This window comes from Pseudoalteromonas byunsanensis (assembly GCF_001854475.1).
Taxonomy (GTDB): Bacteria; Pseudomonadota; Gammaproteobacteria; order Enterobacterales; family Alteromonadaceae; genus Pseudoalteromonas; species Pseudoalteromonas byunsanensis.
On sequence record NZ_MNAN01000034.1, the window covers coordinates 135,698 to 366,383 of the forward strand.

General features: G+C 41.8%; 179 protein-coding genes and 3 pseudogenes (1 of these 182 only partly in view). 81 read left to right on the forward strand and 101 right to left on the reverse strand.

What is annotated here, in order from left to right; all coding sequences use genetic code 11:
- Position 1 precedes the first annotated feature (1 nt).
- Positions 2 to 1,116 (forward strand): annotated as a pseudogene (locus BIW53_RS14965) (IS110 family RNA-guided transposase).
- A gap of 501 nt (positions 1,117 to 1,617) precedes the next feature.
- On the opposite strand, the gene BIW53_RS14970 reads toward BIW53_RS14965, so the two are convergent.
- From BIW53_RS14970 to BIW53_RS15025, 13 genes are all read right to left on the reverse strand, one after another.
- Positions 1,618 to 2,031, reverse strand: a complete 414-nt coding sequence (locus BIW53_RS14970; RefSeq protein ID WP_070992815.1) for a hypothetical protein — start codon at positions 2,029 to 2,031, stop codon at positions 1,618 to 1,620.
- A 104-nt stretch (positions 2,032 to 2,135) separates the two neighbouring features.
- Entirely contained in the window at positions 2,136 to 2,714 is a 579-nt protein-coding gene (locus tag BIW53_RS14975; protein ID WP_070992816.1) for a hypothetical protein, read from the reverse strand.
- A gap of 97 nt (positions 2,715 to 2,811) precedes the next feature.
- Positions 2,812 to 3,381 (reverse strand): hypothetical protein, encoded by a 570-nt coding sequence (locus BIW53_RS14980; RefSeq protein WP_070992817.1) that lies wholly within the window; start codon positions 3,379 to 3,381, stop codon positions 2,812 to 2,814.
- 129 nt (positions 3,382 to 3,510) lie between these two features.
- Positions 3,511 to 3,906: a hypothetical protein gene (locus BIW53_RS14985; protein WP_070992818.1), complete on the reverse strand. Its 396-nt coding sequence runs from the start codon at positions 3,904 to 3,906 to the stop codon at positions 3,511 to 3,513.
- Between the two features lie 138 nt (positions 3,907 to 4,044).
- Positions 4,045 to 4,677 carry a hypothetical protein gene (locus tag BIW53_RS14990; RefSeq protein ID WP_070992819.1) on the reverse strand — a complete coding sequence of 211 codons (633 nt, stop codon included), beginning with the start codon at positions 4,675 to 4,677 and terminating at the stop codon, positions 4,045 to 4,047.
- Between the two features lie 534 nt (positions 4,678 to 5,211).
- Positions 5,212 to 5,493 carry a hypothetical protein gene (locus tag BIW53_RS14995; protein WP_175442153.1) on the reverse strand — a complete coding sequence of 94 codons (282 nt, stop codon included), beginning with the start codon at positions 5,491 to 5,493 and terminating at the stop codon, positions 5,212 to 5,214.
- A gap of 87 nt (positions 5,494 to 5,580) precedes the next feature.
- A complete protein-coding gene (locus BIW53_RS15000; protein ID WP_245699438.1) occupies positions 5,581 to 6,168 on the reverse strand; it encodes a GNAT family N-acetyltransferase in 588 nt (195 codons plus the stop codon).
- Between the two features lie 10 nt (positions 6,169 to 6,178).
- Complete coding sequence (locus BIW53_RS21295; RefSeq protein WP_175442157.1) at positions 6,179 to 6,370, reverse strand: immunity protein Tsi6 family protein; 192 nt, start codon at positions 6,368 to 6,370, stop codon at positions 6,179 to 6,181.
- Between the two features lie 255 nt (positions 6,371 to 6,625).
- A complete protein-coding gene (locus BIW53_RS15005) occupies positions 6,626 to 6,850 on the reverse strand; it encodes a hypothetical protein (RefSeq protein WP_070992820.1) in 225 nt (74 codons plus the stop codon).
- Complete coding sequence (locus BIW53_RS15010) at positions 6,847 to 7,650, reverse strand: hypothetical protein (RefSeq protein ID WP_070992821.1); 804 nt, start codon at positions 7,648 to 7,650, stop codon at positions 6,847 to 6,849. The genes BIW53_RS15005 and BIW53_RS15010 overlap by 4 nt, the downstream gene beginning before the upstream one ends.
- 100 nt (positions 7,651 to 7,750) lie before the next feature.
- The gene (locus BIW53_RS15015; RefSeq protein ID WP_070992822.1) at positions 7,751 to 8,257 is read right to left on the reverse strand and encodes a hypothetical protein; all 507 of its coding nucleotides are present in this window, start codon (positions 8,255 to 8,257) and stop codon (positions 7,751 to 7,753) included.
- A gap of 110 nt (positions 8,258 to 8,367) precedes the next feature.
- A complete protein-coding gene (locus BIW53_RS15020; RefSeq protein WP_070992823.1) occupies positions 8,368 to 9,114 on the reverse strand; it encodes a hypothetical protein in 747 nt (248 codons plus the stop codon).
- Positions 9,115 to 9,524: 410 nt separating this feature from the next.
- On the reverse strand, positions 9,525 to 9,953 hold the full coding sequence (locus tag BIW53_RS15025) for an Lrp/AsnC family transcriptional regulator (RefSeq protein WP_070992824.1): 429 nt from the start codon (positions 9,951 to 9,953) through the stop codon (positions 9,525 to 9,527).
- Positions 9,954 to 10,118: 165 nt separating this feature from the next.
- Here BIW53_RS15025 and BIW53_RS15030 point away from each other — a divergent pair, with 165 nt between their 5' ends.
- The 4 genes from BIW53_RS15030 to BIW53_RS15050 all read left to right on the forward strand — a co-directional run bounded on the left by BIW53_RS15030 (position 10,119) and on the right by BIW53_RS15050 (position 15,159).
- On the forward strand, positions 10,119 to 11,327 hold the full coding sequence (locus BIW53_RS15030; RefSeq protein ID WP_070992825.1) for an aspartate aminotransferase family protein: 1,209 nt from the start codon (positions 10,119 to 10,121) through the stop codon (positions 11,325 to 11,327).
- A gap of 39 nt (positions 11,328 to 11,366) precedes the next feature.
- Entirely contained in the window at positions 11,367 to 12,386 is a 1,020-nt protein-coding gene (gene astA / locus BIW53_RS15035; protein WP_070992826.1) for an arginine N-succinyltransferase, read from the forward strand.
- A 66-nt stretch (positions 12,387 to 12,452) separates the two neighbouring features.
- Positions 12,453 to 13,256, forward strand: a complete 804-nt coding sequence (locus BIW53_RS15040; protein ID WP_070992827.1) for a DUF1338 domain-containing protein — start codon at positions 12,453 to 12,455, stop codon at positions 13,254 to 13,256.
- A 577-nt stretch (positions 13,257 to 13,833) separates the two neighbouring features.
- Positions 13,834 to 15,159 carry a DUF2252 family protein gene (locus tag BIW53_RS15050; protein ID WP_070992830.1) on the forward strand — a complete coding sequence of 442 codons (1,326 nt, stop codon included), beginning with the start codon at positions 13,834 to 13,836 and terminating at the stop codon, positions 15,157 to 15,159.
- On the opposite strand, the gene BIW53_RS15055 is transcribed toward BIW53_RS15050, so the two are convergent.
- Positions 15,124 to 16,059 carry a ribonuclease Z gene (locus BIW53_RS15055; protein ID WP_175442154.1) on the reverse strand — a complete coding sequence of 312 codons (936 nt, stop codon included), beginning with the start codon at positions 16,057 to 16,059 and terminating at the stop codon, positions 15,124 to 15,126. The genes BIW53_RS15050 and BIW53_RS15055 overlap by 36 nt on opposite strands.
- 81 nt (positions 16,060 to 16,140) lie before the next feature.
- Here BIW53_RS15055 and BIW53_RS15060 point away from each other — a divergent pair, with 81 nt between their 5' ends.
- The 5 genes from BIW53_RS15060 to BIW53_RS15080 all read left to right on the forward strand — a co-directional run bounded on the left by BIW53_RS15060 (position 16,141) and on the right by BIW53_RS15080 (position 20,850).
- A complete protein-coding gene (locus BIW53_RS15060; protein ID WP_070992832.1) occupies positions 16,141 to 16,407 on the forward strand; it encodes a DUF3081 family protein in 267 nt (88 codons plus the stop codon).
- A 14-nt stretch (positions 16,408 to 16,421) separates the two neighbouring features.
- The gene (locus BIW53_RS15065) at positions 16,422 to 16,730 is read left to right on the forward strand and encodes a hypothetical protein (protein WP_070992834.1); all 309 of its coding nucleotides are present in this window, start codon (positions 16,422 to 16,424) and stop codon (positions 16,728 to 16,730) included.
- Positions 16,723 to 18,192 (forward strand): FAD-binding domain-containing protein, encoded by a 1,470-nt coding sequence (locus BIW53_RS15070; protein ID WP_070992836.1) that lies wholly within the window; start codon positions 16,723 to 16,725, stop codon positions 18,190 to 18,192. The genes BIW53_RS15065 and BIW53_RS15070 overlap by 8 nt, the downstream gene beginning before the upstream one ends.
- A gap of 209 nt (positions 18,193 to 18,401) precedes the next feature.
- Complete coding sequence (locus BIW53_RS15075; protein ID WP_070992838.1) at positions 18,402 to 20,006, forward strand: AbgT family transporter; 1,605 nt, start codon at positions 18,402 to 18,404, stop codon at positions 20,004 to 20,006.
- Positions 20,007 to 20,214: 208 nt separating this feature from the next.
- Positions 20,215 to 20,850: a glutathione S-transferase family protein gene (locus BIW53_RS15080; RefSeq protein WP_070992839.1), complete on the forward strand. Its 636-nt coding sequence runs from the start codon at positions 20,215 to 20,217 to the stop codon at positions 20,848 to 20,850.
- A gap of 48 nt (positions 20,851 to 20,898) precedes the next feature.
- On the opposite strand, the gene BIW53_RS15085 is transcribed toward BIW53_RS15080, so the two are convergent.
- The 3 genes from BIW53_RS15085 to BIW53_RS15095 all read right to left on the reverse strand — a co-directional run bounded on the left by BIW53_RS15085 (position 20,899) and on the right by BIW53_RS15095 (position 22,669).
- Positions 20,899 to 21,351, reverse strand: coding sequence for a DMT family transporter (locus tag BIW53_RS15085; RefSeq protein ID WP_070992840.1), 453 nt, complete (start codon positions 21,349 to 21,351; stop codon positions 20,899 to 20,901).
- A gap of 2 nt (positions 21,352 to 21,353) precedes the next feature.
- A complete protein-coding gene (locus tag BIW53_RS15090) occupies positions 21,354 to 21,998 on the reverse strand; it encodes an NAD(P)H-dependent oxidoreductase (protein WP_070992842.1) in 645 nt (214 codons plus the stop codon).
- A 68-nt stretch (positions 21,999 to 22,066) separates the two neighbouring features.
- On the reverse strand, positions 22,067 to 22,669 hold the full coding sequence (locus tag BIW53_RS15095) for a Crp/Fnr family transcriptional regulator (protein WP_070992845.1): 603 nt from the start codon (positions 22,667 to 22,669) through the stop codon (positions 22,067 to 22,069).
- 146 nt (positions 22,670 to 22,815) lie between these two features.
- On the opposite strand from BIW53_RS15095, the gene zapE reads away from it, so the two are divergent.
- Positions 22,816 to 23,904: a cell division protein ZapE gene (gene zapE / locus BIW53_RS15100; RefSeq protein WP_070992846.1), complete on the forward strand. Its 1,089-nt coding sequence runs from the start codon at positions 22,816 to 22,818 to the stop codon at positions 23,902 to 23,904.
- Positions 23,905 to 23,971: 67 nt separating this feature from the next.
- Here the strand turns inward: zapE and BIW53_RS15105 are convergent, their stop codons facing one another.
- Positions 23,972 to 25,690 carry a collagenase gene (locus BIW53_RS15105; RefSeq protein ID WP_070992848.1) on the reverse strand — a complete coding sequence of 573 codons (1,719 nt, stop codon included), beginning with the start codon at positions 25,688 to 25,690 and terminating at the stop codon, positions 23,972 to 23,974.
- Between the two features lie 138 nt (positions 25,691 to 25,828).
- Here BIW53_RS15105 and BIW53_RS15110 point away from each other — a divergent pair, with 138 nt between their 5' ends.
- Positions 25,829 to 26,305: an NYN domain-containing protein gene (locus tag BIW53_RS15110; RefSeq protein ID WP_070992849.1), complete on the forward strand. Its 477-nt coding sequence runs from the start codon at positions 25,829 to 25,831 to the stop codon at positions 26,303 to 26,305.
- Between the two features lie 133 nt (positions 26,306 to 26,438).
- On the opposite strand, the gene BIW53_RS15115 is transcribed toward BIW53_RS15110, so the two are convergent.
- The 4 genes from BIW53_RS15115 to BIW53_RS15130 all read right to left on the reverse strand — a co-directional run bounded on the left by BIW53_RS15115 (position 26,439) and on the right by BIW53_RS15130 (position 32,444).
- Positions 26,439 to 27,131, reverse strand: a complete 693-nt coding sequence (locus BIW53_RS15115; protein WP_070992851.1) for a hypothetical protein — start codon at positions 27,129 to 27,131, stop codon at positions 26,439 to 26,441.
- Between the two features lie 104 nt (positions 27,132 to 27,235).
- The gene (locus BIW53_RS15120) at positions 27,236 to 28,540 is read right to left on the reverse strand and encodes a DEAD/DEAH box helicase (protein ID WP_070992852.1); all 1,305 of its coding nucleotides are present in this window, start codon (positions 28,538 to 28,540) and stop codon (positions 27,236 to 27,238) included.
- Positions 28,541 to 28,598: 58 nt separating this feature from the next.
- Positions 28,599 to 29,513 carry a 4-hydroxy-tetrahydrodipicolinate synthase gene (gene dapA, locus BIW53_RS15125; protein ID WP_070992853.1) on the reverse strand — a complete coding sequence of 305 codons (915 nt, stop codon included), beginning with the start codon at positions 29,511 to 29,513 and terminating at the stop codon, positions 28,599 to 28,601.
- Positions 29,514 to 29,729: 216 nt separating this feature from the next.
- Complete coding sequence (locus BIW53_RS15130; protein WP_070992855.1) at positions 29,730 to 32,444, reverse strand: TonB-dependent receptor; 2,715 nt, start codon at positions 32,442 to 32,444, stop codon at positions 29,730 to 29,732.
- 424 nt (positions 32,445 to 32,868) lie between these two features.
- Here BIW53_RS15130 and BIW53_RS15135 point away from each other — a divergent pair, with 424 nt between their 5' ends.
- Entirely contained in the window at positions 32,869 to 33,522 is a 654-nt protein-coding gene (locus tag BIW53_RS15135) for a DUF6058 family natural product biosynthesis protein (protein WP_070992857.1), read from the forward strand.
- Between the two features lie 912 nt (positions 33,523 to 34,434).
- Here BIW53_RS15135 and BIW53_RS15145 read toward each other — a convergent pair.
- Both BIW53_RS15145 and BIW53_RS15150 read right to left on the reverse strand, forming a co-directional pair.
- Entirely contained in the window at positions 34,435 to 34,698 is a 264-nt protein-coding gene (locus tag BIW53_RS15145) for a hypothetical protein (RefSeq protein ID WP_070992861.1), read from the reverse strand.
- Between the two features lie 145 nt (positions 34,699 to 34,843).
- Complete coding sequence (locus BIW53_RS15150) at positions 34,844 to 35,293, reverse strand: cytochrome b562 (RefSeq protein ID WP_245699439.1); 450 nt, start codon at positions 35,291 to 35,293, stop codon at positions 34,844 to 34,846.
- 87 nt (positions 35,294 to 35,380) lie between these two features.
- Between BIW53_RS15150 and BIW53_RS15155 the strand changes: the two genes are divergently transcribed.
- Together BIW53_RS15155 and BIW53_RS15160 are read left to right on the forward strand one after the other, a co-directional pair.
- Positions 35,381 to 36,439: an ABC transporter substrate-binding protein gene (locus BIW53_RS15155; RefSeq protein ID WP_084228181.1), complete on the forward strand. Its 1,059-nt coding sequence runs from the start codon at positions 35,381 to 35,383 to the stop codon at positions 36,437 to 36,439.
- Between the two features lie 200 nt (positions 36,440 to 36,639).
- Entirely contained in the window at positions 36,640 to 38,259 is a 1,620-nt protein-coding gene (locus BIW53_RS15160) for a S8 family serine peptidase (protein ID WP_070992864.1), read from the forward strand.
- A gap of 46 nt (positions 38,260 to 38,305) precedes the next feature.
- On the opposite strand, the gene BIW53_RS15165 is transcribed toward BIW53_RS15160, so the two are convergent.
- From BIW53_RS15165 to dnaK, 7 genes are all read right to left on the reverse strand, one after another.
- Positions 38,306 to 39,124 carry a DMT family transporter gene (locus BIW53_RS15165; protein WP_070992866.1) on the reverse strand — a complete coding sequence of 273 codons (819 nt, stop codon included), beginning with the start codon at positions 39,122 to 39,124 and terminating at the stop codon, positions 38,306 to 38,308.
- A 2-nt stretch (positions 39,125 to 39,126) separates the two neighbouring features.
- Positions 39,127 to 40,071 (reverse strand): protein kinase family protein, encoded by a 945-nt coding sequence (locus BIW53_RS15170; RefSeq protein ID WP_070992868.1) that lies wholly within the window; start codon positions 40,069 to 40,071, stop codon positions 39,127 to 39,129.
- 134 nt (positions 40,072 to 40,205) lie between these two features.
- A complete protein-coding gene (locus tag BIW53_RS15175; protein WP_070992870.1) occupies positions 40,206 to 42,455 on the reverse strand; it encodes an acyl-CoA dehydrogenase in 2,250 nt (749 codons plus the stop codon).
- 374 nt (positions 42,456 to 42,829) lie between these two features.
- Positions 42,830 to 43,666, reverse strand: coding sequence for an ion transporter (locus tag BIW53_RS15180; protein WP_070992872.1), 837 nt, complete (start codon positions 43,664 to 43,666; stop codon positions 42,830 to 42,832).
- A gap of 253 nt (positions 43,667 to 43,919) precedes the next feature.
- Entirely contained in the window at positions 43,920 to 44,378 is a 459-nt protein-coding gene (gene ybaK, locus BIW53_RS15185; RefSeq protein WP_070992874.1) for a Cys-tRNA(Pro) deacylase, read from the reverse strand.
- Between the two features lie 383 nt (positions 44,379 to 44,761).
- The gene (gene dnaJ / locus BIW53_RS15190) at positions 44,762 to 45,895 is read right to left on the reverse strand and encodes a molecular chaperone DnaJ (protein WP_070992876.1); all 1,134 of its coding nucleotides are present in this window, start codon (positions 45,893 to 45,895) and stop codon (positions 44,762 to 44,764) included.
- A gap of 123 nt (positions 45,896 to 46,018) precedes the next feature.
- Positions 46,019 to 47,938, reverse strand: a complete 1,920-nt coding sequence (dnaK, locus tag BIW53_RS15195; protein WP_070992877.1) for a molecular chaperone DnaK — start codon at positions 47,936 to 47,938, stop codon at positions 46,019 to 46,021.
- Positions 47,939 to 48,174: 236 nt separating this feature from the next.
- Between dnaK and BIW53_RS15200 the strand changes: the two genes are divergently transcribed.
- From BIW53_RS15200 to BIW53_RS15215, 4 genes are all read left to right on the forward strand, one after another.
- Positions 48,175 to 48,966, forward strand: coding sequence for a thioesterase family protein (locus BIW53_RS15200; RefSeq protein ID WP_070992878.1), 792 nt, complete (start codon positions 48,175 to 48,177; stop codon positions 48,964 to 48,966).
- Between the two features lie 196 nt (positions 48,967 to 49,162).
- Entirely contained in the window at positions 49,163 to 50,371 is a 1,209-nt protein-coding gene (locus tag BIW53_RS15205; protein ID WP_070992880.1) for a paraquat-inducible protein A, read from the forward strand.
- Positions 50,364 to 52,019, forward strand: a complete 1,656-nt coding sequence (gene pqiB / locus BIW53_RS15210; RefSeq protein ID WP_070992881.1) for an intermembrane transport protein PqiB — start codon at positions 50,364 to 50,366, stop codon at positions 52,017 to 52,019. Before BIW53_RS15205 ends, pqiB begins: the two co-directional genes overlap by 8 nt.
- The gene (locus tag BIW53_RS15215; protein WP_070992882.1) at positions 52,020 to 52,634 is read left to right on the forward strand and encodes a PqiC family protein; all 615 of its coding nucleotides are present in this window, start codon (positions 52,020 to 52,022) and stop codon (positions 52,632 to 52,634) included.
- Here the strand turns inward: BIW53_RS15215 and BIW53_RS15220 are convergent.
- On the reverse strand, positions 52,600 to 53,115 hold the full coding sequence (locus BIW53_RS15220) for a GNAT family N-acetyltransferase (RefSeq protein WP_070992883.1): 516 nt from the start codon (positions 53,113 to 53,115) through the stop codon (positions 52,600 to 52,602). The two genes, BIW53_RS15215 and BIW53_RS15220, sit on opposite strands and share 35 nt — an antisense overlap.
- 59 nt (positions 53,116 to 53,174) lie before the next feature.
- The gene (locus BIW53_RS15225) at positions 53,175 to 56,057 is read right to left on the reverse strand and encodes an insulinase family protein (protein WP_070992885.1); all 2,883 of its coding nucleotides are present in this window, start codon (positions 56,055 to 56,057) and stop codon (positions 53,175 to 53,177) included.
- Between the two features lie 114 nt (positions 56,058 to 56,171).
- Here BIW53_RS15225 and BIW53_RS15230 point away from each other — a divergent pair, with 114 nt between their 5' ends.
- The 3 genes from BIW53_RS15230 to ushA all read left to right on the forward strand — a co-directional run bounded on the left by BIW53_RS15230 (position 56,172) and on the right by ushA (position 58,536).
- Positions 56,172 to 56,597, forward strand: coding sequence for an MAPEG family protein (locus tag BIW53_RS15230; protein WP_070992886.1), 426 nt, complete (start codon positions 56,172 to 56,174; stop codon positions 56,595 to 56,597).
- A 100-nt stretch (positions 56,598 to 56,697) separates the two neighbouring features.
- Positions 56,698 to 56,883 carry a hypothetical protein gene (locus BIW53_RS15235; RefSeq protein ID WP_070992887.1) on the forward strand — a complete coding sequence of 62 codons (186 nt, stop codon included), beginning with the start codon at positions 56,698 to 56,700 and terminating at the stop codon, positions 56,881 to 56,883.
- A gap of 72 nt (positions 56,884 to 56,955) precedes the next feature.
- A complete protein-coding gene (gene ushA, locus BIW53_RS15240) occupies positions 56,956 to 58,536 on the forward strand; it encodes a bifunctional UDP-sugar hydrolase/5'-nucleotidase UshA (protein WP_070992888.1) in 1,581 nt (526 codons plus the stop codon).
- A gap of 33 nt (positions 58,537 to 58,569) precedes the next feature.
- Here ushA and BIW53_RS15245 read toward each other — a convergent pair whose 3' ends face one another.
- Together BIW53_RS15245 and BIW53_RS15250 are read right to left on the reverse strand one after the other, a co-directional pair.
- Complete coding sequence (locus tag BIW53_RS15245) at positions 58,570 to 59,499, reverse strand: hypothetical protein (protein ID WP_070992890.1); 930 nt, start codon at positions 59,497 to 59,499, stop codon at positions 58,570 to 58,572.
- Positions 59,486 to 60,202: a PhnD/SsuA/transferrin family substrate-binding protein gene (locus BIW53_RS15250; protein WP_245699440.1), complete on the reverse strand. Its 717-nt coding sequence runs from the start codon at positions 60,200 to 60,202 to the stop codon at positions 59,486 to 59,488. Before BIW53_RS15250 ends, BIW53_RS15245 begins: the two co-directional genes overlap by 14 nt.
- A gap of 404 nt (positions 60,203 to 60,606) precedes the next feature.
- Here BIW53_RS15250 and BIW53_RS15255 point away from each other — a divergent pair, with 404 nt between their 5' ends.
- The 4 genes from BIW53_RS15255 to BIW53_RS15270 all read left to right on the forward strand — a co-directional run bounded on the left by BIW53_RS15255 (position 60,607) and on the right by BIW53_RS15270 (position 68,736).
- Positions 60,607 to 61,458, forward strand: coding sequence for a S1/P1 nuclease (locus tag BIW53_RS15255; protein WP_070992891.1), 852 nt, complete (start codon positions 60,607 to 60,609; stop codon positions 61,456 to 61,458).
- Positions 61,459 to 61,496: 38 nt separating this feature from the next.
- The gene (locus BIW53_RS15260; RefSeq protein WP_070992892.1) at positions 61,497 to 64,595 is read left to right on the forward strand and encodes a TonB-dependent receptor; all 3,099 of its coding nucleotides are present in this window, start codon (positions 61,497 to 61,499) and stop codon (positions 64,593 to 64,595) included.
- 207 nt (positions 64,596 to 64,802) lie between these two features.
- On the forward strand, positions 64,803 to 68,015 hold the full coding sequence (locus BIW53_RS15265; RefSeq protein WP_070992894.1) for a TonB-dependent receptor: 3,213 nt from the start codon (positions 64,803 to 64,805) through the stop codon (positions 68,013 to 68,015).
- 283 nt (positions 68,016 to 68,298) lie between these two features.
- Positions 68,299 to 68,736, forward strand: a complete 438-nt coding sequence (locus tag BIW53_RS15270; protein ID WP_070992895.1) for a hypothetical protein — start codon at positions 68,299 to 68,301, stop codon at positions 68,734 to 68,736.
- 127 nt (positions 68,737 to 68,863) lie between these two features.
- On the opposite strand, the gene BIW53_RS15275 is transcribed toward BIW53_RS15270, so the two are convergent.
- On the reverse strand, positions 68,864 to 69,298 hold the full coding sequence (locus BIW53_RS15275) for a MarR family winged helix-turn-helix transcriptional regulator (protein ID WP_070992896.1): 435 nt from the start codon (positions 69,296 to 69,298) through the stop codon (positions 68,864 to 68,866).
- A gap of 127 nt (positions 69,299 to 69,425) precedes the next feature.
- Here BIW53_RS15275 and hmgA point away from each other — a divergent pair, with 127 nt between their 5' ends.
- Complete coding sequence (gene hmgA, locus BIW53_RS15280; protein WP_070992898.1) at positions 69,426 to 70,721, forward strand: homogentisate 1,2-dioxygenase; 1,296 nt, start codon at positions 69,426 to 69,428, stop codon at positions 70,719 to 70,721.
- A 70-nt stretch (positions 70,722 to 70,791) separates the two neighbouring features.
- Entirely contained in the window at positions 70,792 to 71,418 is a 627-nt protein-coding gene (maiA, locus tag BIW53_RS15285) for a maleylacetoacetate isomerase (protein WP_070992899.1), read from the forward strand.
- Between the two features lie 2 nt (positions 71,419 to 71,420).
- Here the strand turns inward: maiA and BIW53_RS15290 are convergent, their stop codons facing one another.
- Positions 71,421 to 71,651 (reverse strand): TIGR02647 family protein, encoded by a 231-nt coding sequence (locus tag BIW53_RS15290; protein WP_070983036.1) that lies wholly within the window; start codon positions 71,649 to 71,651, stop codon positions 71,421 to 71,423.
- 113 nt (positions 71,652 to 71,764) lie between these two features.
- Between BIW53_RS15290 and BIW53_RS15295 the strand changes: the two genes are divergently transcribed.
- Positions 71,765 to 72,055 carry a DUF1496 domain-containing protein gene (locus BIW53_RS15295; protein ID WP_070992900.1) on the forward strand — a complete coding sequence of 97 codons (291 nt, stop codon included), beginning with the start codon at positions 71,765 to 71,767 and terminating at the stop codon, positions 72,053 to 72,055.
- 25 nt (positions 72,056 to 72,080) lie between these two features.
- Positions 72,081 to 72,326, forward strand: a complete 246-nt coding sequence (locus BIW53_RS15300) for a VF530 family protein (RefSeq protein WP_070992902.1) — start codon at positions 72,081 to 72,083, stop codon at positions 72,324 to 72,326.
- Between the two features lie 25 nt (positions 72,327 to 72,351).
- Here BIW53_RS15300 and BIW53_RS15305 read toward each other — a convergent pair whose 3' ends face one another.
- From BIW53_RS15305 to BIW53_RS15315, 3 genes are all read right to left on the reverse strand, one after another.
- Positions 72,352 to 73,047, reverse strand: a complete 696-nt coding sequence (locus BIW53_RS15305; protein WP_070992904.1) for a substrate-binding periplasmic protein — start codon at positions 73,045 to 73,047, stop codon at positions 72,352 to 72,354.
- A 140-nt stretch (positions 73,048 to 73,187) separates the two neighbouring features.
- Positions 73,188 to 74,300 carry an arginase family protein gene (locus tag BIW53_RS15310; RefSeq protein WP_070992905.1) on the reverse strand — a complete coding sequence of 371 codons (1,113 nt, stop codon included), beginning with the start codon at positions 74,298 to 74,300 and terminating at the stop codon, positions 73,188 to 73,190.
- A gap of 308 nt (positions 74,301 to 74,608) precedes the next feature.
- Positions 74,609 to 75,388 carry a DUF2189 domain-containing protein gene (locus BIW53_RS15315; RefSeq protein WP_070992906.1) on the reverse strand — a complete coding sequence of 260 codons (780 nt, stop codon included), beginning with the start codon at positions 75,386 to 75,388 and terminating at the stop codon, positions 74,609 to 74,611.
- Positions 75,389 to 75,544: 156 nt separating this feature from the next.
- Here BIW53_RS15315 and udp point away from each other — a divergent pair, with 156 nt between their 5' ends.
- On the forward strand, positions 75,545 to 76,297 hold the full coding sequence (gene udp, locus BIW53_RS15320; protein ID WP_070992907.1) for a uridine phosphorylase: 753 nt from the start codon (positions 75,545 to 75,547) through the stop codon (positions 76,295 to 76,297).
- A 50-nt stretch (positions 76,298 to 76,347) separates the two neighbouring features.
- On the opposite strand, the gene cdd is transcribed toward udp, so the two are convergent.
- The 3 genes from cdd to ppc all read right to left on the reverse strand — a co-directional run bounded on the left by cdd (position 76,348) and on the right by ppc (position 80,458).
- On the reverse strand, positions 76,348 to 77,217 hold the full coding sequence (cdd, locus tag BIW53_RS15325) for a cytidine deaminase (protein ID WP_070992909.1): 870 nt from the start codon (positions 77,215 to 77,217) through the stop codon (positions 76,348 to 76,350).
- 44 nt (positions 77,218 to 77,261) lie between these two features.
- The gene (locus BIW53_RS15330) at positions 77,262 to 77,630 is read right to left on the reverse strand and encodes a hypothetical protein (RefSeq protein ID WP_070992911.1); all 369 of its coding nucleotides are present in this window, start codon (positions 77,628 to 77,630) and stop codon (positions 77,262 to 77,264) included.
- Between the two features lie 194 nt (positions 77,631 to 77,824).
- Complete coding sequence (gene ppc / locus BIW53_RS15335; protein ID WP_070992912.1) at positions 77,825 to 80,458, reverse strand: phosphoenolpyruvate carboxylase; 2,634 nt, start codon at positions 80,456 to 80,458, stop codon at positions 77,825 to 77,827.
- A 120-nt stretch (positions 80,459 to 80,578) separates the two neighbouring features.
- On the opposite strand from ppc, the gene BIW53_RS15340 reads away from it, so the two are divergent.
- The 4 genes from BIW53_RS15340 (at position 80,579) to BIW53_RS15355 (ending at position 83,338) form a co-directional block, all read left to right on the forward strand.
- The gene (locus BIW53_RS15340; RefSeq protein ID WP_070992913.1) at positions 80,579 to 80,962 is read left to right on the forward strand and encodes a thiol-disulfide oxidoreductase DCC family protein; all 384 of its coding nucleotides are present in this window, start codon (positions 80,579 to 80,581) and stop codon (positions 80,960 to 80,962) included.
- Positions 80,955 to 81,689: an SDR family NAD(P)-dependent oxidoreductase gene (locus tag BIW53_RS15345; protein WP_070992914.1), complete on the forward strand. Its 735-nt coding sequence runs from the start codon at positions 80,955 to 80,957 to the stop codon at positions 81,687 to 81,689. Before BIW53_RS15340 ends, BIW53_RS15345 begins: the two co-directional genes overlap by 8 nt.
- 32 nt (positions 81,690 to 81,721) lie before the next feature.
- On the forward strand, positions 81,722 to 82,378 hold the full coding sequence (locus BIW53_RS15350) for a flavin reductase family protein (protein ID WP_070992915.1): 657 nt from the start codon (positions 81,722 to 81,724) through the stop codon (positions 82,376 to 82,378).
- A 222-nt stretch (positions 82,379 to 82,600) separates the two neighbouring features.
- On the forward strand, positions 82,601 to 83,338 hold the full coding sequence (locus tag BIW53_RS15355; protein WP_070992917.1) for a tetratricopeptide repeat protein: 738 nt from the start codon (positions 82,601 to 82,603) through the stop codon (positions 83,336 to 83,338).
- 38 nt (positions 83,339 to 83,376) lie between these two features.
- On the opposite strand, the gene BIW53_RS15360 is transcribed toward BIW53_RS15355, so the two are convergent.
- The 16 genes from BIW53_RS15360 to BIW53_RS15435 form a co-directional block, all read right to left on the reverse strand.
- The gene (locus tag BIW53_RS15360) at positions 83,377 to 84,780 is read right to left on the reverse strand and encodes an aldehyde dehydrogenase family protein (RefSeq protein ID WP_070992919.1); all 1,404 of its coding nucleotides are present in this window, start codon (positions 84,778 to 84,780) and stop codon (positions 83,377 to 83,379) included.
- 480 nt (positions 84,781 to 85,260) lie between these two features.
- Positions 85,261 to 86,265 (reverse strand): hypothetical protein, encoded by a 1,005-nt coding sequence (locus BIW53_RS15365; protein ID WP_139158863.1) that lies wholly within the window; start codon positions 86,263 to 86,265, stop codon positions 85,261 to 85,263.
- Entirely contained in the window at positions 86,265 to 86,759 is a 495-nt protein-coding gene (locus BIW53_RS15370; protein WP_070992921.1) for an XF1762 family protein, read from the reverse strand. The genes BIW53_RS15365 and BIW53_RS15370 overlap by 1 nt, the downstream gene beginning before the upstream one ends.
- A gap of 579 nt (positions 86,760 to 87,338) precedes the next feature.
- The gene (locus BIW53_RS15375; RefSeq protein WP_070992922.1) at positions 87,339 to 88,787 is read right to left on the reverse strand and encodes an SLC13 family permease; all 1,449 of its coding nucleotides are present in this window, start codon (positions 88,785 to 88,787) and stop codon (positions 87,339 to 87,341) included.
- A gap of 160 nt (positions 88,788 to 88,947) precedes the next feature.
- Positions 88,948 to 90,804, reverse strand: coding sequence for a M28 family metallopeptidase (locus BIW53_RS15380; protein WP_070992923.1), 1,857 nt, complete (start codon positions 90,802 to 90,804; stop codon positions 88,948 to 88,950).
- A 62-nt stretch (positions 90,805 to 90,866) separates the two neighbouring features.
- Positions 90,867 to 93,056, reverse strand: coding sequence for a M4 family metallopeptidase (locus BIW53_RS15385; protein WP_070992924.1), 2,190 nt, complete (start codon positions 93,054 to 93,056; stop codon positions 90,867 to 90,869).
- A 511-nt stretch (positions 93,057 to 93,567) separates the two neighbouring features.
- On the reverse strand, positions 93,568 to 94,647 hold the full coding sequence (locus BIW53_RS15390) for a DUF1513 domain-containing protein (protein ID WP_139158864.1): 1,080 nt from the start codon (positions 94,645 to 94,647) through the stop codon (positions 93,568 to 93,570).
- Between the two features lie 29 nt (positions 94,648 to 94,676).
- Positions 94,677 to 95,852, reverse strand: a complete 1,176-nt coding sequence (locus BIW53_RS15395) for an imelysin family protein (protein ID WP_070992926.1) — start codon at positions 95,850 to 95,852, stop codon at positions 94,677 to 94,679.
- A gap of 14 nt (positions 95,853 to 95,866) precedes the next feature.
- On the reverse strand, positions 95,867 to 97,261 hold the full coding sequence (locus tag BIW53_RS15400) for a di-heme oxidoreductase family protein (protein ID WP_070993071.1): 1,395 nt from the start codon (positions 97,259 to 97,261) through the stop codon (positions 95,867 to 95,869).
- Positions 97,262 to 97,278: 17 nt separating this feature from the next.
- Entirely contained in the window at positions 97,279 to 98,982 is a 1,704-nt protein-coding gene (locus BIW53_RS15405) for a di-heme oxidoreductase family protein (RefSeq protein ID WP_245699442.1), read from the reverse strand.
- A gap of 88 nt (positions 98,983 to 99,070) precedes the next feature.
- The gene (locus BIW53_RS15410; RefSeq protein WP_070992927.1) at positions 99,071 to 100,501 is read right to left on the reverse strand and encodes an imelysin family protein; all 1,431 of its coding nucleotides are present in this window, start codon (positions 100,499 to 100,501) and stop codon (positions 99,071 to 99,073) included.
- Between the two features lie 167 nt (positions 100,502 to 100,668).
- Positions 100,669 to 102,681, reverse strand: a complete 2,013-nt coding sequence (locus BIW53_RS15415) for a TonB-dependent receptor plug domain-containing protein (RefSeq protein ID WP_070992928.1) — start codon at positions 102,679 to 102,681, stop codon at positions 100,669 to 100,671.
- A gap of 133 nt (positions 102,682 to 102,814) precedes the next feature.
- Positions 102,815 to 103,075: a CBU_0592 family membrane protein gene (locus BIW53_RS15420; protein ID WP_070993073.1), complete on the reverse strand. Its 261-nt coding sequence runs from the start codon at positions 103,073 to 103,075 to the stop codon at positions 102,815 to 102,817.
- Between the two features lie 162 nt (positions 103,076 to 103,237).
- Positions 103,238 to 103,489 carry a hypothetical protein gene (locus BIW53_RS21110; RefSeq protein WP_070992929.1) on the reverse strand — a complete coding sequence of 84 codons (252 nt, stop codon included), beginning with the start codon at positions 103,487 to 103,489 and terminating at the stop codon, positions 103,238 to 103,240.
- 3 nt (positions 103,490 to 103,492) lie between these two features.
- Positions 103,493 to 103,897 (reverse strand): DUF1761 domain-containing protein, encoded by a 405-nt coding sequence (locus tag BIW53_RS15430; protein ID WP_070992930.1) that lies wholly within the window; start codon positions 103,895 to 103,897, stop codon positions 103,493 to 103,495.
- Positions 103,898 to 104,222: 325 nt separating this feature from the next.
- Positions 104,223 to 104,624 (reverse strand): nuclear transport factor 2 family protein, encoded by a 402-nt coding sequence (locus BIW53_RS15435; RefSeq protein WP_070992931.1) that lies wholly within the window; start codon positions 104,622 to 104,624, stop codon positions 104,223 to 104,225.
- A 144-nt stretch (positions 104,625 to 104,768) separates the two neighbouring features.
- On the opposite strand from BIW53_RS15435, the gene BIW53_RS15440 reads away from it, so the two are divergent.
- Positions 104,769 to 105,833 carry a ketoacyl-ACP synthase III gene (locus BIW53_RS15440; protein ID WP_070992932.1) on the forward strand — a complete coding sequence of 355 codons (1,065 nt, stop codon included), beginning with the start codon at positions 104,769 to 104,771 and terminating at the stop codon, positions 105,831 to 105,833.
- A gap of 69 nt (positions 105,834 to 105,902) precedes the next feature.
- A complete protein-coding gene (locus BIW53_RS15445) occupies positions 105,903 to 107,369 on the forward strand; it encodes an aminoacyl-histidine dipeptidase (protein WP_070992933.1) in 1,467 nt (488 codons plus the stop codon).
- 49 nt (positions 107,370 to 107,418) lie between these two features.
- Here BIW53_RS15445 and BIW53_RS15450 read toward each other — a convergent pair whose 3' ends face one another.
- Both BIW53_RS15450 and BIW53_RS15455 read right to left on the reverse strand, forming a co-directional pair.
- Entirely contained in the window at positions 107,419 to 108,786 is a 1,368-nt protein-coding gene (locus tag BIW53_RS15450) for a leucyl aminopeptidase family protein (RefSeq protein ID WP_070992934.1), read from the reverse strand.
- A gap of 65 nt (positions 108,787 to 108,851) precedes the next feature.
- Complete coding sequence (locus BIW53_RS15455; protein ID WP_070992935.1) at positions 108,852 to 109,217, reverse strand: hypothetical protein; 366 nt, start codon at positions 109,215 to 109,217, stop codon at positions 108,852 to 108,854.
- A 91-nt stretch (positions 109,218 to 109,308) separates the two neighbouring features.
- Between BIW53_RS15455 and BIW53_RS20570 the strand changes: the two genes are divergently transcribed.
- The 3 genes from BIW53_RS20570 (at position 109,309) to BIW53_RS15465 (ending at position 113,928) form a co-directional block, all read left to right on the forward strand.
- On the forward strand, positions 109,309 to 109,494 hold the full coding sequence (locus BIW53_RS20570; protein WP_084228185.1) for an oxidoreductase-like domain-containing protein: 186 nt from the start codon (positions 109,309 to 109,311) through the stop codon (positions 109,492 to 109,494).
- 238 nt (positions 109,495 to 109,732) lie between these two features.
- Complete coding sequence (locus BIW53_RS15460; RefSeq protein ID WP_070992936.1) at positions 109,733 to 112,360, forward strand: TonB-dependent receptor plug domain-containing protein; 2,628 nt, start codon at positions 109,733 to 109,735, stop codon at positions 112,358 to 112,360.
- A 98-nt stretch (positions 112,361 to 112,458) separates the two neighbouring features.
- Positions 112,459 to 113,928, forward strand: coding sequence for a tetratricopeptide repeat-containing sulfotransferase family protein (locus BIW53_RS15465; RefSeq protein ID WP_070992937.1), 1,470 nt, complete (start codon positions 112,459 to 112,461; stop codon positions 113,926 to 113,928).
- Here BIW53_RS15465 and BIW53_RS15470 read toward each other — a convergent pair.
- Positions 113,885 to 114,790, reverse strand: a complete 906-nt coding sequence (locus BIW53_RS15470) for an alpha/beta fold hydrolase (protein WP_070992938.1) — start codon at positions 114,788 to 114,790, stop codon at positions 113,885 to 113,887. The two genes, BIW53_RS15465 and BIW53_RS15470, sit on opposite strands and share 44 nt — an antisense overlap.
- Before the next feature lie 145 nt (positions 114,791 to 114,935).
- Between BIW53_RS15470 and rlmF the strand changes: the two genes are divergently transcribed.
- Together rlmF and BIW53_RS15480 are read left to right on the forward strand one after the other, a co-directional pair.
- A complete protein-coding gene (gene rlmF / locus BIW53_RS15475) occupies positions 114,936 to 115,796 on the forward strand; it encodes a 23S rRNA (adenine(1618)-N(6))-methyltransferase RlmF (protein WP_070992939.1) in 861 nt (286 codons plus the stop codon).
- Positions 115,797 to 116,086: 290 nt separating this feature from the next.
- Positions 116,087 to 117,094 (forward strand): alpha/beta hydrolase family protein, encoded by a 1,008-nt coding sequence (locus BIW53_RS15480; RefSeq protein ID WP_070992940.1) that lies wholly within the window; start codon positions 116,087 to 116,089, stop codon positions 117,092 to 117,094.
- Positions 117,095 to 117,128: 34 nt separating this feature from the next.
- On the opposite strand, the gene BIW53_RS15485 is transcribed toward BIW53_RS15480, so the two are convergent.
- Genes BIW53_RS15485 through BIW53_RS15505 form a run of 5 tightly spaced genes read right to left on the reverse strand, consistent with a single transcriptional unit; the run spans position 117,129 to position 121,408 of the window.
- Positions 117,129 to 118,040: a DUF808 domain-containing protein gene (locus BIW53_RS15485; RefSeq protein ID WP_070992941.1), complete on the reverse strand. Its 912-nt coding sequence runs from the start codon at positions 118,038 to 118,040 to the stop codon at positions 117,129 to 117,131.
- 39 nt (positions 118,041 to 118,079) lie between these two features.
- The gene (locus BIW53_RS15490; RefSeq protein ID WP_070992942.1) at positions 118,080 to 118,670 is read right to left on the reverse strand and encodes a thymidine kinase; all 591 of its coding nucleotides are present in this window, start codon (positions 118,668 to 118,670) and stop codon (positions 118,080 to 118,082) included.
- Positions 118,671 to 118,730: 60 nt separating this feature from the next.
- Positions 118,731 to 119,534: a type 2 periplasmic-binding domain-containing protein gene (locus tag BIW53_RS15495; protein WP_070992943.1), complete on the reverse strand. Its 804-nt coding sequence runs from the start codon at positions 119,532 to 119,534 to the stop codon at positions 118,731 to 118,733.
- A 48-nt stretch (positions 119,535 to 119,582) separates the two neighbouring features.
- Positions 119,583 to 120,047, reverse strand: a complete 465-nt coding sequence (locus tag BIW53_RS15500; protein WP_070992944.1) for a methylated-DNA--[protein]-cysteine S-methyltransferase — start codon at positions 120,045 to 120,047, stop codon at positions 119,583 to 119,585.
- On the reverse strand, positions 120,044 to 121,408 hold the full coding sequence (locus BIW53_RS15505; protein ID WP_070993074.1) for a DNA-3-methyladenine glycosylase 2 family protein: 1,365 nt from the start codon (positions 121,406 to 121,408) through the stop codon (positions 120,044 to 120,046). Before BIW53_RS15505 ends, BIW53_RS15500 begins: the two co-directional genes overlap by 4 nt.
- Before the next feature lie 182 nt (positions 121,409 to 121,590).
- Between BIW53_RS15505 and BIW53_RS15510 the strand changes: the two genes are divergently transcribed.
- From BIW53_RS15510 to bfr (BIW53_RS15530), 5 genes are all read left to right on the forward strand, one after another.
- The gene (locus tag BIW53_RS15510; protein ID WP_070992945.1) at positions 121,591 to 121,977 is read left to right on the forward strand and encodes a hypothetical protein; all 387 of its coding nucleotides are present in this window, start codon (positions 121,591 to 121,593) and stop codon (positions 121,975 to 121,977) included.
- Between the two features lie 129 nt (positions 121,978 to 122,106).
- A complete protein-coding gene (locus BIW53_RS15515) occupies positions 122,107 to 123,258 on the forward strand; it encodes an efflux RND transporter periplasmic adaptor subunit (protein WP_070992946.1) in 1,152 nt (383 codons plus the stop codon).
- Positions 123,259 to 123,272: 14 nt separating this feature from the next.
- The gene (locus BIW53_RS15520; protein ID WP_070992947.1) at positions 123,273 to 126,404 is read left to right on the forward strand and encodes an efflux RND transporter permease subunit; all 3,132 of its coding nucleotides are present in this window, start codon (positions 123,273 to 123,275) and stop codon (positions 126,402 to 126,404) included.
- A 196-nt stretch (positions 126,405 to 126,600) separates the two neighbouring features.
- The gene (gene bfr / locus BIW53_RS15525; RefSeq protein WP_070992948.1) at positions 126,601 to 127,071 is read left to right on the forward strand and encodes a bacterioferritin; all 471 of its coding nucleotides are present in this window, start codon (positions 126,601 to 126,603) and stop codon (positions 127,069 to 127,071) included.
- A gap of 8 nt (positions 127,072 to 127,079) precedes the next feature.
- Positions 127,080 to 127,544 carry a bacterioferritin gene (gene bfr, locus BIW53_RS15530; protein ID WP_070992949.1) on the forward strand — a complete coding sequence of 155 codons (465 nt, stop codon included), beginning with the start codon at positions 127,080 to 127,082 and terminating at the stop codon, positions 127,542 to 127,544.
- A 61-nt stretch (positions 127,545 to 127,605) separates the two neighbouring features.
- Here bfr (BIW53_RS15530) and BIW53_RS15535 read toward each other — a convergent pair whose 3' ends face one another.
- Positions 127,606 to 127,800: a bacterioferritin-associated ferredoxin gene (locus BIW53_RS15535; protein WP_070983077.1), complete on the reverse strand. Its 195-nt coding sequence runs from the start codon at positions 127,798 to 127,800 to the stop codon at positions 127,606 to 127,608.
- Between the two features lie 426 nt (positions 127,801 to 128,226).
- Between BIW53_RS15535 and BIW53_RS15540 the strand changes: the two genes are divergently transcribed.
- Positions 128,227 to 132,729 (forward strand): EAL domain-containing protein, encoded by a 4,503-nt coding sequence (locus tag BIW53_RS15540; protein WP_070992950.1) that lies wholly within the window; start codon positions 128,227 to 128,229, stop codon positions 132,727 to 132,729.
- 7 nt (positions 132,730 to 132,736) lie between these two features.
- On the opposite strand, the gene BIW53_RS15545 is transcribed toward BIW53_RS15540, so the two are convergent.
- The 3 genes from BIW53_RS15545 to BIW53_RS15555 all read right to left on the reverse strand — a co-directional run bounded on the left by BIW53_RS15545 (position 132,737) and on the right by BIW53_RS15555 (position 137,178).
- Positions 132,737 to 135,511 (reverse strand): hybrid sensor histidine kinase/response regulator, encoded by a 2,775-nt coding sequence (locus BIW53_RS15545; protein WP_342671981.1) that lies wholly within the window; start codon positions 135,509 to 135,511, stop codon positions 132,737 to 132,739.
- A 144-nt stretch (positions 135,512 to 135,655) separates the two neighbouring features.
- Positions 135,656 to 136,546, reverse strand: a complete 891-nt coding sequence (locus tag BIW53_RS15550) for a cation diffusion facilitator family transporter (protein WP_070992952.1) — start codon at positions 136,544 to 136,546, stop codon at positions 135,656 to 135,658.
- 149 nt (positions 136,547 to 136,695) lie between these two features.
- Positions 136,696 to 137,178, reverse strand: a complete 483-nt coding sequence (locus BIW53_RS15555; RefSeq protein WP_070992953.1) for a GAF domain-containing protein — start codon at positions 137,176 to 137,178, stop codon at positions 136,696 to 136,698.
- A 69-nt stretch (positions 137,179 to 137,247) separates the two neighbouring features.
- Between BIW53_RS15555 and BIW53_RS15560 the strand changes: the two genes are divergently transcribed.
- The 6 genes from BIW53_RS15560 to BIW53_RS15585 all read left to right on the forward strand — a co-directional run bounded on the left by BIW53_RS15560 (position 137,248) and on the right by BIW53_RS15585 (position 148,787).
- Positions 137,248 to 142,065: an ATP-binding protein gene (locus tag BIW53_RS15560; protein ID WP_070992954.1), complete on the forward strand. Its 4,818-nt coding sequence runs from the start codon at positions 137,248 to 137,250 to the stop codon at positions 142,063 to 142,065.
- A gap of 33 nt (positions 142,066 to 142,098) precedes the next feature.
- Complete coding sequence (locus tag BIW53_RS15565) at positions 142,099 to 143,310, forward strand: EAL domain-containing response regulator (protein WP_070992955.1); 1,212 nt, start codon at positions 142,099 to 142,101, stop codon at positions 143,308 to 143,310.
- A gap of 113 nt (positions 143,311 to 143,423) precedes the next feature.
- Complete coding sequence (locus tag BIW53_RS15570; protein ID WP_070992956.1) at positions 143,424 to 144,671, forward strand: response regulator; 1,248 nt, start codon at positions 143,424 to 143,426, stop codon at positions 144,669 to 144,671.
- Positions 144,672 to 144,700: 29 nt separating this feature from the next.
- Entirely contained in the window at positions 144,701 to 147,394 is a 2,694-nt protein-coding gene (locus BIW53_RS15575; RefSeq protein WP_070992957.1) for a PAS domain-containing hybrid sensor histidine kinase/response regulator, read from the forward strand.
- Positions 147,384 to 147,740 (forward strand): Hpt domain-containing protein, encoded by a 357-nt coding sequence (locus BIW53_RS15580; protein WP_070992958.1) that lies wholly within the window; start codon positions 147,384 to 147,386, stop codon positions 147,738 to 147,740. The genes BIW53_RS15575 and BIW53_RS15580 overlap by 11 nt, the downstream gene beginning before the upstream one ends.
- Before the next feature lie 171 nt (positions 147,741 to 147,911).
- Positions 147,912 to 148,787 (forward strand): AraC family transcriptional regulator, encoded by an 876-nt coding sequence (locus tag BIW53_RS15585; protein ID WP_070992959.1) that lies wholly within the window; start codon positions 147,912 to 147,914, stop codon positions 148,785 to 148,787.
- A 547-nt stretch (positions 148,788 to 149,334) separates the two neighbouring features.
- Here BIW53_RS15585 and BIW53_RS15590 read toward each other — a convergent pair.
- Both BIW53_RS15590 and BIW53_RS15595 read right to left on the reverse strand, forming a co-directional pair.
- The gene (locus tag BIW53_RS15590; RefSeq protein WP_070992960.1) at positions 149,335 to 150,162 is read right to left on the reverse strand and encodes a hypothetical protein; all 828 of its coding nucleotides are present in this window, start codon (positions 150,160 to 150,162) and stop codon (positions 149,335 to 149,337) included.
- Positions 150,163 to 150,765: 603 nt separating this feature from the next.
- Positions 150,766 to 152,106 carry a M43 family zinc metalloprotease gene (locus BIW53_RS15595; protein WP_070992961.1) on the reverse strand — a complete coding sequence of 447 codons (1,341 nt, stop codon included), beginning with the start codon at positions 152,104 to 152,106 and terminating at the stop codon, positions 150,766 to 150,768.
- A 724-nt stretch (positions 152,107 to 152,830) separates the two neighbouring features.
- Here BIW53_RS15595 and BIW53_RS15600 point away from each other — a divergent pair.
- The gene (locus tag BIW53_RS15600) at positions 152,831 to 156,571 is read left to right on the forward strand and encodes a LamG-like jellyroll fold domain-containing protein (protein WP_070992962.1); all 3,741 of its coding nucleotides are present in this window, start codon (positions 152,831 to 152,833) and stop codon (positions 156,569 to 156,571) included.
- 290 nt (positions 156,572 to 156,861) lie between these two features.
- Here BIW53_RS15600 and BIW53_RS15605 read toward each other — a convergent pair whose 3' ends face one another.
- On the reverse strand, positions 156,862 to 160,443 hold the full coding sequence (locus tag BIW53_RS15605; RefSeq protein ID WP_342671982.1) for an amino acid adenylation domain-containing protein: 3,582 nt from the start codon (positions 160,441 to 160,443) through the stop codon (positions 156,862 to 156,864).
- Positions 160,444 to 161,426: 983 nt separating this feature from the next.
- Between BIW53_RS15605 and BIW53_RS15610 the strand changes: the two genes are divergently transcribed.
- Positions 161,427 to 162,020, forward strand: coding sequence for a hypothetical protein (locus BIW53_RS15610; protein ID WP_070992963.1), 594 nt, complete (start codon positions 161,427 to 161,429; stop codon positions 162,018 to 162,020).
- 34 nt (positions 162,021 to 162,054) lie between these two features.
- A complete protein-coding gene (locus tag BIW53_RS15615) occupies positions 162,055 to 163,704 on the forward strand; it encodes a TIGR04141 family sporadically distributed protein (protein WP_217495716.1) in 1,650 nt (549 codons plus the stop codon).
- Between the two features lie 116 nt (positions 163,705 to 163,820).
- Here the strand turns inward: BIW53_RS15615 and BIW53_RS21300 are convergent.
- A pseudogene (locus BIW53_RS21300) lies at positions 163,821 to 163,919 on the reverse strand (hypothetical protein); the annotation flags it as partial.
- 182 nt (positions 163,920 to 164,101) lie between these two features.
- Positions 164,102 to 164,197, reverse strand: a pseudogene (locus tag BIW53_RS21115) (Mobile element protein); the annotation flags it as partial.
- A gap of 323 nt (positions 164,198 to 164,520) precedes the next feature.
- Between BIW53_RS21115 and BIW53_RS15620 the strand changes: the two are divergent.
- Complete coding sequence (locus tag BIW53_RS15620) at positions 164,521 to 165,465, forward strand: hypothetical protein (RefSeq protein ID WP_070992965.1); 945 nt, start codon at positions 164,521 to 164,523, stop codon at positions 165,463 to 165,465.
- Positions 165,466 to 165,633: 168 nt separating this feature from the next.
- Here BIW53_RS15620 and BIW53_RS15625 read toward each other — a convergent pair whose 3' ends face one another.
- The 4 genes from BIW53_RS15625 to BIW53_RS15640 form a co-directional block, all read right to left on the reverse strand.
- Positions 165,634 to 166,857, reverse strand: a complete 1,224-nt coding sequence (locus BIW53_RS15625; RefSeq protein ID WP_175442155.1) for a nuclease-related domain-containing protein — start codon at positions 166,855 to 166,857, stop codon at positions 165,634 to 165,636.
- Positions 166,858 to 167,013: 156 nt separating this feature from the next.
- Positions 167,014 to 168,000 carry a WD40 repeat domain-containing protein gene (locus tag BIW53_RS15630; protein WP_070992967.1) on the reverse strand — a complete coding sequence of 329 codons (987 nt, stop codon included), beginning with the start codon at positions 167,998 to 168,000 and terminating at the stop codon, positions 167,014 to 167,016.
- A gap of 16 nt (positions 168,001 to 168,016) precedes the next feature.
- Positions 168,017 to 169,006, reverse strand: a complete 990-nt coding sequence (locus tag BIW53_RS15635) for a WD40 repeat domain-containing protein (RefSeq protein ID WP_070992968.1) — start codon at positions 169,004 to 169,006, stop codon at positions 168,017 to 168,019.
- 288 nt (positions 169,007 to 169,294) lie between these two features.
- Complete coding sequence (locus BIW53_RS15640; protein WP_070992969.1) at positions 169,295 to 170,176, reverse strand: LysR substrate-binding domain-containing protein; 882 nt, start codon at positions 170,174 to 170,176, stop codon at positions 169,295 to 169,297.
- Between the two features lie 113 nt (positions 170,177 to 170,289).
- On the opposite strand from BIW53_RS15640, the gene BIW53_RS15645 reads away from it, so the two are divergent.
- Positions 170,290 to 170,595, forward strand: coding sequence for a hypothetical protein (locus tag BIW53_RS15645; RefSeq protein WP_070992970.1), 306 nt, complete (start codon positions 170,290 to 170,292; stop codon positions 170,593 to 170,595).
- Between the two features lie 81 nt (positions 170,596 to 170,676).
- Here BIW53_RS15645 and BIW53_RS15650 read toward each other — a convergent pair whose 3' ends face one another.
- Positions 170,677 to 171,588: a hypothetical protein gene (locus BIW53_RS15650; RefSeq protein ID WP_139158865.1), complete on the reverse strand. Its 912-nt coding sequence runs from the start codon at positions 171,586 to 171,588 to the stop codon at positions 170,677 to 170,679.
- A 380-nt stretch (positions 171,589 to 171,968) separates the two neighbouring features.
- On the opposite strand from BIW53_RS15650, the gene BIW53_RS15655 reads away from it, so the two are divergent.
- Entirely contained in the window at positions 171,969 to 173,348 is a 1,380-nt protein-coding gene (locus tag BIW53_RS15655) for an MATE family efflux transporter (protein WP_084228188.1), read from the forward strand.
- A 40-nt stretch (positions 173,349 to 173,388) separates the two neighbouring features.
- Here BIW53_RS15655 and BIW53_RS15660 read toward each other — a convergent pair whose 3' ends face one another.
- Positions 173,389 to 174,369: an LNS2 domain-containing protein gene (locus BIW53_RS15660; RefSeq protein ID WP_070992972.1), complete on the reverse strand. Its 981-nt coding sequence runs from the start codon at positions 174,367 to 174,369 to the stop codon at positions 173,389 to 173,391.
- A 226-nt stretch (positions 174,370 to 174,595) separates the two neighbouring features.
- On the opposite strand from BIW53_RS15660, the gene dgt reads away from it, so the two are divergent.
- From dgt to BIW53_RS15685, 5 genes are all read left to right on the forward strand, one after another.
- Complete coding sequence (gene dgt / locus BIW53_RS15665; protein WP_070992973.1) at positions 174,596 to 176,080, forward strand: dGTPase; 1,485 nt, start codon at positions 174,596 to 174,598, stop codon at positions 176,078 to 176,080.
- A gap of 414 nt (positions 176,081 to 176,494) precedes the next feature.
- A complete protein-coding gene (locus BIW53_RS15670) occupies positions 176,495 to 177,508 on the forward strand; it encodes a fibrinogen-like YCDxxxxGGGW domain-containing protein (RefSeq protein ID WP_070992974.1) in 1,014 nt (337 codons plus the stop codon).
- Positions 177,509 to 178,171: 663 nt separating this feature from the next.
- Positions 178,172 to 178,609, forward strand: coding sequence for a dihydroneopterin triphosphate diphosphatase (gene nudB / locus BIW53_RS15675; RefSeq protein WP_070992975.1), 438 nt, complete (start codon positions 178,172 to 178,174; stop codon positions 178,607 to 178,609).
- A 262-nt stretch (positions 178,610 to 178,871) separates the two neighbouring features.
- On the forward strand, positions 178,872 to 179,825 hold the full coding sequence (locus BIW53_RS15680) for an SPFH domain-containing protein (protein WP_070992976.1): 954 nt from the start codon (positions 178,872 to 178,874) through the stop codon (positions 179,823 to 179,825).
- A 4-nt stretch (positions 179,826 to 179,829) separates the two neighbouring features.
- Entirely contained in the window at positions 179,830 to 180,282 is a 453-nt protein-coding gene (locus BIW53_RS15685) for an NfeD family protein (RefSeq protein ID WP_070992977.1), read from the forward strand.
- Positions 180,283 to 180,361: 79 nt separating this feature from the next.
- Here the strand turns inward: BIW53_RS15685 and BIW53_RS15690 are convergent, their stop codons facing one another.
- Together BIW53_RS15690 and BIW53_RS15695 are read right to left on the reverse strand one after the other, a co-directional pair.
- Positions 180,362 to 181,756 (reverse strand): YHYH protein, encoded by a 1,395-nt coding sequence (locus BIW53_RS15690; protein ID WP_070992978.1) that lies wholly within the window; start codon positions 181,754 to 181,756, stop codon positions 180,362 to 180,364.
- A gap of 186 nt (positions 181,757 to 181,942) precedes the next feature.
- Positions 181,943 to 183,013, reverse strand: coding sequence for an SGNH/GDSL hydrolase family protein (locus BIW53_RS15695; RefSeq protein WP_070992979.1), 1,071 nt, complete (start codon positions 183,011 to 183,013; stop codon positions 181,943 to 181,945).
- Positions 183,014 to 183,230: 217 nt separating this feature from the next.
- Here BIW53_RS15695 and BIW53_RS15700 point away from each other — a divergent pair, with 217 nt between their 5' ends.
- On the forward strand, positions 183,231 to 185,231 hold the full coding sequence (locus BIW53_RS15700) for a leucine-rich repeat domain-containing protein (RefSeq protein ID WP_070992980.1): 2,001 nt from the start codon (positions 183,231 to 183,233) through the stop codon (positions 185,229 to 185,231).
- A 196-nt stretch (positions 185,232 to 185,427) separates the two neighbouring features.
- On the opposite strand, the gene ahpF is transcribed toward BIW53_RS15700, so the two are convergent.
- The gene (gene ahpF / locus BIW53_RS15705; RefSeq protein WP_070992981.1) at positions 185,428 to 187,005 is read right to left on the reverse strand and encodes an alkyl hydroperoxide reductase subunit F; all 1,578 of its coding nucleotides are present in this window, start codon (positions 187,003 to 187,005) and stop codon (positions 185,428 to 185,430) included.
- Positions 187,006 to 187,063: 58 nt separating this feature from the next.
- Positions 187,064 to 187,633 (reverse strand): alkyl hydroperoxide reductase subunit C, encoded by a 570-nt coding sequence (gene ahpC, locus BIW53_RS15710; protein WP_070992982.1) that lies wholly within the window; start codon positions 187,631 to 187,633, stop codon positions 187,064 to 187,066.
- 265 nt (positions 187,634 to 187,898) lie between these two features.
- On the opposite strand from ahpC, the gene BIW53_RS15715 reads away from it, so the two are divergent.
- From BIW53_RS15715 to BIW53_RS15730, 4 genes are all read left to right on the forward strand, one after another.
- The gene (locus BIW53_RS15715; RefSeq protein ID WP_070992983.1) at positions 187,899 to 188,324 is read left to right on the forward strand and encodes a DUF3429 domain-containing protein; all 426 of its coding nucleotides are present in this window, start codon (positions 187,899 to 187,901) and stop codon (positions 188,322 to 188,324) included.
- A 64-nt stretch (positions 188,325 to 188,388) separates the two neighbouring features.
- The gene (locus tag BIW53_RS15720) at positions 188,389 to 189,240 is read left to right on the forward strand and encodes a GGDEF domain-containing protein (protein ID WP_084228190.1); all 852 of its coding nucleotides are present in this window, start codon (positions 188,389 to 188,391) and stop codon (positions 189,238 to 189,240) included.
- 89 nt (positions 189,241 to 189,329) lie between these two features.
- Entirely contained in the window at positions 189,330 to 190,124 is a 795-nt protein-coding gene (locus BIW53_RS15725) for a Rossmann-like fold-containing protein (RefSeq protein ID WP_070992984.1), read from the forward strand.
- A gap of 216 nt (positions 190,125 to 190,340) precedes the next feature.
- Entirely contained in the window at positions 190,341 to 191,195 is an 855-nt protein-coding gene (locus tag BIW53_RS15730) for an EamA family transporter (RefSeq protein WP_070992985.1), read from the forward strand.
- Positions 191,196 to 191,292: 97 nt separating this feature from the next.
- On the opposite strand, the gene BIW53_RS15735 is transcribed toward BIW53_RS15730, so the two are convergent.
- On the reverse strand, positions 191,293 to 192,249 hold the full coding sequence (locus BIW53_RS15735) for a S41 family peptidase (protein WP_070992986.1): 957 nt from the start codon (positions 192,247 to 192,249) through the stop codon (positions 191,293 to 191,295).
- A gap of 469 nt (positions 192,250 to 192,718) precedes the next feature.
- Positions 192,719 to 195,220, reverse strand: a complete 2,502-nt coding sequence (locus BIW53_RS15745) for a S9 family peptidase (RefSeq protein ID WP_084228191.1) — start codon at positions 195,218 to 195,220, stop codon at positions 192,719 to 192,721.
- A 175-nt stretch (positions 195,221 to 195,395) separates the two neighbouring features.
- Between BIW53_RS15745 and BIW53_RS15750 the strand changes: the two genes are divergently transcribed.
- From BIW53_RS15750 to BIW53_RS15760, 3 genes are all read left to right on the forward strand, one after another.
- Complete coding sequence (locus tag BIW53_RS15750; RefSeq protein WP_070992988.1) at positions 195,396 to 196,409, forward strand: LacI family DNA-binding transcriptional regulator; 1,014 nt, start codon at positions 195,396 to 195,398, stop codon at positions 196,407 to 196,409.
- On the forward strand, positions 196,406 to 197,641 hold the full coding sequence (locus BIW53_RS15755) for a glycosyltransferase (protein WP_070992989.1): 1,236 nt from the start codon (positions 196,406 to 196,408) through the stop codon (positions 197,639 to 197,641). Before BIW53_RS15750 ends, BIW53_RS15755 begins: the two co-directional genes overlap by 4 nt.
- A gap of 126 nt (positions 197,642 to 197,767) precedes the next feature.
- A complete protein-coding gene (locus BIW53_RS15760) occupies positions 197,768 to 198,994 on the forward strand; it encodes a threonine/serine exporter family protein (RefSeq protein WP_084228192.1) in 1,227 nt (408 codons plus the stop codon).
- 21 nt (positions 198,995 to 199,015) lie between these two features.
- Here the strand turns inward: BIW53_RS15760 and BIW53_RS15765 are convergent, their stop codons facing one another.
- The 7 genes from BIW53_RS15765 to BIW53_RS15795 all read right to left on the reverse strand — a co-directional run bounded on the left by BIW53_RS15765 (position 199,016) and on the right by BIW53_RS15795 (position 208,423).
- On the reverse strand, positions 199,016 to 200,035 hold the full coding sequence (locus BIW53_RS15765) for a M48 family metallopeptidase (protein ID WP_217495717.1): 1,020 nt from the start codon (positions 200,033 to 200,035) through the stop codon (positions 199,016 to 199,018).
- 1 nt (position 200,036) lies between these two features.
- A complete protein-coding gene (locus tag BIW53_RS15770) occupies positions 200,037 to 201,095 on the reverse strand; it encodes a YjgN family protein (RefSeq protein WP_070992990.1) in 1,059 nt (352 codons plus the stop codon).
- A gap of 153 nt (positions 201,096 to 201,248) precedes the next feature.
- On the reverse strand, positions 201,249 to 201,638 hold the full coding sequence (locus BIW53_RS15775; protein ID WP_070992991.1) for a hypothetical protein: 390 nt from the start codon (positions 201,636 to 201,638) through the stop codon (positions 201,249 to 201,251).
- Positions 201,631 to 204,429 (reverse strand): reprolysin-like metallopeptidase, encoded by a 2,799-nt coding sequence (locus BIW53_RS15780; RefSeq protein ID WP_070992992.1) that lies wholly within the window; start codon positions 204,427 to 204,429, stop codon positions 201,631 to 201,633. Before BIW53_RS15780 ends, BIW53_RS15775 begins: the two co-directional genes overlap by 8 nt.
- A 106-nt stretch (positions 204,430 to 204,535) precedes the next feature.
- Positions 204,536 to 206,035, reverse strand: coding sequence for a trehalase family glycosidase (locus BIW53_RS15785; RefSeq protein WP_070992993.1), 1,500 nt, complete (start codon positions 206,033 to 206,035; stop codon positions 204,536 to 204,538).
- 9 nt (positions 206,036 to 206,044) lie between these two features.
- A complete protein-coding gene (locus tag BIW53_RS15790) occupies positions 206,045 to 207,307 on the reverse strand; it encodes an MFS transporter (RefSeq protein ID WP_070992994.1) in 1,263 nt (420 codons plus the stop codon).
- 108 nt (positions 207,308 to 207,415) lie between these two features.
- Positions 207,416 to 208,423, reverse strand: a complete 1,008-nt coding sequence (locus BIW53_RS15795) for a LacI family DNA-binding transcriptional regulator (RefSeq protein ID WP_070992995.1) — start codon at positions 208,421 to 208,423, stop codon at positions 207,416 to 207,418.
- A gap of 308 nt (positions 208,424 to 208,731) precedes the next feature.
- Between BIW53_RS15795 and BIW53_RS15800 the strand changes: the two genes are divergently transcribed.
- The 5 genes from BIW53_RS15800 (at position 208,732) to BIW53_RS15820 (ending at position 217,053) form a co-directional block, all read left to right on the forward strand.
- On the forward strand, positions 208,732 to 210,978 hold the full coding sequence (locus tag BIW53_RS15800) for a TonB-dependent receptor (RefSeq protein ID WP_070992996.1): 2,247 nt from the start codon (positions 208,732 to 208,734) through the stop codon (positions 210,976 to 210,978).
- A 375-nt stretch (positions 210,979 to 211,353) separates the two neighbouring features.
- Complete coding sequence (locus BIW53_RS15805) at positions 211,354 to 213,627, forward strand: CHRD domain-containing protein (protein ID WP_084228194.1); 2,274 nt, start codon at positions 211,354 to 211,356, stop codon at positions 213,625 to 213,627.
- Positions 213,628 to 213,805: 178 nt separating this feature from the next.
- Positions 213,806 to 214,300 carry an MgtC/SapB family protein gene (locus BIW53_RS15810; RefSeq protein ID WP_070992997.1) on the forward strand — a complete coding sequence of 165 codons (495 nt, stop codon included), beginning with the start codon at positions 213,806 to 213,808 and terminating at the stop codon, positions 214,298 to 214,300.
- Positions 214,290 to 214,751, forward strand: a complete 462-nt coding sequence (gene soxR, locus BIW53_RS15815; RefSeq protein WP_070992998.1) for a redox-sensitive transcriptional activator SoxR — start codon at positions 214,290 to 214,292, stop codon at positions 214,749 to 214,751. The genes BIW53_RS15810 and soxR overlap by 11 nt, the downstream gene beginning before the upstream one ends.
- Positions 214,752 to 214,890: 139 nt before the next feature.
- Positions 214,891 to 217,053 (forward strand): cation:dicarboxylate symporter family transporter, encoded by a 2,163-nt coding sequence (locus BIW53_RS15820; protein ID WP_070992999.1) that lies wholly within the window; start codon positions 214,891 to 214,893, stop codon positions 217,051 to 217,053.
- Here BIW53_RS15820 and BIW53_RS15825 read toward each other — a convergent pair.
- The 5 genes from BIW53_RS15825 to BIW53_RS15845 all read right to left on the reverse strand — a co-directional run bounded on the left by BIW53_RS15825 (position 217,042) and on the right by BIW53_RS15845 (position 225,324).
- Positions 217,042 to 217,434 carry a DUF1294 domain-containing protein gene (locus BIW53_RS15825; protein WP_175442156.1) on the reverse strand — a complete coding sequence of 131 codons (393 nt, stop codon included), beginning with the start codon at positions 217,432 to 217,434 and terminating at the stop codon, positions 217,042 to 217,044. The genes BIW53_RS15820 and BIW53_RS15825 overlap by 12 nt on opposite strands.
- Positions 217,435 to 217,508: 74 nt before the next feature.
- Positions 217,509 to 218,438 carry a tetratricopeptide repeat protein gene (locus BIW53_RS15830; protein WP_245699447.1) on the reverse strand — a complete coding sequence of 310 codons (930 nt, stop codon included), beginning with the start codon at positions 218,436 to 218,438 and terminating at the stop codon, positions 217,509 to 217,511.
- 160 nt (positions 218,439 to 218,598) lie between these two features.
- Positions 218,599 to 220,758, reverse strand: coding sequence for an exonuclease domain-containing protein (locus BIW53_RS15835; protein ID WP_070993001.1), 2,160 nt, complete (start codon positions 220,756 to 220,758; stop codon positions 218,599 to 218,601).
- 65 nt (positions 220,759 to 220,823) lie between these two features.
- Entirely contained in the window at positions 220,824 to 224,120 is a 3,297-nt protein-coding gene (locus BIW53_RS15840; protein ID WP_084228197.1) for a PAS domain-containing hybrid sensor histidine kinase/response regulator, read from the reverse strand.
- Positions 224,101 to 225,324: an ABC transporter substrate-binding protein gene (locus BIW53_RS15845; RefSeq protein WP_245699449.1), complete on the reverse strand. Its 1,224-nt coding sequence runs from the start codon at positions 225,322 to 225,324 to the stop codon at positions 224,101 to 224,103. Before BIW53_RS15845 ends, BIW53_RS15840 begins: the two co-directional genes overlap by 20 nt.
- Positions 225,325 to 225,652: 328 nt before the next feature.
- On the opposite strand from BIW53_RS15845, the gene BIW53_RS15850 reads away from it, so the two are divergent.
- Positions 225,653 to 227,173, forward strand: a complete 1,521-nt coding sequence (locus BIW53_RS15850; protein WP_245699451.1) for a tetratricopeptide repeat protein — start codon at positions 225,653 to 225,655, stop codon at positions 227,171 to 227,173.
- 69 nt (positions 227,174 to 227,242) lie between these two features.
- On the opposite strand, the gene BIW53_RS15855 is transcribed toward BIW53_RS15850, so the two are convergent.
- Positions 227,243 to 227,713 carry a hypothetical protein gene (locus BIW53_RS15855; protein WP_139158867.1) on the reverse strand — a complete coding sequence of 157 codons (471 nt, stop codon included), beginning with the start codon at positions 227,711 to 227,713 and terminating at the stop codon, positions 227,243 to 227,245.
- Positions 227,714 to 228,065: 352 nt separating this feature from the next.
- Between BIW53_RS15855 and BIW53_RS15860 the strand changes: the two genes are divergently transcribed.
- Both BIW53_RS15860 and BIW53_RS15865 read left to right on the forward strand, forming a co-directional pair.
- The gene (locus BIW53_RS15860) at positions 228,066 to 229,712 is read left to right on the forward strand and encodes a hypothetical protein (RefSeq protein ID WP_070993004.1); all 1,647 of its coding nucleotides are present in this window, start codon (positions 228,066 to 228,068) and stop codon (positions 229,710 to 229,712) included.
- A 67-nt stretch (positions 229,713 to 229,779) separates the two neighbouring features.
- Positions 229,780 to 230,686 carry the 5' portion of a hypothetical protein gene (locus BIW53_RS15865; RefSeq protein ID WP_070993005.1) on the forward strand. 1,076 nt of this gene lie beyond the right edge of the window, so 907 of the gene's 1,983 nt are visible here — the first part of the coding sequence; the start codon lies at positions 229,780 to 229,782; the stop codon falls past the right edge of the window.

The following is a 230,686-nucleotide window of genomic DNA, read 5'->3' on the forward strand; positions in this document are numbered from 1 at the left end:
AATGAAATTCTATACTAATTTTCATCAAAATTATTGCGGAATTGACCTTCATGCACGCATTTTATACGTTTGAATTCTTGATGAGCGTGGAAATAAGGTTGTTCATCAAAAAATAAAAGCTGATAAACATGAATTACTTAAACTGATTTCGCCCTATCTCGAAGATATCGTTATCGGTGTTGATTGCATGCATTGTTGGTATTGGGTGAGTGATTTATGTGCTGAATATAATATCGATTTTGTCCTTGGCCATGCCCTTTACATGACAAATTCATCGGGAATGAATTTGAACAGCTTTAGCTGACCTGAAAGGTAAATTACAAGGAAGTATTTTATAACGCAATTCACGGAGGAAAAGCCAAAAACGATAAGATTGATTCTTACAAAATTGCCAGCCTATTGCGCGGTGGTAACTTTCCACTTGCTTACAATTATCCCGCTCACATGCGTTCAACGCGTGATTTACTCCGTCGTAGAACGCGACTTGTTCAGCATGGCGCACAACTTAAAGCCCATATCGTTAATACAAACAGTCAATATAACTATCCTGCACTTGAGTTACATATGAAAAACAAATGTGTTCGACAAGAATTTCAAACTCGCTTTGAAGATCAGGCTGTCCAACGTAACGTCAGTTTCGATTTGGCGATACTTGATGCATATGCCAATGAGCTTAAAAGCCTTGAATATTACTTAGAGAGCAAAGCTAAAAAGCACCAGTCTAGTTATTACACACAACTTCGTACCATACCTGGCATTGGTCTCATTTTAGCTATGACCATTCTCTATGAAATCGGTGACATTAATCGCTTTGAGTCTGTACAAAAATTCGCGTCGTACTGCCGACTAGTTAAGTGTAAAGCTGAGTCTGCTGGCAAAACCTATGGAACTAGCGGCAATAAAATTGGAAATGGTCACTTAAAGTGGGCCTTCAGCGAAGCTGCTGTGCTCTATTTACGCGGCAATGACAAAGCAAGGCGCTATCTAAACAAACTTCAAAAACGTATGAGCAAAGCCAAAGCATTATCTGTCCTTGCACACAAACTCGGTCGTTGTGTTTATTTTATGTTGAAGAACAAAACGGTATTCGATGATGAAAGATTTTTAAAAAGCTAAGTCGCACAATGGGGTGAGCTATACACCTAACTAGATAGGCATGAACAACCGCGTATTATTTGTGTTTTTGTCAGCTAGAGCTGTGTTTTACAGGTAAGTGTTGTCGAAGTAATAAGCTATTTCGCCTTTATTAGACACCCTATTGGTGCGCATTAATTTAAGCAATGAATTGAATCGTTTACACCTTAGCTGATAACTGCGTTACGCACCTTTAACTAACTGGACGAATGAGCCATTCCCTTGAGTAGCGCAAGATTAAGGTTAACCGATGAATGTCTAGTGGCCCTAAACGATAAGTTGTATCGACTGATTTAGGCAGCGATGAGATCGCAATAAAAGATTACGGCGTAACGCCCCTATATGTGTTTGCCGTAAACGATTTTAACGGCTAGCTGACATAACGAAGTTGAACTGGTTTAGGCGTTGCCAATACAAATTAGCTGCTTAAAAGCAGCTAAAAAGAATCGTTATACTTACTTGACCGGAGAAGGTTCATATGTGTTAAATGTTTTTGCACCAAACATCTAGCTCGCCTCTTGTATACAACCCAGAATCATCAGAGTAGATGCCATTCACAATTTCGCTCAATTTTACTGGGTTAACCTTACAGCGAAAAGGGAGCTTACCATGTGTTTGACTTACAGCAGAGATACGAATTTGTCCGGCCATCTCGTCAAACCATGAATAAAACACCATGCTAATACCCAAACTTTTTCGTTCATAAAGCTCTGCACAAGATTTAATAAACTCTTGAACTGAATCTTTACCCCAATCATTTAGCACCGTGTCATTGAAACCAAAAGAAACCATATTTGAATTAGCTTCTTCATTGATTTCCTCTGAGGAAACTATCTCAGTTTCAGATTCAAGCTCCTGAACCCAATTATTCAACGTACTATGCATATCGTTTGACATTTAACACCTCGCATAACAGGCTAATAGAGCTTGGCTATAATTGGTGAGGCACGAACCAAGCCAAGCTTTATTAGTCCATGCGTTGATGCGTTTGTTAGCTGTATTTACAACCAAAACTGCCACCATTTTTTTGATTTTTGTATTTTATAACCTGTTGGTTCTTTTTCTTTGGGGCTTCGATTATCATCGTATTCGATACCCTGATACTCTCCACTATGCCCCGTTATTATTATTTTGCCAGTATCTAGCCACAATAATACTCTTTCAGCTTCTTCTGTAATGTGAGGATAGAACTCTTCAACTTTATCATTGAAACCATCTGGACAAGTTAAACCAAGACCGTAACCCAATCCAAGGTTATCCATGAAACCAAAACCTTCGCAATATAGGTCATAACATTGCTCGATATACTTATGAACATCGTCCGGCTTGGCAATTATTTTATGGAGGATATTGCGAATACTCCATTCATAATATTTTCCCATAGAAAAATACTTTGAAAGCACTTTTTGGGCTTCATATAAACCAGATGGCGTTTTGTAGTTTATTGAAATGATCTCGAGATAATCATCAGAGTTTAAAGTCTGTTCAAGTGTTGTTTCCGTGTACACCCAATTCTCGAAGTCAGATAATTCGATTTCTTTAGATACTAATTTATAGAAAGTTAATTCGACAGGGTGCAAACTATTCTCTCAATACCGCTAACGCTTCAATATGGGGCGCGCGTTGTTTGCGCGCCCCAGCCCAACTTGTTGGGAAAATATAATTGACTTGTTAGCTTTAAACGCACTTGGTGATTGTTGATAAAGCATCTTTCCAAGCCGCTACAGGATCAAAGTTTTCAACCAAACCATCTTTAGTACTTTGACCAGTGAAAGCCCCCATTCCATGTTGAATCATATAAGTTGGCTTATACGCAGGTGCACCTAGAGCAGTTAGGCTTTGACAAATCGCAGTATTATCAGAACTTAATTTTGTAAGAGCCGTTTGCAACTTATCCATATCATCTTGTGATTGCGCACCAAACAAATTCATACGCAGTACACTAATCGCTTGATGTGCAGTTTTATCGGAAACACGTTTAGTATCAAAAAAGCCATAAGACATGCCGGCAAAATATAGCTCAGCAGCATTCGAGTAATTATTGTCGTTCAAGCAAGCATTGAGGCCAGTAAATATGTCGACAGGGTTCTGCGTGTTCGATAACTCGGCCACAGAGATACATCCAGCTGGTTTCGGCGATTCCAAATTACCAGTGGCCTCATAGTTTGTGACACTGCTTTTAGGCGTGGAATTACAAGCCAAAAGTAGCAAAGCTGATAAAGCTGCCAATATTATTTTCCTATCCATGAGCCCGAAGCCCTCCTTTAAAGCTAACGCCCGCATAAGGGGCTAAGTAATGTTTGGCTATAATGTGCAGCGAAGCGAAACCGAGCCAAACGTTGCGTGTCCCGTTGCTTTATGCGCTTGTTAGGCATACTACTTGATAATTACTTTACGACCAAATGTTAAACAAACTTCAGTTTCCCACATCACTGATACTTCGACGGAAAAGTTTTCTCGTTCCATAATCTGAATCTCTCCTACATATGAATTTTTATTTGATACCCAGTCAATTGCCTTCTCCCAAGCGTTGTTTAGATTAATTTCTTCGCGTATTTCTTTTTGGGGAATGCATAATAGATGAGTGCCATCACTAAGAGTTTCTTCTTTACAATCTTTATCTAATTCATGAGAGGAGTAGATTAAAGTTACGGTTGGCCAACCACTAGAGCTTTCAATAATTCGAGGAACAGATAGTCGGTATCTGTTTTTACTCTCCAATTTTTCAAGTTTAATTAACGCATCGTATTCGTTATCTTTGTTTGGGAACATACAAGCGCCAACCAATTTAGGAAGAAACAAGAATACTAACAAGAAACTCGAATATTTAGTCATGTATGCCTAACGCCGCGTTAAGCGGAGAGTAACAGTTGGCTAAAATTGTGGAGTGAAGCGGAACCAAGCCAACTGTTACGAATCCGCCTTAAACGCCTTGTTAGCTTTCGTGTCTAAGCCCAACTCTCTACATGAATGCAGCACACTCAAAAAGAAAATTGCTACTAAATCAACACCAAAACCAAATTGCCCTAAATTTTCACCAGTATAAAATCTGAAATCTGTACTTAAAATATTAGCCCTAAAGAATAATTCACCTTCTATTCCAATCAAAAAGCTACCTAAGCCCGTATAGGTAAAAAACAACGTACCTGTATTTATAGTTAAAATTTGAAGAATTTGATTAAGGTAAGATAGCTCATACCCATAACGTGATCTTTTTAAAAGTTTATAACCAGCTAATCCATTAAAAACAGCGATGAATCCATAGACAATTAAATCTATTAATTCTCTTGAGCCAAATAGCACATTTACAAAAGCGATAGTAAAACCAACACACGTTGCTATTTGCAGCCAACTCAATAGCTTCACTCTGTTTTCAGTTGAGAACGTAAACTCTTCTTGCTCTTGCTTTTGAAATGCCTCCAGTTCTGGCTTTCTTTTTTCTAATTCCAAAATTAATTTTTCATAATTTTCAGGATGAGCATCTTTATCTATATTATTGAGACAATCCAATAATTCATTGATTGAATACTTCGAGTAGTCCATATATCTCCAAGAAAGCTAACGCCTTAATAAACGGCGAAAAATAGTAGGCTAAAATAAGCGACGAAGGAGCGCAAGCCTACTGTTTTGCGTCCACGGTTTAATTAACTTGATACTTATTGAACCTTCTCCCCGAAGTTTAGCGAAAAGCTAAACTTCAAGGCGACGAAACCAAAAGGAGAAAGCTCAATGAAATTCTATACTAATTTTCATCAAAATTATTGCGGAATTGACCTTCATGCACGCATTTTGAATGTCTAGTGGCCCTAAACGATAAGTTGTATCGACTGATTTAGGCAACGATGAGATCGCAATAAGAGATTACGGCGTAACGCCCCTATATGTGTTTGCCGTAAACGATTTTAACGGCTAGCTGACATAACGAAGTTGAACTGGTTTAGGCGTTGCCAATACAAATTAGCTGCTTAAAAGCAGCTAAAAAGAATCGTTATACTTACTTGACCGGAGAAGGTTCATATGTGTTATATTTCGTTCTCAATGCAGAAATAACACAGGCACAAACATAATAAGAAACCATTAAATAATCGATATTGCTCGACTTTCGACTACTGTATTAGCTTCCGCACGCTCGATGATTTTTAACAACACCGATTGAATTGCTTCGTCTTCTCTGACGTCTTTGTCACTCGTGAATCGTTGTATTTGTGGCTCGCCATTCTCTTCAGATAGAAAGGTAATGACAGCTTCCATCGCTAAGTCTGGCGTTTTACCGAAATACTCTATTGAGATTTGCGGATAACCTTTGAAACCTCGTTGTACTCGTTTCTGTATGCGTTTTTTCGCTTTATCCACATTCATCAGTAAACCCTTTTGATTGCTGAACTTAAAAAAATATAACGCCCGCATGAAACGCGCGAGGAACGAGCGTCGCCTTTGACGCGCTTGTTATGTGTGTGCTGATTGATACACGTTATTTTCTATCAAAGCGCCTGCAAACTCAAAGGTCAGAAGCCCTATTCGACTAAAACCTAAATGTTCGTAAAATCCATTGGATTCATTTTCAACCCAAGTATAAAGCCAGTATTTACTGCCAAACTGATTCTCGATTTCATTCAAGAGTTTTCGACCTAATCCTTTTCCTTTGAAGCTGCTATCTATATAAAGCTTTTCTACTTCGAATCCATTGCTGGGCGTTTGATAATGCGATTCAAGATTAGCCAATACATAGCCTTGAAGAACTTCATCTTCTTCACTGACAAACAAACGATACTTAGCGGCGTTCAATATTTCGAAGAAGTAGGCAGTAGTGAAAGTAGACAAGACATACTCAGCATACTCAGTTTTGATACCTTGTCTAGCATATGTGTCCAACCAGACTTTAATTGATAGTGCTGCTAATTTCACGCAATCGCTGTTTGTTGCTCCCCTAACCATTTCTCCCCCGAACACATAACGCCGTAATATGGGGCGTATAAATGCTTGGCTATAATCGCGAAGAATGAGCGCCAGCCAAGCTTTAGACGTCCCATCCATAATTACCTTGTTATGAGTCTATACCCAAAACTTTTAAATCCAATTTAAGTCCTTGCCGCGTCCTTTCAGCAACATAAAATGCTCTATTAAGTGCTTCAACGACTTCTCGTTCTCTGGGATCAATTTCACGAGCGGCAAAATGTCCAAAAGTTAATTCAAATAACTTTTGCCTGTCGCTAGACTCACCTTTGAAATAAGAAATTACCTAATTCAATTGGTTTTCAATTGACTCAAATATAGAGGGAAGCATTGCGCTACGATTATTGTTGCATACTTTTAACGCACGCTGACAAATTTCCACTTTTATTTCTTCTTGACTCATTTCCCTAGAGACTCATAACGCCCAAATAATGGGCAAAAAATTGTTGGCTAAAATAGCGACGAAGGAGAAAAAGCCAACTGTTTTTTGTCCTTATTGATTTGCCTTGTTATGTAGCTAAACTGTCAGTGCTTCACTTTAGCCAGCCAAATGGCGATAAGCAAAGGCTAAAGCCCAAGCAATTAAACCAATACCAATTAGAGCGAGAACACCTTTTCCTCTATTGCTTGATACATCTGCACCACAAACAGGACATTTAAAATGTGAATAATGGCCTGACACCTTAACTTCTATAGGATTGATCTTACTATCACATTTTTTGCACTGCTGACTCAATTTTTCACCTGCTACATAACGCCTCAAGAAGCGGCGCTTTCAGCGTCCGTCTTGCTTGACTTGTTAGAACCTTTGCTTGAAGAAGAGCTTTGTTCGTCGACCACATCAAGAAATAGCTTTTTCATTGCTTCAGGCCTTGCTGAAAAAATTTGATACCCACCGATCAAGAGCGAAAGTACCACTGCGATAATTGATATCCAGAACGACATTTTGGAATCCCCTAGATACTCTTCAACCAGCATGTTTTTTTCATGCAGTTCATCAGCCAAATTGTTTACGTCATTAACAATATTAGGATAAATATCGCCTGTTTTAATTCGAACATTTTCAAAGTAATCTTTTTGCCCAACCTGCAATTTATCAAATGGGTTGATTTCTTCGTACTCACTAATTATTGGTTCAACAATAGGCAGAATGTCTTTCTTGGAATTCCTAAATGCATTTACCCTTATATCACTCAACACAATTGATAAAGGTATATCAACGTTATAATAATCAGCTTTATTGGAAATAATTACCTTTAATGAGTTTACAGTTGGCTGAGTCCTCAATGCTTGCTTTATGGACTCTAAATCTCCACCATTCAAGATTATCGTTTCAATATCGCTTTGCAAAACGGTCTTTTCCACAAACTTTTTTTCTTCAATTAATAGAAGCGAAAAAGCCATCATGATTGAAAGTAATGGAACTAACGCAGTAAGCAAATAAAGACGTCGTTTTCTACTTTCTCTCTCAATCCGTGCTAATACAGCCCTTTGATAATGAAGCCTTCTATTCCGTTCTCTTATTGAGAATTCATGCTCCATTTCTTCTAAATCATCTACCATCTAAAAAATAGCTCCATTCTTGAATGAGGGTTCTAACGCCCCACTAAGGGGCGAGTAATAGTTGGCTAAAATGTGTAGCGAAGCGAAACCGAGCCAACTGTTACGAGTCCCGCTTCAGTGGTTTGTTATATGCCTCTTTCCAAGGGGTATTTCTACAAGTTTCAAACTTCTCTAACATTAACGAATATAAGTACTCGCTCAAAGTATCCCATGACTCATCAATAGTTGTAACCCTACAGTTTTTAGAAACAGGAAACCTCTTGCCAACTTCCAAGTATTCACCTTCATTTGACCAACTCGAAGACAGAATAAAGAAGCGCCGCCCATCAAAACATTGATTATTACTGGGTTCTCTTTCGTATAGAACACGAGGCAATCCTTTGCGCAATGAGTTGATTTTTTCAAGCTCTGTTTCATTTAATACCTTCTGACAAGGCATTGGATCATGAAATATTGAAGTTGCCCAATGAAAATCACCTTTATTATTTAACCAAATAAAATCATGAGATCTCATCCCTAAAATCTCAGCTCTAATATTCCACTCTTCATCTTGAGCGACTAGATTGAAAGAGAGAATAGCTAGAAACAGGGGAGCAAAGTATTTCACGACACTTCCTTTGGCATATAACGCCCGCATAACGGGCTAATAAAGCTTGACTAAAATTGGTGAGGCACGAACCAAGCCAAGCTTTATTAGTCCATGCGTTGATGCGTTTGTTATATTTTTTTAGCATGAAAGGTAATTGGCACTTCATTAATGAACCAGCTCACAATGCTATCTACTTCCATGAACACTTTGCTTTTATAAGCATCTTTTATTGATACCGTTCCTGAAATACGATCAACATCTGCGTAATTATCAGGCAAGTCAAAATTCCTAATAAAGGGTTGCATTGTAATTCCGTCCTGTATTGCTGGAAATATTATTTTCATCGTGTGCAAATCTACTGCAAACATTTCAACTGCGACATGACCAGAGAGTCCATCTTCAAAAGATTGAACGCCGATACCTTTATTGTATAGAGGAGTTTCGCCGTGATAGTGGCGCCATGCGGGTTTTGCGATGATTATTACATCTAAATCATACCTATCTTTTACTTCAGTAAATGCTGGAATGAACTTTTCATAAACAGAGCTAAAACCATAAGATATTGCGTCTCCAGCCCCTAAATCAGCTTCAATACTTGCTACTATTAGCGTATCTATTAACCATTTCTTCTTTGCGGCTTTAACTAAGCTAGCTTCAACCTTACCTTTTAACCCCCAATCTACATCAACAATAATATCTTTCTGTTGGCCTGAGCGAGCTGTAGTTTCATCCCAGATATTATTATTCGTTTTATCTGTCACACTAGAGTAAATACCAATGCGAGCTTCGCTTGATAGGTTTATAGGTCTTTTTGAAGCACAACCAGAAATAAGAACGACTGCGCTCAGGAATAGTACCTTTGTAAGATTTTTCACTGAAGTTCCCTTAAAAATATAACAGCTTATTCTCTCCCAAAATGTCGGAATAAAAACAGACAAAACGGGCTATATTACGTGCGCTAATTTTCACACGTAGAAAAACCAATGTAAACAATCCATTAAAGTGTTCAAAAAACAGCCCTTGTTACAATTGGACAAAACGGGCCGTAATAATGTTATTGGACAAACCGCAAGCCTCTGGTTACAAAACCAGTACCATCTTAATAAATAGGATTGTTTACGAAGTCACCTTTTTTAAACTTTGGTGCACGAGCATATGTATGCGCATCGCTATGTCAAACACACTATAGAAGCTACTTTATAGAAGCTACTTTACAATAGTCCCTCGGTATAACGCATCAGGCACTTTGTTACCAACACTTTACTACCAATAAAGGGGCACTTTCCTAACGCTTAAACTTGGTCTCTAATATTACCGATGAATTTGTGCGCTCTACCCCTTCCAAATTACCAATATCATCCAAAATAGTACTCAATTGCTGAAGACTCTGTGCTTCAACCACGGCTATCATGTCGTACTCTCCACTTATCGCATAAAGTGCGCTGATATGACTTATATGCTTTAAGGCAATATTGGTTTTGGTCGTGAGCTTTTGTTTTACCTTAATCGACACATGTGCTTCTACAAGCTCTGACAAATAGGCATCACCAAACTCTACGCTATAACCTTGGATCACCCCTGATTGCTCGAGCTTTTGCAGTCGGCTTTGTACTGTGGATCGTGATAAATCTAAACTTCTGGCTAGGTCTGAAATACTAGCACGGGCATTACTGCGCAATAGCGCAATCAGCTTTTCATCTTGTGAATTTATCATTTTGCTAAATCAATTCATTATTTTGACTTTTATTTTAACCATTTTGTACATTTTTGCACTGCAAATTTACTTTAATCATCGTAATAATGATGAATATTAAGCGCCTTTGAAATTGTTTAAAAAAGGTGCACACAAGTTGAAGTAAAATATTAAGAGGAAGTCGTCATGCAAACTAACCGCGAACTATTCGATCAGGTTATGGTACCAAACTACAATCCATCAGATGTGATCCCTGTTAAAGGCAAGGGTTCACGTGTATGGGATCAAAAGGGCGACGAATATATTGATTTTGCCGGTGGTATTGCCGTTAACTGCCTTGGCCACTGTCACCCTGCTTTGGTAAACGCATTAACAGAGCAAGGCCAAAAATTATGGCACCTGTCAAACGTAATGACCAACGAGCCAGCTCTTCGTTTAGCTAAGAAAATCACCGACGCTACATTCGCAGACAAAGTCTATTTTGCAAACTCAGGCGCAGAAGCAAATGAAGCGGCGCTAAAATTAGCTCGTCGTTTTGCGCTTGACAACTACGGCGAAGAAAAGACCCAAATCATCGCATTTAATAAAGGTTTCCATGGTCGTACATTCTTTACCGTAACAGTCGGTGGACAAGCGGCTTACTCTGATGGCTTCGGTCCAAAACCTGCCGACATTGTACATTGCGATTACAATGACCTAGCTGCATTCGAAGCTTTGATCAGCGACAAAACCTGCGCCGTAATGATGGAGCCTCTTCAAGGTGAAGGTGGGATCATTACTCCAACTAAAGAATTTGTAGAAGGCGTTCGCGCACTGTGTGATAAGCACAATGCACTGTTAATTTTTGACGAAGTACAATCAGGTGTAGGCCGTACTGGTGAGCTATATGCTTACCAAGGTCTAGGTGTAACCCCTGATATTTTAAGCACAGCCAAAGCGCTAGGTGGTGGTTTCCCAATCGGTGCAATGATCACCACTGATAACATCGCTAAGCACTTAAAGGTAGGAACTCACGGTTCTACTTACGGTGGTAATCCACTAGCTTGTGCGGTTGCAGAAGCTGCATTTGATACAGTAAATAATCAAGAGCTACTGGCTCAAGTAAAACATAAAGAGCAACTTTTCCGTGACGCGTTAAATGCTATCAACGAGAAATATAAAGTTTTCGCAGAAGTACGTGGTAAAGGCTTATTGCTTGGCGCGGTGTTAAACGATGATTATAAAGACCGAGCTCGTGATTTCTTAGTTGCTAGTACTAAACACGGTCTAATGACATTGGTAGCGGGTACTAATGTTATTCGTTTCACACCTTCATTAGTTATCCCAGATGAAGATATTGCAGCCGGTATGGCAAGATTTGAACTAGCGGTTGCCGACGTGGTAGCGGCTGGTTAATCGGATTGGGGGGCCCCGTGCCTCCCATAGGTTGCAATTATGCAGATACTAAGACCAATAACCAGCAATGACTTTGCTGCTTTTAAGCAAATCGCTATCGAGTCGGGCCATGGCTTTACTTCGCTACCCGTCGATGATCAATTGCTACAAGAGAAAATTTCTCGCTCTGAGCGCAGCTTTACCAAGCAATTAGCCCAGCCTTTTGACGAAGGCTATGTATTTGTGCTTGAAGACAGTGACAGCGGTGAAATAATGGGAACAACGGCCATCGAGGCCGCTGTTGGTATGCAGGTTCCACTATATCATTACCATATGGGTAAAACGGTACATCATTCTCGCACTTTAGATGTATACAACACTGTTGAAATTCTGAGCATGTGTAATGACTACACTGGATGCAGTGAGATTTGCACACTGTTCTTACGTGAACCATTTAGAAAAGGCTTAGCTGGTAGATTCTTAAGCCGTTCACGCTTTGTGTTTATGGCAGACCATACTGAACGTTTTAGCGAAACCGTGATAGCCGAAATGCGCGGTGTAAGTGACAGTCAAGGTAATTCACCTTTTTGGAAGTGGTTGCAAGAACACTTTTTCAGCATCGAGTTCCCACAAGCAGACCACTTAGTCGGTCTGGGTGATAAAGTATTTATCAGCGAGCTAATGCCAAAATACCCTATTTACGCCAACTTACTTAGTAAAGACGCGCAAGCGGTAATCGGTCAAGTTCACGAAAAGACCAAACCAGCGCTCAAGCTGCTAGAAAAAGAAGGGTTTGAACATCGTGGTTACATCGATTTGTTTGATGCAGGGCCAACGGTTGAAGCCAAACTTAAGAATATACGTACTGTTCAGCGCTCTGTTGTCGCGACGGTGAATATCGCAAACGATGTATCTGGTAAAGCACGTGCTATCTCTAATCAGGGTTTAGCAAACTTTAGAGCAACATTTACAGATAAATGTTCATATGACAGCACCACGAATACGCTCAACATGCAGCCATGCGTCGCGCAGGCACTTGAGCTGAGTAATGGTGACTCAGTCAGAACATTTTCGTTATAAACTTGCTGCGTCGAGCTTAATCGCACCAAGTTAACGCGGACAATCCGCACAATTAAGGAATCCATTATGCACAACAATGTTGATCAATTATTTGACGAACTTTGGAATAACTATCTATCTGTTACTCCTTCAGCGGTAAAAGTTCACGAGCTGCTAGGCTCTACTCAGCAGGACGATGTGATCAATGACCATATTGCGCTTCGTACTTTTAACCACGAAAAAGTAGGCCTAGAGAAACTCGCTGCACACTTTAAAGCAGTTGGTTACAAAGAATGTGGTGAATACCACTTTGAAGCCAAAAAACTATATGCAAAGCACTATGAGCACTCAGATCCAACTAAACCTAAAGTGTTTATCTCTGAACTATTAGTGGAACAATGCTCTGCTGAACTACAAGCCATCGTTAACGACATGGTTTCTCAAATTGATGAGAACGCAGTAACAGCTGACAACTTCCTATATTCAGGTACGCACTGGCAGGTTAGTCACGACACCTACCAGCAGCTACTAAAAGAAAGTGAATATGCAGCATGGATGTCGGCTTGGGGTTATAGAGCAAACCATTTCACGGTAAGCATTAACTACTTGTCAAACTTCACGACGATTGAAGCTGTAAACCAAGCACTTAAAGACGCTGGGTTTGAGTTAAATAGCTCAGGCGGTGAAATCAAGGGTTCACCAGAGGTATTACTTGAGCAATCTTCAACGCTTGCGGATCACCAACCAGTGGTATTCAGTGACGGTGAGTTTAACATTCCTAGCTGCTTCTACGAGTTTGCGCTTCGTTACAACAAGCCTGATGGTGAGATTTACACAGGCTTTGTAGCAGCGTCAGCTGACAAAATTTTTGAAAGTACTAACGCGCGTTAAGCAAATAGTACTATTAAAAAGGCTGGACATAGTTCCTAGCGCCACTCGTTTAAAGTGAAGAGATTCTGAACCAAGTTCAGAATGACAAGACCAATTAGGAAGACGATTGCCCAAACACACATGTCGTCTTCCTGACAAAGGTCAGGCCCCCTTAAGCGAGAGGCATTAGACATAGTTCCAGCCTTTTTTGTGAAGAAAATTCTTAGTTCCAACTTCGCTTTAAAACAAAGCAGCCAAATTATCCCACAGTTTTCCAACATGAACTTTTACTACACTACTGCCATCATGTTGTGTAAGGTATCTATCACAATATCGGCATTCAATCTGCTGTTGGTGTCAAACAACTGAGATTTAGTAGTGCAGAGTGTAACGAGCTGAGCACCAAATCTGTACTCTTAGCTCGGAACTTCATACAACGATCTAACCGACAGCCCTTTAGCCTGTCATAATTACGCAACTAAAGTGTCATCTTAGTTAGTTAGCGTGAGTAGCAATGTCACTAAGTGCGATTGTTGCAAAGCAGCCATACTTTTAGAGTTGGAACAAAAACAATTTGGTCAAAATAAGGAAAGTAAGAATGAATAGACAAACTCAAATAGAGACCATAATGACCGAAATTGACTGCGTTCAGTTTTTGGGTACTCTGCCAAAACACCAGAAAATGGCAAGTAGTCCCTTTCTATTTCTGCGCGGAAGCGCCGCTCTTATGTACCATGACTTTGCCAATCAACATATCACTTTACCCGACGCACTTTTTACGATTCCATTAACCCACATTATCGGTGATTGTCACACTGGAAATTTTGGCTTTATCAGTGAAGAAGGCTCTCATGGCGATACGATTATATTTACGCCCAATGACTTTGACGATGCCTGCGTAGGTCATGCCGTCTGGGACCTGTTTAGATTTATGACCAGTTTGTTTGTGGCACGTCATCACGCTGCTACGTTACAAATGAGTACTGATGATCTCAATATCAGACAAAGGCCTTTGGTTTCAAACGAGCAATTGCACGATGGGTGCAAAGAGTTTATCTGTGTCTATTTAGATGCGTGCCAAGACTCGGTTCAAGACACACTGACTACACAATCCGCTTTAACAAACTTTGATAAAGAGCATATTTTGTATAAACGCTGGCAAAAAGCGATACAAAGAAAAGCCGGGGGCGCTGCATTTACCACCAATAGTACGTTAGCAAAAGAGCTTGATTTTACTTTACCGACACTGGCATTTAAAAATGATCAAGAACGCTTTAGACGCCTGCCGCAAACACTCTATGATGAAATCCAAGCGACTTTTGCTCCTTATGTGGATGATGAAATTTTAGATATTGTAGAGCGTTTAAGCGCTGGTACTGGCTCCCATAATCTAACTCGTTACTACTTACTTGTGGGTCCAGAGTCTGCCAAAACGCAGGAGCTAGATTTTCATCTATGTCATATCGTTGAAGTCAAACAGCAGCGCCTAGCAGCCCCCCTGCACTACTTCGCAAATCTAAGCCCAATCAATAAACTCAATCCTGCACATTTAACGGTTAATTGTCAGCGCAAGATGCAACGTCGACCAGATCTGGTGCTCGATGATGTTGTCTGGCAAGGCAAACATTGGCTGGTGCGATCGCGTCATCATGCTAGAGTAGGATGCGACCCCGAAGACTTCATGCTGGGTAAACGTGCAGCACTCAAAGACGGATTTAGTCAATATGCAGCCAGTTGCGGCCATAGTTTGGCATTGGCACATATGCGCGGCGACAGACGTTCAGTACGCTTTCAGCAAGCATGTCTAGACACTATCCCTACACATACCGACACGCTCATTAGTGCAGCCTACAAGTATGCTCAGCAAGTTCACGCAGACCAAGAATTGTTAGTTTCGCTGCTTAGGAACACTCAAACTGAGTAAATCTTCCGCAAAATATAGCTGCCCTTGATAGTGTTCACAGGCTTCACTTTTTAACGGCTCTAGCATGCCTGGGCCGTGGTAACGTACGCTAAAGTGCGTTAACGCGAGCATAGGGATGTGATGTTTTTGAGCAAATTCAGCTATTCTTTTGGCGTCAGAATGTCCAGTGTGTAGACCGACGCGGTGCAAATCACCGTGCGTAAAGGTTGCCTCATGGACCAATAAATCAACACCATCAACCTCATTTTGTAGTTTGGCTGGTTTCTCGTTGTCACCACAAATAATGATTTTACGAGGACGCCAACTATCAAATGTATACTCACTTGAACACAGTCTTTTTCCTTCGTAGGTCACATCCTGCCCTTTTTGGAGGGCATTGAAATGTGGCCCACTAGCAATGCCATCTGCTTTGAGTTTTTCAATTTTTAACTTCTTGGGAATACCACATTCGGTAATTTGATAGGCATAACTTGGCACCCTGTGTTTTAACTCTATAGGCTTTACTCGACAGAATGTAAGGTCTAGCTCTTGGGTGAGTGTCTCAACCGCATGACATTGTAAGTCAAAACCGAGCTTAACATCAGTCAGTCCCAAGCTTAAATGAATAAACTGAATCAATTTTTGTGGAGCAATTAAGGTGACAGACTCCGTACGCCCGTGCAAAGACATACTTGAAAGCATACCCGGTAAACCATAACAATGATCGCCGTGAATATGAGTAATACAGATCACCGCCACTTTTGCAGGTGACAACGATGTCGCTAGCAATTGATGCTGAGTACCTTCTGCACAGTCAACTAATAACCACTGCTTGGTAGTGTCAAAGCTGACCGCGGTTGCAGCCATATTTCTATATCGACTCGGGCTGCCCGAAGAAGTGCCTAAGAATTGTACATTCATAATTTCACATCGATAAAACTTGTGTTCTGGTGATCCTACCCTAATTCTAATACGTAACGGAATAATAAAGGTGGAACAGCAATGAAAAACGAACTTGACAGCAAAACCATACTCAGTGTGTACGAATATATTCAAAAACATGGGGAAGCAACAGAGGAAGGCAAGTTGTACGGCGGCATCACCGCGTTTTCAGATATTGATGGCTACACAGTGTATTTTAAAGGTAGCGGCGTGCTAATGCGCTTTGGTTTTCACAACACTTATCATCTTGATTATGAACACGATAAACACAAAGATGATTTTATTCGCAAGATAGAATCAATCAAAAAGCAGATAGATGACGAATAACAACTTATGTATTTATGAAGCGAACCAGAAAACGGCAACCTAACAAGCGCGATGATAGCAGACATAGAACTTTTATCATCGCTGCTCTAGATGAACTCAAAGCACACCCTAGCAAGCTCACAATCATTAAACAAAATTGCCAACACTATAAGCAGCAGGCTCATTTAAAAAGAAGTTTACTAATCGCGATAGAACGTTTTGAGTGGGTGTTCGAAGTCGACGATGATGTCGATAGGATAATTGAGCAGATCCTTGCAGAGGATTATATCGGCAATCGAATTCGTCGTTATCCACTGTTGTTTAAGGGGGTTGTTAATGATTAATCTGGTTTGGCTAAAAAGAGATTTCCGTGTTGAAGATCATGCTCCGCTTTATTACAGTCAACAAAATGAACGCCCTACTTTGTTTGTTTATGTTATTGAGCCCGACTACTGGCAACTACCCGATACCAGTGCGCGGCAGTTTGAGTTTATTGCGCAAAGCCTGCGCTCGTATGCTCAAGCACTCGAAAAGTTAGGTGGATATCTGTGTGTAAGAATGGGGGATGTGGTCGAGTTATTTACTAAAATACACAATAAATACCCAATAGATACCCTATATTGCCATCAAGAAACAGGCAATGACTGGACCTTTTCTCGTGATACTCGCGTGTTTAACTGGTGTCACACTGCGCAAATCTTGGTCAAGCAGTATCCGCAGCAAGCTGTTTTTAGAGGTAAACTGAATAGAGATCATTGGCAACGCAAAGCCACACACTGGCTCGACAGCCCAACGCTTCCGCCACCCAGCAAAATAAATTCATTACTCAACTTTCACAGTGGTTTGACCTTGCTCGATAAATACAGTGGTAACGACTCTTTTACAGCTACCGAAATGCAGTCAGGTGGTATTGCTGAAGCCAATAAAACCCTAAACAGCTTCTTCAACTATCGCATTAATCAGTATTTGTTCGGTATTTCCAGCCCTTTGACATCCGTTACCAGTAGCTCAAGGCTCAGCCCCTATCTTTGTTATGGTGTATTAAGCCTAAAACAGGTGATCAAACAAGCCACTTCGTTACGAGTGGACAAACGTCAAAAAGCGGGTTTTATCGCACGTTTGCACTGGCATAGCCATTTTGTACAAAAGCTGGAATCAGAACCACGCTATGCCATACAGGCTGTGCACAAATCATTGCTCAATATGCGAAATGATGAGTTTGATGCACAGTTGTTTGAACGCTGGAAAGCAGGCTGCACTGGTGTGCCATTTATCGACGCTTGCATGCGCATGCTCAATGAAACAGGTTGGATAAACTTTAGAATGAGGGCCATGCTAATTTCATATGCTAGCTATCATTTGTGGCTTGACTGGCCGCAAACAGCGGCCTATTTAGCCCGTACTTTTGTCGATTACGAACCTGGGATCCACTATCCGCAAATACAAATGCAGTCAGGAACGACTGGAATTAACCCGTTTCGCATTTACAACCCCGTTACGCAAGGGCAAAAATATGATGCCAAGGGTTTGTTTATTAGAAAATATATACCTGAACTTGATCATGTTCCGCACTGCTATGTTCATACTCCATGGCTATATAGCGCATTAAAAACCGACCAATACGACAAGCCAAGCTGCTTGCCGGATGATGCAGCAAGACGCGCAAAGCATAAAATTTCAGAATATTATCAAAACCATATCGATATGACTGAAACACAAAGGGTCATCAAAACACATGCATCTAGAATGAAAAATAAACGCAAAAAATCAACCCAAACTACTTCAGCTCAACTTAATCTACTTTAAGGCACGCCTAGAGTGCTTTCACTCTGCTCAAGGGTTCAATGGAGAATATTCTTGCTTGAAAGTTGAGCTCTACGAATATTAAACACACTAATTAGCAGTAAACACGGTTACTTCATCCCAAGATTAAGGTTAATTAACGAATCTCTGTGATCAAAAAGATAAAAAATGTTAAATTACGGCAATTTTTTGAATATTAGAGATTGTTTGCTATGTCAAATGCTGTAGAGACACAAGCGCAGGAGCAACCTGATAACCAACAAGGCAAAGGCTGGTTCAACCGCTTTTTGGCCACCGTTGAATTTCTAGGTAACATGCTTCCCCACCCGATTACTTTATTCGCAATGTTTTGTATTGCCATTGTTGTGTTCAGTGGTATTGCAGACTGGATGGGGTTAAGCGCCATCGACCCTCGTCCAGAAGGCGCTAAAGGACGTGACCCTGATGGAATTATCGAAGTAGTCAGCCTGCTCAGCGCTGAGGGCCTACAAAAAATCGTGACAGGATTGGTGACAAACTTTACTGGTTTCGCCCCGTTAGGTACTGTGTTGGTTGCGCTGTTAGGGGTGAGTGTCGCAGAGCACTCAGGTTTACTGTCCGCGGCAATGCGTGGCATGGTTATGGGCGCATCTAAGCGCTTGGTAACATTTATGGTGGTGTTTGCAGCCATTTTGTCTAATACCGCCTCAGAACTTGGCTACGTCGTGTTAATTCCGCTCGCTGCGATGATTTTCCACAGTTTAGGACGCCACCCATTAGCTGGTTTAGCCGCCGCATTTGCCGGCGTATCAGGTGGTTATAGTGCTAACTTATTACTTGGCACTATCGATCCTCTGCTTGCCGGTATTACAACACCTGCAGCGCAGATGATTGACCCAAGTTATCAAGTAGGTCCAGAAGCCAACTGGTATTTCATGATGATTTCAGTGTTCTTGATAGCCATCGTCGGTACTTTAGTAACAGAAAAAATCGTTGAGCCTCGTTTAGGTAAATATAACCCTGATGAAGCCAGCATTGATCTAGGTGAGAACAACATTGAACACCTAAGTGAAAAAGAAAAATCAGGCCTAAAATGGGCTGGCTTCACACTGCTTATTGTCTCTGCATTACTTGCCCTTACCATAGTGCCAGAGAACGGTATTTTACGTCACCCTGAAACAGGAGAAGTAGCGGGCTCACCGTTTCTTAAAGGCATCGTAGTCTTCATTTTTGTTACCTTTGCTATTCCAGGCTTTGTATACGGCCGCGTAGTTGGCACTATGAAAAATGACAGAGACATCATTGATGCAATGAGTAAATCAATGAGCTCGATGGGGATGTATATTGTACTGGTATTTTTTGCAGCACAGTTCGTGGCTTTCTTTAAATGGACAAACCTTGGTACCATTTTGGCCATTAACGGGGCCGCACTATTACAGGCTCTCAATCTAACCGGTCCTGAAGTATTCGTATTGTTCATTTTTATGTGTGCTCTTGTGAACCTTAGCCTTGGTTCTTCATCGGCGCAATGGGCGGTTACGGCTCCAATCTTCGTGCCGATGCTTATGTTAGTTGGCTATGCACCAGAGACGATTCAAGCGGCTTACCGTATCGGTGATTCGGTAACCAATTTGATTACGCCAATGATGAGCTATTTTGGTCTAATCCTCGCTGTCGCAACTAAATACAAAAAAGACATGGGAATAGGTACCTTGGTGGCAACCATGTTGCCTTATAGCATGTTCTTTTTCATTGGTTGGGTTGCACTGTTTTATATATGGGTCTTTGGTTTTGGTTTGCCAGTGGGGCCAAACTCCCCTATTTATTATACGCCTTAACACCATACACAACGCCAGCTTATGCTGGCGTTGTCATTTTAAGAGCTACAAATTTAGATGTGAATTTAGGTACATGTAATTATAAAATACTGACAGATTAGCAAAATTAGAGTTGTTAAATACCTATCGCTCTCCTACAGTTCAGTAGAACTAGCCAAAAAAGGAGCTTAGGTTTCTTACGAAACATTTATTATCAAAAAGGTCGTTTATGTATACACTCTTTTATTACCCACGTAATGCGAGCCTTGCACCGCACTTCGTGTTGAAGGCACTGAACGTGCCATATCAGCTAGAGCTGGTTGACCGCAAGAAGGTTGTGCAGAAATCTGCTCAGTATTTAAAGTTAAACCCTACAGGCCGTATTCCCACCTTAGTCGATGATGACTTTGCCTTATTTGAAAGTGCTGCAATCTGTTTGTATTTGTGTGAAAAGCACCCCGATGGCCATCTACTCCCTTCAGAGCCCATGGCCAGAGCTGAGTTTTACCAATGGCTCATGTACTTAACTACCACTTTGCAAAATGAGCTTATGGTGTATTACTATCCTGAACGTCACACGCAAAATGCGATTATGTATGATGACATCGTTAACACCCAACAATCTCGGATCAGTGAATGCTTTGAATTATTAAACAAGCAAATTGGCGATAAAACCTACATGGTAAATGATCAATTCACCGTGTGTGACTGTTACATGTTTATGTTATGTATTTGGGCGGACGAGCTCAAAAAGCCACCTTTAAGTTTCCCAAACTTAAACCGTTACTTAAAAACACTTGCCCAGCACCCCGCAATAAAAGCGGTATGTGAACTGGAAGAAACTGATCTCAGTGCTTATAAATAATCATTGAGCATTACCATGGGGCTGGCATTTTTACCCCATGGTCAGGCTTTAACTACCAGAAAAATCACGGCTCACTAGCATAAGACCCAAGACCATAGCGCTAACTCCTACCATTTTTTGTACAGAAATACTTGTTTGTGGCACGTCAAACCATCCAAAATGCGCTATCGCCATAGCCATTAGCAGCTGGCCGCTAAGCACCAATGACATTAAGTTACCCACCCCCATTTTTGGGATTAAAAAGTAACACAGCCCAACGCCCGTGGCACTCAAAATACCACCTAAACCCCATAGATACCAAGGTACACTGGACACTAATTGCTGGTTCGGAAACCTACCACCTGTTATACCAAATGCTGCTAATGCATATACTGCACTGAATATGAAGGCACACACAGTTGCTAATATCGGACTTTTTAACAAGCTGCCTAACTGAGCATTCATACTTGCCTGCACTGCAATGGCCGCTCCCGCACTAAAGGCTAGTATCGTAAACCACATGCTCAAACTATCTCCACAACCAATTCTTCTAGGGGCTTACGCACTTTATTTGCGCTGGCGGCGGTATCTAGTGGATGCCTGTAGCCAATAGGGCATATAGCAACCGTTTTCAAATTTAGCGCTTTCAGTTGCAATATGTCGTCATACCTTTGAGTATCAATACCAGACATCGGACAAGCATCTATTTTTAACGATGCAGCGGAGACCAGTAGCGTACCCAGAGCAATGTATGCTTGTTTAGACGCCCACTGATACTGCTCTTCCTTATTCATATGAGACAAAGCTGCCAACATGTTCTGCTTCATTGACGTTTGTTTTTTACAACTCCAGTCGTTGTATAACCACATACGCTTTGTGTACTGGTTGATCATTTCCTCTACACAGCTCATATCAGCCACAAAAACAAGTAAGTGGCTATTTTCTTTAACCTTTTGCTGATTATAACTTGCTTCTAGCAACTGTTCTTTTCGTTCAGGATTTTGGATCACTAGTATTTTATATGGCTGTAAGCCAAAGGCCGAGGCACTTAAGCGGGTATCATTAAGTAACTGTTTAATGAAGTCATCACTGACTAACTGATTTGTAAACTTGCGCACCGCATAGCGCCAGTACATCACCTCATGTATATTTTGTGCTGCGTCGTTCATAACCGCTCCTTTACTTAAACAAGATGTTTTACCAAAGGTTACTGTTATGAACTGAGAAACTCATTTACCTATGTAAATGTGCAAGAAGATTTTAGTAACTTACGTATTCGACTCAACTGAGTCGCGCTGACGCCTAGGTGAGATGCTAAGTGGTATTGCGGGATTTGTTCTGCCAGTACCTTGTTTTGCTCTAAAAAAAGTAAGTAACGCTGAGTTGCATCTTGTTGGATTAGGCAAATTTCTCGCTGATCCTTTTCCAACAGCCAATTCTTTTCCAAATACTTAATCTGAAATCGCATGAGCTCAATATTATTGAACAGAATGTCACGAAACCCTTTAAAGTCCACCAGCAGAACCTGTGTATCTTGAAGACACTGAATCCCCTGCTCTTGCGCTTTTTGTTGATGTAGTGCGCTCATAATCCCCGGAAACTCCCCAGTTGCAAAGAAGCGCTTATTGTATTCTTGTCCCTTATGATCTGATGCAAACAAACGAACCAATCCTTTATGAATAAAAGCAAAGGTCTTAGGCAACTGTCCATAAGGATAAATATATTGCTCTTTGCGATACTCAGCTGGCTTACACAAACTTGTTATCTGCTGCCAAGTGGTTTCAGACAACGGAGAGTAAGCTTCAAGCACCTCACGTAAATGAGTAAATTGTTCTGACATTTTAAATCCCTGCCTTATATACCAATGCAACTTAAGCCATAGTTACACCCGTTAATCTAATCTCCTAACCGTGGTATTTCAACGCTCTTAATTAGCATGTTAAAATTGGTTATGCTCTAATACCGAAAAAATCATTCGTTTAATTTATGCTTTCGCAATTTCAGCACTTGCTGGACAACAATACCCTTAATCAAGATGCCGCTCAGCAGAATGCGCTTCATGCACTTGCGCAATTACAATCCCAACTGGCAGAGCAAAAAAGCTGCAAAGGCATTTATTTACATGGCCCAGTTGGACGCGGTAAAACCATGTTGATGGATTTGTTTTACCACACCTTGTCGGACATCCCAAAACAGCGATTACACTTTCATCACTTTATGAGTCAGGTGCATGACGAACTCAATGCAGTTCAAGGCCAAGTAAACCCATTAGCGCAGATAGCACACAGCTGGGCCGACAAGGTCAAAGTGTTATGTTTTGATGAGTTCCATGTTAGTGACATTGGCGACGCCATGATTATGGCTAGATTATTTGAACAGCTTTTTTCACAGGGTGTTACACTCGTTGCAACCTCTAATTGCCACCCGCAAACGCTCTATCGTAATGGCCTACAGCGACAAAGGTTTCTGCCCACCATTGATTTACTTGAACAACACTGCGACATTATTAACGTTGCCGGCGAAGTCGACCACCGTTTTGCCAAAGGTTTTGATAGTAAATACTTTTTCGTAGATAAATTGGCATCTTTTGAACGTTTGTTTACACAATCTGGTGGCCGGCTTTTAGAACAGCGCATATCAGTATGTAACAGGCCCATTGTCACAATGGGAAATGGTAAACACGTCATCGCTGTTGATTTTTTCGCACTGTGCTCAGCCCCTAGAGCGACGGCTGATTACATTGCACTGACCAAGCAGTATCAGGCTATTTTTATAGCTGGCGTGCCTGCGATGGGTTCAAAGCCGTCACAGCAAAACACAACACAAGGGATTGAAGACGGATATCAACGCGATTCGCATCTAGAGAATACACATCTGCTTGATGACCATGCACGACGCTTTATCGCTCTTGTCGATGAATGTTATGAGAAAAAATGTCTAGTTGTGGTACACGCTCATGTTCACTTACAGCAGCTTTATACAGGTAAGCAACTTGCCTTTGAGTTCGAGCGAACCAAAAGCCGACTGGTAGAAATGCAGCAGTGGACGCTGCCGTCAAATACCACCAATCATTAATTGACTGTAACGGTCCACTACAAATTAAAACATCTAAGCGACAGTCACTTAGATGTTTTAATTGCAACTAAAAATAGTGCTGATGTTGTTCAGTTAACTTTAAATGAGGTGGCTGTAAGTAACTGCGATACAAATACCGGTATTCTTTATTAATCGTTGCACGTTGACTAGTTTGAACCTCAGGATCAGCACCCAATAAAGTAGCCAGAAATACCTTAAAGTTATCTTCATGCTGTGAAGCCAACTCTACCAGTTTATCGTTATATCCTTTATAGAAATCTTCCCTTAAGCTACGCTGTAATGCTCTTAAGCCTGCAAGATCATGCTGCGACAAATACCGGATAGCCAAATAGGACCATTGATATATTTGCTCAGAACTTTGCCCGTACTTAGTGGCAAATATGCTATCTAAACTTGGCCATTGTTGCGATTGTGTTTCTTGTAGTACTTCAATGGCTTTTGGGTTTTCGTTGCCTTTTGCAATTAACTCCGCAAGTCCCTCACTCCACCACACTAATTTTTCAGGAAAGTGCCCAAAGCCACCATATTTATTAAAACGCCCATCTAAGTAGTGCACGTACTCATGGTTTAGGTTCCAAACTTTAAATTTGTCTCCTGTCCAAAAAGCCTGAAAACTATAAAATGTGGCCTGATTATTTGGATCACTTGGTGTACCTTCAATATACATACCGCCATTGTCTGTATGAATATCAAATAACAACTGCCCGTAGCGATTGTAATCACTATAGTTGTCAAAGATTACGACCCGTAGCGCATGATTGTGGTCATTTTCCACACTACGCATTTTGGTAGCAAACAATTGATGAAAGTCTCGCTCTTGTGACGTTAGCCTCTTACAAGAATAGGCTAACTGCTCTGCGTCCAAAGAGGTTGCTCGGATCCATAGTCTTGCTGAGCATTGGTGCTTAATCGGCAGTACGGTATCAATATCTACACTAATACAGCGACCTTGTTGACTTTCATTACATTCACTTAAGCCGCGAAAGCTGTTTACTAGGTAATTGCTTGAGTACCAAGTTTGCATATCTTGAGTTGTTGCTTTATCAATACCTTGTAGTTTTGACCACACTTTATCATCCAATTGTTGCTGCTGGATTTTCGGTAACAGTTGATGAATATAGCCAAGACTCCATAATGCATGATCTCTTCGCCACGTTGAACGGGATATTTCCTCAAGCAGGATGTGGATAAGCTCTGGTTGCTCAGAGAATAATTTTGATAAATCAGGCTCCCTGCGCGCCATAAATGCACTAAAGCCAATCGCTCTGTACAACTCCCATCGGGCATAGTCATATTCCATACCATCACCAACAGCTTTAAACAAAGCGATCAGTGACGTCAGTTGCTCCGGCCAATCCACCAGCTTTTTTTCTTGAGTAAGCAGACGATAAACTAATACTGCATAATTCTCTGTAAATCGGGCTTGATACACTGTAGGCCGCTCATGTTTGAGTAATTTTAACAATGTATGTGATAAGGACTGATAGTCATCTGTGTCTAGACTTGCTAAGTCTGCAAAATAACTAAACCCTCTTAAGTCGTATAACAGGTCATTTACTGTCGACCAGTCAGGACTGTCTAATTTTGATTGATAGTTTAGATAAGTAAGAGCCTGTGTGAGGTGACGTTTACTGACATTCTGATGCCACCAACCTTCCTCTGGACCAGATGGTATAACCTCAGAGCCAGCAGATGAGGGTTTCACACTGTTACAAGCACTTAATGAAGCAAGCAGAAACGGGATAAATGCAATTTTTTTCAACATGATATAACGAGCTCGACAACCCGCTCCGTAGTGTTATTTTGAAATAATATACAATATACCAAGTATAACTTTCAATCTTAGTTGTTGCTTTTCACCAATTTAAGTTAAGGTGGAGCGCTTAACAGTTGAGGTCATAAAATGAAAAAAATAGCTTTGTTTGTTGATGTGCAAAATATCTACTACACCTGCAAGCAGTCGTTGGGAAGGAACTTTGATTACAATGCTTTTTGGGCACATGCCCAAAAGCTTGGCACCATCGAGCATGCTTATGCATATGCAACCTATAGAGGTGACGACAAGCAGACACAATTTCAAAACATACTCCGAGCTATCGGCTTTCAAGTAAAACTCAAGCCGTATATACAGCGTGCGGATGGTTCTAAAAAAGGTGATTGGGATGTGGGGATCACAATTGATATGATGGAAGCAGCAAAACACGTTGATGAGGTGGTGTTACTCTCCGGTGATGGTGACTTTGCTATTTTACTCGCCCACTTACGCAATCAGTATGGTATTACCAGTCGGGTGTACGGCGTACCTAAACTAACCGCTCAGTTACTTATGGATAGCTGTGACGTGTTTAGAGCCATTGATGATGCCTTGTTGCTTTCATAAAAATCGTCTGTGAGCACAACTTGATTGCTTAAACGAGAGATAAAGCCATTGCTTGCACGCGGGCTGTTTGCCAAAGGTATCAAACAGCAACTTACTCAACTGCTTAGCTACCAATATTGGGGGAGCCGAAGACTCAATAGATATCGACCGTTCGTGAAGCGACGATGATCATGCCTACGGTGTGCTCTCCTTTGCTTTTACTCGAATCTGAATTGATTTGATGTATATATGAATAACTTAACGACGCACGCAGCGCATACGGGCATGCCACTTTGAGTTCATTCATGACTTCTTTGATTTTCGTTTTTACATCTTTCGTTTCAAATGCTTTCTTTTCGGGTGCGAGTAAGAACAGGGTTACTATGGTTAAGTCTTTTGTTTCTAGGTCTGTTGTTTTGGTTATTTCACTGTGGTCAATTTGCTCAAGCTGAGTTTGAGCTTCGAACTGTTTAGATTTTAGCTTATTAATGATCGTTGCTACGCTGCCAAATAGTTTTACTCTCGATGCCTTAAGCTCTATCAGCTCGATGTGCTTGTTACCAATAAGCGCGAGATCTAACCGCCCTTTTGAAATACCTCTTGGAACTTGGATTTCCGCCGAGGGAATATAACTCACTTTATTCTGCGCGTACGCATCAAATGCCGCATGGTAAAACAAAGGTGTCATAGCAACTTCTTTACCCGAGGATGGCAATAACCAACAAGGTATTTTCTTGTTTTTGATGTAGGTTTGGTCAACATTCTCAAGCACGTTTTTAACCAGTGGCCTAAATAGCTTGAGTTCTGAAAAATTCGGGGAGGTGATCGTTATATTACTCGACGTCATATTTTATCCTTAAATACAACTTAGGTAGGTAACTGGGTTTTGAGCAAAGCTGGCGGCAGTAAGTGGCTCTATTTATAAAGAGCCACACCATATTTAAACCGTAATTACTTATCCAATCCTAATTTCTTGCCCTTAATCTGCTTACGCACATTGGCGATGCGAGCACGGTTCTTTGCTCTTGCTTCACCACTGGCCTGATTGCTTGGGCGATTGCTACGAGGCTGACGACGCTGATGCGCAGGCTTTTTAGTCAACTTCTTAATTAGGGTATCACGACTGCTTACTTCATAGCCTGGTAGGTAATAGCGCTTGATTTGTTGTTCAATCAACTGCTCGATGTGAATAAGCACTTGTTCTTCTTCACGAGAAACGAATGAAATCGCCTGTCCTTGATTACCCGCACGACCTGTACGACCTATACGATGCACATAATCTTCCGCAAGGTAAGGCAAGTCGTAATTAACCACTCGTGGCAAGCCTTCAATATCAATACCTCGAGCCGCAACTTCAGTGGCGACCAATACACGATATTTGCCTTCTTTAAACTCTCGCAATGCTCTGCGACGGGCACCTTGTTTTTTATCGCCATGACAAACAATTGCTGCAATACCATCAAGGTTAAGCTCTTCCACCAGCTCATCAGCAACATCTTTCATATTGACGAATACGAGAACTTGTTGCCAATTTTTCTTGCCGATGAGTTCAGAAAGCAACTCTTTCTTACGCCCTTGCTCAACAGGATAAACTACATGGCGCACTGTCTCAGCGGTTGTATTCTCGGGCGTTACTTGCACATATTTTGGATGACGTAATACGCGGCTGGCGAATTGTTTCATTGCAGGTGGAAAGGTGGCAGAGAACAGTAACAATTGACGTTCTTCGTCCACTAAATCAATAACCTGTTGCATATCGGTAATGAAGCCCATATCAAGCATACGGTCAGCTTCATCTAACACCAAATGAACCACTTTGGCCAAACTTAGATTGCCAAGGCGAATATGATCTAGTAATCGCCCCGGTGTCGCGACAACAATATCAGCCCCCTGAGATAGCTGCTGCGCTTGACCATCGGCGCTTACGCCGCCAAACAATGCCACTGTTTTTAATGTTGTGTGTTGGCTAAAAGCAGCGCAATTTTGTGCGATTTGTTCAGCTAATTCACGTGTAGGGGCAATAATTAACGCTCGCGGTTGGCGCTCGCCTTCGCTTTCATTTTCAAGTAGCTTTTGAATAATTGGCAAAGAAAACGCAGCTGTTTTACCCGTCCCTGTTTGTGCGGTTGCCAGCACATCATGCCCTTTTCGAACTACGGGGATCGCGGCTTGCTGTATTGGAGTTAGGGTATGGAAATTTAATTCGTCTAATGCTTGTAACAGCAAAGGTGAAAAGCTAAAAGATTTAAAGTTCATTGTAAAAAACCTGCGGCCAATACTTAAGGGCCGCAGATTATACGTTATTTGTGCAAACCTAACAAAGCTTTAATAATGTTTCGTCAATTGCCTGCGCTTTACCGCCGACTACATCCGTTTCATTAAGCTGATTAATAAGTGCTATACCCTTTGCTTGCTGTTCGCTATTTAATGGTACATATGGTAGACGGAACACTGGCTTAACTGCTCCTGTCATAATCAGTGCCGTATTAATCGCGATAGGATTCGGTTCACAAAACAACCATTGCATCAAAGGTTGTAGCTGAGCATTTAACTCGATGTTTTCTTGATCCATTAACTGACGGAATAAACCAGGGATCAAGTTTGAGGCCACCGATATTACACCATGAGATTGATAACGATGACGACTATCATGAGCTTCATCATCATTACCTGACCAACATGCTATACCTTGTGCTTCGTAATGCGCGATACGATCGTTGCCACCACACTCTTTCACACCAATAAAATTTTCGTGTTTTGCCAATGGTTCTATAATATCAGGAGTTAGATCTTGGCCAGTGCGTCCAGGTACGTTGTAAATAAATGCTGGGCCAATGTCGAGCACGCGTTGAAAATGAGTTTTCAAGCCTTCTATGGAAGTTCGACCATAATATGGGTTTATTTGTAATGCAGCATCCATACCCGATGCGAACCCGTACTCTGTCGCTTTAATCGCTTCACGAGTATTATTGCTACCGGTGTTACCCACTATCACCAGTTTATCTGAAAACTTATTTACGCTGTGGGCTATGAGCATCAAATGCTCTTCCCAGTTCATTAGTTGGCCTTCTCCGGTTGTACCACCAACAATGATACCGTCTACACCTGCTGCTATTTGCGCTTCCACCAACGCATCATAGGTTTGCAAATCAATATCTCCACCCATTGTGTAGGGCGTTTTAATTGCCGTTATTAGGCTCGCTTGTTTTATCGTTTGAATCGTACGCATTGTGCTCAAATCTTTGTGTTTTCAAAGTTGCGCACTGTTTTACCATAAATGACGATATGATCCGAGTAGAAAGCCGATTAAATTTACAAAAACACTAAAATTTAGACATAAAATAAGTTTCGCTAATTTGCAGCTAAGCCTGTGTATTGCAAAACAATAAATAAAGCCACAGGATATAAACTGTGGCTTTAGTGCTTATCACAACGGGGAGATTGTTTAGAAAGAGCGGCTCAACCCTACGTAATAGAATCGCCCTCTAAATGAGTACAGATTGTCGTCGGTAGAAGTACCGTTCGCTTTTAAGAATGGAGGTTCTTTGTCGAACAAGTTTTGCACACCAAAATGTACATCTGTTTGTAACGCGTCAATAAAGTAACCTAACTGGATATTATGAAATACTGTAGCATCCATCACATCATCCTCAGCTGCCGTGATCTTAGAGTTATAGGCTGCATCCCACGTTACTCGATAGTTGCCCTGCTCCCAATCTAGCTGTAGGTTCGCTTTGTATTCTGGAATACTCCCAAAGGCGCTATCGTAGGTGCCTACTACATCTCTAAATGGTGTATCGTTGGTATCTTGAACCTGAAAATCTGACATGTATGTCGCGTCTAAATTAAAACGCCAAGTACCTAGATTGTTTTCATGTAAATAATTAACGTTTAAATCAAAACCAGAAAGATTACGGGCTGCAATATTGTTAGAAGATGAAAATATCGTTTGAATATACCCTTTGCCATTATTGCTGCGGATCACCGCATTGGCAAACTCAGGATTACCTGCGACATATTGATCAACAACATAGCGCGAACTTGAAAACACCACATTTGACTGTTCAATGTCAAAGTAATCCAGTGTTAGTCCAAGCCCATCTAGCGGCTCAATAACTAGACCTAGCGTCATGTTATCTGCTTCTTCTGGCTTTAAGTTCGGGTTTCCCCCGCCAATAATGTCATTACTTTGAATTTCATTTTTACTAAAGGCTGGGTTAAGTCCAGCGCAGCCTGATATTGATGTGTTGAAATAGTTTGCATCATTGTTTGGGTTACATGGGTCGTACATATTGGTATTGATAGACGACGTACGCCCCTGATACATCTGTGCCATAGTTGGCGCTCTAAAGCCTGTGCTGTAGCTACCACGAATTTTTACTGACTCAAGTGGGCGATAGATGATACCAAACTTAGGATTTGTCGTTGTTTGATCGATATCGCTATAATCGCTGTATCTTAATGCCGCCTCTACATCTAGGTTTTCTAGTACTGGTATCGCTAACTCTACGTAATACTCTGATATCTCCCTGACAGGCGAGGTAACTGGCGTGACCGATCCGCCCCAAGAAACATCAAACGTGGCAGTACGCTGCGCTTGGTCTACAGATAAAGATAATTGATCTTCACGATATTCCGCACCTGCTGAGAACATCATTTCTCCCGCATCTAGCTGCATCACCGGACCTGCAATGCTTGCCTGAATGAAAGATAAGTCATTTTTGTTGGTTTGCGACGGTGCTGTGGTATTTATAAAATCAAGCATGTCTTGAGTGATTGAACCTTCAGGGCCAAATACATTGAGTGCCACACAATCCGGATCAGCAGCTGTTTCACATTCATCAGATAAGGCTCGCTCAATTTGAATAATTGACGGCTGCGCGCCCCCTTCTTGAACCAACTTGGCACTTTGACTAGAGAATAGCACTTCCCAATCGTATTCATCGGCTAACATCCCCTGCAACCCTAATGTGTAACGGGTAATGGTATTGTTTGACTGATAAATTCGCGAACCATACTCGCTGAATCGTTTACTAACGTTGCCCGCTTCGCCAAACGGGTTATATTTTTGATTCGGACCAACACCAAAATTATTACCATCGGCATCTGGGTAACGCTTAAACGCATTAGGCGTATCAACGTTGTCACCATACCATCCTGTATCGGTCCCCGGAGGCGCTTGATTCCCTTGTACAAAACCGTCATGAAATGATAGTTCAGTAAAAAATGTTAAATCGTCCGCAAGCGAATATTCACCAAACACAAACACACTAGTGGTTTTGTTGTCATTGGCACCAGATTGCGCTGCTCGGTAGTTATAGCCCTCTTTGTCATAATCCCAAGCAATGACCTGGCTAGGATTACTGGCATCTGGTACGGTCCAAGTGCCATCTCCTAAACCAAAGCCAGTTAATTTAGGATTAGGTGCTGTACCCGAACGGCCATTGCCGCCGCCAAGATAAGTTTGATCAGCATCTTTGGTCATGTAGCGATCTTTTTCCTCCCAGCCTGCGTTATTGCTGGTTGAGGCAGCGACCATAATACTGGCTTTATCGGTGCTGACTCCAGTAACAAAACCTACTTTTCGCTCATCGGCATCACCACGAGATGAACGACCATAGTGCGCCGTCACTTTAAACCCTTCATAATTCTTGCGCGTGATAATGTTAATTACACCCGCAATGGCATCAGAGCCATAAATTGCTGATGCGCCGTCTTTAAGAACTTCAATTTGAGAGATGGCTTCAAATGGGATTGAAGACAAGTCAACTAGCCCGTCCTCGTCGGACCCCACCAAACGGCGGCCATTGAGTAATACCAGTGTGTTTGTCGCTTCAATACCGCGTAATGTAGCTGTTTGAATATTGTTGCTACCCGCACTACTTTGATTGTTTGCTGTATTACCGGTAAGCGCAGGTAATCGACGCAACGCTGAACTAACGTCACTGATACCTAAATTAGTAAGCGCTTCTTTGCTCACAACTGTAATTGGCGAAGTAGACTCGACCTCGGCACGCGCTATCCTCGAGCCCGTCACCATAATTTTTTCAACTTCTTTTAGGTTGTCATCTGCCGCATGAACGTTTGCGCTAATGGAGCTTACTGAAGTGATCACTGCCATTGAAAGCGCAGATAATTTGAAGGTTAATTTGGTTGTCATTATAAGCCTCTATTGTTGATGTTATTGTTCAGATTGCTGCACCTCACGCGTTAGCGACATAACACTTAGTAAAGCGACGTATATTAGCGTGTGCTAACAAGCGAAAGCCCAGAACTTTCTCCCTAACAACGCTTTGTCCGTAAAATGCACTAACAACATACGATATATTGCATACAATATGCAATAATAATTACCTAAAACCAGTAATTTTATTTTCACTTGGAAACTACCAACAAAGTATTTTCTGGATATAGAAATGAGGAATCACCAAATAGCAACAAATAACCTTTTGAAGTATATGCTTATTTAATCTTGATATCTGGACACTTTGACTGACAGAGAAAAAAACCGCTGTAACCGCTTGTAAAATTTTTATACATAGTTCAGAATTCAAAACACTGTACATTTATCCAGTTTATTTTGTATGAGCTTACTCAATCACTTGAATACCCATTTTTATCGCACAGAAGAACTATGCCACGCGTTAAAGATCGACACCGCTCAACTCGCTCAATGGCAAGACTGTGGTTTATTTCCAAAACCTAGCTACAGTATTCAAAACCAGATCAAGTGCAGCTCTTTTCTTGGCCTGTATGAATGTGAAGAGTTCACCGATTATTACCCGCGTGGCGGTGCGCACTGGGGCTTAGATTTAATAAAACACAAAGTTAATAATGCAGCCCTGGCGTATGAACTGTTTTTCCAGCAGTACACACAAAGCTTAAACAAATGTCAGCACCAAGGGTTCCATTGCCAAGATGAGCGTTTTAGTGACGATCTTTGTGAGCAAATACAAAGTGCGTGGCAGCAATATTTGTGCAGTAAATATGGTGTGATCAGTCAAAATGGATTGGTTGAAGAACTAGTACATATAGAGCTCGGTCGTGCCATCGTGGATGAAATTACTGAAGAGCGAACCGTCCCTAGTATCAATCAACAAGACCGCCCTGCTCTGTTACAAGCCCTTAAGCTGCTCAATAGAGCCTTTAGTCATCCCGTAAAGCACGAACGAAACCAATCACTAAGAGAGCGCTATATTGATGCCTTGGTGTGTAAATATGATTTGTCGATTAAGTAGATGTCAAAACTTCAAAGTTCTGTATGTATGCACGTGTCACAAATAGCCTGCCACGTAGTGATAAAACGTAAGCTCTTACCTAATAGCTTTTTTGCCCGTTGTTGGTGCTAGTAGTCGTTATTGCTCGGTAAAGCTTAAAACTTTGAAAAAAATTATAGCGATAAGTATGAGTGCAATGGGTTATACGATGAATACATGGCACTTAATTACTTTTCTTCACACCGCGGCAGTTGCAGGTATAACATCAAGGCAAGCACAGAAAAAATAGCCGTAATTCTGAGTATAAAGTTTGGATCAATCAATACGTCATTAATGAATTTCGCAACCAAGTACCAACCTAACACTGCTGACACCGTAAAAACACTAAAAGCAATTGCACAAACCCATCCATTTAACATTCAACGCTTCAATAATGTGTAAAAAGCAACCTCAACAAATAACACTGGCAAAAGAGTTAGAGTACCAAACATTAAAGAAAAGGTTATCTGTACTTTGTGTTCTAAACGCATTAAATACCATAAAGGTCGCCAAACCTAGGTAGATAACTGCTAAAAACTTAATAATGAGTTTCAAATTTAGCCAAAAATTATTCGAAAAGAGTGTTGCACTTTTTAACTAATCCTTGAAATATATGGCAAAGTGAAAAGCAGCTAACAGTACATGAACCTCTGCCATGTGCGTAAACCTACAGAAAATACCAATAAACACTTAACTAGTCGAAACTAAGTACTTCAACTTTCAACTCAATAACCGCCTTTTTCACCATATATTTGAACGAGTGAGTGGAGACGCGTTTATTCTTAATCAAAGAAGAACGAGCATTCGAGTCTCAAGCTAGCAAAGAGCATGAAATATAACACCCGCCCGCATCGTGATGCGGGATCGAGGCAGTATTGGCAGAGCCATTAAAAACTATTGGTATTCTTGCTCAAAATGCGCACGCATTACTTCAAATGCTTTAAGCACCTCGAGTTGCGGCTTGCACAGTTCATCGTACCATGCGTCAAAGCGTTCATCATCTTCTTGATCGCTGAGTGCTTGATATTGAGCTAATAGTTCTATGATGTCTGTATGAGTACATGCTAATGCATCTAGCCTTTCACTCAATGCAGAATGATCTTTGTTTTTCAATGTCGCAATGACGCTGTTATCTAATTGTTGGTTTTGCTCCGTCATGGCGGCTCCCTTTTAAACATTACGCACCTTATTTATAACAGGCTGGTAGCGAATAGCTACCCCTGTTCGTGCTAGTTGCGCAACATTCAAGCGGTTATGTAGAAAAAAACAAAATTAACAGGGAATTATTTATTCTAAATAACCGCTATTTCCCGAATAATAAATCCCAAAAACTGGGTGGTTCATGAAGCTTATGATATTGCTTGCGAAGTTCATCTATTTTTTTGAGTTGTTCCTTGGCTTCTTCTAATCTTCCTGATTTAGCTAATTTTTCACTGCTTTCCAACACGTTAGCTACCCTATTCAAGCCTAGACTTGATTCTTCTTGAAGCTTTGTATCAAAGCTATGTTGTTGACTTACTGATAAATGCTCACGAAAAGCAGCAATGCTCTCAAGTAACTGCTGCTGAGAGTCACTTTTCATGGCATTTTTATAGGCCAGACCCATATTTTTCATGGTAACTTCTAAATCACTACTTTGCTTAGCAGCTAACGATATAGACATAAAGAACAAAGCAAATAATAGGGTTTTGGGCATAAATCCTCCGACAAATTTGAGTGCATTATAGAGGCCTTTGAAAGATGAAAAAAGCATTTACAGACTAACCTAAGAAGGTTCCTCAAATAATTTCAGATTTTTGTGCCATAATAGTTACTTAACTTAAAGACAAATGAGGTTAATGTGTTCAAAAAGTTTGCACTTATGTGCATTTTTTTGATGTTCACCGCTCCTAGCGCGGCTGCCCAGCTAAAAGTAACGTTTATTAACCCAGGCTTCTCTGATGAGAACCCGACAGGAAATTTTTGGTTAAATGTCACTGCGTTTATGCAAGCGGCAGCCAAAGATCTCAATATTGATTTAACTGTGATATACGCAAACCGAAATCATATTGATATGAAGAAAATGGTTGATAGGGCATTGTCCAGAGATAATCATTACCTGATATTAGTAGATGAAAAGTCCGTAGTAACTCAGTCTTTGTTAACCTCTCAAAGCTTACATAAAAAAATTGTTTTTTTACTCAACACTCCCACCAAGCAAGAACAGATCAGACTCAAAAGTAGAGGCTTTGGTATTCTAGGGAGCGTTGTGCCAGATAACTATCAAGCTGGCAGAATACTGATCCAGCAACTTGATAAAATGATTGTAAGATCAAAGAAAAACCCAGTAGTGGACTCCTTAGCGCTATTAGGAGAAGCAGCAACAGAGGCGGCTCGACAACGAGAGCAAGGGTTGCTTAGCCATAGCAACCGCTCCCCTAATTTAAAACTGCAACAACGCATCAATGCCAATTGGTCACAGCTAGAAGCTTACAGAATTACTAAAGGGTTGCTCAAGCGTTTTCCAGAAACAAAGCTCATTTGGGCTGCCAACGATGCTATGGCGAAAGGTGCGGCAAAAGCTGCCACAGAACTTTCGATGCGCTATCAAGTGAAAATTGGCGGAGTCAATTGGGATAAGGACCACCATACTATGTTAGATACATCCGTTGGTGGCCACGTAACACTCGGCGCTTTAGCGCTAGTTAAAATAGCTGATCACTTTAATAATCCAGCTAATGTGATAGGTGATAACAAGCTGCCTATTTTTAAGGTCTATGAAGCTAAATACGAGCCTTTATACAAAGCAATTCACGCAAAAACGCTGGATAAAATCGATTTCCGATATTTCTCCACCACCCATACATCTCCAGCTCCAAAGCCATTCACAATTGACAATATGACAGCGCTAGTAAAATAAAATTTTATTTTATTTCTTTGTGATAAGTAGATAAGAAAGAGCTCAATACATAATAATGGAAATAATTAATTCAGGTATTAAATCTTAAGCAGATAGTATATCCCCGCCATCATTTCAGTACAAAAAACGCACTGTTGACACAGAACAATTTACCTGTTTTATTTACAGAGGTTAACAACATGTAATAAAGGTAACTTAAAATGAAAAAAATAGTTTCTAACAGCGTAAAACTCTCCATTCTTTCAGCATGCGTTGGCGCCGCTTTAAGCGCAGGACATGTGTCTGCAAGTGAAGAGCAACGCGTCATCGTGACATTAAATGACAGCGCTGTAAAAACAGCTCCTGTATTTGTGTCAAAAGTTGATTTAGCAAAGTATAAGCAGCAAACGCTTACTACCTTCGCTCAACAATTAAATGTCACTCCAATGACAGCGCTGCCAAGTGTGAACGCTATCGTTATGAATGTGACTCCTGAGAAACTTGCGGAACTTAAAGCAAACCCACAGGTTTCAACTGTAGAGGTGGATCCAAAGCGTTACTTGATGGCTGAGTCTACGCCTTACGGTATCAACATGGTTCAAGCCAACCAACTCGCAGATACAATGAGCGGCAATCGTAAAGTATGTATCATGGATACGGGTTATACTCTAAATCATCCTGACTTACCTAGTACAGGCATTACAGGTAATGACGGACACGGTTCCAATGACACTGGCAACTGGTACAACGATGGTAACGGTCACGGTACTCACGTTGCAGGTACGATTGCAGCAATTGGTGGCAATGGTCAAGGTGTTGTAGGTGTAAACCCATCGGGCCAACTTGGATTACACATCGTAAAAGTGTTTAACGACCAAGGTCAGTGGGCTTATGGCTCAGATCTAATCAAAGCCATTGAACAGTGTGAAGCTTCTGGCGCGAATGTTACCAGTATGAGTCTAGGTGGTAGTGGCAGTTCAAGCGCTGAACGCAACGCGTTCCAACAGAGTTACAATCGCGGTGTATTACATATCGCAGCAGCAGGTAACAGCGGTAATAGCAACCTAAGCTACCCTGCGTCTTATGACGCTGTAGTATCGGTTGCCGCAGTCGACAGCTCAGAGAACAAAGCATCATTTTCTCAGTACAATAATCAAGTTGAAATTGCAGCTCCAGGTGTAAGTGTTAACTCAACCTGGAATAACAACGGTTATAAGTCAATCAGTGGTACTTCAATGGCAACGCCACACGTATCTGGTGTTGCAGCGCTGGTATGGAGCCACTTCCCTGAATGTACTAACGATGAAATTCGTAAAGTGCTAAACACAACCGCCAAAGATAAAGGTGCTCCTGGGCGCGATACTTCTTACGGTCACGGTATTGTACAAGCGAAAGCCGCATATGATTATCTTGAGCAAAATGGCTGTAGCGGCGACCCTCAGCCAGGTCCAATCGCGAGCTTTACCTATAGCATAAACGGTAAGACAGTTAAATTTACAAACACTTCTAAAGATGCGCGTAGCTATGCTTGGCAGTTTGGCGATGGCGCAAGCAGCGCAGATGCTTCACCTAGCCACACATATGCAGCAACGGGTGAATACCAAGTAACACTTACCGCTAAAGATGGTGACAAATCTAACTCAGTCACTAAAACGGTTACTATTAAAGGCGATGATCCTAAAGGATGCGATGGTATTGCAGCTTGGTCATCATCAAAAATGTACTATTCTGGTGACTTAGTTTCATACAAGAACTACAAATATGAAGCAACATGGTGGTCTCGCTCTGCACAGCCTGATATCTTCAGCAACGTTTGGAAACGTTTAGGTGCTTGTAACTAAGCCTTAAACAATTAATCGAAAAACGCCCGCATTCACGGGCGTTTTTTTATATCAATAAAACAAGGGTGCTCAGCAGCATAAAAATAATGGCCACACTTTGCTTACCAGTTAGCTTCTCATTAAATACCCAAGCGCCCACCAACATGGCGCTTGTGATCCCAATTGAGCGCTTTAACCCTTCAACAATGCCTGGCTGCATTAACTCAATAGCCACAAGTTGAAAAATCACCGCACAGGAGAATACTAAAGCTGAAACACTCCACCAACCAACATGTTTTTGAATGTCACAAACTTTCACTCGCACACCCAATACCAAAGCAGTAGCGCACAGTACAATAAGAGTAATATACGTAGCATGAAACGCCTTGTCGGAGTACTGTAAAGCATACTTATCAATAACAATGCTACAACCCCAGCACAAAGATGTCAGCAACGCCTGCCAGATCCCCCCTTCTGAGACTTTAAACCGTGCTCCCATTAACCAAAATGAACCACCAACTATACCCAAAATCCCTAAAATTTGAACTAGAGTCAACGGCTCTGCAAGCCACAGCCAAGCCAGTAAAGCAGAACACACAGGTGTGAAAGATAGCATTGATAACACAATGGCTATTTTACCAATGGCCAGTGCACGGATAAACGCAACACTCGCCACTGCGGCTAGCAGCCCACTGACACTCCCGGGTAGATAATATTCTGCCAACGGTAGCTTAGCGCCGCCATATAACCACAACAATAAAAACACAGGTAGTACACTGAGGCTAAACACCACCGACATCAGTGGGGCACTGAAATATGCGGCCAACTTCTTCCGACAAAAATCAAACCCAGCCCAACATAAAGCGCTCAACAATGCAAACAACATAGCTAACCTCTAACAAGTTTCAATGCGTTTTGAGACTGCTCGCGCATATAGTTATTGATCTTAAAGTGATCAGGTTTCCACCCTAATAAAAAGCGATGAAAATCGGCCCATACTACCGACCACAATTCTTGCCAACTGATGATGATGTCTTGGGCAATTTGAACACTAAGTCTAGCGGATAAATTGTCTAGCAACTTTGAGAAGTAGTACTCTAACAAACTGTCAGCGTTAGTTTGTAAGCCATCGTCATCAAAAACACTGGTGAAATACAGCATTACATCCTGGATACCAAGTCCCGAGCCGAAATATTGAAAGTCATACCCCAACACCTGCGATTCTGAGTTAAACGCAAAGTTCGCGGCTTTTGCATCACCATGAATTTGAGTACGATATGGACAGTCACAAATAAGTGCGGCTATGCTCTTTGCATGTGTCTTTAGCTCACCATGAGCCATTCTGTGCAATTCGTCTGGGCGCGTAGCTAAATGCCAATATCCGCCCTGTTGCCAGCCGATATCACTTTGCAAAATAAAATAGCTGTGAAACCTTGCCAGCCAATTTAGCACCTGTTGATGATGGCCCATGGACAAGTCAGTTATTGTACCAAACCCCTCATGTGCAAAGTCTGATAAGACTAAACATGTTGTATAGTCACGCTTAAATGCATGTATCAACTTAGGTACCTTGCAAGTTTCTTCGAGTTGAGTTGCTGTGTATTGATAAAACGCCAGTTCAACTTGATAGGATTTTAGTTTGCGCGCTAATGCAAAGTCAGTTTGCGTTATGTTCCTATGCGTAAGCTGCGCTGGAATCTGAGCGAACTTAACCACCACATCAATACCATCTAAATGCATCCGATTGACTGAACCACAGCCACTCCAAAGCAGGCTGCTACTTTCTTTATCTATAACATCTTTAAACGTTTCACTGAGAATTTCGTAAAGCATATCTGTTAATCATTACTCATTTATCTTAAACGCTACCATTTTCTGCCAATAAAAAAAGCCCCTGACGTAATGTTCAGGGGCTTTAAATGTAATTTAAGTGCCGATACAGCTAGCACTTAAGGCATTGTTGACCGTTAGCTTGCTTGCTGAACTTTTTCAACAGGCTGGGCGTTGTCATCTAATAAGTTCATGTCAAAATCAAACTCATCAACACGAATCGCTTTTTCACGTTTCTTATTGTAATCAATAAGCTGAGCATATTCCTGTGAACTAATCAGGTTTGCCGCAAGCGCGTTATCTAGAGTCTCAGCAAAACGTACACCTGCTTTGATTTGTTTACTGCGAAGTGCTTTTTTCACTTTAGCAAGCAAGTCCAAACACGCCATTTTAGCTTTGTAGGCTTGCTCATTGATATCGTGGCCATCACCTGCAGTGGGTTTAATCAAATGTGTTAACTGTGCTTTGAATGCCGTATCAAGCTGAGCTGCTTGTGCTAACTCACGTACTAAATCATCGCTGATCGCAGGCATTCTATGTGTGTAGTGCATCGTAATAACGCGCATAAACTTACGAGTTCCAGAAGCTGGGAAGTTGTCTAAGAACTTATGTAATGCATTTTCTGCATTTTGTAATGCCCAACGCGTAGCATAATGAAAGTATGGTGCCGCAGCCTGTCTGTCAGCAACTGCTACTTTTTGCTCATAATACTTAATTGATGCCATAGCTGCATATAAGTAGCTCATCACATCACCTAGACGTGCTGACAACATTTCAGCCTGTTTCAACTTACCACCCAATACTAATAGCGAGAAGTCGGCATAAACAGCAAGCTTAGCTGATAATTGGTGCGCTGCTTTCTCATAAGCTTGTACCTCAGGCAACTGTGATTTACTACCAGCTGTAAATGGTAACAAACCAAGGCGGAATGCGCGAAGACTGTTAGCAACACTATACCCTACTGTTTTACGTAAAATCTTGCTAAAGGTCTTATCTGCATCTTTTTCCTGACTATGAATAGATTCAACCATAGACTGCAAATATGGGTGACAGCGCATAACACCTTGCCCAAAAATCATAAGGTTTCGGGTCAGAATATTCGCACCTTCTACCGTGATAGCAATTGGTTGCGCAACGTAACCGCTAGCTAGGGTATTTTGCGGACCGTTTTGAATTGCTTTACCAGCTTGAATATCCATTGCTGAGTCTAATACATCACGACCAATTTCAGTCATATGATATTTTGCTATAGCGGTTACTACAGACGGCTTAAGACCCATGCCCAAACCTTCCGTTGTTAATACTCGCATCGCTTCTTGCAAATAAGTTTTGCCCGCGATATCTGCTAATTTTTCCTGAATACCTTCAAACTGACCAATAGACAAGCCAAATTGCTCACGCACAGCAGCATATTCTGAGGCTGATTTAAGTGCAACTTGTGCCGTTGACACACCCAACGCTGGTAGAGAAATACCACGCCCTGCGCCCAAACAGCTCACTAGCATCTGCCAACCACGGCCAATGTTTTTCTGGCCACCAATGATGAAATCCATAGGAATGAAAACGTTGTTACCACGAGTTGTTCCATTGTAAAAGCGAATGCCCATTGGATCATGGCGGTTACCAAGCTCTACACCTGGATGCGACTTAGGGATCAACGCACAAGTAATGCCTAAATGTTCTTTACCACCGAGTAGGCCATCAGGGTCTTCTACTTTAAACGCTAAGCCAAGCACAGTTGCGATAGGTGCTAACGTAATATAACGCTTATCCCACGTTACCTCTAAACCAATCACTTCTTCGCCATTGTACTGCCCTTTTTTAACGATGCCGATATCTGGGATACCGCCTGCGTCAGAGCCTGCTTCTGGACTCGTTAATGCAAAACATGGTATTTCTCGGCCATTTGCAAGGCGGGGTAAATAATGTGCTTGCTGCTCCTCAGTACCGTAATGAAGTAACAACTCACCAGGACCTAGCGAGTTAGGAACCATTACCGTTACAGCAACCGCTGATGATTTCGTTGCAATAGTGCCTACGATAGTAGAGTTCGCATATGGGCTAAACTCAAGGCCGCCAAACGATTTAGGGATAATGAGCGAGAAAAAACGCTCTTTTTTTAGAAATTCTAAAATGTGCTCTGGCAAATGTTTACTGTTCTGAATTACAGAATCATCGATCATCGCCATTAGTTCTTTAACAGGGCCGTCTAAGAATGCTTGCTCATCAGCACTTAGTTTTGCTTCTGGCACAGCTCTTAGCGCGTCAAAATCAGGCTTACCTTGGTAAATAGACCCTTCAAGCCATACATCACCTGCATCTAATGCTTCTTGTTCTGTTACTGAAATGCTTGGCAATACTTTCTTTAGTTGTGTTCTTAAACTCATAATCAACTCATCCGACCAGATAGATATATCTACATTACGGCACAAAAATCTCAATAGATCAATCACTCTATAAACATTTTTTACGACTTTATTACTGCGGTTTCATTTGATTAAGAATATTTATAAGTAAATTAAAAGCTTACACGTGTACGCTGAAAATGCATTTTAGGCAGTCAAATTGAGGTAGTAAGTGAAGTGTGGCTCGAAAATTTAAAATTTCGTCGAGCATAAAATTCACAGTAAGTAAGACAGGCCTACTAACTAATCTTACTTACTGTTTGATGTGCTGCTTTAACTTAGAGTTAGTCTAACAACGACATCCGATATCTGCTATTCAACATCGGATATCCAATAGGCACAATTACTGGTTAGGTCTAAATAATGCTGTCTTTTTGAGAGACATCAACAGTATTTCGCTGTTGTTGCACAATCAGTGCTTTCAACTGCTGAATCTCATTATGCAAATCTTCTATCGTAGGAACATTCTGTGCGTCTTCTTTTGCCTTTCTTAGTTTTGAGCGCTCATCCTCCATTACATTAACTACAATGCCAATCACCATGTTTAAAAATGCAAATGCAGTAAAGAAGATAAACGTTAAATAAAACACCCAAGACATCGGATAGACTTCCATTGTTTCATATTGAATATCTGTCCAATCTTCAAATGTCATAATTCTAAAAAGTGTCAGCATGGATATTGCTATATCTCCCCACAATTTTGGATTTATATCTTTAAATACAAAGCTACCAATTGCTGCATAGATATAAAATATTATAAACATCAATAAAATAACGTACCCAAGTTGCGGCATTGCTTTCAATAAGGAGTTTATTAATACTCGCAGCTCTGGTACTACTGAGACCATTCGAAGTACCCTGAATACCCTAACAAGCCTCGCTAAGAGCGCCATTTCACTATCGTTTATCGGGATCAGACTGATTGCCACAACTGCTGTGTCAAAAATATTCCAGCCTTTGGTAAAAAAGCGCTTTTTATCCTCATCAGCAATAAAGCGTACAGATAGCTCGAACAAGAAAAATAAAGTGATAAAGATATCAAGCACATGTGTAACAGAGATAGCACCGCTTGAGAGTGGAAAAGTTTTTGCTCCTATTTCAAGAGCTGAAATAATGATCACTGCAACAACTGACAGCTCAAAAGCTTTGTTGTTCTTCAAAGTGTTTAATTGATATTTGATGTTTTCGTACATACGCTACCGAAAGTTAGAAAGTAAACTTTTATTTATAACTTGTCTGATTATATCTACTTCGTGGCTACTGAGGGAGTTATTTATTATTAAAACATAAAGAAAAGTTACCATATTGGCACAAGTTAATAACTTGATAACAATATAATTAAAATAAAAAAATCAGTGCCTATATATTCTCTACATTCCTGGTTATTTGAAGGAAGTAATAGCGTGTAATCGCTATATTATGCGTTTTAACACTCAGAGTATGTGGTCAAAATTGCGAAAACTGAGCACCACACAATCTAATCAAATCTTCTGGAGAAACCGCAACTTCCAGTCCGCGCTTTCCAGCACTTACGTATATTGTGTCGAAATTTTTAGCATCGCTGTGAAGCAAAGTGTTAAGACGCTTTTTTTGCGCGAAAGGGCTAATTCCACCTATTAGATAACCTGTGGTGGTTTGTGCTTGTTTTGCATCGGCCATTACAGCCTTCTTTCCTTTACACGCCCTTGCAAAAGCCTTTAGATCTACCTGCCTTGTAGCAGGCAAGATAGCCACATTCAATACCCCATCTACATCCACGAGCAATGTTTTGAACACCTGCTCTGTGAGCAACCCTAACTTTTCGGCCGCTTCGTTGGCGAAGTTGTGTTGTGATGGGTCATGATCAAACTTAAGTATTTGAAATTGTATCCCTTTCTTTTCTAGTAAAATAATCGCTGGTGTCATGAACTCTCCCTTCTTATCAGTCAATCAAGTTACATCAAAGTGGACAAAACCTCACTCTAGACTAAAGTATTATATTGTCACTATGAAATAAAAACTGTTAGCGATGTTTAGAAAGTATCTTTTTTTCATATTCTCAGTGATTGTTTTTCTGGTACTACTAAAGTTTTTGCAGGATGAATATTTAATGTGGAGCGAAACGCTCGCCTGTAGTGCCAAATGTGAGTTATTAGGTTGTAAAACAGGACAATTACTATTGGGTCAGTACGATCAAACAATTGCCTGTAAATGTGAAAGCAAACATGATTATTTAGTGCTACTGAATTAGCTAAGCACAAACAAAAACGGCGCTTAACGCGCCGTTTTTTTACAACAGATTGTTGATACTATTTAGTTAAATCATCAAAAAACTTTTTTACACCATCGAAGAAGCCCTGAGCTTTAGGACGGTTTTTACCGTTCATTCCACCCATACTCTCTTCAAACTCTCTCAACAGCTCTTTTTGGCGCTCGTTAAGGTTGACTGGCGTCTCTAGTACAACTTTACAGATCAAATCACCCACAGCCCCGCTGCGTACAGACTTAACGCCTTTGCCACGCATACGGAACATTTTGCCCGTTTGACTCTCAGCTGGGATCTTAAGATTTGCTCGGCCATCAAGTGTTGGCACCTCAATTTCACCGCCTAATGCCGCAGTACTGAAGCTAATAGGCACTTCACAGTACAGGTTATTTCCATCACGGGTAAAAATCGGATGTTCACGTACCGCAACCTGAACATACAAGTCGCCCGATGGTGCGCCGTGTAACCCAGCTTCCCCTTCGCCCGATAAACGAATACGGTCACCAGTATCAACACCTGCAGGGATCTTCACATTCAGTGTTTTTGTCTTTTCTACGCGACCTTGTCCGTGACACTTGTTACATGGGTCTGAGATGATTGACCCAGTTCCTTGGCACGTTGGACACGTTTGCTGAACAGCGAAAAAGCCCTGACGCATTTGAACTTGGCCAGCACCATGACAGGTAGTACATGTTTTTGGTTTTGAACCCGCTTTTGCACCACTGCCATCACAAGGGCTACAACTTACCCAAGTTGGCACTTTAATTTCAGCTTCCTTACCACGAACCGCTTCTTCGAGTGAAAGGTCCATGTTGTAACGAAGGTCTGCGCCACGTTGCTGACGAGATTGACGACGCCCACCGCCACCAAAAATATCACCGAATACGTCGCCAAAAATATCGCCAAAGTCACCTTGACCGCCACCAAAACCGCCGTGGCCACCGCCATTCTGATCAAAGGCTGCATGGCCGTATTGGTCATACATCTGACGCTTTTGGCTATCAGTTAGTACTTCGTAAGCTTCTTTTACTTCTTTAAACTTAGTTTCTAGCTCAGCATTACCCGCCGTACGGTCTGGGTGATACTTCATCGCCAAGCGCTTATACGCTTTTTTTATGTCACGTTCGCTGGCATCTTTGCTAACGCCTAGTACTTCGTAATAATCACGTTTTGACATAGTTATCACATTACTCTAGTTAAATGATGCGCCTGAGCTCATCAAACTGGCCTGAGGCCAAAATTTACATACACTAAGGGCGCGACAAGCGAAATTCGCCAGCGCGCCCTTACAAGTCAACAATTACTTGTCGTCTTTAACTTCTTCAAACTCAGCGTCAACAACATCGTCGTCTTGCTTTGAAGAACCTTTAGCGCCAGCATCAGCACCCGCTTGGCCCGCTTGAGCTTTAGCCTGTGCGATTTCCATAAGCTTTTGTGACTTCTCAGCTAGAGCTTGCACTTTAGCATCGATCTCTTCTTTGCTGTCGCCTTTGATAGCTGTTTCAAGCTCACTTAGTGCCGCTTCAATCGCTTCTTTGTCTTCAGCTGGTAGTGCATCGCCCGCTTCTTCAACTTGCTTACGCGTACCGTGAACCATTGCATCAGCCTGGTTACGTGAAGATACTAGCTCTTCGAACTTCTTATCTTCTTCCGCATTAGCTTCGGCATCACGTACCATTTTTTCTACTTCGTCATCACTTAGACCTGAAGAAGCTTGGATGGTGATCTTCTGCTCTTTACCTGTATCTTTATCTTTTGCAGATACGTGTAAGATACCGTCCGCATCAACATCGAAAGTAACTTCGATTTGAGGTACACCACGCTGTGCTGGGCGAATACCTTCTAGGTTAAATTGACCTAGAGACTTGTTATCGCTTGAACGCTTACGCTCACCTTGTAGTACGTGAATCGTTACCGCAGACTGATTATCTTCAGCTGTTGAGAATGTTTGCGACTTCTTAGTAGGAATAGTCGTGTTCTTCTCAATTAGTGCGGTCATCACTTGACCCATTGTCTCAATACCTAGTGATAGAGGACATACGTCAAGTAGTAGAACATCTTTTACGTCACCAGCAAGTACACCACCTTGAACCGCAGCACCAACTGCTACCGCTTCATCAGGGTTAACATCTTTACGTGGCTCTTTACCGAAGAACTCTGCTACTGTCTTCTGAACTAGCGGCATACGTGTTTGACCACCTACTAGGATGATGTCATTTACTTCACCTACAGATAAATCAGCATCAGCTAGAGCACGTTTTAGCGGCTCAATTGACTGAGCAACTAAGTCTTCAACCAGTGACTCAAGTTTTGCACGAGTTAACTTAACGTTCATGTGCTTAGGACCTGATGCGTCAGCAGTTACGTAAGGTAGATTTACCTCTGTTTGCTGTGCAGATGAAAGCTCAATCTTTGCTTTTTCTGCCGCTTCTTTAACACGCTGCATTGCTAGCGGGTCAGTTTTAAGGTCGATACCTTGGTCTTTTTTGAACTCTGCTACGAGATAGTTGATAACGCGGTTATCGAAGTCTTCACCACCTAAGTGAGTGTCACCATTAGTAGCTAGTACTTCGAACGTGTGCTCACCATCTACTTCATCAATTTCGATGATTGAGATATCGAATGTACCACCACCTAAATCGTATACCGCAATAACGTTGTCGCCTTGCTTTTTGTCCATACCGTATGCAAGAGCAGCGGCTGTAGGCTCGTTGATAATACGCTTAACTTCAAGACCCGCGATACGACCTGCATCTTTTGTTGCTTGACGTTGTGAGTCATTAAAGTATGCAGGTACTGTGATAACAGCTTCAGTTACTTCTTCGCCTAAGAAGTCTTCTGCTGTTTTCTTCATTTTTTTCAGTACTTCAGCTGAAATTTGTGGTGCAGCACGTTTTTCACCACGTACCTCTACCCATGCATCACCATTATCTGCTTTAACGATTTGAAAAGGCATGATACCGATATCGCGTTGTACTTCTTCGTCTTCAAAACGACGACCAATTAAACGCTTAATCGCAAATAGTGTGTTTTGTGGGTTTGTCACCGCTTGGCGCTTAGCCGGCTGACCTACAAGTGTTTCACCTTCTGCTGTATATGCAATAATTGAAGGGGTTGTACGATCACCCTCAGCGTTTTCGATAACGCGTGCTTTATCACCATCTAGTACTGCTACACAAGAGTTAGTAGTACCTAAATCGATTCCAATAATTTTACCCATGAATCTTCTCCGACTTCAAAATTCGTTGTTCTGTTAGATGCTTTTGTAAATAAGGGCAACAAAATTGAATTCAAGCTTAAAAGTGAAAAAAATTTCGTTTTTTTTACTTTTATTTAGTTCTGGGCACTTTTTAGGCTAAAAATAGTGCTTTCAACGCCGAGTTTTGACCGAACCAAACTGGTCTGACCTCAAAAGCTATGTTATAAACTGCTAAACAAAAGTCTTTAGGGGATGTTATGCATTTCGATCAATTATTGGCTCAAGCTGCAGCACTGGGAAATAACTCAATGCAGTTCCCAGCAAACTGGTGTCAGGGACGTACCGCATTTGGCGGGCTTTCCGCAGCGCTTATGTATCAAGCAATAAGGCAACATGTAGACAGCGAGCGCCGACTACTTTCATTGAGCACTAATTTTGTAGGTCCGTTATTAGCCGAACGTGATTTTACCATTCAAGTTGAAGTACTTCGCACAGGTAAAAACAGCAATCAAGTCATGGCGAAAATTACTCAAGATGAACAAGTTGTTGTTATAACACAGGCGTGTTTTGGCGCTAGACGCAGCTCTAAAGTTCGTGTTGACGTATCAAAAAAAATGACCTTAAAGCCTGTTAATGAAAGACATATGCTGCCTTATCAACAAGGTTTAATGCCTGAATTTTTCCAACATGTTTCATTATGTCCGCAACAAGGCGGAATGCCATTTACTAATGCCGATACTTCTCACTTAGGTGGCTGGATGCGTTTTAAAGATACACCACAGAGTATGAATGAAGCACATATCATCGCGCTCACAGATGCATGGCCTCCCACTCTACTACAAATGTACCAACAGCCAGCTCCTGCCAGCAGTATGTCTTGGTATCTAGAGTTTGTTCAGGAGCCCCAACTAGAAGCAGATGATTGGTTAGGGTTCGAAGCAATCACCCATCATTGCAAAGACGGTTACGGACTAGAAGACGGATGCATTTGGAGCAGTAAAGGCGACTTGCTAGCTCTTACTCGCCAAACCGTGGCATTATTCGATTAGTGCTTTGTTTAAACACACTTTGATTTAACGCCTCACAATTGTGAGGCTCTTCATTTTTTGGTCTCCAATCACATCACCATCAATCCTCGCATACATGGCGCTTTGTGGATTGCTCTTTAATCATTAGATCAAATTTGCACTCGTCTCGTATTTGCAGCACACTTAGAGTAAGACTCTGGATTTAGATGATTTGTTTGTGATACTCGCCTGTAAACACTGCGACAAAATTATTAATGTCGGGCATATCGGACAGCAGCAACGTGCGCTATGTCCATATTGTGGCTCACAGCTTTTCAGTTGTAGAAATAATCAACAACAATGGATTAATGCATTTAGTATTGCATCACTGCTGTTTCTTTTTTCTAGTCTTTACCCCTCGTTTATTTCATTTAGTCAGCACGGCCTCAAACAGCAGATAAGCCTTTGGGATGCTGCTATGTTGCTCGGTGACACATATAGTACGATGCTGGCATTTGTGTTTATTTTTACTATTTTACTTATGCCACTTGCAGTGTGTTCTTTGGTCCTAATTGCTCAAAGCCCGCTGTGGAGGCGGCTAAATCCACATAATGCTAGATGGATATCAAAATCTTTGAGTTACATCGTGCCTCTCAATTTAGCTGATATTTTTCTAGTTGCTGTATTAGTAAGTGCTTTTAAATTAATGGCTTATGCTGATTTGGAATTAGGCTATGGCTTTTGGGCATACGTGCTGTTTGTTTTCTGTTTCATAGAACTGTTAACGCTAATTGATGAGAATGAACTTTGGCAACGCCAACAACCACAATTTGAGCCAAAAACACTGTTTTGTGGAAAAAGCGCTAAATCGCAGGCACTCAAGCAATGCGGTGTATGTGGTCAATTATCGTCAAGCACACATTGTCCACGCTGTTACGCCAAAACTTACTTTCGAAAACCGCAAGCTAATGCCAGAGCACTTGCTTGGATGGTAACTGCCTTAGTTCTGATGGTACCGGCAAATTTATTGCCTATCATGAATACAGTTAACCTTGGTCAAAATACCTTTGCTACAATTTTCTCAGGTATTGTTATTCTTTGGCAAGATGGTTCATACCCTGTTGCGATTATTATTTTCGTTGCCAGTATTTGTATTCCAATCATCAAAGCTCTGGCATTATTTTATTTACTCATTGAAACTCAGCGCTGTAAAAGAGTTGAACAAGCATCAAAGCTATACAGGTGGTTGGAATGGATGGGTAAATGGTCAATGATTGACGTCTTTGTTGTCATCATTTTGGTCTCTTTGGTACAACTGGGTACCGTATTAACAGTAGAGCCACAGATTGGCATTGTATTTTTCGCAGTTATGGTTCTTTGTCAGATGATGTCAGTACATAGCTTTGATCCAAGAATTTTATGGGATAGATTAACCCCTCATGAGTGAACATGCATATATAGAATCAAAACCTAAGTTCTCCGTTATTTGGTTTGTGCCGATTATTGCCTTATGCGTAACCATCTGGATGTTATACCAGCACCAACTCAATAAAGGTCATACTGTGTTTATAAAAATGTCTAATGCTGACGGTATAATTGCAGGTAAAACTCAAGTAAGAGTACGTAGCGTAAAAATTGGGCTAGTAGAATCACTTCGTTTACAACTTGATCAAAATGCCGTAATAGCAAAAGTTCAAATCGATACCATGTATGAACCCTTACTAACGTCAGACGCAAAAATATGGGTCGTAAAACCCCGTATTGATGAGTCCGGCATCTCTGGAATGAATACACTGCTCTCTGGTGTATATCTCGAGCTTGAGCCTGGCACCAGCAAAGTAAAATCTTCATTATTTACTTTGCAAGATGAACCCGCTCTCATTGGTGCCGATATTGATGGTAAACGCTATAAACTCAAATCTAGACACGCAGAGGTTTTAGACGTCGGTACTGGCATTTATTTTCGCAACTTCAAAATTGGCCAAATAGAATCTGCTAACTTCAATATTGACAATCTTGCAATGGAATATGGTATTTTCGTATTCTCTCCTTATGACCAGCTCATCGCAAACAACATGATTTTTTGGGTAGCTTCTGGCGTGTCTATCAATTTATCAACCGAAGGCATTAATGTGTCTACGGGCAGCTTATCAAAGCTCATTAAAGGTGGAATTTCGGTAGACTACCCACCTGATCAGGCCCCATCCGAAATAGCTCAAAGCCAAATGAGCTTTACTTTACACGAGAATTTTTCAACAGCATTGGAGCAACGCTTTGATGATTATGACTTTTACCTGATAGAATTTGAGCAATCCATTCGCGGTTTACGCTCTGGTGCTCCTGTTGAATACCGAGGAATGCGAATTGGTACGGTTGAACAAGCTCCAGCACAATTAAAACGCAATGGTCAGCCTTTATATTTTCAACAAGACAGCACCTCGATCCCTGTTTTGATCCGTATCGAATATGGTCGTTTATTTGAGCGAAGTGAAATTGCCAGAGAATATTGGCAACAGCATATAGAAAAATGGATTAGAAATGGATTGAGAGCTTCGTTAAAAAGTGGCAATATGTTAACGGGTGCGATCTATATAGAGCTTGATTTCTATCCAGATGCACCAGACGCGCGCGTGATGACATCTTCGCTGTATCCAACTCTGCCAAGTGTCTCAAGCGGCTTCACAGCATTATCGGAACAGGTCACTAAACTTTTAAATAAGCTCAATGACCTACCTGTAAACAATACGTTAGAACAACTAGACGGAACGTTGAAAGAATATAGGCAACTGGCAATGGAAATGAATGAATTAGTGGGCTCATTTAACCAAACTGGTACTGCTAGCAAAGTGAATGAGAACTTAGACAATATTAAAGTTACGTTAACTCAGTTAACATCAAGTTTGCGACAATTTGAAAAGACACTGACTCATTATCAGCAAGACTCAACAATGGTTGAGCAATTGACTGATACCTTGGAAGAGTTAGAAAGTTTATCAAACACATTAAAACCCTTTGCAAAAGGCTTAAACGAACAACCAAATATGATAATTTTCAATAAACAAACGCCTGACGATCCAGAGCCTAGGAAAAAGTAAATGCGTAATCTTGGGTGCTGTTTTTTTATTTTGTTGCTGAGTGCATGTAGTAGCCCTACAAGCCAAACGAGCCACTATTATGGCTTTTCATTAGAGTTGCCGCAGAACACACTCTCCGATACAGGTCAATATACTCAGACGCTCAAAGTAAATACCGTTAAAATGAGTGGTACAGCTGATCAACAAGGTATTGTGCAACGGCTGGACAATAATAAGGTATCAGTAGCGCAATATCATTTTTGGGCAGAGCATCCTAGCTATATGCTCACACGTTCGCTTAATCACACGCTTTCTGAGCATTTACCTCAATGGCAAATTCTAAATACTACAGTGCCCACTACTACGAACAATAACTATTTGTTGTCAGTTGTTGTCGATGATTTTGCAGGGCATTTTGCAGCAGGTTCTCTGATCAGTGGGCGCTGGTTTGTCTACACTTATCAAGATGGCAACCCAGAGCTACTCATGCACAAAACATTTACTTTAACTGAACCCCTTAAAGAAAACGGCTTCTCTCCTTTGGTGCAGGCATTGCAAGTTTCATGGCTAGAACTGGGCGCCGATATTTCCTCTGAGCTTGCTAGTCTTGAGCAAAATCCTGACGATACAAACTAGCTGGCTTCATACTGTTGTCTAGTATCACCTTTTGCTGATAATTAAACCCACATGCTTGCAGCAGTTTGGCACTAGGTGCATTATCTGGCGAGGTAATTGCGATAACAGAAGCTAACCCTAGCTTTTCACGCGCAAATTCGAGTAGCGCTGTTGCGGCCTCCCGCGCAAAACCTTGCCCCGTATAGTCATCTAAAAACGCATAACCAAGGTCTGGAACATTAAAGATTGGACGCTGGTAAAAGCCTGCAATACCGATGGGTGTCCCATCAGCTAGGGTAACAATATATGGCGCCTTTTCACTAATCGTGTAAGGCTCTAAAAAAGCATTCTTAATATAGTTATGTGCGCTTTCAACTGTATGCACTTGTTTATCAGCAATGTTATCTATGAAGCTTGCTTGATTGAGTAATTGTAAAATAAAGTTGGCATCATCAAGATGCGCCTGGCGAAGCACCAAACGTTTTGTGTTTATTATTGTCATTTTGGATTACCTTAGGTGAAAGTGGGTGGATACGCACAGCATACCCACCTCCCGCTTGCTTACTGTAAAGAGATACTTTTATATAGCTCTTCCAGAGTTGCTAACTTAGTTTGCTTAGGCAATTGAGCAAAAGGCTTATCTTTAAATTTGCTACCACGCATTTGGATATTAAGTCTCGGTGCTTCTGGATTTAACATCGTTTGCTGATAGTAGTTTTTAATATCTTCAAGCTCAACCTGCTCTACTGCTTTGATAAGCTTCTCTTTTGAGTCATACGCAAACCGTTCTCTATACCAATCTGTTAGTAACGGCGATAGCTCATCACTTAGATTTTTTGGTTCCTCATTCAACGACACAAGCGCAGCGCTTTTCAATTGCACGAAGGTCGCTTCATCAAGTTTTGCTAACGTTTTCGCGTACTCTTGTTTGTACGTGTCAAAACGAGCTTGCATAGACTTAACATCCATTACTGGTGATTGAATGAAAAAGCCAAGTGCAGAGTAATCTTCAATACTGCGCACCGTCGCACCAACTGCATACGCTAGCTGTTCCTCTGTACGCAATGTATCAAAAATATTCGTTCTTAAATGATTCTGTAAGATCAATGCCGCCGCTTTTTGTTGGTATCCTGGTGTTGGATGAACGTGCATATCAATAATGGCAACATCTGCAACATCAATATCTTGCTGCCATACAAGGGTTTCTCCAACTTTAGGCTGCCAATACTTAGTCATCACATAGTCAGTAAAACTCTTTGCTGATGGTAGCGCATCGGTGATCACCTGTGCGACTTTATTCAAATCTTCTTGGCTATAATTTCCGTAGCTGAAGACTCTTACCTGATTTTCCGCTAACACGCTATCCTGAATAGCATTGAACTGCGCAAGAGTTAGGTTTTTTGCCGCAGTAATCAAAGCATCTCTATCATACTGCCCTGCCTGAATCATTTTTCCTAACTGACCAAATGCCTGATAAAAAGGGAACTGTTTACCCTCATTGCTTAACGCTCTTATGTAACGATCAACCGCTTGAGCAAAAGCGTCTTCAGCTACATTAACACGAATATTTTTCATGCCTTGTGCTAATAGCTCCGGTTGTTTGTCTGTGAATCCAGCGATCTTCATCACCATGCCATTACTTGGCATTAACGATAAAGACATGCCTGCAACGAGTGCTTCTGTTTGTAATTTACTTTGTTCAATTGCAAACAAGTCTGACCAAAGAGCTAAGCTTACATCTGCATTAATATCCGCACTTCGCTTAGGAGAATTGATATAAATATGCATACTGCCTTTAGGCTGATGTGAAAAGCGCTCACTCGCAGTGTGCCAAATAGCTAAGCCTTGTCGTTCATATACTTTCTGTACACCTGCTTTTACCTGCTCAGTAGTAGTTTTGATTGCAAACTGCTCTGGTAGCAGCCTGTTAACACTTGGCAGCTGAAGTGCCATTTGACTTGGTTGAGTCCAGCTTGCAACTTCTTGTTCAGGAATATCTGTTATCTTGTACTTGCCATCGTAAAAGTGAAGTTGGCTATCCGTTGGTTCATCTTGGCTGATATACCAAACACGCAAATATTCACTATCTAGCTGACTGAGCACTTGCTTTACAGCCTCTTTATCAAATTCTGCATAAAAATAATCAGCATTAATTGCATGATTAACTGGATACTTTTGCATGCTGTCAGTGAGATTACTTACATAACCAAACTCATCACCTTTTTCTAGGAATAAAAACTGATTATTCAGTGATGTGCGTATTTCGTCGAAATACTTACTGTCTATTCCTTGTTGTTTGATAAGTTCGATGTACTGCATCACTGTGGCTACAATAAGCTCTCTATTTTGCATTCCCTTGTCTGTTAAGTTGATATCAATACTCAGCACACCATAATTACCATACAGATCGGGGCTGGCACCTGATGTAAGAGACGAGATCAACCCTTGTTCTTTCAATACTTGTGCAGGACTGCCCTGCATTTCATTACTCAACAAATACGTTACGAAATAGTTCGGCTTAACTGCAAATTGATCGATGTTGTTCTTGATAGTGAAATCCAATTTCAACTGCTTTACGTCTTCGTTCGGTTTGTAATGAATGCGCTTTTTACCTACTTTAGAAAAATCTAACGCAGCCGTGACGGCGGGCTTCTCAATATTTTTATTTTCTATAGTGGAGAAATGCTTTCTTGCCTTTTTAACCATTTCATCTAACGGTTCATTAGATATCATGGCTAGTTTCATAATATTGGCCGAATAGTATCGCTGATAAAAAGCAACGGTTTCTGCATGAAGCTTGCTGCCTTCCTTATCACCTAATGTCTCTAAATTGCCCGGTAAGAAACGGTTAGCTGGGTGCTCGCCCATCATATTTCTGGCAAGTTTGAACTGACCAAAAAAGTCCATTTCACGCCGCATTGACCATTCAGCATTAACCGCGTTTTTTTCTTTTTCTGTGTATTGCGGGTAAAGTTTTGGCGATTTAAAGAAGTCAGAGAACCTGTCTAGAGCTTCGTCATAGGCGTTATTATTTACCTTAAACATATAGTTAGTGATGTCTAACCAAGTATAGGCATTGTGGGCGCCACCATTTTCCGTCATAAAGTCAGAGTAACCACTGGTATCTGGAAAACGCTCCGTGCCCAAAAACAACATATGCTCTAAATAATGCGCCATTCCCTGTTGTGTCATAGGATCATGTAATAGCCCCACACCTACACTTAACGCCGCCGCCGATTTGTCTACACTGGGATCTGATACAAGAATAACATCGATACCATTATCTAACGTTAAGGTTTGATAAGCGCGCTCATCATTGGGGCTTACAACCAATTGTTGGCTAAGTAGGGATGTATTTGAACGCTTGGAGTCTGAGTGATATTGGCTGCTGCACCCAGCCATAACAGCGAGACTTAACACGCCTATTACAAAAAGCTTTTTCATAACGATTCCATTTAAAATTTGCTTAACGACATCAATAGTCTTTACTATGGGGATGTTTTGCAACTAATAAGCTGATTCGATTGTAACACTCTGTAAACCAAGGATTATATCACTATGCTCATCACCCCAACCAAAATTATAATTATCTCTATGTTTTTACAAGTTTTTCTTACTTTTACTGTGATGATAATCATGGGCAGACGCCGCTTTGCCGCGGCTCATAAAGGTGACATCCCCCTCGCCGCTTTTAAAACGATGCAGCTGAGCCAAGCGCCTGATAATGTTCAGCTTGCAAGCAGAAACTTTGAAAACCAGTTTGAAATTCCAGTGTTGTTTTTTGTGGTTTGCTTATTGGGACTGTACCTTCAAGCAACTGGCTGGTTCTTTGCTGCAAATGGTGCCTTGTTTGTTATTTCTCGTATAGCACATAGCTGGGTTCATTTGACAAGCAACCATGTTTTAACGCGTTTTAGGTTGTTTGTACTTGGCAGTTTATTCTTAATGATACAATGGCTTACATTAGCAGCAACATTTATATAACCAGTTATTATTAAAACACCCCAGTATGTAACATAAAGTTCTTTATATACTGGTGTATTTTGTTAGCATGTCTTTCCAATAATCATAGAGGGTGAACACAATGAATAACGAAATGCCAATATGTGATTTTGGACTCCACGCTGGAGAACCATATACTAAATTACCAGCCAGTTTTCTTAACTGGATGGTTGAAATCAACCATGACAAATCACAGCTAGCAAAGCAAGAGTTGATGCGTCGAGAAGATGCCGTATTTGCAGCGTGCGCTAACGCTAAAAATTCATAATTTTTATCATTTATATTTAGAGTTTTTAGTTTAAAATGGGCGCATATTTGAATTTACCTGATAAAGGTCTATATGCGCATTTTGCTTTTTGTACTTTTATGTACACTTCTGTCTTCGTGTCAGCTCACCCCCAGCCACAGTACACAATATTTAACGGTACTTCATACTAATGATAACCACGGTCGCTTTTGGCACAATGAAAAAGGCGAATATGGTATGGCTGCTCGTAAGACGCTTATTGATCAATTGAGAAATCAAGCTGCGCAAAAAGGCCATGCTGTTGTACTGCTTTCCGGTGGTGACATTAACACAGGTATCCCTGAGTCAGATTTACAATTTGCTGAGCCTGATTTCAAAGGCATGAGTTTACTAGGCTATGATGCCATGGCAATTGGTAATCACGAGTTTGATAATCCGCTTCATGTTTTAGAGAAACAGCAACAGTGGGCAAATTTCCCGCTGCTTTCCGCTAATATTTTACATACTGACGATAAAAGCCACGCATATCAGCCCTATGCGTTAATAAACAAGCAAGGTTTGACGATAGCTGTAGTGGGATTAACAACGCCTGACACAGCTAAGATTGCTAACCCTGAATATTTGGGAGATCTTGTTTTCGTTGAACCCGCTGAAATTGTTGAATCCACAGTTGCATCTATTAAAGCTTCACATCATGTCGATGTAGTCATCGCGGTCACACACATGGGTCATTATCACGATGCTAATTCTGGCATCAATGCCCCAGGAGATGTAACGCTAGCACGTAGCATTGCACCAAACACTCTAGACATGATAATTGGCGGACATTCGCAAGAACCTGTATGTATTGACTCTCAAGGTAATCCTGACACACAGTTTGCCCCTGGCAAAGCCTGTGCCCCAGATAAGCAAAATGGTGTGTGGATTATGCAAGCGCATGAATGGGGAAAATACGTTGGCAAGGCCGAGTTTAAAATCGAAAACGGTGTGAAAACACTTATCAGCTACGAGCTTATCCCGGTTAATCTAAAAAATAATAACGACGAATATGTCAGCGAATACATTGAACCAGATGCGCAAATGAAAGCACTGTTACAACCATACCAAACATATGGTGAAAAGAAATTGAAGGGCAGCGTTGGCTTTGTCGATGGTTATCTTGATGGCAAACGTAACACAGTGCGTTTTAAACAAAGTAAGCTGGCTAGCTTGATTATTAAGGCGCAAATGTCTGCAGTAGGTGCAGATTTCGGTGTGATCAGCGGCGGCGGCATTAGACACAGTATTGAAGCGGGTGATGTCAGCTACAAAGACATATTAAAAGTACACCCTTTTAAAAACCGTATTACATTAATGCAGTGGCAAGGAGATAAACTGTACGAATACTTAGAAACTGTTACGGGTTTTCCAGCAGATTCAGGCGCCTATTTGCAATACTATGGTCTGTCATTCAATTATGTTGACGGCAAACTTAGCAATGTCATGATTAATGGTCAGCCACTTGATTTCAATGCAAACTATAAGATGAGCATTAACAGCTACAATGCTTCAGGTGGTGATGGTTACCCAAGCATAGTAAACATGGCTGGCTATAAACCAACGAATATGACCGATGCTCAAGTACTCAAGCAATATTTGCAAACTCATTCACCTATAAAAGTAAATTTGCTTTGAACAAACAATGAGGAGGCGCATTCGCCTCCTCACTTACTTTCCTATTACTTGAATATCTTCAAGTTCAATATGTATCAGGCCATAACTGTGTAGCTTTGAACGAGACCCCTCACCATAAGCTTTTGGCGGATAGTACTTTGCTTTGAGTTCAGGAAATTCTGAGAATAACTCATCTAAAGCTGCGCGAATTTCACTCAGGGTTTTTTCTAGACTATTCGAAAAGTTAGGCTTTTTACGTACAGTATGGCCAAGTGTTGTTAACCGCTCAAAATACTTGTTAGCAATTGCTATGAGTTCATCTGGCACATCTTTATTTGGATTAAGGAGCACGTCAGGGTTAGCAATACAGTATTCCACCAACGCGATATAGAAACATAAGGGCTTATTCGCCAACTGGATTTGAACCTGATCATCCGTACTCAAACTGACATATTTTGTATTGAGGTCAATTACCAAGTTCGGCACCTCTACCTCTTGTACCAAGGACGTCTCTTTGGTGTGTTTTCGGTTAAATACAAATGCCCATAAATACACGCCCCAGACACTTAAAGCCATCATAATAGGCAGTAAGTAATTCAGCCATGAAATATGAGTATTGACCTCATAGACAAAACCAACCTGACGATGGGCAGAGTTCAGCGAATAAACGTTACCTTTACTGGTCTGTTCAATATTACTGGAGCTGGTTAAACTCGTAAGCCTGACTCTCGAATTGCTTGCAGCTAACTGCTCATTTATAGACGCTATATATTGCGCTATCTTTTTTTCATTGCCACTGTAATTGAATAGCGGATCGGCGATGGGAAGCATATCGAGATCCAACGCAATACGCGTGGCCAACTTACTTACATCTAATTGACTATTGTGTTTTATCACTGTGTGTTGCGAAGCGCTAAACATACAGACAAAAATAAAAACAAATAGCAGCAAACTCACAAGTATATGAAAATTAGGCTTCGTCATTTTTCACCTCAATAAATCCATAAGGTGGTGTCATACATTGCCAGTAATGTTTAAGCGAACTGAAGTAGTTAGACTGCATATCATTAACCACATCGTTGACGCTGTTTTGTAATGAGCAAGCCAGATCAGTATTTTCATCACTCATTTTTATATACCACTTGCTGCCACTTACATTATCTGCAATGGGAGTAATGTAATTTTTAGAAAACCTCTGCTGATCGTGTTCCTGCCAATATGAGGCAATAATGTCGACCTCTCCTTTTGATAGCAAGTCTCGCAGCGCACTGTGAGAACTTGCGTATACGATACTCAAAGCAGATACATCTATATCTAGCTGCTTAAAAACCTGTTTTGGTAAAATATGCCCAGAACGGCTGGTCGGGTAATCAACTAAACCTATCTTTTTGTCGAGGAAATAGGCCTTTTCTATTTTTGGCTTTTCACGACTAGATATAAAAAAAGCAGTATAACTGGGATAGCCAATCAAAGGCATGTAGTTCTGCGTTGACTCCGCCATCATGGCTTCCATAATGTTATCTTTACTCAGTATAAGGTCCGCAATCCCCTTCGCTAAAAATTCAATTTGTTCAGCCAAACTACCGCCCCAGTATACTTCAACAGTACCAAATTGCTTAGCTAACACTTCGTTGTCACACAATGCACTTTGCAATCTGCTAGCAAGGCTCTGCACTGGCACATGCACTCTAAAAACCTCATCATTCACTGCAGAGCTAAATTTACATGTATACGAGTAGGAACTGACAGGTAGCAGTTTATTTAAATCGCTGTTAACCCATAAATGCGGAAGCGCCCACGCCCCCATCAAACTGAGTAGTAGCACTAAAAAAAACGCTGTTTTTTTGTTCAGACGGTATCGATTATTCAAAACGGAAAACTTATTGGCCCAGAAACATCGCTATTACAACAAGTTCCCTTACTCATTGCAATAGGTAACTTTACTTAATAAATGTAACCCGTTGTTTTTAAGGCTTTATTAACAAGAAATTATGAATCTAATTGACTCCTTTTATTTTCTTGAAAAACACGGACAATTGACCTTATTGAAATGGCGGTTGATCACCGCGTTTTACTCAGAGTAAATAAGTCATGTTAATAAAAAATTTGTCAAAATTTGTAGCCGTTGCTGCAATAGTAAGTTCATCTCAAGCAATTGCTTGGGGCCAAAATGGTCATCGTATTGTTGGAGAATTGGCTGAACTGAACCTCACGCCGACAACCAAGCAGGCATTAGTGCCGCTACTCGAAGGTGACTCTCTTGCTAAAGTATCAACTTGGGCAGACGAAATGCGCTCTGACAGTAGTAAATTTTGGAGCAAAACTTCTTCTAAATGGCACTATATTAACGTTTCAGACGCCGACAACATGCACCAGCATGTTCATCACAACATCTCTTCTAAAGAACAAGTAAAGAATATTCTCGATGGCATCTACTATGGCGTCAATACATTAAAATCTGAAAACGCTTCAATTGACGAAAAACGATTTGCACTGCGCTTTTTAGTGCACCTTGTTGGTGACAGTCATCAGCCTTTCCATGCGGGCCGTGCAGCAGACCACGGTGGTAACAAAATCGATGTTACTTTCTTCGGTGATAAAACCAATCTACACAGCACATGGGACACTCGTCTGATAGAGAACGAACGTCTTTCTTACACTGAGTTTACAAACTTCATAAAAACGTCAAATAACGCTATCATTGAGGATTATTTGAACAGTGAGCCTGCAGACTGGTTGCTTGAGTCTCACCATATTTCTGAAAAAATTTATAACTTAAATGAAACTGACATAAGTTACGGTTACATTTACAAATATATGCCAACAGTTAAGACTCGCTTACAACAAGGCGGCATAAGACTGGCGGGTTTGTTGAATCAAATTTTTGATAAAAAGGCGCAGCCATTAAAAGAAGCGCTCAAGACTTCTAAAACTGCTGATTAACTAACTAGTAAGCTCTAAATTATACGGGAAACAACATAATGAAAACTCTTTTGCGCAAAACTTCGCTATCGCTTGCGATTGCTGCGAGTTTAGCTACCAGCGGTGTTGCATTTGCCAATGACACGGCTTCGAGCCTAAAAGGTCAGGTGGTGGGTCCTCAAGGTAACCCAGCTGCGGGTACTAAAATCACCATTATTCACACCCCTTCTGGCTCAGTTAAAACAGCCGTAGTTAATGAGAGTGGTGTTTTCTCAGCAAAAGGCCTTCGTGTAGGTGGTCCATATCAAGTTATCGTAGACTCAGACAAGTTTGAAGATACAATGCTTGAAGACATTTACCTATCTCTTGGTAAAACCTACCCAGTTTCTGTGCAGTTGAAGTCGCAGCAGGATATGGAACAAATCGTGGTAACCGGTCGTCCAATTACCGCTCAGTCTGGCGGCACAGGTCCCGCTACGCACTTCTCGCTAGCAGAGTTACAAAGCAAACCTGCGATTAACCGTGATATTAAAGACATTGTTCGTGCCGATCCTCGTATTTATGTAGATGAAAGCAGCTCAGGCGCCATTCAGTGTGCCGGTGGCAACCCGCGTTTCAACAGCTTAACTGTTGATGGTATGCGCATGAACGATAACTTTGGTTTGAACAGCAATGGTTACCCTACAGAGCGTATGCCATTCTCGTTTGACTCAATCGCTCAAGTAGCTGTAGAGCTTGCCCCATTTGATGTTCAGTACGGTGGTTTCACTTCTTGTAACATCAATGCTGTAACAAAGTCTGGTACAAACGAATTGACCGGTGGCGTATTCTTCGACTACACCAATGATTCACTTTCTGGTGACGAAATTGATGGCCAGAAACAAAATATAGGCAACTACACTGAGAAACGATACGGCTTCAACTTCGGTATGCCACTGGTTGAAGACACTCTATTCTTATTCACCAGCTATGAGAAATTAGAAGGTTCTGAAATCTTCGAATATACCCCATACGCAAACGGTAAAATCTCAAAAGCTGATATCGATGAAATTGTCGCGATTACGAAAGATCTTTATGGCTATGATGCTGGCTCTATGCTGCCAAGTATGCCTGTAGAAGACGAAAAGCTACTCATAAAGCTAGACTGGAACATCAACGAAGACCACCGTGCAAGCTTTGTATATAACTACAACGATGGTTTCTCATTGTCGCAATCTGATGCAGGTTCTGACAGGTTGTCTCTATCAAACCACTTCTACGAGCGTGGTGCTGAACTACAGTCATTCGTAACTTCAATTTACTCTGACTGGAGCGACGTATTTACAACTGAAGTACGCGTTGGCTACTCAGAGCTAGACAATCGTCAAATATCTTTAGACCGTGCGTCAGGATTTGGTGAATTCCAAGTTCGAGTAAATGACGTAAACGTATACCTAGGTCCTGATGATTCTCGCCAAGCGAACAAGTTAAAATACGACAACCTATCTCTTAAATTCGCAGGTACCTATTACCTCGATGACCACGAGCTTTATTTTGGTTATGAGCGCGAAGAGTTAGACGTTTTCAACATGTTCGTACAGCACAATGAAGGTGAGCACCGCTTTGGTAGCATTGATGCACTGCGTGATGGAGTTGCACGTGTTTACTACGGTAACGCATCATCTCATAACCCAGCTGATGCAGCGGGTGAGTTTAAGTATGCTTTAAACACGCTTTACTTCCAAGACAAGTTTGACCTTATCGATTATGACATGACCATCACAGCAGGTCTTCGTTATGATTGGTATACAAGTGATGATGTACCAGCTCACAATCCAAACTTTGAAGAGCGTTTTGGTTTCTCAAACCAGCAAAATCTTGACGGTGTTGACCTACTACAACCGCGTTTAGGCATTAACTGGGTATATAACGATCAGTTAGAGCTGCGTGGTGGTATTGGTCTGTATTCTGGCGGCAACCCGAACGTTTGGATCTCAAACAGCTACTCAAACGACGGTATTCGTAATATTCAAGAAAGTGCACGTGATGTTCAGCTACTAGGTCCCGATGCAGTTGCATTCGTAGACGGTGGTAAACCAGGCTATGCGATTCCACAGTCTCTATATGATGCAATCAGTACAGGTAGCGTTGATGATAGCACTAACGTAACTGACCCTAATTTTGAAATTCCATCTGAGTGGAAGTTCTCATTGGGTGCAACTTACATCACTGAGTCAGACTATGTATTCACAGCTGATTACTTGTACACAGACAAGCAAGATTCTGCGATCATCAAGAATATTACTCTAGCAACTGACGAAACTGCACCAGATGGTCGTCCGATTTACAATGATTCATTGCACTCACGTGAATCAGACTTAATGCTAACTAACGTCACTGGTGATGATGGCTACAGTCATGTATTGTCATTCGGCATGAATAAGTCATTCAACAATGGTATTGACCTTGCCCTGTCTTATGCATACACCGTGTCGCAAGATGTACACCCAATGGACAGCTCTGTTGCGTTCTCTAACTTCCATAGAATCGCAGCGTATGATCCGCAAAACCCAGGTGTATCTAGATCAGACTACGAAGTGCCTCACCGTGCGACTATGTCGTTATCGTACAGTCATGAGTTATTTGACGGCCTCGACACTAAGTTCAGTCTATTTGGTCAAGCAAGCGTAACAACCCCTTACTCTTACACGTTTGAAGGTCAACGTTCTAGCATGTTCGGTTATGCAGACGACAACCGCGACTTGTTATACGTACCAAATGCTGAGGACGGACACGTTGTATATGGCGAAGAGTTCGACAAAGCAGGATTTGACGCTTGGGTTGAGCGTGAAGGCTTAAAGCGCGGTCATATCCAAGGTCGTAACTCACAAGAAGGTGAATGGTGGGTAACGTTCGACCTTAAAGTTGAACAAGAGTTTGGTGGCTTTGCCGAAGGTCATAAAGGCTCAGCATTCTTCGTGATTAAGAATGTAGGTAATTTATTGAACGATGATTGGGGTACATTAGAAACAGGTAACTCAATGCAAAACGCGGTAACAGCATCAATCAATAACAGAGGCCAGTATGTTTTTGAGAAATTCAATAACCCATCTGGTACTGACTTTGAAATAAAGCCTTCGTTATACGAAATTCGCTTTGGTGTTAAATATAACTTCTAAGCAGTAAATCCTATCGATTGAATTTTTAACACACTAATAAACACGGTTAGCCTCCAAATTGGAGCTAATCGTGTTTTGTTGTGATTAATATGCAGCAATTGATAGGTACAATAGTTTTACGGCTAAATATTTGTATGTTCAGGGACGCATCGATTTAGCTTTTATTAATTGAAATCAACATAACCTAAACACACGGGAAACAACACAATGAAAAACGTTCGCTTAACTAGAGTGGCAGGCGCTTTAGCATTAGCTCTTGGCGTATCAGCAAGCGCATTCGCTTCTGACACTTCATCAGCAATGCGTGGTAAAATCACTACTCCAACAGGTGATGCAGCCGCTAACGTTAAAGTTACTGTTATTCACGAGCCTACAGGCACTGTAAGCACTTTCACAACTAACGACTCTGGTGCGTTCATCGCAAAAGGTCTTCGTGTAGGTGGTCCTTACCGCGTAGTAATTGATTCAGACAAATATTCTGACGCGCAACTAGACAACATCTTCCTAGAGCTAGGCGACACGCACCGTATCATTAACCAGTTAGAGCCACTACAACAAGTAGAAAAAATTGAAGTTACTGGTTATAAAATCGTACAACAAGCTGGCGGTTCAAACAGCGTATTCGGTGCTGACACAATTGAAAATGCACCAAGCTTTAATAACGATATTAAAGATGTAGCGCGTATCAACCCACTAGCAAGCATTAACGGTGATGGCGAATTAACTATTGCAGGTAACAACCCACGTAGTAACAGCCTAACAGTTGATGGCATCGGTCAAAACGATGACTTTGGTCTTGCAAAAGGTGGTTACCCGACTGTTCAGCCGCCTGTAGCACTTGATGCGATTGAACAAATTTCAGTTGACGCTTCGCCTTTCTCTGCGAAAAAAGGCAACTTTGGCGGCGGTACAATCAACGCAGTTACTAAGTCAGGTTCTAACGAGTACACTTTCACAGGTTTTTATGAGCACAGCTCACCAAGCCTTGGTGGTAAAGTAGAAAACATGGAACAGGTTTTTGACGACCGTGATCCAGTGCTAGATGCAGATGGACACAGAACGTATTCATCAAACAAAGTTGCGACTGAAGTTACTGAAAAGCGTTTAGGTTTCAGCACCGGTGGCGCAATCATCAAAGACGAGCTTTTCTACTTCGTTAACTACAACGCTTGGAGAAAAGAAAAAGAGCTAGGTTACGGCTTTGCAGGCTCTGGCGCTGATAAAGAATTCGTTGCAAGCCAAGCTGATTATGACCAATTCATTACCACTTTGAATGACGTTTACGGTATTCAAGACACGGTAGGTGGCAATCCAGATGACAGCAGTGATAGTGTACTTGTAAAACTAAGCTGGAACATCAACGATGCACACCGTGCTGACTTTACTTATCAGTGGCAAAATGAAGAAGAAGTAAAAGACTTCCAAGAAGACGATAACGTTACCGTGCAAATGCAGTCGAGTCTTTATACAATGACCACTAAGTTCAACAACTTTGCAACTAAGATTTACTCTGATTGGTCTGATGACTTCACCACTGAATTTGGCATTGCGTACAAAGATGTTAGCAACACCAGTGTCACTAACTCTGACCTTGGTGAAATCAGCGTATATCTCGATGGTGGTCGTGGTGCCGGATTCCAATTCGGTTCAACTGAATTCCGCCACAATAACGTTGGTGAAACCGAAACTTTAGAATTAACGTTCGATGCAACTTACTTGCTTGGTGAACACGAAATAGGTTTTGGTGCTCAGTATAAAGACTTACGTCTATATAACCTATTTGCAGAAAACTCAAAAGGCTCTTGGACATTCGGCAGCCTTGAAGATTTCGCAAATAAAAAGCTACACATTAGCCGTGATGATTATCGTTTTTCTTACGGAAATGCGTACACCAATGACGCCAACGATATGGCTTATGACTCAACACGCAACCAATTTGCACTTTACGTTGAAGATAAGTTCTACCCAACTGATGATTTAGAAGTAACAGCAGGTCTTCGTTATGAGCGTTTATCTTCAAGCGATGAAGCTCAACTAAACCAAAACTTCCTAAACACCTATGGTTACTCAAACACTGAAAACCTAGATGGCTTAGACATCATCTTGCCACGTGTTGGATTTAAGTACTATGCTACAGAGTCATTAACTATTAATGGTGGTATTGGTCGTTTCCAAGGTGGTATTCCTAACGTTTGGTATAACGCACCGTTCCAAAATGACGGTATTACCTACGTAACTGCACCACAAAATGCAATCAATGATTACTTTGCCGGTGTTGAGCAAGTAGATATCACTCGTGTTCCAGATGAAATCAAAGGTTCACTGGTACAAGGTGCTGGTAGCACAAACTACACAGATCCTAACTTCGAGTTACCTTCAAGCGTACGTGCACAGGTAGGTTTTGAGTATGATTTCGACTCTGAGCTACTAGGCGATGGCTACAAGTGGACAGCTGAACTTGCTTATCACAAGAAAGAAAACGAAGCTGTATGGCGCAATACTGCAATTACACCAGTAGGCACATCTGCGACGGGTCGTGTTATCTATGAAAGCATCTACGAAGATAACTTAAAAGATAACTTCGACATTATGATGACTAACTCAAAAGAGAATGGTCGCTCAGTTATCTTTAGTACGTCACTTGCTAAAGAGTTTGAAAACGGTTTATACGTTTCAGCAAGCTACACACACCAAGACGTTGAAGATGTAAACCCAGGTAGCTCATCACGTGCACAAAGTAACTACCAATATGCGACTGTGCACAGCCGTAACGTAGATTTAGTAGGCCGTGGTCACTATGAAGTTGAGCACAACTTCAAACTTACTATGAGCTACAACACTGAGTTTTTCGATGGCTATGCGTCTAAGTTCAACGTGTTCTTTGAGCGTCGTTCAGGTCGTCCATTTAGCTATACAATGGGCTCATACCGTGATGGTGACCTAGGTGATACTCGTGACTTTAACAGCACATCTGCTTATTTAGCTTATATTCCATCTGGTGCTAATGATGCGAATGTAAACTGGGATGAGTCTAGTCTTTCTTGGGCGGAACTAGAGACGCTACTAAACCGTGCTGGTATTTCTGAGCGTGGCCAGTTACTTGACCGTAACACTGGCACACAACCTTGGGTCACCACTATGGATGTCAGCTTCAAGCAAGAAATCCCAGGTTTCTACAAAGACCACAAAGGTGAGTTCTACGTCATGATTGAGAACTTCGCTAACCTGCTAAACAGTGATTGGGGTGTAGAGAAGAAACTTCGTTTCTCAGACCAAGCTGTTTATGACTTTGGTGGATTAGATGATAACGGTAAACTTATCATTGAACCTCGTTACAACGGCGCAGACGTTCGTAACTACACTGAGATCAGCGAAGCATCAGCGTGGAGAGCGAAAATCGGTATCCGTTACACGTTCTAATCACTCTTTGATTAGCGCATAAATTTAAAAGGCCAACATAATGTTGGCCTTTTTGTTGAGCTTTATATCTACCTACCCGCAACTAGGCTGAGGCATATTGCGACAACACCTTTTTTGTAAATCAGCTAAAAATTAAGCTTAATCTGTTTTTATTGTGCCAACCTAAACCATTGCCCATCAATAACAGCCTAATAAACATGAACTATTTGTTAGTTACAGCTCTTAAAATCAAATAAAAAGTGTTATAAGCTCATCGTCATTAATAGTGCCAAAAGGACACAGCATGAACTATTATGCGAACAAACTTACCTATATTTGTTTATTGTTTTCTCTAGTATTTCTCGTAACCTTCGATTTAATTCTGACGCCCTTTTTTGGCAGCGGTATTAATTATCAAGACTCTTCTGAGTTGCTCACGATCAGTATGCCATTTTTGTTTAACTGCGCTGGTGCTTTGTGTTTAGCGATGTTCTTGGCTGGAAGTTTGAAAGCTTCTAAGCGGCGCTACCGACAATATATGAATATCTGCTCAATGAGTATTGTGGTTTATTCGCTTGTTGTATCAACTATTTTTGCTTTTGGATTAAGAGACAAAATTACCGGGTTTTCTCTAGATGGGTTTTGGTATGACTACGCTCCTTTAAGCAGTTTATATTTAAACTTCTTGCTCATCATTTTATTGTATTGGGTATTTAGGTTTAGCGCTCCCAATGAGAAATAAGCCATCACTCACTGTGATCTGATTAAGACTCTAGGGCTGGTGTTATACATCAGCCCGTTTCAACCTTAAATTGGTTTACTTCTTACTTACACCCTCTTTGCTAATTTAAATGACACAGTAACTGAGCTTATTGCTTATCAACTTGCTGCTCTATTTTATCCATAACATGTCTCAACATATGTTTTTCATCATCTGATAGCTCAACTAATAATCCTTGCTCCCACTCTAGTGCTTTTGGTGAAAGCTTTGCATAAAGCACATCACCGTCTTTGGTTAAGCTCAGTAACTTAGCACGTTTATCATTAGGGTCAGCGCAAAGTTCAATAAGCTGTTTGTCGGTAAGCTGCTTAACAGCTCGCGACATGGTGGATTTATCAATCTCAGCCAAATCACATAACTGCTTTGCAGAGCACTGCTTTTGCTGCGCCAAATGCGCAATCACGCGCCACTGTGGCACGGTTAACCCAGCCTGCTCAAAGTAAACCTCTGAAAAAGCGGCGCTTACTTTATTTGCCAGCTTCACCAGTCTATAAGGTAAAAATTCGTCTATTTTTAGTGACATCTCACTCAACTCTTAGCTATACGCCATACACGCGTAAACAATTATATACAAAAGGATCATTGAAAGACACTTGATAATACTCTCACATGAGAGTATCTTAAACACATCTACTAAGGAGTCAAAAATTATGAGCAACGAATTTCAATACCTAACAGGCTTTGGTAATGAGTTTGAAACCGAAGCATTACCTGGCGCATTACCAATTGGCCAGTTTTCTCCACAAAAAGTAAAATATGATTTGTATGCGGAGCAATATAACACCACAGCGTTTACAGCGCCGCGTGCAGACAATCGCAGAAACTGGTTCTACCGTATTCGTCCATCTGTAGTACAAGGCGACTATCAAGCGATGGACAATGGTCTATTACGCACAGCACCAATTACTGAAGTACCAACACCACCAACTATGTTGCGGTGGAACCCTATCGAAATCCCAGCTGAAAAAACGGATTTCATTGATGGCCTTGTAACTATGGCTGCCAACGGCAGTGCCAATGGTCAAGCGGGCATCGGTATTCATGTATATGTTGCAAACGCTTCAATGGAAGGTCGCTACTTCTACAACGCTGATGGCGAGTTATTATTTGTACCTCAACAGGGTGAACTCGTGCTACACACTGAGTGTGGTAAATTAGCACTTCGCCCAGGTGAAATCGCGGTTATTCCACGTGGTATTAAATTCTCAGTTGAACTTATCAGCGAGCAAGTACGTGGTTATATCTGTGAAAACTACGGTCACCCGCTTATTCTTCCTGAGCGTGGACCAGTTGGTGCTAACGGCTATACCAACGAGCGTGATTTCCAATACCCTGTTGCTGCATTTGAAGACAAAGAAGGCGACTTTGAACTAGTTGCTAAGTTCAATGGTAACCTATTCCGCTGCGATATCGGTCACTCGCCACTGGATGTGGTTGCTTGGACAGGTAACAGCGCACCTTACAAATATGACTTAGCGCGTTTCAACGTAATGAACACGGTAAGCTTTGACCACCCAGATCCGTCAATCTTTACCGTACTTACATCACCATCAGGTACTGCTGGTGTAGCAAACGTTGACTTTGTGATCTTCCCACCACGTTGGATGGTGGCAGAAGATACCTTCCGCCCACCATATTATCACCGTAATATTATGAGTGAGTTCATGGGCTTGATTGAAGGTGTATACGATGCTAAAGAACACGGCTTTGTACCAGGTGGCATGAGCTTACACAACTGTATGTCTCCACATGGTCCAGAGGCTGACGTATTTGAGAAAGCATCAAATGCTGAGTTGGAACCACAACGCTATGAAAACACACTCGCGTTTATGTTTGAATCTCGCTACGTTATTTCTCCGACAAAGTATGCCCTTGAGGGTAAAGAACGTCAGCCAAATTACCTAGATTGTTGGAAAGGTATTAAAAAATACTACAAAGGCGCGTAAGCTAAGCCTAATGCACTATTTAATAAGGCACTCACAATGAGTGCCTTTTGTCGTGATTAAGGAACAACCAATGAAACTGTATACTTATTTCCGCTCATCCGCAGCATACCGTGTGCGTATCGCACTTAATCTAAAAAATATTCCACATGAGTTAGTAGGCGTTAATCTACTTAAATCTGAGCAACAAGGCGAAAACTACACCGGTAAGAACCCACAAGGCTTGTTACCAGCACTGGAAACAGAGCAAGGTGTATTAGCCCAGTCTCTTGCTATCTTAGAGTGGCTAGAAGAAACCCACACAGACACTCCACTGTTGCCAAATGATCCATGGCAAAAGGCCCAAGTGCGTAATTTCTGCTACGCCATTGCCTGTGATATTCATCCAATTGACAACTTGCGTGTACTGAAGTACCTAAGCCAAGAGCTGCATGTGGACGATGAGCAGAAAAACACTTGGTATCGTCACTGGGTAATCGAAGGGTTCAAAAAGCTTGAGCTTATGCTAGGTGACTCACCATTTTGCTTTGGCGATAAGCCAACACTCGCTGATGTGTGTTTGGTACCACAGGTGTTTAATGCGCTTCGCTTTAAAGTCGATATGACGCCATTCCCTAAAATAGCCGCTATCTACGCGCACTGTAATGAAATGGCAGCATTTAGTGATGCTGCGCCAGAGAATCAACCTGACGCGCAATAATTTTATTGTAAAGCACAATGAACCTGATCTAAGTGTGAGATCAGATCCAAGCCCAGATCGGTAAGATAACCACCATCTGGGCTATCAATTATCCCCTTGTCATAGAGTCTTTGCGCTGCATCACGCAAGCTCTGCTCCGCATTGCTATGTATCTTAATTCCCTGATGCATACTGGTTCTGGGAAACTTAGCCAGTAATGTTAGCTCTGCCATCATATTTTGATCAAACGCCATTGCGATCCCCTTCTTTTCTTTTAATCTTGTTATATAGTTAGCGATATAGTGTTATGCATAGCGTACACTTAAATTGCGTCAATTTAAGATTAGCCAACTCTTGGAATTCTGCCATGAAATCACTTATTTATATCGTTTCAATGACAATATTATTAACAACGATTAGTACATTTGCAGTTGATACAAATCACAAAAATGTGACTCTCCTAGAAACTCCTTACAGCGTATGTTGGTATCAAGGCGTTCAGTACAGTGAAGGGGCGCTCATTAAACAGCTAGAACACACTTTTGTTTGTACCCATAAGTATGCAAACCAACCACAAAGTCAGTTAGTGTGGCTAAAAGCAGATAAAGAAGGACAACCCATTAGGCTAGACCCAGTAAAGAGAATCAGGGTAAAATAGGCGTTTTAAGTTTTCAGGTGTTCTAATGACTCAACCACAGCCCAACAATCCATTACATGGTGTAAAACTAGAAGACATAATTACAAAGCTAGAAAAGGAGTTAGGCTGGAAAGCGATGGGCGAAGTGGTTAACATTCGTTGTTTCACCCATGATCCGAGTGTGAAATCTAGTTTGAAGTTTCTACGCAAAACCCCTTGGGCAAGGGAGAAAGTTGAACAGTTATATTTAGATACCTTTCACGGTTTTGTGTGGCCATCCATAAAGAAATAAAGCTACTTTGGCAATGAGTCTACACTCATTGATACAAATCGTTGTGTGCCTGTATGATCTTATTTTTTATTCTAACAGGCAGTTCCTTATTGCATGCAAAGTAAAGTTCAGCACCAAAATTGGGTAAGGTATAAACCTTTTCCAACTCTTTAGCCATAGGCTCTCCCTTGCTCTTATAATCAAACTGCACGTCACTTAAAATAACTAAATCAAGCAGACCTTTGCGCGTTTCCAACAGTTCAAACACGTTGTCAAAAGTTGAAATAATCAACAAGTGCTGTTCATCTACAAAACCGTGTTCTTTTAAATACAAATGACTAAAGTTCTGTCTGATCACTGCGGTTTTATATTGCTTTGCATCTTCGAGCGAATTTATCGAGTAGTTCCTATTTCGCAAGCCATAAAATGACACACTGAACTGACCCAAAGGAAATAGCCAATCAAATAGCTTTTCACGGGATTCTGCTCGAGCAATAGAGAAAATACAGCTATTGGAATTTCTTTGTGCTGCACTGTAAGTGACAGACCAACTGTCTACATTAATTCTGTAATCGAGCTTTGCTTTATCAAGTACTTGTCTCACTTTGTCTGCGGCCGTGCCAACGAGTGCGCCATGCTCGTCGGTATACTGAAAGTGAGGGAACTCTTCTGTAAATACATTGAGCTCACTTGCACTAACTGCGTATGAAAACACTCCCAAAATGACCAACCATACATGCATTTAGTTACAACCCATAATCCCGTGGACTAACAAGAAATATAGCGTATTTACCAGAATTACAACAGGATTGTGAGAGAATGAGGCTATTTTGAACAGGTAGCGTGATAAAAACTACCTGTTCTGAAGTGATGACGTTGTTATCAAGCGTTATTGATAGCGTCTATCAAAAAAGCTGAAATTTTTGCTCCTTCGCGCAGAGTTGTCTCTGAGCTGGACTGACCCACTAAAGAGCTATCTGTAAACGGAGCGATTTCCATCATATCAGCACCTGTGATAGGAAACTCTTCACGTAATGCACGCAAAATAGTCATCGCTTCGTCAGGCGTCATACCATTGCCCTCTGGAGTACCCGTCGCAGAGGCAAATTCTTCATCAAGCGCATCAATATCAAAACTTACGTATAGCTCGTCTACATTATCCGCTTTTAGCTGGGCAATTACTTGCTTTACAATCGCATCGGCACCTTGCTCACGAATTTCGTGTGCCCAATGTTGTTTCACTCCAAAGGTAGACTCCCAGTGTGTTTTATCTTTACCACTAGAGCGAATGCCAAACTGAATTAAATGATGAGGTGCAGGCAGGAATTCAAGTATATGTGTACACCAAGAACCAAAACACAAATCAATACCCAAACGTTCTACTAATAAGTCTGTATGAGCATCGAAATGGATGATGGCGGTGCGTTTACCTGCTGCTCTTTTCGCCTTTAAGTAAGATTTAGTTAACGGGTAGCTGATCGAATGATCTCCCCCAATACCAAAAATCCCTTTGTCCGGGTGCTGCTGATAAAAGCCATCACATACATCTTCGGTTATAGATAGTGGCGAAACATAGTAGTCACTCTTTTCATCTTGATAAAGTGCTTTTTGACAGTTGCTTATGGTTGCATCGTTTAGATACTTATCATGAAGCAAGTGAGGAATAACGCGCACATCACCCAAATCAAATGCACTGATGTGAGGGTGTTGTTCGATTAGTGTCGAACGCAAAAACAACGGCCCCCAGTTAGCGCCACGTAAAATACCACCACCGCAGTCAGAACTAATGCCTAAAATTGCTGCCTTGTATTGACTATTTTCAAGCGTGGTTAGAGATTCTTTCCACAGCACATCGACGCCTTCAGTTTGACCGTATAACTTTGTTCTTAACGCGTCCTTTCTTTCTTTCGCTGTATTAACCGTAAATACGCCGTCCCCAGGAGGACACAAACAGTGTTCAAGTTTCTGCTGGAATTGTTGTTTTGTAATTGTCATTTAAAACCTCCTAAGATAACGATTCTTGCATATTCATGCGTTTAGCTGCGTTGGCTAATATTTTTTCTATCCGTTGTGATCTCTATCACTGGCATTGAGCACTTAAATTGGCCTCATTCTCAATAAGCAAATATAATCATGTAAAACAAAAGTTTAGATACTGCCTATTCTTAAAACGAGTGACGCAGAGCAATGAAAAATGTGAACTTGCAGGAGGTATAACATCGTTGGTAGCAAAGTCAACCACGGACCAACACCTTACTTTTGGTACCGTGGTTTTATATTCACAACTGATGAATAGTTAGGGATTATTCATACCCTCTTGGTTTTTTGGTTTTAATAATTGCAATGTAACCGTGCCAACTTGCATAACTTAATAATGGCATAATGACGATAAAACCGGCCGTGCCAGTTAAAAAACCAACCAACACTAATGTCACAATGATTGCACACCAAACAAGCATCGCACCAACATTAGATTTAACCGCATGTATTGAGCTTACAACTGCGGTCATAATATCGACTCTGCGCTCCATCATGATTTGCGGTGTAAATGCCGAAATAGCAAACACTGAAACCATCAATATGCCACCGACTAGAGTACCAAGCGTAAGGAACGCAGATAACTGTTCAAAAGTTGGATTAGACACATCAGGATATAAGGCATGAATTAAGGCTGCAAGGCGCATCCAAACGATCATAATTACCATCAAAAGAACAGCAAACCCCCACTCGCCAGCGGGATTTCTAAACATCGACTTTAAGCTGTGAGCAAAGGTTGGCGTGTGTCCCTTTTCTAACTCCCATGCCACATCATACAAGCCTGCAGCAAAAGCCGGCCCAATTAAGGCAAATGCAACAACCGCAGGCAATATGACCAGGTGAGTCCCTGATTGGTATACAAGCCACATAATAGTGGCAGGAATGAGGGTAAAGATTAGCCCATAAATTAAACTTAGCACCGGCGCTCTAGCAATATCTTTAAATGCTAGAGCAAGCCAATGAAACGGGGAAAATGTACTTATTTTATTACTTTCAAAACAACGCGCGAATTCTGTATGTTTCTCAATCGGTGCAGATGTAGGCATAATGGTTCCTCTTATTATTGCTACACTTTAGGTTTAGAAGATCACCCATAAAGATGCAAGTACGCACACAAGCACATATACTAAATCGGACATCTGTCCTGTACTTTGATGCTGTTAATAACAAACATTACGCTTTATACAAAAATAAGGTTTACTATGGACAAGGTATTTCATTTAGGGCTAAACAAACAAGCACTTAACGGTGCAACATTAGCCATTGTACCAGGCGATCCTGAGAGGGCTAAGCGCATAGCTCACAAACTAAGCGATCCTATCTGCTTGGCGCAAACACGAGAATTTCATGTCTACTTAGCAACGCTAGGTAATCAGCCTGTCGTGATTTGCTCAACGGGTATTGGTGGACCTTCTACCTCTATTGCCGTGGAAGAACTGGCACAGCTAGGCGTTCGTACATTTTTACGAGTGGGAACAACTGGTGCAATCCAACCACATATAAATGAAGGTGATGTGTTAGTTAGCACCGCTTCTGTAAGATTAGATGGCGCCAGCCAACATTTTGCACCTTTGAGCTACCCAGCAGTTTCTGATTTTCATTGCACGCAAGCTATGGTTAACGCGTGTATCGAGCTGGGCGTTAATCATCATATTGGTATTACCGCTTCTAGCGATACCTTTTACCCAGGCCAAGAGCGTTACGATACCTATTCAGGTTATGTAAACAAGGCTTTTCAAGGAAGTTGCGAAGAGTGGCAAAAGCTCAATGTTATGAACTATGAGATGGAATCAGCTACTTTATTTACCATGTGCGCAGCATTGGGACTCAAAGCTGCCTGTGTGGCTGGCGTGTTGGTAAATAGAACCCGTCAAGAAATTCCAACAGTAGACCATGCAAAAGTTGAAAATGACTCTGTAGCTGTGGTTATCAAAGCGGCTGAATTATTACTATAGACATGCTTGTGTCGCCTCAATAAGTCTAAACTTGAGGCGACTTACATCTGTTATGAATTAAACTCTGCAAGCACGTGCGTCAATTTCGCATCAGTGGCATAACTTTGCAATACAGCATCTGCCACTGCTTTTTGGTTCTCATGCCCTTTCGTTTCGACCAACGTAATCGCACTTATTACTATCTCATCAAGCTTTAACCCCGCCAAAGCAAGTTGGCTTAATGCTCCTTGCATAGGAGATAAGCTTGGACTATAGGCTGCGTTTTCCGCATAACGACCGTAAAATTGGCCGTGAGATTGCGTACTTATTTCTACCGCCGACAAGTTACCTGAGTATGGTGCGTAAGCGTTTTGCAGGTGTACTTTGAGCGTGTCACTTATTTCGTGGGATAAACTATCAAGATGGCTTGTAGAGCTTGCCATAAGACGCTGTGAATTGTCTAAATCCTGAGGACCAAATGCACTGGGCAGCAATTCCGCTAAGCTTGTATTCAAAGTCGGTAGCATAATGGCAAGTTCAGCAGATTTATCGAGTTCATTCATAAATTGCCGGCAATAGCCACAAGGAGCGTCACTGATTGCCATACGACTAATTTCTTTGGCGCCATGCAACCAAGCATTGTTGATAGCCGATTGCTCTGCATGAACCACCAGACTCAATGCCTGATGAGAAAACTCAAGGTTTGCACCTAAATATGCACTTCCTGTTGTTTTATCAAAAGCAACTGCCCCGACATTAAAATGGGAAATAGGAGCCTGAGAGAAGGTTGCAGCCACTGGTAATAATGCTTTAAGTAGCATATCTAGATCGCAGCTAAGTTGCGATTGCAGCTCATCCAATTGTTCGTGAGAAAAATGACCGCGATTGCGCTTTGCTTGCTGTTCTAGTTCTTGTAATTGTTGCGGATTAAATACTGCCATTATTAAAACATAATTGATTAATGGCAGCACAGTTTAAGCAGATTCTACAAATTACACAACCATTGCTTTGCAGATTTAAAGCATTCAAAATTTTCTGCATTAACGTTGTAGCGCTTGGCTTTTTGCAAAAACAAATCGTGCATGTACCCTTCAAAACCAACGACTCTGGCAACTGCAAAATCACGTAAGTAGTGGGCGACTTTTGGCATAAAATCAACAATATCTATCGCAGCAAAACAATGTTCTACGTCGCTTAAGTCGATTAGAATTTTCGAACTGTTATGCGCTTTTGCGTAGTCATTTGCGATTTGATAAACATTCACCACGTCCTCTGCATCAACGCAGCCGCGTAGCGTCATCAAGATCAAAGACGTCGTATCATCATAAGTGATACTGGTAGAAAGTGTAGACATTGGACCTCAAGTAAAAAAATACTCCAACTTTGGAGCAATAAAAAAGCCATCTGGTATAACCAGTGGGCAATTCTATGTTAGCCAAATTCAATGTCAATAAATTTAATCATAAGAAATGATAAAAACACAAACATTCAACCCAAAAGGATGAGTTTTTACTCACCCTTTTGTCAATGACCGTTAATTTTTTGTGATTAACCAGTGTTACGCATCCCGGCTGCTATCCCTGTCATCGTAATCATCAGTGCATTGTCTATATCTGCACTATGACCCGCTCGTGCACGGTTTAGCAACTCAACTTGTAGTACATTGAGTGGGTCGGTATAAGGGTTTCGCAACGCAATTGACTCCTTTATCCACGGTTGTGCTGATAGTAACGTTGAATCTGGAGCCAATCTCTGTACCAATTCTCGCACTTGTTCAAGTTCATCCCTTAGTTTGTGACCTAGCGGCTTTAACTCATCATCCACTAATCCTTGCTCATAGTGTTCACTCAACCAACTATCCGCTTTGCAAAACACCATTTCTAACATTTCTAAGCGAGTTCTGAAAAATGGCCAATGCTCGCTCATATGTTTTAGTGTTTGCTCCCCATAGCTATCTACTGCAGCTTGCAAACCTTGCAATGCACCAAGCCATGCTGGCAACATCAGGCGGTTTTGGCTCCAAGCAAAAATCCAAGGAATTGCTCTTAGACTTTCAACACCCCCTTGTGGGTTTCGTTTTGCGGGTCTGGAACCCAGTGGAAGTTTAGCCAATTCAACTTCAGGTGTTGCCATTCTGAAATAGGGTACAAATTGGGGGTCTTCACGCACGATACTACGGTAATGGGCACATGATGCTTTGGTAATAAGTTCCATTACCTCTTTCCAGCTACCCTCAGGTTGCGGTGGTGGTAAAAGGTTACTCTCAATAATCGCGCTGCTATATATTGCCAAACTTTGGGCTGCTACTTTTGGTAAACCAAATTTAAAGCGGATCATTTCTCCTTGCTCTGTCACCCTTAATCCGTTTTTCAGTGAGCCCGGTGGCTGTGAACGAAGGGCTTGTGCAGCAGGAGCGCCACCTCGACCAATTGTACCGCCACGTCCATGGAACAAGTTCAATTCAATGTCTTGCTTATCACACAACTCTACCAGCTTCTCCATTGCGCTGTACTGTGCCCATCCAGCAGCCATCATACCTGCATCTTTTGCAGAATCTGAGTAGCCAATCATGACAAATTGCTTTCGATTAATATGTTGACGATACCAAGATTGAGCGAATAGCTGCGTCATAACCTCTGCACTGCGATTAAGGTCATCCAGTGTTTCAAACAATGGCGCTACTGGCATTTTGAACTTGCAGCCACTTTCTTGAAGTAGCAATTCAACCGCTAAAACATCAGATGCATTTTGCGCCATGGAGATAATATAGATACCTATTGCTTGTTCGTCTTGACAGGCTATAACCTCAAAGGTGTCTAACACTTCTTGCACATTGCTACTAGGGCGCCAATGCTTGGGAATTAGTGGACGTCGGGAGTTGAGTTCAGCAAGTAAGAATGCCTGCTTATCTTGCTCTGACCAATCTGCATATTTGCCCAACCCCAAATATCCTGTCAGTTCGCTAAACACCTCAGTATGACGCGCTGAGTCTTGTCTAATATCTAGCTTACATAAATTTATACCAAAGCAGTTGAGGCGGCGTAACACATCTAATAATAAGCCGTTGGCTATCACGCCCATATTCACTTGCGTTAGTGAACGGTAGATAAGCTCCAACGGCGCTTTTAACTGCGACACATGAGTAATTTTGTCTTGCTTCTTACTCGGCTCTTGTTTGATTTTGTGCTCTAACGCCGCAATCGTTTCACTAACTTGGGCTTTGAGAATTTTTAAAAGATATCGATATGGTTCACTGTGTTCCCCCACTTGCTCTTTTAACTCTTCACTAGCACAGTGCATAGACAACTCTGCGCTGAGCTTATCTAAATCTCTGTAGTACAAATCAAGTGCCATCCAGCGGCCATGATCTAGCACCGTTTGGGTTATTTGCGCTGTGACAAATGGGTTGCCATCTCTATCCCCACCCATCCACGAAGTGAACGAAATAGGAGAAAAGCCCTCAGGTAACTCAAGCTGAAGAATTTCATTACTGAAGCGGTGAAATTGACGGATAAACATAGGTACAGCATGCCACAAGCTGTTTTCAATAACGGCGAATCCCCATTTCGCTTCGTCTAACGGAGTGGGTCGTTTGTCTCGAATGTCATTTGTATGCCATGCCTGACTGATCAGTTGTTCTATTCTGTTGTACAAATAATCTTTATGATGTTCGTCAAGTTCGTGTAATTCCAATGCTTCCAAACACTCACTTAACTCAACATGTTTGCTAATGATGGTGCGTCTCGTTACTTCCGTCGGATGGGCTGTAAGCACAAGATCCATTTTCAAATTGGCGACCGCATCTGCAACCTCATTAAGATTTAGCTGACCTTTTTCAATTTGTCCTTTGAGCGCTGTTAAGGTCTGTTTCAAAGCACTCAATGTTCCTTCTGGCGAACCTTGTTTGGAAATTGTGTGGAACTGCTCAGCGACATTCGCAAGGTTAAGAAAATGATTAAAGGCACGGGCTACTGGTAATAGCTCCTCATCCGTTAGAGAGTGCAAGGTTTCAATAAGTAATGCTCTGTCCTGTTCATTGCCACTGCGAGAAGATTTGGACAACTTGCGGATTTGCTCGACCTTATCGAGCACTTCTTGGCCTTGGGCTTGTTTTATAGTTTTTCCTAGCAACTCCCCCAACATACTGACATTTGTACGTAATGTTTGATACTGCTCAGTCATAATGCATCCTTTGTCGATATTCTATACTACTCACTATACCGAGATTAATTCGATTTACGAGCGATCTGTTTTTTACTTTTAAACGTAAACTACTCTAACAAAGTTACTCAACAGTTTGATATGAAAATATTTTATGATGGTCAGTGCCCTATATGCGTCGCTGAAATGAAAAAGCTACTCACGTTCGATCAGCACAGAAAAATCGTCATAGTAGATGTGCATGAACAAAACTTTGCTGCTCAGTATCCACACATAGACAAACGCAAAGCCCTTACCATATTGCACGCTGAAGACGAAAACGGACAAATTTTTCTGGGGCTGGACGCAACTTATCAAATCTGGAAATTGGTTGGTAAATACCGTTGGCTGAAAGTCTTACGTCTATACCCTATTCGCTGGTTAGCTGATGGCTGCTACTGGCTATTTGCTAGAAATCGTATGCGTTTGTCTCGCATGTTGCTGCCAAGTCGGTGCAATAATGACAGGTGTAAGCCAAATGACTAATCAAGCAATTATCATTATTGGAGCTAGCAGCACGATAGCCAAAGCATTCGTGCGTGAGCAACACAAGCGCTACCCTCAACATCTAATCATCACGATTAGCCGCAGTGATATCGAGGATTTCGACGAACACTTTAAAGGGCAGCACCAGCACATTATTTGCGACAACTCCCCTTGGGAAATAGCAAGGATTACAAACGAGTTAGCGTCCTTCATAGCGCAAGCCCAAAGCATCACTATCTTTAATGGGCAACTTCATGATGCCAACTTCAAACCGGAAAAACGCTTAGAAGACATTCAAAGCGAGTATCTGCAATGGCTATTCAAAGTCAACACCATCACGCCATTGTTATGGCTTAAAGGTGTCGGTGTACACTTAAACCACCACAGCAAGTGTGTTCTGACTTGTCTCAGTGCGCGAGTTGCCAGTATTGATGATAATCAGTTGGGCGGTTGGTATGGTTACCGCGCGAGCAAAGCGGCTTTAAACATGGCAGTAAAAACGGTAGCTATCGAACTTGCTCGTCGCGCCAAACATTGCAAATGTGTTCTTTTTCACCCTGGTACCACGGACACCCCGCTTTCTGAGCCCTTTCAAAGCAATGTACCCGAGGACAAATTGTTCGACCCTGAATTTGTTGCGAAACAACTCAGTAACTTAATAACCCAAAGAATTGCAGATGGCCAAATCGATTACATTGATTGGCAAGGTAAAACAATTAATTGGTAAAAATACATCTCCAAGTAGTCATAGGAATATATATGCATATTTGTTCAACCGATATTGAAAATCTAAACAAATTAACCCGCGTGAATTTAATTAATTCATTGAGTGGCTTTAAAAGTGCTAACCTCATTGGGACCAAAGATAAACATGGACAAGAAAACTTATCTATTGTCAGTTCGGTGTTCCACATTGGCGCAAACCCTCCGCTCATCGGTATGATCATCCGCCCCCATTCGGTGCCCAGACACACATTAGAAAATATAATTGAAACTGGTAGTTACACAATCAATCATGTTAACGCGGATATTTTTGAGCAAGCCCACCAAACATCAGCGCGTTATGACAAAAATATCTCTGAGTTTGATGCGGTTGGCTTGCAGGCCGAATATAAAGGCACGTTCACAGCACCCTTCGTGCTACAAAGTAAACTAAAAATGGCAGTAAAACTTGTGAGCACACAAACCATAGAGTTAAACCAAACGGAACTGGTGATCGGCCAAATCACAGATATATTCCTAGAGGACGAACTTGCTTATTGTCATGACGGCTTTGTCGATCTAGAGCGTTTAAATACCGTGGCGCTCAGTGGATTAGATAAATACCACACCACAACAGCGATTGCGCGCTTGAGCTATGCAAAGTGTGATAAGCCACTGTCACATATAGAAACATCACCAAAAAGCGAAGCTTGAATTGAACACCAATATCACACTTTTACCTTAAGTAAGGTTAATTAAATACCAAATGTCACCTAACTGTGCTGATTTAGTGACCATAGCTTCAATCTTTACTTGCACTTAACTTACTATTAGTGGTCCAATGTATTACATTGTTTGTGTTATGATTATCCAAACTGCAACAGAGTTTGGCTTCTTAAACACTTTCAGCATCAAGAAATATTCAGGAGGCATAGCATGTGGTATTCAAGAGTAAGACTCGCCGTATGTATCGGCATGTTAGCATGGGCAGCTCCTAGTAGCGCAACACTAGAGCAAGGGATTGAAGCAGCTAACAGCGGGCAGTTTGAAGTAGCACTTAAAGAGTTCCAATACCTAGCTGATATGGGGTATGGTCCAGGCATTTACGAACTGGCAAAAATGTACCAAGGTGGCTATGGCGTTTCAAAAGATATTCACAAAGCTGCAAAACTATTTCAGGACGCCGTCAATACAGGTGTTGCCGATGCAATGTTTTCTCTAGCTGTTATGTATGAGAACGGTGAAGGCGTAAAACAGGATAAGCAAAAAGCGGTAGAACTATACACTAGAGCAGCTAAAAAGAATCTTGCTGCGGCACAATTTAATTTAGGCGTTATGTATACCAACGGTGATGGCGTAATTAAAGATTACCATACGGCCATGGATTGGTATGAGAAAGCAGCTGCTAGCAATTACACCCTCGCTCAGTTCAATTTAGCTTTGATGTATTATCAAGGTCTTGGTGTTAGTAAAAATATTGAGAAATCTTATATTTGGAATACAGTGGCAGAATACAACGGCAGTCGTCAAGCAGCTAAAAGCCGTCAGTTGGATGAACAACAATTGTCGCCTTCACAAATCGAACGAGCAACAGAAAAAGCCAATGATATTTACTACAAAATTCAAGAGCGTAAATATATCCCAGAAATCAGACCCCGTAAGGCTTCTTTCTAAAAATTGCGTGTTAGTCAATGGCTTTGCCCATTGACTAACTATTTAAGCATCAATTTTTTAACCAAACTAATCAGCACTTTGGATTGTTTCACCATTAGCTTCATTCGTAACTGTGTTTTTCTGTCGCTTTGCAAAATACTTTTAGCATGGCTCAAAGCTAAGAAGCCTTCTTTTGCATGATATTGGCCCATACCTGAGTTTCCCACGCCACCAAAAGGTAAATCCTCGACCGTCACCTGAAGAACCATCTCATTGACCGCCAGAGAGCCTGTGCGTATGGTTTTGCTGACTCTATCTATCAAATTTACATCATGACTAAATAAGTATGTTGCCAGCGGTCTTTCACCCAGCTCCACTTTTCGTAACGCGGTGTCAATATTATCAACAATAACAATCGGTAAGATAGGCCCAAATATCTCACTTTGCATCACAGCCATATCCTCTTTGACGTCTGTGATTAGGTGCAACCCCATTCTTTGAGATTGATACTGCTCCTTAATTGGCGGCCAAATGTTAGCTGCTTTTTCTTTCGCATCGAGCAACACTTGACGCAAACGATCGAACTGCTTTTCATTGATGATACTGGTTAGTTTTGTATCGTTTTCCTGCTCAGGATAGTAAGCCTTATAACACGCTTTTAATTCATTAATTAGCGGCTGTGCACATTGTTTTGTGACCAAAACATAATCCGGTGCCACACATATTTGCCCCGCATTAAGCAATTTGCCAAATAAAATGCTTCTAGCTGTATGCGCTATGTCGGCATCATCGGCAACAATCACCGGTGATTTTCCACCGAGCTCCAATGTCACAGGCACCAAGTTTTCAGCCGCGGCAGCCATGACTTTTTTACCTATTTCACTTGCCCCCGTAAAAAATAGATGATCGAACTTCAATTTTGAAAAGGCAGCAGCAACCTGGTGATCTCCCTCTACAATGATGCAATGCTCTTGCACATCAGAGAATATGCTTTTAATGACCTGATTAACGTTAGGTGTAAACTCACTGAGCTTTAACATCACTTTATTACCTGCGGCCAGTGCGGTAATGACAGGTGTCAATGAGAGCTGTATCGGATAATTCCATGGTGCGATTACGCCAACAACACCTTTTGGTGTGTACTGCACATATGCTTTAGAGGGCCAAAGCATAAACCCTGCCCGCCTTTTATCAGGCTTCATCCAACTTTTTAGGTGCTTTAAGATGTAATCAAACACACCAAGTGTAGGAATAACATCACCAAATATAGAGTCAAACTCCGTTCTGCCATTAAAATCCTTGTCTGCAGCCATAACTAAGGCATTACTATTATCAACAACGCGACGCCTAAGTTTATTCAGCAACTCAGAACGTGATTGGTAGCTCATATAGGGCTCTTGTAAAAAGCCGGCCTGCAACGACATAAGTTGTTTATTTAAATCAGATAATGATTCTACTTGCATAAGCGACACATCCATATTAGTGATTAGACCACTATAACAAGCGCTCAAAAGAACGCAATATCTTCACTTTATATGGCCACATACAGCAAAGGCGAGGTTGTTACACAGGGCGAGGTTTTTAGATGTAAACACTACTATTAGCTCGTTTTAATACATGATTAAATTACTTCTACTATTTTAGTGGCACTAACTACCAATGCTTACATCACAGCTTTATATGTCGTTAACTTAAATCTAAATATCAATACGTTAGAGAGAATTTCGATGCTATGCCAAACTCAGCCATTCAACAGAAACTTGATAACTTGCAATCAATCATAGTCGCAGACATTCAGCCAGCTCGTTTTTGGACAAAAACATTTTAGGGTATTTATTCGGTAACGTCCGCATAACGGGCTAATAGAGCTTGGCTAAAATTGGTGAGGCACGAAGCAAGCCAAGCTCTATTAGCCCTTGCGTTAATGCTTTTGTTATACGAATTTATTTCTTGTTGAACCAAAAAAATAAAGAACTGCTTGATACAAAAAACATTAATGTTGAAACGAACAATAAAGTTGTAGATGGCCACTCTGCTGTTTTAGATAGTGGCTTTGCAAGAAGTAGTGCCCAGAATGCAATTGTACTAAACATACCAAAAATTAAAGGTCTTGTTAGACTGAGCCTTAGGTTCAACTCAATATTAGTAGCATATTCCCCTAAGTATTCATCAGAGCCCTCTGCAACTTTCTTAGGTTTAAATTGTAGTAAAGATGCTTGCTTCAAAACCTGAAGAGTTTTCACTGAAATTGGAATGTCATAATCATCAAATTGAATTGATGTTTCTAGTGGATTAATACAATTAATCGTAATTTCTTCGCTGCTATCCATGATTTCTATCTTGGTATCAGAATTCTTCGGATTGGCAACTGCCATTTTTAGAGTATATCGATCACCATGGTTTAAGTTGTAATAGCTAAATTTTTTATCATTTTTATAGTGAATTGATTTTTTCCTCCAAGAGTTTCTAATTTCTTTTAGATGAAAAAACGTTATATCTGGAAAATATCCTTTTAAAACATTTATTCTGGACTGCCAGTTATTTTCGCTACTTACTTCTGTGCAACTTAGGCGTGAAAAAAACTTACTAGGCACTTGCTTTTCAATTGAGTTTCCTGAGTCTAAGGTAATGTTACAAAAATCACCTAACCGCATGTATAAGTGAAAAACATCTGTTTCCTTGCTTATTTCAAAGTGTGACACCGTAGCCCAGCGAACTGAAAAATGAGTATACTCATTTTCACTATTGCCAATTTCGTTACCATGGGTAAAAAAGATTGCAACCTTTTGCTTTTTTATAGAATTAACATTGCTTAATATATTGTCATCAACATATTTCTTTTTGTATCTAAAATGGACAATATGATCAGTCGGTAATGCAAGAACTCGATAAATATCTGCTTTGTATAACTCTCTGCTGTCAGAGCTAAATGCACATAACGTATTCACTAACATACCTCCTTTAACTCTTTTTCCCAACGATGTTTTGTAACTTCATATACTTGTAAATGAGAGCGTTCGATACCATCAACTTTAGTTCTGTTTGTCCATCTATTATGTGGTTTTACTATACCAGCCAATTTCCAACCAGCTCCTTTTAATGATGATCCAGATTCACTATCGAGTGTATAAGTTAAGACCTTTTTACCACCCATAGTTCTCCAAAGCTTGCAGCATCTACTTAGCAAGAAACTACATGTTCCTTTCGGAGCACCTTCTTTTACACAAAGTCTTGTTAATTCAATTGTGTAGCCGTCCATGTAGTTTGGGGACAAAGGGTTTCCAGCAATAACAACCCCAACCATTTCATCATTATTATTCATAGCAGCTAAAGCCCATTTACCGCTGTTTCTAATTGTTGGGCGGTGATGCCGATGGAAAGACTTAATGAATTCATTTGCAGCTTTTATTGTTATTGGTTTTGGAGATAAAGACTTTGCCAATACTGGCTCCTTGTGAAATTCGTATAACAGCGTATTACCAAGAATTCCCGCTAACACTCTATGTGTTAATTGTCAGAATAATCAAAATACGATTGTTAATAATCTAATTATTAACAACTTACACATAGCTACAAGGAATTACAATTGTTTCGACTACCCCATACCCGAGAATTTACTTAATCGAGAATGAATAAAATTACATAACGAGAATACACATTAAAAATAGTAAGAAAATTAATAGGTTAAATTTTTAAGAAAGTTTTAACGAGAAGCCGCTTAAATTACATAAAGAGAATCGATTGTTTTTAAGTCTAGATTTTGAACGTCCATTCTTCGTTCTAAGCCGCACTTAGAACATTTATGTTAACTCATTTTGGGTCAGAAACGCGTTAGCTGAACGTCCGCTTTATAAAATTGAGTCAATCCCACCAAATTACTCTGACCGTCTCTTGAACGCTCATAGCAGCCTATTGCAGGGTATACCGCACCCCACAATAGCACTTTAGGCAGCAAGCTTAGCGACCCTGTAAAGAAAGCAGCGCAAAATAGCTATGCTAAGCATGTATGATATACATGCTTTTAATAACCAAACAACCACGCCCCTAGCGTCATGGTAAGTATCGTTATAAGTACAATCGCTAGAATATTCATGGCGAAACCCGCTTTTATCATCTCTCTAATTTTGATCTCACCAGAACCGAAAATAATGGCATTCGGTGGGGTTGCAACGGGCATCATAAACGCGCAACTCGCCGCAATTGCCGCAGGGATAACCCAAATTAATGGCGTTCCAGAGACTTGCTCTGCTATAGGGCCCAACAATGGTAAAAAACCAGCTGCGGTTGCAGTGTTGCTGGTAAGCTCAGTTAAAAAGCAGATCAGAGCAGCGACCAATAACACCCCAACTATCAGTGGAACCGCTGAAGCTCCCGCTAATGAATTAGCGACATAATCGGCCAGCCCAGAGCTTTTAATTTGTGATGCCAAAGTTAATCCACCACCAAACAGTAGTAAAATCCCCCAAGGTAGTTGATTGGCAGATTGCCAGTCCATGATCTTTTGCCCCTTTGTTCCTGAAGGGAGTATAAATAATAACAATGCAGCCGCGATGGCTATACCAGTATCAGTAATATTCAGTCCCGTCCACTGCGCCAAATACGGGCGTAAAATCCAGCTAACGGCCGCAAACACAAATACCGCAAATACATTCTTTTCAGCCACTGACATTGCACCTAAAGAGTGTAATTGCTTGGCAAATAAATCTGCTAAATCAACATCACTCGAGATCACTTTTACCTTGAATGCAAAACGTGTTAACCAATACCAAGAAAGTACAATCATAAGCACACTAAATGGGGCGGCTAATGCCATCCATTGTGCAAAACCAATTTTGATCTGGTAGTTTTCCCACAAATAAGCGGCCATCAGTGCATTTGGGGCAGTACCTATTAAAGTTCCAACTCCACCTATACTGGCACTGTATGCAATGGCCAGTAGCAAAGCTTTGCCGTAGTTATCACAATTACTTTTATTTTCCTGTAAAACATGAATAACCGATAGCGCAATGGGCAACATCATCAAGGTGGTAGCTGTGTTGTTGATCCACATAGATAAAAAGCCACTCACCAGCATCATCGCCAAGATTTGTACCCGAGCGTTGTTACCACACCGCAACATAGTATGTAGTGCAATTCGTTTATGTAATTGCCACTTTTCCATCGCAATAGAAATCAAAAAGCCGCCTAGGAATAAGAATATAAGTGGGTGGGCATATAAACTAGTCGCCGCTTTTATATCGTTGATCCCCGCCAGTGGCACCGCCAATATTGGCACCAACGAGGTTACAGGAATAGGCACCACTTCACTGACCCACCAAATTGCCAGCCAAATCGCAAGTCCCGCGGTACTCCATGCTTGCGGACTTAAACCCGTAGGAGGTTGTGTAATGCAAGTGATTAAAAATAGGATTGGCGCAAGCCAAAGCAACAATACATTGATATTAAAGTTATTATTTTTTATTTCTGTCATAAATATAGCCAACTGCTTTTTCTTGGCGCTAGTGTATTAGAAGATTTTGGACAAAGTATGAAGGAGCGAGTAGCTGACAACAAGCCTAAAAGTGAATAAATCGTTAAACTAAAATACGGGCCTGATGATCAGCCCGTATTTGCATTTTTATAACTCAGGGTTATTGAGCAGTAATGGTTAGTGTCACACCACTGCTAGCGCTATAACCTTTAAGGCCGATGTACCAAGTACCTGAGGCTGGCGCATCAAAGCTACAAGACTCTGAATTACCGTTTTTATACGGCCTACAATCATAGACATTGTCCGAAACCTGACCATTGTGTTTCACATATAAGTCAGCGTCTCCAGAGCCTCCTGATATATTCACCGTAAGATTGGTGTAACCATCAACAAGCACTTGTTCAAAGCGTAACCAGCTATTTCTATCGACGCTTAAATTGGTCTCTTGGCGGTTAATAGGCGTAGGGCCATCACCATTGGTTTGATAGCTACCAGTGAGACTGACTCCACTGATCTGGTTCCAAGCTTCAACCATTACGTGATATGTACCAACTTGAATATTGTCAATATTACAAACTTCATTACTGCTTGAAGTAGTGCTCTTGCAATCATAGCTGTTTAGCGTAGGTTGTGAGTCATATTTTACATACAAGTCAGCATCACCTGTGCCACCAGCTGTCACGAACTTAAGGTTACTACTATTAGCAGGTACTTCCAATGTGTAAAACACCTGTGCCTTCGCAGCGCCTGAGATGCCTGTTACAGCAACACCATTTTCCAACTTATTGTCAGGTTCTGGGTCAACACTGCCAGCATCTTTTGCTAATTCAGCTAAGTAGGTTACTGCTAACTTTGCGAATTTACTGGCGTGATTGGAGTCAAACTCCGTGTCATTAACGGTATGTATTTTTCGGTTTATATCTGACATCGATGATTCAAATGGCATTGAAGCAGCATAACCTTGTTGATACCAAGAGGCATGATCAGAGCAGCCATAGCCACATTGGTCATAGCCATAACTAATCGCAGGCAAATAAGTGTCGATTAGCTGACCTAAGAATTGGTTTTGTGCGCTGTTGGTATAGTCGGTCATCATTACGATATCTTGTGGACTACCGTTTCGCCCTGTCATATCGAACTGCACCATACCAACCACGTTTTTATTTTGAGACTTGTAAGCTTGGGCTATCGCTTTGGAGCCTCTCAGCCCTACTTCTTCAGCAGCAAAGCCCATGATCTGAATGGTACGCTTTGGTTTAAAGTCGGTCGCAACTACTGCGCGCAGTGCTTCCGTTAACACGGCTATTCCTGAAGCATTATCATCTGCTCCGGGCGCTCTACCTGAACTTGGGCTAGACGAGTTGATTGAGTCTAAATGCCCACCAATAACAACTATTTCATCAGCTTTTTCACTACCTGGTATTGTCACTACAACAGAAGACTGAGACCAACTGTGTGCGTAGTAATCCACGGTAATATCACTGCGTGAAGCGCTTAACTGTTGCCAGTGTCCTTTTAACCACTGAGCAGCATCCACACCTGTTTGTTGAGTGTAATAACGGTTATGGAACGCACTCATAGTGTTAACCGTATTGGTTAAATTATTTGCAGTAATTTTCCCCAACATCGCGTTGACGCGCTCTGGGTTATCAATGCTATAAACAACAGATTGTGAATTCACTAAACCTTGATCAACTAAAGAGAGTTGCTGAAGATATTGCTGCGCTTCTTCATAAGACTCATGGGCAACAAAACCGCCACAGCGGTGATAGTTGTCATGCATAAAAGTACTCAATTCATTGATCATGCCTTGATCTACCTGCATGAGGTTGACCGTGTTTAGATCACTTGCATATTTTTTTACTGTGTTGCCATCTAGCATACTTTTCAGTTGGAAATGTCCCGCTGCTTGAGGGCCTATCGTTACCCATACATTCTCGTTTGGCTGCTCAGCCATCGCCACAAAGCTTGCAAGCATGCTGGCGCCAATAAAGGGCAGTTTAAATGCTGTTTTCATTATTTTTTCCTTTACAGTTGCATAAAAAAGGGAGCCGAAGCCCCCTGGAGTCACTTTGTAGACTAATTTGCTTTAATATTCAGCGTCACACCACTTGCTGCATTGTAGCCACGTAAGTCGATATGCCATGTACCAGCTTGTGGATTGGTGATAGTACAGGTTTCGCTATTACCATTTTTGTATGGACGGCATTGATACGTTGACGTTGTTGACTCAGAACCAAAGTTCACATACAAGTCAGCATCGCCTGTACCACCCGAAATTGTCACCTCTAAAGATGAATAACCAGCGGTTAACTCTTGTGTATAACGAGCCCAGTCACTACGAGCAACAGAGATGTTTGACTCTGTACGGTCAATTGGTGTTGGACCTTCACCATCGCCGTAGCTTCCTGTTAAGGTTACGCCTGAAATTTGATTCCATGCTTCAACCATTACAAAGTAAGCACCTGCTTGAGCTGTACCGATAGCACAGCTTTCTGTAGAAGTTGAACTAGTGCTCTTACAGTCGTAAGTATTAAGCGAAGGACGTGAGCCAAACTTCACATATAAGTCAGCGTCACCCGTACCACCTGATGTTGCGAACTGAAGGTTCGAAGCACCCGCTGGCACATTCATTACAAAGAACTGTTGATCTTTCGATGCGCCTGAAATGCCAGTGCGCGCAACGCCGTTGAAAATTTCTTCATCGGTAATTGGACCACCACACTCACCGCCTGAACTCGCGTCTGAGTTTACACCCACAGCAGCGAGTGCCGCTTTTACATCATCGGTATTAAAACCAAGGTCACATGCCGCGTCGATTGCACCATTACCAGCTAGATCCCAGTTAGTGCTCGCAGTCCAATACTGTTGGTTTGCTCTTGCCATAACTAAGAAAGCTTTTTTAGTGTCCCAACCTGTTGTAGTTGCGAGATTATAGAACGCCTTATTGAATACACCTGAACTGTGGTGAACATCCATACCTGAACTGTAATCAGATTGATGGTCTATTGAACGGCCGTCTTGGGTTGGATTATTCATGTAACGCAGCGCACCATTAGCTTTGAAAATCTCCTGGCCCACCAACCAATCATTTGTGCCTTTCATGTAAAATTCGGCTGCTTCACCAGACATATCAGAGAATGCTTCGTTAAGACCACCCGACTTGCCACTGTAAACAAGACCTGAGTTTTGCTCAGTGAAACCATGACTTACTTCGTGAGCAGATACATCTAGGCTAACCAAAGGATAGAATCTGTCTTTACCATCGCCAAAGGTCATTGCGCTGCCATCCCAGAATGCGTTCTCGTAGCTATTGCCGTAGTGAACACGCATCTTAAGTTGGAATGAAAGTGGAGCAGTATTTAGCCAATCGTTGTACATGTTAAATACAACGTTACCGAAGTAATGTGCATCATTTAAAGGAGAGAACGCGCCATTTATCTCTTTGTGTGTATTCTCTGGGCAGGTAAAGTTATAAGCCGTTGAGCCTGAAGAGCCGTGATTAAGATTGATGGTTTTAACGTTAGCGTTATTCATTGTACATGTACTGCCAGATTGAGCTACATCTAAGTAACCATAGTCCGTGCCATACATGTATTTGCCTGTTTTAGTATTGCCACCAGGACCTGTTGCATCAGCATGTTGAAGGTTTTCGTAGCTAAGTAAAACTTCACCCGTATTCGCATCGACGATTTGATATGGACGAGATGGGCTATCACCATAAACTACATACTCGATTTCGTACGCTAGATGCGCCTTTTGGCTCTTAGAGTCAACCCATACAACAAGCTTTGATGACTCGTTGTGTTTTTCTAGCTTCTTACCCTGCGCGCTCATAGCTGCCATGCCGTGCGATTGTTCAGCGCTTGCCATTGCCATTGCTTTATCAAGCATTGGAGTAACAGATTGTACATCTGCTGCAATATTATAAACCGCTGCACCGTGAGCAAATTTTAATTGCTCATTTTTATCAAATGATAAAATCACTGTATCACCAACAACAGGAATACCTTTATACATTTGTTGGTAGCGACGTGTTACACCGCCATTAGGTTGTTTGAACTCTTTAAGCAGCACCAACTCGCTGCCAACATCCAAGCCTATCATTTTTCCAGGCTGTGATGACAATACGCCCGCAGCCTGAGAGTTAACGACATTCAAGACGTTATTATTTTGGTTTAGAAACTGCTTACTCGCAGCTGCCGCTGAGCCAGCTTGCGCTAAAGCTAATGCTGAAAGTGTGGCTAAAGTGATATGTGATAATTTCACGTTTACGCTCCAAATTGTTATTTATGTTGTATCCGTCAGAATTCTGACTTTTATTCAATTTTTGCAAGTGGTGTTGTTTCACCACTGAATCCAGCGTAGACGAGTGGATAAAAAAAAAGCAATAAATTTAACAAAAAATAAACAACGCAGAAATAAAAAATATAAATTTAAAAAACAGTCTGTTGTAAATTAACTATATGTTTCACGCCCTTTTTTTGGGTAAAAACGTAAAGATGTGATTACAAATATTAACAAATTAGATACATGGAACTTTTAGTTTTTCTTAAAGCGGTCTCAGTTAACCAAAAGAATATAAATTAAGGGCAAGATTATTTAGAGGAAGTTGAGATGACAGCTCAAAATGGTGTATTTTTCCTACTCACCATTTGTCAGATATGCGATTTACCGTAAATATTGTGAGACGAAAAGACTGTAACTTTCTTAGCATATTAATGAAAAGGCGCCTCGGTTAGTGGGAGACTCAACGAAAGCGCCGAACCTATTATTATTTTTAAAGTTTAATCATATGGTTATCCCAGTGTAACAAATGCTCTATATGGGATTTATGCGAAACTAAATCACCTCTACCTGTACTTGCGATAAATTCATCTCCCAATGGAGCAATCCCAGCACAATCGTTTTGAGTCTCAATGCTGCTTAGTTTCCCACTTTTTAGGTTCCAGTAACTGATCACGCCACCACGAGGGGACGTTACTGCCAAGGTTGTTCCAGTTTCATTGATTGCCAAGCTGGCTGTGTATTGCTGAAAGGCCATCCATTGCTTATCGTTGGCTTGCAAAGAGCTCAACTGTTCGCCACGTTGGTGTGAAAAGATCAGCGGCTTAGCCAAATGTTTTGGTCCTTGGTACTGACAGCCGACGTATACAGTATCATCCGAGGCTAGACAAAGGTGTCGTGTACTCAGTAGGTGATCTGTAGGTTGAACCTGCTCCAAGATCTTACCAGAAGCAATATCAATGTAGCTTAAATTTGGCTGCATCGAATCAAGGTTAAGTTTGGTTCTGGGACTTGCCGGATGAGTGTGGATCCCACCATTAGCAACCACTAAAGTATCTTCATGCATTAGTGAAGCCAGTTGGTGAGGTCCAATCCCGCCACTTGGAAGCTGACTTTCCACAGCAAAATTATGGGTATTTCTCACAACGATCAGACCCTCATGGGCTTTATAGTCGTCATCGAAGTAATTTTCTGTGGTATATAACCACTGACCATCATTGCTCAAAGCTCCATGTCCAAAAAAGTGCTGGTTTGCGGCACTTTCAACTGTGCTTTGTATCTCACTAGATTGCATATCAATCACGTACATAGCTCGTCCAGGACGTCTTGAGAATGCAAGTAGCGTATTGCTATGAGCGACATGACATAAGTCATGTGCTCTATCGGCAATACGCACCTGACCCAAAATATTACCAGATTCATCAAACCAAGCGACAAAATGCTGCCCTTGATTATCAGAAAAAGCACTTGCAAATCGTTTGCCTTGTAATGCCGTACACCCCGTAAACAAGGGCAAAACACATAAACCAACGCCAGCTGCCAATAGCTTTTTACAAAATTTCCGACGGGACATAAAATGTGGTTCGCTGTTATTTAACACCCTTAATCTCCATCATTGGTGTTAAACCCTGGGTTCAATCCTGTTACCTGTACAAAGTCACTGTCCATCACGCTTCTTAGGTTTGTAATTGCGCTACCAATCGCATTTAATTGTGCTCGCCCTTGATCATTAACAAGCAGTTGCTCTGCAGGTTTAAATTTAGTTGCTTGAAGTGCCTCGTAAATAGCTTTGAAGTGCAGACGTATCTGTGTATCTAAGTCTTCTCGCTGATTAACTTGCTTAAGGTAGTCATCAAAGCCAAAACCATCGCCCCCAGTGTAAAGTAGCTCTAGTGCTTCAACATTCGCTTTAATATTTATCAATGATGTTTGGCTATACGCGTTTTCAAGCAATTCCGCTTTTCCTGGCGCTTGCATAGACATAGGTTCATTGACTTTGTTGTCTTTTATTATTTCAAGATACTCGAACCAAATGGTTAAAAGCTTTTCCAGTGCCGCCTCTTTACTGCTAAACGAACCACTCCCTGATTTGAACGCGGCTCCATATTCCCCTTTCCAGCTTGCAATATCTTGGCTCAACAAGCCCTCAATATTTGCCGTTATCGCTTGCAAATATTCGCATCGCTTTACAATATCTTGTGCACCAAGTAGCGTAACGTCTGAATTAAAAAGCACATATTCATAGGCTGGTAGCCCTTGTAGTTGATGCTTCAGATCAGATAACCCCTGCGAAAAGTCATGATTTTCGTTAAGTAAAGTTTCAACGTCACTCGCCAGCTTTTGAGAAGATAACGGCCAGAACTGAATCCGTGAGTAATGGAACGTATCAGCAATTGGGCCTAGCTTTAGTGTTCGGGCTTGCTGCCACGCATAGCTGGTCTTTTTCCATGTGGCTTGTAATCTTTCTATATCGTTTTGCGTACGTGATGTTTTGCTACAAAAGGCCTCAGTTTCGCTGCTCAAAGTGACATTCGACGCATAAAGTTGGTCATATAAAGGCACTATCACACCTTCAACTAAATTTATCGTTAGCTTTTCATATCCCTGTTCTGTCGTCATTTTTTCGGGAGTTGTGTTAACTTCGGTCTCTTTCTGATCTTGCTTAGTGTTAGTGTTAGTCTTAGTTGTAGATTCACCGCCACCACAAGCGCTAAGCGTACAGGTCGCCAATGCCATTAAAGTGGCTAATAGTAATGGTTTATTTTTATTAATTGTCATTGTTCTCTCGCTACTTAAATTTGCTTTAAGAAATAAATCAGCGCATTTCGTTCATTTGTACTTAAACCCATGAATCGATGCTTTGTTTTGTCGGCTTCACCGCCATGCCAAAGAATGGCTTCTTCTATCGTTCGAGCACGACCATCATGTAAAAATGCTTGGTAGCCCTGCACTCGCTGCTGTAGACCTATTCCCCATAAGGGCGGGGTTCTCCACTCCGAGCCCAAAGCCAAGTTTTCTCTTCCCTGATCCGCTAGCCCTTCTCCCATATCGTGCAACGCTAAATCTGTATAGGGATATATCTTTTGCGCTTGAAGGGCCGCAACAGGGTAGTCTTTTGTGGTGATATAGCTTGGGGTATGACATACGTGACACTGTAATTGATAAAATAGCGCTCGCCCTTGTAATGCTTTATCACTACTCAAGTCTCTTGCCTTTGGTACCGCCAGTATTTGCCCCATGTAAGTCGTTAAATCATGGAGCTTTTTGGGAATATCAAGGGTACCCTTAGGGTCTATTGAGGCTGCCAACTTACACGCATGTTGAACATTAGTGCATGTCTCTTGTGAAAATAGGGGGTTTGTAATACCAATGTCATTAACAAAAGCGCCTGCAATTTGTTGCTCTAAAGTAGCGTGTAGTCCCTTAAAGCCAAAGCGCCCTATGCTAGGCTGCCCTGTTTTGATATTCGTAACCAAATTATACTTAGCGCTGATCCCATCTTGATCTTCGTCTGCTATGTCTTGTTGGGCAAATAAGTCCTGCTCTGAAATTGCGTCAAGTAGCCCCATACCATATACAGCAGGTGTGTAACGCGCAGAAATAACCGTATCGGCTTCGAAGCTGCCATAACTCAACTGCTCAATTTTATAACTGGGCTTGATTAACGAGTATGCAGTACCATCTGGGTAATAGCCCTGAATCGTTTCATAGTGAACACGAACATTCCCCTCGCCAAGCACAGGCTTTGACAGTGTGTGGTGAGATAAGCGCACTGCGTTGGGTTGCAGCTGCCCTCCATAGTGAGCATCAACTCCCCATGTGTTTGTCTTTAATAATCGGAACAACAAAGCAGGTGGTGCCAGCTCTCCATCTTTTGCACGACGACCACGTCCCCCATCGTTATGACAGGTTTTACAAGAGCGAGCATTAAACAATGGCCCCAACCCATCTCGGTCCTTGGTGATTGCAGGCGAAGCAACCCAAGGGTCACGAAAAAACGAAAAACCATCCCAAAAATCAAGCTGTTGTATTGTTGGTACATTACCAGCTGGATGTATAAATGTTCTTTGTGCCACACGTCTTGCTGTTGCTTGACCACCGGGGTAAAGCTCTTGCTCAGAAAAAGCAGGCACTGTGCGTGCCTGCGCTTGCGCGGAGACTCCGCTTAGTAATGCTACCGAAAGCATACAGCTAACACTTAACATCACAATGAACCTAAAAATGCCAGCAATGCGGAGCGCTGTGATTTATCCATATTTATGTATGCTTGTTGCGCAGCTCGCCCCTCACCACCATGCCATAAAATCGCTTCTTCAATGGTCCTTGCTCTACCATCATGAAGGAAGGTTGCTTTCGGATTGACAGTTTGTACTAAACCTAACCCCCAAAGCGCTGGCGTTTTCCATTCCGACCCCGAGGCTTCTCCCTCAGGACGTCCATCCGCCAATCCGTCGCAGCGCTGAACATAGACACACTGTTGTTCACTCTCATCACATGATTGTGCATCCACTGATTCTCGTGTCACTATGCATGCGCCCCCCATATCGTGTAGCAATAGGTCCGTATAGGGATATATGATTTGCTGTTCCAATGCTGTGATATTGGTACGCGAATCCTTTATAGATACAAGATCAACATCTCCTAGCGCGCTACCTGGAGCTGAGCCGGTTTTATGACGAGGAATATGGCAACTGTGACAATTTGCCGCAAAAAACTGTGCTCGACCAGCCAACACTTCAGCCTGCCAAACATCAGTACTCGCGTCATAACCTCGTCGCACGGGTACAGCAAGCGTGCGGTTATAAAATTCAACTTGAGCAAGATCTATATTATTGAGGTCAACACCATCATGATGCTTATCGTTCTCACGCTTTGCTTGCTCGGAACATGCTATTTGCAATGATGTACAAGGTTCATCAGGATTAATTGAATTCGTCACCCCCATATCCCCTCGATATGCTCCAGCTATCTGCTGCAATACGGAACCTGTGACGGCTTTTTGCCCAAAGCGTGCGAGTTGACGCTCACCCGTAATGGGATGAGTGGTATACGCTGCTCGACCTGACACACCATCTTTATCGCTGTCAGCGGGATCTGCATAAGCGAGTATTGACTGCTCTGGAATACTCTCTAGTAAACCTGAACCATAAACATGAGGTGTAACACGCGCTGAGAATTGCACGTCATCTATGAATGCCCCATAAGCTAAGTCTTTTATTTTATATATTGGCTTTCGTAAACTATAACTTTCGCCATCTGAAAACTGGCCAGTGATAGTTTCATACTCAACCCAAGTATAAGCTTCACCATATGCCTGGCCTTCATCCAGTGCGCCACGGTACTTAGCTAATACGCCTCCTGCTTGTCCTTCTATGGTGCCAAATACTTGTAATTGGTCACCATACGTTGGTTCTGCATTGCCTAAACTATCACCCACACGTAGGAACATACTCGTCATTGCTTCATTACTGCTTGCCGGTACTTGCCCTCGACCATCTTTTATATGACATCCCTGACAACTGGTATTGTTAAACAATGGACCCTGTCCGTCATGGTTGCTTCTAAACGTAAAGTCTCCAGCTTTAAACACCGCATCTAATTGAGGTGTATCAATAATTTTTTGTGCCGCTTGACTAAATGCGTTTCGGTCAATTATGTGAGTAGTCGCCTCTCCTGCAGACAGGTGCTCGCTCTCGTCCACTTTATCAATGAGTAACGGCATCAGCCCATCATCAACTTGAACCTTAAATGCATGGTTAGTTGTCGAAGTTTGCTCACCCTTATCGGTGTTTTTATCGGTGTTTGTGTTACCAGTAGTATTGCTGGTGGTACTTTTCGATCCCCCACCACAAGCAGTCAATGCTGATAGTACGGTAATTAAAATGATTTGATTAAATGTATGTTTCACTTCAGTGCCCCTGCATCAAGCCGAATATTTCATTCCACCTGAAACTGAAATGGCTGGCATTGTGCCAGCCGCTAACCTTATAGACTGGTTATAAGTTTTCGTCTGTGTCTTGTTTGAGATCTTCCGCTGACACACCAAGAGCATCTATGGCCTTTTGGATAAGGTCAGTTTGCTCTGCCAATGCTGAGATTGCCGCATAAATCTCTTCTTTGTGTTGTGCTTGCTGAATTTGTACATCAAATGACTTACCCGATTTAGCCGTCTGGTCAATAACTGATGCTTTTGCCATGGTCTTATCTAAAGCCGCATTTAACTGCTCAGCTAGCTCAGTATGGCCTTTGGTGATAAGTAGGTTATGAATACTTGCACCGCTCAACTCCAAGCCATTTGTTCGTGTGTAAACACCTAAGTAAGTATTACGAATACCCTTCGCATTTAACCAAATGTCTCTGTGCGTGTTATCAGAAAAGCATGAATGTTCATCTTCTTGACTATCGGTACGTACAGCGATGCTCATTCTTTCACCCGCCAACTCACCAAAACTCAAACGCCCCATACTTTCGAGCATTGCGCCTAGATTCACCGCTGCATTATCTGCTTGTGTATACTGTGCGTAGTAAAAACCAGATTCAGGGTTCCAAGCATCAACAACACCTTGTAAGTCTTCTACAAGCAATGCCGCAGCGGCTTTGAGGTAGTCACCACGACGCTGACAAATTTCATCTCTCGCACCTTGCTCACCAGAAGTACAAGTGCGACCGTTTGCTTCATCTGCCGGAATATTTTGTGTGGTGTAATAATCTGTTACTGGACGATGTCCAGCCGTATAGTCACGCAGTGCAGTGTAAGTCAGGTCTTCATTTAAATCTTGACCCCAAAGTAAAAACTCAATGGCATGATAGCCCGATGTAACATTGGCTTCTTCACCATCAAGTTCAAATTTTTCACGAATTAATTCTTTAGTGATCTGCGAAAAGGTTTCACTGTCTGCAATGATGTTGCCACCTGGTTGATATACCGATGCGCTTGTATCACGCATCTCATGACCATCCATATCTTGCGTATAGTCAATTAAAGCTTCAGCAAGAGGCCAAGCATTAATAGCGCCTTCAGGACCTTGACCATCAACTAATGTCCAATTGCCCTGTTCATCTTTTGTCAGTGCGTCTATAGGACCTTCTCGAAAGCGAAACACTTCACTTTGACCGTAAGATTCTCGAGCATTAAGCCACGCTTGTTTTGCAGCCACAAAGTTTGCTTCACTTGGGTCTGCTACAAATCTATCTGTAGCTGTCTGTAAAGCTTTTGCGCTTATTAATGCATCTGAATAAACAGCGAAGGCTTGATCTGCATTTGTTTTTACAACGCTTTCAAATGTTGCCGCGGGATGTACAACCTCAACTTGCTCGTTGCCCTGAGTGTTATCAACAGCCGTTGTTGTATTTTTATCATCACTACCACACGCGGCTAATACGCCCACACATACTAATGAGAGTGCAATATTTTTAATGTTTTTCACAGTAATCCCAATTTTTATAAGGTTATTATAAGCGGGCGCATGTTAGCGAATAACAAATATGCATTCAATAACTATTTTCATTTAGATTTACATACCCAAAAGAAAAACGCTTATTCCAATTGAGCTTTGCCAGCTAATATTTTGATTTTTCGGGATTTGAATGAAAGTTAAAATTTTTGCAGATATTGGAGCTGAATTCGTCGCCCTGCACCTTGAATTTTGCCATCAAACATACGAGGTTCAAAAACAAAGTAGTTTTTATCAAACAGGTTTTGGGCCTTTAGCGAAATAGAACGGTTATTACCTAAACGCCAAGAAAGCACGGCGCCAACCAGGTTGTAAGCCCCCTGATCAAAATTATCTATAACATCAGGCTCTGGACTGGATACAAAAACGCTATCTCGCCAAATAGTGTTAATGCTGAGCTGTAAAGGTTCCATGTTATGCGTGAAAGATAAGCTCGCAAAGCGTTTAAAACTGGGGCTAAACGGTTCATCAAAAAGGTGCGTATAACCTAGCTCCAACCATGTGGTGTCCGATACATTAAACTTACTATTTAATTCATACCCTTGCATATTAGTGTTAAATGTATTCAAAAAAGTAAAGCGTCTTTGTTCAGTCGGTAAAGCAGTTTCGCGGATCGGCACTAAATTTATGAAATCTTTCAATTGATTATCAAACAACACAATGTCCAACTCCCAATCTGGTTTTTGTGTGTGCCAAACTAGTTCGGTGGTTTTAACGTATTCTGAAGTTAGATTTGGGTTACCGACAGTAACATCATCATTAGAATTTAATTCATTGCTAACCGGGGTACGAAAAGACTCTCCATATTGTAGTTTTAAAGTATTGCTGGGTGATACCTTGTATATCGCTGCAACTCGAGGAGATAACTTACTATCTATATCTTTAACATCATCATATCTAGCACCTACAAATACCGTTAAATCTTCACTGATAACATGCTTAAGTTGTGCGTATGCAGCTGTTGAATCGAATGATTGTAATAAACTATTAAAAGGCGCATGGGGTTTTACAGTGATAATACCGTCTTGGTAAAACTCCTCATCAATAAATACGTCTCCACGAGAAAAGTCATAATAACTGGTATTGATCCCTGCTTCTGATTGCTCTTCTTCGGAATATTCCAGCCCGATATTGACTGAAGTGAACTCATTCAAGCGATAAGCTACATCTAAGTTAAGCGCTAGATCTTTGGATTGCCATGACGGTCCCACGTAAAAGTCATGTTCCAGCCCAAGCTCTTCACCCGTTGCAATAAGGCCAGCAGAATAGATATTGTGCTCAATGTGTTTAAGAGAACTGCTGACATCCCAATCGGTATTTCTTAACCAATGATAAGTCAAAGAAAGTGCTGTGTTCTCGCTTTTGTGCTTGTTTTCATTAGACCAGCCAGCTAAGTTAGCAAAGCCATTAAGCTGCGTTTGATTATGCCAAACAGATAGGTTGAGCTCGCGCCATTGTACTCCAAACTCTAAAAAGTAGCTGGCAAGTGGGTCTCTGACGCCCTGTGCGTATTTCTCTCCATCCTGCCCCTGCCAAGATACATTTCCATACACATTAGTCTGTTCAAAGAGTGATTTATTGAAACTACCAGCAACCTGAGTAAATCCATATTCACCAATGCCGACGCTAGCTTGGCTACCCTCTTGAAAGGTAATAATATTCATCACGCCTAAAAATGCGTTGCTGCCATACAAAGCGGAGCCTGGCCCACGGATAAACTCTACTTTATCAACAATATCGACTGAGATATGTGGCATGTAAACCGATGCTTTACCAAAAGAAGCTTCATTAAGGCGTTGTCCATTGATCATCACCAGTACATTGCCACTATTTAAGAACACCCCTCGGGTATGTTCTTTTGGTACAGCTCCAACCCAATCACCTCTTGTTGACTGAAAACCCGGTACATAATTCATTAGATCATAAACATTGTTAACTCCAAGCAGAGCAATATGCTGATTAGTAAAAACGGTGGTACTGGAAGGAACGGTTGCACGGGTTTCATCGGTTTTTGTAGCTAAGTTGATGTTTACATCGAGTAACTCTTCAAAAGACAGGGTAAATAGGTCTTGTTCAGAACTACATGCCAAAAATGGCACGCTTAACAGCCAAGCAGCAAACAGAGATAGTAAATTTCTTGAGTGGTTTATCATGGTTTAGCCTAGCTACATGCGCTGACTGCAACCTGATTGTTTGAATTGACAACAGCACAGCGACCTTTCACATCATATTAATAATACAAATGATAGGCTGCCGTGCAAGCTTTTAGATGTAATTTATTGAAATTTATGTGGCTATCGCGTCTTTAGCTTTATAATATTTCACCAACCCTATAATAGATGCAGCTATCCAAAACAACTCTATAACAAAACTGGCCAAGTTAAAGTTGTAACACAGACTGATCAACAATAGGATTGCGCCAGAAAGGTTCATAAGATTGTAGGTCAAACTCTCCGGTGCTGCTTTACCCAGTTGTAGCATAAAAAACGCCCCAACGACTAAACCAGTCCCGCTCATACCGATCACATCAAACAATATATCAATCATGTTTTTGTCCATAATAAATGCCTAGTAACACTGGCCATTAATATCTCACCCAAACATCACTGGCCCGCTCCATGGGAAGGGTGACTTTCAATCGTTGAAACAGCACAAACGCGCCAATCTTATCAGGTCGATAATGCAGAGACAGGATATTTGTCCGCTTGTTTACTTGAACCTAACTTTACCACCGACAAATTTTAAGGCTGGTGTGCCACGGATTAGTGTACTTCGGGCAAACTCCTGTTCGCAGTTAGGGCAATGAAGATTATCATTGGTGTGATTTTTGACGATACGTTCAACAAAACACTTTACTAACGCGCCCTTGCCACCTTTTCTATATTTGAATAACGGCTGCGAGCAACTAGCACAGAATATATCTACAGTACGAACAGGGCCCTTCTTATTTGGTTTTGCCATCAATTACCCAGTAATACTTAACACAGCTCCCATTAAAACAAATTGGCAGGTATAGTATCCACCATTAATTAAAAATAGCTTCAGAGGCCGCTGCTCAAAAATATAACTTATGCCAAGCGCGGTTGTAACCAAACCACCACCAACCAAGGCGCCGAGTAAGACAGCATCAGTTAACAGAGGATCTTTTCCCAGCAATACCGACATAAAAAATGCGGCACACAATGCCAGTAGAAACGCGCCTCCATAAATCAACTTGGGGTCGCTCTGTTGTAAGTCAACATCTGTTAAACCACAGCCCTCCATCCACGATTGACCAAACAGCCATGGTGAATACCAAGCTCCACCGAGCATAAATGAAGAAAGCGCTGCCAATAACACCGCCCAATAATTCAAGTCAAACATTGACATAAAAGCATCTTTATTAACATTATTATTTAAATTTAGGCAACAAACCTAGAATGGGCAAATTATCACTTTGCAGATTACAATTATAGATGAATACCGTAATTTAGAGCGAGTAATTGATTACTTAAGGCGAGGTTGATACTACTCTTTGCGCGCAAATGCCCCACTGTGCAATTTCATTTGTCTCGCCATTTAATACGCATTACCACGAGCTATCATTAACGGTCTGTGAACTTGCAGTAAAAGCGCGCGTGCTGTTATGTATATTGAAGCACAGCCGTCAAGCTGATGTTTTAGTTCCAAATATCAAGTGAGGACAAAAATCCCTTCAATCATCCAAATGTAAAGTGAATTCACCACAAGGCGTGCCCTGATGAAACACTAAACGCCAGCTTTGCCGCTCTAGCCGCCACAAAGACATTCTGATGGAATAATTTAGCTGGCATTTTACGCTGCGGCGATAAGCTGCTTGATAACTTAGCTGAGCTAACCCTTCTCCCAGCATCCGCCCATTAAATGCTTGATTGTAAAACTGGGGCACTTTTTCATCAGGTAAACGTGATATGACATGTGCTTTATTAAATATGAGACCATTTGCAGATATTTCGTAAAAGTCATCGCTGAGTAAGCGTGCTAGCATATCGCCTGACTGTCGAACACTAGGCTCTAGTAACTGACGTTCCAATTCGATTAAGTGCTGTAGCAATTCCGCTTTGATTTTATTAGACATAATACCTTGCAAAACAATCTCTACCTTATCTATGAGTCTAGTCTACACTAAACTCTAAAGACAATATCGACTGGTGATCGCAAATGATTTTGCTATATAATGCCGCGCTACGCCAAAGGTCAGACTAGAGTTAAAGAGAACCAAATGATTTACGCAAAAATTACTGGGTGGGGGAAGTGTATTCCTCCTGCTTCGATTTCTAACGAAGATTTAAGTCAAATTGTAGATACTAACGATGAGTGGATCAGCACTAGGACTGGCATAAAAGAACGCCGTGTAAGCCATGTAACAACAGCTGAACTAGCAACGGTAGCAAGCCAACATGCTCTAGCATGTGCAGGACTCAAAGGCGAAGATATTGATTTGGTTTTACTAGCCACATGCACCCCATCTACAATGGTTGCAAACACAGCTTCATTGGTGCAAAAAAATATCGGTGCTGTTGGTGCTGCAGCCTGCGATACTAATGCCGCATGTTCTGGCTTTTTATATGCGCTACAAAACGCCACTGCACAGATCCAAGCCGGTATGATCAAGCGCGCCGTTGTTGTCGCCGCTGAGCGAATGACTTGGTATGTAAACTGGGCAAAAAGAGATAGCGCAGTGTTATTTGGCGATGGTGCCGGAGCAGTTATTCTTGAGGCCAGTGAAGAACCTTGTGGCTTGTTAGGCACAAAAACTGGCTGCGATAGCACAGATAGAGACATTCTACATATTGGCAACTATGGTACCGATATGGACAAATACCAACCAACAGGACCATCAGATTTGCTATTCGAGGGACGTGAAATATTCAAACGCGCGGTAAAAGGTATGAGTGAAGCAAGTGATGATGTGCTGTCGCAGGCCAACTTGAAATTGACCGATATTGACGTTCTAGTTCCCCATCAGGCTAATTTACGTATTATTCAAGCTATTCAGCAACGCTTAAATATTAGCGATGATAAAGTAATGGTAAACATAGACAAATATGGAAATACCTCAGCGGCAACTATCGCAATCGCTTTGTGCGAAGCTGTTGAGAATGGGCTCATCAAACCACACAGCAATATAATGTCAGCCGCTTTCGGAGCCGGATTAACATGGGCTGCAAGCTACATAAAGTGGGGAGAACGTGTTACCCCAATTACGACTAGTGATGCTACCCTACCCGAGTGTCATCAAAGCGGCTTAGAGTTAATAGCATCAGCTGTAAAAGCCTGTCGATAAAGCTACCGCTTTTCGCCATCCTACTTGAATGATAAAATTTCTATTATTCATTCAAGTAGGGAAAGCATTTTGTTTAAACCACATAGCGAAATTTGCCAACTAGAGCCTAAAGCCATCTGGCAGTTTTTTGATCAAATTTGTGCGATCGCGCACCCATCTAAACATGAAGAAGTACTCGCACAGTTTATCGTTGATTGGGCGACTTCTCAGAACCTATCAGTACGCAGAGACACAACTGGCAATGTATTCATTAAAAAGCCAGCAACTAAGGGAATGGAAGATCGTAAAGCGGTGGTCTTACAAGCTCATATCGATATGGTTCCACAAAAAAATGATGATACAGAACATGACTTTGCCCATGACCCAATCAGACCATATATAGATGGTGAGTGGGTAACGGCCACTGGAACCACACTTGGCGCTGATAACGGCATTGGTATGGCATCTTGCCTTGCAGTATTGGCTGCAGATGATATTCCTCATGGTCCGTTAGAAGTATTACTCACCATTGATGAAGAAGCTGGCATGACTGGCGCATTTGGGCTAGAAGCTGGTTGGCTTGAAGGGGAGATCCTACTTAACACCGATTCAGAGCAAGAAGGCGAAATCTACATGGGCTGTGCCGGTGGTGTTGATGCAAGCCTAAAAGTCACAGTGGAGCGAGAAGCTCTGCCTAATCTAAGTACCTTTGAATTGACGTTAAAAGGCTTAAAAGGGGGGCATTCTGGCGTTGATATCCATACTGGCCGCGCGAATGCAAACAAGTTACTTGCTCGCTTTTTACAAAACCATGTCGAAGGCATTGATTTTCGTCTAGTGTCAATTAAAGGTGGCTCGTTGCGCAATGCTATTCCTCGCGAAGCTTATGCTCATATCGCTATTCCAACTTCTCAGTTAGAGCTATTTCAGCAATATTTAAATGCGTTTGAAACTACAGTAAAAGAAGAGTTGTGTTCTGTTGAAACAGGTTTGACCTTTACATTACATGCCGTTGAAACAGAGCTTTCACCGATGAACACACAGTCACAAACAAAACTATTAGCGTTACTTAATGCATGCCCAAATGGTGTGATGCGCATGAGTGATGATATTAAGGGCGTGGTTGAAACCTCACTCAACATGGGGGTGATCACAACAGAGCAAGACAAAGTCGAAGTGCTGTGTTTAATTCGCTCACTGATTGACTCAGGCAGGGAAGAGGTCAGCGGTGCATTACGTGCATTGGCAATGCTGGCTGGCGCAGACATAGAGTTTTCTGGCGCTTATCCTGGTTGGAAACCAGATCCAGATTCTCAAATATTGCATATTTTTCGTGATGTATACGAAGATATTTATGATAAAAAGCCAGATATTATGGTCATTCACGCGGGGCTAGAATGTGGTCTATTTAAAAAACCTTACCCGAACATGGATATGATTTCATTTGGGCCTACTATCAAATTCCCACACTCCCCTGACGAGAAAGTTAAGATTGATACCGTTGGCTTGTATTGGCAGCAAATGAAAGCAATTTTAGCGAATATCCCACGCAGATAACGTAGCTGACAAGGCAGGCCCTGCTCAGGCCTGCTTTGAATATGATAAGTTAACCTTGATAACGGTTAACTAGATAATCAAAAGTTGCACGTAAACCTAGCCCTTCTCCGCCAACTGGCCGTCCTGGTAAAGCGCGTACGTTCCAAGCCATTACATCAAAATGAATCCAAGGTGTTTGCTCGGGTTGCACAAACTCTTTTAAATAGAGTGCCGCGGTTATAGCACCACCAAAGGGCGATGAACCACAGTTTGCAATATCTGCCACATCACTCTTAAACAGTTCTTTATATTGATCAAATAACGGTAATTGCCACACCGGATCCTGTGCTTTCATGCCATACTCAACCAAGTGTGCTGCTATTGTGTTGTCCGAGGAAAAGAAACCAGGTAACTCGGTGCCCAATGCTACACGACATGCACCAGTGAGAGTTGCAAAGTCGATCAATAAATCCGGATTTTCATTTTGTGCTTCGGCCAGAGCATCACACAGAACTAAACGTCCTTCTGCATCGGTGTTATCGATTTCTACAGTTATACCTTTGCGTGTTTTTATTACATCTCCGGGCCTAAAAGCATTTTTAGAGACAGCATTTTCTACCGCAGGTACCATTACACGCAACCTTACTGGTAAATTAGCCGCCATAATCATTTGTGCTAAACCAATAACATGTGCTGCGCCGCCCATGTCTTTTTTCATATTTCGCATACCCGAAGCTGGTTTTAAATCCAAACCACCCGAGTCAAAACATACACCTTTACCTACAAGCGTTAATTTAGGATGACTTTCATCGCCCCAAACAAGGTCTAACAAGCGAGGTTTGTTGTCACTTGCTCTACCAACCATATGAATAGTTGGATAGTTGTGCTCCAGCAGCTCATCGCCAATTAGTTGGCTAAATTTACCATCAAAGCGCTCAGCAAGCTCAGACATAGTCTCCGCCAAATGCTGTGGCATCATATCCACAGCTGGGGTATTGACTAAATCTCGCACCAGATAAATTGCTTGAGCACTTTGCGTTACACGCTCCAACATGGCGCTATCTTCTAGTGCTAATTGAGCCTCAACCTTAGCCGTCGACTTATAGACTGAGAACTGATAAGCCCCCAATACAAAGCTTAGTGCTTGACGCTCAACAAACGCTTCATCACCTTGCAATTGATAAACGCCTTTTGGCAACTGCTTGGCAAGATCGCCTGCTAACCACATTGAATCTAAAGAATCAACCAAACACACAACGCTTGAGAGGCCACTGTTCTGAATATCTGGGATCAGGAACAGTTTAGAGTTACTTGTTTTTGCTGATGTGATGACAGCTTGAGCTATTGCAGGCTGACTATCTAACCAATCATCTAACTGTGACTTAAGAATGAAATGAATAGGTATGCCTGAGTCTGCTTGAAGGAGTAATCCGCGCATTATAATTTGTCCCGTACCTGTATAAAGTCTAACTTAAGAATAACAAGTTACGAGACGTAAATCACTCATTTACGTGAAGGTTTATTTGTAGAGGAGAATGAGCTTGGTAAAACATCAACACCTACCCATTGGCCAAGTTTTACAATCAAAGGAATTGTTATTGGCGCAAATGGTAATAATGCAAATACACCTAACCCTAGCCCTTTTAAAAGATCGAAAAATTGTTTGTTAGCGACTTTAAGCTCTTCTTTTTGTGCTTTGCCTGTACTGTACCTTTTATAGATATCAAGCATTTCCTTGGTTTCTTGCTTTTCTTGAGATAAAGCTAGTTTGAGCTCAAGCATTGCACGGCGTAAACGCATTTGCTGTCGGCGTTTTGAGATCTTAACTACCCTAATAGGTGCTCTGTGTACTACCTTGATAAGCCTCATAAAAAGTGCCATCAATAAAACTCGTTGCCCCGAGTTTAGCAAAATTTTAATTAATGGTACTATGTGATTTTAGTCTTAAATCAAAACTGCTATGTCAAGCGAACCCAAGATCACCTTTTTAGAAGAACCCAGAAAACCAAAATCTGATGAATGTTGTGGTGGCGGTAGTTGCTGCCCCTGTGTGTGGGACGCGTACCGACAAAAAAGACAAGCCTGGTTAAAATACCACCAAGAGAAACCTCAAGCGGACAAAAAACAAGCAAACGAATTAAATTAATAATTTATTTTTTACCTTGTTCCCCACCCCATATCTGCGCTAATTCACCGATATTTGATGCATTTAAAGAAAAGTTATTTAAAAATTTGCCTTTATTTAAATCAATGCTACGGTTAAAGCGGGTGCAAAGAATGTTTGCATCACAAGTTAATGATATGTATATATAAGTTGCGATAAAAAGCAAACATGAGTTTTGTTTGAAAGCTTATGACAACAATAATCAAACTGGGGAAACAGGATGAAACTACAATTAAACGCGATTAGTCGTGCAATTACTTATGCTATCGCATCAACGGCGTCTGTAGGTATGATATCTACAACTGCATATGCAGAAGAGGAAGGCGCAAAGAAAGAAAAGATTGAGAAGATAGCGGTCGTTGGTTCGCGTGCAGCACCTCGTTCAGTTGGTGACTCACCAGTACCTGTCGATATTATCGGTGGAGATGAACTAAGTAAGGCCGGTGGCGATGATATGCTAGAGCTTCTTAAAGGTTCAGTACCTTCTCTAAACGTTCACCAAAACCCTATCAGTGATGCAGCGTCACTGGTACGTCCAGCAAACCTTCGTGGTCTACCTGCTGACAGTACGTTAATACTACTAAACGGCAAACGTCGTCACCGTTCATCTGTTATCGCCTTCTTAGGTGGTGGTATCAATGATGGTGCACAAGGCCCTGATATCTCAGTTATTCCAAGTATTGCAATGAAACAAGTTGAAGTACTGCGTGACGGTGCAGCCGCTCAGTATGGTTCAGATGCGATTGCCGGCGTAATCAACTTTGTATTAAAAGATGCTTCTGAGGGCGGTAGTTTCTCTGTTAAGCAAGGACAATATTTTGAAGGTGATGGCGATACGACTACATTCGAAGGTAATATCGGCTTACCGTTTACCGATGATGGCTTTGCTAACCTAAGCTTCCAGTATAAAAATGCAGATGCAACAAGTCGAAGCGTACAGCGCCCTGATGCAGCTAAGTTTACAGAGCTTGGAATAGAGGGTGTAAGAAACCCAGCACAAATTTGGGGTGCGCCAGAGATAAAAGACGACATTTCTTTGTTCGGAAACGTAGGTCTTGACCTTTCTAATGACTCTCAATTCTATATGTTTGGTAACTATTCAGAGCGTGATGTTGAAGGTGGTTTCTACTACCGTAACCCTGAAACTCGTCCAGGCGTATATGCTAACCCACTGAAACTAGTAGATACTAACGGCGATGGCACAATAAATGACGATGATGATGATAGCCACCGTCAATGGCTGGTCGCTGACCTAACTTCAGATGGTACTGGCGGATGTCCAACAGTTATTTTCCCAGTTGGTGAGCACCTAATAAACCAGCCTGGCTACCAAGAAGTATTGAACAACGAGAATTGCTTCGCGTTCAACAAAATGCTACCTGCTGGATTCACTCCAACATTCGGCGGTAATATCACTGATACATCTTTAACCATTGGTACAAAAGGTGAAATCAGAGATGGCTTTATGAAAGGCGCTTACTATGACTTAAGTGGTTCAGTTGGCCGCAACGAGTCTCGTTACTTCATGACCAACACCATTAATGCGTCATTGGGCCCTGATACTCCAATGGAGTTCAGTCCAGGAAAATACATTCAACTTGAAAAGAATTTTAACGCTGACATCTCCAAGGGTTATGACTTTGGCCTAGCTTACGATGTAAACGTGGCGGGGGGTTTAGAGTGGCACGAAGAAACCTTCGAAGTAATCGCAGGTGACGAAGCTTCATTCATCGCAGGTCCATTAACTTCACTAGGCTTTGGTATTGGTTCAAACGGCTTCCCTGGTTTCAAACCTTCAGCAGCGGGTGAGTTTACGCGTCGTAACTACGCAGCGTATGTTGACGTAGAAACACCATTTACTGAAGAGTTCTTAATGGGATGGGCGCTACGTTATGAAGATTATGACTCGTTTGGTTCAACAACGAACTTCAAAATCACTGGTCAATTCCAAGCAACTGATGACTTGTCATTCCGTGGTTCAATCAGTACTGGTTTCCGCGCACCTACTGTAGGTCAAGCAAACGTAAGTAACGTTCAAACGAACCTAAGCAGCGGTGTATTGGTAGACTCAGCACTATTACCACCTACAAACCCAGTATCACAAATTCTTGGTGGTAGTGAACTACAACCTGAAGAATCAGAAAGCTACACATTCGGTGCGGTATATCAGTCTGGCGATTTGTTCATGACTATCGATTACTACAACATTCAAGTAGAAGATCGTATCAGTCAATCAGATAAAATCGACTTAACTACCGCGCAAAAAGCAGCTCTTAAAGCGGATGGTGTACCAAACGTGGACAGCATTGCTCAGGTTAGCTTCTTTACCAATGACTTCGATACAACGACTCAGGGTGTTGACGTTGTAGCTAACTACTCAATGGATATGCTAGGTGGTTATTCTACGTTCGCATTCGCATATAACTGGAATGAAACTGAAGTTGACCGATTCTCTGAAATCACTGGTGAGTTCAAAGTTCAACGTCTTGAAAAAGACTTACCACAACACCGTGCTACGCTAACGTGGACGCAACAGTGGGAAGACTTTACAGGCTTTGTTCGTTATAACTACTTCGGTGAGTACCAAGGTGTTCACGTTGATTATGATGCAACTGCAATCATGGCTGATCCTTCAGTAACATTTGATGCAGAGGTAACTTACTTTGCAACTGAGAACATTAGCTTAACGGTTGGTGCGAACAACATTTTCGATCAAGAACCAGAAAAACTTGATTTTGAAAAAGCCACAGGTATTCCTAATAACAATTGGGGTGGTAAATACTACGAGACGTCTCCGTACGGAATCAACGGCGGCTTCTACTACGTGAAAGCAACTTACACGTTCTAAATTTTTACTGTAACCCAGCAGTAAAGGCGAAATGGCATTGGCTATTTCGCCTTTTTGTTTTTATCATCTAAATATATGAAGTCAGAAATAGTCAAAACATGTTACTGATCCAAAGAGCCAATGAATTACTAGCAGAAAACAGGCTTCGTGAAGCGGAGTTTATGTTTAAAGCAGTTCTTAAAGAAAATAACAATAATGGTCACGCTTTGTTTGGTTTAGGGCGATTGTGTATTGAGCTCGCTGACTATGACAGCGCAATTTACTATTTAAGAAGAGCATGTGAAAACCTGCCTAAAGAATTAGACCCGTTATTCACCCTCGCAAATTGCTTTGTTATCGTCGGTTCTGCTGTCGATGCCAAAACCGTATTGGAATATACCCTATCCGTTGCAAGAACCAGCGCACGCGCGCACTATGAACTGGGTCAATTTTATCTGGACCACGGATTTATAGAAAACGCCAGAAGAACATTTGAAGAGGGTGTCTCATGCGAGGACGAACCTGTCACCCCTCATATTATTTATGAAACATCACAACTTTCAGCAACGTCTAAGTTACCGTCCTATGTCGCTAAACTAGAGCAGCTGTTAGAGAAGTATGGCAAAGATCAGCAGTTAAAAATGGTGATTTACTACGCATTAGGCAAATGTCAGCATCGTTTGGGTAATTACCAACAAGCATTCGATGCATTTAAGATGGCAAATGACACACAAATACAGTTTTGTGACTTTAGGACCAAAGATATGCTGCCATTCTTTGCCCAACTTAGAGAGCATTTTTCAGACGACTATTTTAATCAACCGACTAATATAGTAACGACCACGTTTACACCTACATTTATAGTTGGCTTACCCAGAACAGGTTCAACTCTACTTGAGCAAATGTTGGTACAGCATAGCAATATAGGCTCAATCGGTGAGTGCACAGTACTCAGTGACACAATAGTGCCATTTCTCGCCAAACGCGCTAGCGCCCCTTTTCCTTTTTGCGTATCGAATTTGAGTACTTCTGTACTAGACTACTGCCGCAACTTGTATATTGATGAAATCAAAGGTATGCGTATAGGTGACGAAGTTGTCATCAACAAATTGCCCGCGAACTTTCAGAATATTGGTATGATTTATAAAATTTTTCCAAATGCTCGTTTTATTCATTTAACTCGCAATTTTGGCGCCACTGCTTGGTCTGTATTTAGCAATCATTTTGACGCGAACGAACCCTATTTTTGCTCTCTAAGCGAATTTAAACTATATGCTCAGGCGCAAATTGATATGATGGAACACTTCAAAAAATACATTCCACAAAATATATTTACTTTGAGCTATGAGGATTTACTTAAGCAACCTGCAAAAGCGCTCAATCAAACACTACATTTTTTAGGCCAAGAGTTCGAGCCTGAATGTTTAGAGTACTATCATGATAAACGATCCGTCTCTACGTTAAGTAAAGCTCAAGTACGTAAGCCGATAAGTAAAGCACCATTGACTAACTGGCACCACTACCAAAAGAGCATGTCTGAGCTGCTCAATGACGAGAATAACGAGCAAACCAATCTAGCAGGTCCTTAAACTGATCTTGCACTGCATGTTTATGTGTAAGCATGTCGATATGGCCGTAATCATATTGGTGACCATGTTTTCGGCCATACAGCTTAAGCTGTTGAATCCCCTCACCCGACTCTTCCATGAACTTTTTTATATCTATGGGCTGAGCTAGAGCCTTATCTTTTACGCCAGCGATATGTAACGTTGCAGGTAGGCGCATATTTTTGAGTGTGGCTGCATAATCAAAGCCGTCGTCACTGTCAATCCAAGGCTTACGTTTCGCCCATTCCATACCCTGACGATGTGACTTTCTTGTTTCGTCGTCACTTCCCCACTTAAGCGCTTTAGAAGGTAAATATCCATGTTTTTTGGCATACAATGGAGCAAGACCATACCAAATCAAGTTGGCTTGAAAGAACTTACTGATATGGTTATTGTGTAAACTGCGTTTTGAGCCAAAGTAAACACATGCATCCACCTTTTCCACCTGTGATGGAAAACGAGCGAAATAGCTATTCATCAGCACTCCCCCCCATGAGTGAGCAACCCAAAAGCGAGGAAACTCTCCACTGTGCTGCTCGATATGTGCCAACATCGCAGGTATATCTTCTAAAATGGATTCAGTTTGTCCATACTGTGAATGCGCAGAAATAGCTGGCAAACTCTGACCTCTACCACGAAGATCGGCAACATAACAACGATAGCCTTGAGAAGCTAAAAATGGTGCCAAGCCTTTATTACTCTGTGTGTAAAAAATTTTGCCATTTTCAACTGCACCGTGCATAAAAAACACAGCTGGTCCTTTGCTACCAGTTTGAGCTATATATCTCAGATGCAACGATTGTTCTTCACTCAACGGCACAAACAGTGAGCATTGTTCGATCATAACGAGTTCTAATTGTTGTTTTATTGACTCATCCTACCAGTAGAAAATCAGACTCGCAATGCAAACATAAGTGCATGCATAATTGTCACTCATGGTGTGTCAGCGATATAATGCACGGCCAATTACCTCAAAGCACTGAGATATAATGCACAGTAGAAATAAACATCGCCATGGTTACGACTTTCAAGCACTCTGTGCCACGTTACCTGAATTATCGCATCACCTCATCACCACAGTAAAAGGTAATGTCAGTATCGACTTCAGTGCCAGAGAGTCGCTAATATGCCTCAACAAAGCGCTACTAATGCACTATTACGGTGTAAAATATTGGGCACTTCCAAAAGACTTTTTGTGCCCACCTGTGCCTGGACGAGCGGATTACGTTCATGCCTTGGCAGATTTACTCCGTTCCAATACTCAAATGGCTTTATCCAGCTCATCTGTAAAAGTATTAGATATTGGTACCGGTGCCAATCTCATCTATCCCTTAATAGGCCAAGCAGAGTATCAATGGCAATTCACAGCATCTGATGTCAACTTCGAAGCCCTAAAATGCGCCAAAGCCATTGCTAAAGCGAATGATCTCAACATTAAGTTGATTCAACAGCCTAACACAGAACATATTTTCCATAGCGTAATAAAGCCAGATCAATACTTTGAGCTAACCATGTGTAATCCACCCTTTCACGCAAGCCAAAAGGATGCTGAGCAAGGTACAAACCGTAAATGGCAAAACCTCAAACAAAAGCCAACAAGCACGTTGAACTTCGGCGGGCAAAGTCAGGAACTTTGGTGTGATGGAGGTGAAAAACGGTTTATAAAAACTATGATCCGTGAAAGTAAGGATTATGCTGAACAGGTAGGTTGGTTTACCTGCCTAGTTTCCAATAAAGATAATTTGTCACCATTAAAGCTAACACTTAAAAAACAACAACCCAAAGAAATCAAAATTGTGAAAATGGCTCAAGGTCAAAAAATTAGCCGGTTTTTGGCTTGGAGATATTGATAACGCAACCAGAGTAACAGTGTATTAGCTATATAATAGACTTTTTACTTGATAGCCACGGATGGTGAGGTGGACAGTGCCAACAGAGAGTACAGATGACCACAGTAAACGCTTTACGAGATGTAAAATACCAAAGGGCATAACCCCCTTTGCATGTTACCATATAAGGGCCAAACTTGATTCGTATATTGTGTCTCTCGCTTAGCTACTTAGATTATTTATCGTTAAATATTTAAATTAAACTTCCATACATAGCACCGAATGTACGCCGCAAACACAAAGGAGTTGTTTTGAAAAAGCATCTATTATTTTTACCACTTTTGTTGACTTCACTTTCCTCTCACGCGTCTAACTTAATTGATCATCAAGCAGTAAAAAATGAAAAAAGTTGTTTCAGTTGGGTCTTCGCTGATTACGACTCGTGGCGTGGTCAAATGAAACAGAAATATGAAAAAGGGAGTAAGTCGGCAGATATAGTAAATAGCAAACTGTCTCGGTTTGACTCCCTATTCGGTAAAGAAAAATACCAACAATTTAAAAGTAGTTTGGATTGCAGCACCTTTGAATATGAGGTTGACTCCCACATAGTCAAAGGTTACGTCATCAAGCCAAAAGTCGTTGAAAATAAATTACCCGTACTTATCTATAACCGAGGCGGAAATGGTAATTTTGGAGGGGTGGTTTTTGGTACCATGATGAGCCGTTTATTTCCAATAGCTAAAGAAGAATTTATCATCATAGGCAGTCAATACCGAGGTACCTATACAAGATCAGATACGTTGGATGAATTTGGAGGTAAAGACGTAAAAGATGTCATCGCATTACTAGATTTTATACCTTCAATAGAAAGCGCCGACCCAAATAGAATAGGCATGTTTGGGGCAAGCCGTGGCGCTATGCAGACACACTTAGCTGTCAAACAAAGCACAAAAATCAAGGCTATTGCTACTATTGCAGGAAGCACTGATTTATCAAAAGGTTTAACTTACCGCCCTGTAATGGAAAAGGTGTATGAAAAACGAATTCCAAATTACCGTGAAAACAAACAAGCAGAGTTAGATAAGAGATCAGTATTGAAGTGGGTCACACAATTATCTCCAAATATTCCAATTTTGCTCTTACATGGAACAAATGACAAACGCGTATCACTCAAGCACTCTGAAGACTTTGCTGCTGCTTTATCCAAACACAAAATCCCACATAAGTTTGTTGTGTATCCAAATGATAATCATGGACTTACGAAACATAAAGAAGAGGTCAGTAAAGAACTCATTTATTGGTTTAAAAAACACCTATAAACGCAGTTTATGGCGGTACAATTACCGCCTACACTCATGAAGATTTGGGCTTAATCTTAGCGGCAATCATACCCAACAATACAACCGCCGTTCCTGCGATTAAGCCAAATAATGCGCTTAGCACACTGGGCAGTATATATTCCAACCATGAGAAGCTTACAGCTGCAATATCTGTACTAAGGGCGTTAATCCAGAGTGATATGCTGTGCCAGCCATGAGTAAGGATCCCACCTCCAACCATAAACATGGCTATCGTACCGGCTACCGCTAGGACTTTCATCAATTTAGGAGCAATAACCAACAGTGAAGACCCCAGCGCTTTTTTAAAGCCTTTCACATTAGGAGTTGAGAGTAAGTAGAGTCCAATATCATCCAGTTTAACAATAAGTGCAACTAAACCATACACGCCGATTGTCATAGCTACCGCGATTATGCTCAAAACACTTAGCTGCATTGTCAGATTCTGCGCTGCGACAGTACCTAAAGATATGACGATAATTTCAGCTGATAAGATGAAATCAGTCCTAATTGCGCCTTTGATTTTGTCTTTCTCATAGTTGACTCTGTCCACAATCAAGGCGTTTGCTTCACTGTCATGTGGTTGCTCACTGTGAAACAGCTTTTCAACTACCTTCTGAGCCCCTTCGAAACATAAAAATATTCCACCTAACATTAGTAAAGGCGTGATTAGAAATGGCATCAAAGCACTGATCAAAAGTGCTGCGGGTACTAATATTAGCTTATTAACAAAAGACCCTTTGGCGACAGCCCACACGACAGGTAATTCTCTGTCTGCAGATACACCAGTCACTTGCTGAGCATTGAGAGCAAGATCGTCGCCTAATACACCCGCAGTTTTTTTCGCCGCGGTTTTACTCATTAGCGCAATGTCATCCAACAATGTGGCTATATCATCTAACAATGAAAGTAAACTTGCCCCTGCCATATCATTTCCTTTACTTAATAAATATGAAATTGACTAGCGCTAGCTTTTTGTGACCTTTATTAATTCAGCTTTATAATGCTCACGGCACATTGAAACATATCGATCATTACCGCCAATCTCAACCTGCGCTCCATCAGCTATTGCTACACCGTGCTCATCGGTGCGCAGCACTCGATTGGCCTTTCGTCCGCAATGACATACCGTTTTGAGCTCAATTAACTTATCCGCCCAAGCCAACAAGTACTGGGAACCTTCAAAAAGTTCGCCTCTAAAATCTGTTCTTAAACCGTAACATAGAACAGGAATATGTAATTCATCCACAACATCTGTCAATGCACTGACTTGTGCTTTACTTAAAAATTGACACTCATCTACTAAAATGCAATCTATCTTTTCTTGTCTATGCTGCTCATTAACCAAATGTTTAAGATCGGTATGTGTATCATAAATGTGAGCATCCGCCTCAAGACCAATGCGAGAAGCTACTTTACCTACTCCAGCTCGGTTATCAATCGCCGCAGTCAAAATGAACGGTGTCATGCCGCGCTCACGATAATTAAATGCAGACTGTAATAAAGTGGTTGATTTGCCAGCATTCATTGCTGAATAATAAAAATAAAGTTGTGCCATTTGAGTGTCTTAAAGCTTGAAAAGCCGTTAGTCTACCCAAAGTTCATTTGGTTTACTACGTTACTGTGAACTGGTTGTGTTAGAAGAATCATTCGCTTGCTGCGCTTCATTCTCCTTTAGATATCTCATGTATACTTCAGCAAATGGAAATTTAGCCAACTCCCCCCACAGCTGATCAGCCAGCTCTTTGTTATATAAATAGAAATTTTTAGAAAATGCCAAAAATCCATAGCTAATATCAAAAGGCGGATATTTTGCTTGTAAAACATCAGCATAGGGGTAAGCACTCACTTGTTCGCCGTTTATCATACACAGTCCAAACGTACCATCAACGACTTCTTTGCTCACCAAATCAAAAGCATCTCTTTGCGATAAAGTGTCAACTTTTGTAAAACGAGAGTCTGATATTCTCTCGGCTGACGAATACCCTCTTGGAATGGCAAGATTAAAAGTACCTTCGTTACTGTCCAGTTGCGACATAAACGCTTGACTGCCAACTAAACATCTCCCCAACTTGTTAATAGCAAGAGTGGTATCTAATTGCCCTTCTTCGCCTGTGGGAAAAGTCATGTACTCCTGACGACTTTTAACATAACTCGCTATAACCGCATCCACTTTGTTGCGCTTAATATCATGCAAACAACGTTGCCACGGTTGACGTACAAAAATAATGGTGAGTCCTCTGATATTCTTCTCAACCGCTTGCAATGCTTCAATACTCGCCCCCGGATTTGTTGAGGGAACCTCCAGTCCTTTGCCCATATATGAAGGGGCCAGCTCTTTATCCTCGTAGCAAAAGGTCAAAGTCTGAGCATATAAAGCTTGTATATTCAGTAACAAATAACTATAAAAAATCCAGCGCACTAGCAATCCTTCGTTCCCCAACATTCATTCACTTGCTGTTAAGTATATCTAAGTTTTTCTATTTTGCTGCTCATGTTCTAGTAACCATGCTTTTTTTTCCACACCACCTGCATAACCTGTTAATGTACCATTTGCACCTATGATCCTGTGGCATGGCACAATAATACTGATGGGATTCTTACCATTTGCGCTACCAACCGCTCTTACCGCCTTTGGGTTATCCAGACAATTGGCCATCCAACTATAAGTATTCGTATCACCATATGTTACTGTTGTGAGTACTTTCCAAACAGACTCTTGAAACTCAGTGCCATGCACATCTATCGCCACATCAAACTCGTATCTAGACCCAGAAAAATACTCTGTTAGCTGTTCTAATGCGATTTTTGTATGAGTATTATGCTGTTCATCGTGCAGTTTTATTGGCTTAAACCCAACGTAGGTTAAACCGTATTGCGAAGCCTGAATAATGAGAGCTCCAATGGGAGTATTCATGGTGTGTTGATAAATCATAGTTGTTGCCATAGTTGAAATGTTAGATAACTTCGAAACGGAGCGCATTGCTCAGTATCCAGTGTTTCACATTGAGCGAAAGCCTTTTTGACGCCTAAATCTGAGCCTAGATAGATATCAGGGTTACTCTGTCCACGCATTTTTGCATAATCGACAGTCCATGGACCAATTCCTTTAATCGTCAACCATTCATCTAGCTCACTACTAAGTGGATTTTGTTGACAATGTTGTGCGAGGAAAGCCAATGCTTCTTTACGTCGTTGTGGCATTTTAAAAAATGCAAACTCACAGTTCACCATTGCTTCAGGGGAAGGAAATAATCGCTGCCCCAAATGATTGCCCCCCCCAAGTTCATTAACCAGCGTCGTCAACAAGTTTTTGGCCGCTGCAACGCTGACTTGTTGACCCAACACAGCTCGTACTCCCGCTTCAAATTCACTCCAGATGCCAGGAAGCCGCAAACCTTCTGTCAGTTGTAATGATTCTGGTAAAGATTGATATAAATGTTGATAAATAAAGTTAGGGTCCGCATCCAAGTCTAATACCCGTCTGATGTTACTGACGACCAAATGCAGCCCTGCTATGTCATTGATCGTGATCTCGACCTTAAACCTATGATTAGCCTCATCAAAATATGCTTCAAATGCGCCATCATAAGCATCCAGTTGATAGGTTCTACCATAGCTCTTGGGTGTCAACCACTCCATGGGTTCAACTAGCCGCTTAGACAAAAAGTCTTGTAACACTTCCCAGTTATATGGGGGCCTGAATGGTAAGTGCAATGTTATGTGTGATTGTACCTGTTCACATTCCCCTCTGAGTTGGCTAGGTGTTAGCTGAAATAATCGAACGAATGCATCATTAAAGCGACGTAGCGAATTAAATCCACTAGCAAAAGCAATGTGAGCCACGGGTAACTTTGTTTGTTGCAATAATTGTTTAGCAAAATCACATTGTTTATATAGTGCATACTGCTTGGGTGTCGTGCCGTAGTACTGTACAAACAATTTATTTAAATATCTTTGCGTGATCCCTAAGCGGTTTGCCAGGTGTGCCGCTGAATGGCTAGATAATACTCCCTCATCAATCAACTTTTTAGCTCGCACAGCGGTTGTCTGAGTTCCTAGCCACGCATAACTGCCCGGTGCCGAGTCTGGACGGCAGCGAATACAAGGGCGAAATCCCGCATCTGCAGCATTGTGTGCATGTTCGTAATATTCTACATTTTTTTCGTGAGCCGCAGGGGCAGGACAAATGGGACGACAATATATACCTGTTGTTTTAACTGCAACATAAAACAGCCCATCAAAGCGATGGTCACGACTCTTTCTGGCTTTTTGACATACTTCAGGAGAATACATAATCACATCATAGCTCATTCATAATAATGCCAGTGTATCTTAAAAATAAGTTCACTATAGCCATATCTGGAACTAAACCTTAAAACTTGAGACTCATATAGCTAAGACATATACATTGACCCCATTTACAATGTTTGTTAGCTTAGCCCCCTATCAATATTTTGGTACAGACAGGCATAAATTTGAGAGTATTTATCAGCATAATCATTACACTAGTGATTGCTTTGCAATCAGTCAGTGCGATTGCGTCTGCCTCTAAAACTCATCAAATTGACATTGAACACTTACAAACAGAACATGTCCATGCCGAGCATCGTAATGCCGAGCATCGTAATGCCGAGCAAGCTAATACAAAGCAATATAGCTCAGCCACACAGCTATACGATGAGGATGGACATGATATCAAAGACTGTCATCACTGCGGCCATTGCAGTGGTAGTCATCTAAGTTGGTACATTAGCAAGCCAACTTATCAATTGCCTTTCGAGCTTGCGCTAAATGACTATTCGCAAACTGATTCGTACACTATTCACAGACACGAAGCACAATTTAAACCTCCTAAAGCTTAATCTCATTATCTTTTTGGGGTCCTATGGACCTGCTTTAAATTCACCCACGGTATGAAACCATGAGGCACTGCCTCGATTTGCGCGTGCCTTGGGTGCTCTAAACATTATTTATATAGATAAGAGATTACTATGCGTAAACTTAACCTCGTGGGCGCTATTTGTTTGTCATTAACCCAACTACTGCTCATCAATACTGCTCACTCGCAAGAGCCTCACACTCATCATGATGATTCTGCGTTCGATGCTGATACACACTCTGAACAGGGGCAAACAACACAGTTCACATTAACCGCGGCTCAGCAACGACTTGCAAAAGTAAGCATTAGCAAACTAAAAAAACATAAACCTAGTCAAAAACTCTACGCCCCTGGTGAACTAAAAGAAAACGGTTACACCAGCTATGTCGTATCACCACGAACAGACTCTGTCATTATTACCCGTCACACCGCGTTGGGAGAACGTGTAAAAGTCGCAGACAAGTTAATCACCCTCTACAGCGAGACAATGGCACAAGCTCAGGCTGATTACATGGTTTCAGCAAGCCAGTGGCAACGTATTGTGAATTTGACAGATCAATCACTAAGCGATAGTCAGCGCGTTCAGGCAAAGACACGCTATCTTGCTGATTTAGGCAGGCTCACAGCTTTGGGGTTAAGCCCACAAGCAATCCATAAGCTTGATGACCAATCAAATATCGAGCTGGGTCAGTACAGCCTATACGCACAAATATCAGGTGTCGTTTTACAAGATGATTTTGCTCAAGGGCAACGAGTCAATACAGGACAAACTCTTATGCTACTGGCAAACGAACAAAACTTATGGGTTGAGGCGCGCCTGTCTGCAAACGACAGTCAGCATATCAGCCTAGACAGTCAAGTTATTGTTGAGCTGCAAGGCCAAAGCTATCCTGCAAAAGTTATTCAAGAATCACACACCATTGACCCAATCACCCGAACTCGCAATGTTCGGCTTCAGGTAAATAATCAAGATCACCAACTTCACGCTGGCATGTTTGTGAATGTTTATTTTATTTTGCCTACACAAGAGGCTGTCTTGACGGTTCCCGAAACCGCGTTGGTACGAGGCATAGATGGAGATTGGCAGGTTTTTGTCACTGATGAAAAAAGCCACTTTACCGCCATTGAGGTGCAGCGAGGCAGAGCTTTTGGCGATCAAATAGAAATCACCGGTGTTCCTGAAGGTACAAATGTTGTAACTCAAGGCGCATTTTTTATATCTTCACAGCTCGCAAAAAGCAGCTTTGACCCACACAACCATTAAGCGAGGTAAGAACCATGTTTAATCGCTTAATAGATTGGTCAGTTAGCAATCGAGTATTAGTCTTATTGGCGCTGTTTGTCACTTTAAGTGCGGCTGTAGTGACAATTCCAAAACTCAATCTAGATGCGTTCCCTGATGTTACAAATGTTCAGGTTACTATCAATACTCAAGCTCCAGGACTTGCATCTGAAGAAGTTGAAAAGCTCATCACTTATCCCATTGAGGCTGTTATGTATGCCTTGCCAAATGTTGAGCAAGTACGCTCTGTATCAAAAACGGGTCTATCCGGTGTCACCATCGTATTTACAGAGGGAACAGACATCTATTTCGCTCGACAGCAAGTTTTTGAACGCCTACAAAGCGCTAAAGAACTCATCCCGAAAGGACTTGGCACACCGGAAATGGGGCCAAATACATCGGGGCTCGGACAAATATTCCAGTATTTACTCATCGCAGAGCCTGATAGTGATATTGATACGATGGCGCTTCGTAGCATTAATGATTGGGTTGTAAAGCTACTGCTGATGCCCATTGACGGTGTCACGGATGTGTTATCTTTTGGTGGGGAGGTAAAACAGTACCAAGTTAACATCAACCCTACTCAATTGCTCGCCTACTCGCTCACCCAACAAGACGTCATTGATGCAATCGAACAAAACAACGAAAACGTTGGCGGCTGGTATATGAATCGCGGTCAAGAGCAGCTAGTTATCCGTGGTATGGGCTGGTACGCAAGTGGTGAGCAAGGACTTTTAGAGATTGCGCAAGTGCCATTAAAAAGTATTGATGGCACCGTTATTACTGTATCTGATGTTGCAAGCATTCAATTAGGAAGCGAAATTCGCCAAGGTGCCGTCACCATGACACGCCGTGACGCACAAGGTAACGTCGAACAATTAGGTGAAGTTGTAACAGGCATTGTACTCAAGCGTATTGGGGCCAACACTAAAGCGACCATTGATGGGATCAATAACAGGCTTGATGTTATTCAACGAGCTTTACCAGATGGCGTCCGATTGACTCCATTTTATGATCAAGCTGACTTAGTTCAAAAGGCGCTCAGTACCGTTGTGAAGGCTCTCTTACTTGCTCTGATACTCATTATCGTTATCCTTTGCCTATTTTTAATGAGTCTACGTGCCACTTTGTTAGTTCTTATTTCTATTCCCGTTGCTATCGCTTTAGCACTCATGTGTATGGCATGGTTTGGTTTGTCAGCTAACCTAATGTCATTGGGAGGTATTGCGATTGCCATTGGTATGCTAGTCGATGGCTCCGTTGTGATGGTAGAGAACATGGTTAAACGGCTCAATCAACACACTTCAAAAACTAATAGTGAAGTCATTAGGCAGGCAGGTAAAGAAGTAGCCCGACCAGTGTTTTTCGCAGCGCTAATTATTTTGCTAGTGTTTACCCCTTTGTTTAGTTTTGAAGGTGTTGAAGCTAAGCTTTTTCAACCTATGGCCATCAGTATTATTCTATCCGTTGTTAGCGCTATTTTTGTCGCTATTATTATTGTCCCCGCCTTAGCAAGTTATCTATTCAAATATCCAGTCAGTAATAGAAAAAGCATCATTCTTGCCCCATTGGACAAAGGCTATCAATACCTACTTAGCAAAGCGATGCAACGGCGTGGCCTTGTTGTTGGTAGTGCTATTGTGTTGTTTTGCGCAGCCTTATTTACACTACCAAAAATAGGAACCGAATTTGTGCCCGAACTTGAAGAAGGCACGATTAATCTGAGAGTGACTCTAGCCCCTTCAGCGAGTTTACAAACAGCGCTTGATGTCGCGCCTGTGCTAGAACAAAAATTGATGTCTTTCCCCGAGGTTACTTACGCATTGAGCCGCATAGGTAGACCTGAGTTGGGCGGAGATCCTGAGCCCGTCAATAATATCGAAATTTACATAGGTCTAAAACCTAAACAACAATGGCAAAGCGCTTCAAGTCGACTTGAATTGCAAAGCCTGATGGCCGAAAAGCTAGAAGAGTACCCTGGCTTACTCTTTAATTTCTCTCAGCCAATTGCGACCCGAGTAGATGAACTTCTATCTGGGGTAAAAGCCCAACTAGCTATAAAAGTATTTGGCCCACAGTTAGATGTTCTGACGCAAAAAGGTCAACAAATTGAAGAGCTAGTAAAAACGATAGACGGCGCAACTGATGTCGCGCTTGAGCAGATAGTTGGGGAAACACAATTGGTTGTTACCCCCAATCGCCAACAACTCTCTCGTTATGGGTTATCAGTTTCACAAATAATGGATGTAGTACAAGACGGACTAGGTGGCAGCTTGGCAGGACAAGTCATCGATGGCAATGAGCGCTATGACATATACGTGCGCCTTGACCAGTCTTTTAGGCAAGACGTCGCGACAATAAAGTCGTTAAGGCTATTAGCAGCCAATGGCGCATGGGTAAAACTGGCGGATGTTGCTGACGTAAGTATGCAATCTGGCCCCCCGCTGGTGCGCAGAGAAGACGTGCAACGCACCGTGGTGATCCAAGCCAATGTTCAAGGCCGAGATATGGGGAGTGTTGTAGAGCAAATCAAAACGAATATTGATACCATGATCGATTTACCTTCCGGCTATTCTGTCGTCATTGGTGGTCAATTTGAAAGCCAACAACGGGCCCAACAAAGACTTAGTGTCGTAGTACCGCTGGCACTCGCATTAATAGCACTATTATTATATTTCGCTTTCTCTTCAGTAGGTCAAGCTATGCTCATTCTGTTGAATGTGCCGCTGGCTATTATAGGAGGGGTCTTTACGCTGTACATCAGTGGGCAATATCTCTCGGTTCCCAGCTCAGTGGGTTTTATCACCTTGTTTGGCGTAGCCGTGTTAAATGGAGTGGTCATGGTTGAGAGTATCAATCAAGGAATACGAACGGGGCAAACTGAGTCTCGCGCTATCTTTAATGGTGCAACATCGCGACTAAGACCGGTACTGATGACCGCCCTAACTTCTGCATTTGGGTTAATACCAATGCTGCTGGCAAATGGCGTCGGCGCAGAAATCCAAAAGCCACTGGCCAGCGTCGTAGTTGGTGGCTTAGTGAGCTCTACGTGCCTCACACTTTTTGTGCTTCCCGTGCTATATAGCCGATTTTCAAGGCATCGATATACTCATTTAAAGCATGCTTAACTCACCAACAAGGCCTTGAGATGCATCAGCGCTCAAGGCCAAACGCCGAAACTAAGATAATCCATATAATGATACAAAAATGAACTGTAATGCGAATTATAATCAATTTTTAACCATATGATTTTTATGGGTTTTTCATTGACAGCGCTATTCATTTAGATAAACTGGCCGCAATTAATCTTTTTTAGGCGGACGTATGAAAGGTAAGCAAAGAGTTATTGATGCATTTAATGCACTTTTAGCAAACGAATTGGCAGCTATTGATCAGTATTTCATCCATTCACGCATGTATGACGATTGGGGCTTGAACAAGCTATATGAACGTTTAAACCATGAAATGGAAGAAGAAACCACCCATGCAGACTGGTTAATAAAACGCATTCTATTTTTAGAAGGTGTGCCTAATATGACCAAGCGTCGAGACCTACTAATCGGTCATGACGTACGCTCCATGATGCAAAACGACCTAACTCTTGAGTTAGAAGTGGTCGAAAGCGTTAAAGAAGCCATTGCTATTTGTGAGCAAGAGCAGGACTATCAGTCAAGAGAAACACTTGAAAAGCTACTATTTGATACCGAAGAAGATCATGTTTATTGGCTTGAACAACAACTGGGTCTAATGGATAAAATTGGTATCCAGAATTACATTCAATCTCAAATAGGTTAGGAGCCGATATGAAAGGGAACAAAGAAGTCATCACGGCACTAAATGCTGTACTTGCAAATGAATTAGTTGGCATCAATCAGTATTTTTTACATGCGCGTATGTTTAAAGACTTTGGTTTCACGGCGTTAGACAAGGCTGACTACAAAACCTCTATTCAAAAAATGAAAAATGCGGATCGCTTGATCGAACGTATCTTATTTTTAGAAGGATTACCTAACCTGCAAAGTCTGGGTCGTTTACGCATAGGTGAGACTTGTGAAGAAATGATCGCAGCAAATATGGAATTTGAACAGCTGTCATTAGTTGATTTGAAAAACGCTATTGAGCTTGCAGAGCAAAAGCGTGACTATATTTCACGTGAAGCACTCGATGTTATTCTAAATGAGCAAGAAGAACAGATCGACTGGTTAGAGACTCAACAAAGTCTTATTAAAACAATGGGTATTGAGAACTACCTACAATCACAGATGTAACTATCAGTCGTAAAAAAAGGGCCGAATGGCCCTTTTTTTATAAAAAACTTATGCTACTGAGTTATGCAACCTGATCTGTAATATCTACGATTTCAATGAGCTTTTCGTTTAAAATCTTCTTGGTACAGTTGGTGCACTTACCGCACTGAGTACCCACACCAAGCTCTTTGCTTAATTCACGCATGCTGGTTGCTCCATCATCAATCGCCTGAGCAATCTTTTTATCTGTTACACCATGACAAATGCAGATATACATGAATACAAACCAATCTCAATAACATTAACTGCTGATGAGTTTAATCTAAACACAAATAGTTATCAACTACAAAAAACTAAAAAATGATAATTATTGTTATTTAGCTTTCTGGTAGAGTCTATCAAGTAAATATCTCAATTACGCTCAAACCTTTTAACTTCTCCATAATTCTCATGTGATTAGTGAGAAAGTAGGCTAAAGTTTGAATATAGAAGCAGTGAAGATGTATGTTGGCATGGAGAGTCATGTTAATATTGCAAGCTTGTAGTCATAAACATAAATATTGTGTTAAATTAACGGTTTGAACCCTCGGTTTGACCAAATGGATTTACCTACATGCAAACAATGCTAAAGCAAAACCTAGCATATGCTTGAGTAGTCAGGAGACAGTTATACTTAAACAATTTTAATTCAAAGGCTTTATTCATGTATCGTTGCTTTGCGCTAATCTTACTCCTGTGCTTTACAGCCGTGCTGCAAAGTAAAGCTTTTGCGCAAAATGCTGGTAATACGATCAACCGCCTCTCTACAGAGGAAGGACTATCCCAAGCCAGTATCAGCGGTATTGTACAAGACAAGCATGGCTACGTTTGGGTTGCTACACATCTAGGCTTAAACCGATATGACGGTAACAGTATCACTCTACTGAAGAGCCAATTTAATCTAGCCACAAAACACATTTCCTACATCACTCTTATTGACCCAGATTTACTACTGGTATCAACAGCCTTCAGTGGTGCGTATCTAATCAACATCAATACGTTACAAGTTGAACAAGTTTATTCAGGAAGGTTAATTACCAATTCCAATGCCTTTTCGGAAATAACCTCAGCATTCAAAATAGGTAATATGCTATATGCTGGTATAGACAACTTTTTGTATAAGATTGATTTAAACAGCAAACGCTCCACTTTAGTAACAAGCTTTGAGAAGCACAGTTATATTCGTGCATTGTTACGACTTGATAAACTTTTACTTATAGGCACCAACCAAGGATTTTTTACCTTCAACTTTGAATCTGGGCAACTTACAGAGCAACAATTTTTATCTGCTCAACAAAGAAATAGCCTTAATAGCAATGTTAAATTACTAAAGATCGATCCCGCTATCGGATTACTCATTGGTACCGTGCAAGGGTTATATAGCATCCCTATAAATAGTAAAACACTACAGCTAGAATCAGCCTATACCTTAGTTCCAGAGCTCAATATTTGGGATCACGTAATTACACCGTATGGCGAACTTATAGCAACTGAACGAGGGGTCTATACCGTTGACAGGAAACGTCAGTCTGCCAGTAAACTTCTGTCATTGAAGGACAGTAAGTTCGCACTTGCGCAAAGCAATGTTATCGATTTGATGTTTGATACATATGGCAACATATGGATGGCAACGCTTAATCAAGGTGCCTATTATTGGCCATTAACATCCCTTCGTTTCAAAACCTTAAAAGCAGAGAATAGAGATTTCACCAACCATAACATTTGGTCTATTTACGAACAGAGTGAAAACGAGATCTGGGTAGGCACCGACAATGGCTTACTCATGTTCAACGGGTTGCAAGATACAACCCCCAAACACTATTACAAAAATACTGACCCTAAAGCTGCCTATGCAACCAATGCAATATACAAAATCATCGCTTTTAATCATATTGACAACAACGTTCTGTTTGTAGAAACCCTGTCGGGCCTACGCCAGCTAAACAAAACCGAAGATAGTATAGACTTACCACCCGTTAAGTCAGACCAGAAAAACCCCTTTTTAAATCTAAACTGGGGCGCTGCGGTGGTCAGTAAAAATGAAATTGCATTCATAACCAGCGAAGGCTTTTATGTATATGATGCACTTAATAAAAGCGTACGACCCTTAGTCAATCTCTCACAGCAATTAGAAGTAGATAGCGCCTACAAGTTTCTCCCCCCATTACCATCGCGTAAAGGTGAATACTTACTCAGTACAGAGCGCAACTTGGTCAGCTATAATGAACACAGTAAGGAGCTGACAACCATTTATGAGTTCGACAAACAGGACGCTGAGAGATTTTCCGTTATTGATCATTGGGTCTACACCGAAGATGGTACACTTTGGCTAGCCAGTTCTGTTGATGGGGTAATAGCGCTTGACGAGCAAAGCTTAACCCTCAAATACACACTAAAAATCGCGGAAGGTTCAGAGCCTCAGCCCGCTTATCAGCTTATCCCTGATAACTTTGGCTATTTGTGGATAAGCAGCCAGTCAGGCTTATTTCGACTCAACATCAGCAATCGGCAATTGCAAAAATTTGATGCTACTCATGGTTTACCGAACAGTGAGTTTAACGCTGGAGCCAGTACAACCTTGGAATCAGGAGTATTGGCATTTGGTACCATCAATGGCGTGGTTTGGTTTTCTCCAGCTGACTTTCTTGAAAACAATACATCAAGAACTGAATTGGCGATAACAGACATCAGCCTAATGTCTCGAAGCATCGACTTCTATCCTATTTTTCTCGATGCTCAGCCACTAGTCCTCAATCATGATGACTTGGGCTTAAAGATTATGTTTAGCAATTTCGACTTTTCTAATCAGATCATTTACAAGTACCGCGCCAAGTTAACTGGCCCTACTTCGATTGAATTTAATAATTTGAATTCTAATTACCTATTTTTCAACCACTTACAACCTGGAGAATATACCTTACTTATTGAGCAGCTCGCACTTGGTAATCAGCAAGTGAATGATGCAATCGCACTGTCATTTAAAGTTGAACACTCGTTGTTTAACTCACCACTTGCTTGGACCATCTATATCCTATCAGTGCTTAGTGTAGTCCTGCTGTGGCTCAAACAAAACAGTAAAAAACAACGGACTATCAAAAGAGCACTAAGTGAAATGACCATCAGTAAACAACAAACTGAAATGGCACTAAATACTACTCGAAGTGGTATATGGCAGGTAAACCTGATCTCTAAAACCGTTAAACAGCGCAGAAATTCTGATTGCTTACCCATCCCTTCTGGCACAGAAGTGGCAATACTTAATGATTACTTCGAACGTATTCACCCAGATGACAGAGAGCATGTGCAACGAGTTTGGAAGCAATTTATCTCTTCACCAACAGATATACAGTTATCTTTAACCTATCGAGTAAGGGGGCTCGAAGAACCTTGGCTTTGGTATCACGACATTGGTCAGGTACAGAGCTTTGACGAGAAAGGCAAGGTTAAAGATATCATGGGAATTTATACCAATATCACCGAGCAAAAGGCGACGGATTTAAGAGCGACTATTCTTGGTGAAGCCTTTAGTCAGGTCAGTGACTGGATCCTAATTTTAGATGCTGACTTACAACCCTTATCAGTGAATGCGAGCTTTTGTCACGCCTTTGAACTAGACGAAAACAACGCGGTAAAAGCCCTTTCTTTCAAAAGGTTTACTAAAGTGGTTGGTTATAAAAAGCTCAACAGCTTACTCAAACGCATTCAAAGGCTCGGTCCAAACCAGCATATCAGACAAGAGCTGACTGTTAAAACATCGCACCAGGTTGCACATCCTATCCACCTGAGCATTAATGCTATTTCTAAAGATAATCGTCAGATTGAGCACTATGTTATTGTCATTTCAGATCTTACCGAGCAAAAGCAAGCTGAAAGCGAGTTACGTTATCTGGCCAATTTTGATGCGCTTACCAAACTGCCTAATCGTAACCTTATGCTACAGCACATCGAGTTCGCCTTACATAATGCTCAATCATCAGAGCGCAACTGTGCTTTGCTATTTATTGATTTAGACAAGTTCAAACCTATTAACGATGCCTACGGACACCATACGGGAGATCAACTGTTAATCAAGATCACTGAACGGATCAGTAGAATTCTTCCTGGTAACTGTGTGTTAGGGCGACAAAGTGGTGATGAATTTATTGTTTTAGTTAAAGATGTTCGCTCTCCCCACAAACTGAGCGAGCTTGCAACCAAATTACTTGAATGCCTGCCCAAAAAAATTGAGATAGGCGGCATTACGATGAGTATCTCAGCAAGTATTGGTGTTGCAATGTATCCTTTTGACGCACAAACACCAGAAATGCTGATCCGTAACGCAGATATTGCGATGATACATGCAAAACAAGCGGGCAGAAACGGATTTAAGTTTTTCACAACTCAAATGAATACCCAGTTCTCGCGTAAATTGACTTTGGAAAACGCGCTAAAAACAGCGTACCGAGATGAACAAATATATAACCATTACCAACCTATCGTAAATATCATTAGTGGCCGAGTCGTAGGGGTTGAGCTGCTAATGCGTTGGCAATATGAAGGTGAAAACGTTTCACCGATTGATTTTATTCCTATTTCAGAAGAGGTTGGCTTAATAGAGTTAATGACAGAGCAGGCGCTCAAACGAGCATTACGAGAACTACATGAGTTTATAGAAAGTGACAGTGAGTTTTACCTGTCGTTAAATCTCTCTGCCGTGCATATTCTTAAGTCCGACATTGCTCAAAACTTGGTCAACATTCTTCATTCTTTTAATTTAAGTACCAGTGTGTTGCGACTAGAAATCACTGAAAGCTCACTCATGGAAGATACCGATAAAGCCAAACGTTCACTCACATCGCTCAAAAGTGCAGGGTTTGTTTTGTTACTGGACGACTTTGGCACAGGCTATTCATCTTTAACCTACCTCAATCAGTTTCCAATTGATATTATCAAGATTGATCAGGGGTTTGTCAGGAAAATGGATAGTCTAAACAGCAATAAATCTATTATACGAACCATTTACTTACTCGCTGAAAGTTTACAAATGTCATGTATTGCTGAAGGTGTGGAAAATACGGAACAACTAGCATTTCTAAAAGAGCTGGGTTGCTACTATATGCAAGGCTATTATTTTTCAAAACCAGTTAACGCCGAAGATTTAGCTAAGATTATGGAGCAAAAACTATAGCGTTTAACTAGGCACGTTTAATTTCTGACAGCGCCTCACCAAGTGCCTTATACAAAAAGCTTTTTTCAATTGGTTTGGCAACAAAGTTATCCATACCAACTTGTAAGCACTTGAGACGATCCTCGCTGTAAGCGTTGGCAGTTATTGCAATAATGTAAGGTTTACCATATATATTCGGTTCTTTTCTAATATGTTTGGTACATTCATATCCATCCATATTTGGCATCTGGCAATCCATTAAGACAATATCGACACTATGATCTTTTAAAAATGTCAGCGCTTCAACGCCATCCATTGTTTTGTGTAAAATACATCGCGTATCTTGCATAGCCTTCGCTAATACGATCTGGTTTACCATATTATCTTCTACTATCAACACAGATGCGTTACTTAAGTCAGGCGTATTGATTGATGGGCCTGTATGCGCTGATAGTTCAGCCACTTGTGCAGGTATTTTCAAGGTAAAGCAACTCCCCTCCCCCTTGACACTTTCAACCTCCAACTTCCCTCCCATCAGTTCTGACAAGCGCTTTGAGATAGTTAACCCAAGCCCTGTACCGCCATAGCGGCGTGTTGTAGAAACATCTAGTTGAGTAAATTCATTGAATAATAACTTTTGCTGGTTACGTGATATACCTATCCCGGTATCTTTTACCTTTACTATCAGATGGTTATTTTGGTAATCCACCAATAGGGACACGGTACCTTCCTCTGTAAATTTGCCTGCATTATTGAGTAAGTTATTAACGATTTGATTGACCCGCAACGAATCAACTAACAAACATGAGGGCAATTTAGAGGACAGTTGATATTCGAACTTTACTTGTTTTTTAAGTCCAACCTGCTCAAAGAGTGTTGCTATGGTATCAAATAATTTGAATACATCTGTTGCATGTAAATCAAGCGCTAATGCACCGGCCTCTATTTTTGAGTAATCCAAGATGTCATTTAGGATTAACAGTAGGTTCTGAGCTGAAGTATGAACAATTTCTAGCTGTTTTAAGGTTTCTTCATCACCTTTCTTCTGCTCAACAAGTATACCCGTTAGGCCTATAATGCCATTCATAGGCGTACGGATTTCGTGGCTCATATTTGCTAAAAAGCGACTTTTTGCTTTATTTGCATTGTTCGCCGCAGCTACCGCTGCTAGTAGTTCTTCTGTTTTTTCATTGACTTGTTGTTCTAATTCTCGGTTAAAGTTAGTTAGTTTCTTGTTTAGCTCCTCATTTTCACTGTTGGCTAGCTGCAACTTTGAGAAGTTCATGGTGAGCTTAAATGCAAGTTGATTAAAGTGTTGTTGTAATGTAATAACTTCTAAACAACTGGCTTGTTCACCGGCTGAATTTCTCAGCATTGAACTGGGTTCAAAGTGATTAATATCCTCACTCAATGCGGCTATAGGCTTTACCAAATATCGAGAGAGTTGGCTTACAAATATACTGCTGAGAATAATGATGACTAATGCTAGTAGCAGTGATTTTCCCCATGCTGAAGCCGCTGCAAGACGAACATGATGTCCTTCGAGTAAAGTCACCACCGTCCAGTTTAAACCTTCAATTTTACGAGCGTAGCGATACAAAACCTTGCCCTGAAGGTCTGTATATGTGGAGTTACTCTCATCATGCCAAGCCTCCAAAATATCGGCTGGCAAAATATCTAATACCTTATATGACGATGCCAAAGAGCTGTAAACAACTTGGTTAGTGTTATCAAGTATTATCAAATCGCCACTGTTGACAAGGATATTGGGTCTAAACCGGGCAAACGAATCAAATATCAGTGAAGCCTCAACAATCCCATCAAATTGACCTTCTTTAAATATTGGCGCTGAAATTGCGATAATCAGATCACGTCCAAACCCTCGTCCCTCTAGAATTGGAGAGATATATCCATTTGGATAAAATGGTGCTTGTACAAAATAATCCCTATCTACGACAGATAGAGATTCATCCATTCGATTATTTTCAAAAACATCAGGATAAAAAGCGCCAATGATACCCTTACTGTCAGTAGATATAGCCGTTCGCAAATCTGGTTGTAACTCAACCAGAGTTCTAAGTGCCGCTCCCCTCTCAAAGCCTTGCTCTACATTGTTAGCCACACTTACTACAGCGCGTCGATACCCTTTTAAGTAATCACTAAGCTGGACGCTGATATTCTTTGCCGCTCCTTGAAGCTGCTCTTTAACTTCATGTTCAATACGGCTATAGCTATTATTGGTCAGCACAATCGAAGTGATGAGAACTACCAAAACGATTAAAAGACTAATGGTGTAATTAAGGATTGCATTCAATGGCTGTGCGCGCCACAAGTGACGGACAAAGAAAAAACTGAGTAAATCGACAATCGCTAGATATAACGCTGCATTGATAAAATACTTCGCTAGTGCAGTGACTATCACTAGGTTAGGTAAACTTAATAAGTAGTATCCGAAAATCAGTAATATCGGTAACCCAATCACCAACCAAAATCCCAGCCCCCTGATGAAAAAAGGCTTACCCTTTTTCACACACAGTACCTGCAGCCAAATCACTTCGAGCACAAATACCACAGAAGGCCAACTATGCCCCCAACGATAAAATATAAACGCAGCGCCAATGGCGGCACAAAGTAACGCATAGCGCCAGCCAAACAATACCAGTGATAATAGAACAAAAAGTTGACCGAAAAGGAACTCTGAGGAATCTAAAAAGAAAAAGGGCAATAGGTTCGCCAAACCGCCAGATATACCCAAAAGGAGAGTCACTATCAATGGCATGTATTTGTGAAGATAATTAGGCACAGATAATTCCCAGAGCTACTAACCTATTAAAGGTAAAAGAAAACCCTCAGTTTGCCAACCTATTACGAAAGTTTTACTAATTTATTTACTACGTTAAAGTGTCTTTGTATAAAAGGGTTTTTCCACACCGTCAATGTTCATTCCCTAATGTTCTGGACACTGATGGCTTTCTATCTGTAGAACGCATTGTTCAACTTTAAACCTGTTTCTAAGTAACTTTTCCACCGTCACTCTACACAAAGCATCATGCTGCTCTATTGTGCAGTGATGTTTAAGGACAATATGAGCACCGACAGCTAACTGCCCTTCTAACTCACTCACCGTGATATTGTGTACGCTCTCAACATGCTCTGCACCTGATATAGCTTTCTCCAGTTCGGATATCTTTGGTAGTTTTTTCTGTGTGAAAAATAACCCCATCACACAACTTCGAATCACCTTTACGCCCGTTATTAGTACAAATATTGAGATAAGTAAGCTGGAAATAATGTCGATCAATTCCCATCCAGTTACATAAATGAGTACACCGGCAATGAATGTAGATACAGTCGATAGTAAGTCAAAAAACGAATGTAAAAACACCGCGTAAACATTAATACTGTCTTTTCTGCCTTTATATAAAATCCAAGTGGATAAGCCATGAAAAAGGAAGCCAATTGCTGCAATGACGGACATTAAGTATGAGTTAACTTCTAGCTGATGACCTTCGGTATGATGGAAAAAACGTTCGGACCCTTCAACTATTATCAACACAGAGATGGCCAAATATAGCAGTCCATTGATAAGCCCCCCGATATATTCCGCCTTTTTGTAGCCATCGTTATACGTTTTCGCCAAATACACGGCAATACTGGAAGCTATAACTGCAATGAATAACGAACTATTGTGAACAAAGAGATGACCAGCATCTGCTAGCACAGCTAAAGAGTTAGCGTAGTAGGCGCCAAACAGCTGAATAACCATGAATGAGCAAGTGATTGCCAATGCAATCAGCAGCCTTCTACGTGAGGCCTGGTGAGTTGTGATGTCAGTCATCTACAGGGGGAAAACCTTAAAATTGAAATGCACCGAGTTCGGTAATGATATAAAGTCACAATTGTAGCGAATTTTCCCCTCTAACGCATCAAAAACCTTAGAGGCTAAGGCTTTTTAGTTCTTTTCGGCTATTACTTAGGCATAATTTCTTAGTGGCAAAATTCCCATATCACTTTGTCTGCAACCTCACGTAAAACTTTGATGTCATCTTCATCAAAAGTGCGAGGCTCTATATCAATCAAACATAAAGTCCCCAACGCACTACCATTTTTGTGCACCAACGGCGCACCTGCGTAGAATCGTATATATGGCGGGCCTGTTACCAGTGGATTATCCTTAAATCGTTCATCCTTAAGAGCATTAGGCACAACAAAAACATCTGGTCCTAGTATGGCATGGCCACAAAACGAAATGTCTCTTGATGTTTCACATGCGTCTAACCCAACTTTCGACTTAAACCATTGTCTATCACTGTCAACTAAGCTTATTAGTGCAACTGGCACACAAAAAACATGCGCCACAAATTCAGTTAAACGGTCTAATTGCGGCTCAGGCTCTGAGTCCAATAATCCCAGCTCATTGAGTGTCTGAATTCTAAGTGGTTCATTTTTTGGTTTTTGAGGTTTTTTCATAATAACAGTGTGAGCAATTTATAAACCTTGTTCTATAGTAGTTTATTAAACTGACAACGTTCTACTTCTATGCAAAAAAAAGTCGAAAAGTTGCTTTGCTTCATCATATTATTCATCTGCTTTGTAACACTTGACCATATTCTAAGCCAGTATGATAAAGCAAAACTCAATCATGTTACTCATACACAAGTTGCGTTAAATAGTGAACAACTGTTCTTGATTGGACAACTCGTTTTCTCACTGCAGCGAGAGCGGGGAACCAGTGCAGTTTTCTATGCGCAGAAAAATTTAAACCAATATGAAATGCTCATAAAGTATAAAAATGATACAGACCAACATTTAACACAAGCTATCAATTATTTTACCAACCAAAAACTAACCGCTCACCTACAGGGGCCAATAACAGCCTTAAAAAATGTGCCAACAACACTTGCTCGCCTGAGGGCTCAGATCATTGATAAAGATGTTACCAAGCTAGGAGGATTCCAACGCTACACCAAGCTTATTGATTCACTGCTTAGTACACAGCTAACTATTTTGCACAGTGGTACTGGAACAACGAAAGAAACAACGAAAAGCGACTTTTCTGATTATTTGAATCTGCTCTATAGTATTGAATATATAGCTAAACTCAGAGCAAACGTTGGCGAATATATAAGGTCGTCCCATAAAAATAATGCAACTAAAATCGCGAATATTTTGTACTTAAATGCTAGTCACAACTATTTACTACAGACAGCTTCCTCCAACGAAGACATACAAAACACGATTTCCGATATCTTAAGCACTAAAGAAAAGAATAAAATTGACGGCGTCATTGAAAGCATTCAAACAACGGGCAATACAAAAATAAAAGCCACCGACTGGTGGCTCATTAGTACTGACTACATTAACCAATTGGTAGAGTTGTCAGCTGCTATTACCAAACAACACCAACTCCATTGGACGAAAAATCAAGTAAGTTCACAGCGTCACCTAAATATGCTCATCCTAACGATGGTAATGTTAGCTCTACTTATTACTTTCGTTTTGTACAAGGCATGGGAAGTAACGAAGACCGATAAAAGAGGTCAAAATCTATCTTTAAATTATTGGCAATTATCACTTGTTTTCATCACTTTCATGTTCGTTATGCTAGTAACACACCGCTTCAGTCAACGCATTTTACACGATGACCTAAATACTCAGTTAGCAGGTGAACTTAGAAGCAACGCCATTCATACATTACAAAACGTAAAAGAAGTTTGGTATAGACCCATCAAAACACGATTAACTGATGCACAAGCATATTTGTCTAACGTATCCGATAGTGAATTGAAAAATCACGCAAAAATTAAAACCTATCTGAACTCCAACAACTTGGCCATATACAACATCAGCGAACAAAGTTGGCTTACCAACGGCAGTGACGAGCTAAACGTAGCACTGCAACAAATAAAGCCAAGGTTACAGCTAGCTAAAAATGGAAAAATTGTCTCGACAACGGTTTTTGTAAACAACACGCTAAGTGCGCACTTTACAACTATAGCTGTAGGTCAAAACGGTATACGGCCTTACCTCATATGGTATTCAACAAGTGACTTTGCTTCACTTAAAACCCTTCTAAGATCTCCCTTCTTGTCATCTGATTCAACCTCATTTTATTTCGACAAGCGCCATATTATTACCAGCTTTCATGAGTATACAAACCATTGGCTTGATGATGCTTTGTCTAACGCCAGTACTTCGTTTGCTCAACTGGGCGCGCTAATACCACAACATTATTATAATTTTCAGGGTAACAGTGTGTTAGGAATACTCGCATGGGACAATGAGTTAAACATTGGTATAGGTTCAGAGCGCGAAATCGCAGCGATTGGTTCGCTAATAGATAACGTGAAAAATGAATTTACTATACAGCTTATCGTGCTCTTACTACTAAGTAGCGGCGCTTTATTTATCGCATTTAGAGTGCAAAATAGAGCCATTGAAAAGCTTAGCCTTTCTGAACAACAGCTAGCGAAGGACAAAATTCAGCTCAATATCGCGCAACAAATAGCCAGCATGGGGTCGTGGGAATGGCAATTTAGTGACAAAAACGCGCTGATCTCTAATGAACTGGCGAACATGCTCAATCTGTCAACAGAGACACATGAGTACTCTTTAAGAAGCTTACTGCGCTATTTAACAGCACAAAGCCGAAAGGAACTGTTTTTGGAAGTCAAAAAACATAACCAACTTAAACCAATCAAACTACAACTTACCACCCAAAATCTAACCGATATTACACATGTTGGATTTGCTGCGAACTGGCAGGTAGCTCACGATTGTCAAATCAATGAGAAGAATTACTTAACCAAAAACCTAGTTGGTATAATAAAAAATGTTTCTCACATAGTTAAAGAACAATCCCTTCAGCAGCAACGACAAGTAGCCCTCAGAGCCGCCAGAGAAGCTGCACTAGCGAAGATGGAAGATGCAGAATTACAACGCAAAGCGCTAGAGTCTGCATTGGCTGAAAACAAAAAAACAGAAAAGCTACTTCAGGAAACACTCGACAGCATTCCAGCTTTTATTCTACTGCTTGATTCACAGGCAAAGATAAAACTTGTCAATCAATACTGGTTTAAAACCCAACATACAAACCAGTTTAGTGGTGGTCTATTTCTGAATACATTTTTCTGCGTTGGCGACGATTGCCTTGATGCCATAAACTCATTACCACTGGTTCGAAAGCGTCCGTTATTAGATGCGCTCAACGCTGCAAAATATCAAGATGACTATGTAATGGAGTTAGAATGTGAATACCGCATAGATGACAACACTCTTTGGTATGAAGTCATTATCTCAACCCTAGAAACCGATGATGACAAAGCGATTTTGTTATATCAACATGACATTACTCAGCGAAAACAAAGCTCAACCCTGCTTGAAGATGCCAAGGCCAAAGCCGAGTTAGCAAATGACGCCAAATCCCGCTTTCTCGCAACAATGAGTCATGAAATCCGCACACCCATGAATGGTGTTGTAGGTATGTTAGACCTACTACATCAAAGCGAGTTAAGCCAGGAACAAAACCACTTGGCGTCAGTCGCTAAAAACTCTGCATTAATGTTGCTTAGAATCATCAATGATGTCTTAGATTTTTCTAAAATTGAAGCAGGTAAAATGACCATAGATAAAGTAGCATTTAATTGGCGTAGCTTAGTGAAAGAGACCGCAGAACTTCTCTCCCATCATGTTAAAGAGAAAAACCTACAAATGTATTTTATGTTTGACCCAAGTCTTAGTTATTGGCAGCTAGGAGATCCCATAAGAATAAGACAGATTTTATTAAACCTAATTGGAAATGCAATTAAGTTCACCAAAACAACGTCCAGTAAAATCGGCGTTATTGAGATAAGAGTAAGTGGCTCGCATGATAAACGCGACAAGCTTCTGATCAGTGTCAAAGACAATGGCAAAGGCATGACACAGGAGCAGCAAAAAGCTTTGTTTCAACCTTTCACACAAGCAGACAACAGTATTCACCGACAGTTTGGTGGAACCGGATTGGGTCTGTCAATCACTCAAAGATTGACTTCTATGATGCAAGGCCAGATCTCTTGCCACAGTCAGGAAAACAATGGCAGTACATTTACCGTAGAATTGCCCTATCAAAACCATAAAGCAGAAAAAGATACAGAAATTGAAATACGATTTAACAATACCAGTGTTTATATATTGGGTGATGACGACATTTTCGAACAAGATCTTCAAGCAAACTTAATAGCCCACGGAGCCCAATGCAAAATAGAAAACTGGGCAAATATAAATAATAGTAAAATCAATTCATTAAACGCCAACTACATTATCGTCACATTAGAACGCTATCAACAAATCATTACCTCTGACTATCAATTTCAACCAAGCAATGACACAACGGTATATATCATTCTTGTTGGTGATAACTTTACTACTCCACTACCAAAAGAAAGTTGTTTTGAGCCAATCTATTACAACCCATACTATAGTTTCAAAATCATTGAGCAACTCGCTATCAGAGAAAACATTATCAGCCCAGAAGTTAAATTGGAGCCTCCAGCCAAACCGAGTCAACTTGAACTGCCTAGTATCGAGCAGGCACAACTCGACAATCAACTGGTGTTGATAGTGGAAGACAATGCTTACAATCAGGAAGTATTTAGACGTCAATTAAGTCTATTGGGGTATCAGTGCATGGTAGCAGAACATGGAGCCATGGCATTAGAGTTTCTAGAAAGCTATTCATTTGCCTTAATCATTACAGACTGCCATATGCCAGTTATGGACGGTTATACCTTTTCAAAAAAATATCGCCAGCTAGAAAAGCAAAAAAAATCAGGCAAAGAAACGGCAATCATCGCGGCGACCGCAAATGCGCTCAGTGGCGAACGCAGCAAATGTTTAGAATGTGGGATGAACGACTACATATCCAAGCCAATCGAACTGACAAAGTTAAAACAAATTCTACTTAAGTGGATGCCAGATAAAATACCAAAAAGCGAGCTAATAAATGGTAAAGAAAGCCACGATGACGACGCGCCAAACCACCGACTGATTGATTTACAACTGCTATCAGAATTTGTTGGTGTAGATAAAAAAATACAACACATATTTTTGCAAAGTTTTGTTTCAGAATCATCGCCTATTATGCAGTCGCTTGTAAATCAGCAATCAGATATTGGCCAAGTGCAAAGTTATGCTCATCAATTAAAATCCTCAGCTAAAGCAGTCGGAGCTGCCTTATTGGCTGAGAGTTATCACGAACTGGAAATAGCTGCAAAGGGCAAAGATCAGGATAAAATCGACGGTCTGCTTCCAAAGTGTATTTCACACTTTGGTGCTGTATGTTCTGAAATAACTTCTATACTCAATACTAGTGATTAGCACTTCTTCTGAAAATAGTTTAAAGGTTTTTTCATGGATGCCAGAAAGACATTCAAAATTGTTGCGATAGATGATAATGGCCTGATCCTCACGCAACTACGTCTGCTGCTTCAACACAACTTTTCTGTAGACTTTTATGGCTTTACGAACGGTCCTGACGCATTAGACATGATTGCCGAGCATCACGTTGATGTTATTTTTCTTGATCTCAACATGCCTCAAATGGATGGTATTGAGGTACTCAGATACTTATCAGATCTTAACGTTAAGTCTGCAATTGTTTTACTCAGTGGTGAAGACAATACCATCATAAAAATGGCTAAAAACCTTGCACAGTTACGCGCTCTTAATGTTGTTACCGGTATCGACAAGCCGATAACCCAAGTACAAATAAAGCACCTTATATCATCATTATTCGATGATAACAAAGTAGCCAGTGCCGAATTAAATACACAAACTTTTGACTACGAAGATGTCGCGCAGGCGGTTAACAACAAGCAAATGTGCCTGTATTTACAACCTAAACTCTCATTACCCGAAGAAAATATTGTCGGAGCCGAGTTTTTAGTCCGCTGGAATCACCCCGAATTTGGTGTATTAACGCCCTATTACTTTATCGATATTATCGAAGACTCAGATCTCGTCCATGACTTTTCTATACTAGTGGTAGATGAAGCATTTGCATTTATAGAAAAACACTATGAAAAGCTAAAGGAGCTAACATTTAACATCAACTTAAGCGTCAAAAATTTAGAAGATATCCACCTTCCCGAACGTTTGGCAGAGCTTGCCAGCAGCTACAGTGTTCCACCACAAATGATCACTCTTGAAGTAACCGAAAGCCTATTAATTGAAAACTTAGCTGAGTCCTTGGACGTGCTGCTTAGACTCAGACTCAAGGGCTTCTCTTTATCTATTGATGATTTTGGAACGGGCTATTCGTCCATAAAGCAACTTAGTCAAATACCCTTTTGTGAATTAAAGTTAGATAGATGTTTTATCCATGGATGTGCACTGGACAAAGACAAACAAGCAATCATCGAAGCTACTGTTGCACTGGCTCATAAGCTGCATTTAAAAATTGTTGCAGAAGGAATAGAAAACCCGAACGACCTGAGCTTTTTAAATCATTATAAAATAGATTATGGTCAAGGCTACTTATTCGCACTGCCTCTAAAAAAAGTCAGCTTTTTAAAAGCGTTAGAACAGCAAAAACATTACTCGGTACGCGAAAACTATAATTAACAACTATACTGAACATATTAAATTTTGCATAAAACAAGCTTAGTTATAAAGCGATGTTGAAAATAACAATAAGCATTGACCCTTTTCTTAATTGCTAACTAGGAAGTGAAAACATGACGCGTAAAGAAGTTGAGCACGTAGAGCGGCACCCGAAAGTTGTATTGCTTTGTGACGACGTTGAAGAACTGGGAGGTGTTACAGATGTTATTTCATCTCAAATCACAGCATTTAGAACTCTCAGTAACTATGACAGTATGCAGGAAGTACTATTAGAAGCTGCACCCTTAGTGATCATTATCGCCATGTCGAGCGTTAGTCGCAGTGTTGAGCTTTATAGTAAGTTAGCTAAACAAGGGGTTTTGGACTATCCCCATGAAAACATATTGCTATGTGAAAATAAAGAGTCAGGAATTGGCTTTAGATGCTGTATGAAAAGTATTTTTCGCGATTATTTTATATACAAGCCTATGTATGAAAATTATCGCTTGAGAATGATATTACACAATGCGTTATTTCGCTCTAAAGAAGCAAATGATGTGACAAGTATTAGAGAGGAACACTTTGGCAGAATAGATGACGAGCTCAAACAACTGATTGATGACGCAGCGCAGTACCACAAAACTGCTGAGCAAACATTAAAAGATGCTAGAGAAAATTTAGACCAAACCGAAGGTTTAAACGAAGTGCAAACCGCACTTATTCAGGAGCTAAAAAGACAACATATAACCCCTTTGCTAGACAAGCTTGAATCACAACTTTCTGATAGTGTTGCTGAACTTACAAACAGGCTGAAGAACAAACAAATATCAGTTGCTGAGCTGTCAGCCCTTTTAACTGAGCGCTCGATCCCCAATACCAGCCACCAAGCATCACAAATTAAAGAAGCGCGAGTCGTTACCTCCGTAAAACAACCCAGTTATGAGACAAACTTCGACGACCCCATAGATTCTAGTGCAAAACCGGAGACAACTTTAGCAGAAAGTAGACCCAAAAATTCAAAAATCATGGTCGTTGAAGACAATGAAATTTACCGAGAGATGATAAGTAAAATACTTCGTGATGAAGGACATAATGTTGAAAGTGTTAGCAGCGGATTAACGGCTATTAAAATGCTTAGAAAGCACAAATACGACCTTATTTTTATGGATTTATTTATGCCAGAGCTGGATGGATATAATACAACCAAGAACATACGCAATATACCCAACTGTAAATCTATTCCAATAATTGCACTGACGAGTAATAAGAACAAAGATCTGATCAGGAAATGGGCAAGCTTAGGGCTTGCTGCCTACATTGCTAAGCCCTCAACAAAACAATCCATTTTGAAGGCTGTAGAGAAATGTAATATGCATTCGTAGCATTGTTTAACATCTGGTTGGGAACCAATATGAAACTAGAGATAACTAAAACACCAGCTTTGCTTGTTAGTGATGATCTAACCATACTGGACCTAAATGATGCCGCACTAAACCAACTAATGCTACAAGTTGAAGAAGTGAAGAACGCACCTATTGAACGCTGCTTTGACTTTCCTGAAAAGCCGTCATTGGCCCTACTTAATAGTTGGACACACAACAAAATTACGCTAACCATAAAAACGCTTCAAGTTGAAGTCATTGTTCTTCCCCAAGAGCACAATCGCTTTCTATTTTTAATTACAAGTACCATCCCTTTAAAAACCTACGAACAAATTGAACCACAAGAACAAGTGATCGGCAGCTGGATGTACAATGCTCAAGAACATACATTTCAGTTTTCAAATACCTGTGCAGCATTACTCGCATTAACGGAAAAAACCGCGGTTCCTTTAGATATATTGATACAGTCTATTGACGTAAACGATAGAGGGACCCTTTTAAGTACCTTTAACAAAGCGGACAAAGACAAAAAGCCTTTTAACCTATCCATAAAAACAGCGCACAGTATGGACTCAACCCCTTTGCAACTGATTTGCCAAGGTGTTCAAGACGATACTGATAAGGTTATATTAAAAGGTTTTATAAAAAGAGATATTTACTCGCAAGTTCTCAATTGCAAACTTCATGAACAAAATGAAAGTCGTAAACGTGCACTTGAAGGTGGAAGAATTGGAACTTGGAGCGCTACCAGAGTTGGAGACCAGTGGTTTGTTAGGTGGGATGAGCAAACGTGTAAATTGTTACATGAACCGCTAGATCAAAATTATGGTGACCTTGAAAAGTGGATCAGCTTTATTCATTCCAAAGACGCCCAAGAAATAAAAAAAGCTATCGAACATTCAATAAAAAGCAAAGAAAACTTTGAGAAAGAATATCGCTGTGTATTGAAAGATGGCAGCGCTTTATATATTTACGCAAAAGGAGTGGTAAGTTACAACAAACAAACTCAAACTCGGTGCCTTGATGGCGTGATCATTGACCACACATCCATTTATGAAGCACGTATGCGCCTTGAAGAGTCCAACCTACTATTAGAGGCCAAAGTAAAATCCCGCACTGAAGAGCTCAATCAGGCAGTTAAGCACGCCGAAATGGCAAGCCAATCCAAATCAGAATTCTTATCCATGATGAGTCATGAATTACGCACACCAATGAACGCCATAATTGGTGCGCTTGACTTACTAACACATCAGGATAATAGCTTCGAAGAACAGGAACTACTCGACACCGCAGCAATAGCAGCCAATAATCTAGTTTCTATCCTCAATGATATTTTAGACATTAATAAAATTGAAGCTGGTAAGCTTGAACTAGACTGTCATGACTTTGATGTTTCGGACATGCTCAATAACATTGTTGTTATATTTGGCCCAATCGCACAGCAAAAAGGTGTGAAGCTCAGCTTATTCGAATCGTTCGATATTCCTGAACAACTAAATGGTGATGAAAACCGCATAAGACAAGTTTTATTTAACCTAGTGAGTAATGCTATTAAATTCAGTGTTAATGGCAATAATCAATCAGGACATGTAACGATCGATGTCACTTGCGAACAAATAAACCGTCTAGTCAACAAGCTTACACTGTCTGTTAAAGATGATGGTATCGGCATTGACAACGATACGTTGAAAAGGCTCTTCACACCATTTACTCAAGCGGACAAAAGCACAACAAGGCGATTTGGCGGAACCGGTCTTGGTCTAGCTATCTGTGGTCGATTAATCGAGTTGATGGGTGGAGAAATAATAGTAAACAGTGAATTGGGTAAAGGCAGCGAGTTTATTGTTAGCATTCCAATTTGGAACTTCAAACCTAGAAACCAAGAAACAATCTTTTCATCAGCCAATATTTATCATCACATAAAGTGTGATAACAAACTTGAGTATTTAACCCAAAAACTCCAAATGTATATCGGAACCATAAATCAGGTGCCACTAAAACAAATAACAAATGCCGATAACAAAGATGATGAGCTAAATATCATAGTTATTACCCATCGTGATGATATTCATGCCATAGACTCAAGTTCTCTGCCCGCAGGCAGATTACTGATAATCTATAGTTTAAGTATGTTTGAGCAAGTTAAAGAACGATTTAGCAATGCTTTGATGCTCGACCTAAACACTTTGACATTTTTCACTCTACATAAGTACCTACTACGCTTGAAAAATATAGACGGCCAATTATCGGCGCAACTCAACGAAGATGACTTTGAGGTAGATTTAGACTTTGATTTAGGCCTCTGTTCGCAAAGCCATAGCCAATCAAAAACGCTCTCACAAACAGACAATCTACCAATTCTAATTGTTGAAGATAACGAATTTAATCAAAAACTCATGGTTAAACAGCTATCTCGCTTAGGCTACCAATGTGAACTGGCATCAGACGGGCTTCAAGGCCTTAAAATGTGGAAAAACGGCGACTATGCTCTCGTTTTAACCGACTGCCACATGCCAAGAATGGATGGCTTCGAATTGACCAAGAAGATCAGGTCTGACGAAAACAAAAACGCGCAATCCCCTATTCCAATCATCGCAGTCACAGGTGCCGCCATGAAAGGCGATCAAGAGTTTTGCCTATCCGTTGGAATGTCTGATTTCATCAGCAAGCCTGTAACACTTGATAAGTTTAAAAATACAATCGAGAAATGGTATGGACATTAGTAACTTAGATAGATTACAAGTACTCAATGAACAAGTTATGCATGAACTTTTAGGCGATGATGAGAGCGAAATTAACAACTTTCGTCAACAGTTTTTACAGCAAGCCAAAAGTAGCTTACAAAAAATAGCGAGCTTTTATCGAGAACAACAATTCAAGCAAATAAAAGATGAAGCACACTATTTAAAAACTTCCGCCAAAGCCATTGGTGCTGAACGGTGTGCCTATTACTTGCAACAACTTGAAGATGCTTCGCTGGCGCTGGACAAGGCGCAATGCAAGAACCATATTCAATCTTTAAGTAATGAAATAAAAGGGGTTTTCAGGGCATGCTCCACCCAAAAATGAGCGTTTGAGCACATCCAGCGTTTTGCCACCTTCCTTGCCAGCGAGTCAAAGTTCGCAAACATTATCAATGATACCTGCGCTACAGTGTTTCCCGTTGCCCCATAAACGAACAACGTTTTTGGTTGTATACTGCCCAGACTTTAACGATGAGTATGCTCAAAGGATCTAAATATGACACTCAAAAGCACAACGAAACATATCTACAGACAAAGACTACTGAAAGTTATCGACTATGTTTATGAGCATTTAAATAGAGATCTCGATGTGAACACGCTTGCAGATTTGGCGAATATGTCAGCCTATCACTTTCACAGGATCTACCGTGAGTTTACAGGTGAGACCATCAATACCACCGTTAGAAGAATGCGTTTGTTTAAAGCGGCAACATTGTTACTGCACAGTAATTTGAGTCAAGCTGATATTGCAAAACAAGTACGGTATAACAGCGTAGAAGCATTTAATCGAGCTTTTACCAAGCATTATGGTGAAACCCCCAATCACTATAAAAAGCACCGCACCTGTAAACAGCTCGAACATGCTGTGTTTTATCCATCTCACTTAAAGGAGTACACAACCATGTATACCGTTGAACAAATTGAAAACGAAGCTATGACCTTAATTGCTTTGCCTCATCAAGGGGATTATATGCAAATCGGTCAAGCTTTTGAAAAACTACTCATGTTAGCAGGTAGCGCAGGACTTGTTGATGAACGTAGCCGCTCGTTTGGTATTTACTACGATGATCCAAAAACGGTCGCCAAAGAGGAACTTCGCTCTATGGCATGTTTAAGTGTTAGTAGTACCGACATAGACTTACCTGCACCCGAGATCCAGTTCATCGAACTACCAAAAGGTAAAGCTGTTAGCGTGCTGTTTAAGGGAGACTATACCGAATTGGAGAAACCCTACGATTGGTTGTTTGGTCATTGGTTGCCAAACAATCAGGTGGAGTTAGCTGACTTTCCACCTTTTGAAGAATATTTAAATGATGTAAGAGAGACTCCACCATCTGAATTACTTACTCGAATTAACTGTTTAATTAAATAATTAATTACGCTTTTAGGCAAATGTGGCTACACGTAATGTATAGCCACTGAACACGACTAAGTAGATACAAGCGCTTTGGTCTACTCTACCTTAAGTAACCACCATTCAAAGCCAAAACAACGGACATAAACCCTGCGATACTGTAAACAACTATACTGAACAGACCAATAAAGCCTCCTAAGTGCCGGTGACAGAGCTAAAAGAGTGGCAAACTGACACTAGTAGCCCTCCCTCCTAAAGCTTCTTCAATGTCATTGAGGTGTAACGAGTAGTGTCGAGCGAGCAGCAAGTCGGTAAGGTAATGGCCAATTTAAGTTAAACATTTATATTCTGAGTAATATCACGTAATAGCTGGCCTATTTTTATCAATTAATAATAGGAGATCCAAAACTGATTATGCCTACACCTAAAAAACAAAAATTACTATGGGGAGGGAGGATATTTAAAATAAAAACTGAAATCAAACAATATTATAATGACAATATATTTACTTTAAAAACCCGACATCATTGAGATGCCGGATTATTATTACAATCTAACTTCAAAATTAATTAGGCTGACATTCTCTACAAGGCGGCTCTCTATCTCCGCTAGCAATGAAAGAACCCAATTGAACACTCTTACCATAATTTCCGTCATATACTATAGCCGACAGATCATATACGCCGCCACCTGCATGAGCTTTCATTGTAATATTGGCTACACCACTATTTGCAGTACTTGTGGTACTTTTATAACTTCGAGTGCCATATAAATCACTGCGTAAAATAAAGGTGACTTTAACTGGAGTATTATTGTCTTTAGCTGCTTTTGAGTATTTATCGACTGCGTAGCTTACACTCGCACTAAAGGTTTGCCCTGATACACTTGCACTTCTTTTCGATGCTGTCGGATTTTTTTGCACCCAAACCCCCTCAGCTGAGCACAAGTTATCCCTAGTGATCCAAACAAGTCCATAACCATAGGTTTTATCAAAAGACATGTTTAAATAAGAGTTTGCATCCAAATTCGACTTATCTTTACCAATGAAGCCCTTCTCAGAGTTATGAAAGTGCACATAGGCATAGCGATCAAACAAATTTCCCTTTGCTCTAAAGCTAGAACCTTGTAAAACGTGCTTAGTAGTTTCAATCCTTAAATAATCAAAGCTGTCTAGCAAGTTAGACATGCTATCATAAAAGTCCTTCCATGAGTTGAAGTCATACGGATTAGCATAGGTTTTTAAACCATCCTCAATCGCACTTGCTACTTCTTCATAACTTACGTCATAGTGCGTTTGTCGCCCATATTCACAGTGACTGGGGAGGTCATTACTTATAGCCAATGCATAGTTACTTAAAAGAAGTGATGATAATAGAAAAATACCTTTTTTCATTTTTAATTCCTTTTTGTTTTCGTCTGTTTTTTAGACAAAACTAACGTACATCCCCAAAGTTAAAATATAAAGTAAAAATTTGTAATAAATTAAACACAAAATATAACAAACCAAATTTTAACATTTACTTCAATCTAAGAGACGAAACAAAAAACACACTCATTAACAGTGAAAATAATAAAAATAAAATTTAATAGCCATTTTATACCGCCCTTAAAATAATCCTCACCTAACTTTCAACTGAATTCAAGTTTATGTAATTAGCGAATATTAAACCCTACCTCTCTAAATAGAGTTGTATTAGCCGGTATTAGATTGATTATTGCGATAATATCGAATACTAATTTATACATTATTATCATTAGTAAAACAGGCATCTAGTTTTAGAAATCTCCTATCTGTATATTGACAAGAGCAAAAGGCAGCAAGGTTTTTCTGCGGCTTATAAATTATTCAAGCTCGCTCTCAAGCTTCATGGAAAGTGTAGAGGCAAAATAAATTCAAATCAGTCGCGCTTATCATAAGCTAAAGTAGGTCTGTTACAAATTAACCTCAGCTTTAGATAAGCGACTTGCTGTATGGACAGATGTAAACGCCGATATATTACTGACGTGTTAAGTTATTCTGATAAAGTGCGTGCAAAGCACCTTTATATAAAGAAGAGCGCATTAAATTTGCCTGACTAATCGAGAAAAACTTCAGTTGCGCATCGCGCACTCTCGCACGCATAAAGTTTTCTTGCAGTTCGCTGTTGATGCAGTTCGATACAATGAACTGATCTGCACACGGTAAAAAGCGATGACCATCTTCAGCTCCTTCATTAATATGGCCGATTAACCCAAAGAAATGCCCTAATTCATGTGACACGGTTTTGCCTTGAGTATAACCGTCAGCAAGCTTGCCTAGAGTACCAAAAACGCCATATTCAACCGCAATACCAATTTCATTATCTGGCGCATCACCAGGTATAAACGACTGGCCAAGCAAAACTATTTTGCCGTGACGATCTCTATCTTCTCCTACCCAAATATTGATATAGCGTGTCGTGTCCCAGGCATCAATTCCGCCTTTATTCGAGTTTGCAAGCCCCGGCGAAGCTGGCCCCATACCGTCACCAACCACCACACGATTGACCCCTGAGGTTTCACTCCCATCTGGTGCTGTAGTTGCTAGATAAAACTGAATACCAGTGTCTGCAGCAACGCGTTGATGCTCTTGAGATAAAGTACTCAGTTCTTGGCGGTTCATTGCTCTAAAATGTTCGTTTGTAGCCACTATCTGTGAACGGATCTGCTCATCAGATAACGTAAACTGACCATTTTCCATAACATGTACCACAACAGGTAAGCGAATACGCTCTGGTAACAAAGTAGGTTGAGCGTATTGCGACTCAAATTTTGCTGTGATCTCGCAGCTGGCGGATAAATTTTTAACCGTGAGAGTGTCACCTAAGCGCTCGCCCGCGCAGCCTGTGAGGTCAGTTAGCTTTTGATCTGTCTGCGGTTCAGCGGTTACTGTAAAACTTTGTCCCTGTTCAACCGTTTCAGGTACTCCGACTAAACGACCATACCCTGCAATTAGGCTCGTTACAGTAATGTTGTTTGCCTGAGTGTTGGTTACTTGAGTATAAATTTTAATGTGACAACTGTGCTGAATATTAGAAGCTAAGACTTTCCCCTGTGTATTTAGTTGAGCATTACACCCTTGGATCTGAGTTACTTGATATCCCGATTGTATTGATAAAGTAAAACTAGCCGATTTTCCTTGCTCTACTTGTTGTTCATGCGTTTGCAGCGATGCACCTGCTCCTACTACTTCTGCTGTTACCTTTAACTTATTTTCTGACGATAAAACTTTATCCTCAGATACATCATCGCCAGAACCTGAACATGCCGATAGCAGCATAACACCAGCGACGAGCAAACTTTGCTTTACGAAAGACATGCATTCTCACACAATTAAAAGCCAACTACGGCCTAAAAGCTAGGCAAAATATGTTTGCGGCTTTATATTGTCAATAATAATGGGACCAATACACATTTTATACAGGTCATTCGACCAGTGTGATTAAAAAAAACATCGCAAGGAGGTTAAGTAAGGCGTAAAGTCACCATCGAACAACCCGGCTTTTTCGTCTCGATATACTCTTGTTAAACCCGCCATCATCATAGCTATTTAACACCTCACAAAACCACCGCAGCTAAATCTGCCAGAAAATACGTGGATGCCCACCTTTAAATGGGGCACTCAAAATCCAGCACAACAGTTCGCAACTTCGCTTATATTATCAAACGATATCCCTTTAAATGATATGCTTTCATTCGCAACTATCCCTGTAATTTGGATGACGTTAGGTTGAGTGTCCACATAGTCCCATGCTCCTTTAATTCCCAGTTAAGAACCTAGCAAAAAAACCAAACAATTGATCAATATGAATTTTTAAACACATATTCTCGCTCAATCACCTCATAAGACGCACTAAAGTCTGCTGCTAGACAAACGCTTTGCAATATAGCAACTCAGTCTTTTTCTCCACCGTATTTCAATTTTAAAAAATATGTTAATACCACCCCACACCTGTCTTACTGAGTATTTTTTGAACTTTTTCAGAAAGTTCTTAATGTTTGCTTCGGTCTGTTATGCACAACACCAACAAAAGGACATTTTTATGTTAAAACACAACAACAGTAAACATAGGGTAACTTTGTTAAAAGTACTGTGCTTTAGCTTGCTACCTTTAACGCTGTGCGCTACATCGGTCCAAGCCAATGAACCTTGGAATATTATTGATGAGCAATTCTCTAACGGCTTTAACGACTGGGAGCGAGCAAATCAGCACAGAATTGACTTATCACAAGAAAGCATGAACACACAACTGGGTACTTATGCAGCCTACCTGTCTAAGAAGAACCTCGTCACCGACATTGATGAAGCGACACTACGCTTTAGCCTAAACCCTAATAACAGTGATATTCCCAGCGCAATTAGCATAGCAACACTCAAAGGCGCCAACGAGTACAACCTTTGGTCTTTAAGGTTGTCGGGCGATAGCCAAGGAGGCTTTAAATTACAACTTACTTGGCAAAGTAATGTAACTGGCTCGTGTGACACGGCATATGGGTCTTTTGTTGATATTGCAAACACAAGTTGGAGTGATATTGCCATTTCATACAAAGCAAATGACTACGTAGAACTGAATGTCAATGGCAACAGTTACAGGTCAAACAATGTGACTCATTGCGAACAGTATGGCGACAGAGTATATGTGGGCCAATTGAGTGATAAGTACAATACTCCAGCGCCAAGCGGCAACCTCTTGATCGATGACGTAAAGTTTCAAGTAGCATCGGTCACAGACCTTTGGGTTAATAATAAAACATACAGTAAGCGCTGCGTTAGCGGTTCAGGGCTATCCGAAAATTCGCCGTTTTGTACAATTCAAGAAGCCGCAAATAGAGCCGGACCAGGCACAACCGTACATATTCTGCCTGGTATTTATAGAGAAACTATCACGCCATCATTAAGCGGTACCGCTACGAAGCCTGTGCTTTATAAGGCTGAGTACGGCCCGAATACGGTGTCACTATTAGGCTCAGAAGTTATCAAAAATTGGCAGCCAGTAACGGATAGAGAAACACTAAAAAGATTTCCAAATGCTCCTTCTTTGTATTACGCCGATATATCAAGTTATAAACTCAGTGACTCGCCATTATTTTTAATGCGACATGCCCCGTTCTCTGACGCGCTATATACACGTTATCCAATCGCCCGAGAGCCAAACTGGGAAACATCCTATGTTGTTGGTCATGAAGCAGAAAATGACTGGCAATACGCAAAAAACTGGTGGCACGCCAATGGCGGAGAGAAAGAAGCAACTGGCAGTGAACTACCAACGTCACCACAATGTGAAGATAAAAAAGACTGCGATGAAAACAATCGTTCTAGGCGTCTGCTAACAGATACAGTGCACTTCCCTACTCTTGGAGATTTAAGCGGTGCAACACTTGTTGCGTTAACTAACAAACTTGGCCATGACTTGTATCGCACCCAAATTGTGTCTGAACCATCAATCAACGAAACCAGAATAATGGTCGCAGAAGATTGCGGTATAACTAACAATACTAATGGCTGCGAAACAGCAAATAAAGGTGCTGGACTTGGCTGGGGTAGCGCTTATTACATAGAAAACTTACCTAAGTTACTTAATGCCCCCGGCGAATGGTGGTTTGATAAAGTATCGCAAAAGCTGTATTTTTCACCACCTGACAATACGGATCCAAATGCTCTCAATTTAGAACTATCGGTACGTGATTTTGGAATTAAATTAGCTCATGGCGGTGACATTGGTAGTCGCTCCCATGTTATTTTCGATGGCCTGTCATTGACCTATTTTAACCACAGTGCAGTGTTACTAGAATCTACTGCTCCACGCTTTTCAACAGGTATTACTTTAAATAACTTAAAAATTAACTTTGCGGATTACGGTATCTACCTATATAACCACAGTAATGGTGAAACCCACAGTGCCATTACCCAATTTACTCTTAAGAATTCCAACATCGGATTTATTGATAGCCAGTTTATGAAAACCAACTATCGCTGGGATGGTAATTATACTCATGCTGGAATAAGTGACTTAAACATAGAAAACAACGAATTCCATCACGTTGGATTTCGTGCCTCTAATTCAAAAGAAGGGGGCAATGGCGCTACTTTCAATAAAGCCGATAAAATCAAGTTTATCAATAACTATGTGCATCATATCGCCCACAACGGTGTCTTATTCGCACGTGCGCATATTGAGTCGGACTTAACAACCAATATCCCTAAAGACGCTATAAAAACAGGAGACTTGCTCATAGCAAATAACCGCTTTGAGCAAACGTGTCAATTAACGGCTGATTGTGGTGGACTCAAGTTTTGGGGAGAACCTGGTGAGCCGTCTCATGTGTTTCGCGATACGCTGGTGATCAACAACCAATTCAGTAATGTGATTGGTTGGACATATATCGCCGAGCAACGTGAAGGTTTTTCTGGCGGAATACAAAGTGATATCAAAGGTATGGGTGGTTATGGGTTATATATAGATATGGCCGCCGGTATTCATGTATATCGGAACATCGCCTATAACAATGCGCTTGCTGGGTTTTCTTTTGCTGGCGCCTATGAAATGGGCGATATTGTTCTCATGCACAACATCGCTGCCAATTCGCTTTATGGCGTTTACTTATCGGACTGGGAAGATGACGTAAACAGTCAATACACCCGAATACTCAACAATATTCTTATCAATAACGAAGCTTATGGCATTTTACGTGATGGTGGCAACGCCGATTACGGCAACTTCATGGTAGATCACAACTTTTATGAACAAAATGGCTGGCGTTCTAGCAGCGCAGGCGGTGTACATAAACCCGGTGATGTGTACATATACCGCGATTTGGTTGCCAATGAACACTATCCGAGTATGCATCAGATCACCAATGGCTGGGAGCAAAGTGGTATAAATGGGCAAGTATTATTTGCAAACTACCCATTAGATGATCACTCCTTTGGGATTAAACCCCAGTGGCCAGACTTTAGACTGACTGCAAAAAGCGACGCTATCGACAGAACAACTGACCTTGAGGTGTACCAGCGAGTAAAATCAATAGCTGAAGATCTAGAAGCGATTCACAGCCACCCTTTAGGCTCATTTTTTCAAGCGCAAGGGTTGAGCATGGATCATGGTGCGATTGAATCTGCCTACCTGAAAGAATATCACCCCCCAGTACTTGCACAGCAAAACGTAGAGTTAAAGCTTGACGAAACGTCGGGGTCAACCGCATACAACTCAGCTTCAGCACCCGTCCTGGGCACATTGATAAATCAACCCCAATGGATTGAGGAAGGGGTTGAAAATGGCGCGCTGTGGTTTGACCAACAAACAAGATACGTCACGTTAGGTCAAGATAATGCTTTTGATTTTAATCCTGCTCTTGACGATTTTACGGTATCCATTTGGTTTAAAACATCACAAAGTGGTGCCCTTGTTTCAAAGGTCAAGTCATACAACGAATTGGTGCAATACTATTTGTACGTTGGTTCCGTTGATAAAAAGCTGTATAGCAAAGTAGGTGATGACACACTTAACAGCCATATATCCGTTAATGATGATAAGTGGCACTTAGCAACTTTAGTGAATCAAAATGGCGAACATTCATTGTACCTAGATGGGCAATTTATTGACTATCACACCTCAAACAATGTGTTATCAAGCAACACTGACCTACTGTTAGGAGCAAGAAGGCATAACAATAACACTAATGTGAGCATTCCTTTTAACGGCATCCTTGATGAGTTTTTAATATACCCTGCAGCACTTACGGGCTATCAAGTTCAAGCGATTTATCAAAGCAGTGTAGATTAACAATAGACCAGAAAAGCAGGCTTCCTAGGCCTGCTTTTAAAAACAAAGAAGGACACTACACATCGTTCATCCCTTAAGCTTAAAAACCTGATTTGATTGTGAAAAACCGAGTGCAAATTTGAGTGGATGTCCACGTTAACCATTCACGTTAACCAACGCCAAACCACTTCCACGTCAACCACTCATGAGAAGTATGGACACCTACTCCAGCATACATACTGGAATGGGCGTCCATAATTAAGCAATTGCCCACTGCCCTAGCATTGCAACTGTATAAATATATTGCATTTTTATGACAAAGTATCGACAGCTTCAGGAATCTCCGTGAGCTGCTTTAACCCACTGGGCAAAGTATGTAAACGACTCATCAACCACATGAAGACCTCGCTTTGGCCACTCAATTCGCATTCACCATCACAAATGCACTGCAGCAGCGACTGCACATCTCCCATGGTGAATGCCGTAACAGCATCCGCGCTGCGGCAATGGATATGGCACATCGGCAAGCTTGTCTCGTCCTGTATGCCTGTTTCCACGGTATTGTGAGACACGCACAAAGCCCGACTACCGCTTGGTGTGCTCACCACCAACTGTAGCTCAGGTACCTTTGCAGACTGTGCCTTTACCCACTTTTCAAGATACGCAGTAAAGCCGCTCCACCAGTTGGCTGACACACAGGCACAGGGTAAATCTTTTGCTTTGTCGGTGGATAAACTGGCAAACTCTGTTTCAACTTCCTGGACCGCTTCTTTTAATACCACCAGCGTTGTATCTACATCCTCCTTTGTATGGGCTGCCGAACAGATAAAACGTAATCTGCCACGGCCACTTTCAACGATTGGATAAGTCACGGCGGAGGCCTGAACGCCTTTTTCATACAAACGCTGCACAATCGCAAACAGTCTATCCTTATCACCAAAATGGGGCGTGACTATCGGTCCATCACCACTGCCCAACTCAAAGCCAGCTGCACTAAATTGCGCCCGCATATATCGGGCCGTGTCCCAGAGCCTCTCACGCAGTGACTTATCCTGACTAAGACGTTGCAGCGCGGCCAGCGCCGCTGCAATGTCTGCAGGACTCACGGAAGCTTGAAAAATATAAGCTCTGGCTGAAGCTTTAAGCAAGTCAACATACTCAGTGCTCGTGGCGACAACGCCGCCCAGACTGCCGAGTGATTTGCTCAGCGTGGTCATAATAAAGTCGACCTCGTCGCTTACCCCCTGTGCAGCGCAGATCCCGGCCCCACGCTCACCATAAAACCCGAATGAGTGTGCTTCATCAACCAGAACCAGTGCCTGATAACACTTAGCGGTGCGAACAATTTCTGCCACAGGAGCCGCTCCTTCACCCATGCTGTAAACGCCCTCGATAATGACCAACACCGTTCGGTAGGGGGAGCTTTCGCTCTCAAGCACACAAGCGAGATCATCGACATCGTTGTGCTTAAAGGTGCGAACTTTGGCACCGCATAAGCGGGCACCATCAACAATGGAGGCATGGCACAACTGATCGATTACCACCACATCGTTTTCACCCAGTAACCCCGCAACCGCACCGACGTTGGCGGTATAGCCGGTGGGGAACAAGCAGGCGGCGGGTTTCCCCACCAAAGTGGCAAATTGTTGTTCAAACGCCAGATGCAAGTCGGTTAACCCGGACGCGGCTGCAGAGGTGCCCATACCAGTGCCAAATTCAGAAACAGCTTCACGCGCAGCTGCAACCACAGCGGGATCCCGGTTAAGACCAAGATACAAGTTGGTGGTCCAAATAATCGCCTCTCGCGCATCATTGTGATAAGCATCTGCCACAGTGCCACGCGTGCCACTGCCGTTACGCAGGACTTTGCTGTAGGGATTGGCTCGACGCTTGCTGACCATCTGAGTGGCTGCCCACACCAGCTTACTTTTATCAGCGGCCGACCAGCATGGGGCTTTGGCCAGCGCAAAGGTCGGGTGACTAGCGCGTAACTGTTTGTACAGCTCTCCTAAGGTATCGCGTAACGGCTCAACACACATTGGTAATGACGTATTTACACGCAACCTCTGAAGATACCGGGCCAGACGTTGGGGTGTATTAAACTGATAAATGGCCTGCACGGAGCAGTTCAATTCAAGCACCTTACTCAGGCGATTACTCAACTCCAGCGTAGTTAATGAATCCAGCCCCGCCTGCTCAAAAGTTTGTAAATCCAAGCCTTCTGTTACGTGGCCCAACAAGGTGCTCAGTTCATAACAGATACGTTCAACAAGTGCCTGCTCCGAGTCGGCTACCTTGCTAGCTCTAAGCGGCTGTGGTTGTGCCGATACACTTGGAAGGCTGGTGCGATCCAGCTTGCCGTTAGGTAAGTAAGGCAATGAATCAAGAAAACAGACACTGTGAGGGACCATATGATTTGGCAGATAACGAGCCACGAATGATAAAATCACATCTGGGCTCAAGGTTTCTTCTTGCTGACAGACAATACAGGCTTGTAATCTGGCCTGCGCGTAAGTGCCCTGCAACACGTTCACGGCCGCCGCCGCGATACCCGGTATTTTACTCAGCACGGCTTCGATTTCTTCCAATTCGATACGAAAGCCACGGATTTTGACTTGTTGATCAGCACGGGAGATAAAACACAGTTCGCCATTGTCGCTCCACTGACATAGGTCGCCGGTTTTATATAAACGCGACTCCGCAATGCCACTGCCTGGTATAGGCATCACAAAGCGTGCATCTGTACGGGGTGTATCAAACAAATAACCCGCAGCCAGCTTGTCTCCCGCAAGATACAGCTCCCCCGTTTCGCCCGCCGATACCGGCTGTAAGGCTTCATCAAGCAGGTAAGCGCGGGTGTTAGCAACGGGTCGACCAATGGTGACTTCCTCCATATCAAACCCAACCTCCACAGCCGTCGAAAATACCGTGTCTTCAGTCGGGCCATAGACATTGATAACGCGCAGGTCCGGCTGCTGCATATACACTTGTTTTACCAGTGCGGGACTGAGTACCTCGCCACCGAAGACCAGACAGCGCAGCGTATTTGGTAAGATATATCCACTGAGTAATGCCCGCATGGCCGAGGGCACAGCAATACAAGTCCGAACACGTGCTAGGTTCGGTAGACTAGGTAATGTCAAAATATTTCTTGCCAGGAGCACCGTACCACCGAGCAATAAAGTACCGATGATCTCCATCACTGATGGGTCAAAACACACCGACGTGGCAGCGAGAACCCCACTCAACTCTTCTTCTGAAAGCAGCGCCCCCATAGCAGTGCACATCGCCAGCACATTAGAGTGTGTTATTGCCACACCTTTTGGCTCACCGCTCGACCCGGAGGTGTAAATCACATAGGCCAATGCCTGTGGATCACATTCAGGGTCTGAAAGAAACTTCGGATCATCGTCCAAGTCAGCCAGCAAAATGTGTGTACTCACTCTTTGACATAACTCACCCGACGCGCTGCCATCAACAATAACCGCGGCAGCTTTGCTGTGCGCCAACATATAGTCAATCCGCGCATGCGGATAGGCCGGATCCAGCGGCACATAAGCGCACCCCGCTCTGAGCACCCCCAGCAAGGTTGCCACCAGCTCCCAGCTGCGTTCCATACACACGCCTACCAATTCACCGCTCTGAATACCACTCTTTGCCAGTTTAGCGGCTATTGCCTCTGCACGGCTTAATAATGACTGATAGCTGATTTCCTGTGTGCCATCAATCAGGGCGGTTTTGTCAGGATGGCGCTGTGCCCGAGTGGTAAATGCCATTACCACGGATTCCATATCCTGTACTTGTCCATGCTGTTTTTGAGGTTCACAGAGGGAGGGAGTTCGCTTGTTCATACCAGTTTCCTTTGTTGTTTTTGTTAGTCCTGTAGATGCCATTTAAGGCGCCTTATGTATCTCGCCAGACCTGTACAGGTAGCGCCGATTAAAATGATGACAGGTAGCAGACCGACTACCACTGTACATATATTATCAACACACAGGTTACATTGGTGGGTACAAAGAAACTAGTCGAGAACTTGAAGAAATCTGTGACCTAGAGAGAGTTGAGGAGCTCGCTACAAACTTAATCAATGAGGGTATAAAAGAGAATGATAGCCTTGCGTACAACACATCTTTACAAGTACATGGTGTTTACGGAATGCGCCGTAAAGAAGGGGAAGTCAAAAGTGTTTCAGAGGTGGGTCATAGAACATGGTGGATGACAAATCAAACTAGAGTTTTAAAACTAACAAAGGGCATTGTAAATACTCATGGTACAGAGTACACAATGAGGCCTGAATTCTTACTCAACTTTATAGCCCTTTCACCTCATTGTGATAAAGTTCGTGAAAGTTTTAGCAATATATTGGAAAATCCACACACAATGCGCCGTAGTTCCACACAAAATGTGCCACCCGTCTGTTCAGTATGCGCCACGCGTCTGCGATAAATGTGCCACTAGATTTGGCTGCGGCTCGGTAGGTTATTTTAATGTGGGGTGAGAATCAATCCTTGGAATAAGTTGTTTATATATTCGTTTGCAAGCGATGCAATTACACATCCGATTTAGGAAAAACTTCGAACGATCAAAGTAATGACGTTTCGCTTACACCAAACGCTAGAACCGATTAACAATCGTATCTTAAGTACCAAAATCAGACCTTCAAGCGTAACTCGTTTCAGCCCCATTGTGAGTTAACGTTAATATACTAATGTCAGTTTTGAGGTAAAGTGACAAACCAGAACTTAACATCATATTATATACTTGTTTACATTGGCAATTATTGGTGGAATTATAAAGGTATGTAATATGAGCCGTTTTGGTGTGTTATAAACTACCAAAGTGGGACAGAATAAGCTGTTAAACGTAAGGAGCCATCATGGGCCTACATGTAAGTTCAGTATCTGATCTCCCTCTCTCAGAAGAGCGCAAGTACTACCTATATGTACTGGATTATTACTGTTGGGAGGAGCCCATCAATGAGGCTTTGAACAAAAACATGGGTCGAATAGCTTCGTTTTGTGCCAAAAATGATGCGGTCATGGTTCAGGGGCTTCCTGATAGTCACTTCGCTTCAGAAGTTTTATCTTGGCAGGGTATCAACGGTATTGACCCAGAGGAACTTTTACCCGCGATATTGATAACCACCATTCACCCGAGTTACTTTATTGAAAACAGTTATTCCAATCACGTCCAAGAAATTAAAGACTCTTTGGTCTTTGTAAAAGTTCGTGATGTATGCAAAACACCATCAGATCTTATTGTGTTTCTTGAAAAACTGTTCGTCGACATAAAGTCCGAGAAGAAAATCAAGGACTTCTCTATATCTCAAGAAATAAGAGCGGGTGAATCTGGGTCTTTCGTAGATACTCTTATCCTTGAACCAAATATCAGCGGCCTCGGTGTTGATCTAAAAGCGCTCACTACATGGTTCAAGTCACGTTTAACAAAAACATCAACGCCAACTCGCTAACGCTCGCGGGTTATGTTGGCGTTAAGCATCAAATATGGAGTATTCTGCAATGGATGGTGATGATAAAAAGCCGTACCTTTTTTTAAATTCATTCCTCGTAAAAGGTGAGTATAAAGACCTTGATGTCAATGAATTCTTAAAGAGTTCAGCTCAAGTTAACACCTACGAAATTGATAGTCAGCATGAGTTAGAGGGAAATCTTTTCGTAAAAATCTCGACGGAGAAAAAGCCTAAGTGGGCTACTTTTACTGAAGAAGTGACAGGTGTAGATCTGAATGAACTGTCTAATAGATCTAGTTCTGCGTTATTAATTATTAAAACCCCCCACAATACAATGGCTTTTACTTTTGGTTATGGTCGTTTTCTCTTGGATACTAAATATTTTGTGCATGACTTTGGAATTAAAACAGCGCTGAACACTTTAAAGCACGACAGTTTGAGAAGTGTTGACCTTTTTACTTTAGATGATCAAGCCGTACAAAAAAAGTCTCAAGCTGCGAGAGAGTCAGATGTTGGCGTCTTTGGGATTGATATATCGAAAGATGTATTGAGAGCAGTAACTGGTTCACCTAAAGCAGGTGTCAATTTAAAGAATATTTCGGGAGGCGATTCTGTATTTTCTTTCGGTTTAGAGTTAAACATTGATGAAATCAGCGATTTAATCTCAACTCTTTCGGATTATTACAACAATGACTCTTACAAAGGTGAATTTTCATGGGTAGATAACATCCGTAAGATTAAAGAATCTTCTGAAATTTCAAACCTAGACGATCATCTTGTTAATGCATTAAAGGTCAAAAGCCCTGATGTATGTGTCACTATTCCTGAGTTAACTGATTGGGATTCTATTTGGGGTTTTAGTTTTACGCGCTCCAAAAACATTATAAAGCCTACAATTGATACTAATGACTACTATGCAAATCTTGACGTTGCAGCTGTATCGGTCGATTCAATAAAAAGAGACCGACTATTTGTATACGATGTCCATGAAAATGAAACAGAACACCAAATATATAAATCTATTTATTTTGAGCATAAATTAAGTGACAAAATATATGTGCTGTTTTCTGGAACATGGTACGAAATCGCTACTGATTTTATGACTAGAATAAACACTACGCTTTCACAAATACCTATATCTAGCTTACCGTTCCCTGAAGTTTATACTTGGAGTGAAGTTGTTGATGGCAAAACGAAAGATAGGATTGAAACCGAAGGGGACTACAATGAAAGGGCTGCCAATTCGCACTCTTATTACCTGTTAGATAAAAAATTAATTAAAAGCAATAGAACGACAACCTCCATTGAGCTTTGTGATCTAATGACTGCAAACAAGCAATATATTCATGTCAAACATCGAAAAGGTGGCTCGGCTGGTTTAAGTCACTTATTTTCTCAAGGTAGTGTTTCTGCAGAAATATTATTGGGTGACAAAGAGTTTAGAAAAGCAACTAGAAAAGTTCTTAAACGCGTTTTTGATGGATTACAGAATACAGTTCCGTTAGATAATTTCAAAAGTGATGGTGTAGAAGTCGTATTTGTAATACTTGGCGAAGATTCATCAACTTTGAAAGATAATTTGCCATTTTTTAGTAAAGTAAACCTTTCGAAGGCATATGAAAGTCTTTCACAACGAGGGTTTAACGTAAAAATTGCTGGTGTAGGCACGGTACCAAAGCCTTGATGCCTAATACCTATGAATTTTCTCCGGTCAAGTAAGCATAACGATTCTTTTTAGCTGCTTTGAAGCAGCTAATTTGTATTGGCAATTCTTAAACCTGTTCAACTTCGTTATGTCAGTTAGCCATGCAAATAGAGCACAGCAGCTTCGCTTAATGTCCACTTTAGATAACCACTCTCAATTTTATTGCCGCTGGTATCATAGGTTTTGCCAGCAGATTTAGCTTTACACTTAACTAGTCGACAGTACGACGCGAATGTATGGTACGCAGGTGCGCGTAATAGTTTGGTTGATGCTTTTTAGCTTTGCTCTCTAAATAAAATTTAAGTTGCTCTTCTGCGTAGGCATCTAGTATGGCTAAATCAAAGTTAACATCAAGTTGGAGAGGGTCCACGGATTACTTACCGCACAGAAACGCACGCCTTACGCAACGGGAGGTACAGTGGTAGTATTTGGTGTCAGTTAAACTGATTTGCCTTCTACGGGCAGTTGCCATAGTTTGGTTTCCTCAACCCTTTGAGTGTAGGGTTAAAGCTTAGGCGGCATCTTAGGAAGGTCCAAATTAGTGGTGCGTGTCAGCGATTTGTTACCGTGCTGGTAAAGTTGGTTTTCATACAGCAAATTATTTAGAGACGTCGGTGATGAGTATTTGCTTTATCCGTCTATTTTGATGGAATTTCCACTTCATAGAATCACACAATACTCTTTGCTTCCGACCTTACTAATCATATAAGTATGCCCCTTATTGATAGGCGTACAGAATAATGATGTTATTATCAAGTGAATTTGAAATACGGCCTTGAATATATAAGGAGAGTTATGGATTTTGGTCTTATTTTGGCATTTTTTGTTATTACCATTATCGCAACAATAATGTTTTTTATGCTCAGCGAGAAAGCGAAAAGCGATAAGTTTCTATTTTATTTATTACTACCTTTGATTCTCATCCCATCATTCCTAGTCGCATGGTATTTAATGAGTTTTGGCTTTGATCCTAATAATAGGAACTTCACAACTTGGAACAACGTAGCCGCTTTCTTTAATAGCTCTCTTAGTCCATTACTTCTGTTAGCCAGTATCGCGTTGCTTTACAAAACATGGGATACGAGTAAGCAAGAATTAGCAGAAACAAAACAAGAATTCAGATTGCAAAATAAAATTGCACGCTATCCTCTCGAAATTGATGTATTGAGAAATAGACTCAAAGTGCTGACTGAGAACCTTTACTCACAGTGTTCAACCGAATTGCTAAAAAAAAGTCTTGAGACGACAGATTTTATATTGATGAACGAAACACCAGAAACAAGAGATGAAACCATTCGCTTAGTAAAGAGTGGACCTGAATACGAGCTATCTTGCGGCAATGATCTTATTAATTATTGTAGTACAGTAAGAAAAAAGTTTCCCTTATCGAAGGGAGCTCTGTTCGTGCAACAGCAATCAGAAATTGGTTCATGCATGCCGTTACTAAACAAAAATCAGGATTTTAGTGAATACCTTTTGAGCGTAAGTAGTTTCTGCTTGAGAAACTTGGTTACAGATATGAATCGAGCACTTTACGATGAAATTCATGTACTCGACCAATATAAACAAATTGTTCAATCAATAGTTGATGAACGAGATATAGACCTACAAAAGATGCTAAAAAAAGAGGTTAACTATTTCTTAAAACCTGTATTTGAAAATGCACTTAATGTCTACTTAATGCTTGATAGTCAAAATAGCGAGTTGGTGGCTATATACCGAAACTTGCACAGAAATTAGCTTGTTTTAGTGGTCAATGCTTTTTGGCCACCTCATTACTAGTTTCCCTGTATTTGCTTTCTTTAATAATGAGCAACCATTGTTATGCTGACAGCCCGTTACCCTACACCCGACCGTTCATATGAACTGGTTGACTAAAGAACAAAACTTTGGAAGCGCTAAAAGCGGTTAATTCAATTGCAGTGGGTTGAAGCGTCCTGTCGCTTGTTTGATGCGTTCTATAAGTGAACTGTCCTGTTGATATAGTTCAATTTGTATTTTTATTTGTTCGATTTGTTCATCATCAAAACAAACTTGGTTATAGGCTTTAATAAGACCAGGGGCGTCTGAGTAGGTACACACTTCGTTGGGCATAGGCGTTCTGAAATACACATCTTTAGGGAACACTACACAACCGTAAATATGGGTATTTATGTCCAGAAACTCTCTGAGCACGGCTATTTTTTTATTTAAAGCCTCAAATGGGTTTTCAAAATAATGCCTTTCATCATCAATACTTTGAGTCCAATATTCTGAGTGGCTATCAACCCAAATAGACCCAGCTTGGCTTTGATACTGAATAACAAACACCCCAAATTTAGAAACTAGCAATTCATCCACATCTAAGCGATGATTGTGCGTCCCCAAACACACTTTACCAAATGCAAAATAGTTATCCCCGATGGATTGCTTGATGAACCGATGTAACTGTAAGCGATTAAGAAAGTGGCTCGTAGCCCGTTTTGTGTAAGGCCACAATGTTACAGCGACCACAGCAATACTTGCTATCAGCAATACAACCCACACGTAACTTCCAACATTACTCCATTTCGAAGGCTCTGGCTGAGATTGAACGGTAGGCGCAACCATAGGCGTGTTGCTTTGCGCCGGATTTGAGATTGCCTTTTGCGCATTTTGAGAAGGTAGTGATTTAGGTTCAACTTTTGCTATTTCCTTATCAGCTTCCTCATCGTCTTTTTGCTGCTCAGCGTTTACCTGCTGTTGCTCGAGAGTTTTGAGCCAATATTGTTCAAATTGAACTCTATTTTCTGTCGCTTCTTCGTTACAATTTACATGCTCCTGAGCCGTTTTGTTTGCCTTTTGACACTGCGCTGACGGTTGGTAAAAATCCACCCATGCAGCTTGTTTTTTAGCATTTTTATAGCGTTCAGGGCCTTGGTTCAACTGGGCTGATGCGACTTGTAACACGGGTTTGTTGGCATGAGTTGCAACCTTTGGTTTATCTTGTTGATGCGAGGTATAAACAACCACATCTGAACAAAATAACCTTAATCGCTCATCCAAGCGTTGCCAACGGTTGTAAGAAGGTTGACCTTTTTGGTAGGCGCCAGCGCGTTCTAACGAGCGAGCTTCAACTAAAAAGCTCTTACATATTTCTTCAGACAATTGCATTTGTGCATTGCTTAATGCTGACCAGCAAAGCAAAAAAAACACACAACATAACCATAGTGACCGTGCGGCTGAAGGCATGGTCAACCCTCTAGTGACATGTAAAAAATGAGTATTTATAATTGTCATGTGTCCATTATACAAACAAACATAGAGTGTTTAAAGATCTGCAATCATCTTACTGAGTGTCCAGCTTTCAACTACGCCTTCGCTGTTAAGTGTAAGTAAAGTATCATCCACAATAACCATATCCAGTAGCGTTGTCCCTAAGCTATGAGTATCAATTTGCCAACTGAATTTCTCTTTGCCAGACGATGTATCCCAGATGCTTAATTCAGACTTTGGTGTCGACGTGATCAACAAGGAGGTTTTGGGAATGAACAGCGACTGTCTAAACCACTTAAAGCGGGTAATATATTCGAGTTCATTGAGCACCTGCCCGTCATCTACAGCGAGTACTTGCTGTGTTTTCAAACTATCGGCAACAAATATTTTATCGCGTTCATCCGACACACTGACACTACTCAATCGAGAAGTGTATTCTTGCTGATAGTAGCTTTGCCCAGTTTGTAAATTCCAAGCGTTCACAACCCCATCATGCGACCCCGTTACAATCATGAGTCTGTCCTCAATAATATGTATCGCTATCACATTACTACTATGCGGCATAAATTGGTTCATTTTCTCAGTATTTCTATTAGCGATAGAAACTGAGCCGTCGGTAAATCCAATGGCTACAAGTGAGCCGTTATCTGACACTGCTAATTGCGATACTCTAGCAAGCTCATCCACTCCAGAAACGCTCAACGTACCCTGTAGTGTGCCATTGGGTGTATTCCAAAACTGAACTAGATCATCTCCCGCCACCAGCAATTGTTTGGTAGGTTTATGAAATACGAGTGCGCGGATCTGTTCAGGCAACTGCGTTTCGCTCAAACTCATTAACACTTGTTTGCTTGTTGTATCCCAAAGCGCAAGGTTTGGCCCCTCTATTACAAGTGCCAACTGTTTGCCGTCATGCGATAACTGGCCTCGCAATACCAACGCATCGCTGTACTGATATTTAGCGCTTGGATTTGTGCTTTCAGAGTCACTACACCCTACCAACAGTAAAACAATCAGACTTAACAGTAACCACCTAAACATGTCATTTTCCTTACACTTAAAGTGCTTTGAGCTGATTAAGATCCCAACTTTGTAGCATTGCATCGCTATTTAAAGTATATAGCTTACCTGCGCTGGTAGCGTGCATTGACATAATGGTCGCCCCTTCCCTTTGTGTGGCGATGGTCCACGTTCCCAGCTCATCTCCAGAGCCTGTATTCCATAGACTTAAATGTGATTTAGAAGACGAAGTTGCTAATAGGGGCGCATTTGGAATAAATTGAGACTGTCGAAATATTTTAAAACGCGCAGAATAGTTAAGTTTTACTACTTCTTCGCCACCGACCAGTGTTTTGATATGCTGCGCGCCTAGGCCATCAGAAACAAAAAAGCGCGAAAAGTCCTGATCGGTTGTTAAACTTGTCACTCGGTGAGCAAATTCTTTCTCAAACAGTGACTTTGGTGAACCAAATTGCCACAATCCCACTTTGCCATCCTGAGCGCCAGTTAAAAACAGCTCTCCTTGTTTACCAAAAGCCAGAAAGTCAATTGGTCTTGAATGAGGTTTAAATCGGTTATTCAGCCGTGTGTTTAAATCCGCCATATTCAAAGAGCCATCTGTCATTGCTATTAACGCTCGACCATTGTTAGGTGAAAGCGCGATATGACTGATGGTGGCCATTGGATCAACCCCCGTAAACTGTACCTTATGGATAAAGCTTCTTCCCGAAACAGACCATATTCCTAACGTATCGTAGTTAGCCACCAACAATAAGGAATTGTCTTTAGATAATAACGCGTGACGAACGGGTTTGAGTAGCTGCTCTTGAGGAACTTGGTACTCAACTTGTCTTGATGCTGTACGCCATACTGTTACCTGCTCAGATACAGTAACAGTCAATAACAACCGACCATCGTCAGATATTTGACCAACTAACAACGGCTCTTGCTCAAACTGATGGACCACCCCTTCGGATAGCTTGAGATCTTTTCCACATCCAGCTAATAGCAATAAAAACAGTGTGGTAATGACGGTATACCAACGCATATTACACCTCTAAAAAGCTTACCGCATTGCAATACTCTCGCATTGCTCAAACAACTAGCCGGAAAACTGCAAGCACAATGCCAATCTCGCAAATTTAAATTGGGTAGCTTGCGGCCTTTCATCATTTTCAACAATCAATACAATGTGTAAATTTTAGCCACATGCCATGAAGATTACCACGTTAGCATCCCATAAGCACAGTAAAGGCCAACAAAGATGAGATAACTTAAGCTTAAACCTATAATCGTGTGATTAGCTGCAATAAAGCTCAAGCAGCACAAAAGGCAATTAATGATTAAATTGCGTAATTAGCCAATCTTTAAATATCCTGACTTTATGCCATGTAAAATGCCGCTCAGGTCCAACTAAAAAATACTGATAGTCGCATTGCAACTCAAAACCAGGCCATACCATTAACTGCGATAGTGCCACTTGAGATTCGATCAAACGCTTTCTGAGCATACCAATACCTTGACCTGCTAACACAGCCTGAATAACCAACGCGGCATTATCTATTTCCAAAAAGTGAGGTAACTGCTCTGGCGTTATATCCAGCTCATCCACCATAGTTTGCCACGCCCGCTGTGCATCAGGGCAAATATCCATGATTAACTGACTGTTGAGTAACTGAGGTTTCAAAGGGGCCGATTCATCGAGCATTCCTGCTTTATATACCAGCAGCATTTGGTCATCGCCCAGCAGCTCGCTATGTAAACCCGAGTACTGCCCTTCGCCAAATCGCAGTCCTATATCAGCCTCTCCCCGCTCAAAGTTAGCATGTCGATCGCTTGGGTCAATACGCAACTTTATGTCTGCTCCAGTTTGACTAAAGTCCTGTATTCGTGGAAGTAACCAGCAAGCAGCAAACGAAGGCAATACGGAAATGTTCAACGTTGTGGGCTCGGGGTCTTTTGCTAGAGCTCCGATCCCCGCCTCTATATGACCAAAGGCAGCTAACACATGAGGTAACAACTGCTCTCCTTGTCTTGTAAGATGCACAGCTCTGGTTTGCCTGACAAATAATTCACATTGCAAGTGCGTTTCTAACGCTCTTATTTGTTGACTAATTGCCGCTTGAGTCACAAACAATTGCTCAGCTGCCAATTTAAAACTACCAAGCTCGGCTGCGTATTTAAAATACAGTAAACTTTTCAAAGGGGGTAAATTCATAATCCGACAACAGTTAAGAAAAACTTAATCATAGAGAATTTTTTATCGTTTGTCAGCTCAGGCCATAACCTCAATACTCTTATCAAGCCCAAACAGTAATAAGAGAGTAAATTATGAAAACTTTAATCACCGTTATATCACTTCTATTCACCGCTATATCACTGGCCAACACACTTCCAGTTGAACGCATTAACACCACTGAAGGTTACCCCTATAAAAATATAATCTTCAAAGCTGAGCGCGTAGAACTTCATTATAGTCAGTTAGATAACAAAGTAGAATGTAAGGTTGTTGTCTCAGATAAAATGCGGGTTTACACCAGTGACGTGCAACAAGTCAGTCAGCAGAAATTTTCGCGCTCGCCGATGTCAGCCTGCATGACAAGACGCACAGCGAAACAGGTTCTTGCTAAATTGTAATATTGCCATGCGAGGTAGGGATTGGTCCTTCTGATAGTCTAAAAGCTAAATCATAAGGACCTAAACATTAGATTTAATAAACTATATTTCTGACTTCTGTACGTAAAACCAATCTTGAAAATCTTGTTCAAAAGTAGTCGAAGTGCTTTGCAAGATATCATAGCTTTCGTCACTACTTAATACATCACAAGGGTTGACACTTTCTCGCCCAACCAACCGTGTTAACATCTTCATTCCTGAGTCGTTACTGATTATATAGCTAAGCCAAGACCAGCCACTGTAGTACAACCGTGCCATATCTATACTTCCCCACTGGGACTCTGATTCTAACAAGGCGTAAATATCATACGGTGGGTTTTGAAACACTCTTGGGTCTGAATCAAAAATAAGTATGTTACCTTGTTTGTTTACGCTCTCAAGCAATTGCGCCATTCCTTCGTTTAACCACCTCGGGGTTAAGCCGATAAGCCGTAAGTTCATTGCATGCACTGCCTCGTGAACAGCTGTTGCCACCACTTGCTTATCATTTTTATACTCAATAAATGCTGAGTTACTACCATGGAAAAACACACCTTGGCTAGCGCGCGGATCAAATCCGTAACGGGATGTGTGATCTTCATACTCTGCTCTGTTAGGTAAAATCACTAAATTCAGCTGAATAGATTTATATGCTCGCTCCCCTAACAATTGCCCATATAAATGATGTACCAATGCAAGCCGTTCAATGAGCTTATCAATTGTCTCGGTAGCTATATTGCGATGGTAAACAGTCAACAATGAGTGCGAACCAAACATATGCTGTACTTTAGTAAATTCCTCAACGAGCGAACTTAGCCGCTCTTTTGATGCGGTTTCTTGTCTTTTAATAAACTCTTCCAGATCGCAGTGCATTTGCCGCATAGGTTGTGGGTTGTGGTGGCTAGAAGGTTGCGGCGGCAAATCTTTGGTAATGGTCAGCTGCTCATCTTGTTCCAGCATTTGCACTAGCGGCATATTTTTGAAACTAGCCGAGGGCTGTTCGTTAAACCAAAAGTACCCAAAATAAACAGCAAGTAAGATGATAACTGCTAAAAGTGTATAAAAAGGCCGTCGGTTGTGATTATTCGCCAAGCTACTTTGCCTAAAATGAGAAAGTTCACTTTAAACTACCACCTAACGCGATGAAATCAAGACACTCGTAAACGGTCAATTTTATTTTCATTCTTTCTCATGTCTCTGTTGTATAAAATTAAAACCAAATAGAGATTGAAACTATTATCGGTACTTGCATACAATCACATAGCAGAAGGGATATTCATACACCGCAATTTCAATCATGCAAGCTCTGCAGATATAAGTACCATAGCAACCACTAGCCACCAACAAGGATATAAATGCAAGATCTAACACGAGGGCCTATTCACTCACATATACTCGCGATGGCTGTTCCCATTGCTATGAATATGCTTGTGCAAACACTCTATTTTATTATCGACTTATACTTCGTCAGCGGCTTGGGAGAGGCAGCTATTGCAGGGGTTAGTACAGCCGGTAACTTATTCTTTTTTGTCTTGGCGCTCACACAAGTGTTTAACGTTGGCTGCGCGACGCTTATCTCCCATGCGATTGGACGCAAAGATAAACCACAAGCTAATAAGATATATAGTCATAGCCTTTTTTATGGAATGTGTGCAACCATGCTCGCGCTGATTATCGGTTACCTATTCGCACATCATTATTTTGCAAGTACAGCAGCCGATCAAGCTACCTACCAAGTATGCCTTGAATATTTCTATTGGTTTTTGCCCTCTTTGGCGCTGCAATTTATTTTAACCATCATCGGTGCTTCCATGCGCGGCTCAGGACTGGTTAAGCCCTTTATGTTGATGCATATTGTCGCTTTGCTTATCAACGCACTTTTATCGCCCATCCTCATCACTGGCGTTGGATTATTTACTCCTATGGGTGTCAGTGGCGCAGGCCTTGCGAGCTCACTGTCTGCATTGCTTGCACTGCTTATGACGGTGATTTATCTCACTAACAATAGCCATACATTACAGGTCGATAAAGCTAACCTAACTGGAGATTGGACAACACTTAAGCAAATCCTAAAAGTGGGTGTTCCGGCTGGTAGTGAATTTATGTTGACCTTTTTTTACATGGCGGTGGTTTACTGGGCGCTGAGTGATTTTGGAGCACATCAACAAGCGGGGTTCGGTCTTGGTAGTCGTATTATGCAATGCCTGTTTTTACCCGTTATGGCCATAGCTTTTGCGGCTCCCGCTATTGCGGGTCAAAACTATGCGGCGGGTAAGCTAAAACGTGTTTATGTGACCTATAAAATAACGACTTTAATGACGGTGTTATTTATGGCACTTATCAGCGTGCTTTGTGTTTCTGTCCCTCATATCTTTTTTAGCCCTTTTAGTGACGATCCTGATGTGATCAATGCCGCGACCACATTTTTAAGTTACGTAGGCTACAATTTTGTCCCTGCCGGATTTGCCTTTGCCGCGGGTGCTATTTTTCAGGGGTTTGCCAACACATTACCAGCGTTGCTTGGCACAGCGATACGAGTAGGCAGTTTTGTGGCGCTACTGTTGTACTACTTGAGCCAACAAGCTCTGAGCGTTACCACTATTTGGACCATTTCTGTGGTTACCGTATATATCCAAGCACTGGTTGTTATGGTGTTATTACGCATAGTGCTAAAAGACAAAATATTCAGTAAAGCGCACAAACGAGCCAATAAGCTGGTTTCAGCTACCGCATAATACTTTAGTAATGCCCTGAGCCTCTCAGGGCATTTTTGTATTATTCACATAAAGCAGCATCAAAATTATCAACATATTCAGAGATATGGTCAAAATAGCCATCGCTTAGAATAGCCGTTGTGCCGTAGTGTCCAGCATCACCACCTATTGTAAAGCTGTTTTCGCTACCCAGCCCTGCCTTGATGAAGGCTTCTGCATCTGTTTTGGCGTTACCATAAGCGCGTACAATGTTCAGACCTTGCGCCCTAAACTTGTTGATTTGGTCAATCTTATATTGCGCAGTCTTAAACAAGCTGGTTTCGTTACTGAGTGATGTTCTCAATACGCCCTGAGGTAAACCCATCCAATCTAGCCAACTACGTGTACCTTTTGCATACCAGTACACACGAGCGGTTAAATAAACGGGTTGGTAGCCAAGGTCCATATAACGACGAACTAAACTGTAAGCTCCGTCACGCGGATCGGCTCGGTCAATTCCTGTGTAATCGCCAATTTGTTCCGCATCGGACTTGGTCAATGTGCCATCAATGTCGAACAACACCGCTGGCGTGTTTGGGTCAACAACCGTGACAAAACCCTCAGTGCCAGACCCATCAGCAGGCACCCCTGCGTAAATACGGTACTGACCCGCAGGCAACTGCCCTAGCGTGGCAAACGCTTTGCCATCGCTGTTAGTCACCGCTTCTGATAAAAAGTGCCACTGGTTATCTTGCTGTGAACGAATGTAGAAACGCACTGTTTCATATTCTAAGTCTTTATGAGAGATCGCACCGTAATCAAACTTTGCTGTAATAGTTGCACTGTTGCCCTTAGCAACCACAACATCATGGATCATATGAAAACTCGGCAGCCATGTAATAAAACGGTTAAGTCCGTTTCGATAGCCAGTATCAGGCAACTGTGGTTTAGGGTAGTCTATTTCCATCCACGTTGGATCTGCACATTGCGGTAATGCTTGTAGGTTAAACGCTGAAATTGTTAAGAAAGTTGCCACTGATTTGGCTAAGCACGAAGTCTTCATTTTTAATCCTATGTATTCTATTGGAGTAAATACACTATAGACACAAGATTAAACTTTTATTAACGAAAGGTGAAAAATTCAGCATTTCATATTAGTGTCATAAACGATATAACAAAAATTTATGAGATCAATCAGGCCAAACCAGCCTAAAGAGCTACCCACAAAAAATTTACAATAGGCTAGGTAAACCATACAATGGCAAAACGATGATATTTTGAGCGAAAACATGGACTTTAACACCAAAATAAATGGCCAAAGATGTTACGGCCAAAGCGCCAATGCTAACGTAACAATGAGTTTAGAAAGTGATCGTGGCCGAATCATTAATAGCGCGGCACTGCGCAGGTTACAGCAAAAAACTCAGGTCTTTCCATTGGAACGCAACGCAGCCGTTCGCTCACGACTTACCCATTCGCTTGAAGTGCAACAAAATGGTCGCTTTATCGCACAATCTATCGTCAGAGAGTTAAAAGCTCGCAATCTCGCACCATCATTGCACACAGAGCTTGCCAACGCCCTTGAAACCTTAGTTGAAATGGCGTGTTTGATGCACGATATCGGCAATCCCGCGTTTGGCCACTTTGGTGAAGCAGCTATCAATGACTGGTTTAGTCGCTACCTCTTGCAACATAAAATTTATGGCACTGGTGTGGGTCAATTCAAAGATGTTGCACAACCTACACTGAACAACATTGAAACAAAGTTACTGTTTGATCTGTGCCACTTCGAAGGCAATGCGCAAGCAATACGAATTGTTCATTCGCTCTCAAGCTTAAACCTAACTTATTGCCAAACAGCAAGTATTTTAAAGTACACGCGCTGTGGCACAACGCCTCAACCCGACTCGACTCACCCACAAAGTTATTTGCAAAAAAAAGTCGGCTACTACTACAGTGAACAGCCATTTGTGCAAAAAATGTGTGATACGTTGGGCATTGAGTTAGGCAATCGCCACCCCGCTTCATACATAATGGAAGCCGCGGACGATATTGCTTATTGTCTTGCCGATATTGAAGATGCGGTCGAAAAAGGCCTTATTTCAGTTGATAAGCTTGCATCGGCCCTAAAAGAGGAATATAGCCAAGCGCATAGTGAACTGCCAAAGGAGCAACAATCTAAGCCTACGCTCATGGCTGACGAATGTAAAAAAGCCAAGAAAAAGGCCGAAAATAACCTAGCTAACTTTGATAACGAATTTTTTATTTGGTTGCGCGTTGCACTGGTTCACCCTTTGGTTAAACACGCTACGGCACGCTTTGTTGATAACATTCAGAGCATTTACAATGGCAGCTTCAATAGCGCTTTGCTTGAAGATGACAGTTATCAGTTTGCCATTACCAAAGCCCTCAAAAACGTCGCTTTTAAACACGTATTTTGTCACAAAGAAGTCGAGCAACTCGAACTGCAAGGATACAAAATCACTTCTGGCATATTGAGTGAATATCAAAGACTATTGGACTTAAACGCCGAACAATTCGCTCAAGTGGCTAATAAGCACAAAGGGTTACCTGTCGAGAGCAGACTGCTTAATCGTATCTCTGGCAAGTTTGTGGCTGTTTACCTGCAAACCGTTGCCAACCTCAGTGATGAGCAAAAGCAAAACCCAATCTTTGAATTTTACTATCGCTGCCGACTCATTCAGGATTTTGTCAGCGGTATGACGGATCAGTTTGCCTATGATACCTATCGCACCTTACTGGTGGCAGATTAGAACAGCATTCGTCCCAACCAAAAAACTGATAAATGTCACACAGCTTTGACATAGAGTGAACATATTTGAGAAGGAGCGACTCAATCATTTTGATTAACTTGATAATAGCCACACAATACAATAGCGAAATATCGTTCTATTGATGTTGGAAAACTACTCATTAGACAATCAATTAGGCAGACTGCACGAAACAATGCTTCCTAGCTTAAATATTACCCCACGACAAGCTGGTGAACATAAATATGAAGAGCTCCAAGGTTTGTATTTAAGGAAACTCATAAACCACAACGCATCTAAGCTTTCAACTCAGTCCCTTTTTCCGTTATATTCATCAAGTGTATTACTAACCCAAACGTAGTACACGATTTCAAAAGGTATATACCTACAACATCCACAATAATGAAGATAAATATTATGAAACTAAACGGAATTTATGCTGCACTGTTCGCAGCAAGCTTTGCTACTTATTCGCAAGTTGAGTTAAGCACGCCACATACCATTGTTTATGACACGCTTTCAGATGGACAAGTTACCAACCAACATAGCGTTGAATACGATTTTAAAGGGCAAAACAGCCACTTTGTTGCTCACAATCAAACTGAGGTTTTGTCGGGCACTGTAAATCACGCTCAGCAGCTCATTCACTTTCAAATCACAGAGTCCTCCCAAAATAACGTAAAGTATTTCACAGGCAGCGTCAGTGGTACCGGCTTTCAGGGTACATGGTATTCCAGTCAAGGTGAAAAGGGAGATTGGCAAATTGGTACCAATCAGCAATCAGCTTTTTATACATGCCGAGAAATTTTACAGGCAGGGCAAAGTTCAGGCGATGGCTTATACGAAATCATGACCGACAACAATGAAACGCTACAAGTTTATTGTGACATGACCACCGATGGAGGTGGCTGGACCTTAGTCGGCAGCTATCCTAAAAACAGAATTGGTGGCATTGCCAGAATTTCTGAATATGGTACTGAACCTGCAACAACTCCTATCAATCCTACCCAAGTCTGGATGTTTAGAGGAAGCTTAAGCTACTTCGCAGATGCGAGGGAGCAAGTGGCCTGTTCACAAGCACAATGTGCGGATGGAAAATCAGTGTACGGAACTAATATGCCAACATTGGAACTTGAACACATTAGAAGCTCATGGGCATACGCCGACAAGGTAGAAGCAATGCCACAACGTACAGACATTCCGACCTGTCGCACCGACCTCAATGATGTAAATACTTCTGTAGAGGGATGTACCAAACCAGAATATCTCAACTCAGCTAACCCAAATACCTTTGTTGGATGGCAAGCTGATGTGAATGGCAGTTATTGCTGGGCCGCTCTTGGTACATACCAGTCAACTAAGCTGGGCTCTTCGCTATGTCAGGGGGTGACACCAAATGGCACAAGATGGGCACTACTTTGGATGCGCTAAAACGCTTTTTTTAACTCGACTACTATGAGTTGTAGCGCTGACCAATTGGTATCGACAAAAAGCGTGTAATGCACGCTTTTTCTTCATAAAAAAACAGTTTCATCTAGTCACTATAGCCTTTATGTATTTACCGACTTCCACAATTACCAACTCACAAATCCCCCAATGTTTATGTCAATAAAAGCTCTTCCCTGAGCAATAAGATTTGGAACTGCTTTGAGCAATTAGGAATTGCTAGGCGCACTTTGACAGCCAAATATGGAAATAAAATGGAGACATCGACATTTACCACACTCTTTACAAATCCTTATGCTTTTGGCTAAAAGGTAAACAAAAAAAACACCATGTATAACCATGATTTTTATAGATATAAATAAATATTTTTAATTATTTAGCCTCAAATGTTAAATTGGTGTTTACATTTAATATACATAATTGTATTATCTTTCTCGCATTAAAAGCATTATCTCCTTTGAAAAGTAGATATCGCTGATACCAACAAGGATGTTGGTGGTGTTTTATCTTCCTTAAAGCACACTGTTTAGGTGTTGTTATTTTAGCAGGCCCATTTTTGGGCCTGCTTTTTTTCTGGCTTTAAAACTTCATATCTAACAACTGCATATGGTGATACCATAACGCTTTATTCTTCGCCCTTTAGTCGCTATGTCCTTAAGAAAACCAGTTTCTGTGCTAGTCGTGATTTACAACGATATAGGTGAGTTTTTACTTATCCGCCGCGCCGATGATGCCAGCTTTTGGCAGTCAGTAACAGGCGGTGTTGAACATCATGAATCCCCCTTGCAAACCGCTTATCGAGAACTAAAAGAAGAAACAGGTATCGATGCAAGAGCACTTGGTATTGAAATTGTTGATCACCAACATAGCAACCAATATAAGATCAGAGAATGTTGGCTACATCGCTATATCACTGGGGCTAAAGTTAATACCGAGCATGTATTTAGTATTTGTGTACCCAAGGACGTTGAAGTAACACTCGACCCTAATGAGCATACTCAATACCTGTGGCTAAGTCAGTCTGAAGCCATAGATAAAGCTTGGTCGCCCAGCAATGCAAAAGAGATAAGCAATATTAAAGTATAAAACCTTAGTGATTGCATTTTTATAAATACCCCTCCTATAATGAACCCAAACGAGATACAAATAGGTACTGTCAAGTTAAACAAAAACAGTGATTATTTATAGTGATTTGGAGCCTACCTATCATGCTCACTCTCCCAGATTCTATTAAAGGGATAACAGGCTTTATAAATACCCCAATCGTCGTTTTAGCATTGGCTACTTTAGGTGCAATAAACAATAATCAATAATCAAAAACGTCAAAGCGCTTTTTGCGAGGAATATCATGGAACCATTAAGTCAGATTTTAGAAGTTTTATTTAACATTGAAGTTGTCTTGCTTATTTTTGTGGTGGTGGTGCTCAAAAGCAGCATCAAATTTGTACCACAAAACCGGGCTTGGCTGGTTGAACGTTTTGGTAAATACCAATCAACCAAAGAAGCAGGTCTTAACTTTATCGTACCGTTTATAGACCGTGTCGCAGCCGACAGAAGCTTAAAAGAACAAGCGGTTGATGTGCCTTCTCAGTCAGCTATTACCAAAGATAACATCTCACTTATCGTTGATGGAGTACTTTATTTTCGCGTTCTTGACCCATACAAAGCCTCCTACGGCGTTGATGACTACGTTTTTGCCGTTACACAGTTAGCGCAAACCACAATGCGTAGCGAGCTTGGCAAAATGGAGCTGGATAAAACCTTTGAAGAACGCGACTTATTGAATACCAATATTGTGGCGGCTATTAACAGCGCCTCTGAGCCATGGGGTATTCAAGTACTACGCTATGAAATTAAAGACATTGTGCCACCTAATTCGGTAATGGAAGCGATGGAAGCACAAATGAAAGCCGAGCGTGTTAAACGCGCTCAAATACTTGAGTCTGAGGGTGATAGGCAGGCTGCTATCAACGTAGCTGAGGGTAAAAAGCAAGCGCAAGTACTTGCAGCTGAAGGTGAGAAAGCGGAGCAAATCTTAAGCGCCGAGGGTGAAGCTCAAGCTATTCTTGCGGTCGCACAAGCACAAGCTGAGGCGCTACGTAAAGTGGGTGAAGCCGCCGACACGCAAGCGGGGCAAAAAGCGATACAACTGGACCTTGCTACTAAAGCTATCGCTGCAAAACAAGCCATTGCTAAAGAGTCGTCAGTTGTTCTATTACCAGATTCTGGCACCGATGCCAGCTCGCTGGTTGCGCAAGGTATGGCTATTATTAACTCTATAAACAAACAACAAAAAGGGTAAATAAATGGCGTTCGTATTAGACAACTTAGCACAATCGCTCATCATCGTTGGGATCTTGGCGTTAGTGATTGAAGTTGCAGTGCTGGGGTTTGCCACATTTGTTTTGCTGTTTTTGGGGTTATCGCTGATCTTTAGCGGCACCATGATGTACGCAGGATTACTGAGCGAAGATTGGCTCAGTGCACTTTGGGTCAATGCTGTATTGACCTTTGTACTGGCGCTAATACTTTGGAAACCCTTACTTAGGCTGCAACAATCATCAAGCGAAAAAGCGCTGGGCAGTGACTTTGCTGATATTGATTTTGTGCTTGAAGCCGATTTAAACGCTGAGCACAAGCAATATCACAGTTACTCAGGTATTCAGTGGCAACTAAAAAGTGAACAACCTATCAGCAAAGGCACACGCGTTAAAGTGGTCAAAAAAGAAGTCGGTGTAATGTGGGTCAAAGCCATTTAGCCTAGCCACCATCACGACAAATAAAAAACTGGCAGTGCTCGGCTGCCAGTGTTTGCACTTAAACTAAAGGTTAACTGCACTATTGTTCATGTGAGTGTAACTCACTGTGATCATGCAGTAGATTGCTTAAAGCGTTTCCTGTGGGTCTAAACGAGTCATTGACTTGACCACGATAACACCCTACCACCCATGGAAAACTATCGGTAATGTAATATCCGTACTGCCCATCTCTAACCATGCCATTGCACTCATCTAAATCTCCTAAGTTCGCAACATACTGCCAATCAGAGCGAAATTGACCATCATAGTTGTCGCTGGCAACCTCCCCGACACCACCTTGAGGCGTTTGATAGCCGCTAATATCTTGCCTCTTTCCGCCATTATTCTTAAGGGTATAGCTTGGTGTGGCTTTGCGTACTTCACCATTCACTTCTATGCACGGCCCGTAAATTGGAAAACCATCCGCCGCAAAACCAATCACAGGAGACACCACTTGGCAATCTTGGTTAAACATGGCTTTGGGATTACCGTGGTAATGATAACGTCCGTTGGGTTGTGGATGAGCATTGTGGCTATCAGTACCAAAAGAGTTAAGCGGTGACATGGGATCATAGCGCCACGGGTGATCACTTTGGTTAGCGCCACATCCGATTTTCTCTCTCCCTAAAGGCTCATTACCAACACCATAGCAAGCAGCAGCCATGATATCCACGCTGACTCCATTTAGAAAAACTCCGTTTGATACACCAATTTCAACCGCTGTGGTATTACTAGACAGCACAGGCGCTACAGGTACGCTGTACACGGCTGACTGCTCACTAACATCCGTGGCAAATTGTGCCAGGGCATCATTAAAGTCATGGTTTGGAATTTCATTGACGCTAAAAGTACAGGTATTGCCATCACTGGTGATAGACACATCACCGCTAAAATCCAACCCTCTTTGTATATCAATTACATAAGATTCATAGTTGCCGACATAGGACGCACAAGATGCCTCTTGTTTGGTGAATACCACATTAGTAATATCCTGAGATTGTGAAGTCACTTGAGTCGCATTAATGATGACTTCATCTTGAGCGCTACCTTTACCGTCTGATACGGTTAAACTAATTCGGTATGCTCCTTGTATGTCTGGCACGAAAAAAGCACTAACCGAACTGCTATTTTCGATGGTTGTTTGACTATTTTCAGGACGCTCAAGCATGCTCCACTGATAACTTAATGCGTCACCATCTTCATCACTACTTGCGCTACCACTGAGCGTCAATGTTTGACCAACACCAATATCTCTGTCTGCCCCGGCATTCGCCTCTGGCAGAGTGTTGCTAACGTCGCTAGGTTGCTCATTGTTATCTAACGATGGCGTGGTGCTTGCGCTATTGGAACCGCCACAACCACATAAAGACGCAGCACCTATAAGCGCAATCAGCAGTGTACGAAACTGCAACTTATCAATCACCTTAGTTTTCATAACCCCTCCAAAACACCTTTGATTGTTTGTAGACAAATAAAAACTAGTGCGTAAATGAGGAATAAATAAGGAAGTGTACGGCCAAGGCTATGTTTATTTTTTACACGCCTTTAAAGTGAGGAGTTTATAATTTACGGTGTAGTGCTTATGCTCGCAACCACACCGCCAAAAGAGTCTCCGCTTAGTTTATAGCAATTGTTTCGCGTTAATAAAATCAACCAGTTGTTGAGCGATTTCTTGATGTTCTTGCTTTGTTGGGTGCCAAATACAGCCACTCAATGCAGAGCTAAATGGTTGTGAGTATAATTCTCCCTGTCCTTTTTCATTCAGTAATGCGATGGCTTGATTGGTTGCGGGAATGATCAAGTCATATGGATAAGCAGGCCTTGGCATCATCAAGATAGGCTGATTTGGATAACGGCCACGTAACGTCGTTACAAATTCTACCATGCGCTTAACCCATGCTTGTTTAACCTCCTGAATATCAGCCCAAGGTTCGTGGGCTTGAGGGTCGGTGCTAAAATCATTAGTGCCCACTTCCAACACTATTAGGCTGGGAAACTTATCTTCAAAACTACGGGTATCTTCAAATACCGCGCCTGCTTTGTCGTAGTAATAAGGTAAGTTATGATGTGGCTGATTACCGCTCCAGTTGCGAATAAGGCCAAGGCCCGATGCTGACAATTGCGTAAAACTAGCATTGAGCATTTGCGCACTCACATAGGGAAACGCCAGTCGTGCATTACTGCTCTCAACCACTTCTGGCCATGTGCAGTCTCGTTTATTTGACTCACTGCCAAAACCCGCACTGATGGAATCACCGATATATAAAATGTGTTTTTGCTGCTGCCAAACACCGTCTATTGCACCATCTACCTCAAAACTCAGGATCTGGCTGAAATTGGCTGGGTCTTCTGAGCGTTTTACCACTTCGATTTCAACATTGGCAACATCTTGTTGATGAAATAATGAGTAGGTTTGCGGCTGGCCGCTGTAGTCGGTGACGATCTTTTTATGTAGTTTGCCATCAACCAATACGTCAAACTGGTTGCCTAACCCCACCATAGTCACAGAGAGACTGCGGCCTTTAAGTCGGGTTTTAAAATTGGTTCCCGGCCAGTTAATATTGACCTGACCTGAGTCATAGTGCTTATCTGTGCGGCCTTCATAACCAATCGCGTGATGAGTCGCCGGTAACGTAGCCCCGTGAGCCAGTGCGCTTGACAGCAATAGCGAAAGTAAACCTGCCTTGTACATGTTGTTTGTTCCTTAGTTAGGTTAAAAATACAACATAAATTTAACTTCCCTGATAGGCAATCGAGTTTTATTCATGTTAAGAAACAGTATTAATTTGAAAGTTATCAATTAAACTTTTTTTAAACTCCAAAGATCAAATTAACGACAAAAACACACATTAAACGTTTACATTTATGGTACATTTGCATCCCAACTTACACCTAAATTAAGAACAAGAATGTTACAAAAAGTATTCGTCATTTTGATTTCCCTAACTTTAATGGCCTGTGGAGGGTCTGGTGGAGAAACAACACAACAGAGCCATTCAACTAATGGTAGCCAAAGCGGATCAACTAATGATAGTCAAGACGGATCAACTAATGATAGTCAAGGCGGTTCAACGAGCAACCCTCAGATAGCCATCAAACTCAATGACGTGCCTACCTCTGTTGATGAACGTCACCACTTTAGCATTACTGCCGAAATCGAAGATCAAGAAGTGAATAACTTTAACTTTAAATGGGAGCAAACTGCAGGTCCATTAATGCTGTTACTGGACAGTGACACTTACGAATTAGCTGCTGACACTCACCAAATAACCGCTATCGCCCCCAGTCTTGATGACAATGAAAGTGCCACCGTCTCCATAAAGCTTACCGTTAGTAACAGCCAAGGCATAAAAGCAACCACGACTTTTGACATACAAGTAACGGCATACCCACCACTTAATACAGAGCACATTGCAGATGAGCATTTACTAAGCTGTATTAACAACTCTCATCACAGTACGGCCAACAAAGATTCGCATTTACGCAGATTGTGGTGCGATGGTTACAAAATAAGTACCCTAGCCGGACTCTCGCACTTCGCAGACCTGCGTGCACTTAATCTTACGGATGCATCAATTACCGATATTTCAGAGTTGAAAAATGTCCCTACTTTAGAAGAACTACAACTACTCAGAGCACTGAGCCCAGAGTCAGATAAACACGTAATCATCAGTCAACTTGAGCAACTCGAGCAATTAAAAGAGCTCGTACTGTCTGAGCAGTTATCATACGCTGACATCAACTTCGATAAATTGAAAAGCCTTAACCTAATAGAACTGAATTACAGCGATAAAGATGTATACTTCTCAAATGAAACACTTAAAAAGCTTTCAACACTGAGACTATACTTTGTCGATCTCAGCCCAGATACACAGCTAAATAGCCTTGCTAATATCAAGTCGCTTATAATGTACCGTACCAATGTAGAAGATTTCAGCTTTCTTGGACATCTGAGTGACCTTTCTCTGCTCATTTTAGGAGGCTCTACACAATTAGATTTGTCCAATATTACCTTAAGTGAAAATATTAATTTATTAGATTTATCCGGCTTTTCATTGACAGGCACTGATGCATTAAAGCCCCTCACGAACGTAGAAAGGATGATTCTTAGCTTCTTAGATATTGATTCAGTTGATTTTTTAAGTGAGTACACGAAATTAATAGAGCTTGAGATAATGGGTAATCCTGACATAACGACTTTTGAGGCGCTCCGTAATGCTCAAGAGCTAAACAGATTAACAATTAGTGGCTCCGTAAACGCAGATTACTCTGTAATTCAGAATCTTAAAAAGTTAGAACATTTGGAAATACTCAGTGGCCTTGCTGACAAATACATTTCTTTCGATACATCCTTGTTGAGCGGGCTATCAGAGCTACGGAGTCTCACCATTAACTTCGATGTATTCGATGGTGAAAAGCTGAATAACCTACACGATCTAAGGAATATCACAGTTATTGGTAATAGTGTGCTTTCATTTCCTTCACTTAGCCAAATGCCCAATGTGTCACAGTTAGTGTTGAAAGCAAAAAATCAGCAAAGTATGTTGTCGAGTTTGCAAGGCCTTGATAAAAATGAGTCTATCCGTTCTTTGCAACTTTCAGGATTCAAAGACTTAATTGACATAACTGAACTGGCAAATCTAACCACCTTGACTGAATTAACATTAGGCAAATTACCAGCATCGGATCTCAGCGTACTTAAAAAACTTACCCAATTGGAAAGGCTAATCATCACAGATCACAGCGTATTTTTTGATATAGAGGCGATAACGCAGCTATCTCAGTTAACGCACCTTGAAATTCGCAACAGTAAAATTACCTGTGAAGATGAAGAAAAACTACGCAATTTAGACAATGTAAGAGTGTACTTAGCTAACACCTGTGTTTCATCCAAAGAAAATGAAACGTAATGGAACTTTTTATTAATTTGGTAGCCTATTAAAAGGATGCTACTAGATTTCTAATCTATAAATAAAACGCCAGAGCTTGCTCTGGCGTTTTTGTTTTAATTGATCGATAGCCATAGCAAAAAAAGCCACCTTAACTCCTAAGGTGGCTTTACATTGCTGGGTGTTGCCAGCCACCTAACAGGCTGGCTTGCAATGATCAGGCTGCCCGCTCTTCATCATTTTGTTGCGCGTGGCGAATTAAATAATCAAAGGCACCTAAGCTTGCTGTTGCCCCTGAACCCATAGCAATGATAATTTGCTTAAATGGTTCAGTGGTTGCATCTCCCGCGCCATATACCCCAGGCATCGAGGTCGCCCCTTTGTTATCAATTTCTATCTCACCAAATTTGGTTAGAGTCACCGGTGAGTCCTTTAAAAACTCGGTGTTTGGCACCAAACCAATCTGCACGAAAATTCCCGCGAGTGCCAGCTCATGGTTTTGCTGTGTCACTCTGTCTGTGTAACGCAACCCCGTCACACGTTTGCCATCTCCTAGCACTTCTGTGGTTTGGGCATTTTTAATGATGGTAATATTGCTCAAGCTATTGGCTTTTTTAATCAGCACCTCATCTGCGCGCAATGTATCAGCAAATTCCAGCACGGTGACATGCTCAACGATATTAGCCAAATCAATTGCCGCTTCAATACCTGAATTACCCCCACCAATTACGGCCACAGGTTTACCTTTGAATAATGGACCATCACAGTGTGGGCAATATGCTACACCACGTCCTTTGTATTCGGTTTCACCTGGTACATTCATATTTCTCCAACGTGCGCCTGTGGCCAGAATAATTGACTTGGCTTTAAGGGTCGCGCCGCTCTCAAGCTCTACATTAAGCAACTGATCTCGATAAATGTTAGCCGCCCTTTGTCCTGCCATCACATCCACATCGTATTGCTTGACGTGTTCCTCTAGTTGAGCCACTAGTTTCGGCCCTTCAGTGGCTTTAACGGAGATAAAGTTTTCGATACTCATGGTGTCAGCAACTTGGCCCCCAAAGCGCTCAGCAACCACCCCCGTGTTTAAGCCTTTACGAGCTGCATACACCGCCGCAGATGCCCCCGCAGGGCCACCGCCAACAACCAGTACATCAAACACTTCTTTGTCATTTAGCTTAGCCGCTTGTTTAGCCGCAGCGTTTACATCCACCTTATTAAGAATGTCAGTGAGTGTCACTGCGCCTTGAGAGAATAGCTCACCATTTAAGTAAACCGCAGGTACAGCTAATACGTTGCGCTCATTCACTTCGTCTTGAAATAACGCGCCATCAATCATGGTGGTTTTGATTAACGGATTAAGTGCAGCCATTAAGTTCAACGCCTGAACCACCTGTGGACAGGTTTGGCAGCTCAATGAAATGTACATTTCAAAATTCAGTTCGATATCTAGCGCCTGTATCTGAGCAATTTCATCTTGAGATGCCTTCGTTGGATGTCCGCCACTTTGCAACACCGCCAGCACCAATGACGTAAATTCATGACCCATCGGCACACCCGCAAACTGAATATGTGTCTCACGCTTTGGTGAATAGAGCGTCATACTTGGCCTGCGTACTTCGGTATCAGGGTTGTTTGTTACAGTGATTAGGTCACTTAGCGATGCTAAGTCTGTTGCTAACGCCTCTAATTCTTTGGCTTTATTGCTGTCATCGAGTGCAATGACCAGCTCAACAGGATCTTTTAAGGCGCTGAAATGGCTTGAAAGTTGATTTTTAATATTTTGGTCTAACATGCTTGGTCATCCTCACAGCAATTGAAAAAGCAGGGGTGGGTTTGCCACCCCGTTCTATTTAGATTTTGCCTACTAGGTCAAGTGAAGGTGCCAATGTTTCTTCACCTGGCTGCCAAGAAGCTGGGCATACTTCACCATCGTGGCTAGCAATGTACTGTGCCGCTTGTACTTTACGTACTAGCTCTTTGGCGCTTCGACCAATACCTAAATCATGTGTTTCAATCACTTTGATTTCGCCTTCAGGGTTAATTACGAATGTGCCGCGCAGTGCTAACCCCTCATCTTCAATCATTACACCGAAGTTACGAGTAATTCGCCCTGTTGGGTCACCAATCATAGGGAATTGGATTTTCTTAATAGTTTCAGATGCATCGTGCCAAGCTTTGTGAGTAAAGTGAGTGTCTGTTGACACTGAATACACTTCAACACCCATTTCTTGCAACTGTGCATAGTAATCAGCCAAATCACCCAATTCTGTAGGGCAAACAAAGGTAAAATCAGCTGGGTAGAAAAATACGATTGACCATTTACCAAGTAAGTCCTTTTCGCTCACTGCAACGAAATCGCCATTATGGTAAGCCGTTGCATTGAATGGTTGAATTTTTGTGTTGATCAATGATGTAGTCATAATTTAACTCTCTTAGTTTTGTTTAATGTCGATGACGAGCTAAGCTGTTCAGCTCGCCTTGCTTGGTTACTAAGATAGTGATGTTGAGTGATCAAATAAAATAGATTGTTTGGATTAGTTCAATCAGTTTTTTAGATTAAACTATGTTTATGCGGTGCCAAAGTGATCTTTTATCGATTGTTTTGCATAGAAATTATAACCGCGGCCAACGCTGCGTTATACTCGCAGAAGTTCACTGTTTTAAAATCCTATTATTGAGGAAATCATGCACCCTTTCTTAAATCATATTCAATTGGGCTATTATGGCGTTCTTCCTTTTTTGGCCTGTGTATTTTGGTCATTGTTGCTTGGCTCTTCCTTATTAGCAATTGAGGCGTTTTCCCTATACAGCATGGGTATTTTAGCGTTTATGGCAGGAACACTTTGGCGTGCAGGAGAGCAATCCTATACTCACGCGGTGATGGCCGTACTGGTCGTGATCCCCTTCCCATTACTGGTGTTCGTCTCTGCAACCAATGCCTTGATATATTTAGCTATCTGCTTTCCTTTGGTGCTGTTGTTCGAACGTGGAATGCCTGCTTGGCAGCAATATCACAAGGATTATCACAGGATGCGCTATGTTTTGACGTCAGTGGTATTTGTTTGTCATTTGTTTATGATTGCTCAAAGTATTGAGCTAACAAGAATTTAAATAGTCTGCTATACCTTTAAAAGACAATCCTAGGCCTGAACCTAGGCCAAAGTGTGAGTAACAAATGATACAAAAACTAATCATTGCGCTGATTTGGGCTTTCGGTCTTGCCCTGCTGGCTTGGGTTTTTTCGAGAGCAAGCGTAGATATTGGCTCAGTTGAGGAGGTGCTGTGGTTTTGCTTATCAGCCTCAGCCATTACGTTAGTTGCACCACAGTTAAGCAGTAAACCCCTAGTTTTTGGCTGGTCTTTTTATTGTTTGGGGTTATTGCTTGATATCTTTGATGAGTTCATTGGTCATGACATCGTTCCTGTTTTAGTCCTTGATACCTCTTTGAAAAGTTTAGGGTTTGTACTTGTTTGTTACGGTATGTTGGTACTGCTGTCATCTAAAAAAGTCACCATAGCTAAACTCAATTTAGAAATAGCAAGTCGTAAACAACTTGAAGAAAAGCTGCGTTACGAAGCCCACCACGATCCACTGACTCATATAGGTAATCGCAAGGCCTGTTTTGCAAAGTTCTCAAATTTAAGCGAGCAGTTCCAATGGCTTTATTATTTTGACTTAGATAACTTTAAACAAGCGAATGATACATACGGACATCATATAGGCGATGAAGTACTCGAAAAGTTTGCTGGAGCCCTAAAAGAGCATTTTGATGAAGAAGCGGTGTTTCGCTTAGGTGGCGACGAGTTTGTGGCATTTAGCAAGCGCAGTCCTGAAGAATGCAAAGAGCTGAGAACTCTTATCAACCCCTCTTTGGTAGAATATCAGGTAGACGTGAGCATAGGAACAGCCGAGACTGATAAACATCAAGAGCCAGATAAGATACTGCAAATGGCTGATAACAAAATGTACAAAGACAAATCTAGAACCTCAAGCCGTTCGCGCAGTGGTAAAGCTAAACCCTCCTGAGGCTTTCTTTAGTAGTGTTAAAATCCCTGTAAGATTTTCATTACCAGCAATGCTATAATCTCGGCCGTTTTTACTTTGATGTTCTTTTTATGATTATAGATACACAATGGCGCATACTCACTGTAGGTGATGGCGACTTAAGTTTTTCACATGCGCTTCAATCACGCCTAGGTGCAGGCCAACTCACCGCCAGTACCTATGACAGCGAAAAAACCATTCGTGATAAATATCAGCACCATGCGTTAGAGTTACTGAACGCATCTAACACTCCATATCTGAGCGAGTTTGATGTAACCGCTCGCGATAGTTGGCAACGCCTAGCACAACCTCACTATGATTTGGCTATCTTTCAGTTTCCGTTACTACCCGCCTTTAGCGACCAAGCAGATTTTGAGCAGCAACAATATTCAATCAATACGCTAAATCGTAGCCTATTACGCCAATTTCTCGATAATGCTTATCGCTATGCTTTAGACCCAACAGGCCCTATGCTGTGCTATATCACCTCTAAAGACGTTAAACCATACTGTGAGTGGGATCTCGAAGGCACTCTAAGCTTAAATAGTAAAATGAACTATTTAGGCCAACACCCTTTTGATATCTCACAGTTTCCCGGATATAAAATTCGCAATGTAGACAGAGACAAACACGTCAAAGACACCAGTGGCACTACTTACGTTTTTTCCGCTAAAGAAAACCTGACATTGCAACAGCAACTCCACGTCCCACACTATTTGCAAGACAATCATTGTAGCTTTTGCAGAGCTGGCCCATTTCATAGCGAAGCGGACACACAAGCTCACTACAATTCGAAAAAACACCGCACTATGCTAAAGCATCAACAGCATTGGCAACGTTTTTTGGCATCATACCGCTCATCATAGCAAACCGGGATTTTTAAGGGCTGGGTTTCTTCCGTATGAAGACCTGATCTAGAAACATTAGTAACTAGAAAATCGCAATAAAGTTACCTAATGTAAATGTAGAGAAACTTAGCAGTAAAACCAATGAATAATGTATACAAAAACCTTGCTGCGCTATCTTGAGGCCTTTAGACTAGGCGTCTTGCGTAAAATAAGTGTGAGAGAGAATCAAGCTGAATGAAACTAACCAATCGAGATTTCTTGTTTGCGGTATTGTGTTTACTGATTGCAATGATAACCATTCAATCGGGCGCATCAATTGCAAAACAATTATTTCCTCATGTTGGACCTGAAGGCACAACCGCGTATCGTTTAGGCTTCTCTGCGATCATTTTGTGTCTGGTATTTCAGCCGTGGCGATGTATTCCCGCCAACAAAAAGCCCATCTTGATCTATGGATTGTGTTTGGGTGGCATGAACATCACGTTTTATTACGCGATTGAGCGTATTCCGCTTGGCATTGGCGTGGCGCTCGAATTCACAGGGCCTTTGGCTGTTGCTTTGTTTGCTTCTAAGCGAAAACGAGATTATGTGTGGGTATTGTTTGCTCTGCTGGGAATTTTACTGCTACTTCCCGATATGAGCAGTGCACAAGGACTCGACCCAATTGGTGTGTTGCTGGCCCTGATAGCTGGTGCCTGTTGGGCTGGTTATATTCTATTTGGTAAGAAAACTGGCAGTCAAGGGTCAGGTGGCGCTACCGTCGCCTTAGGCATGAGTGTTGCGGCCATTGCAGTCGTGCCACTGGGCGTTGCGTCTCAAGGTGCTGCATTATTAAATTGGGAGTTAATCCCTTTAGGTATCATGATTGGGGTACTCTCAAGTGCACTCCCCTATAGCTTAGAGATGGTTGCCCTGCGGAACATGCCAGCACAGGGGTTTAGCATAATGATGAGTCTAGAGCCGGCGATTGCTGCGTTAGCAGGGCTCATGATCCTTGGTGAACTACTGAGCATCTGGCAGTGGCTGGCCATTTTTATGGTGATCATTGCATCAGTTGGTAGCTCGCTGTCTAGCAGCAAAGCACACTAAAGCTTTATTGTTAACGCTATAAAATAACCCGCAAGCAAAAGGTTAACCTAAATTGCCAACTTAAAATGCGGTGACGATGGTCGCCACCGCAAATCCATTACTCCTTGGCAAGTGCCCTAGCTAGCGCTTGTTCTTTGGGCACCGCAATATCAGGCTTAACACCCACTTGCTCCCAATTAGAGCCTGTTTTTGGGTTGAGGGGTCGCAACATTGGTAGCCTCAACACCAACCAATCATTGATTTTTCTTACTCCTGTGCCATGTGCCAGTCCTTCTGTTTGTTCACCAATAACACGCGCTCTACCTAAATGTTTCAATGTGTAGGTGAAAAACTCAGCGGCACTGATCACTTTACTGCTTGTTAAAATGGTAATCGGAATAGTTTTTAGGTTCTTGTGAACCTCAACCGAATAGCTATCGACCCGATGACTAAACCCATCTCTTGTATGAATATCCCACAAATGCGTGTTATCCTTCACAAAATGACTGATCAAATGTGCCACCAATTCCATAGACCCACCGGTGCACTCTCTTAAGTCGATAATCAGGTGAAAAGTATGACTCAAGAAGTTGAGCGCATGTGTAGCCACTTGTTTGGCGCGCTCGTCGGGATGAAATTTATTGAATTTTAAGTAGCCAACATTGCCACTTAGCACTTTGGCCTGCTCAAAAGCAAAGTTATTTATCCGCTTCTCATCAGACTCTTGTAGGATATGAGTAACCACTTTATCAGGTCGCATCGATACAAGACCAAGATGACCATCTTTACTTAGAATGCGCAGCTGTTGTCCCACTTCATCGATAAACTGCGCACGCGTAGTAATATGGTTAAATTGGCCGTTCGCTTCTAAGTCGAACAATGCTGACACAACCTGATTGGCCACTTTGGGCAACACATAACCTTGCTCAATTTGATTGCTGAGCAAATGAATCGTCTGGACGCGTTGTTGCGCGCTAATGGCTTCGTCTAAACTTGCATTCGCGTCACTAAATAAACATATCACCAAGCAAAAAACGCTCAGCACGCGGTTAAGAAAATTGTATTTTGTATTCATGACTTTTCCTTTAATTTATAAATAATTCAAAAAGTTAAATTACAAACTAAAGGGATAAAGAATGGCTGGTGTGTCTTTTGAGTATATTGTTATTACGCCACAGTGAAAAGCGCAGCTTGGCGAGAGATTGGCACCGACAGTACCAGGGTATCAAGGACAAAAAAAGTCTTGGCAAATACGCAATACAACTGACACAAAGCAAAGCAAAAACGAATAACAAAATCGCTTGAGGCATACTTTGGTATACATGCAAAAATTGCTGTGCTTGGCTGAGAGCCCTTGGTTGCGCTTGGCTTTTTTGTGCTTTTCCTTCGAGCTGGAATACAGCGGTATCCACTACGAATGTATTTCCTCGTAACTCGCTGCTATCTAGCGGTGCAAGTACTAACAGCCAACCACACAAAAACAGAGCTGACGCAACCGCCAGCACTGTATAAACTTTGTGAATCAGCCGTTTGCAATACATAGATTAATGAACGGGCTCAACAGTGGTGTCATCATCACCTGAGACAAGGTTGTCAGGCTGTTGTTCACCTTTTGTACCTTCCTCAAAAGCAGGGGGCTTTGGAAACAGATACGTGTCTAACCACTGCTCCTGTTCCCACAAAACATGCAGGATACTTTCACGTGCACGATAACCGTGCCCTTCATTGGGAAGCATCACTAATCGTGCTTGCTTACCTAACCCTTTGAGTGCTGCATACATACGCTCTGACTGCATTGGGAAGGTGCCCGAATTGGGATCTTTATCGCCGTGGATCATCAACATAGGCTCATTAATTTTCTCTGCATGGAAAAACGGAGACATACTCGCGTACACGTCCTGAGCTTCCCAAAAATCACGCTCTTCGCCTTGAAAACCAAACGGTGTCAAACTGCGATTGTATGCGCCACTGCGCGCAATACCTGCAACAAATAAATCAGAATGGGCTAGTAAGTTCGCGACCATAAACGCGCCATATGAATGCCCAGCTATGGCTATTTTATCCGCATCAGCCACCCCTTTGGTAACCAATACATCAACCGCAGCTTTGGCACTTGCGACTAGCTGTTTTCTAAAATTATCATTGGGCAATGCATTACCCTCGCCTACAATTGGCATTTTAGGGTCGTCAAATACAGCTATACCTTTGGCTAAGTAAGGCATCGGCCCCCAATAGCCAAAATAAGGGAATTCATAGGGTGACTCACGCACCTGAGAAGCTACACTTTTATCTTTATATTCAAGTGGGTACGCCCACATCAAAACAGGCAGTGGCCCCTGAGTCACATCATAATTTGCAGGTAGGTAAAGGTTCCCTGTCAACTCAACGCCGTCATCTCTAGTATATTTTACTTGCTCTTTGGTCACGCCATTGAATTCTGGATAGGGGTGCTCGTAACGGGTAAGCTGCGTTAAAGTATCAAAATTTAAATCGCGAATGAAAAAGTTAGGTTGCTCAGTTTGTGACTCTCTAACTGTAACAAATCGCATACCCTCGTCATCCAATAGGCCTTTTACGCGTTCATAATAAGGGGCTTGTGATTGCCAAATACGCGTCGAGCTATTGGTTTTTACATCGTAACGGTCTAAGAAAGGTTGATTACCCGCCTTTGACGCACCATCACCATGCAAGAACAGATAACGCCCACCTATGAGCTTTAATACTCTTGACCCCAAGTCACTGCGCGTGTACACAAACTGACCAGGGTTTTTGTACGCATCGTTATAACTGCGCTCAGAGAATATTACTCGGTTTTGATCAGCCGCTCTTGGGGCAATGACAGAGGTACGTATGCTTCGGTCACTAAAACGCCATTCACTGAGCAAAGCAACTTCATCATCAGCCCATTCTATAGAAGAGAAACGACGCTCAACCTTGGCAAATAACTCGGGTTCACGTTTAAATGGTGCACTAATGGTATACAGATAATCATGATGTGGCACATCTTGTTTCATATTGCCACCATCTTGCGCCTCCGCCCACATTACTGTTGCCCCTTGATCAGCACGCCACTGAAACTCTCGTGGCCCTGTGCGAACGCTATCAAAACCCTTAGGTATATTCTCAGCTAAAGACTGCCTTGCAAGCTCATACAAAGGGTAGCCCGTCATACCCCAAACTTGCCAAACACTGGCAAATCGCTGATAAGGTACTTGATAAGAAAATGGTTCATCTATCATACCCACAATGAGACTCGTTGAATCTGGCGATACAGCAAACGATTTCATCAAAGTAGGCTTGCCTATACCTTTAATTGGTCCATTCAGTGGTACCTTTGCCAATTGCCCTTGCGCGTAAAATTTGAATTCTGCTTCATCAAATGGCGTTTTAAGTAGATTTTGATAAGTTCTAGCAGGGGCTTTTTCGCCACTACTTTGTTGGACGATAGGCACAACAGACTGTGCTTTTGGTTTTAGCGTTGGTTGACCATGATTAACCGCAAAATTAACCACAATAGCATGGCTATCAGGTAACCAGTAATAAGGGGTTGCAGTCACCACACCATTGAGTGTTGATTCGGTGAGCTGGCGAGCCAAGCGCTCTTTTATGTCGTAAACCCACAATGTAGCATCAGCTTCTTGTTCAACAATAAAGCTCAGGTATCGACTATCTGGCGACCACTGCACTGAGCGCAGCACAGCATCAGCTGGGATCCCCTGAGGACGTACCACAGAACCGGTATCGACATGTTTAAACTCTAATGATAAGTAGGTACGACGAGACTCACGCATAAAAGTTTTTGGATTAAACTTAATACCCGCCAGTGCTTTTTCTGATAGTGTCAGTTCATCCAGTGTTAGAACCCTTTTACGTTCCAACAATGCCAACCATTTACCATCATGACTAAGTAAACTCGAAGGAAGTAATTTTGCATCCACTAGTTTTGCCAGCGCAGGAGAAGGTACTTGGTACCCTTGTTGCTGTGCAACCGCACCAAAGATTGGCGCCATTATAAAAATTACTAATCCTATAAATAAACGCTTCATTTTATTTCCATCCTACCCTATGCATTCAACCGAGCATCATATACTTAATTATTCGAAAATTCAGCCATATCAGTCAATTTTCGCCAAAGCTTACGCTTTTGTGACTCGCCAATTTACGCTAAAATAGCCACCACTTCCACATTTCAACGCCGCCTGCTTGGCAATATGAGCAACCATGACTAAAACTACCAAGCCCGAAAAAGTTACGATTTGGGACGTTGCGGCCGCAGCAGGCGTGTCTAAATCCACAGTATCGCTGGTACTTACACAAAGTGATAAGGTAAGCAATAAAAGTAAACAGCGAGTACTTGATGCAATTGAACAACTAGGTTACGTATACAACCGTGACGCGGCCGCCCTTCGCAGTAAACGCTCTAACTTGGTTGCGCTAGTTATCAATGACCTTACAAACCCTTACTCTGCTAAGTTAGCTGTCGCTTTAGAGTCCTATATTTACGGGTTAGGTATGGTGCCAATGCTGGTAAATACAGCTGAAAGCGCTGAGCGTCAAACACAAATCGTCAATACCCTAAAAGAGTATAATGTCTGTGCATTTATTATGTGTCCTGCGCCTAATACCGACCGAAAATGGCAGGAACAACTGATCCATGCCGGGTTTCCTGTGATCAACATCATGCGAGAGGTCGACTACTGCAGCGCACCTTGTATTTTACCTGATTATAAAAAAGGTACGTACCTCGCAACCTGCCATATGTTAGAGCAAGGGATCACTGAGTTGGCTTTTTTGGGAGGCACTGTAAATATTTCCAATCACCATGAACGAGTAGCTGGGTTTACGTCCGCACTTGAGCGGCACGACATCAACCGAATATTACCAATTATAGAAGCCCCAACAAGCCGCCAAGGGGGGATTGATGCTTTTACACAACTCATGCAAAGTGCACCTAGTACCAAAGCTATTGTCTGTTCAAGCGATATGATAGCATTCGGCGCTATGGATGCCATGCGTCAGCAAGGTTTGGAACCTGGCAAAGATATAAAAATAATCGGCTTCGAAGATTTAGAGGACTCACGCCTCATACAACCATCACTGTCATCTGTATCTATTGATACCCATGAAATTGGCAAACGCACCTGCCAGGCACTTTCAGAGTTACTAGAACAATCACAACCAGCGGTTCGTACACTGGTTGATGTGTCACTTCAACTAAGAGAATCATCTTTGTGAGTAAACAAGTTTTAATCATCGGCTATGTTTGGCCAGAACCTAATTCTTCGGCTGCGGGCAGCCATATGATGTCACTACTTCGCTTTTTTAAAGCGCAACAATGGCAAGTAGAATTTGCAAGCCCAGCACAAGTTACAGAGCATATGGTCGATTTAGCGCAAGAAGGCATAACCAGTAAAAGTATTGCGCTCAATTGCAGTAGTTTTGATGAGTATATTCAAGCATTACAACCTGATATCGTTATGTTTGACCGTTTTATGATGGAAGAACAATTCGGCTGGCGAGTCGATAAATTTGCCCCCTATGCACTAAAGATATTAGACACCGAAGATCTACAGTGTTTACGAAACGCCCGCCATGAAGCGTATAAAGCTCAGCGTGAATTAACACTCAACGACTTACACTCAGATTTAGCTAAACGAGAAATGGCGGCGATCTTACGTTGTGACCTCAGCCTAATCATCTCAAGCTTTGAAATGACGTTGCTGGCCGATACTTATAAGATAGACAACTCACTGTTACATTACTTACCTTTTATGGTTGACCTTAACAACCTACCAACAGACACGCCTGAGTTTGAGCAACGCCAGCATTTTATGACCATAGGTAACTTTCGTCATGCTCCTAATTGGGATGCCGTATTATATTTACAACAAATATGGCCGCTTATACGTAAACAGTTACCAAAAGCCGAACTACACATTTACGGCTCATATCCGCCACCTAAAGCAACGGCACTACACAACCCTAAAACAGGCTTCCTTATCAAAGGTTGGGCTGAAGATGCACTTGAGGTAATGAAAAATAGCCGCCTTTGTCTTGCTCCTCTGAGGTTTGGCGCTGGTATAAAGGGAAAGTTACTCGAAGCGATGATCACACAAACGCCCAGTATCACCACTTCAATTGGTGCGGAAGGTATGCACCTAGATTTACCTTGGCCCGGAGCAATAGCCAACGAAGCGCAACAATTTGCCGATGCAGCAGTCGATCTTTATTGCGATAAACAAGCCTACGAACAGGCGCAAGGTTGCGCACAGACTATCCTCTCTCGCGTGTACCAAAAAGAACAACTAGAGAGCTTGTTAATCAACAAAATTAATAATATAAGCAAAAATTTAGAGCAGCATAGGCAGGCTAATTTCACGGGCCAAATGCTCAAGCATCATACCATGCGTAGCACGCAATACATGGCGCAATGGATTGAAGCAAAAAATGTCAATAAAAATCGTTAAATAGCCTAGACTTTGCAATGAAAGCGATTAGAATGCGCAGCAACTCCAATCGCTACATTTATCACCAAAAATAATACTTTTGTCTGATATGTGTATTGTCATTCTTTTATTTTAGGTTTCACGCAGTTGAACACAGCTACCTTTACCCAAAAACGCAAGTTTATTGTTAAACTTGGAAAAATGTTGCACAAATACGGCACGCCCGCTTATCGGCTCGAAGCACACCTCATGGAAGTGGCAACACACTTGGGTTTAAAATCATCATTTGTTATGTCTCCTACGTCGGTAACATTCGTAATCTGGACAGAAGGACATGAAGAAGAATATACCCATGTCGCACGTGTGGACCCTGGCGATCACGATTTAGGTTCGTTAGCAGATACTGACGATGTGGTGAGCAAAGTACTCACAGGCCAACTCACTATCGAGCAAGCTGATGCTGATCTGGATACCATCAGCAAACAAAAAGCACCATACAGCAAATTACTGACTGGCTTTGCATTTTCAGTATCTGGCGCTGCGTTTGCAATGTTGATGGGCACGAGTTGGAATGATGTACTTTGGTCAGGCGTGTTCTCAGTTTTGGTTTTTCTATTTGTACTTTGGTCAGGCCGTTCAAAACGTGTGACACACATGCTTGAACCACTGGTCGCAATTGTAGCGGCTATCGGTGCGTGTGCGGTTAGCAGTTATGTCGACCCAAGTATTAATATTCGGTTAGTCATTTTATCAGCCATCATTGTATTTATCCCAGGTCTAGCATTGGCATTGGCATTTGCAGAGCTCTCTTCGCGCCACTTAGTATCTGGTACAGCAAGGGTTATGGACTCGCTAATGTTGTTGTTCAAACTTTATTTTGGTGCGTTTTTAGGCATTAGTATTGGATTTTATCTATTTGGCACAACAGACTTTGTACAGCCAGATCCATTACCAAAGTGGACCGCTTGGCTGGCCATTCTATTGCTGTGTACTAGCTTGATCATCATTTTCAGGACCAAACTAAAGCACGCTAGTTGGTCAATTGCTTCTGGTTTTATCGCATACGCTGCCAGTATCAGTGCTGCGGTATACTTTGACTATTCTATTGGTGCGTTCGTTGGCGCATTTGCAGTAGGGGTATTTAGTAACCTATTCAACCGTATCGTCGATGCCCCGGCCTCAATTGTAGCCATGCAAGGTTTGATTGTGCTGGTGCCAGGTTCAAAAACCTACATCGGTCTTAACTCGCTCATTGAAGGGCAAAGCTTTATTCATGCGGATCATATCGGACAACAAACATTCCTAATCTTTATGTCTCTGGTTGCGGGCCTTATCTTTGCTAACGTGGCATTGCCCCCCAAAAAAGCCTTGTAACAAGGGACGCATTGCGTCCCTTTACTTTGAGTTTTGATAATTCATCGCTCGTTGGATACGAGTTTCAACCTGTGGATGGGTAGATAAATACTTTGACCAATCATTTTGCTCACTTTGTCTTTCGTGCGATATCAACTTTAATGCAGTTGCAAAGTCTGCGGCTTTATAACCATAAGTCTCAAGATTGTGTAGTGCATAATCATCTGCTTGGCGTTCCATATCTTGTGAAAACTGTTGCTGCATTATCGCACTGCCTACACCCAAAGTTAGCTCAGCAATACCTTGTAGATCACCAAATATCACTGCAAGCGCCACAGTTGAAGCGACCGATTGCGCGGCAATTCTCATACTATGCTGATGCTCAACATGCCCAATTTCATGCAATAACACCGCTCTGAGTGCCTCAGGGTGTTGCGCAAGCTTTGTGACCAGCGCATCGGTTACGACAATCTGTCCATGGGGGAGCGCAAAGGCATTCGCACCGAAAAAATCAGAGCGATAAAATCCTAAGCGGTATTTTTCATTACTCAGCCTCAGTTGCGCTAATGAATTCTGCCACAGAATATTAATTTCTGTCTGTTGCGCTATATCTAGTTCAGTGGGTTCCAGTGCTACTTTTTCTATTAGCAGCATTGACTGTTCACCCGTTGTTTTTGCAACACCATCGGGCAACAAAGTGACTGCACTGGCTGCAACATTTGGCACCACAACGAAAAACAACAAATATATGAGCAATGGACACAACACAATGGATGAGAGCACCAAAGCCTTGTGCTTTTCGCAGCGTTCAATAAACCCTGAATCAAAGTCAGACTTTAGACGAAAATTGACGTCATCAGGCAAGAAACGGCTACCATCAGGCAGAGTAATATCTTGTGCTTGCCCCGATATTGCCACACCGAGTTGAATGTCTGTCAAAGGTGCAAGCAGCTTAGTACCATCATCATTGATAAGCGTCATTTGCCCATTACTACAGTGCAAAGTGTAGTCTGCGCTGACATTGCAGCCAGCGCTATATAGTTTTCCCGTAATTTCCTGCATATTAAGTTAATGAAATATCAACATCGAAAACGTTCGCAGCTTCTTCAGCAAACGACGACTGATTGGCTTGCTGAACGTTAACTACCTGCTCTGCTTCTGGATGAAGATGCACAACTGTAGCAGCCGCTAACATTTTAGCCTTACGCACTTTAGCCCAAGGAAAAGCTAACCCTAGCGTGAACACAATTGCTAACACATTGGTCACATTAAGTATAACGTAATCAACAGGTTCAAGACCCGATTCAAATTCCGCTACGCCTTCGATATGGCTATTGTTATAGACGTGATTCCGCACCATTGCTTGATAGGCTGATGTCACTATCATAACCAAACTGAGCTGCATTAACAGCACGATACCCGTAATAATTTGCGGGCTTTCAGAGAAACTAGCTCCAGTAACCATTGCCAAAATAGCAACTACAATCCCGATCCCAATAGACATACAGAAGCAGGCAAAAGCAATCGAATAGTATTCTCTTGTAGATAGCTGAGTATTTAACTTTTTATCACCATAGTGAATATTGTTGTGGATATAGCTATCAATGCGTTTGAGTACCCATGGCAGCAATAGATACAAAGTGAAAATACTCAGCACTGGCAACAATACAAAATTAACAAAAGCATCTTTGTATCGACCTTTAAATGAGAACTGAACATTACGATAACGTGTCATTCTCAAGTTAAAACGTAACCCTTGATTGATTATCCATGGTAACGCGATACACCAAACCACGATAAGTAGTAATGCAATCACTGAGAAATAGGTACTAGATACAACGTACAAAGCGAAACAAGCTATAGCCAGCAGCCTGCCTTTCAAGATTTGCAGCGGTGTTGCCAGATAATCAAACCTATGACCATTAATCAAGGTATGGCCAAAAAAATACTGCTTGTTTCTTACCGTGGCCCACGCCGAATAAATACCCAGCGTGGCAATCGTAAATAGAATATTGACTATCCAAATGCTGAAGTAACTGCGCGTATCGCCAGTAAATTGCACTTCGTGCTTTTGTGTTTGTGAAGCCCTGTTTTCAACTACTTCTCTAGACTCTAAGTCCATTTAAAACTCCTAGGAACAATAACAATACCTATTGCGGTACAAAGGTGGAATTATAACCACATGTTTACAATAGGTACAAAGAGATTATCTTTATATCTGCAACAAAAAAGCCAGAGGGTTCACTCACTGGCTTTTTTCGTCATAACTCGTGGGCTATGGTAAGCACTTAGACTCCATTGCGATGTTGAATTTTGCTGCGAACGACTGCAAGTTTGCCATCTGCTCGCGCTGGCTGTCATTTTTAATAACATCATTTGATGCTGACAGCAGCCAAGTCTGACACCCTTCTTTGAGTGGTAAAGGCTTTCGTGCCATACCCACTTTAGGATAGAAGTAGCCACGCCTGTTCAGAGCAATTAAACCAAAACTTTGCTTTGCTTCATGGGCTTCAAGCACCTGCTCTAATGAGTGCGCCATAAACCAATCCATACTCCTGTCAGCATTGACAAGTGGTACTTCAGATCCGCTGTTAGAAGCCGTTTGGATCATTTCACAGCCGAGCATTAGAGCGCATATTAATAGTGACATACACAAACTACGCATTCTTGGAGCTCCATTTCACTCTTCTGCAAAGCAGGCCCAAAAGTAAAGCATATAACCCATGCCCGAAGCTGCCACTACCACCATCATCTAAGTTACTAACTGGTGGAGGAGTCTGCACATTGACTGTAACCGTGGCCTCTGCTGATGCTCCGTTTCCATCACTCAGCGAATAGACAATCGCCTCCTGACCCGTAAAGCTACTTGCAGATTGATACGTAATGGTATTGCCAGAAACTGTTGCTGTACCTGTTCCTTCATATACCAGTTCTACTAAAGTTAACGTATCACCATCAACATCGGTATCATTTGCTAGCACATCTATGGTTGTTTGCACGCCTTGAGTTGCAGTAACAGAATCATCAACCGCTACCGGTGAATCATTGACCGCTGTCACCGTTATTTGCGTTGTAAAGTTGGCGCTGGCACCTTGCGCATCACTAATTGTGATAGGTACTTCTAATAAACCATTAAAGTTAGCATCAGGTGTAACCACATTAGCGTTAAAACTATACTGCTCCCCAGCAAGTACTGAAAGCGTAAATTCAGTGCTATCTACATCTACCACTTCAAACTGAGGTACGCCCAGTGTAATCGTTTCATCTTCGTTCATTGTCAACGCCACTTGAGTAAGTACTTCGGGCGCATCGTTAACTGGAGTTACTTGTATCTTTGCAGGGTAGCTTGTGGTGCTTGTGCCATCACTTAGCGTAATATTTACTGTAAGTTCACCGTTATAATCTGCTGCGGGCATAATGGTATTATCAGAGAAGGTATAATCCGTGCCAGCAATCACGCTCAATACTAACTGAGAACCAGCTTGTTGATTAGCAACACTAAACTGTGATGCCTCTATAGTGACACTAGTGTCTTCTGCCGTGGAGATGGTTTGCTGAGACGTCACAGCCAGCCCCGAGGCCAAATCAAACTCTTCGGATAGCGCATAAAAAACGCTGGAGGCACACTTGACCATCACCCGCGCTTTGTTGTTTTGGCTACCAATCAAAGTAACTTGCTGCTGACCATCATTAAGTGTGCCTGATAACAGCAACTGACTCTGTGAGGCATCACTATTGGTCTGCATAATATCTACATTACTACATGAAACTGGAGCTTGGTTAGTTCCTGCAACATTCCAGCTCACTGTAATTTGATTATCTTCATTAGCAGCACTACTTTGATCTGGCGCGGTGATAGCAAAAGGGCCAGCCGAAGAAACCGTCGTCACACTTGCCGTATCGAAACTAACACCACCATTTCCATCGCGAACAACCAATCTAAATGTCATTGTTCTGTCAGTGGTAGGATAGCCATCACCCTTAGTAATTTGTCCAGAAATTACATCAGCCAATAACGGAAAGTACCTCGTAGGGGAAGTGCTAGGCAGATAAGGCCTAAACATCGGCCCCTCGCCATTATCTTTTAAATCTTCAGAACTTGACGTCGGTGTGCCTAAGTCCAATTGTTCCCAAGAATAAGTCAAAGTGTCATTGCTATTCGCATCCGTTGCTGAACCTGTTAGCATAAAAGGTGTATTTATAGGGATCACATGATCCGCGTTAGCGTCAGCCACTGGGGCTTTATTACCATCATCCTGTAACGAGCCGCAAGTTGCACCAAAGCCTTGCGTAAGATGAGTATGTATCTCATCAATGCTGTAGGAATGGAACATAGCAATAGAGTTTGAGGCCAAATTCTCAGATCCACAGATCCCAGCATAAGCCATAATAGTAATGCCGCTACCCGGCTCATACGCTGCGTTACCAACACGAGTCGAACACGACCCTTCGGAGCCATTATAGGTATGATTTGCGCCAAATTGGTGGCCTAGTTCGTGGGCGACATAATCCACATCGAATGCATCTCCCTCTGGTGTGCCAATGCCCGTCATGCCCATAGCTTTGCCGCTGTCATCGCAAATAACGCCCAAAGCTGCGAGGCCAGCGCCTGAGGTTGCCATCAAATGTCCAACATCGTAGTTACTTGAACCAATAATGGTATCTATCTGATCCTGTACTTCGGAAAGCGTATCATCTAATTCACCATTGTCGTATGGGTCATTCTCGGTAAAGATCAGTGCGTCATTATTTGCCACTAACTCAAGTCGAACAGCGATATCTGTTTGATATATTTGATTGACTCGGTTAATCGTCGTCACTATGCCATTTAGAGCCTCGGTCTTGCCACCAAAGTAGCTGGTATATTCATCGCTAGTGGTGACAGCTAATCGATACGTTACCACTTCTACCGCGCCACCATTACCAATAAGCGGCCCTCTTTGTTGCAGAGCACCTAACGGCATATCCCTTTGTGCCAACGCTACGACTTCATCATGCCAAGGCGCATCACGGTTGCCCTTTTCATAAACTTTGTAGTTACCGTAGCTTGGGTCGATGTACAAAACACGGTCTTTGGTCTGATAGAAAGCATAAAAGCCATTTGGGCCAATATCAAAACGACCAGTATTGTGTGCAGCGCCCACTTGATGCCCTGAAAAACTGCGGATCATGGGGTATTTTTGTGCCAGCGCAGGGGCCATAATTGGGTCATAGCGTATGACATATTCAATCAGCCCAGCGTTACCATCGGGCAATGCTACGGTCATGCTGACACCACTTTCGGCCAGCGCCATTAAGTCACTGGTCACCTTTTGGTGATTCAAGCTATAGTACTGCGCTATAGACGATTTAGCTTCACCTTTTGAATGTACGTGATTGGTGTGCCACTGCCAACTGTTGGCGTAACTGGTGATTGAAACGAAAAGGGAACACAACAAAAGCAAAGAACGGTTCATATGCATCTCCGCATAAAGGACATTAAAGCACATTATAGACTTGGCTTATGAATTTGCGCATATTTGACGTTCAATGCTTTGTTAAAGAGGGGTAGCGAACAATCGCTCAAGCCTCATCATAAAGCGTTTGTAAGCGGCTCGTAACCCCATTTGTCCAGCCAAAGCCCTGTTGTACTTGATACTCACCACCACCCGCCGTTTTTTTAGGCTCACATACATTATATTTTTCCAACAAACAGTGGCGAGTGGCAAAATCCTGTTTCACCATATTTAGCCAACGCATGGCAATGTCTTGTGCCAACTCAAATTGGCCGTAATCCCGCAACCCTTTTATCGCAAACCAGTGCAATGGGGCCCAACCATTAGGGCTATCCCATTGCTGAGAAGTTTTACTTAGACAACTAACCAAACCGCCTTGGTGTAAAAACTCATGACTGAGTTTTTCGCCAATCAACTGTGCCTGTTGAGAACTTGCAATGCCTGCATAAAGCGGCACACATCCAGCCAAACTCAATACTTTTGAGGGTTTATTATGAGTCAAGTCATAGTCGCAAAACCAATTGAGTTCATCGCTCCATAGTAACTGCTCTATAGCGTTTTTACGCAGCCTTGCTCTTTTTTTGAAAGCAGCTGAGCGTGTGTTTTCACTCAACATTGTTAAACACTGAGCTAATATGTCTTCCAACAAATAAAGTAAAGCGTTTAGGTCAACGGGAACTCGGTTTGTGGTGTTAATACTCAGCAAACTTGCTGGATCGTCTAACCACCGTGCACTAAAGTCCCAGCCTGACTCACACGCAGCCCTAATATTTCGGAAAAATGATTCACGCTGTGACGGAGGTAATTTATTCGCGTCACAAATATCTTCAGCATAAGACTCTGGCCTTGGTTCTGGTTTATCATCCCAATAACGATTAAGCTGCATTCCGTTAAACAGCCTTACCACACGACGATGCACGCTATTACTATGCTCTAACTGCCCTTCGCCTTGATGCCAAAAATCATGCTCTTGTTGCATTGCTTCAACCATACGCTTGAGCCATTTAATATCGGACTTTTTATACGGCAGCAGCAATCTTACCATCAGTGCCAACACGGGTGGTTGAGAACGGCTGGTGTAGTAAATTCTATTGCCATTTGGCACACACCCGTAACGCTCAATCAGACTGACAAAGTTCTCTACCATAGCCTCAATGAGAGAAATATTGCCACTATCTTCCAATCCAAGTGCAGTAAAGTAGCTATCCCAATAGTAGATTTCATTGAATCGGCCACCAGGAACCACATAGTCATTATCAAGAGTTAGCAATGAATTATTGGTACTGTGAAAGGCTTTGCGCTGTAGCTTTGACCATAATGTCTCAATGTAATCCGCAACCGAGCCAACCTCACCAAGTGCTTGTAATTCAGGCTGTGCCGCAAAGGTAAAATGTGTATCTACAAAACACTTCAAAGCCTCATTGTCCATAGGCAAGTCATGCTGCTCATACGCTTGTTGCGCACTTTCCCAGCTAGTTTTTGGAATGGCATCCGCGAATACCTTGCTATCAGCAAAAATACCGCTTAGCTGCACATCTTTAAACAAGGTGCAATATTCGAATTTCATGAAAACCTCTTAGGCAGCAATAGGATGCGCAGAAGTACTACGCTGTTTAAATAGAAACAGTGAAATTACTAGCAAACACAGTGGCACGAGGGCACTATAGAATGCGTGCTGACCACTGAAGTGCTGAAAAATATAACCCGTTAGAATGGAGCCTGTGGTACCACCAAGCGCAGAAAAGATGACAATCATTCCAGTCATTGAGGCATGTTGATGTTTCTCTAAGCTACTTAAAATAACCGAATTCAACACCGGATAGATAGGTGCCATAAGTAGTCCTATCATGGGCATCAAGTAAGCCGCCAAAGGCGCATCAAACACTGAACTGACTGTTTGTTGTGAAACTCCTTGAGTCAGCGGCAAGGTTAATAAAATTAATCCTCCCATTGCTATCAAACAGATATTTAGTAGTACATACCAATGAAGGTGTTTTAGGATTTGTCCCGCAAGTAGACGCCCTACCGCTAAACTTGCCGCAAATATGCTCGTCAACTGAACACTTACATCCACTGGCAAATGTAGAATTTCATTGTTAAAAGTGGGTAGCCAAGTGCCTACGCCCTGCTCTATCAAAACATACAAAAATGCAGAAATGATAAAAACCAGCACCAAAGGTTGAAAGCTAAGTTTCAACATTGCGGTGAACTCACCGACTACGCTACTCCCTGAGGGTAATGTTTGCTTAGCAATTGGCGCCAGGCTAATAGTTAAAATACAAACCAAACTTAGCAAAGCGAGAATGTAATAAACGCTTAACCAATTCAGAGCATCACTTTCAGGCGTTATAAAAAAGCTGAAAATCCAATAGCCACTAAGTACGCCAACCATAAAAATGCCTTCTATGGTGTTAAGTAGCGCAGAGTGAGACGACGGCGAGTCACTCAACTGCCCAACTAAGGCATACACACTAATTTTAACAACCGCAAAAGCACAGCCTACAACAGCAAATAATATTTTAAATGCGTAAAACTGCCCTATTTGCGGTGTGACCAAACATATTAGCATCACCGCAGCCAAGGCCATTAACAGCGCCAGTTTGTAGCCAAAACGGGGGATCATCGAGGCCACCAAGAACGACATAATAGCTATAGAGAGATCTTTAAAACCTTCTAGACTTGCAGCCTGTGTTTTACTCACTGAAAAACTGTTTATCGATTGCAAGATCACGGTTCCAACACTGTTGAGTAATACCGCGAATAAAAAATAACAGGCCATCATAGCCAGTATGATACGTGCTCTTGATGCATTGGTTAGAGTAGTTGTTGCATCTGTCATAAGCTGAACTCTTTTACATAGAATGAATCAAAGTCTAGCCTTGCAAAAATTAATTTGCAATCGTTTGCAAATTAATTTCTTGCCACAAATTTTTAGCTAGCCCTTTTGCTAACTTGATTGACGACATAGCAATTCAATATCAATTTCTTGTGAATCAACTACTTCATTATTCAACTGCGCCAATAGTTTAACTACTAGCATTTTAGCGGCTAGCTGCGTATTTTGCCTAATAGTTGTCAATGAAGGATGGCTGACATCGGCCATACCAATATCGTCGAACCCTACCAAACGCACATCATTTGGCACACTGATATATCTCTCTTTTAGTGCCTTAAGTGCGCCCAAAGCGACCATATCACTACAAGCAAAAACACCATCAAAGGTGAGACCTTCCGTTCTAAGTAATTGATTAATTGACTCATATGCGGCATGGCTTGTGATATCAATTTTAACGGTTTGCTGTTGGCACTCGCCTTTCGCTTGCTCAATCGCAGCTTTGAACCCGCGATATCGTTCACTTATCTCCGCGTGCCCCGGATCACCTAAAAACAATAAATTTGATGCGCCTCGCGCAATCAAGTGCTCGGTTGCCAGCAAACCACCTAAATAATTGTCACTGCCAACTATCGGATAGTCGCTTGGAGTTTTGGGATCTCCCCAAACAACCAATGGCGCCCCCTGCTTTGCAGCCTTTTCAATACGACTTTGCTGTTTACCTTGACCAACAACTATTAAACCATCAGCTCGGCGCCCATCAATAAAATAGCCGTACCAATCATCGCCTGCCATGTAGGAATTAGACAATAGAAGCTCGTACCCTTGGCGGTTAACTGCTTGATTAATATCACTTACGACTTTAAGCAAGAAAGGGTCATCTATGGACTGTTCGGTATTGGCTTCCAAATTTATGACTACCGCTATCACTTTGGTTTTTTGTAACCTTAGGCGACTTGCAGCGGTATTGAGTGTGAAGTTGTATTCTTTGGCAAGCTGCTGAACATGATCACGAGTGGCTTGTTTGATCACCGGATTATTATTCAATGCCCGTGATGCAGTTGAGGTTGATACCCCAGCAAGTTTTGCTAAATCCACTAGCTTTAATTTCTTCTGCTCCACTGTAACCTCTTTGATTTAAATCTCACCGCATCACTAACTTATTGAGAAGTTAGCATATTACTGAGCAATACCGACGAATTAATTCGCATTATACCGCAAATGTACATCGGTTATTACCTAAGGCAAAAGAAGGTATGTGCAAAAAGTTGCATAAAAGTTATTGCAAACGTTTGCAATAACCTCTATTTTAATTTCAGCGCCATTTCAAACTCCCTTATGCTGGGTTGCAAACTTAGACTACAGCGCTAAGTTTTAGGGAGTGGCGCACATAATGATATGAACCATATGACAACAAAAGGGGCTTTCCCATGCGCAAACTCAAGCAATATTCGTTGCTCGCTACAGCCATTGCTGCGGTTTTGAGTAATCAAGCGATAGCACAAGACGAACAAGCTAAAGAACAAAAAGTTGAAACTATCGTAGTATCAGGTACCGCTGGTGGGCGCGGTGTTAGAAAGATTGACGCCGGCTTTGCTGTAACTAACATTGACGCGGTAAAAATCGACAAACTTGCTCCTAAGAGCACAGCTGATCTGCTTAAAGCGGTTCCCGGTATTTGGGTTGAAAGCTCGGGTGGTGAGTCTGGTGCGAATGTATTTGTGCGTGGTTTCCCAGGTGGTGGCGATGCGCCATTCTTAACCGTGAGTTTGCAAGGTTCGCCCGTTTACCCTGCACCAACGCTTTCTTTTTTAGAAAACTCTTCTATTTTTCGCTTAGATGAAACTATTAGCATGATGGAAGCCCTACGCGGCGGTCCAAACCCAGTAGTATCAAATGGCCAACCAGGCTTAACCACTAACTTTCAACTAAAGCGCGGTAGTGAAGATACCGAAGGTACGTTCAAATATACCACCAGCGACTATGGTCTTCAGCGTCTTGACGCTGTGCTAAGTGGCGAAGTAAGCGATGATTTGTATTATATGGTGGGTGGCTATATCAAACGTTCATCAGGTATTCGCGATGCTGGTTTCACTTCTGAGCGCGGCCAGCAATTCACCATCAACCTAACCAAAGAATTGGACAATGGTGAGATCAATGTTTATACCCGCCAGACTGATGATACAGGCGCTTGGTACTTGCCAACTCCTCTAAACGTAGGCGGCGTTGATGCAGAGTATACGCAACTGGGCACCCTAAACCGTCAAGCCGTTATCTATGCCGAAGGCGATGAGGCGATGGAAATTGACTTAGGTGAAGGCCGAGGCTGGAAAGGTCACATCTCTGGCGGTAGCATCAAATTAGAACTAAAGAATGGCTGGCACTTAATTGACCGCTTCAACCTAACACAGGGTGAGGCAAATACCTATGGTCTAGTACCTGCGGGTAGCGCAGAACGACTTAAAGATGTTGCTGACAATGGGCTAGATGCAAAAGGCGCTGTTACAGGCACTATGTATGAAGGTGATACGTATGTGCAAAGTATGGGCCGCTGGGTCGTATTAAAAGACATCGAGTCATTCACCAATGATTTAGCATTTAGCAAAACTTTCGACAGGTGGGATAGCGCTTATGGTATCTACAGCGCTTCAACCTCAGCAAAAGACTGGTGGAGTCTAGGTAATGCAGCCTATTACGTGCTAGAAGCTGGTGGCGAAATGCTTGATGGCATTGAGTGTAACACTAGTGTTGATGGCTGTGCTTGGAACTATGACATCAACAGCACGGGCGATGCTAAAACCTTAGCGTTTTATACCACGCAAAGCTACCGAGCAACCGACGAACTAACATTAGACTTAGGTCTGCGCTCTGAGCGCCACGAAGTAAATTATTCGGTAGATGAAGAACTCAATGGCACCATTGATAAATCTGTAGACTACAGTGCTCGAAAAACCTCTTGGACCCTAGGTGCTGACTACAAGTTAGCCGACGATATGGGTGTGTTTGCTCGTCTTAATAAAGGCTATAAAATGCCTTACTTTGATGATTTCAGAGATAACTTCGACACCTATAAAGCAGGTGAGCCATTAATTAAAGAAATCACGCAAGCGGAACTGGGCTTTAAGTACATGGGTGATAACACCGACTTTTTTGCCACTCTGTTTAGCAATGAAGTTAAGGGTGATACGTTTGTTCGCAGACCAGGTGAGCCCGCGGATGTCTTAACCAATGAAGCTTTAGGTATCGAGTTTGATTATAACTACAACCATGAGTCTGGGTTGTCTATTAATTTAAACGCGACCGTACAAGACACAGAAATCACCGAAAGCCCTGATAATCAAGGCAATGAAAGTCAGCGCCAGCCTAGTTGGCAGATTCGTGTTACTCCAAGCTATGACTTTGAGATAGCAGGCATGTTCGCTACGGTTTACGGCACCTTCTCGGCAGTTGATGACCGTTTTGGTAACAACGAAAACACCGTTACGCTTGAAGGCTACGAAAAATTTGACTTAGGTTTGATAGTCGAGCCAGCAGAAGGCGTAAAACTGCAATTGGCGGCGGATAACCTCACCGATGAGCAAGGTATCACCGAGGGTGACCCACGCAATGTAAATGCTCCAAATGGTCGCTATATTATGCCTCGCAGCATCAAATTTAGCGTCAGCTATAGCTTTTAATTAAACACTTCTCCTTGGATCACAAGCCCAGTTGCCCAGACTGGGCTTTTTTAATTATATCCGCACACTTCGATATCTATTGCTCTATCATTGGCAGGGCCCTACCGCTATTACCACCATTATGTTTGCAATTTGGCCTATATACTCGAATACGACTATAGTCTTTGCTGTAGCTTAAACTAGTAGTAATGAAATCAAACGGAAGGCCGCCTGACGGCGCTTGATGGTGGGTTTGCAGTGTATGGTAACTCAATTCTAAAAGCATAAAATTAAATTTTATTGTGATTACGGTGAACTTTCAGGCAATGACTTTCGTAAGTCTAGCAATGGGTGATTTAAATCATCCTTTTTAACCCAATCTACAGGATGAGTATAATGAAAAAGTTTATAGTAAGCGCTAGCCTAATGCTGCTGGTGGCATGTAGTGATAGCGATGATAACAACACAGTAACGCCGCCACCAACACCGACTCCTGAGTTTTCAGCGACTAAAACCTTCGAGCTGACACTAAGTGGCACGCAAGAAGTTCCCATGAACGCGTCCGAACAAACTGCAACAGCAAATGTAGAACTGGATGAAAACCTGATGCAGTTTAGGGCTACATTGGATTACAGCGATGTCGAAGGCTTTAGTGCTGCACATATTCACGATGGTGATTTGGGTGAAAATGGCGATGTCGCTTTTACCTTTGAGGCATCAAGTGACAATCAGGTTAGTATTGCGATCACCGATTTAACAGAGGCTTTGATGGCCGACATGCTAGACGGTGATTGGTACATCAATTTACATACTCAAAGCTTTCCTGGTGGAGAGTTACGCGCGCAAATTGTGCCAGACACCACCAGTATTATTACCTTCAAGCTCAATCGTTCACAGCAAGTACCAATGAACCAATCAAATGGCATGGGCGATGGTTATGCATCCTATGACAGCACAGATGGTGAACTTTACCTACGTGTCGTTACCTCTGGCGTTGATGATGCCACTGCTGCGCACATTCATACTGGCAGAATTGGCAGCAACGGCGATGTTCTTGTAGTACTTGAACAAGACGACGAAGTGATGACTGATTGGGTGACCCCTGAGGAAACCATGATTGATGAAGCGACGCTAAATGTGCTTCTATCTGGTGGTCATTATGTCAACGTGCACACTCCTGCGCTGCCCAATGGCGCGATCCGTGGCCAAATCCTAACTGATAACTATGCTTTAGCAACATTTAAGCTCTCTGGTGACCAAGAAGTTCCCGCAGTTGCTACTACCGCCTCTGGCGATGGCTACGCCTTAGTTGATACTGACGATTACAGTGTTGAGCTGCGAGTGGTAACCTCTGGCGTGGAGGATGCAACCGCCGCACATATTCATGCCGGTCGTATTGGAACCAACGGTGACGTCTTAGTGGCACTTGAACAAAGCACAGATGATATGAACGTGTGGATGACCCCAGAAAACACCATGATTGACGCCGATATTTTTGCGGTACTCGCCTCTGGCGGTCACTACGTAAACGTACATACCCCTGCAACACCAAGTGGCGAACTACGTGGCCAAATCCTAACTGATAATTATGCCTTAGCAACATTTAAGCTCTCTGGTGGCCAAGAAGTTCCCGCAGTTGCTACTACCGCCTCTGGCGATGGCTACGCCTTAGTTGATACTGACGATTACAGTGTTGAACTGCGAGTGGTAACCTCTGGCGTGGAAGATGCAACCGCCGCACATATTCATACTGGTCGCATTGGCACCAACGGTGATGTTTTAGTGGCACTTGCACAAAGCACAGATGATATGAACGTGTGGATGGCCCCAGAAAACACCATGATTGACGCCGATATTTTTGCGGTACTCGCCTCTGGCGGTCACTACGTAAACGTACATACCCCTGCAACACCAAGTGGCGAACTACGAGGCCAAATCCTAACTGATAATTATGCCTTAGCAACATTTAAGCTCTCTGGTGACCAAGAAGTTCCCGCAGTTGCTACTACCGCCTCTGGCGATGGCTACGCCTTAGTTGATACTGACGATTACAGTGTTGAACTGCGAGTGGTAACCTCTGGCGTGGAAGATGCAACCGCCGCACATATTCATACTGGTCGCATTGGCACCAACGGTGATGTTTTAGTGGCACTTGCACAAAGTGAAGACGATATGAACGTGTGGATGACCCCAGAAAACACCATGATTGACGCCGATATTTTTGCGGTACTCGCCTCTGGTGGTCACTACGTAAACGTACATACCCCTGCAACTCCAAGTGGCGAACTACGTGGCCAAATCCTAACTGATAACTTCACCTTGGTTGCATTCCCACTGAGTGGCGAGCAAGAAGTGCCAGCTGTAACGACCACAGCAACAGGTAGTGGCTATGCGCTGGTAGATGGCAACGACTTTAGCTTAGAGTTACAAGTGTTAACAAGCGGCGTTGCAGATGCAACAGCGGCCCATATTCACACAGGCATGGCTGGTGAAAATGGTCCTGTACTCTTGGCGCTTGAACAAGATGAAAGCGATGTAAATCGCTGGATGGCACCAGCAAATGCAGCGCTAACGGCTGAAATCTTTGCGCTACTTGCAAGCGGCGGACATTATGTAAATGTACATACTCCAGCAAACCCTGGTGGAGAATTACGAGGCCAAATTCAGTAATAAACTCTTTCGGGCCCGCACTAAGCGGGCCTACTCAAATAATTACAATCGAGACACTTTCTAACACTACTAAATGTCATACTTCCTAATGACAACGGCGACTTTCGAAGTAAATATGCTACCGAAGTGTCATAATTTCTATTACACTCAGGCTTTGTCATTTTCTATTTTAATGTTCATGGACTTAACAACCCTTTTTAGTATTGACCCTCTTCGTTGGCCTGATATTGGTGCAGCTGTTTTAGCAGGCTCCATCATTGGTTTAGAACGCCAATTACGCGGTAAACCCGTTGGGATCAGAACTTCTTCATTGATTGTGTTAGGCACGTATACTTTTATTATGCTCTCGATGCAGGTAAACAATGAAGTCGCTGACCCTTCACGGATCATCGGTCAGGTGGTCACTGGGATCGGCTTTTTAGGAGCTGGTGTGATGCTCTCTAAAGAGGGGGTTGTAGTGGGAGTTACCTCTGCAGCAGCGATTTGGATGCTGGCAGCCATTGGTATTTGCGTTGCAGTTGCCGGCCCTCTCATTGCAATAAAAATGGCAGTAATTGTGGTTGTTATCTTGTACGGAGTTGACTTGTTAGAATCGAGTTTTACCAACCTGACTCGAGGTGTTCATGGTAAATACACCGGTTGGAAGACCAGAGTTAAAAAAGATGCCAAATAACACGCAATTACAAGATGCCAATTTAACCCCCGGCTATGTCGCAAAGCGTAGCGATGTTAAGGTCTCCACATTACACTTCTACGAACAAAAAGGTCTAATTCGTAGTTGGCGAAATAGCGGTAACCAACGCCGCTACAAGCCAGATGTACTCAGGCGAATTGCGGTGATCAAAGCCGCACAAAAAATGGGCGTGACACTAGAGGAAGTCAAACAAACGCTAAGCTCGCTGCCTGATAGCCGAACGCCAACAAAAGCAGACTGGGCTAAGCTTTCAACGGCATGGCAGCAAAAACTAGACGAAAAAATTGCCTACATGCAAAGAGTGAGAAATCAAGTGGAAGGCTGTATTGGCTGCGGGTGTTTATCAATGAAAAGCTGCCCTATATATAACCCAGATGACGTGCTGGGAGAAACAGGCAGTGGTGCCTTGTTATTGGGCAGGGACTGGTAAACCCCGACACCATTATTTACTTATACGCACCATAACATTCTAAGATATTCAGGTTTAAGTAAGTCATAAAGCATATAATCCCCGCTCTTTTTGTTTTCTATTATGCTTATCAATACAATAAGCAAAATTAATATCGACTATGAACACTCTGTTAGAATTTCTAAAAAACCGCAATTGGATGTTGTGGGCGCTCATATTAGGCGTAGCAACCGGCCTTATTTTTGGTGAACGAGTAGCATTTTTGCAGCCTCTGGGCGCTGGTTTCGTTAAGCTAATGCAGATCACCATATTTCCCTATATCGTGGTCAGCCTGATTGTCGGTTTAGGTAAGTTTAACCCTGAACAAGTACGCAGCATTCTGCTTAAAGCTGCCACGGTCATGATCTGCTTGTGGGGTGTAGGCCTTTTTGCAATTTGGTGTTTTACCTTTACGCTACCCCAACATGATGCTGGAACGTTTTTCTCCCCAGCGCTAATTGCACCGACCAATAATATTGATTTTGCGCAGCAGTATATTCCAGCAAACCCTTTCGCGTCCTTAGCCGAGGGCAATGTACCTGCTATTGTTATTTTTTGTATTGCTTTAGGTATGGCGCTCATCGCGAACAAACGCAAAAATACTGTACTGGAATTTCTTGATGTCATTGGCCAAGGTTTAACGGTTATCTCGAAAAAAGTAATTTCCATTTTTCCCATTGGTATTTTTGCTATGACAGCAAGCACAGCAGGTACACTCAGTGTAGAAGAGCTAAACAATTTGCAAGTATACTGGGTGTTAGTACTATGCCTTGGTTTGTACTTAATGCTAGTGCTACTTCCGATGTTGGTTGCGGCGCTTACGCCCATCAAATACCGCGCCTTAATCTTAGTGATGCGCAATGCTTGGATAACAGCATTTAGTACAGGTAATGTGTTTATTGTCCTTCCTGTGATCACCGAGGGCATAAAAGAACACTTGCGCACCATTAAAAAGGCCGATGAGCAGGCCGATCATATTGCCGAAGTGCTAGTACCTATTGCGTACACTTTCCCAAGCCTTGGCAAGCTTACCACGCTTATTTTTGTTATGTTTGCGGGCTGGCTCACTGGTAACCCTATTAGCTTAACCGATATTCCAAATGTCACCCTATCTGCAATGTTGAGTTACTTTGCGAATGTTCACCTCGCAATTCCATTTATGCTCGATAGCTTAAAAATACCAGCCGATAGCTACCAACTTTATTTATCAATGTCGGTATTGACCGCCAAGGTGGTATCACCGACTACTGTGGTATATATTTTCGCTTTTGTTTTTTTAAGTATCTTCTATTGCCGTAAACAGTTGCATCTAAAACGGTTACGTTCAGTATATTACTTGACCTTGTTCAGCGCCCTATTACCCGCATTTATGCTGGCAAGCTTTACATTAAACAGCTACCTTGCTAAAAACTCACAGGCCGCAGATGAAGTAATTGCCAATATGGTGATTGCCGATAAAGTTCCTGCGCACGTTTTAGGATATGTCCCTAAGGCTTACCAAAGTGGCGAACTGTCATTAACTAATATTGATGTGATTAAAAAGCGCAATTTACTTAGGGTTGGCTATCTTATTGATAACGTCCCGTTTAGTTACTTTAATCAGAAAAATGAACTCGTGGGTTTTGACATCAGTCTTGCACACCGTTTAGCGTCAGACTTAAACGTAAACGTTGAGTTTATCCCATTCAAAAAGCATCAGCTAAATGAATATCTGAACAAAGGCTTTTTTGATGTAGCTATGTCTGGCCTTGAAATCAATGTGGCAGACCTAACCAAAGTGCGCTTTAGTGATCAAGTATTGCAGCTACAACTGGCGCTGCTTGCCAGAGATCACCAACTAGACAGATTTTCAACAATAAAAGACATTGCACAACAAACTTTAACCATTGCTCATGTTGAATATGCGCCTTTATTGCATCAGGTCGCCAAAAACTACCCAAGTATAGAGTTCAAACAACTGCCTAACCTTAAAGCCTATTTCGCAGACCCAGATAGATATGACGCGCTGGTGATAAGCGCTGAAGCAGGCTTTGCATGGAGCATGTTCTACCCCGAGTTTGGGGTAGTTGTACCACAAGGGGAAATAAGCAAATACCCAACTGGGTTTGCGGTGGCCAAACGTAATTATGACCTTCTAAATTACCTCAATGCTTGGCTGGATATACAACATGCCAACGGTCAAGTTGACGCCAATTATCGCTACTGGATATTAGGTCAGGGCAGCCAGAAAACAGTTAAGCGCTGGTCACTACTTGACGAGTATGCACCTGAGTTATTGGATTAAAAACCGATAGCTCAGCCAGAGCATAAAAACCGTTTGCACAAAGCTCAGTAGTAAAAGCTTTGAATTAAACTGCCACTTCTGGCATTTGTGACGAAACCACTTTTGTGCGATGAACATCGTCATATTGCCAGCAAACCATGATATGGCTAACAATTTGCTTTCACTCACACGCCTCGTTGATGCGACAGCGCGTTGCTTGTCTAGCCAAAATAGTGATAAGAACAATACATTGATAGTCACAAAATAGATTGCAATGCTAAGTGCATAGGTTATGTCATTGTGGGTAAACCACACGGCCAATATAGCAATCAGCAACCATGAACACACCGACAGCCCGTACGACAGACCCAAACAAGTCAAATTAAGAGAAAATGTTGGCAAAACAAACTCAAAAGGTATCAAATAGATTTGATTTTATCTTAAAAAAGGAACTCTCAGGTATACAAAAATGACCTCTATTCCCAATCACATACTTTGACTGCCTTAAACCACTCTTCATCGAATGACTTTTTCACAGGAAGCAAAGGACGTGTAACCTCAACTTCAAGTTTTGGCGCTAAATACTTATGTACCCAAGCTCGTACCGTATCACTTTCCAATTCCTCATACGCCACTGTTAAAGACAGTTTTAGTTTATCGTCGGGCGAACTACCCTGTAGTTGTTCAAATCGCGCCTGCAACCATGACAACAATGCCTGTTTTGACTGGTTAGGGAAGATTGATGTCAATCTAGACGTTGGGCCAATCAGACGCTGGTAATTCATTGTTTGCTCCTTGATCAAAAATACCAGCAACAAGTTAATACCTGCTGAAATTTTTCCTGAGCGCTTATCAACTTCCTGATAATCATTGAGAGCCTGTCGGAATAAGCGCTCGGCCTCATCAACCTTTCCTTCATCCAGTGCCAAAGCACCAAGATTATTCTCTATCATAGCCAGTACTGGTGTTTGTTGTAATTGCTCAGCCAAAATGCGAGAGCGAGCATATAATGCACGTGCTTTTGAGTGATTTCCCTGCTCTCTAGCCACCAAAGCCAAGCTATTAGTTAACGTTAAACGCTGTCGATCATTTTGTGCGTACTTATATGAACAATCCAAAGAGGTTTGCGCGTCGCTGTAATACTGCTCTCTGCGTAACCAAATACCTAGTGCACTTAAAATGGTGGTGATTTGGCTTCTAAAATGGGGACTTTGTCGCGCACTAAACACCGCTTTTAAGGAGTCAATCAAACGCGACATTTGATTGGTAGGCACAGAGGCACGCATCGCGATTATGTGCCAACGTATAAACAAGTGCTCGGGAAGCTCTTCAGGTTTACCCATATTTTCGAGTAGCACAATGGATTGGGCTGGATTAACCAACAGGTAATCTTCCGCCTCATTCATTATACCAACAGGATTTACAACGCGGGCATCAGACCCAAAGCTGAAGCACAACATCAGAAATACTAACAGTATTCGCAATACTCTCTCACCGCTTTGCTAACCACTAAGCTTAACTCTAGTTGCTAAAAACTAAATATTCAAAGCGTGCAGCCAACTCAGCCTATAATTGCGTCTCTTCTACCTGTCGAACGCTATTAACTAACAACAATAATTTCGCCGCTGCTAGGGCATCTTCTAAAGCTCTGTGATGTTGCTTTAGTTCAATACCTAAGGCAGCACATAGTTTTCCTAGCGAGTAAGAGCTGTGCCCAGGGAGATATTTTCTAGCCAATTGTACTGTGCAAAGTTTAGGTTTACTAAATGTCATACCCACTCTTTGAAATTCCTGTTTTAAAAACCCCATGTCAAAGTTCACGTTATGGGCAACGAAAATTGCTTTTTCACAAACAGCCGCGACCTTATTGGCAATATCTGAAAACTCAGGCGCATCGGCTACCATGGTATTATCTATTGCTGTCAATTGGGTTATATATTTTGGAATTGAACGTTTGGGATTCACTAGGCTTTGCCATGTCGAAACGATTTCTCCTCCTTCAATACGTACCAACGCTATTTCTGTAATGCGGTCAAACTGATTCTTACCTCCGGTTGTTTCAATATCCACCACCACATACGCTTGATTTGGGTCAAACTGCCATCGGGTTCGCTGTACTTTTACATCGAACCCGCACTGTGTAAGCCTATTTATTGACACCAATTGATTACGTCTAAGAGAATCTCCCGGTGCTTTAATTTCCTCAAAACGCAATGTGTTACCTTCAAGCACCATCAGATCGGGATATCCATCCTTTAAGTTTTTAAAGTCTTGACTCATAGCGCGCAACAACGAAATTAAAGCACTTAACGGTGCTGATTCTGCCAATATAAGTAATTGTTCTACCAGTTCATCATGCCAAACAAACAACGAATTTTGCTGATTAAAGTAACGAGTCATTTGCTTTAGCAACCAGCTTTTAAAACACGAAGCTTGATTGATTTGCTCTAGCTTGTATTCAATATCCTGCGCAAGCACGTCATAGAAACGATTAAATTTTAGTAGTTGTGGGTATCGCTCAAATTCGTTTACAGCCATGGATAATTCATGTTCGAATAGCTCCCGCCAAAAAACAATACTAAACAGTGCTAGCCATAATTGATTTTCAGTATGCCAACTGCGGATACCGTGGTGAGCATAATAAGCTATCACACCTTGCTCTGTACGGCCTTTGTAGGCTTCATCCAGCGCAATTTCATCAACATTTTCACGCAGCAAATCAGTTAAAATCGAGGTGCGTTTTTGCTGAAACTTTCGTAGCAAGAAATCTTTTGCAAATAACAAAAGAGACTCATCATTTGGTTCGCCCAGAATAGCTTCAAGTTGCTCGCGACATTGCTCACGCTCTTGGAGTGAGAACATCAAACGAAGGCGCTTTTCGTGAGCTTTACTGCTGCTACACCGCGCCAGTAGTCGCACTGATTGCTGTGGGTTTTGCTTTTCTAACAAACAGGCGAGTTTATAAAACAACTTGTCTTGGCGATAGCTGGCCTGCTCATGTAGTTCAAAGTCAAACTTGCGGTTGAGTAAAGTAGAACACAAATCTCTTGCGCGCTCTTGGGTTATATCACCGAGAGATTTATAAAGTTGCGCATATTCAAAGGCACACTGTGCCTGTTGATAGTCACCAAAGTAGCTTGCGGGATTAACCTCTGAGTGAGTCTTCATCACACCTAAATCTCGCATGGAAAACTGCGACAGGTTTGTTTCTAGACGATTAAAAAACAAAAATAATAGGTAATCAAATAATGGTGCTATCTCTACACATAAGTATCTATTTAAAACAATATGCTGCTCAATATTAGCAAATTCAACATATTGACGCACAAAGTCCAGCCAAACCGACTTTTTAGCACTGCGTGCTGGGTAACCACTTAATTGCGTATGTAGGCTAATGTCTTGAAGCTCGGTTTTAGTCAATACATCTAACCATGTATGGTAGTCTTGTTCGGTAACATCGCTAATAAACTGATTATCGCGTAAGCCCGCTAATGCGAGCTCTAAATTGCTTATCTCAGCGTAATTGAGAGAGTCATAAGCCACAAACTTAGACTTTCTATTTAATAGCCGAACCAACAAACAACGCTCATATTCAGTAAGTTTTTCAATACGCTCCAACGTGAGCTTATCCTGCGCCGATAACAAATGACCATTGCTTAATATAATAAACTCGACAAACTCGTTGTAATGATCCAAATAGTATTTTTCAGGAAGTTGTTTTTGCACTCGCACACCAAAACTGTTTTTTTATACAGTATTACACGCCTCACCTTTGTGAGCCAGAGCCAACGCTAGTTTTGTTGATGTGGTAACCATTGTAAAAGCTTTTCAACAAGCACGTTCTGTACGATGGGCTTGGCAATATAATCATCCATACCAGCTTCTAGGCATTTTGTTCTATCACCGACCATTGCATTTGCAGTCATAGCGATAATAGTAATATTGGCATAATATTCTCCAGCCTCACCACTTCTTATTAATTTAGTTGTCTCATATCCGTCAAGCTCTGGCATCTGGCAGTCCATAAGCAACAATGTGTAGCGATCTTCTTCTTGGCGTTGCTCTAGTAAACTGAGTACTTCCTTACCATCTGCTGCAATATCTACAATTTTCAAGCCTATTTTTTTCAGCATACTGGTCGCAACTATTTGATTAACTTGATTATCTTCTGCTAGCAAGATACGGATTGATTCATCCCACTTATTGGTGTCATCGTCCGTCTGCGGACTACTTTTCCCCCCTTTTATGTAGCGTGTCATTGCTGAATTTTTGATACGCTTGTCACTATTCAAAGCTGCCAGCGCGGTTATTAGATCCGAGGTAGTAAAAGGTTTAGGGAAATATGTAGCAAACCCCAGTTTAGCAAAATGTTCTACTTTCCAGCGAAAGCCCATTGGCGTCATCATGACCAGTTGCATAGTGTCATATGCCGCATGTTCGCGAATCATTTTCCCAAGCGCAATGCCGTCCATCTGTGGCATTTGCATATCAATAAAGGCGATATCAAAATAACATTGATGTGTTTGTGCCAATTCATGGCACTGTTCCAGTGCCTGTTGAGCGCACGACACACTACGAACCTGCGCTCCCCAATATTCAAGCTGCTTGCTCAGTACAGTCCGATTTGTATCATTGTCGTCAACCACTAGCACCTGTAGGTCTGAAATTTTAACGGTAGGCTGAACAAGTTCTGACTCACGACTCCTGCGCATGAGCACGTTAAAAGCAAACTGACTGCCCTGTTTTGGAGTACTTTGTACCTGTACAGTTCCCCCCATTAATTCACATAGCTTTTTGACTATCGCTAAGCCTAAGCCAGTACCGCCATATTTGCGCGTAGTTGATGCATCAACCTGCGTAAAAGACTGAAACAGTTTGCCCTGTTCACATTTCGCAATACCAATACCGGTGTCTCTTACCACACACTCAAATTGCAAGTGCTCCTGACCATGATCTTTTAGAGTCGCAGAGATCACCACTTCACCCTCATCAGTAAACTTGATAGCATTACCCACCAAGTTAGTCAGAATTTGTCTTAAACGACCAGGGTCTCCTCGAACTAAAGACTCATTCACATAGGTGGTATCAAGTACCAGTTCTAGTCCTTTACTCTGTGCTTGAATTGCTACTGATTCCGCAAAATCCCCCAGCATACTCCTTAGGTCATATTCCAGTTCTTCAAGTTCAAGCTTACCCGCATCCACCTTTGAAAAATCTAATATGTCATTGATTAAAGATAACAAAGAAGTCGCACTATTTTGTGCTATCGTTGCTCGGTGAATTTGTTCTTCACTTAACTCACTATTTAAAAGTAAGTTGAGCATGCCAAGTACACCGTTCATTGGTGTTCTGATCTCATGACTCATTGACGCCAAAAACTCACTTTTAACTAAACTGGCCTGCTCAGCCGCAATTTTTGCCTCTTGTAACGCTTCTCTTGAGTGAACCCAATCAGTTATATCCTGCTGAATGCCAACATATGCTTTGAGCTCTCCAGCTTTGTCAAACACAGGTGATAACTCCAGACTATTCCAAAATGCTTCACCACTGCGCCTATAATTAATCAGTTTTACTGAAAGCTTCTTTTTCTCCTTTAGAGCCTGACGCATCTGCGCAACCACTTCACGAGATGTCTCTTCACCTTGCAAAAAGCGGCAATTCGTCCCTAATACTCTTTTGTCATAACCCGTCATTTCACAAAATGCTCGGTTAATAAATACCAGAGGGAAGTCGGGATGTGTTGCATCAGAAATAGATATGCCCACGGTACAGGACTCTATTGCCTCCGCGAGCATATCATTGTGCTCTTTTGCGGATTTCAAAGCACTTTGATAAACACGTTGCTCCGTTATATCCGTCAGCGACCCTGCCATTCTAATTGCTCGGCCATCCTTGCCCTTTAATGCCACACCTTTTGCCCTAAAAAAGCGCATTTCTCCACCATACGCACGTATTCTAAGTTCAATATCAAAAGGTTTGTTATATTTGAAGTGGTAACTTAGCTCTTTTCGCATTGTTAAGCGGTCTTTTTCATGGACGTGGGATGCAAATGCCTCTAAGTCGTTTGGGAAGCCGTCTGTATCATCTTTATCGTAGCCAAGTAGCTCTCTAAATCTAGGAGCAAAATATATCTGTTGGTGTTCCAGATCCCAGTCCCACAAGCCATCATGGCTGCCTTGAATAGCTAACTTATATCTTGATTCATTCGCTTTGGCTTGTTGTTCTGACTTTTCTAAACGCCGATATGGGTTTAATAATAATTGACGACCGAACAGTAACAACATTCCTGTCGAAATAGCCAAGCTTATCGCTATCCCCCAAGCTATATCACGCTGAAATGAGGATATGTTATCGTCTAACCAACTAGTTTTAATAAAATATTCAAAGGAAATTCCGGTTTTGCCTATCGTGCTTGTCTCGATACTCATGTAATTACTGTTTGAGTCTGAGTTATCAAAAGAAAACCACTGTCCTTCAAGTGAAACAGCTATATTGTCATTTTTTAAGGTGTTGGCCAAAAGCACGTCTAAACTTGTGTTGAATTGAGCAATCAACGCACCTTCTGTAAATCCATTGTATAAAATGGGTACCGATATTATAAAGTGCTCTTTATCATCTACTTTATGCAGTAAAATCGCTGTCTTACTCTCAGAACTTAACACCTGCTGTAACCAGCTCGGGTTTGTACTGATTGATGAAGCACTCACATCACTGTTATATACTTCATCACCAAGCATATTCACAATTGTTATGTGTTCTTTTTGACCTAACAGATGATAAGTGGCTAGAAAATCAGACAATGATGCGCGTGAGTGATCACTTCCCATTACACCTTGAATAATAATTGGGTGACGCACAAGGTCTCGCAATATTTGTTCCCTAGTTACAAGAAACTGCTGTAAATAGTTTTTCGTAAGCTCTGCATGCGCTCTGCTGGTGTTAGTTTGCAGTTCAGTGACTGAATTACTGGCACGCTGCCCAACGAGAAATACACTAATCACCACCGATAACAACAAACTCATCGCAAGAAATGCGTAGAATGCGTTATCGGACGACAATCTCAATAATTTAATCATTGACTGCTTCATTGCCTACTACCTTGTCTCTTCTAGGCAGTAATGTAACTCCGCCATCGTGTTCATATTTGGCCATGCAAACATCATCTTTTCCCAATGCTTCATGTGCATCTTGATTATCCGAGGACCACACAGAAAAAGGGTTTTTGTAAGTTTTTATTAGACCAACGACCGAATTGTCCAACCGTTCCAATACAGCTCGAAGCTGCTTTCTGTTGCTCACCATATCATTGCTGACCGTAACCTGTTGCAGCCCTTGAAGTAATAATTTCCCTAGGTCATAGCTATGTACAAATCCTGTCGGCGCCGCCAGCCGTTCGGGGAACTCTAAATGCTCAGGAAATAAACGCTGAGCCAATGTTACAACCTCCTTCGCAAAGGTATGATATTGATAATCCCTTAACGAGAAACAACTTTGGATAAAGTGCAATATCAAACCACGATTGAGCGACTCCTTCACTGCTGGAAAAAACGCTCCTCCCGTAATCCCCCAGTGGCTAATGATCGGTAATTTATCCACGCCCTCTAAACTCGCCATTGCATTGACAAAATGCTTACCTTCAGGCGCATTGCCGACAAATAAAATACAATCAGCCTCGCTTTGCACAATATCGCGAATAATAATTCTGGCACTGGCATATTGTGTATTCCAATTAAACCACGTCACTCCTGCCATCGAATTGGGACCCATCGCGGCACGCATGGTTTTTTCATTTGATTTTCCCCATGGAGTATTTTCAAGTAATAGCTGCATATTCTTACAATGTAAGCTCTGTTTGGCATGTTCTACCAAGGTATATCCTGCTTTACTGTCATCTATTGACAGTCTAAAAACCCAATTTTCAGCTTTAGGGTAACGCGTGATGGGGCTTCCAGCAGCCCATGGAACAAGCAATAGCACACCTCTTTCATTTATATATTCTCGATATTTAATGTAGGGTGGCGAATGCAACCCGCCAAGTACTGCCAATGCATCAGGGTCATTCAGATACTGACGCATATGTAGAAAACTACGATTACTATTGCCACGATGATTTTTTTCAACTATTTGCAGCTGATATCCCTGAACTTGATTGTTAACTTGTGCTAGAGCTGTGGCTAAACCCATTTTCATGGCAAGCGCTGAAGCGTAGTGGTTTGAATAATCAGAATCATGATAGATTTTAAGCACACGAGGTTCTTCTGTTGCTGCAATACTTGCACAAGAAAAAGCCACACAATAAATGCATACCCACCAATAACTATGTTTCATAGCACACAAGCTCAAGCCTTTCATTTGCTTAAAAATAGCTCATATCCAGCAAACTTGCAGTGCATACACCCCAATATCAAGGCAATACTCCAATTGCTACTCAAACTTATTGGAGAAAATCAGTTAAGACATAATGTATATATTATATTAACATGTAAATATTGTGTTTAATTTTTACTGCTATTTAATGTTTCGTTGTCGTCTGTTTTCGCTACTGTTGATGTTAAATCACGTATCACTCTGGGCCAGCATTTGTCAGCCTCAGGGAGATGCTAATGTCACAGGAGATATTTTGACTTGTAAACGTGTTATTCAAACGCTACCACCTAAGGGAATTAGTGCGTTTAAAGCATCACTCGAATTGGTTGAGCTATATCGAAAAGCTGGGGACCTAAAGCTTGCCAACCAAGTGCTAGACACCTTACTTGAGCAAGACTTAAAGAGTCCTCAAAAATACAGTGTCATTCGGCAAAAAGGCATAAATGCTTACCGTCAGCGCAACTATATTCAAGCGCTTGAATACTTTCATGAAGCTCAGCTCATTGCAGAGCAACAAGATGATCTTAGGCTGATCGGCAAGTCGGCAAATGATCTGGCCAATGTTTACCAAGCCCTAGGAGATTTAGATACTGCGCTGACGTTGTTTTTGAGAAGTTACCAGTTAGCTAAACAACTTAACGACACACACCGTCAGGCTATTACATTAAATAATTTAGGAAACGTCTCAAGAGATATAAACCAGCTAGATGACGCAATACTCTCTTTTCGCCAAGCCCATGTGTTACATCAACAAGCTGGCGATATAACAAAAGCAAACCACTCGTTGCTAAGTCTTGGGGAAGTTTTCTTGAAAAAAAGGCAACTTGAAAAGGCTCAGACTCTTATTCATGACCTTGTTGCTCCCCTAAATGAAAGTGGCGCTCACGCACAGGTATCCAGAGCTTATTTGCTGTTAGCGGAAATTGCGATTGCTCAAAATAATACTGAACAAGCCGCGCATTGGCTAAACGCTCAAAAACGCACTCGCCAATTAATACAAAGTAGCAATATAGACCAACGTGCTTTGTTAATAGAGGCAAAACTTAAACAATTGGAAGGAGAGCATGATGCGGCGCAAGTCATTCTAAAGCAAGGTCTCAGTGCCCATAACCAACAAAATAGTCAATTAACAGAGTTGTTCTACATCGCACTCATACAATCTCAACAACAAACTGAACGCTACCGTGATGCCATCGATACATTACAAAATTATAATAACATGCTCAAAAGTAGTCGCTCTCAAAGCGAAAGCCTCTACCAGTTCCGATTAAAAAAAGCCAATGTATTCAACACGACTACAGCATCACAAAACCACTATTGGTTTATCGCTTTTGTGTGCTTTGCCTTTTTTGGTGGTGTGTTAATCACTGTTGTGTATTTTAAGAGCAAGACTGTCAAATTGTCATTTTCTGGTGATGGTGAAGTTGCATCCAATGAAAACATAGCGCACTTGGATGACTATCAATCCCGTGTCTTAATGGTAGAAATTATGACTCTTGCCTTGAACATATGGGAACACAGCAGCGGCAGGACAAGGATAGAACTCGCTGAACAAAGTAAAGTGTGGAAAGTAAATATTGATGATGGGCGCCTAAGAGTGAGAACTTTTGAGCGCTACCTGAGTACGAAAACACTCCCCAAGAAACCGCGTTGGAGAAATATCATCTCAACCGCAAATCACGTCATCGAGCAATGTGATACTGACTATCCACAATTGAAAGAGCTACAAAACAAAGTAAGTAAATTAGAAAAAATAGCCCTTAATTGTGGCTAAATGCAGTCATTTCTAATTAGATAAAAAAGGGACCGAAGCCCCTAAGCACAAAGGATCCGCTAGGTGCTATTAGCGACTTACATCACACATATAGCACGCAAGGGTTACACCCATGTTTGCTTCATATCGTTGGTGATGCAAATCACCTTTAAATTCATAAGGCCCTTCAAAACGAGTAAATACACGCATGTCAGCATTGATTATATGGCTAAAGCTGTTCATGTTATTGAGCAAAGACTGACACATTCTATTGCCCATTTCGTAAGCTAATCGCCAATCATCAAACTGGCCACAATCAAGCATGGGTGTCATAGAGTTAGTGCTAAGTGCTTTGCTATTAAGCGCGTTGCAAACATTACTTCCTTCACTATTCAAATACTTGAAGGTGCCCGTTGATAAGCTCATTTTGCCAAGTAAGACGGTCTGATTTTTTGGGCATGTAGCGCTTTCACTAAGCACGACATCTTTGGCTATTTGAAAGTTATGTGCATACACAGAACCAACCGTTAATAGTGAACATAATAGAATAAATTGCTTCATGATTTGTTTCCTTTTTTTTGCAGCTCCATCGTAGACGAAGGTTAATTCATAATGACGGTCTTCGTCAGGGTCAAAAAATACTGCCTTAAAGAAAATACCTATGCACACAAAGATACGGGGCAAATGGGTAAAACTGGGTAAAAATACATATAATGTTATGATAAATATAATTTTATTTACCTACCTTAACCATCGTCTTTGCTTATTCTCCTTGCTACGCCAGTCTAATTGAATGATTTACCCAAATTACCCCTATCTGACCCCGCAACTTCCTTTTTTGCGTATCAAAAGCGCTTCATCATCAGAGCGCACATTATTCACTGTGCTTAACATTGATAAAGGAATACGCAAAATGAAACATACTATTTTAAATGCTAAAGTACTGGCAAACTTTGCCTGCACTGCACTGCTTGGCAGCGCTACTTTTGCTTATGCAAGCTCTACAGTGACCGCTGACACCACACAAACTAAACAAGTAACTCAAGAATTTGGGCAAATGACGCCCACAACAGTGAGCGAAACCACTTGGCGAGCCATATCAAACTGGTCAACTGACTCGCTGTCACTGCTTGAATTCATTGCAGACAATGATGAAGAGTACCAGTTAAACCGCTATATCGATTTATTAGTCCGTGATCACCGAGACGCAGAAGTCCTAGCTCAAGTCCAAGCACTAGATAAGAATGTTTTAGACCTCTGGTCACAAGCCATGGCAGAAGCATCACCTGAAGATAACTACCTATTCACCAGATATCTTGCGCAATACAAACCTGCACTTTTTGATCAATGGCTGGCAAGCAATAGGGCGCTAACGCTGCCTGAATTTCTCAACCAACAGTCTCCTCAGCTTTACGATACTTGGTACAGCGAACATGCGGCACCAAAACGTAAGGGCCTGTCTGTTTTGGAGTACGATAAGACCTTATCAGGTGAAGTTTATGCTGAGTTAAAAGACTTACTTAACAAGCTTCCGGTTGGTGGCTCACGCTCTCAATGTGCATGCCAGATGATCACCCCACAGACCGGCTCTGGACACGTCGTTACCAATTATCCAGCCACTCCAAGCAACTGGAGTGACTATTCCAGCGACAACAGTGGCCTTTCTAAGCATAAATTGGATTTTAAAACCACGGCTTACGGTGCATTTCACTCTGGAGATGGTGAAAGGTGGTCTAAACACAAAGTATACGGCTATGACTCGAGTATTAATCATAACTCCAGCGAATTTTATGTAAAAATGCTGTGTGCTGACACCAATGGCTATGACTGCAACCAAAGTAACTCTTGTTCTGGTAACTTAGAGGTTCGTGGTACTTATGCCGCTCGTTTTAATGTAACGGGGCAAGCGAAGAAGATCTGGTCAAAAGCCACTAATTCACACTCTGGTGATGGAGCTAAATTCGCAGTAGATTTACCAGGTGGCGCACCTGAAGTGGTGCTATTTAACAAAGCTGGCGGTGCAGCGATGAGTTATAACACTGGCTGGGATATCAACTCAGTACTTGGCGCACTCAAAGCTGCACTTGGCATCACAGCAGCAATTGTTAGTGATAACCCGGGCAGCTTACTAGATGGCCAACTGGCCAGCGATCTCATTACTAACATCGCGGGCATGATCACACGATCTGGCAACGAAGCCACGGTGAACAGTACCATGCGCGCTCGCTTTGACTCTTCAGATGTGAGCCCTTTCTTGCTACAACCCAATGAAGTGTACCACTTTACACTAGATTCAAATGCTAGAGTAAAAGCCAGAGGCTACGGTGGATACTCAGACAGTCATTTCGAATATGGCAGCTCAGGCGCAATCATGTATGCCGCGAACCAATTTACCTGTGGTAGTAACGTTACGCCTCCAATGCCAACAGGTCTTTGGTTTTATGCTGATCAGTCAGGTCCAGACAGCGTTGCTTCGCTTCGCAGTGATGTAGAGACTTGGTTATCTATGCAACTTAATAAACCAGTTAGCGCCGCTCAGCCACAAGGAATTGTGCATTAAATTCAAATATGTTGATGGCGTACATAGGTGCGCCATCCTGCCTTTCGTTATAATAAAAGGAACAAGCATGAAACAGTTGACTATGGTCGCCTTAGCCCACATTGCTTTGCTAAGTTCAGTGGTAACACCTGCAAAAGCGCAAAACTTTGATACAACAACGCTTCCCATCTTATTTTTCGCCCAGGGTGATAGCTATCGAGCACTTTCTCCTTGGTATTCATTAAGCTATCAAGCGCAACTTGTCGAGTTACAAACCTGCTCTGAAGTAGCCTGTACACAAAGCATTAAATTCAACGACCTTGAACCCACAAATTCGTTTGATGAACGTCACTACCACGCCAGTTTTGCGGGTCAAGCTGGTAATATGAAAAAGCAAAACACTTACTCACAGCTCAGTCTAGGTCATTATGCTCAAGGTACGTTATACGCCAGCGGCAACCAAAGGCGGATCACTTTTACGTTACAAGTTTCAAAGCAGCCCTCATCTTTGCGCTTCGAGTTCAGTGATGACTACAGTACCAGCGTCAGTGAAGATAGAGCCTCTTTGAATCGTATAGCAAAGGCATGCTCTTCTCATTGTTCAACGACTTGGCAAGCTTTCAATATTGACAAAGAAGGGCGATACAGCAGCGCTCAATTCTCACCAACTCAAGCCGGTGGGTGGACAATTAATAGCAGCGAAGATGCAGTTAAACTGGAACTGACCACCTTGATAGGCCAATATCAACCACCTGACATGAGTCATCATCAACAAGGATTATCACACACAAGTACCAGACTAAACGAAGACAGTATCATAATGATGAAACGAGATGAGCTTCATGAACAGTACTCTTTTGACGATACACAAGTACATGGGCTCGGAGATAGTCATTGGCTATTGAGTCAAGACGAGTCGCTACTTCTAACCGATCATACAGCAAATATACTCGCCACAATGCCACTGGCCAATTTAGGTTTGCAACAGGTTGTCA

What these genes read in the sequence shown, in the direction of transcription:
- BIW53_RS20570 (WP_084228185.1), top strand. Translation starts at nt 109,309, where the DNA reads ATGTCAAGCGAACCCAAGATCACCTTTTTAGAAGAACCCAGAAAACCA.
- BIW53_RS15565 (WP_070992955.1), top strand. Translation starts at nt 142,099, where the DNA reads ATGGATGCCAGAAAGACATTCAAAATTGTTGCGATAGATGATAATGGC.
- BIW53_RS15075 (WP_070992838.1), top strand. Translation starts at nt 18,402, where the DNA reads ATGTCAAATGCTGTAGAGACACAAGCGCAGGAGCAACCTGATAACCAA.
- BIW53_RS15580 (WP_070992958.1), top strand. Translation starts at nt 147,384, where the DNA reads ATGGACATTAGTAACTTAGATAGATTACAAGTACTCAATGAACAAGTT.
- BIW53_RS15220 (WP_070992883.1), bottom strand. Translation starts at nt 53,115, where the DNA reads ATGACAATAATAAACACAAAACGTTTGGTGCTTCGCCAGGCGCATCTT.
- BIW53_RS15590 (WP_070992960.1), bottom strand. Translation starts at nt 150,162, where the DNA reads ATGAAAAAAGGTATTTTTCTATTATCATCACTTCTTTTAAGTAACTAT.
- BIW53_RS15380 (WP_070992923.1), bottom strand. Translation starts at nt 90,804, where the DNA reads ATGAAAACAGCATTTAAACTGCCCTTTATTGGCGCCAGCATGCTTGCA.
- BIW53_RS15315 (WP_070992906.1), bottom strand. Translation starts at nt 75,388, where the DNA reads ATGCCTACATCTGCACCGATTGAGAAACATACAGAATTCGCGCGTTGT.
- ppc (WP_070992912.1), bottom strand. Translation starts at nt 80,458, where the DNA reads ATGACTGAGCAGTATCAAACATTACGTACAAATGTCAGTATGTTGGGG.
- BIW53_RS15270 (WP_070992895.1), top strand. Translation starts at nt 68,299, where the DNA reads ATGAACTATTATGCGAACAAACTTACCTATATTTGTTTATTGTTTTCT.
- BIW53_RS15830 (WP_245699447.1), bottom strand. Translation starts at nt 218,438, where the DNA reads ATGAATGAGGCGGAAGATTACCTGTTGGTTAATCCAGCCCAATCCATT.
- BIW53_RS15840 (WP_084228197.1), bottom strand. Translation starts at nt 224,120, where the DNA reads ATGAAGCAGTCAATGATTAAATTATTGAGATTGTCGTCCGATAACGCA.
- hmgA (WP_070992898.1), top strand. Translation starts at nt 69,426, where the DNA reads ATGAGCAACGAATTTCAATACCTAACAGGCTTTGGTAATGAGTTTGAA.
- BIW53_RS15215 (WP_070992882.1), top strand. Translation starts at nt 52,020, where the DNA reads ATGCGTAATCTTGGGTGCTGTTTTTTTATTTTGTTGCTGAGTGCATGT.
- BIW53_RS15725 (WP_070992984.1), top strand. Translation starts at nt 189,330, where the DNA reads ATGATTATAGATACACAATGGCGCATACTCACTGTAGGTGATGGCGAC.
- rlmF (WP_070992939.1), top strand. Translation starts at nt 114,936, where the DNA reads ATGCACAGTAGAAATAAACATCGCCATGGTTACGACTTTCAAGCACTC.
- BIW53_RS15745 (WP_084228191.1), bottom strand. Translation starts at nt 195,220, where the DNA reads ATGAAGCGTTTATTTATAGGATTAGTAATTTTTATAATGGCGCCAATC.
- BIW53_RS15165 (WP_070992866.1), bottom strand. Translation starts at nt 39,124, where the DNA reads ATGTTGTTTGCATTGTTGAGCGCTTTATGTTGGGCTGGGTTTGATTTT.
- cdd (WP_070992909.1), bottom strand. Translation starts at nt 77,217, where the DNA reads ATGGCAGTATTTAATCCGCAACAATTACAAGAACTAGAACAGCAAGCA.
- BIW53_RS15520 (WP_070992947.1), top strand. Translation starts at nt 123,273, where the DNA reads ATGTTTAATCGCTTAATAGATTGGTCAGTTAGCAATCGAGTATTAGTC.
- ahpF (WP_070992981.1), bottom strand. Translation starts at nt 187,005, where the DNA reads ATGTTAGACCAAAATATTAAAAATCAACTTTCAAGCCATTTCAGCGCC.
- BIW53_RS15460 (WP_070992936.1), top strand. Translation starts at nt 109,733, where the DNA reads ATGAAACTACAATTAAACGCGATTAGTCGTGCAATTACTTATGCTATC.
- BIW53_RS15535 (WP_070983077.1), bottom strand. Translation starts at nt 127,800, where the DNA reads ATGTATATCTGCATTTGTCATGGTGTAACAGATAAAAAGATTGCTCAG.
- BIW53_RS15470 (WP_070992938.1), bottom strand. Translation starts at nt 114,790, where the DNA reads ATGATCGAACAATGCTCACTGTTTGTGCCGTTGAGTGAAGAACAATCG.
- dgt (WP_070992973.1), top strand. Translation starts at nt 174,596, where the DNA reads ATGGACTTTAACACCAAAATAAATGGCCAAAGATGTTACGGCCAAAGC.
- BIW53_RS21110 (WP_070992929.1), bottom strand. Translation starts at nt 103,489, where the DNA reads ATGGCAAAACCAAATAAGAAGGGCCCTGTTCGTACTGTAGATATATTC.
- BIW53_RS15360 (WP_070992919.1), bottom strand. Translation starts at nt 84,780, where the DNA reads ATGCAAGTAGAATCATTATCTGATTTAAATAAACAACTTATGTCGTTG.
- BIW53_RS15775 (WP_070992991.1), bottom strand. Translation starts at nt 201,638, where the DNA reads ATGCGTAGTTTGTGTATGTCACTATTAATATGCGCTCTAATGCTCGGC.
- BIW53_RS15090 (WP_070992842.1), bottom strand. Translation starts at nt 21,998, where the DNA reads ATGAACGACGCAGCACAAAATATACATGAGGTGATGTACTGGCGCTAT.
- BIW53_RS15080 (WP_070992839.1), top strand. Translation starts at nt 20,215, where the DNA reads ATGTATACACTCTTTTATTACCCACGTAATGCGAGCCTTGCACCGCAC.
- BIW53_RS15605 (WP_342671982.1), bottom strand. Translation starts at nt 160,443, where the DNA reads ATGGCATCTACAGGACTAACAAAAACAACAAAGGAAACTGGTATGAAC.
- BIW53_RS15500 (WP_070992944.1), bottom strand. Translation starts at nt 120,047, where the DNA reads ATGATTTATCAACACACCATGAATACTCCCATTGGAGCTCTCATTATT.
- dapA (WP_070992853.1), bottom strand. Translation starts at nt 29,513, where the DNA reads ATGCGTACGATTCAAACGATAAAACAAGCGAGCCTAATAACGGCAATT.
- BIW53_RS15440 (WP_070992932.1), top strand. Translation starts at nt 104,769, where the DNA reads ATGATTTACGCAAAAATTACTGGGTGGGGGAAGTGTATTCCTCCTGCT.
- BIW53_RS15670 (WP_070992974.1), top strand. Translation starts at nt 176,495, where the DNA reads ATGAAACTAAACGGAATTTATGCTGCACTGTTCGCAGCAAGCTTTGCT.
- BIW53_RS15620 (WP_070992965.1), top strand. Translation starts at nt 164,521, where the DNA reads ATGGATTTTGGTCTTATTTTGGCATTTTTTGTTATTACCATTATCGCA.
- BIW53_RS15290 (WP_070983036.1), bottom strand. Translation starts at nt 71,651, where the DNA reads ATGGCGTTTGATCAAAATATGATGGCAGAGCTAACATTACTGGCTAAG.
- BIW53_RS15600 (WP_070992962.1), top strand. Translation starts at nt 152,831, where the DNA reads ATGTTAAAACACAACAACAGTAAACATAGGGTAACTTTGTTAAAAGTA.
- BIW53_RS15030 (WP_070992825.1), top strand. Translation starts at nt 10,119, where the DNA reads ATGCAAACTAACCGCGAACTATTCGATCAGGTTATGGTACCAAACTAC.
- BIW53_RS15150 (WP_245699439.1), bottom strand. Translation starts at nt 35,293, where the DNA reads ATGCTTTTTTCATCTTTCAAAGGCCTCTATAATGCACTCAAATTTGTC.
- BIW53_RS15645 (WP_070992970.1), top strand. Translation starts at nt 170,290, where the DNA reads ATGAAAACTTTAATCACCGTTATATCACTTCTATTCACCGCTATATCA.
- BIW53_RS15465 (WP_070992937.1), top strand. Translation starts at nt 112,459, where the DNA reads ATGTTACTGATCCAAAGAGCCAATGAATTACTAGCAGAAAACAGGCTT.
- udp (WP_070992907.1), top strand. Translation starts at nt 75,545, where the DNA reads ATGGACAAGGTATTTCATTTAGGGCTAAACAAACAAGCACTTAACGGT.
- BIW53_RS15700 (WP_070992980.1), top strand. Translation starts at nt 183,231, where the DNA reads ATGTTACAAAAAGTATTCGTCATTTTGATTTCCCTAACTTTAATGGCC.
- BIW53_RS15690 (WP_070992978.1), bottom strand. Translation starts at nt 181,756, where the DNA reads ATGAAAACTAAGGTGATTGATAAGTTGCAGTTTCGTACACTGCTGATT.
- BIW53_RS14970 (WP_070992815.1), bottom strand. Translation starts at nt 2,031, where the DNA reads ATGTCAAACGATATGCATAGTACGTTGAATAATTGGGTTCAGGAGCTT.
- BIW53_RS15540 (WP_070992950.1), top strand. Translation starts at nt 128,227, where the DNA reads ATGTATCGTTGCTTTGCGCTAATCTTACTCCTGTGCTTTACAGCCGTG.
- BIW53_RS15625 (WP_175442155.1), bottom strand. Translation starts at nt 166,857, where the DNA reads ATGCAATTGTCTGAAGAAATATGTAAGAGCTTTTTAGTTGAAGCTCGC.
- BIW53_RS15485 (WP_070992941.1), bottom strand. Translation starts at nt 118,040, where the DNA reads ATGGCAGGGGCAAGTTTACTTTCATTGTTAGATGATATAGCCACATTG.
- dnaJ (WP_070992876.1), bottom strand. Translation starts at nt 45,895, where the DNA reads ATGTCAAAACGTGATTATTACGAAGTACTAGGCGTTAGCAAAGATGCC.
- BIW53_RS14995 (WP_175442153.1), bottom strand. Translation starts at nt 5,493, where the DNA reads ATGAATGTGGATAAAGCGAAAAAACGCATACAGAAACGAGTACAACGA.
- BIW53_RS15770 (WP_070992990.1), bottom strand. Translation starts at nt 201,095, where the DNA reads ATGGACTTAGAGTCTAGAGAAGTAGTTGAAAACAGGGCTTCACAAACA.
- BIW53_RS15065 (WP_070992834.1), top strand. Translation starts at nt 16,422, where the DNA reads ATGAAGCGAACCAGAAAACGGCAACCTAACAAGCGCGATGATAGCAGA.
- astA (WP_070992826.1), top strand. Translation starts at nt 11,367, where the DNA reads ATGCAGATACTAAGACCAATAACCAGCAATGACTTTGCTGCTTTTAAG.
- BIW53_RS15585 (WP_070992959.1), top strand. Translation starts at nt 147,912, where the DNA reads ATGACACTCAAAAGCACAACGAAACATATCTACAGACAAAGACTACTG.
- BIW53_RS15560 (WP_070992954.1), top strand. Translation starts at nt 137,248, where the DNA reads ATGCAAAAAAAAGTCGAAAAGTTGCTTTGCTTCATCATATTATTCATC.
- BIW53_RS14990 (WP_070992819.1), bottom strand. Translation starts at nt 4,677, where the DNA reads ATGGACTACTCGAAGTATTCAATCAATGAATTATTGGATTGTCTCAAT.
- BIW53_RS15170 (WP_070992868.1), bottom strand. Translation starts at nt 40,071, where the DNA reads ATGCTTTACGAAATTCTCAGTGAAACGTTTAAAGATGTTATAGATAAA.
- BIW53_RS15695 (WP_070992979.1), bottom strand. Translation starts at nt 183,013, where the DNA reads ATGTACAAGGCAGGTTTACTTTCGCTATTGCTGTCAAGCGCACTGGCT.
- BIW53_RS15780 (WP_070992992.1), bottom strand. Translation starts at nt 204,429, where the DNA reads ATGAACCGTTCTTTGCTTTTGTTGTGTTCCCTTTTCGTTTCAATCACC.
- dnaK (WP_070992877.1), bottom strand. Translation starts at nt 47,938, where the DNA reads ATGGGTAAAATTATTGGAATCGATTTAGGTACTACTAACTCTTGTGTA.
- BIW53_RS15395 (WP_070992926.1), bottom strand. Translation starts at nt 95,852, where the DNA reads ATGACAATTAATAAAAATAAACCATTACTATTAGCCACTTTAATGGCA.
- BIW53_RS15430 (WP_070992930.1), bottom strand. Translation starts at nt 103,897, where the DNA reads ATGTCAATGTTTGACTTGAATTATTGGGCGGTGTTATTGGCAGCGCTT.
- BIW53_RS15505 (WP_070993074.1), bottom strand. Translation starts at nt 121,408, where the DNA reads ATGTATTCTCCTGAAGTATGTCAAAAAGCCAGAAAGAGTCGTGACCAT.
- BIW53_RS15805 (WP_084228194.1), top strand. Translation starts at nt 211,354, where the DNA reads ATGAAAAAGTTTATAGTAAGCGCTAGCCTAATGCTGCTGGTGGCATGT.
- BIW53_RS15765 (WP_217495717.1), bottom strand. Translation starts at nt 200,035, where the DNA reads ATGCAGGAAATTACGGGAAAACTATATAGCGCTGGCTGCAATGTCAGC.
- BIW53_RS15455 (WP_070992935.1), bottom strand. Translation starts at nt 109,217, where the DNA reads ATGAGGCTTATCAAGGTAGTACACAGAGCACCTATTAGGGTAGTTAAG.
- BIW53_RS15135 (WP_070992857.1), top strand. Translation starts at nt 32,869, where the DNA reads ATGAGCTTACTCAATCACTTGAATACCCATTTTTATCGCACAGAAGAA.
- BIW53_RS15730 (WP_070992985.1), top strand. Translation starts at nt 190,341, where the DNA reads ATGAAACTAACCAATCGAGATTTCTTGTTTGCGGTATTGTGTTTACTG.
- BIW53_RS15735 (WP_070992986.1), bottom strand. Translation starts at nt 192,249, where the DNA reads ATGAATACAAAATACAATTTTCTTAACCGCGTGCTGAGCGTTTTTTGC.
- BIW53_RS15715 (WP_070992983.1), top strand. Translation starts at nt 187,899, where the DNA reads ATGCACCCTTTCTTAAATCATATTCAATTGGGCTATTATGGCGTTCTT.
- BIW53_RS15820 (WP_070992999.1), top strand. Translation starts at nt 214,891, where the DNA reads ATGAACACTCTGTTAGAATTTCTAAAAAACCGCAATTGGATGTTGTGG.
- soxR (WP_070992998.1), top strand. Translation starts at nt 214,290, where the DNA reads ATGCCAAATAACACGCAATTACAAGATGCCAATTTAACCCCCGGCTAT.
- BIW53_RS15615 (WP_217495716.1), top strand. Translation starts at nt 162,055, where the DNA reads ATGGAGTATTCTGCAATGGATGGTGATGATAAAAAGCCGTACCTTTTT.
- BIW53_RS15390 (WP_139158864.1), bottom strand. Translation starts at nt 94,647, where the DNA reads ATGTCCCGTCGGAAATTTTGTAAAAAGCTATTGGCAGCTGGCGTTGGT.
- BIW53_RS15200 (WP_070992878.1), top strand. Translation starts at nt 48,175, where the DNA reads ATGCATTTCGATCAATTATTGGCTCAAGCTGCAGCACTGGGAAATAAC.
- BIW53_RS15300 (WP_070992902.1), top strand. Translation starts at nt 72,081, where the DNA reads ATGACTCAACCACAGCCCAACAATCCATTACATGGTGTAAAACTAGAA.
- BIW53_RS15070 (WP_070992836.1), top strand. Translation starts at nt 16,723, where the DNA reads ATGATTAATCTGGTTTGGCTAAAAAGAGATTTCCGTGTTGAAGATCAT.
- BIW53_RS15235 (WP_070992887.1), top strand. Translation starts at nt 56,698, where the DNA reads ATGAATAACGAAATGCCAATATGTGATTTTGGACTCCACGCTGGAGAA.
- BIW53_RS15000 (WP_245699438.1), bottom strand. Translation starts at nt 6,168, where the DNA reads ATGGATGGGACGTCTAAAGCTTGGCTGGCGCTCATTCTTCGCGATTAT.
- BIW53_RS15400 (WP_070993071.1), bottom strand. Translation starts at nt 97,261, where the DNA reads ATGCTTTCGGTAGCATTACTAAGCGGAGTCTCCGCGCAAGCGCAGGCA.
- BIW53_RS15025 (WP_070992824.1), bottom strand. Translation starts at nt 9,953, where the DNA reads ATGATAAATTCACAAGATGAAAAGCTGATTGCGCTATTGCGCAGTAAT.
- BIW53_RS15555 (WP_070992953.1), bottom strand. Translation starts at nt 137,178, where the DNA reads ATGAAAAAACCTCAAAAACCAAAAAATGAACCACTTAGAATTCAGACA.
- BIW53_RS15350 (WP_070992915.1), top strand. Translation starts at nt 81,722, where the DNA reads ATGCATATTTGTTCAACCGATATTGAAAATCTAAACAAATTAACCCGC.
- BIW53_RS15750 (WP_070992988.1), top strand. Translation starts at nt 195,396, where the DNA reads ATGACTAAAACTACCAAGCCCGAAAAAGTTACGATTTGGGACGTTGCG.
- BIW53_RS15415 (WP_070992928.1), bottom strand. Translation starts at nt 102,681, where the DNA reads ATGATAAACCACTCAAGAAATTTACTATCTCTGTTTGCTGCTTGGCTG.
- BIW53_RS15610 (WP_070992963.1), top strand. Translation starts at nt 161,427, where the DNA reads ATGGGCCTACATGTAAGTTCAGTATCTGATCTCCCTCTCTCAGAAGAG.
- BIW53_RS15860 (WP_070993004.1), top strand. Translation starts at nt 228,066, where the DNA reads ATGAAACATACTATTTTAAATGCTAAAGTACTGGCAAACTTTGCCTGC.
- BIW53_RS15175 (WP_070992870.1), bottom strand. Translation starts at nt 42,455, where the DNA reads ATGAGTTTAAGAACACAACTAAAGAAAGTATTGCCAAGCATTTCAGTA.
- zapE (WP_070992846.1), top strand. Translation starts at nt 22,816, where the DNA reads ATGCTTTCGCAATTTCAGCACTTGCTGGACAACAATACCCTTAATCAA.
- ybaK (WP_070992874.1), bottom strand. Translation starts at nt 44,378, where the DNA reads ATGACACCAGCGATTATTTTACTAGAAAAGAAAGGGATACAATTTCAA.
- BIW53_RS15685 (WP_070992977.1), top strand. Translation starts at nt 179,830, where the DNA reads ATGGCGTTCGTATTAGACAACTTAGCACAATCGCTCATCATCGTTGGG.
- BIW53_RS15330 (WP_070992911.1), bottom strand. Translation starts at nt 77,630, where the DNA reads ATGTCTACACTTTCTACCAGTATCACTTATGATGATACGACGTCTTTG.
- BIW53_RS15010 (WP_070992821.1), bottom strand. Translation starts at nt 7,650, where the DNA reads ATGGTAGATGATTTAGAAGAAATGGAGCATGAATTCTCAATAAGAGAA.
- BIW53_RS15435 (WP_070992931.1), bottom strand. Translation starts at nt 104,624, where the DNA reads ATGTCTAATAAAATCAAAGCGGAATTGCTACAGCACTTAATCGAATTG.
- BIW53_RS15515 (WP_070992946.1), top strand. Translation starts at nt 122,107, where the DNA reads ATGCGTAAACTTAACCTCGTGGGCGCTATTTGTTTGTCATTAACCCAA.
- BIW53_RS15490 (WP_070992942.1), bottom strand. Translation starts at nt 118,670, where the DNA reads ATGGCACAACTTTATTTTTATTATTCAGCAATGAATGCTGGCAAATCA.
- BIW53_RS15055 (WP_175442154.1), bottom strand. Translation starts at nt 16,059, where the DNA reads ATGAATGTACAATTCTTAGGCACTTCTTCGGGCAGCCCGAGTCGATAT.
- BIW53_RS15245 (WP_070992890.1), bottom strand. Translation starts at nt 59,499, where the DNA reads ATGACGAAGCCTAATTTTCATATACTTGTGAGTTTGCTGCTATTTGTT.
- BIW53_RS15640 (WP_070992969.1), bottom strand. Translation starts at nt 170,176, where the DNA reads ATGAATTTACCCCCTTTGAAAAGTTTACTGTATTTTAAATACGCAGCC.
- BIW53_RS14985 (WP_070992818.1), bottom strand. Translation starts at nt 3,906, where the DNA reads ATGTTCCCAAACAAAGATAACGAATACGATGCGTTAATTAAACTTGAA.
- BIW53_RS15230 (WP_070992886.1), top strand. Translation starts at nt 56,172, where the DNA reads ATGCTCATCACCCCAACCAAAATTATAATTATCTCTATGTTTTTACAA.
- BIW53_RS15255 (WP_070992891.1), top strand. Translation starts at nt 60,607, where the DNA reads ATGTTAATAAAAAATTTGTCAAAATTTGTAGCCGTTGCTGCAATAGTA.
- BIW53_RS15050 (WP_070992830.1), top strand. Translation starts at nt 13,834, where the DNA reads ATGAATAGACAAACTCAAATAGAGACCATAATGACCGAAATTGACTGC.
- BIW53_RS15265 (WP_070992894.1), top strand. Translation starts at nt 64,803, where the DNA reads ATGAAAAACGTTCGCTTAACTAGAGTGGCAGGCGCTTTAGCATTAGCT.
- BIW53_RS15660 (WP_070992972.1), bottom strand. Translation starts at nt 174,369, where the DNA reads ATGAAGACTTCGTGCTTAGCCAAATCAGTGGCAACTTTCTTAACAATT.
- bfr (WP_070992949.1), top strand. Translation starts at nt 127,080, where the DNA reads ATGAAAGGGAACAAAGAAGTCATCACGGCACTAAATGCTGTACTTGCA.
- BIW53_RS15630 (WP_070992967.1), bottom strand. Translation starts at nt 168,000, where the DNA reads ATGTTTAGGTGGTTACTGTTAAGTCTGATTGTTTTACTGTTGGTAGGG.
- BIW53_RS15130 (WP_070992855.1), bottom strand. Translation starts at nt 32,444, where the DNA reads ATGACAACCAAATTAACCTTCAAATTATCTGCGCTTTCAATGGCAGTG.
- BIW53_RS15310 (WP_070992905.1), bottom strand. Translation starts at nt 74,300, where the DNA reads ATGACAATTACAAAACAACAATTCCAGCAGAAACTTGAACACTGTTTG.
- BIW53_RS15120 (WP_070992852.1), bottom strand. Translation starts at nt 28,540, where the DNA reads ATGAACTTTAAATCTTTTAGCTTTTCACCTTTGCTGTTACAAGCATTA.
- ahpC (WP_070992982.1), bottom strand. Translation starts at nt 187,633, where the DNA reads ATGACTACATCATTGATCAACACAAAAATTCAACCATTCAATGCAACG.
- BIW53_RS15635 (WP_070992968.1), bottom strand. Translation starts at nt 169,006, where the DNA reads ATGCGTTGGTATACCGTCATTACCACACTGTTTTTATTGCTATTAGCT.
- BIW53_RS15260 (WP_070992892.1), top strand. Translation starts at nt 61,497, where the DNA reads ATGAAAACTCTTTTGCGCAAAACTTCGCTATCGCTTGCGATTGCTGCG.
- BIW53_RS15095 (WP_070992845.1), bottom strand. Translation starts at nt 22,669, where the DNA reads ATGTCAGAACAATTTACTCATTTACGTGAGGTGCTTGAAGCTTACTCT.
- ushA (WP_070992888.1), top strand. Translation starts at nt 56,956, where the DNA reads ATGCGCATTTTGCTTTTTGTACTTTTATGTACACTTCTGTCTTCGTGT.
- BIW53_RS14980 (WP_070992817.1), bottom strand. Translation starts at nt 3,381, where the DNA reads ATGGATAGGAAAATAATATTGGCAGCTTTATCAGCTTTGCTACTTTTG.
- pqiB (WP_070992881.1), top strand. Translation starts at nt 50,364, where the DNA reads ATGAGTGAACATGCATATATAGAATCAAAACCTAAGTTCTCCGTTATT.
- BIW53_RS15810 (WP_070992997.1), top strand. Translation starts at nt 213,806, where the DNA reads ATGGACTTAACAACCCTTTTTAGTATTGACCCTCTTCGTTGGCCTGAT.
- BIW53_RS15650 (WP_139158865.1), bottom strand. Translation starts at nt 171,588, where the DNA reads ATGCCGCTAGTGCAAATGCTGGAACAAGATGAGCAGCTGACCATTACC.
- BIW53_RS15785 (WP_070992993.1), bottom strand. Translation starts at nt 206,035, where the DNA reads ATGAAATTCGAATATTGCACCTTGTTTAAAGATGTGCAGCTAAGCGGT.
- BIW53_RS15595 (WP_070992961.1), bottom strand. Translation starts at nt 152,106, where the DNA reads ATGTCTTTCGTAAAGCAAAGTTTGCTCGTCGCTGGTGTTATGCTGCTA.
- BIW53_RS15105 (WP_070992848.1), bottom strand. Translation starts at nt 25,690, where the DNA reads ATGTTGAAAAAAATTGCATTTATCCCGTTTCTGCTTGCTTCATTAAGT.
- bfr (WP_070992948.1), top strand. Translation starts at nt 126,601, where the DNA reads ATGAAAGGTAAGCAAAGAGTTATTGATGCATTTAATGCACTTTTAGCA.
- BIW53_RS15180 (WP_070992872.1), bottom strand. Translation starts at nt 43,666, where the DNA reads ATGTACGAAAACATCAAATATCAATTAAACACTTTGAAGAACAACAAA.
- BIW53_RS15295 (WP_070992900.1), top strand. Translation starts at nt 71,765, where the DNA reads ATGAAATCACTTATTTATATCGTTTCAATGACAATATTATTAACAACG.
- BIW53_RS15855 (WP_139158867.1), bottom strand. Translation starts at nt 227,713, where the DNA reads ATGAAGCAATTTATTCTATTATGTTCACTATTAACGGTTGGTTCTGTG.
- BIW53_RS15345 (WP_070992914.1), top strand. Translation starts at nt 80,955, where the DNA reads ATGACTAATCAAGCAATTATCATTATTGGAGCTAGCAGCACGATAGCC.
- BIW53_RS15340 (WP_070992913.1), top strand. Translation starts at nt 80,579, where the DNA reads ATGAAAATATTTTATGATGGTCAGTGCCCTATATGCGTCGCTGAAATG.
- BIW53_RS15680 (WP_070992976.1), top strand. Translation starts at nt 178,872, where the DNA reads ATGGAACCATTAAGTCAGATTTTAGAAGTTTTATTTAACATTGAAGTT.
- BIW53_RS15110 (WP_070992849.1), top strand. Translation starts at nt 25,829, where the DNA reads ATGAAAAAAATAGCTTTGTTTGTTGATGTGCAAAATATCTACTACACC.
- BIW53_RS15355 (WP_070992917.1), top strand. Translation starts at nt 82,601, where the DNA reads ATGTGGTATTCAAGAGTAAGACTCGCCGTATGTATCGGCATGTTAGCA.
- BIW53_RS15375 (WP_070992922.1), bottom strand. Translation starts at nt 88,787, where the DNA reads ATGACAGAAATAAAAAATAATAACTTTAATATCAATGTATTGTTGCTT.
- BIW53_RS15060 (WP_070992832.1), top strand. Translation starts at nt 16,141, where the DNA reads ATGAAAAACGAACTTGACAGCAAAACCATACTCAGTGTGTACGAATAT.
- BIW53_RS15575 (WP_070992957.1), top strand. Translation starts at nt 144,701, where the DNA reads ATGAAACTAGAGATAACTAAAACACCAGCTTTGCTTGTTAGTGATGAT.
- BIW53_RS15085 (WP_070992840.1), bottom strand. Translation starts at nt 21,351, where the DNA reads ATGTGGTTTACGATACTAGCCTTTAGTGCGGGAGCGGCCATTGCAGTG.
- BIW53_RS15420 (WP_070993073.1), bottom strand. Translation starts at nt 103,075, where the DNA reads ATGATTGATATATTGTTTGATGTGATCGGTATGAGCGGGACTGGTTTA.
- BIW53_RS15115 (WP_070992851.1), bottom strand. Translation starts at nt 27,131, where the DNA reads ATGACGTCGAGTAATATAACGATCACCTCCCCGAATTTTTCAGAACTC.
- maiA (WP_070992899.1), top strand. Translation starts at nt 70,792, where the DNA reads ATGAAACTGTATACTTATTTCCGCTCATCCGCAGCATACCGTGTGCGT.
- BIW53_RS15655 (WP_084228188.1), top strand. Translation starts at nt 171,969, where the DNA reads ATGCAAGATCTAACACGAGGGCCTATTCACTCACATATACTCGCGATG.
- BIW53_RS15450 (WP_070992934.1), bottom strand. Translation starts at nt 108,786, where the DNA reads ATGCGCGGATTACTCCTTCAAGCAGACTCAGGCATACCTATTCATTTC.
- BIW53_RS15040 (WP_070992827.1), top strand. Translation starts at nt 12,453, where the DNA reads ATGCACAACAATGTTGATCAATTATTTGACGAACTTTGGAATAACTAT.
- BIW53_RS15720 (WP_084228190.1), top strand. Translation starts at nt 188,389, where the DNA reads ATGATACAAAAACTAATCATTGCGCTGATTTGGGCTTTCGGTCTTGCC.
- nudB (WP_070992975.1), top strand. Translation starts at nt 178,172, where the DNA reads ATGTCCTTAAGAAAACCAGTTTCTGTGCTAGTCGTGATTTACAACGAT.
- BIW53_RS15225 (WP_070992885.1), bottom strand. Translation starts at nt 56,057, where the DNA reads ATGAAAAAGCTTTTTGTAATAGGCGTGTTAAGTCTCGCTGTTATGGCT.
- BIW53_RS15550 (WP_070992952.1), bottom strand. Translation starts at nt 136,546, where the DNA reads ATGACTGACATCACAACTCACCAGGCCTCACGTAGAAGGCTGCTGATT.
- BIW53_RS15800 (WP_070992996.1), top strand. Translation starts at nt 208,732, where the DNA reads ATGCGCAAACTCAAGCAATATTCGTTGCTCGCTACAGCCATTGCTGCG.
- BIW53_RS15305 (WP_070992904.1), bottom strand. Translation starts at nt 73,047, where the DNA reads ATGCATGTATGGTTGGTCATTTTGGGAGTGTTTTCATACGCAGTTAGT.
- BIW53_RS15145 (WP_070992861.1), bottom strand. Translation starts at nt 34,698, where the DNA reads ATGACGGAGCAAAACCAACAATTAGATAACAGCGTCATTGCGACATTG.
- BIW53_RS15275 (WP_070992896.1), bottom strand. Translation starts at nt 69,298, where the DNA reads ATGTCACTAAAAATAGACGAATTTTTACCTTATAGACTGGTGAAGCTG.
- BIW53_RS15790 (WP_070992994.1), bottom strand. Translation starts at nt 207,307, where the DNA reads ATGACAGATGCAACAACTACTCTAACCAATGCATCAAGAGCACGTATC.
- BIW53_RS15570 (WP_070992956.1), top strand. Translation starts at nt 143,424, where the DNA reads ATGACGCGTAAAGAAGTTGAGCACGTAGAGCGGCACCCGAAAGTTGTA.
- BIW53_RS15160 (WP_070992864.1), top strand. Translation starts at nt 36,640, where the DNA reads ATGAAAAAAATAGTTTCTAACAGCGTAAAACTCTCCATTCTTTCAGCA.